Genomic DNA, 230,686 nt, shown 5'->3' with positions numbered 1-230,686 from the left:
GAGTCGCCCCAGCCGCCTCAGTCGCCCCAGCCGTCTCAGCCGCCTCAGTCGTCGGAGGAGAGTCCCACGACACCCGCCGCCTTCTCCCTCGCGCCGCTCGCCATGGCCGTCGTCGACCGGGACGGGCTGGTCGTCACCGCCAACGGGGCGATGGAGACCCTGCTCGGGACGGCCTCCGAACCACTCGTCGGGCGGGTCGCCGCCGACCTGGTGGACCTGACCTCGGACACCCGCACCTGGCACGCGTACCGCGAGGTGCTGCGCGGACGCCAGGCCAGGCTGCGCTGTACCCGACGGCTGAAACAGCCGGACGGGACCTGGTTGTGGGTGCAGGTCTCGGTGGCGCCGCTGCCCGAGGAGGAGCGGGCGGTCCTGCTCTCGGTCGCCGACATCAGCGCGAACCGTCAGCTTCAGGCCAGGCTCCGCCACTTGCAGATGCACGACCCGGTGACCCGCCTTCCCAACCGCACCCTGTTCTTCGAACAGCTCTCCGCCGCCCTCGAACGGGAGGCGTACGACGAGGCCGGCACCGGCCGTATCGGCCTGGTCTACCTGGACCTGGACGGGTTCAAGGCGGTCAACGACACCCTCGGCCACCGCGCCGGCGACCGGCTCCTCACGGCCGTCGCCGAGCGGCTCACCCGCTGCGCCGACGAGGCCGCGCTCCTGCGCACGGCCGGAACGGCGGCCGGGGCACCGCTGGTGGCCCGGCTCGGCGGTGACGAGTTCGCGCTGCTCGTGGAGGACTCCACCGGCACCGAGCAACTCGCCGATCTGGCCGACTCGGTCCTCAAGGCGCTGCAGGCGCCCTTCGACCTGGCCGGTCAACGGCTGTCGGTCTCCGCCTCGATCGGAGTCGTCGAACGGCAGTCGGCGAGCACCACGGCGACGGGGCTGATGCAGGCCGCCGACACCACGCTGTACTGGGCGAAGGCCGACGGCAAGGCCCGCTGGACGCTGTTCGACCCGGAACGCAACGCCCACCGGATGACCCGTCAGGCCCTGTCGTCCACGCTGCGGGCGGCCGTCGGGCGGGGCGAGTTCGTCCTGGAGTACCAGCCGTTGGTGGGCATGGCGCAGGGCGAGGTGCGCGGGGTCGAGGCGCTGGTGCGCTGGCATCACCCGCAGTTCGGCCTGTTGACGCCGAATCGGTTCATCTCACTGGCCGAGGAGGACGGTTCGATCGTCCAGCTCGGACGGTGGATTCTGGCCACCGCCTGTCGGCAGGCGCGCCGCTGGCAGACGGACCATCCCGACCGGGCCCCGATCTTCGTCAGTGTGAACGTGGCCGTCCGCCAGGTCTGGGACTCCGATCTGGTCGCCGACGTCGCCGAGATCCTCGCGGAGACCGGCCTCGCCCCGCACCTGCTCCAGCTGGAGCTCACCGAGTCCGCGCTCATGGGCTCGGCCGGACGCCCCCTCCAGGCGCTCAAGGCCCTCAGCGACATGGGCGTCCGCATCGCCATCGACGACTTCGGCACCGGGTACTCCAACCTCGCCTACCTCAGCCGCCTGCCCGTGTCGGTGCTGAAGCTGGACGGCGCGTTCGTCCGGGGGTTCCAGTACGAGGACGGCGAGGAGGGCGGGGCTCCCGGCGGGGCCGGGGCTCCCGCCACCGCCGGTGACGTCGGGGACGCCGGACAGCCCAACCCCGCCGACGAGATCATCGTCGAGGCACTGGTCCAACTCGCCCACCGGCTCGGGCTGTCCGTCACGGCGGAGGGCGTGGAGACCGACGCGCAGGCCTCACGGCTGCGCCGGCTCGGCTGCGACACCGGGCAGGGGTGGTTGTACTCCCGCGCGGTGCCGCCGGAGCGGATCGCGGAACTGCTGGGGGCGGCGGCCTGCCCTCAGGCCTGACCCCCGGTGCGCGGCAGGTCGTAGGCGTCCGCGATCAGGTCGTACGAGCGCAGGCGGATGTCGGCGCTGTGGGCGTGGGTGGTGAGCATCAGCTCGTCGGCGCCGGTGCGCTTGTGGAGGTCGTCGAGGCGGGTGCGGACCTCGTCGACGGTGCCGTGCACGACGTCCGCGTTCCAGGAGTCGATGAAGTCCTGTTCGACCACGCTGAACTCGTACGCCTCCGCCTCCTCCGGCGTCGGGACGAGACCGGGGCGGCCGGTGCGCAGCCGGACCATGTTGAGCGCAGCGGCCCTGACCTGGCGGCGGGCCTCCCTCTCCTCGTCCGCGGCGAGGGCGGAGACACCGATCAGCGCGTACGGGGCGTCCAGGACCGGTGAGGGGCGGAACGACTCGCGGTACAGGTCGAGCGCCGGGATCGTGTTGCGTGCGGAGAAGTGGTGCGCGAAGGCGAAGGGGAGGCCGAGGGAACCGGCGAGACGGGCACTGAAGCCGGAGGAGCCCAGCAGCCAGACCGGGGGCCGGTGCGGGGACTGGACTCCGCCCGGTGAGGTGCTCTGGATCGGGCCCGGGACCGCGTGGATACGGCGGTAGGGGTGGCCGTCGGGGAAATCGTCGTCCAGGAAGCGGGTGAGCTCCGCGAGCTGCTCGGGGAAGTCGTCGGCACCCTCGCTGAGGCGGGCCGAGCGGCGCAGGGCGGCGGCGGTGGCGCCGTCCGTGCCGGGGGCGCGGCCGAGGCCGAGGTCGATACGGCCGGGGGCCATGGCTTCCAGCGTGCCGAACTGCTCCGCGATCACCAGGGGGGCGTGGTTGGGGAGCATCACGCCGCCCGAGCCAAGGCGGATGCGGGTGGTGTGGGCAGCGAGGTGGGCGAGGATCACGGCCGGGGAGGAGGATGCGACGCCCGGCATGGAGTGGTGTTCGGCGACCCAGTAGCGGTGGAAGCCTCTCCGCTCCGCTTGGTGGGCGAGGGTGACACTGGTACGGAGGGCGTCCGTGGCGGTGCGGCCTGCGCCGACGGTGACCAGGTCGAGGACGGAGAGGGGGAACTGGGCCGTGCCCTTGGTTTCGCCTCGTATCTCGTCTGTGGTCACGGTGGGGCCTCCTGGGGGCGTGCGGGGTCGCGGGGTGCGCGGGCGCGTACAGGGTGGGTAACAGGAGGGTGGCTCCGGTTATTCCTCGCCCCCGCCGCCCCTACCCGTCCCGCCCTCACGGGGCTGCGCCCCTTCGGCCCGCCGGGTCGATGCCTGTCCGCGGCCCGGTGGGGCTTCTCGCGCAGTTCCCCGCACCCCTGAGGAACCGGCCTTGCGGGCCTCTTCCTCAGGGGCGCTCGCCCGGTGCTATGCCTGCACGATCGGTTCGCGGGTGAACAAGGTGCCCAGTTCGGGGGCGTTGACCCTTCTGTCGGCCAGCCTCAGGGCCTCCCAGAGGGTGACCTGGTTGGCGGTGAGGACCGGTTTGCCGAGTTCCTTCTCCAAGGTGGGGATGTGGGAGGCGGTGTGCAGGGCCGTGTCCGGCAGGAGCAGGGCGTCCGCGTCGGGGTGGTCGGCCGCGCGGGCGAGGGTGAGGACGTCGTCCAGGGTCCACGTCCCCACCTCCGCCGCCGTGACGATGCCGGCGCCCCGGACGGAGAGGACCTCGATGCCGGCCGCCGCGAGGAAGTCGACGAAGAGACGGGCCACGTCGTCGGGGTAGGTCGCCGCGACCGCGACCCTGGTGGCGCCCACCTCCCGGGCCGCGTGGGCGAAGGCGAAGGACGTGGAGGAGGCGGGGAGGCCGGCCGTGCGGGCGAGGGAGCGGATCTGCTCGTGCGCGCCCTCGTAGCCGTGGACGAAGCTGCCGCTGGTGCAGGCCCAGACGACGGCCTCCGCGCCGGACAGGCGGAGGGCCTCGCAGCCGGCGGCGAGGCGTTCGGGGGCACCCATCTCCCGCAGGGCGTCGACGCGGTGGGCGTCCTCGCCGATGTCGGTGTGCACCACGTCCACCCGGATGTCGCTGCCGAGCAGTTGCTCCATGCGCGGATAGTCGTCCTCGGCGGAGTGGCCCGGATAGAGGAAACCGAGTGCGGTCATGCCCAACCTTCCTGTTCTTCCGGCAGTACCGGCGGTGGCGGAACAGGTCCCGCACCGAACGTCTGCCTGGCCGACTCGTCGAGCAGAGCCTGGTACGGACCCACCGCCCGAGTACCCAGCTGACGCAGTGCCGCCCATATCGTCACCTGGTTGGCCGAGATCACCGGCATCCGCAGTTCCGCTTCCAGCTGGGGGATGACGTCGTAGGTGGGGAGGTTGGTACAGGAGATGAAGAGGGCGTCCGGTGCGGTCGCCCGTACCGCGCGGTGGGCCATGGCCACCACGTCGCGGTACGGGACCTTCCAGATGTGCCGGACCAGGCCGAGCGAGGCGCGGCCGGTGACCAGGATGCCCGCCTCGGCGAGGTACTCCTCCAGGGACTGGGTGACGGAGACGGTGTACGGGGTGACCAGGGCGATGCGGTGCGCGTTCAGCTCGGCCAGGGCGGCGAGCATCGCGCCGGAGGTGGTGACGGCGTGCGCGGCGCCCGCGCGGATCATCGCCTCGCCCATCGCGCGCTCCCCCGCGACCCCGCCGACGAAGCTGCCGCTGGTGCAGGCATAGGCCACCACCTCGGGCGCGACCTCGTTCAGGGCCCGCACCGCCTCGTGCAGCGTCTCGTGCTCGGAGACCAGCCGGGCCAGGTCGAGGCTCACCTCGACGGGGACGTACGGAGTGCGGGTGAGGTGCAGGGAGACGTCGTCCGGCACCCAGCGCCAGAGCTCGCGGTCGAGGGCGAAGTCGAACGGGGCGATGACACCGACGCCGCGCTGCGGACGGGGTCCACCGAGGAAGGAGACGTTCATGACAGCCACCGGCCTCACGGAGAGAGATGTGCGGACGACAGAACGTGCGCAAGTCCGTGTTGACGAAGGTAGGTTCGGGTGCGAGCGTGGTCAATCAGTGCATGTCACACGCATCTCCAACGGCCACGTCTCGCCCCGGGGGCCTCGCCCATGACCTCGTCCCAGCGTCCGCGTCTCCTCGTCCTCGACGCCGAACCGCGTCCCCGGCTCGGGCGGCTCACCGGGCAGGCGACGGTCGAGTACGCCGACGCCTCGACGCTGGCCGAGCGGCTGCCGTACGCCGATGTGCTGCTGGTGTGGGACTTCACCTCCCGCGCGGTGCGCGCCGCCTGGCCGGGGGGCGGGCCCCGGCCGCGCTGGGTGCACACCGCCAGCGCGGGCGTCGACCATCTGCTCTGCCCCGAACTGGTTGCCGCCGAGGACACGGTGGTCACCAACGCGCGCGGCGTGTTCGAGGCGCCGATCGCCGAGTACGTGGCCGCGCTCGTTCTCGCCATGGCCAAGGATCTGCCGCGCAGCTGGGAGTTGCAGGGGCGGCGGGAGTGGCGGCACCGGGAGGCGCTGCGGGTGGCGGGCGGCCGGGCGTGTGTGGTGGGGTCCGGGCCGATCGGGCGGGCGATCGAGCGTCACCTGGGGCTCCTCGGTCTGCACACGGCCCTGGTCGGGCGGGTCGCGCGGCCCGGTGTCCACGGTCCGGAGGAGCTGAACCGGTTGCTGGCCCGCGCCGACTGGGTGATCGCGGCCGCGCCACTGACGGAGGCGACGTACGGCATGTTCGACGCCCGGCGGTTCGGGGTCATGCAGCCGTCCGCGCGGTTCGTCAACGTGGGGCGCGGGCAGCTCGTGGTGGAGGACGCGCTCGTGGAGGCGCTGCGCAAGCGGTGGATCGCGGGGGCGGCGCTGGATGTCTTCGAGCGCGAGCCGCTGGGCCCGGACGACCCGCTGTGGGACGTCCCCGGGCTGATCGTCTCGCCCCACATGAGCGGGGACACGGTGGGGTGGCGGGACGAACTCGGCGCCCAGTTCGTGGAGTTGTTCGAACTGTGGGAGGCGGGAAAGCCGCTGCCCAACGTGGTCGACAAGCAGCGCGGGTACGTGCCCGGGCATTGAACTCCCCTGGGAGGGGCCGGATGTCGGAGCTCACGGAACTGTCCGCCGTACGACTGGTCGAGGGGTACCGCAAGGGCGAGTTCAGTCCCGTGGAGGTGACCCGGGCGGTGCTGGAACGGGCCGAGCGGGTGCAGCCGGACGTGAACGCGTTCGTCCGGATCGACACCGGGTCGGCGCTCGCGCAGGCGCGGGAGTCGGAGGGGCGTTGGCGGCGCGGGGAGCCGGCCGGGGCGGTGGACGGGGTGCCGGTCACGGTGAAGGACATCCTGCTGATGCGGGGCGGGCCGACCCTGAAGGGCTCCAGGACCATCGCGGAGAAGGGGAGTTGGGACGAGGACGCGCCCTCCGTGGCCCGGCTGCGGGAGCAGGGGGCCGTCTTCCTGGGGAAGACCACGACGCCCGAGTTCGGCTGGAAGGGCGTCACGGACTCGCCGCTCAGCGGGGTGACCAGGAACCCGTACGACCTCTCGCGTACGGCCGGGGGTTCGAGCGGGGGCGCGGCGGCGGCCGTCGCGCTCGGGGCGGGGCCGCTGGCGCTGGGCACGGACGGGGGTGGCAGCGTGCGGATTCCGGCCGCCTTCTGCGGGGTGTTCGGGCTGAAGCCGACGTACGGGCGGGTGCCTCTGTATCCGGCGAGCGCGTTCGGCACGCTGTCGCACGTGGGGCCGTTGACCCGGGACGCGGCCGACGCGGCGCTGATGCTCGACGTGATCTCCGGACCTGACGCGCGGGACTGGTCGGGGCTGGGGCCGGTCCCCGGATCGTTCGTGGACGCGCTCGCGGGTGGGGTGCGGGGGCTGCGGGTCGCGTACTCGGCGACGCTGGGCGGGCAGGTCGCCGTGCGGCCGGAGGTCGCTCGCGTGGTGCGGCGGGCGGTGGAGGGGCTCGCCGGGCTCGGGGCGTACGTGAGTGAGGCCGACCCCGACTTCTGTGATCCGGTGGAGGCGTTCCACACGCTGTGGTTCAGCGGGGCGGCGCGGGTGACGCAGCGGATGGGGGCGGGGCAGCGGGCGCTGCTGGATCCCGGGTTGCGGGAGATCCGGGACGCCGGGGCGCGGCTGTCGGCGCTGGAGTATCTGGCCGCGGTGGATGTGCGGATGGATCTGGGGCGGCGGATGGGGGCGTTCCATGAGCGGTACGACGTGCTGGTGACGCCCACGTTGCCGGTGACGGCGTTCGAGGCGGGGGTGGAGGTGCCGGGGGGTTCGGGGCATCGGCGGTGGACGGGGTGGACGCCGTTCACGTATCCCTTCAACCTGACGCAGCAGCCGGCGGCGAGTGTGCCGGTGGGGGTGGACGGGGGTGGGTTGCCGGTGGGGCTTCAGGTGGTGGCGGCCCGGCATCGGGATGATCTGGTGCTGCGGGTGGGGCATGCGTTGTACGCGGCGGGGGTGGCGGGGGTGCCTGCGCCTGCCGTCGGTGGCTCCCGCGTTTGATTCGCCCCCGCCGCCCCTACCCGTCCCTCCCCCACCCAGGGGCGCTGCCCCTTCGACCCCGAGGGGGTGGGTGGGTGGGTTGTCGGAGGGGGTGGGGGGGCTGGGGTGGTTGGGGCGTGTGCGGGTGGGTGGGGGTTGCTCGCGCAGTTCCCCGCGCCCCTGAAAAGCAGGGGCTGCCCCCCGTGCTTTTCATCCCGCGGCCCCACCGGACCGACAGCCGCCCACGCACACGGACCCCCGAACCATGAGGCGCCCCCTACGCCCTGCTGAACCGGAGTGTCTCCCCCGCCGCCCCTGTTCTCCACAGGTCGTTGCACGCGGCCGCCATCTCCTCCAGGCCCTCGACCACCTGGCCCCAGACGATTCCCGGTACCCAGCCGACGTCGCCGTTGAGGAGCAGGTTGTTGCGTTCGTAGAAGAGGGCCAGGTCCACCAGGGTGGTGTCGGGGCGGACCTGCGCGTCGTAGCCGTACGCCTGCGTGGCGAGTTCCGTGCCGGCGAAGGAGAAATAGCAGAGGTCGCCGGGGATGGGGGTGACGGTGGGGTTTTCCAGGGGTGGCTCCTGGGGGGCGAAGGGCGGGAAGAGGGCGTAGATCTCGTTGCGGGCGTACTTGGCGTGGTAGACGTCCCCGGACAGCGGCAGGGCGTCCCAGACGGCGGCGCACGTGCGCGGCGCGCGGTCGTCGAGGAGTTTCGCCCGGCACACGACCTGACGCTTGAGCAGGGAGATCTCCAGATAGCGGTCGGTGGTGTCCGTCATGTCTTCCATATGTCTTCCATGGTGCCGTCGGGGTCAAGGGTGCCTCCGAGGGGCGGCAGGGCCCGGCCCGGGTGTGTGCGGGGGTCGTGAAGGGCTCCGCGGTGACGTGAATACATCGCATCGGGTCGGGTAGCCGCGCGCCCATGGCTCCAGCAACGAAGACCTCCGGGAGAACCGGGAAGACACGCGACCCCAGCCGCCGGTCCCTGCTCGTCGGCGCCTCCGCGCTCGCCACGGCGGGCGCGCTGGGCGCCGCCGGGTGCAGCAGGGTGGCCACGGCCTCCGGCACGGAGGGGGGTGAGCTGCTGGACCGGCTGCGGGCGCAGGGCGTCGTCAGGCTCGGTATCGCGGGCGAGATCCCGTTCGGCTACATCGACACCGACGGAGAGCTGACCGGCGAGGGGCCGGAAGTGGCCAGGGTCATCTTCAAGCGGCTCGGCGTGGAGCGGGTCCAGCCCGTGCCCACCGAGTTCGGGTCACTCATACCCGGGCTGAACTCCCAGCAGTTCGATGTCGTGTCGGCCGGGATGTACATCAACCCCGAGCGCTGCGCGGAGGTCATCTTCTCCGAGCCCGACCACCAGATGCTGGACGCGTTCGTCGTACGGAAGGGCAATCCGAAGGGGCTCAACGACTACGCGGACGTGATCCGGGCCAAGGCGAAGTTCGCCACGGGGTCGGGGTACGCGCAGATCACGCACGCCGTCGAGGCCGGGTACTCCGAGAGCGACATCGTCATCGTGCCCGACCAGGTGGCCGGGCTGAACGCCGTGGAGGCGGGCCGGGTCGACGTGTTCGCGGGGACCTCGCTGACCACCCGCGAGGTGGTCAAGAAGTCCCGCACGACGGAGGCCACGAAGCCCTTCGCCGCGCTCGTCGACGGCAAGCCGCGGGTGGACGGCGCGGGCTTCGCGTTCCGGCCGACCGAGACCCGGCTGCGGGACGCCTTCAACGTCGAGCTGCGGAAGATGAAGGAGAGCGGCGAACTGCTGCGGGTGCTGCGGCCCTTCGGGTTCACCAAGGCCGAGATGACCGACCTGACCACGAAGGAGCTCTGTCGCGCATGACACCGGGACTCTGGGAACTGGTACTGCGCGGTGTCTGGGTCACCCTCCAGCTGCTGGTGTTCGGCGCGCTGCTGGCCACGGCCGTCTCCTTCGTGGTCGGGGTCGCCCGCACCCACCGGCGCTGGATCGTCCGCTTCGTCGCGGGCCTCTACACCGAGGTGTTCCGCGGTACCTCCGCGCTGATCATGATCTTCTGGGTGTACTTCGTGCTGCCGCTTGCCTTCGGCTGGCAGCTCGTCCCGATGTGGGCGGGCGTCCTCGCCCTCGGACTGACGTACGGGGCGTACGGCGCCGAGATCGTGCGCGGCGCCCTGACCGCGGTGGATCCGGCGCAGCGCGAGGGCGGTATCGCGCTGAGCTTCACCCCGTGGCAGCGGATGCGGCTGATCCTGCTGCCGCAGGCGGTCCCCGAGATGATCCCGCCCTTCGCCAACCTGGTGGTCGAACTCCTCAAGGGCACGGCGCTGGTGTCGGTCATGGGCATGGGCGACCTGGCGTTCAGCGGCAGCCTGGTGCGGCTGGCGCTCCAGGAGAGCGTGGAGATCTACGCGTATCTGCTGCTCATCTACTTCGTGATCGCCTTCCTGCTGACCCGGGCCATGCGGGCGCTGGAGCGGCGGTTGAAGGCCGGGGTGGGCAAGGCCCCGGTGAGGAAGGCGGCTGTGCCGTCGGCGCGTGTCCCCGAGGGCGCGGGCGCGGGAGGTGGTGCCTGATGAACTGGGACTGGAACGCTGTCACCGACTTCCTGCCGCACTTCCGGGACGGACTGCTGGTCACGCTGCAGGCGCTGGCCCTGGGTTCGGTCGTCTCCTTCCTGCTCGGCCTGGTGTGGGCGCTGCTGGTGCGGACGCCGACCCGCTGGGTGAGCTGGCCGGTGGGCGTGGTCACGGAGTTCATCCGGAACACTCCCCTGCTGGTCCAGCTGTTCTTCCTCTTCTACGTACTGCCGGAGTGGGGTCTGACCTTCTCGGCGCTGACCACGGGCGTCTTCGCGATCGGCCTGCACTACTCGACGTACACGATGCAGGTCTACCGGGCCGGTATCGAGGCGGTGCCGACGGGCCAGTGGGAGGCGGCCACGGCGTTGAACCTGCCGCTGCGACGCACCTGGACGGTGGTGATCCTGCCGCAGGCGGTCCGCCGGGTGGTGCCCGCGCTGGGCAACTACGTGATCTCGATGCTCAAGGACACTCCGATCCTGATGGTGATCACGGTCCCGGAGATGCTGAGCGAGGCACGGCTCTACGCCCAGGAGACCTTCCGCTTCACCGAGCCCCTGACCGTCATCGGGGTGGCCTTCATCCTCATCTCCTATTCGGCCTCCCTGATTCTGCGAACCCTGGAGCGACGCCTTGTCCGCTGACACCCCGCTGATGAAAGAACCCGAGTCGCCCGGCGAGCGCGTGGCGGACACGAGCGAGCTGATCCGCTTCGAGAACGTGACCAAACGATTCGGCAGCAACACCGTCCTCGACCGGCTGGACTTCTCCGTCGACGCGGGCAAGCACGTCACGCTGATCGGCCCGTCCGGCTCCGGCAAGACGACGATCCTGCGCCTGCTGATGACCCTGACCAAGCCCGACGAGGGCACGATCACCGTCGGCGGGCAGCGGCTGTTCCCGGCGAGCGAGAAGCAGTGCCGTGAGGTCCGCAAGAACATCGGGATGGTGTTCCAGCAGTTCAACCTCTTCCCCAACATGAAGGTGCTGCGGAACATCACCGAGGCGCCCGTCACCGTCCTCGGGCTCTCCAAGGACGAGGCCGAGGCGCGGGCCCGGGAACTGCTCGACATGGTCGGGCTCGCCGACAAGTGCGACGCGTACCCGACCCAGCTCTCCGGCGGGCAGCAGCAGCGGGTGGCCATCGCACGGGCCCTGGCTATGCGCCCGCAGGTGCTGCTCCTCGACGAGGTGACGTCCGCGCTCGATCCCGAGCTGGTCGCGGGCGTGCTCGACCTGCTCAGGGACATCGCCCGCACCACCGACATCACGATGCTCTGCGTGACCCACGAGATGAACTTCGCCCGGGACATCTCGGATCAAGTTCTGATGTTCGATTCTGGCCAGGTGATCGAGTCGGGCAGCCCCGAGAAGATCTTCGGCGATCCGTCGCACGAACGTACGCGGGAATTCCTCGGCGCCGTCCTCTGACTACGGCACGTGAACGACTGATCACGCGGGAACACCCGAGGTCCATCTGCCGGGCCATGCCTCTGGCATGTGCCAGAGTGCTGGTCCGGCTGTTGGGAGGCCCGGTGATACCGGCATTTTCTCGCGAACAACCCCTCCACGTACGCTTCTTGGCCCGTATCGTGGGACACGGCAAGCTGTCCGAAAAACGGCCCGAGAAGCGCAGGGGGAAACCGTGGCGCTCAAGCACGAGCCGACCGCGCCGTACCACTCGGCCCAGGACGCGCTGCGCGTCCTGGAGACGGTGGCGCGGCACGCAGGTGGCGTCGCCGACGCCGAGATCGCCCGTCGCACCGGCGTCGACAGTGAGCGGTTGACCGCGCTCCTGCGAATGCTGCGTCGCGAGGGGTACGTGGAACAGACCACCGACGGCGCCTATGTCACCGGTGCCGCACTCGCCCGGCTGGGCTCCACGCAGGGTCATGACCAGGCTCTGCGCGAGCAGCTCCAGCACACCCTCGACCGGCTGCGCGACTCCGTGGGCGCGGCCGTCTACGTCACCCGCTATCTGGACGGGGAGATCCAGGTCACCGGCTGGGCCGACAGCCCGGCCATGCCCGCCGTCCACGAGTGGGTCGACTTCCGTTCCTCCGCCCATGCCACCGCGTTCGGCAAGGGCCTGCTGGGCCAGCTCGACCTCAACGGCCGCCGCGACCACCTCTCGCGGCACCGCCCGGCCCGGCTCACCGCCCGTACGATCACCAACGAGAAGGTGCTGCTGAGCAAACTCGACGCCCAGACCCCCACGGTCCCGGTCCTCGACCTCCAGGAGTACGCGCCGGGCACGGTCTGCGCGGCCGTCCCCCTCACCGCGGGCTCCGCCGTCGGCTGCCTCGCCCTGTCCCTGCCGCTGCGGCAGGCGCACCGGCTGCGGGCGGCGGCGAACTCGCTGAACCGGGGAGCGGCGCCGGTGCTGCTGTCGTTGGCGATCTAGACACGCAGGAGACTCCCGACTCCCGACACCCGACATCCCGCAGAGATCCAGCTCACGTTTAAGTGGTCGAGGGCACCCCTGCGGACCAGGTAGTATTTTCTCTGTCGCCAGCCGCGAAAGCGGAAGAGCGACGGAGTCTGCGCCGCTAGCTCAGTTGGTTAGAGCAGCTGACTCTTAATCAGCGGGTCCGGGGTTCGAGTCCCTGGCGGCGCACAGAAGGAAGGCCCCTCGCTTCGGCGAGGGGCCTTCCGCGTTACGCGCGCAGGTAGGCGAGGACGGCCAGCACCCGCCGATGCGTGTCCTCCGCCGGCGGCAGGTCCAGCTTGCCCAGGATGTTGCCGATGTGCTTGCCGACGGCCGCCTCGGTGACGACCAGGTCGCGGGCGATCGCCCCGTTCGACTTCCCCTCGGCGACCAGCTCCAGCACCTCCCGCTCGCGCGGGGTGAGCGCCGCCAGCGGATCACGCCGGCGCCGCAGCAGCTGCCGTACGACCTCGGGGTCGACGACCGTGCCGCCGGCCGCGACCCGCCCCACCGCCTCCGCGAACTGTTCGACCTGGCCGATGCGGTCCTTGAGCAGATAGCCGACGCCGGTGCCGTCCCCGGTGTCCAACAGGTCGGCGGCATAGGCCCGTTGGACGTACTGGCTGAGGACGAGGACCGGCAGGGCGGGGTTCGCCGCGCGGAGTGCGAGCGCGGCGCGCAGGCCCTCGTCGGTGAGGCCGGGCGGCATGCGTACGTCGGTGACGACCAGGTCGGGGGCGTACGACCGCACGGCCGCGACCAGCGACTCCGCATCCCCGACCGCCGCGACGACCTCGTGGCCGAAGCGGGTCAGGACGCCGACCAGCCCTTCCCGCAGCAGCACGCTGTCCTCGGCGAGCACGATCTTCAGCGCTGCGGGCACGGGATCTCCAGGGACAGGGCGGTCGGGCCGCCGGCGGGGCTGTGGACGGTCAGTGTCCCATCGAGCACGGCGAGCCGGTCGGCGAGCCCGGTGAGCCCCGTGCCCCGTGCGGGGTCGGCGCCTCCCGTGCCGTCGTCGCGCACCTCCACCCGCAGCCGTCCGTCGGTGTACCGCCCGGTGATCCACGCGCGCTCCGCCCCGCTGTGGCGACCGATGTTGGCGAGCGCCTCACGGACGGCGAAGTAGGCGGCCGATTCCACGGACTCGGCGAAGCGGGGCAGGTCCACGTCCAGTTCCACGGGGACGGCGGACCGGTCGGCCGCGTCGGCGAGGGCGTCCGGGAGGCCGTAGTCGGCCAGCACCTGGGGATGGATGCCGTGGATCAACTCCCGTAGTTCGCCGAGGACCCGGTCGGCCTCCCGGTGGGCGGCGGCGAGCCGGTCGGCCAGTTCCGGTGGGGCGTCGAGCCGGGCCAGGCCCAGGGTCATGCTCAGGGACACCAGGCGCTGCTGGGCCCCGTCGTGCAGATCGCGCTCGATGCGGCGCCGCTCGGCCTCGAAGGCCGCCACCAGGCGGGCGCGCGACCGGGTCACCTCGCCCAGGCGCCGTTCCGCCTCCGCCTCGCTCGGCGCGAGCAGCAGTCGGGCGAGCGCGGCGCGCAGTCGGGCGTACCGGACCAGGGGCCACAGCAGCGCGAGGAGGAGGACGACTCCGGCGGCCGTGCACAGCAGGGCCTGGCCGTAGGAGTCGATCAGCCAGAGCTTGGCGATGCGCGCGTCACCGCTCGTGCTGCTGGTCGTCGCCAGTTGCACGGGCGCCGCGACCATCGCCGCGGGCACGACCAGCGCGACGAACAGCACGACCACGTCCAACGGCCACAGCACGAACGCGAACAGGGCGGTGTACGCCAGCTCACGCCAGGTCGACCGCTCGGTCAGCCGCAGCCGGGCCCAGGCGGCGAGACCGGGTTCGGCCGGGGTGGCGTGCGGGTCGGGCGGCGGCGGGGTGCGGGTGAGGGCGAGCCGTCGTCGTTCGAGGGCGCCGACGGGGATGCCCGACAGGACGGCCACGGCGAGCAGCGGCAGGCCCACGAGGACGGGGGCCAGGGCGAGGCCGAGGGCGCCCAGGACCAGGAGCACCACCAGCAGCGTGGCGCCGAGAAGGACACCGCTCAGCAGGTAGGCCACCGCGCGCGGCACATCCCGTACGACCGTTCGGATCATGGGGTCACGGTAGGCGGGGGTTGCCGGCGGCGGCCATACGCCCAGGTGGTGTTCGGGAGGTAGGGCCGGCCCTACCTCGTCAGCAGGTCCTCCCGTCCGCGCGCCCGGTACTCCGTCACCAGTCGCGCGAGGTCCACCGCCGAGAACTTGCGGTACGCCCACTTCCCGGGCGGGCGCCACCAGACCGGGTCGGGGCAGCGGAAGCCCTCGCGGCGGAGGGTGGCGCGCTGGATCTTGTTGGTGGCGGTGACCGGCATGGACCGGACGACCCGGACGAAGCGCGGGGTCATCTTCGTGCCCAGGTCGGGCTGGGACAGCAGGAACTCGGCGAAGCGGCAGGGGTCGAAGGTGCCGGCGACGGTGGCCATGACCTGGTCCCCGGCGACCGGGTCGGGGACCGCGTACACGGCAACGGCCTCGGCGCCCTCGTAGCGGGCGAGGATGTTCTCGATGACGGCGGCGGCGAGGTTCTCGCTGTCGACGCGGAGACGGTCGTCGGTGCGGCCTGCGAAGTAGAGGAAGCCGTCGGTGTCGCGGTAGAAGAGGTCGCCGGTCCAGTACCAGCCGTCGCGGCGGCGGGCGGCGTCCGCCTCCGGGTTGCGCCAGTAGCCCTCGAAAGGGTTGGGGCCCCGGTTGACCAACTCCCCTATCGCGTCGGTGCCGTTGAGCAGTCGGCCGTCGTCGCCGAAGAGGGCCGGCGGGCACTCCTTCCGGGTCTCGGGGTCCACCACCGCGAGGTCGTCGCCGGGTGCCGCCCGTCCGATCGCGCCCGGCGGCGCCCCGGGCGTGCGCTGGATCGCCGCCCCGCCCTCGGACGACCCGTACCCCTCCACCAGCCGCACCCCGAACCGTTCCTCGAACGCCGCCGCGTCCACCGCGCCAGCCTCCGTGCCGAAGCCCATGCGCAGCGGTGTGTCCCGGTCGTCGGGGCGGGGCTCGGTGGCGAGGAGGTACTGCACGGCCCGGCCGACGTAGGTGAAGTATGTGGCCCGGTAGGCCCGTACGTCGTCCAGGAAGCCGGAGGCGGAGAACCGGCGGCGCAGGGCGACGCCGGCCCCGGCGACCAGGGCGGGGGCCCAGTCGGCGATGACCGCGTTGCCGTGGAACATCGGCATGCAGACGTAGTGCACGTCGTCCCGCCGCACCCCGAAGCGGTCCACCAGTGCCCGTCCGGCCGCCGCGAGCCGCCCCTGGGAGCAGATCGCGGCCTTGGGCGCGCCGGTGGAACCGGAGGTGAAGTAGAGGAGGAGACGGTCGGCGGGGGTGGCCCGGGTGGGGTCGGGCTCGGCGCCCGCGTACGGGGCGAGGAGGTCGGTGTAGGGCTCGGTGTCCGTCACCAGGACGCGTACGCCGGGGAGTTCGAGGCCGTCGAGGAGCGGGAGGTGGGCCCGTTCGGTGATCAGCAGGCGGCACTCGGTGTGCAGGATGTCGCGGGCCAGTTCGGGGCCCCGTCGGGTGGGGTTGACACCGGCGACTGCGGCGCCCGCCAGGGCCGCCGCGCTCAACCAGAGCGCGAACTCAGGGGTGTTGTCGAGGAGGACGCCGATGTGCGGATGGGCGTCCGGTGGCAGGAGGTCGGCGAGCAGGGCCGCGCGGGCGGCGGCCGCGGCGGCGACCTCGTGGTGGGTCAGGACCTGTTCCTCGAACCACAGCCCGGGCCGGTGGTCGCCCCACCGGTCGGCGACGAGCTGTGCGACCGTGCGCCTCGTGGACTCCATGTCGGCGCACGGTAGTTGACATGCCGTCAGTTGAGGAGGGTCACGGCGTCGGGAACGACGGGTCCGTCGAGAACTGGTGGTAGGTGACCATGAAGAAGACACAGAACGCGAAGGCCACCCCGAGGAAGGCGAGGAGGCCGACACCGGCCGCCGCCTGCTTGACCCGCTCGCCGGGGGCGTGGGCGGTGGCCACCACGTTCGGGCCGTCGGTGTAGTGGACGCTGACGAAGTCGCCCTCGACCGTCGTCAGGGGCCCACCCTCCTCCTCGAACCGGATCCGGCGGCCGTCATGGGTGCTGAACTCGTACACGTGGTGGATCGTGGTGTGCACCGAGCTGTGATCCCCCGCGCCCTTGCTGACCGTCGTGAACGCCTTCAGACAGCGTGCCTCGGCCGTCAGTCCGCTGTTCCAGGCACGGCGGATCCGCAGCCAGCGGCTCAGCACGCGGTAGGCCATGAACCCGATGAAGGTCATCATGACCGTGGGAATGAGGTAGAAGAAGACGTCCATGATGTTCCCCCGAAGTCCGGCCGCCACCCTGGTCGGTGGCGTGAGGGGAACGTACCCGGGTGGGGGCCCCGCGCAGCTCAAGGGATCCTCAGAACTGGCGGGGCCGGAGGGGAAGCCGCTCAGAAGGTGACGTCCGAGCAGGCGTAGAACGCGTTGGTGGTGTCGGCGATCGTCCAGACGGCGACGATCACATGGCGGCCGCTCAGCCCGGACGGCAGGCGTCCCGTGTGGGAGAGCGTGGACGGGGGGCGCTGACCGTTGTAGGGGACGGTGAAGAACGGGGTCAGGTTGAGGTCGGAGCGGGCCAGGGCGTGGTTCTGGTTCCAGCCCGCCTTGGTGACGTAGTACTTGAAGTCGGTGGTGGCGTGCATGGCCGTGAACTGCCAGCGGAACGTGTAGTTCTGACCTCCCGTCACCCTGGTGGTGGGCCAGGCGCCGCCGCCCGGCTTCGTGGACGCGTTGAGCTGGTTGAACCTGCTGTTGCCGCCGGAGCAGATCTGGCCGTCAGCCGGCCCTGAGCCCGGGAAGCCCTTCGGCCCCTCGACGCTCTGCGGTTCCCACTGGATGTCGCCGCAGTTGGTCACGGTGCCGTTCTGACAGAGCTTCTGCCGGCTGACGGGAAGGTCGGTGTAGCCGTGGCCGGTGGCGCCACCACTGGAGAGGACGAGCGCTCCGGTGGTGGCGAGGCCGACCCCGACGGCGTACCACTTGGTCCTGCTGTGCGTGCGTGTGCGCATGCTGCCGCTCCCTGGAGTACGTGGGGGTGTTTCCAGGTCTAGACCAAGTCCCAGATTATGCGTGCGGATTGAACATGTCCATACCAATTCCCGGGCTCACGGGGACACTTCGCGGCGCCCTGTATAGAACGCCACCGTCAGGTCCTTCACCAGCGCCTTGCGCTCGTAGTCGTCGAGTTCGACCAGACCGCGTACGGTCAGCCGGGTCACCGTGTCCTCGACGGAGTCGACGACCGAGGTGAGAACGGTGTCCCGGTGCTGGGCGTCGAGCGCGGCGATCCGGCGGCGCTGCATCACGGCAGCCACCTCGGGCGCGTACTCGATCCGGACCGGCTGGACCGAGAACACCTCCATCCCGACCGGCGCCGTGTCCGCCGCCACCAGCCGGGTCAGCGCCTCCCCCACCGCCTCCGTGTTGCGCAGCGTCGAGTCCCGCACCAGCGCGCCCGGCGCCACGTCCGCCGGCAACTGCGACAGCACCCGGGAGACCGCCGCCTCCACGCACTCGCGCAGATACCGCTCGTGGTCCTCGATCCCGAGCAGGGCCCGCGCGGTGTCCCTGACCCGCCACGCCACGAGAACGACGACCCACAGCGCCACCCCGTTCGCGTCGACGGCCGCCATCGGCTCGCTCCGCCAGTGCCGCAGCCGTACGTCGACGCGACGGCGCAGCACGAGCGGGTTCACCCAGAGCAGTCCGGTGCGGCGGACCGTCCCCCGGTACCGGCCGAACAGCCCCAGCACCCAGGCCCGTCCGGTCCGTCCCCGGGCCAGCCCGCCGAAGCCGAACATCGTCAGCGCCCCGGCCCCCGCGTACGCGGCCCACTGCGCCGGCCCGAGCCCGGCGCCCGCGTACGCGGCCGGCAGCCCGAGCGCCCGTACCGCGAGGCCCGGCAGCACCCCGGCCCACCAGGAGGTGAGCACGCACCCGGCCATCCCGCACGCCCCGCCCAGCACTCCGACCGTCCCGGGCACCACCCGCGCCGGGCGCTCGGCCAGTTCGGGGTCGACCTCGACGGTGGGACGCGGCTTCATGGACGCGGGCCCCTGCCGCGCCCTCGGCTGCTCACCGGTGCCGCGCCGACGGCCCACGACGGCGGGGGTGACCGGTACGGAGACCGGGGCGGGGTCGTCGCGGAACAGCAGGTGGACGGGGATCTCGGTGGTCGTCTCGTTCTGGATGAGCCGGGCGGGCCGCGCGGCCCCCTCGGGCTCCGGGGTGTGTGAGGTGGTCGTACTCATACGTGCCTCCATGCCTCCGCGCAGGAAGAACCGTGGTGAGAGTCGGTGAGGGGGAAAGGGCGAGGGGTGAGAGGCGAGGGGTGAGGGGGCTGGAACGAGGGTCAGGAGAACAGGCGGCGCCAGGTCTCCGGACCCGGGTAGCCGTCCGCCGCGCCGCCCCGCCACCCCTGGGCGCGCTGGAACGCCTCCACGTTCCGCCGGTCCGACTCGCCCCAACGCGGCCCCGGACCCGAGGTGTAGTACTTGCCGAACCCCTTCTCGACCAGCCGCTTCCCCAGCCGCGTGACGAACGCGTTGTCCGCGCCCGGCCGGAACATGCCGCGCCCCGGATAGCCGCGGACACCGTGCGAGGCGGGTGTCAGGGGGGTGCCCACGGTGTCCGGGGCACCGGACTCGACGGGCACCCCGGACGAGCCGGGCATGGTGGACGAGCCGGGCCCGAGGCTCGACCCGGGCCTCACGGACGACCCGGGCTTGAGAGGTGAGCCGGGTCGGAGGGGTGAGCCGGGATCGTGGAGGGAGCCGGGCTTGTGGGGTGAGCCGGGCCTGGCGGACGGGCCCGGCCTGTCCGGTGCTCCCGGACTCCCCGTCGGGCGGTGCACCACGGGGGGCCTGGGCCGGCCGGCCGGTGCGCCCTGGGGGCCGGGGCTTCCGGCCGGCGCCGGCGGGATGTCCCTGCCCCTCCCGGTGACCAGGTACGACCAGGTCAGCGGCCCCGGAATCCCGTCGGCGTGCCGGCCGGACCAGCCCTGCGCCCGCTGGAACGCCCGGGTGGCCCTGCGGTCGCTGTCCGACCAGATCGGTCCCGGGCCACCGGTGTAGAAACGGGCCCCGCCGCGTGCCACCAGCATCTGCCCCAGCCGGGCGACGTGCTTGTTCCGCGCGCCGGGCCCGAAGGCGGCGGCGCCGGGGAAGCGATCCCCGGCGGACGGCCCGGCGGCCCCCTTCGCGCCGGGCTCGCCCCCCGGGGCGGCGGGTGCGCCGGCGCCCACGCCCTCGATGCCGCCAGAGCCGCTGGCGGAACCGCCGCCGGTGGAGCCGCCGGAGCCGCCGGAGCCGTTCGTGCCGTCCGTCTCGTCGTCCGGAGAACCCGCGCCGTCGGGGACCAACCCCTTGTAGCGGTACGGCACATAGCGGGTCGCGTTGTTCCAGTACCCGTACGGCGTGGCCTGCCTGCGGGCGTACGGGCGGGCCGACTCGTAGGCGATGTATTGGGTCCGCGCACGGTCCGTCCAGCCGCCGAAGATCACGACGTGCGAGCCCTGCTGCGGGTCCTTCGGATTGTGGAAGAGCAGAATGTCGCCGGGTTCCAGCCGGTCCTTGGAAATCCGCTGCGCGAACTTGTCGAGGCTGCCCGTCCATTCGTTTCCGGGGAGGTTCCAGGCCATGGAAACGAACCCCGAGCAGTCCTGGCGATATCCGTCGGACCAGTACTCGCGCATGCTGTACGGCACCTCGTCCGCGATCCACTTCTTGGCCCGCTCGATGATCTCGGCGCGTGTGGTGGGCGGTGTCCTCACCCCCTTCAGCGGCTTGCCCCCGCCCGTCGGACGCCCGCCGGGGCCGTGCAGCGGCGCCTTCTTCCCCTGCGGGGTCTTCGGGTCCTCACCTTCGGGAACGGCAGCGGGGACGGTCGGGCCGTGGACCGCCGCGACCGCCGGCACAGCATGCCCCGCGCCGAGTGCGGCACCGGCGGCGGTGGCCACGACGAGGGCGCTCCGGGCGGTCCTGGCCGCCGGATGACTGAGATGGGCGTACCGGGTCGAGTACGGCATGACCCGCCGCCAGTGGACACAGCCGGGGCATTCGCAATCGGCTCCCGGATCGACCTCCTCGAATACCGGAGTCCCCATACGATTCCCCTCGCGAACCGACCGAAGAATTCCACGCTTCTGCACGCCCGTCAGTTTCGCAACTGTCCTCCCGTGTCGCATGTTGACGGTCCAAATGATGTACCCGGCCGCCGCGGACGACGCCCCCGGCCGTTCAGCCGGAGCGCGCGTGGTCGGGAGCACCCCCGCCCCTCCGGTAAAGTTCTTCTCGCGCGCCGCTAGCTCAGTTGGTTAGAGCAGCTGACTCTTAATCAGCGGGTCCGGGGTTCGAGTCCCTGGCGGCGCACAGACCGGAGAGGCCCCTCGCGAGTGAATCGCGAGGGGCCTCTCCGCATGTGCGCATCACCCCGGGCGCTCCCCTCGCCCCCCTCGCACTCCCCTCCCACTCCCTACAGATTCTCCATCAATGCACCCATGTCCGCGTATGACCGGTAAACGCCGTGTTTCGCACCTTGCGATCAAGATGAACACCATAGAACCCTGGGCCGTAAGAGACTGCGGATACATGGCGGTTGGGGAGCCTTGGGCGCTTTGCGCCCTGGGATGGGGATCTGGGGCCCTCGACGAGGTGCGCACCGTACGCGCTCAGGCACAAAAGATGCCGAGGGGGCATCAATGCAACCGGATGGTCTTCGTCCCGTGTCTCCATGGTGTAGATCACATGGTGACGATAACCCACTGATGCGTCCGTAACGGTCGAGGGGGACCGATTCGGACGAAAGACCGACGAACACACACTCGACGTGTGTGCGGGGGGGATGACTCATGACGTCGACGCCGACGGGCGCCCGGCACAACCACGACCCATCCGATACGACCCGGCTCAAGGTGCCGTCACACCGCACCGGAGCCCTGCGCAAGCTCAGGAAGGCACTTCCGAGATACGACTACGAGCACTACAGCCGCCTCGCCGGCCCGCTCACCCAACCCGACCCGACCAAGCCCTACAAGGTGCAGTACCGGTCGCTGATCTCCCAGGAGCCGCACCGCCTCAGGGTCGCCCTGATGCTGGCCGCCGCGCCGCTGCTCTCCCTGGTCCTGCTGGCCTGGCTGCTGCAGCAGGAGCACTGGACCAAGCGCGACTACGTCGAGTACGAGTTCCTGCCCGCCCTCGACCTGGTCATGCTGATCTCGATCGGCCTGATCGAGTTCTTCCGCTGCATGAACGTGCTGTCGAACGCGCACGCCACCCTGGTCGCCCGCGACCCGATCCCGGTGGTGCCCGAGACCGGCACCCGAGTCGCCTTCCTCACCTCCTTCGTGCCCGGCAAGGAGCCGCTGGAGATGGTGACGAAGACCCTGGAGGCCGCGGTGCGGCTGCGCCACCGCGGACTGCTGCACGTGTGGCTGCTCGACGAGGGCGACGACCCGGATGTGAAGGCGGTCTGCGCACGCCTGGGCGTGCACCACTTCTCCCGCAAGGGCATCGCGAAGTGGAACCAGCCCAAGGGACCGCACCGCGCCAAGACCAAGCACGGCAACTACAACGCCTGGCTCGACGCGCACGGCGACGACTACGACTTCTTCGCCTCGGTCGACACCGACCACATCCCGCTGCCCAACTACCTGGAGCGGATGCTCGGTTTCTTCAGGGACCCGGACATCGGCTTCGTCATCGGCCCGCAGGTGTACGGCAACTACGACAACTTCGTCACCAAGGCCGCCGAGTCCCAGCAGTTCCTGTTCCACGCGCTGATCCAGCGCGCCGGCAACAAGTACGGGGCCCCCATGTTCGTCGGCACCTCCAACGCCGTACGGATCAAGGCCCTCAAGCAGATCGGCGGGCTGTACGACTCGATCACCGAGGACATGGCCACCGGTTTCGAGATCCACCGGCACAAGAACCCGGCGACGGGCCGCAAGTGGCGTTCGGTGTACACCCCGGACGTCCTCGCGGTCGGTGAGGGGCCCAGCGCCTGGACGGACTTCTTCACCCAGCAGATGCGCTGGTCGCGCGGGACGTACGAGACGATCCTCAAGCAGTACTGGAAGGGCTGGTACTCACTGCCGCCGACCAAGCTCTTCAACTACACGATGATGATCATCTTCTACCCGATGTCGGCGCTCAACTGGATCCTGGCGGCGCTGAGTTGTGCCCTGTTCCTGGGCCTCGGCGCCTCGGGCGTGAACATCGACCCGGTGGTGTGGCTGATGCTCTACGGCAACGCCTCCGCGCTCCAGATAGGCCTGTACGTCTGGAACCGCCGGCACAACGTCTCCCCGCACGAGCCGGAGGGCTCCGGCGGTGTGGCGGGCATGGTGATGTCCGCGCTGTCCGCGCCGCTCTACGCGAAGGCGCTGATCGACTCGGCGCTGCGGCGCAAGAGCAAGTTCGTGGTCACGCCCAAGGGGGACTCGGCGAGCCCGGACCGGTGGTTCGGCACCTTCCGGTACCACTGGTACTTCATCGTCATCTTCGGTGCCTCGATCGCCGCCGGGTTCGTCTTCGGCAACGCGCACCCAGCGATGATCATCTGGGCCACCTTCGCCATGATGATCACCGCCCTCCCCATCTTCGCCTGGCGCTACATGCTGCGCCAGGACCGGAAGAAGGCCGCCGCCGCGGCCGAACTGCAGGGGTCCATGGTGGCGCCGCCCGAGGCGGCTCCCGCACCGTTCGCGCCACCCCGCGCACCGCACGCCCCACACGCGCCGCACGCTCCCCAGCACAAGCCGAGCTGGGCGGCGTCCGGGTCGGGCGGCGGGAGTAGCGACCAGACCATGCAGATCGCCCTGGGCGGACTTGGGGGACGTAAGGAATGAAGGACCGTGCAGGCCGCCGCCGTGCCCGTCGCCTCGCGATCGGCGCGGCGGTGGTCCTCGCGCTCGCCGGGATGAACGGGCCGTGGGTGTACCGCTTCAGTACCGAGAAGTACCACGAGTACAAGATCAACAGACCCGAGTACAAGGCCGACAACGGGCACTGGCAGATCGTGGAGTTCCCGGAGAAGTACCGTCAGAACACCATCCACGCCGCCCTGTTGCACACCGGCAAGATCCTGCTGATCGCCGGCTCGGGCAACGACGCCGAGAACTTCGACAAGAAGAAGTTCGACACCCGTGTCTGGGACCCGGTCAAGCAGACGATCAAGCGGGTGCCGACCCCGGCCGACCTGTTCTGCACGGGTCACACCCAGCTGTCCAACGGCAATCTGCTGATCGCGGGCGGCACCAAGCGCTACGAGAAGCTGAAGGGCGATGTCACCAAGGCCGGCGGCCTGATGATCATCCACAACGAGAATCCCGACAAGGGGATGAGGCTGAAGGCGGGGACCCGGTTCGTCGGCAAGGCGAACGGCAAGACCTTCGTCCTCAAGGACACCGTCGAGCTGAAGAAGGCCGTCAAGACCTTCGATCCGGACACGGGCAAGTTCACCGGCAACGAACCGGGGATCGCCCGCGCCTACGTCGAGGCCGAGCGCAGCGGCAAGCGGTACGAGACGGGGACGGAGGACAACTACAAGGTCGTCGGACTGACGGGCGAGGACGCGCGGAACACGTACGGCATCGCGCAGAAACTCGCCCTCGACAAGAAGGACTTCCAGGGGATCAAGGACGCCTACGAGTTCGATCCGGTCGCCGAGAAGTACATCAAGGTCGACCCGATGAACGAGGCACGCTGGTACCCCACGCTGACGACCCTGTCGGACGGCACCGTGCTGTCGCTGTCCGGCCTCGACGAGATCGGACAGCTGGTCCCGGGCAAGAACGAGATCTACGACCCCGGAACGAAGAAGTGGACCTACACGAAGGAGGAACAACAGTTCCCGACCTACCCGGCGATCTCCCTGATGCAGAACGGCAAGCTGTTCTACTCGGGCGCCAACGCGGGGTACGGGCCGGACGACATCGGGCGCGACCCCGGGATCTGGGACCTGAAGACCAACAAGTTCACCAAGGTCCCCGGGATGAGCGACAGCAAGCTGCTGGAGACCGCCGGGACCGTGCTGCTGCCCCCGGCGCAGGACGAGAGGTACATGGTCATCGGCGGGGGCGGGGTCGGTGAGTCGGAGCGGTCCAGCAAGCGGACCCGGGTGATCGATCTGCTGGACGACCGGCCGCGGTTCGTGGACGGGCCGCGGCTGGCGAAGGGCACGCGGTACCCGCAGGCCTCGATCCTGCCCGACGACACCGTCCTCATCTCCGGCGGCTCGGAGGACTACCGGGGGCGCGGCGACTCCAACATCCTCGAAGCGCGGCTGTACGACGCGCGGACGGGCCAGATGCGACGGGTCGCCGACCCGCTGGTGGGCCGGAACTACCACTCCGGGTCGATCCTGCTGCCGGACGGACGTGTCGTCTTCTTCGGATCCGACTCCCTGTACGCCGACAAGGCCAACACCAAGCCGGGAGAGTTCGAACAGCGGATCGAGATCTACACGCCGCCGTACCTCTTCCAGGACGCCCGGCCGACATTGACGGGTGGACCGAAGACGGCGGCGCGCGGCGGGAAGGCGACATTCGGGACGCGGCACGGGTCGTCGATCGAGTCGGCGCGGTTGATCCGGCCCAGCGCGTCGACGCATGTGACCGATGTGGACCAGAAGTCGATCGAGGTGGACTTCGAGGTGACCGGGGACGAGATCACGGTGACCGTGCCGAAGAACCGGAATCTGGTGCAGTCGGGCTGGTACATGCTGTTCGTCACGGATGACGCGGGGGTGCCGAGCAAGGCTCGGTGGGTGAAGGTGCCGTAGCGCTCCGCTGGGTTTCGCCGTTTTCGGGTGCGGGTGCGTGGGGGCTGGTCGCGCAGTTCCCCGCGCCCCTGAAAAGCACGGGCTGCGGCCCGTGCTTTTCGCTTTCAGGGGCGGGGGGAGCTGCGCGAGCAACCACACCCCGCCCGGAGTCGCCCGAACAACCGCAGCCCACCCCGTGGGGCGTGCCGACCGTCAGTCGGACGCCTTCGCCAGATCCAGCGCGTACTCCGGCCACCACTCGCCCGCCTTGGGCCCGCCCTTGCACTCCCCGTCCGACTCCCCCGGGCGCTTGACCCAGAGGTACGCGTCCACGAGAGGGTCCGCGGTCTTCGTCGTCGGGGTCTCCCCGAGGGCCCGCCCCGGCGGATTGCACCAGCGCTCGTCCTCGTCGCCCTCGTTCCAGGGGCCGTTGCCGTTGCGGCTGGTGTCGATGACGAAGGGCTTGTCCCCGATCTTCGCGGAGAGTTGCCTGCCGTACTCGATGGAGTCCTCGGTGGTGTAGAAGTTCGAGACGTTGACGGCGAAGCCGTCGGCCTGTTCGACACCGGCCCACTTGAGGGGGTCGTAGATCTGCTCGGGGTCGCCCCAGCCCGCGTTGCCCGCGTCCAGGTACACCTTCGTGTTCTTCAGTCCGCCCAGCGTCTCGATCGCGCCCTTCAGCAGGTCGTACCGCTCCTCGTGGAACTCCTCCGGCGTACAGCCGTCGACCACGTGCAGCACCGCGTCCGGCTCCAGCACGATCGTGGCCGGGCGGTCCCCGATGCCCCGGGCCACGCCGTCGATCCACGCCCGGTAGGCGTCGCCGTCGGCGGCGCCCCCGCCGGAGTACTGGCCGCAGTCGCGGTGCGGGATGTTGTAGAGGACGAGCACGGCGTCCCGGTCGGCCTCCTCCGCGGCGACGGTGAAGCCCTTGGCCTCCCGCTCCGGGTTCTCCGGGCCGATCCACTCGCCGGTCGGCTGCTCGGCGATCCTGCGGATCAGCTTGGCGTCCTTGTCCTTGCCGGCCTTCTCGTAGGCGGCGACCTGCGCCGCCGCGTTCCCCTCCGGGTTGACCCAGAACGGGTCCGTGCCGTTGGGCTGTTGGGTGATGCCGGAACCGGAGGCCCGGTCCTTCCCGCCGTCGCCGTCGTCCCCGTCCTCTCCCCCGGAACAGCCGGCGAGCAGTAACGCCACCCCCATCACCGCCCCGCATGCCCGAACCCCGGCCCCCCTACCGCCGTACATCCAACTCCCCCTTGGGTGCACCGTGTCGTAAGCCCCAATCCTGACATAAGTCCCGCCTCGCCCACGAGGTCATCACCATCCGCCCGGCGGCACCGCCGGGAGCACACGCACCGGAACGCGCCCGCACGGCCGCCACCTGCCTCCATCTGCCTCCATGTCAGAGAGCCACGATCCGTCGACTTGGCGCCAAACAACCGCTGGCGGGTGCCGCCCCCACGCCCTGAAGTCGCAGTCGAACGGCCCCCGGTCGGCGGCCCCAGGGGGAGCGGGTCGCCGACCGGGCCGGGAGCACGGTGTCTTCGCAGGTGCCGGGGTTCCGTACCACCGGGGGCTGCGCGTGGATCGCTTTCCGGTCAAAGTCCCGCCCGTCACAGCGTCGTGCGGGACCAAGCGCTGTGGCGGTCAGGGCCTCGTTCCGCTCAGGTACGCGTTGACGACGACGTTCGCCGTGTAGGTGCGGCTCGCCTTGTCGAACGTGCCGCCGCAGGTGACGAGTCGGAGTTCAGCGCGCCCGGACTGCCGTACGCCGTAGGCCTGTCGGGCGTCGAACTCGTCCCGCCCGATGACCCGCACGTCGTCCACGGTGAACTCGGCCATCCGCCCGTCGCTGCGGGCCACCCGGATCTTCTCGCCGACGCGCAGCGCGCTCAGCTTGTAGAAGACGGCCGGTCGGGTCTCGGTGTCGACGTGCCCGACGAACAGCGCGGCCCCCGCCGCGCCGGGCCGCGCGCCGCCCGCGTACCAGCCGACGACGCCCGGCTGACCGTACGACGGCGGCTCGACCGCCCCGTCCCGGTCGAGGCCGCGCGCCACGACCGGCGCCTGCACCCCCATCGAGGGGATGTCCAGCCGCTGCGGCCGCGCGCCTTTCAACGGCTCTGCGGCGGGCGGCAGTTCGGCCTGGGCGGGCCGTCCCACGGCGGCCACGTCCCCGGTGGTCGGCGCGGAGCCGCCCTGCCGCACGTCGGTGACCTCGCGGCCCCACAGCCACAGCCCGAGCAGCAGTACGGCCCACGCGACACCGGTGACGACCCGGCCGGTCCCTCCGCCGGACCCTCCGCCGAGACCGCGTTCGCCGACGCCGCCGTAGTCGTAGCCGTTGTCGGAATAGTCCCGTCCGGACACGACGGCCCCCTATTCCGTACGGCGGTCGCGGCCCCGGCGCGCACCACGCGCCACGACCGCCACCGCCGCGACGCCGGCGAGGACCAGGCCGACCACCGCGTGGCGGGCGCCGGGGCCGGTGTGCCGGGCGTCGTCCATGGAGTTGGCCGGGTCGGCCGAGCCGCGCGCGCCCACCGGGTCGGCAGCCGCGAGGTGGGCGGCCGCTCCGCCACCGCCCGCACGGACGGGGGCGATCGGGGAGGAGGGCGCCGAGGGCTGCCGGCCGGCGGGGCGCTCGCCGGCGGGCCGCTCGGCCACCGGTGAAGCTTCGGTCGCGGTCGGCCCGGTCACGGGCGGCCTGATCCCGGACGGCTTGGCCGTCGGGAGCGTGATGCCGGTCGGTGGTCTGAGATCTGTCGGTGGTCCGAGATCCGTCGGGAATCTGAGATCCGTCGGTGGTGCGAGGCCCGGCGGGGGTCTGAGGCCGGTCGTGGGCTTTCCTTCGCCGCCGACCTTGATCGTCCCCGTGACCTTGTCCTCCCTGCCGTCGCACGTGATCCGTACCACGTAGGTGCCGGGGTCGAGCGAGGAGCGGACGCGGGTCTCCCCGGCGAGCGTGCCGGGGCTCCTGCCGGTGAGCTGGGTGAGCCGCGCGTCCGCGACGAACGCGGCCGAGACGGCCGTTCCCGTCTTCCCGCCGCAGCCCCCGGCCCGCACCTGGATGTCGGTGCCCGGGACCGGCGAGGCCGGCACCACCGAGACGTTCTCCGAGACATTTCCCGAGGTGTTTCCCGGGTCGGTCGCGTGGGCCGGGGGTGCCGACGCGGCTAGCGCCGCCGCGGCCACCACCCCGGCACAGAGAGTGACTCGCACTGAGCCCATGGTGAACCTCCAGACACCCCAGAGACTCTCCCGCCGGGCGCCGGGACGCATCCGGGGAGGCGCCCCGACTGCTCCGTACGGGTGTCAGGGGGTTTATCCGGGGCCGGGCACCCGGCGGCCTCGCCGGGATGGTCGGCCGACCATCCCGACCGGCCGGGCCGACCATCCGAACGGCCGAACGACCGACCGGCCAACCGGCCAACCGGGCTCAGAGACGGTCCACGAGGTCCGCGATCGAGTTCACGACCTTCGAGGGGCGGTAGGGGAACTTCTCGATCTGCTCAGGGGTGGTCAGACCGGTGAGGACGAGGAAGGTCTCCATCCCGGCCTCGATGCCCGCGAGGACGTCGGTGTCCATACGGTCGCCGATCATCGCGCTGGTCTCGGAGTGCGCGCCGATCGCGTTGAGCCCGGTGCGCATCATCAGCGGGTTCGGCTTGCCGGCGAAGTACGGCTTCTGCCCGGTCGCCTGGGTGATCAGCGCGGCCACGGCCCCCGTCGCGGGCAGCGGGCCCTCGGTGGAGGGCCCGGTCTCGTCCGGGTTGGTGGCGATGAACCGGGCGCCGCCGTTGATCAGCCGGACCGCCTTCGTCATGGCCTCGAAGGAGTACGTGCGGGTCTCGCCCAGGACGACGTAGTCGGGCTCGTGGTCGGTGAGGACGTACCCGATGTCGTGCAGCGCGGTCGTCAGCCCCGCCTCGCCGATGACGTACGCGGTGCCGCCGGGCCGCTGGTCGTCCAGGAACTGGGCGGTCGCCAGGGCGGAGGTCCAGATGTTCTCCACGGGCACGTCCAGGCCCATGCGGGAGAGGCGGGCGTGCAGGTCGCGTGGGGTGTAGATCGAGTTGTTGGTGAGCACCAGGAAGGGGCGGCCGGAGTCGCGGAGCTTCTTTATGAAGGCGTCGGCGCCGGGGATCGGCACGCCCTCATGGATGAGCACCCCGTCCATGTCGGTGAGCCACGACTCGATGGGCTTGCGCTCTGCCATGTGCGATCTCCTGCCGGCGTCTGTCGATACCTGCCGTACGTCCGTACCTCCGTACGTCCGTACTTCCGTCGCCCGTACGTCCGGGTCGTCCCAACCCTAGTGAGCCCTGGCCGAAAAGAGGAGGCCGATCTTGGCCGCTGAGACCGGGGTCGCTTCAGGTCAGCGGGGGCGTGGGGGGCGTGGCCGCCATGCACGGGTGGACGTCGGGGGCGGGTGTCGGTCTCGTGTCGTCAGCGGGCCCGTCTGCGGACCGTGGCCGTCAGTAGGCCGCCGGCGACCAGGAGCAGGAGGCCGGTGACGTACGGGAGGGCCTCGCGCATGCCCGAGGCGGCCAGTTCGTCGGGGTACGGCCGCCGCTCGTCCGGTACGGCCGTCGTGCCGCCCCTCTCCTTCGCCGCCCCACCGCCGTCCTGGCCGGCCTCCGTCCCGTCCTCGTCCTCCGCCCCGCCGCTGTCCTGGCCGGCCTCCGTCCCGTCCTCGTCCTCCGCCCCGCCGCTGTCCTGGCCGGCCTCCGTCCCGTCCTCGTCCTCCTCCTCGTCGGTGATCCGGAAGCGGTAGTCGTTCGACTCCCCCACCCACGTGCCGTCGTCGCCACGCCGCTCGACGACGGCCGCGTTCGCCACGACCTCGTTCGGCGCGGTCGCGTCGGAGGTGAGGGAGAGGCGGACCTTGACGGCGAGGGTGCGGCCGGGCAGCACGGTGAAGCCGGTTCCGCCGCCGTGACCATCCCCGCCGAGAACGCCGACGAGTTCGTCCGCGTCGGTCCGTTCGAAGGTCACCGGCCGGGGGGTGGTGTCGTCGGCGTCGTCGTAGAACTCCAGCTGCAGCTGGCTCCGCTTCAGTGTGCGCGCGCTGTCGGCCAGCACGACGACCGGGTGGATGTTGCCGCAGGTCCGGGAGGTGGTGTTGGTGAGCTCCACGGCCCAGGTGTGGAAGCCGCCGCCGGCGACGTAGGTGGTGGGGCCGCCGCGGATACGGGTCCGGATGGGGAAGGCGCCGCTGTCGTCACCGACGCAGCCGGTCCGCAGGGCGTCCGACGCGGGCGCGGGCACGGTGGCCGCCGCCGCGGGACCACTGACGATCGCGGCTGCGGCGGCGAGGGCAAGGGTCAGGCACGTACACAGTCGCATGAACACATGACCATGCCACCCACCCGCCCCGACAAGCCCCGCCACGCCCCGAGGCCCCGGGATCAGACCCGAATATCCGCTCGATCAGCGGAGCCCCCGGCTCGCTTCGAGAACCGGGGGCACGAGAAACCGCGGGCCATCGGGCGGGCACGAGAAGCCGCCGGCCACTTTCAAACGCCGGCTGCGCACACCCCCGGTCGATTTTCAGGGGCGCGGGGAACTGCGCGAGCAACCCCACACAACCCGCAGCCGCCCGCCAACCGCCCCCCACGGCACCCCGGCGCATCCCCGTCACTCCCTCACCGGCGCCCCCTCACCGGCGCCCCCGTCACCCATCCTCCCGTCCGAACAACGGCGCGAGCAGCAGCTGAGCCGCCCCCTCCGCAACCGCCGACACCCCACCCCCGGCAACCCGCACCGGCACAGCCGGATCCTCCCCCTGCAACCGAGCCCACTCGTCGAGCACGAACCCGACCCCCCGCACGAACTCCTCCGGCCGGGCCTCGACCGTACGCCCGCCCAACAGCACGACCTCGATGTCGAGGAGCCCCACGAGGTTGGCGGCTCCCGTCCCGAGCACCCGCGCCGCCGCCTCCACGTCCCCCCGCGCCATCGCCGCGAGGCACAGCGCCTCGATGCACCCCCGGTTCCCGCACTCGCACCTCGGCCCGTCCAGCTGAACGACCTGGTGCCCGAACTCCCCGGCACGGGTCCGGGCCCCCCGGTGGACGGACCCGTTGATCACGAGTCCGGCACCCAGCCCCGTACCGAGGTGGAGGTAGGCGAAGGACCCGTGCGCCCCTGCGGCCGCCGCGAGCCTCAGGGCCGCCGCGTTGGTGTCCTTGTCCACGACCACCGGCATCCCCAGCCGCCGCGCCAGCGCCGCCCGCAACGGAAACCCGTCCCACTCCGGAAACCCGGTGACCCGGTGCAAGACACCGTGCAGATGATCGAGAGGCCCGGGCAGAGCGACTCCGACACCGAGCACGGGGAGGAGAGGGGGACCGTGAGGATCGGAGCCGGAAGCCACGGCGGCCACAGACGCGGCACCGGTGTCGGTGTCGGTGTCGGTGTCGACGCCGCCATCGGAACCGAAACCGAAACCGGAACCGGCGTCGGCATCGCCGCCGTAGTCACCGCCCCGATAGCCCCCAGCCCCCACCCCCCGCCCCTCACTCGCCTCCGCCAGCAACGCCTCCACCTCACGCGCCGCGCCCTCGACCACGTTGTCCGCCCCGGCGCCCAGATCCAGCGGCGCCTGTCGCAGCGCGACCACCGCCCCGGTCAGATCGCAGAGCACGGCCGTCAGCTCGTCGCGGTCGAGGTGGAGGCCGATCGCGTGCCCGGCGTCGGGCACGAGCCGCAGTACGGTGCGCGGCTTGCCACCGGTGGACGCCCGGTACCCCGCCTCCGTCGCCAACCCGTCCGCCCGCAACCGTGCGGTGATCTTGCTGACGGCCTGCGGAGTGAGCCCGGTCCGCTCCGCCAGCTCCAGCCGGCTTATCCCGGCCGCCCCCGCCCTGCGCAACAGATCCAGCACCAGCGCCCCGTTGTGACTACGCAACGCGAGCAGGTTCACTCCCGCGACACCACCGGTCCGCCCGAGACCGCCCCCGTTGCCGCCGCCGTTACCGCCGCCATTGCCGTTCTGGTGCCCTTGACCGATCCCGTCGCCCGCACCGCCCCGGTCGTCCCTGTCGCCGCCACCGCCGGCGCCGCCGTCGTCGATCCCCTCGCCGAACCTGTCGCCGAACCCGTCACCGATCCCGTTGCCGTCCACACCCCCATTGTCCCTCGTGCTTGCACTTTGGCAACAGCGTTGCTTAAGTGGGTGGTATGACAGGTACCAGCACCGACAGGCCCCGGCGCGTCGCCCTCGTCGGCTACGGCCTCGCCGGCTCCGTCTTCCACGCCCCGCTGATCGCCGCGACGGAGGGTCTGACCCTCGACACGGTCGTCACGTCGAACGCGGAGCGCCAGGCGCAGGCCCGCGCCGAGTTCCCGGACGTACGGTTCGCGGCCACGGCGGACGAGCTCTGGTCCCGGGCGGACGAGCTGGACCTGGTCGTCGTGGCCTCCCCCAACAAGACGCACGTCCCGATCGCCACCGCCGCCCTGGAGGCGGGCCTCGCGGTCGTCGTCGACAAGCCGGTGGCCGGTACGGCGGCCGAGGCGCGCGAGCTGGCCGCCCTCGCGGACGCGCGCGGTCTGTTGCTCTCCGTCTTCCAGAACCGCCGCTGGGACAACGACTTCCTGACCCTCCGCCGCCTCCTCGCCGACGGCGAACTGGGCGAGATCCGCCGCTTCGAGTCCCGCTTCGAGCGCTGGCGCCCCCAACTGAAGGGCGGCTGGCGCGAGTCCGGCGACCCCACGGAGATCGGAGGTCTCCTCTACGACCTGGGCAGCCATGTCGTGGACCAGGCCCTCACCCTCTTCGGCCCCGCCACCCTGGTGTACGCGGAGTCCGACCTGCGCCGCCCCGGCGCCGAGACGGACGACGACACGTTCATCGCCGTGACGCACGCGAACGGCGTCCGCTCCCACTTCCACGCCTCCGCCGTCACCCCCCAACTCGGCCCGCGCTTCCGCGTGCTGGGCTCCGAGGCGGGTTACGTCAAGTACGGCCTCGACCCCCAGGAGGCGGCCCTCCGCGAGGGCGAGCGCCCCACCCCCGACGCCGCCTGGGGCCAGGAGCCCGAGGAGTTCTGGGGCCGCGTCGGCGCCGGCGACTCCCCGCTGACCGACGGCGGCCGCCCCGTCCCGACCCTCCCCGGCGACTACCCCGCGTACTACGCGGCCGTGGCCGCCGCACTGCAGGGCACCGGCGAGAACCCGGTCACGGCGTACGAGGCCGCCGCCGCGCTCGACGTACTGGAGGCGGCCCGCAAGTCCGCGAGCGAGGGCGCGGCGGTGAGGCTGTGACGACCCACGACACCCCGACCATCGAGGAACTGGAAGCACAGGAGCGCCAGTTGGTGCTCCCCCGCTTCACCCACGAGGACGCCTGGACCCTGGGCTCCCTGCTGGTGGAGCTGGCCCGCGAGCGGAACGCCCCCGTGGCCATCGACATCCGCCGCGGCCCCCAGCAGCTCTTCCACGCCGCCCTGCCCGGTTCGGCCGCGGACAACGACGCCTGGATCGACCGCAAACGCCGGGTCGTGGAGCGCTACGCGAGCTCCTCCTACCTCGTCGGCGCCCGCTTCCGCGCCAAGGGCACGACCTTCGAGGAGTCCTCCCGCCTGGACCCGGACCAGTACGCCGCACACGGCGGCTCCTTCCCCCTGACGGTGGAGGGAACAGGCGTGATCGGCACGGTAACGGTCTCGGGCCTCCCCCAACTGGAGGACCACGCCATGGTGGTGGAGGCCCTGCAACGCTTCAAGAGCACCTGACAACCGCCGGGTCCACCCGCGCCCTCAGGGGCGCGGGGAACTGCGCGACAAGCCCCCACGCACCCGCAGCCGCCAACAAACAGCAGCCCCCCACCCCTTAGGCACTCGCCCCCAAGCGGAGCGCCTACGCGTTGCCGAACTCCTGCCGCTGCCGCCCCAGCCCGTCGATCTCCAGCTCCACGACATCCCCGGCCCGCAGGAACGGCTTCGGCTCGGGCTCCCCCAGAGCCACCCCCGCCGGCGTCCCCGTATTGATGACGTCCCCGGGATACAGCGTCATGAACTGACTGACGTACCTGACGACTTCACTCACCGCGAAGATCTGCTCCCCGGTCGTGCCGTCCTGCTTCAGCTCCCCGTTGACCCACAGCCGGAGTCCCAGCTTCTGCGGGTCCGGCACCTCGTCGGCGGTGACCAGCCACGGGCCCAGCGGGTTGAACGTCTCGCAGTTCTTGCCCTTGTCCCACGTCCCGCCGCGCTCCAGCTGGAACTCCCGCTCGGACACGTCGTGCGAGACGGCGTACCCGGCGACATGCTCCAGCGCGGCCTCGCGCGACTCGACGTACCGGGCGGTCCGCCCGATGACGACGGCGAGCTCGACCTCCCAGTCGGTCTTCGTCGACCCGCGCGGCACGAGCACCGTGTCGTGCGGCCCGACGACCGTGTCCGCCGCCTTGAAGAAGATCACCGGCTCGGCGGGCGGCTCGGCCCCCGTCTCGCGCGCGTGGTCGTGGTAGTTCAGCCCGATGCAGACGATCTTGCCGATCCGGGCGACCGGCGGTCCGATGCGCAGCCCCGCCGCGTCCAGCACGGGCAGCGCCCCGCTCTCGGCCGCCTCGCGGACCCGCCCGAGCGCCGCCTCGTCCGCGAGCAGCGCGCCGTCGATGTCCGGCACGACCTCCGAGAGGTCCCGCAGGACCCCCTCGGCGTCGAGCAGCGCGGGCCGCTCCGCACCCGCCGTACCGACTCTCAGCAGCTTCATGGTCGCCAACTCCCTCGATCGTCCGCAGCCCGACCGATGGGTGCGGCCATCGGAGGACTGGTCGATCGTCCAAGGTCATGGTCCACTCCGCAAGACCCGGTTCACGGACTGGACCGCCCGCCCCGCGCCTCGGATCACTACCGCTTGGTAGCAGCCGCCGACCTACCCGGCCTCCCAGATGTCTTGGCAGCCCCAACCTTGGTGGTCTTTGCGGCCCCGTCGGTCTTGGCGGTCTTGGCAGTCTTTGCGGCCCTGCCGGTCTTGGCGGCCGCCACCTCGGCCCCGGCCCCGGCGGCCCCGTCGGTCTCGGCCTCCGGCAACGGATACAGCACCGCCCGCTCCACCGCCGTCCACGTCGTGCTGGTCACCACGTACAACGCGGCCGCCAGCGGCACCACCGCCACGGTGACCAGCGTGAAGAAGGACAGGAACGGCATGAACTTGCTGACGGCCCCCATGCTCGCCGCCATCCCGGGCAGCTGCTCGTCCGACACGGCCGGCACCCCGGCCGTACCGGCGGCCATCATCCGCTTCGTACGCCGGAAGTTGAAGGCCGCGACCCCCGTGACGATCACGAACAGCCCGACGTAGACGAGCCCCTGCGCCCCGAGAACGCCGCCGTGGGCGAGCGCGTCGGCCCAGCGGTCGCCGAGCGGGGCGGCGAAGAGCCGGTGGGTGAGGAGGGCGTTGGCCTCGCCGCCGATCGTGGTGTTGGAGAACAGGTGGTAGAGGAGGAAGAAGGCCGGCAGCTGGCAGAGGCTAGGCAGGCAGCCGGACAGCGGCGACACCTTCTCCTTCGTGTGCAGCTCCAGCAGTGCCTTCTGCAGCCTCTCGGGGTTCTTCGCGTGCTTCTTCCGCAGCTCCGCGATCTGCGGCTGCAACGCGATGCGCGCCCGCTGTCCCCGCGCCGCCGCCCGCGACAGGGGGTGCACGAGCAGTCGTACGAGCGCCGTGAACAGGACGATCGCGACGGCGGTCGCAGAGGCGTGGAACAGCGGCTGGAGCAGATCGGCGAGGTGCGCGACAAGGTCGGCGAATACGGACATGGGTGTGAGCCCTCCAGGGGTCTCGTCGGGCCGGTGAGAAGTGGTCGGACGACCGGAAAAGTGGTCGGACGACCGGACTCGGCGCGACGGCCCACGTGCGGAGCACGGACCTCAGCCAAAGAGAGAAGAGAATCGGGGTGCGGGTGTGCCCTACGCGGTGGCCGTCAGGAGGGCATGTCCGGGCGCGCGAGGGCGCGTACGCCCGCGTGCGTCGGGATCGCGTTGGGGCAGGAACGCCGTACGGCGTTCACGGTCCCGGATGGCCGTACGGACGCGCGTACGGGGGACGACGGGCGCGCAGCGCGCGGTGATCAGCGCGCAGGCGGCGAACGCGGAGCCGGCCGCGGCGGTCGCGGCGAAGGCGACGGCGGCGGAGAGCGTGCCGGTGTCGAGGACGGCGACCTCGAAGAGGAGCAGCAGCAACATCGCGGCGGGGCGAAGACTGGCCCAGCTACGGATCACGGCTCCCCCTCTCCAACAGCTCTCGCAACTCTCGGGACTCCCGAACGACTCTCGCACACATGCTCTCATCTGAGGCGCACAGAGCGCAGCTTCCCCCAGACAACGAGCCGGTACGTGGAGGTGTACGCGGGCGTGCAGGTGGTGAGCGTGAGGTAGTGCCCGGGCTCGCGATACCCGTACGACGGCCGCACGTCGCTGCGCGGGACGGGCCGCAGGACCCCGCCGTCGCCGGGCGCGGTCTGCGGGAGCGTGCTGTCGACGACGTACGTGTGGACGGCGTCCCGCGTCTCGACGCGCACCTCGTCACCGGTGTCGAGCCGGTCGAGGTGGCGGAAGGGCTCGCCGTGGGTGGTGCGGTGCCCGGCGAGGGCGAGGTTCCCGGGCCGACCCGGCAGCGCGGTCCCCGGGTAGTGCCCGACGAACCCCTTGTCGAGGACCTCCGCCCTCCCGACCCCTTCGACGACGGGTGCCCGCAGACGGAGCCGGGGGATGACGAGCACGGCGTAGGCCCGAACGACCCCTGACCCCACGCTCCCCGCACCGCCCTTGCCGCCCCCATCGCCCCCGTCGCTCCCCTCGGCCCGTACCGCCCACGCCCTCTCCGGTCGTGCCTCCTCCGCCCAGGCGCGCTCCAGCGCGGCCACCTCCCGGGCCGCCCCTTCCTGGGCCTGCCGATTGGTCCACCACAGCTGATGGGCGACGAAGAGAAGGAGAACAAGCCCGAGGGTGACGGCGCCCTCCGCGGCCACCCAGAGCGGGCGGGCCCGGCCCGACAGCGTCGCCTCACGCACTTTCATCTCCCCTTCTCACAACCCTTGGAAGAAAACGGAGAAAGCGCTGTCAGACCTCTCGACAACCTCACCACTCACCCCTGACTCTTCCGATGTCCCCACTCAGCAGTCCGGAAGGCGACGGATGCCCGTCCGTTCTCCCTTCCCTCTCCTCGGCACCCGCACCCCCCGGAGCTGACATGACCGCATCCCCCGACCCCACGAACGACCGCCAGAGACCGGCGGAGTCCCCGACCCCCGACAGGACCGCGGGGCACTCGCCCGCCTTCGGCCGCAGAGCGCTCCTGGCGGCGGCCGGCGGCGCGGTCGTCGGCACCGCATTCGGCACGGGCACGGCGAGCGCGGACGCGACGATCGCCGTCAACCCGGCCACGAAGTACGGCACTTGGGAGGGCTGGGGCACCTCCCTCGCCTGGTGGGCCAATGTGTTCGGCGCCCGGGACGACTTCGCCGACCTGTGGTTCACCACGAAGACGACGACGTACAACGGCACGGCGCTGCCCGGCCTGGGCATGAACATCGCCCGCTACAACCTCGGCGCGTGCAGCTGGAACACGGTGGAGGGCTCGGCCATGGTCAAGTCCCCGAACATCCCCGCCTTCAAGCAGATCGAGGGCTTCTGGCAGAACTGGACCAACGAGGACCCGGCGTCCTCGGCCTGGAACTGGAACGCGGACGGCAACCAGCGCGCGGCCCTGACGAAGGCGGTGGCGCGCGGTGCGACCACCGAACTCTTCGCGAACTCCCCGATGTGGTGGATGTGCCTGAACCACAACCCCTCGGGCGCCTCCGGCGGCGGCAACAACCTCCAGTCCTGGAACTACCGCCAGCACGCCTCCCACCTGGCGGCGACGGCCCTGCGCGCCAAGAACAACTGGGGCGTGAACTTCGCGACGGTCGACCCCTTCAACGAGCCGGCGTCGTCGTGGTGGACGGCGACCGGCACCCAGGAGGGCTGCCACATGGACCCGGCGGTCCAGGCCGCCGTACTCCCCCACATGCGCAGCGAGCTGGACAAGCGGGGCCTGACGAACATCCGTATCACCGCCTCCGACGAGACGAACTACGACACGGCCCGCTCGACGTGGAACTCCTTCAACGCGTCCACGAAGTCCCTGGTCAGCCAGGTCAACGTGCATGGCTACCAGGGCGCGGGCGGCCGCCGGGACCTCCTCTACACGGACGTGGTGACGACGTCCGGCAAGAAGCTGTGGAACTCGGAGACGGGCGACAGCGACGGCTCGGGCTGGACCCTCGCCCGCAACCTCTGTTACGACTTCCGCTGGCTGCACCCCACGGCCTGGGTCTACTGGCAGGTGATGGACCCGACGGCGGGCTGGGGCATGATCAAGTACGACGCGAACACGCTCCAGCCGGGCGCGATCGAGACGAAGTACTACGTGATGGCGCAGTTCAGCCGCCACATCCGCCCGGGGATGACGATCCTGGACGCGGGCTCCAGCTTCACGGCGGCGGCGTACGACGCGGCGGCGCGGCGCCTCGTGATCGTGGCGATCAACACCGCGACCACGGCCCAGACCTTCACTTTCAACCTCTCGAACTTCACGACGGTGACCGGCGGCACGAACGGCCTGGTCCCCCGCTGGAACACCCACACCTCGGGCGGCTCCGACCGCTACCGCGCGTACTCGGACACGTTCCTGAACGGCAAGTCGGTGGCGGTCCCGTTCGCGGCGGGCGCGGTGCAGACACTGCAGATCGACGGGGTGACGATCTAGCGGGGTGGAGGTGGGAGCGTGCGCGCCCCGGCGGTGGCGCCCTCCCACCTCCCCGCCTCCACCCGCACCTCGCCTCCGCCCCCTTTCCGTCGCCCATCGGCAGTACGGTGTCGTCCATGCGCCCCGACACGCCTGCCGAGAACGTCGACCACACCGCCGAAGCGGCACGCCTGGAGCGGACCGCCGACCTCTACCCGGAGGACACCGAGCACCTGCTCCTGCAGGCCGCGGCCCACCGGGAACTGGCCGGCGACCGCCCCACCGCGACAGCCCTCTACGACCGCCTGCTGTCGTCGTCCGCCCCTCTCGACAACCCCCACCTGGTACGCGCCCTCAAGGCCTCCAACCTCTGGGAGTACGGCCACGAGGCCGAGGCCCGCGCGATCATCGACGGAGTCCGCGCGGCCGCCCCGCGCGACCCGGCCCCGTGGGTGATCGTCGCCGAGGCCCTGGAGGCCCACGACGAGCTGGAGGCGGCCCAGGACACCTTCACCGCAGCCGTGACCCTCCTCCTGACGGACGTGGCGGAGCCCCCGTACTCCACCCGCCCCCTCCTCTTCGGCCGCCACCGGGTCCGCCGCATGCTGGGCGCGACGCACGACAACTGGGACGCCGTGGCGGACACCCTCCACTCGTCCTCGATCTCCCTGGACGAACTCCACGACCCGAAACGCGTCTGGTCCCTGGGCTCGGACAACCCGGCGGAACTCCAGGCCGAGATCTCCCGCCTACGAGCAGAACTGGGCGCCTACCGCGAAGCCCTGTCCCGCCCCTTCCCGGTGGCGGTCCTGCACTGGCCGGCCCCGGAACTGGCGGAACTGGTGGGCGCGTACCCGGGCCTGACCGCGGAGTACCCCTCGCACGAGGAGCACCTGGCGACGATAGAGGCCTCGCTGCGGGAGCTGGCGACCTCCGGCACGCCGAACCTGGGCATCGTGACGGGCACGGTCCCGTCGTACGAGGCGTTCGCGGCGTCGGAGAGCGCATCCCCGGACGACGTGACCCTGCTGCCGCAGTACGCCACGACGCTGGCGGCGCGGGGGTTGGCAGTCTCGTGGCCCCCACAGAGGGGAAGCGCGTGCTGGTGCGGTTCGGGGCGGGCGTATGAGGGGTGTCACGGGGCATAGCCGCGAACCACGCACGGGCGCGACCGAACCACCCGCTACTCACGGCAAGCCGCTGAGCCGACCCGCCCTGCATGCGAGACGAGCACGCGCCCACAACCCGGCCGACCTCCACCTGAACTCGGCCGGGCCACCCACCCTCCCGGGCCGCTCGCTCGTTTCTCTCCCAGTGATTCCGCGGCCCGGGTCAAGGGTGGCCCGCAGGGCCATCGCCGAAGGCGACGCGCAGCGCCCTTGAGGCGGGCCGCGGAATCACGACACTGCCAAAGAAGCGAGTGGCCCTACGGCCACTGCGGAGCAGGCAGCAAGAGAAGGCACGGGCAAGCCCAGCAGCACCGCCGCCTGCCCACCAGGGTCTGCTCGCTTGGAGGGGCACCTCGGTGTCCTACCTTTGCAGTACGGTCAGACTGATCGTCTGAGTCTGAGAGGCTCGCCTCTCATCAACAAGCCAGAGCGGCTTGCCCAACAGCGCCGCGATTCAGCTCAGTTCACCCAGGGGGATTGCTTGCTGCCATTCGACGATATCCATGCTGCACAGAACCTCGTCGTAACCGAGGAGCTGAAGCGTGACACTGAGCTCCTCGCGGTGCATGCGGAGTTGCTGGATATGGATCCCTTTGGCGAACGATTTGCCAGCGTGCTCCGGGACACCATTGATCAGTTGCTGAACGGCGAGATCACAGGTCGCTACGATTGGGCAAATCTGAACAAGACCGAGAGAACCCATGCCGGCACCTTGGTCGAGATCAACCTGCAACGCGAGTTCAGGTTCGCCGATGGCCAGGCCATGGATTACAGAATCAGCGGCATCGAAGTGGACTGCAAGTATTCTCAAAAGTTCAGCGGCTGGATGATCCCACCGGAGGCGATAGGACACCTTTGCCTCCTTGTCTGGGCTGACGACTACCAGAGCAGATGGAGCGCTGGCCTGTTCCGGGTAAGAGAAGAATGGCTAAACCTGGGCAGAAATCGCGATGCAAAGCTCACCGTGAAAGCCGAACACCGCAACAAGATTCTCTGGCTATGGCGAGACTTCGACCTCCCGGAAAACGTTCTTCTCCATATGCACCCAGCTGACCGTGCTGCCGTCTTTGCACAGAAGTCCGGGCAGCAACGACTCAACGAGTTGTTCCGACGGGTGCAGGGAAGGGGAATAGGCCGCAACGTCGTGCGCACAGTCGCACAACAAAAAGACTACATGAAGCGCGTTCGCGGTAACGGAGGTTCTCGCTCAGCACTCAGACCTGAAGGCATAATCATTATGGGCGACTACGACAGCCACCGAGCTGTGGCAGAGCAACTTGGACTCACCCCTCCCCGCGAGGGCGAGTTCGTGAGTGTACGCGTGGCCTCGGTGCAAGCAGGTCAGAATGTGAAGCCCTACGTGTACCTGGATGGCCGACACTGGGCAGTCGCCAATGATTACGACCCTGCCGAAATGGCCCCAAACCTACCGGCAACCACAGCTCGTCCTTAGCAAGCCAACGCCAAGGCGATTTGATAGTCACCTGCCCGGAAAGCATTCCATGCCTCTCGAACCCACTCACAAAGCCCTGATTGAAAGTTATCTAGAGGACCCGGAAGCAATTAGTGCGATTTTTCTCGGACTATGCTGGAATGAATCCATTCTCGCCAGCGAAGCACGACTGGATCTACATCCAAATGAATCGCTATCAGATGCCAGCCTGCGTCACAAACTGGGCTGGAATCCAGCTTGGCTAACAGAAGCCGGGTTTACTGCCTATGACTCGGCAGGGACCGCACTTGAGGAAGAAAGTCACACTCAAGGACAGATGCATTGGGATCCCCCCGTGCGAACTCATCGGCTAGATGACAAGGTAAAAGACACAGCTACCGGCCACAGTAAGCGGCGGCGAATCGGCGGAGAAATCGCAGTTCTTTCACTATGGACGCATGTCGTGACCAGCCGGAATGTAAGCATCGAGAGACCATGCAAGCTGGACAGGAACCTGCGCGGGGCTCGCTTCCGGGACCTGTTGATTCACTTTCTTAGCAAAAGCCTGCCGACCGGTTGGCAGGTGCGGCATGAGGTTCCTCTCACCCATATCCGAGGGCTTCATATGCGTCGTGATGTAGGCGACCGCAAAAGCGACATCCTGATCATCGACGAAGGTGGCCGCCTAGTCGCTGCCCTGTCGTCCAAGTGGACGTGGCGCTCCGACCGCGGTACTGAGGCCGCTCAGATGGTGCCGCTCACCCGCTACAGACCTGACGTGCCTTATGCGATGGCAACAGCCGAGTTCCCCCGGGCAGCAGGCGTTGCGCGCGAGAGCATTGAAGATCGCACCTATCACATCTGCCCTGGTTGGGTTGGATCGTGGATGGCAGTGAACGAGCTTGCCGCCGACGCTTCGGCACTGGCACGCTGGCCGGACTTGGCTGCCCTGAAGCAAGAAGGCATCAACCGGGCTCAAACGCTCGCACTCAACGGACTAGATGTCCTGGTCAAAGATCTCAGGAACAGCGGCGACATCCTGTAGCCGAGACGGGAGAACTTCAGATGTCCGAAGACCCGTGGGAGCCACCCAGCGGCTCCTGGGCATCGTCCGCTGCTCGCCGCCGCAATATGCAGGCCATCCGCAGCCGGGATACCACGCCTGAACGACTGATCCGGCAGCTTATCCACGCGCAAGGCCTCCGCTACCGGGTAGCGGCCCGACCGCTACCCAAGCTTCGTCGGACGGCAGACATGGTCTTCCGTCCGACGAAGGTTGCCGTGTTCATTGACGGTTGCTACTGGCATGGCTGTCCAGAACACTACGTCCCGCCGAAAACCAACCAGGGCTACTGGTCAGACAAGGTTGCCCGGAACATGGCCAGAGACCGGGACACCGACCAGCGGCTAATGGAGGCCGGCTGGACGGTGCTCCGGTTCTGGGAGCACGAATCGTCTTCAGAGTGTGCGGCGCAGATCGCGGCAGAAGTAGCAATGCGTCGCGCTGAAGCACGCCGGGGCAAGAAGAGCGGGTAGTAGATCAGCCCTTCTTGCTGTCCCGCTCACGCGCTGCCCTCAAGACATCTGCAATCGATTGACCTACCACCTTGGCGACCGGGGGCGGGAAAGCGTTGCCCACCTGCCGGTACTGTGCAGTCTTGCCGCCCGCGAACTGCCACTCTGGCGGGAAGCCTTGGATGATTGCAGCCTGCTGCACAGTGAGCATTGGCCCGTCCGGACCGAAAAGGTCCCGATCCTCACTTTTCTTTTTCTTGCACGTCTCCGGATCGTTAGCAACGCCCAGGCCACTGACGCCGAGTTGCTTCCACGCTGCCTTCGCACGGCTTGGGCCAAGATCGGCTCCTCCGTGCTTCTTCGAGCCACCGACCAACGTGGGCGCGATACCGCCACCCTTTTCGCGAAGCGCTTCGTGACGCAGCCGAGCTGTATCAAGCCAGCGCTCGTACGCCTTGCGGGCTCGGTCGGCATCCGCACCCTTGAAGTACGGCTGATACCGGGCTTTCATGGATTCTTCAAGTGCCTTGGCAACGCTGACGTGTTCGTCGTGAGTGGCGGCGGGCCACTCATACTTAACGTCTTTCAGGACGTCGCTGCGGAATGCAACGAGGATGGCACGAGGGCGAAGCTGCGGAACTCCGAAGTCGCTGGCCTCCAAGACGTCCCACTCACACACCTTGTAGCCAAGACCCTCTTCCCAGACCATCTGACCGTCGTCGCCCCGGTACCATCCGCCCTGGAGCTTCGCTTCGATCCAGCCACGGTAGTCTTCGAACTTTGGGTCCTTGATCCCGCGCACATTCTCGATCATCACAGCCCGTGGATTGAGCTTCTCGACGAGGTCCAACATCTTCGGGAACAAGTCGCGCTCGTCATCCTTGCCAAGCTGCTTACCAGCATGCGAGAAGGGCGGGCAAGGGACGCCGCCGGCCAAGAGATCGAGCCCTCGGCGCTGGAACAGTTCCTTGCTCTTCTTGAGATGCTTGTCCCGCTCGAAGTCATTGACGTCCGTCGGCGGCAGAACGTCACAGTTCTCTCTCTCCCAAACCCACCCAGGATGAGACTCAACGTTCGCCTTCAGCGTCGCAGCCGCGTACGCGTCGATCTCTACCAAGGCTAGGTGGCCAAACCCGGCCTGGTGCAGCCCGATAGCCTGCCCCCCTGCTCCTGCACAGATCTCGATCGAGGTGAACTCGGGCTCCTCGATCTCCTCCGCAGAGCGCTCGGGTCCATTCACGTGGGTCATGCCCCCTCCTTGCAGCCGTACAGCGGCAGACACATCTTGCAATCCACCATCACTGAGGGTGACAGACCCCACTGACAACGCGACCTGCCCCAGTGTGCAGCACGGCCGACTGATCGCTTAACGCACCCTCCGCCGCAGCGAACACTCATACGATATTCTTCATGCGAAGCCCTGCGTGGACTGAGGATGAACTTGTACTGGCCGGCGCGCTCGTCGTGAAGAACGGCTGGCGTGAGCTGCGGACTGGCGACCAGAAGGTGCATGAGCTGTCCGAGCTGCTCCGCTCGCTGCCGCTGCACAGTCCAGAAGCACGCGCGCTGCCCGAATTCCGGTCGCCGGACAGCGTCAGCCGCAAGACCAGCGACTTCGCCACGAACTACCAGTCTTATTCCGGCAAGGGCACCAAGGGCGGCGAGGGTACCCTTCGGATGATCAAGGCGTTCACTGAGCGTGAAGCTGAGATGCTCCAGGCGGCCGAGGCCATCGTGGAAAGCATGGGCTCGGGCGAACTTCAGCTTCTCCCACAGCAGCCCGATGAGGTTGACGACGACGGGTTGACCGCCATCGAGGGACGGCTGTTGGTCCGCCGGGCACTCGTCCGCGAACGGGATCGGAAGCTGCGCAAACTGAAGATCCAGCAGGTCCTCAACAGCGGCGAGCCGTTGCGGTGCGAGGTCTGCCTCTTCGACTTCGCCCGTATCTACGGCAGTATTGGCGAGGGCTTCATCGAAGTGCATCACGTCACCCCCCTCTACATTTCGGGCACCCGGAAAACAAGACTCGACGACCTTGCTTGCCTGTGCGCCAACTGCCACCGCATGTGCCACACGAGCCGACCAGGAGAATCCTGGCGCACTCCCGACGACCTCCGGGACGAGATACGGAAGGCCGCACAGCTCGGGACCCACTAGGCAGCGTCCGCTTCGGCTTCGTAGCACGTCTGAGCGAGATCAAGGACGTCGTCCGGATCACAGCCTAGGGACGTGGTCCAGTGGAGGAGGTCTGCGATCAGCTCGACGGCTGACTCCTCAAGTCCGGCCGACTTCCGGCCACCCGGCGTGATCGCTCGCCCGCGTACTCGCCGATAGCCCGACAACGCGGCGACGGCTCGCGCGATACGGCGACAGTAATGAGCGGGGTCAAGAAGAACCTCGCACCATACTGCCTTGCCCCCGGCCGTGTGTTCCGTACCCCAGTCCAGAGCAAGGGCCGCCAACAGGTGAAGGCCACGACCACACTCCGCTGCGCAGTCCAAGCCTCTGGGGGACGGGACCACACGGCTCTTGTCGTGAACCTCTAGGCGGAGCCGCTCACTCCTCGTCTCAAGGATCAAGGTCGCCGACGCACCGTCCCCGACGTGTTTGAGAACATTCGTCGCCAACTCCGTGACCAACAGCGCCACTTCCTCGACATTTCCTTCCATACCCCACCGCTTGAGCTGCGCGGTAGCTGCCTTACGGAGCAGAGATACCTCCGTCGGCGCCGCCTCAAAGGGCAGCACGCATCGAAGCTGAGGTTCGGTGACTTCGTAGCCGGGCACGGCCACTCCTCCCTCTCAGGCCACACAGGCGCTGCACCAGCCGTACTCAGACGGCTGCACTGCGTAGCGGTCTGCGAGAAGCATGGCACAGAGAAATCTCTCTATGTAACTTCTCACGCGTATCTATCGAGTGAACCGGCTGGTACTTCAAGCCCGGCGCTGCCTAGCCTGCTTGCGTTCCCGGACAGCCGTCCGAACTGACGCAGAGGAGCACGATGTCCGTCCGGACCACGACCCGCCGCCGCCAACTGGGCGCGATGTTGAGGAAGTTGCGAGCCAGGAAGGGGCTAACCCTTGAGGAGGCAGGGCGACTGGTGGGTGTGTCCAAAGCCACGGTCAGCCGGTACGAGACTCAAGCAGGTCCGGTCCGGTGGATCGTGGTTGAGGCGTTGTGCCGCGAGTACGAGGCCGCAGAGGACGAGCGAAAGGCCGTCGTGAATCTCGCCAAGGACGCCAAGCAGCAGGGCTGGTGGAGCTCCTTCGCTGACTCCATCCCGGAGAGCATGAACCTTCTCCTCACCCTTGAGGACGAGGCAGTTCATGAGAATCACTTCTCCTGCGTGTACGTCCCCGGTCTCTTGCAAACGCGTGCCTACAACACAGCACTTCAGAAGGCTAACGAAGTGCCTCTGGAGCCGGAGGAGATCGAGCGGCTCGTCGACATCCGCATGAAGCGGCAGGAGATCCTCAGACGCCCGAAGCCGCCTCGCCTCTGGGCCATCCTCGACGAGTCAGTGATCCGCCGGGTCGTTGGCTCACCGGAAACGATGAAACAGCAGCTCAGTCGGCTGCTTGAAGCGAACGAGTCTCCTCACATCACCCTCCAGGTGCTGCCATTCTCCAAGGGAGCACATGCGGCCGCTCTCGGAAGCTTCGTAACTTTCGGAGGCAGGGAGCCGGCCCTCGACGTCGTGTACGTGGACTTCCACACCGGGTCCCTCTTCCTGGAGAAGGAGGAGGAACTGGAGCGTTACCGACTTGCGTTCGAGTACCTCCGGGCACAAGCGTTGGACATGGAGGCTTCCTCCTCCCTGATCCATCGGATCCGTAAGGAGCTTTGAATGCCAGTCCCCCCGGCCGATCCGGAACGTGCATGGTTCAAGTCGTCCTATAGCGGAGCAAACACAACTGAGTGCCTAGAGGCTGCTTTCGTCCCGGCTGGCGTACTGATACGGGACTCCAAACGGCCAGACTTCGCTCACCTCACGGTGTCGACGAAGGCTTGGGGCAGGTTCGTGGCTGCCGCACTGAAGTGAACCCGTTGCGGCAGCCAGCTGTTCGCTCGCGCCGGTGCTGTGCACCCTCGAACCCGACCTAGCAGGTGTGGCTCGCACACCCGACAGACCCTCGCCTCAGCCCCAGTCCCCCGACGCGCAAACTAGCTAGTGACACTAACGGGAGACGCTCCGCGTCCCCATGCGCCGCCCCGCTGGAGGTCGGCACCCTCCCGGGGGGCATGCCGTTCACTCCACCGCGGCCTGTCGGGCTGAGGCACTTGTGGCGGGAGATGGGCGCCGGTAGCCATGCGCGATGCCGTGCGCAATGAGCAGTTGTTTCAGGGCTACCGCAGCTCAGGATGACGCAATTAGGCCATAATTCCTCGACTCGCCCTGAGCTCTTGACGTTCGTAGCCTTCTTCGAAAACGTCTCACGCAAGAATGCGCAACCTACTTGATCCGGGAGGGCACCATGGACCTACAGTTCATCGGGATCGACCCGAACACGGGGGGCGAGGGGTCGCCGACGGTGTGGGTGGAGGATGAGACGGCTGACCTGGTGCTCCAGGGTGTCAGGGCCGACGAAGTGCTGGAGGCGCTGGTCAGCGGTACGGAGTGGGTCGTCGGTCACGCGGTGGGGATTCCTGCTCATGAGACGGTGATCCGAATCCCCGCCCGCATGGTGCCGATTCTGAGGGAGGCGTGCGATGTCGCAGAGCGGCGTGCCGAGCTTCGCTGAGCTGCTGGCGGGTGCGCGTTGCAGCGCGGTGCATCTGGAGATGCGCGACGCGTACGGAGTCGGTGACGAGGCCGCGGAGTTCGAGGAGTTCAAGCGCACCGGGCAGGTCCACCTCGACCCGACGGCGCGCTGGTGGCCCAGTTGGCTGGGCCTCGTACGGGAGGCCGTGGGTCGTGGCGTGGTGATGCGCCGGGCCAGAATCGTTTCCGAGCCCGTGACGGACTACATCCGCTGGGAGCACGCCGCCACTGCTCTGAATGTCGAGGCAGGCGAACGGGTGCGCTGGCTGCCCCGTCGGCAGGCTGTGGACCTCGCCCTGCCGGGGGCCGACTTCTGGCTGATCGATGACCGTCTGGTGCAGTTCAACATCTTTACCGGAGACGGCGACTGGGCAGATCCGCCCAAGGAGTTCAGCGAGGACCCCGCAGTGGTCAAGCTGTGCTCCAACGCGTTCGAGGCCGTATGGGAGCGGGCCGTCGACCACGCGAAGTACACCGTCTGAGCCCCTGCCGCCCCATGCCCGCCTCCCCTTCGTCCAGCGCTCAAGCGGCCCGCGAGGCGCTCGCCGTGCGCCTGACGCACCTGCGCAAAGACGCCGGCCTCACCGGGAAGGAGCTGTCGGCCCGGTGCGGCTGGCACCCAGCGAAGACCACGCGCATCCAGAAGGCCGAGGTGCAGCCCACCGACGCGGACATCCGCGCTTGGTGCGCCGCTTGTGACGCCGCCGGCCAGGCCGACGATCTGATCGCCACGGCCCGTGCCGTCGACTCGATGTACGTGGAGTGGCGGAGGCGCCACCAGACCGGTATGCGCAAGACCCAAGAGGGCTTCTTCGACCTCTACGCGCAGACGGCCGTCACTCGCGCCTACGTCTCCAACGTGGTACCTGGCTTCTTCCAGACACCTGCTTACGCCACAGCCCTGATGGAGGCCATCACCGACTTTCAGGGCACCCCCAACGACGTCTCCGAGGCGGTCGCCGCCCGCGTCGCCCGAAGCCGGTTTCTCTACGAGGGCGGACACCGGTTCGTCGTACTCATGGAGGAAAGCGTGCTGCGCTATCGCGTCGGAGACGCCGAGACGATGACCGGCCAGCTGAGGCATCTGTTGACTGTGATGCCGCTCCCCTCGGTCTCCCTGGGCGTCATCCCCTTCACAGTTCAAAGGACCATGTGGCCTCTGGAAGCGTTCTACCTCCACGACGGCACACGCAGCGTCGTGGAAACTCTCACAGCCGAGATCAACGTGGTCCAGCCGCGCGAACTCACCGACTACCGCACGGCATTCGGGGAGCTGATGAAGATGGCGGTCCACGGCAACGCGGCACGGTCCCTGATCAACACCGCGATCGACTCCCTCGGATGACGCTTCGCAACTTCCCGCAATCTCATTGAGGCCATACTCCGGCCTTCCTTAGGGTCGTTGGCGTCACAAGGCCGCCCTCGGGCCCGGGATGGCACGCCCCAACCCCCGTCACGCCACGACAGGCGAATGTGCCGGCCGCCTCTGCCGTACTGCCCAAACCAGGCAGGCACGGACGCTCCAACCGCCACGTCTCCGACGAAGGAGTTGCACGTCGTGTTCGAGCATCGCGCCCTGACCGGCATCAGAGACCACGTCCCCGTCAGGGTCACCATGGACCGCACTCTGCGGGTGAAGGTCATCGACGCCTGCGGGATGACCTGTACGTTCTGCCACAACGAGGGCACGCCGGTGGCCGCCGACAACCATGCTCAGGTCGCCGGCGAGTTCGGTGCCGTCGGCCGTTCCGAACGTGTCTCCATCTACCTCGCGACCAATGGAGCACGCTTCACGGCAGCGCCCGTCTTCCCTGACGAGACGTTCCGCACTGCGTTGCGGGAGCTCCGTGACGCCTTGGGGTTCGAGGAGGTTCATCTGACAGGGGGCGAACCGACGCTGCATCCCAAGCTCCCCGCGATCGTGGCCCTGGCCAGGGAGGAGGGGTACAGCGTGGGGGTCACCTCCAACGGCGAGAACGGCGCCAGGATTCTTCCTGGCTGCGCGCAGGCCGGGTTGGACCGGATCAACTTCTCGGTCTTCGGCACCACACCGGAGGAACTGGCGCAGGTGCAGAACGTGCGGTACAAGTCGGCCTCCCTGGCGAGACGCAAGATCGAAGCCCTGGAGCAGTCGATCAAGGTGGCGGCTGACGAAGGAATCGATGTGCGTGCCAATGTGGTGGTGCCCGACCACAGTCACGTCGAGCGCGTACACCGTCTTCTCGATCGATACACCCCACATGTCTCGTTACGGGTCCTGTCCTCGCTTGCGGACGGCGTCGTGTCCTTGGACGCCATCAACCAGCTACTCGTCGACCTCCGAGCCGTGCCGCAGGAAATCCATCTCATCGCCGGAGCATCAGGGTTCCGCGTCTCGTACCGGCTGCCCGACGGGAGGTTGATCAAGGCCAAGCACATTCGTCAGGTACGTCTGCCGGAGACGTGCGCGAGTTGTCGCTTCAACAACCCGACCGACTGCCAGGAGGGCTACTACGGGGTCCGCCTCTACCGAGACGCCAAAGGGACCTTCCACGTAGGAGTCTGCATTCAGCGCATGGACCTGTGTCTGCCCTTGGACCAGTTCCTGGACAGTGCCGTCTGCAGCGAGATCACCAAGATGCGCGAGCAGGAGTTCCACGACCTGACGCGTAGAAGCTGTCATGTGTGAAGGAGAACCGTGCCGCAACACGAGTACGAGGCGAAGTTCCTGAAGATCGACGTGCAGGCCACTGTCGGCGCGTTGCGTGCCGCCGGGGCCGAACAGGTCTTCCCCAGGACCATGTTCACCCGCCTGATCTTCGAGAATGACGCTGTGCAGGGGGAACAGTGGCTGCGGCTGCGGGACGAGGGCGGCAGGACCACACTCACCCTGAAGCAGGTCACCGACGCCACGCACATCAACGGAACCACCGAGATCGAGATCGAGGTCGACGACCTGGCCAAGACCGCGGAGCTGCTCGCGGCGCTCGGTCTGCGGCAGGTCCGCTATCAGCAGAACTACCGCGAGGAATGGCAGCTGGACGGCGTCACCTACGACTTCGACACCTGGCCGGAGCTGGATACCTTCCTGGAGATCGAGGGTTCTTCCGAGGCGGCGGTGCGGGGCGCCGTAGCGGCTCTGGGCCTGGACTACGCCCACGCCCGCTTCGGCAGCATCGATCTGATCTACAAGAGCGAACTGGGGCGGGACATTCTCGCCGAGCCGAACCTCCTCTTCAGGTGATGTCCAGTCCGGCGTCCTGAGTAGTGAGCGGACGCCATCGCCGAGGCTCGGGTGTCAGTGGTGTGCCTCATGCTCCAGCGCATGGATGAGAACACCTTCTGGCAGTTCATCGACGAGCGCCGGCCCGAGGGGCCCGACCCCGATGCCGAGGTCCTTGCGGACGCGTTGGTGGGGCGGCTTGTGGGTGAGCCTGTTTCGGTCGTGGTGGGGTTCGCGGAGCAGTTGGCGTGGGCTCTCTATCGGCTGGATCGGAAGGAGTTCGGGGACGATCTCTCCGGTGACGGCTTTCTCTACACGCGCGCGGCTGTCGTGGCCGAGGGGCGTGACGTCTACGAGGCTGTGCTGCGGGATCCGGCACGCTTCGTCCCGTACGCCACGGAACTCGTCTGGGCGGAGCCGCTGCTCTACGTGCCGGATCTGGCGTACGAGTGGATCACCGGCCGGGAGTGGGACCGGGGGACCCGGTACTCCTACGAGACCGGGTCGAACGCGGAGGGGTGGGGCCGGGAGGGGTGAGGGTAGTCGGGCCGGCTGGGCCCGTCGGGGTCAGCGTCGGTCCGTGGCTCTCGGGTGCCCGGTGTCGGCGAAGGTGATCCAGCACGTGTCGTTCGCTGTGTCCAGGAGGTACCAGACGCGGCCTCCGCCGGTCACCTCGATCTGCCACTGCTCGCAGGTCTGCCCTCGATGGGTGCCGTGTGCCAAGGCGCCCTTGAGTCGATGGTGCCGGGGTGTCTCGATGGTCGGCCTCGGGGTGGTGCGCATGGTGATCCGGGCGCGGTAGGTGTTCTCGCGGGCCTGTTGCGCGAGGCTCTCCCAGCCCTTGGCCGACGCCGCGTCCGCGAAGCGGACTTCCCAGTGCCCGTGGGGCGTCGGTGGGGCGGCGCGGTCTCCGCGGCCCCCGGTCATGCGATGTTCCTGGGGTCGGGTACCGGGCCGTAGTCCTCGGAGTGGTGCCGGGTCAGCGCGGCCAGGAGTTCCGCGTCGGAGTAGACCTCCGCGGTGTGCTGCCAGGCGATGAGCAGCTGGGCGACGGAGGCGCTGTTGCCCACCGAGTCGGCGGCCCGCATGGTGTCGACCAGTTCGACGGCGAAGGCGTGGAGATCGGGCTCGGACAGGAAACGGACCCAGGGGAACGCCTCCGGCAGTATGTCGAGGAGCAGTTCCATGCTGCCGGGCTCCCGGCGAGCCATCGCGGCCAGCATCCGAGTCGCCGCGGACACCACCGTCTGGTCCTGCTCCGCCCGCGCCGCGGTGGTGAGGACCAGATCTTCCCCGTCCCGGCGGTGCAGGAGCAGTCTCGGCGATTCCTGGAGCCGAGCGAGTGTCTGCTTGTTCTTGTTCACCAGCTCGGAGAAGTTCACGGCGGCGCTCTCGGTACCCATGACTTTGAAAGTACTTCGAAATTCGTACGCCCGCCATCACTCGGAGGAGTGGAAGAAGTGGTGGGCGAGGTGCGGCAAGGAGCGGGGCCCCGTCAATCGGCGGGGAGTACGCGTGTCTCCGCCGTGGCCGGGAGCGGCTTGGTCCACCAGTGGTCGTGGCGGCGGTACGGGGTGGGGTCCGAGCGGGCGGTGAGGAAGGCGTGCAGGGCGGTGGCCTCCTCCGTGAGGGCGTCCCAGGCAGCGGTGGGGAGGGGGTGGAAGGCCGTGGCCTCGATGGAGTCGGGCAGGGGGCGCCAGATGCCGGCCACCTTGCCGTCCACCAGGAGGGTCGGGAGTACGTCGCCGTTCACGCGGGTCACGTACGGGCGGTACTCGGTCGGGAGGAGGCGGCCCCGGTCCGCGTAGGCCAGGAGCGTGCTGTCCCACATGGGCAGCAGGCGGGGTGGGGCGGGGGTGTCCTCCGAGGGGCGTGGGGCGCCCGGGATGTCGTACAGGGTTTGGCCGGTGTCCGTGGCGTGCAGGGTTTCGAGTTCCTCCGGCATGGCGGACAGGGCCGTTTTGATGCGGCGCTGTGGGATCAGTGCGAACTGGGCCATGTCCGCGACCGTCGCCGGGCCGAAGCCCTGGAGGTAGCGGCGGATGAGGGTGCGGAGGCCTTCGGCGGCCGCTTCCGGGTCCGTGAGGGACGGTCGTGGGGAGGCCGCCACGTAGGACTGGCGGGCGTCGAAGGACCAGGGGCCGCCGGTCGGGGCGTGCCACAGGGGCGCGTAGTGACGGAGCATGCGGTGGGCGGCGGTGTCCGCCGGGGTGGCGGTAGTGCCCAGGTGGTCTTCCAGCCAGGTTCTGAGTTCGGCTGCTGTGCGCGGGCGCGCTTCGGCGTACGTCAGGAGGTGTGGGAGGAAGGCGTCGGTGTCGGCGGCTGTCAGGCCGGAGGCGCGGTAGCGGGGGTCGCCCAGGCGGGAGCCTCGGAGGGTCGGTTCCATCGCCTCGCGGAACGGGGTGTAGTCCTCCGCGTGGACCGTGTGGACGGTGACGCGCATCAAGGTCGCCCGGACGAGGCGCTGGTCGGCGAGCGCCGCGTCCAGGGTGGTGGGGTCGAAGGGGGACAGGCGGTTCCACATAGCGATGTACGGGGAGGCCGGGTGCTGGGCCTGGAGGGCCACGATGCGTCCCATCGCCGTCGGCACGTCCAACTTGACGCGGCTGAGGAGGAGTTGGCGGGCGAGTGTCGCTCGGTTGAGGGCGCGGGCGGTGAGTTTCGTGGTCCCCATGAGGGGATTCTCTCCCGTCGCCCGCCGCGCCCTCCGCGGTTCCTGCGCCCTCTTCGGTCTGAGCCGTAGGCCCTGCCCTTTCCGTCGGGAGGAGGGCAGGGCCTACGGGTCACAGGGAGGCGGGCGCGCCCTATGGCGTCTTCGCCTCGCCCTTCGTCAGGAGCCACTCCTCGTGCAGGGCGCCCAGGGGGATCTTCGTCTGGAAGATCGGTGTGCCGAAGATGGAGAGCTGGAGGTTCAGGGTTCCGGTGAGGTCGATGCCGCCGTACAGGGCCCAGGAGCCCTTCGCCGAACCCGTGCCGTCCGCCGAGCCCTCGGCGGTCGCGTCGGCCTCGGCTCGGAGGTACGGGGCGATGTCGGCGGTGACGCCGACCGTGCCGTAGAGGCCGACCGTCGCCTCCGCGCCCATCGCGGCCTTGACGTCGCCGACGGCCGTGACCGTCGTCTTCAGGGGCTCTCCGGTCATGTTCGACTCGCTCACGCCCTGCCAGCCCTTGGCCCAGGTGAAGTTGCCGCCGACGCGGAAGTCGCCCTTGAGGTCCTGCTCGACGTCGACCGTGACGCGGCCGTCTGCGTCGACCTGGAAGTAGCAGACGAGGTCCAGGTTGACGACGATCGGGACGGGGCCGACCTGGATGACGGGATCGGCATGCAGTTCGGCGAAGGGGATACGGATCGGCTTGCCGTCGGTCGAGCCGGCCGCGCGGCCCTTCAGCGACCACTGCGAGGCCCAGTCGCCGGTCAGGCCCAGGAACGCGCCGCCCGGCGACGAACCCGTGCCGGCGCCGGAGCCGTCGTACGAGAAGGCGACCTCGGGGGCGAGTTGGACGAAGCCCTCGACCGACGCGGCGGCCGAGGCGGGGGCGCCCGGCGCGGTCTCCACCGCCGCACCCACGTCGATACGCAGGCTGCCGAGCGGGAGCTTCGCGCCCTCGGGGCCGAAGGTGAGGTCGCCGGTCTTGGCCCAGGAGACCTTCACGCCCTGGACGAGCGGGTCGACGTCCAGGGTGGAGGGGTCGACAGGGACCGTGCCGTCCGCCTTGCCCTCACCCAGCACGGAGTTGAGCTTGGCCGGCTCCGTCTCGACGGTCGTGCCGCCGTCCGCCGCCGTGCCGACGATCTCCGTCACCTCGGCCAGCACGCCGTCCGGGGCGCCGGGGGCGGGTGCGCTGGCTATGACGTCGCCGACGGCCACGGCGGGCTTCGGCTTCGGCTTCGCACCTGTTCCGGTACCGGGGTCGGTGCCGGGATCGGTTCCGGGGTCGGTTCCGGTATCGGCCTCGTCGGAGTCCTGGGAGGCGGAGGGGGTCCTCGACGGAGTCGCGGACGGTTCGGCGTCCGACCCGGACGATGGTGCCGTGATCACCGCCCGGCCGCTCTTGCTGTCGTACGACGCGACCTTGAGCGCGGACCTCTTGGCCTTGCCCTGGTCGGCCGCGTTCGCGTCGGCCACGGCGGTGGGGGTGGCCTCACCGGTGGGGGCGGACACGACGGCGAGTTGTTCCTCGGCCCCGCCGGACGCGGGAGACTCGACCGTCGTGGCGGCCGCCTTGTCGGCGGTGGAGGGGGAGTCGGTGGAGCAGCCGGTGATCAGCAGGGTCGCGACGGTGATCGCCGACAGTGCCGACAGCTGGGTGTGTCTTCTGAGCTTGTGCACGCGTGAGTCCTCGGGAGCGGTGACAGGGGGGTGCGCTTCAGGAGGGGGAGAGAGAACGAGGCGGCGGAGGGCGGGCCATGGCGGCACACATGCCCTCACGGCAGCACGCACGCGGCGGTTACCCCCCAGTAGCCACGCATGAGCATGCCAGGCCCAGGGGATGCCGTGGACCACTTCCCCCACAGCCGGCCTGTGACCTGGCTCACGCTACTTGCTCTTGTTGCACGTCCCAACTTCCTTTTCCAGGAGGAGAGTTGAGGAATCGGGGCGCATCGCCGCGTGCAGGCTGCACGGCTGGTCCAGACGCACGTCGTGGCCCGCGTCCTCGACGACGGTGAGGTCGTGCGGGTGCCCGGGGAACGACCGCTCGGCATCCTCGCGGCTCGGGGGCCTCGGGGCGCCCGGCGGGTGGCGGCGCAGTAGCCTCGGGCGCGACGGACCTGGCGTAGGACGCGGGAGGCAGTGATGGCGAGGGTTCCGACGGCGGCGGTGGCCGCGAGCGGACTCATCGGCGGGTACGGGGTGGCTCGCTGGACGAAGAAGCGGCCCCTGGGCGGGGCGGTGCTCGCGGTGGCGGGCGCCGCGGCGGCCCAGCAGTGGCAGAAGGCGGCGGGCGGCAGGGCCGCGGGGGCGCTGACCGCCGGGTACGTGGCCGCGTTCGCCGGGTCGCATCCGCTGGCGAAGAAGATGGGGGCCTGGCCGGCGGTGTTCGGGGTCGCCGGGGTGGTGGCGCTGGCGTCCTGGGTGGTGGCCGACCGGAAGGGGTAGCCGTGCCCGGAAGAGGTAGCCGCCGCCGGAAGGGTAGTCGTCCCCGGAAGGGGTAGGGGGTCCGGCCGGTCGGGGGCCGCGGGTCGTCCGTGGTTGCTCGCGCAGTTCCCCGCGCCCCTGACGGGGCACGGCCCCTAACACGGCACAGCTGGGGAGGGGCACGGCCCCGAGTGCCGCGGCCTTGGAGGGCTGCGCCCCCTTTAGCTCCCCCGCGGCCCACTCCCCTCCCCCCGGAACGCCCTCCGGTACGCGTACGGGCTCGTTCCCACCACCCTTGGGCATCGCGGTGCCCGTGCTCGGGTTCGCCACGGCGCTGAGCATGGGGGTGCTGAAGGACGCCTGGCTGATCGTGTCGATGCTGCTGACCGCCCTCGCGGCGATGGTTCTGCTGGCGCTGGTGCTGCCCCGGCAGGAGGAGATCCTGGAGGGACTCGGCGGCACCGCCGTCGGCACCGGCACCGGTGCCGGTGCCGGTGCCGGTGCCGGTGCCGGGGCCGGTGCCGGTGCCGGGGCCACCGTCCGACTCGCCATGTTCACCGGCGTGTTCGACCTGCTGTGGGCCACGGTCACGATCCTGATGATCGTGCGGCCCGGTTCGACCACGGGCGCCTGACTTCCCAGCACGGCTCTGGCGGGTGCATGATCCCGCCATGCATCCTCAGCAGACGCCCTCCCAGACCTACCTCGCCTCCGTGGCCGCCCGTCTCGCCGCCGACGAGTGCCGTACCTGGTGGGAGGAGTGGGCCGGGGTGCCCGTGCTCGTCGGGCGCCGGGCCGACTTCCGGTGGAGGTGGATGGGGACGAAGCTGCACCTGTTCACGGTCGCGGCGGCCGTCCAGGAGATAACCATCCCGACCATCGAGACCTTCACCGACCAGGTGCTGACGTACGCGAAGAAGACCAAGGGCGGTCTGCCGGCCGGGATCCAGAACGGCATCGGCGCGTTCCCGGTGCTGGTCAGCGACCGGGTGGACCCGGCGGCCGTCCGCTGGGCGGAGGCCCAGCAGCGCAACAAGTGGGCGTGCATGGCCCGCCCCGTGGTTGTCGACAGCACCCAGCAGTACGTGGGCTCGTACCGCGGCACCCCGGCCATCGGCCTCGCCTACTCGTCGTTCTTCGAGCAGAAGGCCCGGCAGTACTTCTACGGCTGACGGGCGCCCGCACGGCGGCCCGGCGGCGGCTGCTCGGCGAACCGGGCGGTGACCGAACCGTCCTGGGACCGGCTACCGCCCTGGGACCGGCTGTGGATCAGCCACCGCTCGTCCACCGGATCCGTCCGGAACCGGCGTGCCACCGAGGACGCGACCAGCACCCACGCGCCGAGCACCAGCGTGAAGAAGGCCCAGGACAGCGGCCATACGTCCGCGTCCGGAGGCTCGGGGGGCGCGTGGAAGGACACGTACATCAGGGCGGACGGCGGGACGGCGACCAGGAGCAGGGGCCAGGCCAGGGCGTCCCGGTGGCCGAAGTAGGCCGCGAGGAGCAGCAGGACGAGGGCGAGGACGACGACGCCCGTGACGGTCACGGGCGTCGTCTCCGTGAGGGAGCCCTCCAGCTCGGGGCGGTCGCGAAGATCCCAGGGCAGGCACAGGCGGTACGCGGCCGCGGCGAGCGCGGCGCCGAGCAGGCGGGTCAGCCAGCGTTCCGGCCAGGGGCGCGTGCGCAGGGGGCGGAGCAGCTTCTCGGTCATGCGTACGAGGTTTCCGGCCCGGGAGCCGACCCGACAGAGTACGGATACTCAGACCGCCCTACTCCCCCATACCCAGAAGACGCCGACCGGAGCCGCGCCCAAAGGGGCGCGGGGAACTGCGCGACCGAACAGCGGTTACGCCCCCAGCGCCCGCGACACCGTGTAGATCAGCAGCCCGGCCAGCGAACCCACCACCGTGCCGTTGATCCGGATGAACTGCAGGTCACGGCCGATGTTGGCCTCGATCTTCTTCGTGGTGTGCTCGGCGTCCCAGCTCGCGACGGTCTCGGTGATGAGGGAGGTGATCTCGGCGCGATAGGTGGTGACGACGTGCACGGCCGCGCCCTCGACCCACTTGTCCACCTTGGCCTGCGCGCTCGGCTCGGTGGCCATCCGCGTCCCCAGCGACAGCAGGGACGCGCGCACCCGCAGCCGCAACTCGCTGCGCTCGTCCTCGGCGGCGGACACGATCATCGCCCGTACGGCCGTCCACGCGGAGGCGATCAGGTCCTGGACCTCGCTCCGGCCCAGCACCTCGCCCTTCAGCCGCTCCACCCGCGCCCGGGTCTCCGTGTCGGACTGCAGGTCGGTGGCGAAGTCGGTGAGGAAGCGGTCCAGGGCGCCGCGCGCCGGGTGGGTGGGCGAGTCGCGCATCTCGGTGGCGAAGCGGAGCAGTTCCTTGTAGACGCGCTCGCCGACCTTGCGGTCCACGAACCGGGGGGTCCAGCCCGGGGCGCCGCCCTCGACGGCGTTCATGACCTGCGTGTCGTGCAGGACCAGCCAGTCGTGGGCGCGGGTGCAGATCAGGTCGACGACCCGCCGGTGGCCGCCGTCGGTGACGACCTTCTCCAGCATCTTGCCGATACCGGGCGCGATCTCCTGCGCGTTCGCCCGCCGGGTGATCGCCTCCCCCACCACGGCCTGCACGTCCGAGTCGCGCAGCACGGTCAGCGCGCCCCGCAGCGCGGTCGCCAGTTCGGCCGTCACCCGGTCGGCGTTCTGCGGCTCGGCGAGCCACGCACCGAGCCGGCTGCCGATGCCGACGGCCCGCAGCCGCTGTCGTACGACGTCCTGGGAGAGAAAGTTCTCGCCGACGAACTCACCCAGCGAGACGCCCAGTTGGTCCTTCTTGGTGGGGATGATCGCGGTGTGCGGGATGGGCAGCCCGAGTGGATGCCGGAACAGCGCGGTCACGGCGAACCAGTCGGCCAGCGCGCCCACCATGCCCGCCTCGGCCGCCGCCGCGACATAGCCGGCCCAGGCGCCCGCGCCCTCGTGCGCGGCCCACTTGGCCAGCACGTAGACCAGCGCCACGAAGAGCAGCAGTCCGGCCGCGATGAGCTTCATCTGCCGGACGCCGCGCTGCTTCTCCTCGTCGGCGGCGCTGAAGGTGGTCATGGTGCGGTGCGAGGCGCGCGGCCCGGCGCCCGCCGCCGCCCCGGGCTGCGCTTCTTCCGCTTTCGTACGGTCCATTCACTCCACCCGTTCCCTGTCCCCCGTACACATTGTCCCGTTTCCCGTCTCTTCACCGCTCGGTGACGTGATGTGGACTACTCCATGACCGACTCCCGGAACGGAACAGGAGTTCCCCGCGTCTGTCCGGGCGGGGGAACCGATGGGGGTTCTCGCAAGCAACCCCCATCCCATGACGCATCATGGGGTGATCACATCGGAGCCTCGGGGCTCCACAGCCCGAGGAGTCACACACCGCATGACCAAGCAGCACGGTTATGCACTTCTGGCGGCCATGGCCGCCCTGATCGTGGCCGTCTCGGCCGCGATATACGTCGGCGTCGGCATCGACGACGGCACCCCGCGGCAGGAGACCTTCGCCCGCACGCCCCGCAACAGCGCCGCCCCCGCCTCCACCGGCGTCTGGGTCGGCGCCTGGGCCGCGTCGCCGAGCGGGTCCGAGCCGGGCACCGAGCGGGACGGACTCGCCGGCCGCTCGGTGCGCAACGTGGTGCACACGACCGCCGCCGGTACGAGTGCCCGCGTCACCCTGTCCAATCTCTACGGCCAGCAGCCGTTGACCATCACTCACGCCTCGCTCGCCGTCGCCGCTTCGAGCGACACCCCGGCCGCGGCGGCCGAGACCATGCGCCGCCTCACCTTCGCCGGCAACCCGACGGTCGTCATCGCGGCCGGCCGGCAAGTGGTGAGCGACGCCGTACGGGTGCCGATCCCGCACGACAGCGACGTACTGATCACCACCTACTCCCCGACCCCCTCCGGCCCGGCGACCTACCACGCGCACGCGCGGCAGATCTCCTACACCGCCGAGGGCGACCAGGTCGCGGACGCCACCGGTGAGCCGTACACCACACAGACACTGCACTGGCGGTACGTCACCGCCCTGGACGTGCTGAGCAACGAGTCCGAGGGCACGGTCGTGGTCCTCGGCGACTCGCTCACCGACGGGGTCAGCTCCACCGTCAACGAGAACCGACGCTGGACGGACGTCCTCTCCGGACGGATCCGGGAGGCCGCCGGCTCCTCCGACGCGCCCCGCTACAGCGTCGTCAACGAGGGCATCAGCGGCAACCGCGTCCTGACCGACGGCAACGGACGGCCCGCCGAGAACCCCAGCGGCCTCTCCCGCTTCCAGCGCGACGTGCTCGGCCGTACGGGTGTCAAGGCCGTCGTCATCGACCTCGGTGTCAACGACATCCTGAAGAACCCCGGCCGGGCCGACCCCGTGGCCATCACCGACGGCCTCCGCCGACTCGTCGAGCAGGCGCACGCGCGGGGCCTGCGCGTCGTCGGCGCCACCCTCATGCCCTTCCACGGCCACCGCGGCTACTCCGACCAGCGCGAGTCCGTCCGCCAGGCCGTCAACGCCATCATCCGCTCCGGCGACGTGTACGACGCCTACGTGGACTTCGACAAGGCCCTGCGCGACCCGTACGACCCCCGCAGCCTGCGCCCCGACTACGACTCGGGCGACCACCTGCACCCCAGCGACAAGGGCTACGAGCGCATGGCGGAGGTCTTCGACCTGGAGCAACTGAAGGGATCGGCACCGGCGAAGCTGTGACGGTCACTGCGACACGGGGGGGCGCGGCCCGTCAGGGGCGCGGCCCGTCAGGGGCGCGGGGAACTGCGCGAGCAACCACGACGCGGCCGCACCCGGCAGACGGCTCAGTCCCCTCTCCCCCGCCGCCGCCGCTCCCGCTCCGCGTCCCGACGGTCCCGCAGGGCGTCCCGCACCTGCTCCATCGCCTCGCGATGCGCGTCACGCATCTCATGCGCGTGATCGCGATGCGACACGTGCAACTCGCGCCGCGCTGCACGGCGTTCCAACCGCTCCTGCCGGCGCGCCTCCTTCAACCGCTGGCGCTCGGCCTTCGGCACCTTGCGTTCCACCCCGACCCCGCCCCAGAACGCGAACCCGGTGAGAACGACCCGCGGAGCGCCCGGCTCCCCGGGCACCCCCTCCTCACTGTGGTCGAACCCGCCCATGATGCCGATGCCCCGGACCACGACCTCGACGCCGGGCGGCACGATCACATTGATCCCGCCCATGATCGCCACGCAGTTGATGACGACCTCACGCTCCGCGAAGTACGCGTCCCGCAGGTCCAGTTCCCCGCCGCCCCAGAACGCGAAGCAGTCGAACCGCGCGGGCACGGTCCACCGCCCCTTGCGCTCGAACCCGGACATGATCGCCACACCCCAGGTGGACGACCCGTCGCCCCCGACGATCCGCTCCGGCCAACTCGCTTCCGCCGCGGACCCCTTGACCAGGGACACGGGCGGCTGCGGCACGGCGGCCGGCGGGGCCACCGCCCCCGCGCCGGGCAGATCCCGGGTGATCGGCGCCAACTCGCCGTAGGTCCGCGCCTTGTACGTCGCGTCCAGCCGCTCCTCGAACTCCTCCATGTCGAGCCGCCCCTCCGCGAGGGCGTCCCGCAGCTGCTCGGAGACTCGTTCACGATCGGCGTCGGAGGCGCGAAGGTCCGCGGCGGCCGGAAGATCCGGCAGGTCGTCCGTCATACGAATCAGCCTACGAGGAACCCCGTACGGGGGCTACGACACAGCCGCCCCGGGCTCCCCCACCCCTCCCTCCGTCCCCTTCCCCACCCGCTCCGCCTGCTGCGCGTACATCTGGGCGATCACGGCCTCGATGTCAGGCTCCCGCACGGAGAGGTCCACCAGCGGATACGCGGACGCGATCCGGGCCACCAGCGGGGCCGCCGACTCCGACGCGGGGAACGCCAGCCACTGCCGGGGCCCCTCCACCCGGACGACCCGGGCGGGCGCGGCCTCGATCGGCGGCAGCTCCCGCTCCAGGTCCACGACGAGCGTCCGCTCGCTCTCGCCCACCTCGTGCAGCCCGGTCAGCGGGCCGTCGTACATCAGACGCCCATGGTCGATGACCATCACCCGGCGGCACAGCTGCTCGATGTCCTGGAGGTCGTGCGTGGTGAGCAGCACGGTCGTGCCCCGCTCGGTGTTGAGGTCCTTGAGGAACTCGCGGACCTTGGCCTTGCTGATGACGTCGAGCCCGATCGTCGGCTCGTCCAGGTACAGCACCTCCGGGTCGTGCAGCAGGGCCGCCGCGATGTCCCCGCGCATCCGCTGCCCGAGCGAGAGCTGCCGTACGGGCACGTCCAGCAGCTCGCCCAGTTCGAGAAGTTCGACGCACCGGTCGAGGTTCTCGCGGTAACGGGCGTCCGGGATGCGGTACATGCGGTGCATCAGCGCGTACGAGTCGATGAGGGGGAGGTCCCACCACAGGGTCGTCCGCTGGCCGAACACCACCCCGATCCGCCGGGCCAGCCGCGTCCGTTCCCGGGACGGGTCGATCCCGGCGACCCGCAGCCGCCCCCCGCTCGGCGTCAGGATCCCCGTCAGCATCTTGATGGTGGTGGACTTCCCGGCACCGTTCGGCCCGATGTAGCCGACCATCTCGCCGCGCGCCACCCTGAACGAGATCGAGTCGACCGCCCGCACCTCACGCCGCTCCCGGCGCAGGAACCCGGTCTTCCTGCGGACGTCGAAGACCTTCTCGACACGGTCGAGTTCGATGAACGCGCCGTCGGCCACGAACGCGCCGTCTGTCGCAAACGCGCTGTCTGTCACGCTCAGCTCCCTGTACTTCGATACGAACGCAGCCCCGCCCGCCAGGCGACCCCCGCCAGGGCGCAGCAGGCCACCCCGACCAGCGGGGGCGCGAAGGCCAGCCAGGCCGGCAGGTCGAGGGGGTAGGGGCGGCCCAGGACGTACAGTCCGGGCACCCAGTTGACGAAGGCGAGCGGCAGGACGAAGGTCACCCCGCGCACCAGATCCTTGGCGAAGAGCGCCGGCGGGTACTGAAGGAGGGTCACGCCGCCGTACGTGAAGGCGTTCTGCACCTCGGAGGCGTCCTGCGCGACGAACTGGAAGGCCGCACCCGCGACGAACACCGCGCCGAAGATCAGCCCGCCGCTGCCCACCATCAGCGGGATCATCAGCACCTTGGCCGGGGTCCACGCGATGTCGAGGGTGACGAGGGCGTAGCCGAGGACGAACAGCCCCTGGGTGATCCGGCCGAGGCGGCGCAGCGCGAACTTGTCGGCGGCGACCTGGGCGAGCACCGGCACGGGGCGTACGAGGAGGGTGTCCAGCGTGCCGTCGCGGACCCGGCGCCCGAGCCGGTCCATCGAGCCGATCATCAGATCCGCGAGGCCGAAGGCGACGGCGGAGGTGCCGTAGAGCAGGGCGATCTCGGGCAGGGTGAATCCGCCCAACTCGTCGACCTGCGAGAACATCAGCAGGATCGCGACGAAGTCGAAGGAGGTCGCCGCGAAGTTCCCGAACGTCGTCATCGCGAAGGACGCGCGGTAGGCCATCGTGGAGCGGATCCACATGGCGGCGATCATGCGGTAGGCGCGCAGCCCGTCGCGGACACGGCTGTACGTGCCGTACTCGGCGAACGGGTCCTCCCGCTCGGCGCCCGTGACGGGGCGCTCGTCCACGTCAGCCACCCTGGACCACCACCTTCCGGGTCGCCGCCGACTGGATCAGCCGTCCGACCGCGAGCAGGGCCGCCGCCCAGGCGAGCTGGAAGGCGTACGTCCCCAGCGGGTCGGCCTCGCCGAGCAGGACGTCCGCCGGGGCCTGGAGCAGCGCGGACCAGGGCAGGACGCGGGCGAGGTCGCCGAGCGCGCCGGGGAAGACGTTCAGCGGGAGGAGCATCCCGGAGAAGAAGACTCCGGTGAGCCAGGTGATCTGCATCGCTCCGGCGCCGTCGAGGAGCCAGAAGGCCCACAGCGCGACGATGTAACGGATCGCGAAGCTGACGAGAGCGCCGAGGGCGACCGCGACGAGACAGGCCAGCCACGGCAGCGGGCCGGAGGGCAGGGCCAGGTCGAAGAAGAGCGCGCCGCACAGCATGGGCACGAGACCGCGTCCCAGCAGCTGGAACAGGGCGCGGCCCATGTCGGCGGCGAGCCACCACAGCTGGAGGTCGACGGGCCGGTACAGGTCGACCGCGATGTCACCCGTCCGGATCCGCTCGATCAACTCCTCCTCGAAGCCGACGCTTCCCAGCACCATGACCGCGAACATCGCCTGGCCGACCCATACATAGGTGAGGGCCTGTGCTTGGTCGTAGCCGCCGAGGTCGGGCTTCTCCTGCCAGAGGGCCAGGTAGGTGTATGCGAGGATGAAGCCGAAGACGGTGTTGGTGAACACCCCCGCGGCGGTGGCCACCCGATATGTCGCGTACCGCCTGAAACCACCGGCGGCGACGGCGGCGTACAACCGCCCTGTGCCCACGAGGAAACCCCCATCCGCTGCGAAGAGTTAGGCGAAAGGCCGAGGCCTGGACCGATTCGGGCCGAAGCGAAGAAGCCTAGTCCGCGGCCGGAGGGGCCTGCCACGCGTTTCCGGGGCGGACAGCGGGGCGGACGGTGGCGCTCATGAGGCGTGCGGGGCACGTGCCGGGATCCGGGAACGGATCGCACGGTACGAGAGTCTTCACTCAGGGGCGCAGAACCGGCCCGGAGTGGGCGCAAAGCGTACGAGTCCGTACGGAAATGAACGTACGACGCGGAAACAGGAGCACGGCAGCACGATGAGCGACGAGCCGCAGCCGAAGCGGACCGGCCCGGGCTGGGCACCGAGAGACCCGGAGCCACGCACTCCGGGCACACCTCAGGGACCCGGTGCCGACGCCGACGCCGCCAGGAAGACGCCCACCGGCGACGCCGGCCCGGCCTCCGGCAAGGGAGCCGCGTCCGACGGACAGCCGAACGGCCGACCTCCGGCGACCTCCGGCGCCCGCCCCGGAGCCCCCTCCGAGGGCAACCCCACCCCGCCTTCAGGCCCACGCTCCGGCACGGCTTCGGGCGCGTCCGGCGGCCCTGGCACTTCCGGCACTTCCGGCGGCGGGAGGCCCGGCGCGGCACCCGGCGGACAGCCCGACCCGACTTCCGGTTCCGGCGCACGCTCAGGCAAAGCAGCCGGTGCTTCCGGTGCCTCTTCCGGTGCCTCCGGTGCCGGCGGGAGGCCCGGCGGCAAGCCCGGCTCCGCCCCTCCCGCCTCGGCATCCGGCGGGCAGACCGGTGCAGCGGCCGGGCAGGCGCCGCAGACCGAGTCGGCGTCACCCTCCGACGGCGGGTCCACCGGCGCGCGCGACGGCCGGCAGACCGGCGGTCGCGGCGGCCGGCCCGCAGGCGCTCGGGACGGTCAGTCCGCCGGAACCCGGGACGGTCAGCCCACCGGTGCCCGCGACGGCCAGACCGGTGGCGTGCGCGGTGGCGACTCCGCAGGCGGCCGTGACGCCGGGCGCGACGGCAAGGCGGCCGGGGTGCCGGACGCCCGGGCCGCGAGGGCCGCCCGCGCGGCCCGCGCCGCCAAGGCCGCCGGGCTCGCCGAGTCCGCAGGGTCCGCAGGCGTGGCCGACGGCGGCACACCGGCCGGCCCTCGCGACGGCGACACCACCGCGACCTCCGCCACCAAGTCCACCGGCGCCCAGACCCCTCGTACCCCCGGTGCGGCGCCGGGCGGGCACGCTGACGACACCCCCACCACCACCCTGGGGATCACCCCGGCCGCCCGGAAGTCGACCCCCGCCTCCGCCCGGCCCGGCGCCGACACGCCCACGCAGGCGCTCGGCGTCGTCTCCGCCGAGAAGGCGGCCCCCGGGACCGGCCCCACGGTCGCCACCGCTGCCGCCACCGCGACCGCCGCCGCACCCGCCGCCGTGCCCGACATCACCCCGGCCCCCGCGGGCGGCGGCAAGGGCAAGAAGCCCAAGCGACCCAAGCGCACCGGCTTCAGGCGCCTGATCCCCACCTGGCGCATGGTGCTCGGCGCCTTCGTGGTCGGCATCATGCTGATCGTCGGCGCCTTCGTGCTGGGCTACAACATGGTCCACATCCCCAAGCCACAGGACGCCGCGACCAAGCAGAGCAACGTCTACCTCTACGCGGACGGCACCCAGATCGCCCGCGACGGCGAGGTCAACCGCGAGAACGTCCCGCTGTCGAAGGTCTCCAAGGCCGCCCAGCACGCCGTACTGGCCGCCGAGGACCGCGACTTCTACTCCGAGCCGGCCATCGACCTCAAGGCGATGGTCCGCGCCGGCTGGAACACCGCGACCGGCAAGGGCAAGCAGTCCGGCTCCACCATCACCCAGCAGTACGTGAAGAACTACTACCTGGCCCAGGACCAGACCGTCACCCGCAAGGTGAAGGAGTTCTTCATCGCGATCAAGCTGGACCGCGAGGTCACCAAGGACGAGATCCTGGAGGGCTACCTCAACACCAGTTTCTTCGGCCGCAACGCCTACGGCATCCAGGCCGCCGCCCAGGCCTACTACGGCGTCGACGCCGACGAGCTCACCGCCGAGCAGGGCGCGTACCTCGCCGCGCTCGTCAACGCGCCGAGCATGTACGACGTCGTCGCCCACCCGGAGAACAAGGGTGCGGCGGTCGCCCGCTGGAACTACGTCCTCGACGGCATGGTGAAGGAGGGCTGGCTCAAGCAGTCCGAGCGGACCGGCGCCAAGTTCCCGATGCCGAAGCAGGCCATCACGCCCAGCGCCTTCTCCGGCCAGCGCGGCTACCTCGTCGAGGCCATCAAGTCGTACCTCTACGACCACAAGATCATCGACGAGGAGGCGCTGGAGAACGGCGGTGGCTACCGCATCACCACCACCATCCAGCCCAAGATGCAGAACGCCTTCATCAAGGCCGTCGACGACCAGCTGATGGACAAGCTCGACAAGAAGAACCGCAAGGTCGACAACTACGTACGCGCCGGCGGGGTCTCCATCGACCCGAAGACCGGCAAGGTCATCGCGATGTACGGCGGCATCGACTACACCAAGCAGTACGTCAACAACGCGACCCGCCGCGACTTCCAGGTCGGCTCCACCTTCAAGCCGTTCGTGTTCACCGCCGCCGTGGAGAACGCCTCCAACACCCAGAGCGGCCAGGCGATCACCCCGAACACCGTCTACGACGGCACCAACAAGCGCCCCGTGACGGGCTGGCCCGGCCCGGCGTACGCCCCCGAGAACGAGGACTACGTCAACTACGGCAACATCTCCGTCCGCCAGGCCACCGAGAGTTCCGTGAACTCGGTGTACGCGCAGATGGCCGTGGACGTCGGCCCCGAGAAGATCGAGAAGACCGCGATCGACCTCGGGCTGCCCAAGAACACGCCGGACATGAACCCGTACCCGTCCATCGCCCTGGGCACCGCCACCGCGAGCGTCCTCGACATGACGCAGGCGTACGCCACGCTCGCCAACCACGGCAAGCACGGCACGTACACGATGATCGAGAAGATCAGCAAGGACGGCGAGGTGATCAAGCTCCCGAGCACGGAGTCCACCCAGGCCGTCAGCCGCAAGGCCGCCGACACCACCACCTCCGTCCTGCGGAGCGTCGTCCAGAACGGCACCGCCACCGCCGCGCAGGCCTCCGGTCACCCGGTCGCCGGCAAGACGGGCACCGCCGAGGAGGACAAGGCGGCCTGGTTCGCGGGCTACACCCCCGACCTCGCCACCGTCGTCTCCGTGATGGGCCAGGACCCCAAGACGGGCATCCACAAGCCGCTCTACGGCGCGATGGGCCTGCCCCGCATCAACGGCGGTGGGGCGCCCACCCAGATCTGGGCGCAGTTCACCAAGGCCGCCCTGAAGGGCAAGAAGGTCAAGGAGTTCGACCTCGACCTCCAGGTCGGCGCGGACGTCGTGATCACCCCGCCCAGCACCCCGGCCGAGGAGCCCAGCGCCACCGGGGACGAGGAGACCGGCGGCCCCACGGGCGACGACGAGACCGGCGGCCCGACGGACGACAGCACCGACAACGGCACCACCACCGGCGGCGGCACACCCACGACCGACGGCGGCACGAGTTCCACGGGCGGGGCGACGACGGACGGCGGAACGGCCTCCACCGGCGGCACCTCGACCGACGGCGGAGCGACCTCCGCCGGCGGAGGGACAGCCGACGGAGGAGCCTCCTCCACCGGCGGAGCCACAGCCGACGGAGGAACGGGAGACGGCGGAGCGAACTCGGGAGGCGACACCTCCGTAGGACCGTTCGGGTAGCCCAAGCAGAAGGCGGTGGGGGCTGGTGACCATGCTCACCAGCCCCCACCGCCTGTCACAGCCTGCGAATCAGAGACGCATCGCAGAGATACATCTCGGAGTCATGGATACATCTCAGAGACGCATCTCAGAGATACAGGCCCGTGGAGTCCTCCGACCCCTCGAACCGGTCCGCGGCCACGGCGTGCAGATCGCGCTCCCGCATCAGGACGTACGCCACGCCCCGCACCTCCACCTCGGCACGGTCCTCGGGGTCGTAGAGCACCCGGTCGCCGGGCTCGACGGTCCGGACGTTCTGGCCTACCGCGACGACCTCGGCCCAGGCGAGACGCCGGCCGACGGCCGCCGTCGCGGGGATCAGGATGCCGCCGCCGGAACGCCGCTCGCCCTCGGCGGTGTCCTGCCGCACGAGCACACGGTCGTGCAGCATCCGAATGGGCAACTTGTCGTCGTGCTGGGTCTTCTCGCTCACACCCCGAACCTACCTGTCCCCGTCAGACCCGACGACGCCGAGTGCCGAGGGCGAGGAGCCCCACCACCGCGACGACCACGAGGGCGACGGGCACGATGCGCTCGACCCGGGGCGCGCCGTCCTCGTCGACGAACTGGCCCCTGACGTCACTGACCACACGGTTGACCGAGACGTACGCCGCGCCGAGGGTGTGGTCGATGTTGGAGGCGACCTTGGCCTTGGCGTCGCCCACGATGGTCCTGGGATGTACCCGGACGCCGATCTCGTCGAGCGTCTCGGCGAGGTTCTCACGGCGGCGCTTGATGTCCGCCTCGATCTCGGCCGGGGTCCTGATGTCCGAGCTCTCCGCCACCGCGCGGCCTCCCGTAGTCGGTTGTCCCTGAAATCCCTTGGTTCCGCACAGTCTGTCAGCTCCACCCGGCACGGGACCGCCAGGGCCCGCCATTACGCTGGACCGATGAGCGAGCGACTCCAGCCCGGGGACGTGGCCCCCGCCTTCACCCTCCCGGACGCCGACGGCAACGAGGTGTCCCTGTCCGACCACAAGGGCCGCAAGGTCATCGTCTACTTCTACCCGGCCGCCCTGACCCCGGGCTGCACCAAGCAGGCCTGTGACTTCACCGACAACCTGGAGCTCCTCGCGGACGCCGGGTACGACGTGATCGGCATCTCCCCCGACAAGCCCGAGAAACTCGCCAAGTTCCGCGAGAAGGAGTCCCTGAAGGTCACCCTTCTCGGCGACCCGGACAAGACGGTGCTGGACGCGTACGCGGCCTTCGGCGAGAAGAAGAACTACGGCAAGACGTACCTGGGCGTCATCCGCTCCACGATCATCGTCGACGAGGAGGGCAAGGTGGCCCACGCCCTCTACAACGTCCGCGCGACGGGCCACGTGGCCAAACTCATCAAGGACCTGGGCATCTGACCCCGCCCCCCTCTCCACCCGAGAACGGCCCGTACCGCTTCCCCGGTACGGGCCGTTCCGCATTCCGGGCGTGACTGTCCGATTTACGGCTCGTTACTCCGTACGAGCCACGAACGGGCGGCCGGAACGGAGGGGTGCAGGGAAGTGCCGAGCACATCGAAACGATCGGATGCATACAGCAGGGAACGGCTCGCGCCGGAGGTTGCCACGGCCCGTAACTGGGCTGATCTGCTGCGGCGGCTCGGCCTCAAGCCGAGTGGCGGCCAACGGCGGGTGCTGCAGGAGCACGTAACGCGCCACGGACTTGGCACGGGCCATTTCGCGAAGCGCAGCCCATGGCGCAAGTACCCCGACGCGGTCATCGCGGAAGCAGCCGCCTCATCGTCCTCGCTGCGGGAAGTGGCCCTGAAGCTGGGTGCCGCTCCGGCCACAGGGACTCTCTCCCACATCCGGCGCCGCATTCACGCGGCTGGCATCGACATCGGTCATTTCCCCGGCATCGATCGCCCCGAATCGGACCTGCCCTTCACCTCGGAGGAGCTCAGGGCGGCCGCAGTCGCAGCCACGAGCGTTCGGGGCGTGGCACGGACCCTGGGCGTTCCCGATGACAGCCGCTCCCGGGCGACGCTGAGTCGCATGCTGGCGGCCCAAGACATCGACATCAGCCACTTCTCTCACCGGCGGACGGCGATTCCCGAGGACGAGTTGACGATCCTGGTACGGACCGCCACCAGTTACGCCGACGTCATGCGCGGTCTTGGCATGGAGATCAACGACACCAACCACCGACGCGTACGACGCGCCGCCTCCCGCCTGAATCTCAACACCAGCCACTCCAAGCGCCGGTCCTGGGGGCGGCCCGAGCGCCCGGCGCCTGCACCCAGCGGGCATCGAGTGCTGGTGGTCCTGCCGGAGCAAGCCGGACGGAAAACAGGAGCCGCCTCCACCAGGCCCTGACTGAGATCGGGGTGCCCTACGCATGTGTGGAGTGCGGCAACACCGGGGAGTGGCGGGGGCGCTCCATCACCTTGCAGATCGACCACGTCAACGGGAACTGGCGGGACAATCGCCGGGAGAACCTGCGATACCTGTGTCCCAACTGCCATGCCGTGACAGAAACGTGGTGCCGTCAGAAAGGCCGAGTCCCCCTCGCCGGGTAGCCGACAGCCCCGTACACTGAGTGCCGCCGGTCGAGCCTGATGACCGTTTTTGAGCGGCCGTGATGGAATTTGGCAGTCATGCTGGGTTTAGGTCCCAGTGGGTTCACACCCGTGTGGGTTCGAGTCCCACCGGCCGCACGCACGCAGAAGAGGGACCGCACAATCTGGCGGTCCCTCTCTTGCGGCTCAGCCCAGCAGCTCCCGCAGCACCGGCACCAACCCCCGGAACGCCTGCCCCCGGTGGCTGATCGCGTTCTTCTCCTCCGCCGTCAGCTGGGCGCAGCTCCTTGTGTCGGCCTCCGGCCGGAGGATCGGGTCGTAGCCGAAGCCGTTCGTGCCGATCGGGGAGTGCAGCAGGACGCCCCTGAGCCGGCCCTCGACCACTCGCTCCGTGCCGTCCGGCAGGGCCAGGGCCGCCGCGCAGGTGAAGTGGGCGCCGCGGTGTTCGTCGGCGATGTCGCCGAGCTGGGCGAGGAGCAGTTCCAGGTTGGCCTTGTCGTCGCCGTGGCGGCCGGCCCAGCGGGCGGAGAAGATGCCGGGGGCGCCGCCGAGGACGTCGACGCAGAGGCCGGAGTCGTCGGCGATGGCGGGGAGGCCGGTGGCCTGTGCGAGGGCGTGGGCCTTCAGCAGGGCGTTCTCGGCGAAGGTGACGCCGGTCTCCTTGACGTCGGGGACGTCCGGGTAGGCGTCGGCGCCGACGAGGTCGTGGGTCAGACCGGCGTCGGCGAGGATGGCCTTGAGTTCGGTGAGCTTGCCGGCGTTGCGGGTGGCGAGGATCAGGCGGGTCATGCCCACCAGTATCGCGATCCCCGCCGCCCGGCTCCGCCGAGTTTCACCGGGTCCAGCCGAGTTCCGCCTCCGCCGAGTCCGGCTCCGCCGGGTTCCGCGGGGTTACGACGTGCAGACCTTCGTCAGTTCGCCCGCCGCGTCGGTGATGCCGCTGATGTCGGGGGTGGTGTCCCCGTTCTCCACGGCGGTCTGGGTGTCGGTGACGGCCTTCTGCAGGGAGTCGACGGCCTTGTTGACGTCGGCGTTGTCGGTCTTGTCGCCGATCTCGTCGAGGTTCTTGTCGATGGAGGCGAGGGACTCCTCCAGCTGCGTGGGGTCGTCCGCCGCGTTCTGGACGGCCTGCTGGAGGTCGTTCACGCTCTGGGCGATGGCGTCGGCGGTCTGGACGCAGTCCAGGGCCTTGTTCACGGCGTCGCAGCCGGTGGTGAGCCCGACCGTCAGGGCGACGGCGGCTACGGCTCCGGCGATGGTGGTCGTACGACGTCGGCGACTCGCGGCCATGGAACGGTCCTCCTGGAACTGGGTGCAGGCCTGACGGCCCCCTGTGTGGTGCATGAACGGCTACTGCGGTGTGGCCGGGTGCACGGTGGTGTGCCGTGCACCCGTATGTGCAGGGACGCGGGCGGGGCCGCGGTGGTTGCCACCGGCGGCCGTCACCCTTGGGGCGCCCTTTACCCTTCTTTACCTTTCGAGGACCGTATCAAGCGCCTTGCGCTGGAGGGCAGCCAGTTCGTCACAGCCGGAAACGGCAAGATCCAGCAGGGAGTTGAGCTCCTCACGGGCGAACGGCTCGGCCTCGGCGGTCCCCTGGACCTCGACGAAGCGGCCGTCGCCGGTGCAGACGACGTTCATGTCCGTGTCGGCCTTCACGTCCTCCTCGTAGCGGAGGTCGAGGAGGGGGACGCCGCCGACGATACCGACGGAGACGGCCGAGACGGTGCCGGTGAGGGGCTGGCGGTTGGCCTTGATCAGTTTCTTGCCCTGGGCCCAGGACACGGCGTCGGCCAGCGCGACGTACGCGCCGGTGATGGCCGCCGTGCGGGTGCCGCCGTCGGCCTGGAGGACGTCGCAGTCGAGGACGATGGTGTTCTCGCCGAGCGCCTTGTAGTCGATGACGGCGCGCAGGGAGCGTCCGATGAGGCGGGAGATCTCGTGGGTGCGGCCGCCGATCCTGCCGCGTACGGACTCCCGGTCGCCGCGGGTGTTGGTGGCGCGGGGGAGCATGGAGTACTCGGCGGTCACCCAGCCCTCGCCGCTGCCCTTGCGCCAGCGGGGGACGCCTTCGGTGACAGAGGCAGTGCAGAAGACCTTCGTGTCGCCGAAGGAGATGAGGACGGAGCCCTCGGCGTGCTTGCTCCACCCGCGTTCGATGGTGACCGGGCGGAGCTGTTCGGGCGTGCGGCCGTCGATTCGAGACATGCCGCTGAGCTTAGGGGGTGTCGTGCGACACCCCCTCATCGCGTTCGGGGCCTACATCATGTCCTCGATCTCCGCGGCGATGGGGTCGGCGTCGGTACCGATGACGACCTGGATGGCGGTGCCCATCTTGACGACGCCGTGCGCGCCGGCGGCCTTGAGGGCGGCCTCGTCGACGAGGGAGGCGTCATGGACCTCGGTGCGCAGGCGGGTGATGCAGCCCTCGACCTCGTCGATGTTGTCGAGGCCGCCGAGCCCGGCGACGATCTTCTCAGCCTTGGTGGCCATGGCGTCTCTCCCTGATGACCGTTGCGAATCGTTCGCGACTGGTCTACACCACGCGGGGCATGCCCGCCAAGCGGGCCCGGAAACAAGGGGCGAAGTCCCGGCGACATCACGAAGGCATAAAGCGGGAATCGCGGGTTCCTTGGCCACCCCCCACCGTGCTACAACAGGTCTACACCACTGAATGGTGTAGACCTCTCCGTGCTGCCCCTCCCCCACTCTCCCGTCCCCGGGCGGCGCCCTGCTCTCATGGAGGAAGTTGTGACCACGGCCAGCGCCGCTCCCGCGGCCGCAGACAACAAGGGCCCCAGCTGGGGCTCCCGCACGATGGCTGTCATGCAGCGTATCGGCCGCAGCCTGATGCTGCCGGTCGCCGTCCTGCCGGCCGCAGCCCTGCTCGTCCGGCTCGGTACCACGGACATGCTGGGCAGTGACTCGTTCCCCGGGTTCATCACCAAGTTCGCGAGCTTCATGGCGGCCGGCGGCGGTGCCATCCTCGACAACATGCCGCTGCTGTTCGCGGTCGGCATCGCGATCGGCTTCGCGAAGAAGTCGGACGGCTCGACCGCCCTCGCCGCGGTCGTCGGTTACCTCGTCTTCCAGAAGGTGCTGGGCACCTTCACCGACTCCAACCTCCCCCAGAAGGCCACGGTCGTCGACGGCAAGGTCGTGATGGTGGACGCGTCGGTCAACGCCGGTGTCCTCGGCGGTGTCGTGATGGGCCTGGTCGTCGCCCTGCTCTACCAGCGCTTCTACCGCACCAAGCTGCCCGACTGGGCCGGCTTCTTCGGCGGCCGCCGCCTGGTGCCGATCCTGGCCGCCCTGGCGGGCCTGCTCATCGGCATCGTCTTCGGTTACATCTGGCCGGTCCTCGGCGCGGGTCTGCACCACTTCGGCGAGTGGCTGGTCGGCTCCGGCGCGGTCGGCGCGGGCGTCTTCGGTGTGGCCAACCGTGCGCTGATCCCGGTCGGCATGCACCACCTGCTGAACTCGTTCCCGTGGTTCCAGGCCGGTTCGTACGAGGGCAAGAGCGGTGACATCGCGCGCTTCCTGGCCGGTGACCCGACCGCCGGACAGTTCATGACCGGCTTCTTCCCGATCATGATGTTCGGCCTGCCGGCCGTCTGTCTCGCGATCTACCACGCCGCCCGCCCGGAGCGCCGTGCGGTGGTCGGCGGCATGATGTTCTCCATGGCGCTGACCTCGTTCGTCACCGGTGTCACCGAGCCGATCGAGTTCACGTTCATGTTCATCGCCCCGGTCCTGTACGCCATCCACGCCGTGCTCACCGGTGTCTCCATGGCCCTGACCTGGGCGCTCGGCATGAAGGACGGCTTCGGCTTCTCGGCCGGCGTGATCGACTTCGGCCTCAACCTGGGCATCGCCACCAAGCCCTGGGCCCTGCTCCTGGTGGGCCTGTGCTTCGGCGCCCTGTACTACGTGATCTTCCGGCTCGCGATCGTCCGCTTCAACCTGCCGACCCCCGGCCGGGAGACGGACGAGGAGCTCGCCGAGCTCCAGAAGGCGGAGGCGAAGTAGCCGCCACGGCTCCCCCGAGCACGAGGAAGGCCCCCGGAGTCCGCTCCGGGGGCCTTTCGCGTACGTCGTGCTCGGCTCCTCGCGTACGTCGTGCTCGGATACCGCGTATCGCCTGCGGCGTCCTCAGATCTCGTACGACACCCTGGGCACCGCCAGCTCCACCGGGCCGTCGTACACCGCGCGGGCATCGACGAGGTTGACCTGGGGGTCCGTCCACGGCGGGACGTGGGTGAGGACGAGACGGCGGGCGCCCGCCCGGGCGGCCGTCTCACCGGCCTCGCGGCCGTTGAGATGGAGGTCCGGGATGTTCTCCTTGCCGTGCGTGAAGGCGGCCTCGCACAGGAACAGGTCTGCGTCGCGCGCCAGTTCGTCCAGGGTGTCGGTGACGCCGGTGTCCCCGGAGTACGTCAGGACCCGGCCGCCGTGTTCGATGCGGATGCCGTACGCCTCGACGGGGTGGGCGACCCGTTCCGTGTGGACGGTGAACGGGCCGACCTCGAACGTGCTCGGCTTGACCGTGTGGAAGTCGAAGACCTCGCTCATGGAGGAGGCGGACGGGGTGTCTGCGTAGGCCGTGGTCAGGCGCTGCTCGGTGCCTTCGGGTCCGTAGACCGGGATGGGGTCGCAGCGGCCGCCGTCGTGGCGGTAGTACCGTGCGACGAAATACGCGCACATGTCGATGCAGTGGTCGGCGTGCAGATGGCTGAGGAAGATCGCGTCGAGGTCGTAGAGACCGCAGTGGCGCTGCAGCTCGCCCAGGGCACCGTTGCCCATGTCGAGGAGCAGCCGGAAGCCGTCGGCCTCTACGAGGTAGCTCGAACAGGCCGATTCCGCGGAAGGGAACGACCCCGAGCAGCCGACGACGGTGAGCTTCATGAGAGCTGGAACCTCCGCGCTGGCGTGAAGTCGTGACAGTCGTGTCAGTCGTGACGTGCAGACGGGTTGCGTATTGCGGGTGGCGGGGTTGCGAAGGACGGACATGGGTGCAACACGAGTGGTGCGGTCCGTTGAGCGTAAGGCGCAAAAGGGTGGGTCGCTCCTCCGCCAGGGGCCGTTGTGGGCGAACTCACCTGTGCTGTCACCGGTTCGGCTGGTGGTGGGGCCGTTCCGGGGGGCGGAAGGGGGCGCGTTGTCGGGTGCGGGTGCGTGGGGGTTGCTCGCGCAGTTCCCCGCGCCCCTAAAAGATCAGGCCCTGCGGGCCTGAGAAGCCAGGGGCGCAGCCCCGGCTTTTCAGGGGCGCGGGGAACTGCGCGAGAAGCCCCACCCGACGCACCCCAGGCCCCGCCCCGGAACGCGCCCTCACGCCCAGAGCTGGCCCTGCAGTGTCTCGATGGCCTCTTCCGTCGTCGCGGCGGTGTAGACGCCCGTCGACAGGTACTTCCAGCCGCCGTCGGCGACCACGAAGACGATGTCGGCCGGCTCGCCGGACTTGACCGCCTTGTTGCCGACTCCGATCGCGGCGTGCAGCGCGGCCCCCGTGGAGACGCCCGCGAAGATGCCCTCCTGCTGCAGCAGCTCCCGTGTGCGGGTCACCGCGTCGGCGGAGCCGACGGAGAAGCGGGTGGTGAGGACCGACGCGTCGTAGAGCTCCGGCACGAACCCCTCGTCGAGGTTGCGCAGCCCGTAGACGAGGTCGTCGTAGCGCGGCTCGGCAGCGACGATCCGCACATCCGGCTTGTGCTCGCGCAGGAAACGGCCCACGCCCATGAGCGTCCCCGTCGTACCGAGACCGGCGACGAAATGGGTGATGGAGGGGAGGTCCGCCAGGATCTCCGGGCCCGTCGTCGCGTAGTGGGCGCCCGCGTTGTCGGGGTTGCCGTACTGGTAGAGCATCACCCAGTCGGGGTGCTCGGCGGAGAGCTCCTTGGCGACGCGTACGGCCGTGTTGGAGCCGCCGGCGGCCGGGGACGGGATGATCTCGGCGCCCCACATGGCGAGCAGCTCACGCCGCTCCTGCGAGGTGTTCTCGGGCATGACGCAGACCATGCGGTAGCCCTTGAGCTTGGCCGCCATGGCGAGGGAGATGCCCGTGTTGCCCGAGGTGGGCTCCAGGATCGTGCAGCCGGGGGTCAGCCGCCCGTCCTTCTCCGCCTGCTCGATCATGTACAGGGCGGGCCGGTCCTTGACCGAACCCGTCGGGTTGCGGTCCTCCAGCTTCGCCCAGATCCGGACGTCGGCGGACGGCGACAGCCGCGGCAGGCACACCAGAGGGGTGTTGCCCACCGCGGCCAGCGGGGAGTCGTAGCGCATGGGTGATCAGGCCATACCGCCGGCCACGGCCGGCAGGATCGTCACGTTGTCGCCGTCGGACAGCTTGGTGTTGATGCCCTCCAGGAAGCGGACGTCCTCGTCGTTGAGGTAGACGTTGACGAAGCGGCGCAGTTCACCGCCGTCCACGATGCGCGCCTGGATGCCCGTGTGACGGCTCTCGAGGTCGGTGAACAGGTCGGCGAGGGTGTCACCGGCTCCCTCCACCGCCTTCTGACCGTCGGTGTACTGGCGGAGGATGGTGGGGATGCGGACCTCGATGGCCATGGTGTGCGGCTCCTGTCGGGAGTGGTGGGTCGGTGGCGCGCGGCAGCGCGGAGTGCGTGGTCACACAGGTGTCGGCGCCGCGGCTCACGGCCGTACGGCGGCAGGGGTCGGCGTCAACAGATGGCGCTGGCAAGCCTGCACAGGTCGACGTGCAGCCGCGCCACGAGCAGTGCGCCCGGCGTCTTCTCGCTCACGTCGTCAAAAACCATGCGCTCATCGTATCGATTCCCGGTCCGGGTCCCGGAATGTGATCCCACATGCCGGACGGTTTCGGGCCGGGGAGTGAGACCACGCACCTCAGTGGCTGTTCAGTCACACGTCAGGCGGACTGCCGTACGACGAGTCGCGTCGGGGTGACCACCGACGACCGGGGGCCGGGCGCCGTCGCCCCGCCGTCCGTCGGGCCGTCGTCGCCGTGGCTGAACAGCAGCCGGGCCATCAGCCGGCCCATGCCCTCGATGTCCTGGTGGACGGTGGTCAGCGGCGGATCGGTGTGCGCGATGGGCGCGAGGTCGTCGAAGCCGACCACGGCCACGCCGTCCGGCACCCGGCGGCCCCGCTCGCGCAGCACCTGGAGCGCGATGTCATGGCGTCGGCCCCGCCCTGCCGGGTGTGGTCGGAGTGTTCGATCAGGAGGGGCGAGGCGTCCGGCAGGACGTCCCGGTAGCCGTCCAGGCGGTCGAGCGCCGAGGCCTCCCGGACGACGGGGCCGGTGATCGTGTGATCGTGGCGACGCGTTCCCGGCCTGGGCGACCAGGTGGCGGACGGCCTCGCGGGACCCGCCCCGGTTGCCGGCGTCGACGTACACGCGGTCGTGCGCGGGCTCGCCGTCGCGGACCAGCGGCCGGCCGCCGAAGACGGCGGGCAGCCCGAGCCGGTCGATCATGCCGGGCAGCGAGTCGTCGGCGCGCAGGGAGAACAGCAGGGCGCCGTCGACGTGGCCGCCGCCGAGGAAGTCACCGACCCGGGGGTACTCCTCGGGCTCCTCCAGGAAGAGCAGGACGGGCTGGGCGCCGTGGGCCACCAGTTCCTTGCGGATGCCCCGGAGGTGGAGGTCGAAGAAGGGGTCGATGAAGAGCCGGTTCTGCGGCTGGCCGGCGACGACGGCGATGGCGTTGTTGCGGCGGGTGACCAGCTGACGGGCGGCGGAGTTCGGGACGTAGCCGAGTTCGGCGATGACCTCCCGGACCCGTTCGACGACCTCCGCGCGCACCTTGTCCTCGCCGTTGATCACCCGTGACACGGTGGACTTCGAGACACCCGAGCCGCGTGCCACGTCGTCCAGGGTGGGGCGCCGGCCGGGCAGTCGTCGCGTCTGTTGTGTCAACACCGTGTCCGTCACGGGCAGTTGGTGCGTGCGCGCGCGTACGCCTGGGCAGGACCACCGTAGCCGCGAACGTGGTCCGTCGACGGTCCGGTACGCGTCGACGGTTCAGTACGCCTCGACGATCCGCACGTCCTCCTCGGTGACCTCGCCCTCGACGATGCGGTACGAGCGGAACTGGAAGTCGCCGAGGCCGTCGGTGTCGGCGGTGGAGACGAGGACGTAGTGGGCGCCGGGCTCGTTCGCGTAGGAGATGTCGGTGCGCGAGGGGTACGCCTCGGTGGCGGTGTGGGAGTGGTAGATGACCACGGGCTCCTCGTCGCGGTCGTCCATCTCGCGGTAGAGCTTGAGCAGGTCGCCGGAGTCGAACTCGTAGAACGTGGGCGACATGGCCGCGTTCAGCATCGGGATGAAGCGCTCCGGGCGGTCCGAGCCCGCCGGTCCGGCGACGACGCCGCACGCCTCGTCGGGGTGGTCCTTGCGCGCGTGGGCGACGATCTGGTCGACGAGGGCCTGGGTGATGGTCAGCATGTTCGTCAGGATAAGCAGAGGGCCGTCCCGTACCGAAGAGTGGTACGGGACGGCCCACATGCTGGGCGGGGAGGCTCAGTCGAGCGCCTTGACGGCTGCCTGGGTCTCGTCGGCTTCCGGCAGGCCGGCCTTGCGGCGCTTGACGAACTCCAGGAAGGAGTTCAGCTCGCGCTTGACGACCGGGGCCAGCAGGTAGAGGCCGATGATGTTGAAGACCGAGAGCAGGAACAGGGCCGAGTCGGCGAGGCTGATCAGTGAGCCGAGGGACATCAGGGCGCCGAGGACGACGAACGCGCTCCACAGGGCCTTGAAGGTGACCTCGCTGGCCTTGCTGCGGCCGAAGAGGTACGACCAGGCCTTGAGGCCGTAGTAGCCCCAGGTCAGGATCGTGGAGAAGGCGAACAGCAGCACCGCGACGGTCAGCAGGTGCGGGAACCAGGGCAGCGCGGTCGCGAAGGCGTCGGAGGTGATGGTGACACCGCCGATTTCCCCGTTGCCCGCGGCGCGCTCGGCCCAGCTGTCCGGCTTGGCGATGATGATGGTCAGCGCGGTCATGGTGCAGATGACGACGGTGTCGATGAACGGCTCCAGCAGAGCGACCAGGCCCTCGCTCGCGGGGTGCTTGGTCTTGACCGCGGAGTGGGCGATCGGGGCGGAGCCGAGGCCCGCCTCGTTGGAGAAGGCGGCTCGCGTGAAGCCGACGATCAGGGCGCCGATCACACCACCGATGACGCCCTGGGGTTCGAACGCGCGCTGGATGATCTCTTGGAAGGCGCCCGGCACCGCGGTGACGTTGCCGATGATGACGACCAGGCAGGCCACGATGTACATGCCGGCCATCGCCGGGACCAGCTTGCTGGTGACCGAGGCGATGGAGCGGATGCCGCCGAGCAGCACCAGGCCGACCAGCGCCGCGACGACCAGACCGAAGAGGACGGCACCGGCGGACGAGGCCAGGAATCCGTCCTCGCCGCCGAAGGTCGAGGCGACCTGGGCGTAGCTCTGGTTGGTCTGGAAGAGGTTGCCGCCGAAGAGGCCGAAGAAGAGGATCATGACGGCGGCGGGGACGGCGAGCACCTTGCCGAACTTCGCGCCACGGCTGCCGAAGCGCTCGGCGAGGCCCTTGGGCAGGTAGTGCATGGGACCGCCGGAGACGGTGCCGTCCGCGTGCTGCTCACGGTACTTCACACCGAGGGTGACCTCGACGAACTTGGTCGCCATGCCGAGCAGACCGCACAGGATCATCCAGAAGGTGGCGCCGGCCCCACCGATGGAGACGGCGATGGCGACACCGGCGATGTTGCCGAGGCCGACGGTGCCGGAGACCGCGGCGGTCAGGGCCTGGAAGTGGTTGACCTCACCGGGCGAGTCGTCCTCGTCGTACTTGCCGCGTACGACTTCCAGGGCGAGCTTGAACTTGCGTACCTGGATGAGCCCGAACCAGCTGGTGAAGACCAGGCCGGCGATGACGAGCCAGGCGACGATGAGCGGGAGCTCGGTGTCGCCGACACCTACGGTGTAGAAGACGACCTCACCAACGCTTTCGGCCACGGGTTCGAAGAACCCGCTGACGGCGTCGTCGATGGAGTTGGTGATGGATTCGAGTGACATCGAGTTACCTCGGTGGCGCGGGGACGTTGCTGGCGGGGTGCAGCAGCGGTGCGGGCTGTGATCGTGGCGCGAACGCCGTTGTCCGGTCGGCGACCGGGCGGTGGCGGCCTGCGGCCCCGCCCGGTTCACTTTCGGTCTTGCACGCCGACGATTGCCGGCCTTCTTTCTCACGGCGAGGGGAGGCGCCGCAAATGGATTTGGGAAGTCCTACCACACGCTTTACTGCCGCTTGAGTGACCTGCCTCACACAGATCCGGTCCTGGGCACAGAAGCCCAGGACCGGTGACGGGATCGTTATCCGGATTTGAGTGTTCTCTGAGCGAACGAGCAACGAATCCGGAGAGACAGAAAGATGAAAAGGCCACGTCGAAACGCTTCACCACCACCTCGGCGACGAAGGGTCCCGGTCGCGTTCCCGGGTCTCAGGGCATCAACGTCTCGACGAGCGAGTCCTGGAGGCCGCCCAGCCACAGGTACGCCATCACCATCGGCTTGCGCGGGTCCTCGTCCGGCAGGTGGTAGAGGAGGTCGGTGTCCTCCTCGTCGACGACGTCGAGGCGGGAGCCGATGGCCAGCCGCAGGTCGTTGAGGCAGCCGAGCCACTGCCTGGACTCCTGGGTCGACAGCTTGAGCACGGCCCCGCCCTCACCGGTCGCGGCCAGCGCGTCCAGGGAGTGGATCACCGCGAGGGCGTTGTCGCGCTTGCCGGCCCGCAGGTCGTTCTCGGTGAAGCGGCGGAACTCCGAGGAGTACGCCCGCTGCTCCTCGGCCTCCCGGGCGGTCGGGGTGCCCTCGGGGTCGCTGTAGGCGTCCGGGAACAGCCGGAGCAGGACGGGGTCCTTGGGCGGTTCGCTCGGGCCGTCGGCGAAGAGTTCGGCGAGCGGGTCGTCGGGGGCGTCCTCGGCGGGCCCCGGCCCGATCAGCTCCAGGAGCTGCACCGCCAGCGAGCGGATGATGGAGATCTCGACCTCGTCGAGCGCGACGGCCGCGCCGCCGCCGGGGAGCGATTCGAATTGTCCTGGCATCAGGTGCGTCGCTACTTCCGGTCCTGCTGGAGGGTGGCCCACAGACCGTAGCCGTGCATGGCCTGCACGTCGCGTTCCATCTCCTCGCGTGTTCCGCTGGAGACGACCGCGCGGCCCTTGTGGTGGACGTCGAGCATGAGCTTGGTGGCCTTGTCCTTCGGGTACCCGAAGTACGTCTGGAAGACATACGTCACGTAGCTCATGAGGTTCACCGGGTCGTTGTGGACGATCGTCACCCACGGCACGTCGGGTTCGGGTACGGCGAAGACCTCCTCCGCCGACTCGGTCTTCTCGATCTCCATGGGTACGGCTGCCGTCACACCGCCCATGCTGCCACCACAGGGGGGTGCCCGCACAAATGCGGGCCTCCGACCTGGGGCTACGAGAAACGGTCCGGCGCGGATCGGCCAGCGATCGACCGGAGGCCGACCGGAGACCGACCTGAAATCGTCAGACTGACGAAATGGGAGTACGATCCCTTGCCATGAACACAGCGGACCTTGGTTTGCCGGTCGACGTTCCCTCGACCGCGCTCTTCACGGACCACTACGAACTCACGATGCTGCAGGCCGCCTTGAAGGCGGGCACGGCCGAGCGGCGATCGGTGTTCGAGGTCTTCACCAGGCGGCTTCCGGAGGGACGCCGGTACGGCGTGGTCGCCGGCACCGGACGGGTGCTGGACGCCGTGGAGAACTTCCGTTTCGACCCGGGCGTCCTAGGCTTCCTGCGCGAGCGTTCCATCGTCAACGCCGAGACCCTCGACTGGCTCGCCGGCTACCGCTTCGGCGGGGACGTGTGGGGCTACCAGGAGGGCGAGGTGTACTTCCCGGGCTCGCCGATCATGCGGGTCGAGGGCACCTTCGCGGAGTGCGTGCTCCTGGAGACCGTGATCCTGTCGATCCTCAACCACGACTCGGCGATCGCGGCCGCCGCCTCCCGGATGTCCAGCGCCGCCGGGGGGCGCCCGCTGATCGAGATGGGCGCCCGGCGCACGCACGAGCTGGCCGCCGTGGCCGCCTCGCGCGCCGCGTACGTCGGCGGCTTCACCTCCACCTCGGACCTGGCCGCCGGCTTCCGCTACGGCATCCCGACGGTGGGCACCAGCGCCCACGCCTTCACCCTGCTGCACGACCGCGAGCGGGACGCCTTCCAGGCCCAGGTGGACTCGCTGGGCCGCGACACCACGCTGCTCGTCGACACCTACGACGTCACCGAGGCCGTACGGACCGCCGTGGAGATCGCCGGGCCCGAGCTCGGCGCCGTGCGCATCGACTCCGGCGACCTGCTCCTCGTCGCCCACCGGGTGCGGCAGCAGCTGGACGAGCTGGGCGCGACGGACACCCGGATCATCGTGACCTCGGACCTCGACGAGTACGCCATCGCCTCGCTGGCGGCGGCGCCCGTGGACGCGTACGGCGTCGGGACGCAGTTGGTGACCGGGTCGGGGCACCCCACCTGTTCGATGGTCTACAAGCTCGTCGCCCGGGCGGAGTCGGCGGACCCCACGGACCCGCTGGTGCCGGTGGCGAAGAAGTCCAGCGGCGGGAAGACGTCCGCCGGGGGCCGCAAGTGGGCGGCCCGGCGGCTGGACGAGCACGGGGTGGCGGAGGCCGAGGTGATCGGCACCGGGCCGGTGCCGGACGACCTCCGGGACCGTCAGCTGCTGGTCCCGCTGGTCAAGGACGGGCGGGTGCTCTCCCGGGAGCCCCTGGACGTCGTCCGCGAACGGCACACGACCGCGCGGGCCGGTCTGCCGCTGTCGGCGACGCAGCTGTCGCGCGGCGAGGCGGTCATTCCGACGGAGTACGTCTGAGCCGCTCGGGTACGTGAGGGGCGGCGGGCGGCGGGCGGGCGCACGCTGGGGGTGGGCCGGAGTGAATGTGTCCGGTGCGCTCTCTTTGCGAGCCCCCTGGCGCCCGCGTGGTGGGCCCGTGCTCCGGCCCGCGCATCGGGCGAGCGCCGGATGCCCCCTCCCGAACAGCTCTCGAAGTCTCTAGGCTCGGAAGTTCGCAGTTTCCCATCGCACCCGTGACCCGCACTCACCCCACACCCGAGAACCGAAGAGTCGTAAGGACACCGACACCATGCGCCGCGCCTTGATCGTCGTCGACGTGCAGAACGACTTCTGCGAGGGGGGCAGCCTCGCCGTGGCCGGCGGTGCCGATGTGGCCGCCGCCATCACCGAGCTGATCGGCCAGGCGGCCGGCCCCGGCTACCAGCATGTGGTGGCCACCCGTGACCACCACATCGCCCCCGGTGGCCACTTCTCCGACAACCCCGACTACGCGCACTCCTGGCCGGCGCACTGTGTCGCCGGTACGGAGGGGGTGGGCTTCCACCCGAACTTCGCCCCGGCGGTCGCCTCCGGCGCGGTGGACGCCGTGTTCGACAAGGGGGCGTACGCGGCGGCGTACAGCGGTTTCGAGGGCGCCGACGAGAACGGCGCGTCCCTCGCCGACTGGCTCCGGGCCCGTGACATCACCGAGGTCGACGTCGTCGGCATCGCCACGGACCACTGCGTGCGCGCCACCGCCCTGGACGCCGCCCGCGAGGGCTTCCGCACCCAGGTCCTCCTGGACCTGACGGCCGGAGTGGCCGAGGAGACGACCGAGCGCGCCCTGGAGGAACTCCGCGAGGCGGGCGTGGAACTGTCGGGCAAGCCGGTGGTGTAGCGGTCGGTGGTGTAGCGGCCGGTTCGCGCCCCTGCCCCGGCAAGCGCCGGTGAGCGAGCCACCGGCCGAGCCGCGCCCCGGCCGCCGGTGACTCCGCGGCCACCGGCCGGCCCGGCACCGCCGAGATCCACCGTCATGGCTGATCGCCGCTGCGGCGGACAGGAGTGGCCGAGGAACCCCACGGGACGACCGTGGCCGCGGTGCCCCGTCGGCGGAGCGTGGCCGTGAGATGCCGCCGGCCGCGCTGCGGTCGGCGGCGGCGGCGGCGGTCACACCCGTACCGTCGGCCTCCTCAGAAGCGCTCTGATCGGGTGCCACAGCTCCGGGGTCGTGGAGGCCGGGCACACCGGGGACGTGCGCCATATGAGGCCGTCCGGGTGGTGCAGGACGGCCGTGATCTCGTCCGGGGTCGGAGGCGCCGCGTTGCCGCGGAGGTAGACCGCTCGCATGCCCAGATTGCGGAGCCGGGTCAGGGCCCGGGCCCGGTTCGCGGCGAGGACCAGGACCCGTACGGAGCCGTCGTCCACCGGGGCCCAGCTGGTGCCCGGCGTGCCCGGCGCCTGCGCCCCCGGCAGGTTCAGGGCGACGACGACATTGCCGTCCGGCAGTTTGCAGAAACCTCCTGCGGCCATGCAGGTCACACCCCCGTGAGCGTCAGAGTCGATGTCGGTGTCAATAAGAAGACCACACCCCGCACCTAAACACGTCCGGCCGCGACCCGCCAAGAGGGTCACGGCCGAACATGCTCTGACCTGCGAAAATGCTGTTTACTTCACCGCGGGGCCCACCTGGACCGAGATCGTGGAGCCGTCCTTGGCCTCCTTGACGATCTTGATCTTGGTGTTGGTGTCAGTGATCTTGACGCCGGCGAGCGGGGTCGCCTCGTCGTAGTAGGTGTTGGTCCGGTCGTTGAACGTGGACACACCCTTCGACGACGGGATCTTCGTCAGCACGTCCGCCTTGTGCAGCTTCAGACCGTCCGTGCGGTAGAGGCTGAAGGGCGAGTCGTAGGACTGGATCCGGCTGCGCATCACCGTGCCGTCGGCCCACTTCAGCGCCGCCGGGTGCGAGTCGACCGGCAGGAGCAGACCCGTACCGGGGTGCACGCTGGTGTTGTTGTCCGCCTGCGAGGTGTCCCACTTCCAGATCAACAGACCGTTCTGGTACGGGAAGTGCTCCACCCAGGACGGACGCGTGGTCGAGAAGCCGAAGTTGTACGGGCCGACCTTCAGCGTCTTGTCGTACGACACGTACTGACGGTTCTCGGCGATGTAGTACTGCGCGTAGTCGTCCGTGATCGACGCGCCGATGCGGGAGAAGCCCTTGGCGGTCCAGCCGGCGTCCGCGCTCTCCGCGTCGTCCGAGAAGACGGCGGAACCGTCGGCGGTCACCGTGATCGAGTCGGCCGCGAAGCCCTTCGGCGCCACACCGCCGTCGGTCTGGTAGCGGAAGCGGAGGTCGAACTTCTGGCCCGCGTAGGCGTCCAGGGAGTACGACAGCTTCTTGTACGCGGCGGAGGAGCCGGTCAGCGCGGGCTTGCCGCTGGCGTCGCGCGGGATCGCCGTGCCGTCCACCGTGCCGTCGACGGCGGTCCAGTTGGCGCCGCCGTCGGTCGACACCTCGGTGTAGAGGTAGTCGTACTCGGCCTCGATGTCGTACCAGCCGTCCAGGGTCAGCGCGGCCGAGGACTTGCCCGTGAGGTCCACGGAACGGGTGAGCGTGTTGGCGAGGTTGTCACCGCTGCCGCTCCACCACTGGGCCGACCCCTGCGCGGGCTCGACGATCTCGGTGGTGACCTTCTTCTTCGGCAGCTCGACCACGAGGGCCTGCTTGTCCTTGGTGTTGTACTCCGCCACACCCAGCTTGTGCTTCGACTTCGTCGCGGCCTTGGCCGTGTCGTAGTTGAGCCAGCCGAGCTGGAGCTTGTCCCAGGCGGTCATGTCGCCGGGGAGGTCGCCGATGGCCTCCTTGCCGGTGCCGAGCCAGGAACCGGAGGACATCAGGGTCCAGAAGCCGGTGGAGTTGTCGCCGCCCTGGGTGTCGTAGTGGTCCGGCAGACCGAGGTCGTGGCCGTACTCGTGGGCGAAGACACCGAGTCCGCCGTTCTCCGGCTGGATGGTGTAGTCGCCGACCCAGATGCCGGTGTCACCGATCTTGGCGCCGCCGAGCTTGTTGCCCTCGGGGCCCGTCGCGCCGGCGTCCGAGCCGAACGCGTACCAGCGGTGCGCCCAGATGGCGTCCTCGCCCTGCACGCCGCCGCCCGCGGACTCGTCCTCACCGGCGTGCACGATCTGGAAGTGGTCGATGTAGCCGTCGGACTCGTTGAAGTCGCCGTCGCCGTCGAAGTCGTAACGGTCCCACTGGTCGAACTCGGCGACGTCCGCCTTGATCTCCGCGTCGGTGCGCCCCGCTGCCTTCTGCTGGGCGACCCAGGAGGTGAGACCGTCGCTGACCACGTTCCACACGCTGGAGCAGGTGCTCTGGCCGCAGGCGTTGTTGCCGTAGCGGGCCTCGTTGTAGGGGACCTTGACCCAGTCCGAGACCTCGCCCTCGATCGAGTAGCGGCCCGAGGACTGCTTCTCGTAGTACTTCTTCATCGACTCGGTCTTCTTGCCGGTGCCGAAGTACAGGTCCTGGAAGTGCTTCTGGTCGTAGTCCGCCTGCCAGGCCGTGGAGTTGTCCTGGGTGCGGTCCGGCTCGGCTATCTGGTTGTGCAGCGGGCCGGGGGTGCCTCCGTAGCGGCTGTCGATCTCGTCGCCGAACTCGACCAGGATCGTGAAGATCTTGTCGGTCTTCTCGCGGCCGAGCTCGACGTACTTGCTCTTGCCCTTCTTGCTCTTCAGCTGCACGACCTGCGAGCCGTCGCGGTCCTTGACCGTGGCGTCGCCGGATATGACCTGCTGCAGGGCCTCCTCGCGCTGGGCCTCCTGAGTTTTGCTCAGGGGCCCTTCGAGGTCGTGGTCGTCGGCGTGCTCGCGGTCCGCCGGGTCGTGCCGGTCGGCGGACGCCGCCGGAGCGGTGTCCGAGGCCTGCGCCACGGTGAACGCGGACATGGTCGCCGCCGCGGTGGCGACCGCGACACCGATCGCCGCCGCTCTGTACGTCCAGGGTCTACTGGTCACTTGAGTTCCTCCCCCGCGTACCGTTCGCGCGGAAGGGGGATGGCCCCGATCGTGGAGGAGTCCGCGCGCGGTATACGCGTGTAGTCAAGTGGCGCCATTCGACCGGAGTTTCGACTGAAAAAACAGATCTTGACTTGGTCAGGTCAAGTGGATTATCGGCGTCCAGGGGAAGCGCTTGTTCGTTATCCGGTCGTTACGCGTGCGGCCGTCCACCGCTCGCCCGCCCTCTCGTCCGCCGCTCGAACCGGCGCGCATATGCGTCCACTTGCCGGACCCCATGAATCCGTGCGCCCCCTGTGCACCCGGCACCGTGTGTCAGGTCACGCTTACCCGTCGTTCCACTCGGGCACCCTGGCGAATAGAGTCGATTGGCGGAACGCCGGAGGTCGGCAGAAGCCAAGCCGACTGCACTGCTTCACCTTTGATTCCCACCCGAGGACACGATTGCCATGCCTCGTCCGACGACCGCACAGCTCGCCTACGGCTCCTGCACCGTGATCTTGTCCACCCTCGCCATGCTGCTGCTGTCACAGACGAGTTCCGGCGCGGGCATCGCGGTGATCGCCCTGTCCGCCCTGGCCCTGGGCCTGCTCGTCGCGCTGACGGTGCCGCTGCCCAAGTCCGCGCCAGGCGCCTCCGCCCGGCCCGCGGCACGCTCCAGGGCCTCCGCCGCCGCCCCGGCCCGAAGCCGGGTGACCGCGCGGTCCGAGGCCGTACGGGAGCCCGTGCACGAGCGAATGGGTTCCTGAACCGGCACTCGGTGACAAGCTTGATGAAACGCTTCGGCGGGCCCGTGGTCCACGGACCCGCCGTCGTCGTGCGCCCCCGTGCCCGCTCGCGCCGCTCAACCGGTGCTGACCACCACCGTCTTGGCCGCCTTGTCGTGCAGGCCCTGCTTGTAGGGCTTGTCGAAGAAGCTCCAGCCGCCCGCGATCGCCGTCCAGATGCAGGCGCAGCAGAAGGCGAAGGGGATCCACAGCACGGCCGCGCGCAACAGCGCGGTCTGCACGGAGGGCGTGGAGCCGTCGTTGAGGTTCGCCACCCGCAGGCGCAGCAGCTTCTTGCCGAGCGTCTGGCCGTTCCGGACGGTGAAGTACGTGTCGTAGGCGATGTAGAGGACCGCCGCCAGCGCCTCCTGGACCAGGGACTTGCCGAACTCGAAGTCGTCCGAGTCCACGGTGTACTGGCTGATCCGGAACGCCCAGGCGAGCAGCCCCACCACGATCCCCACCAGGATCATGTCGAGGATCCGCGCGAGCACCCGCTTCCCGCTGTCGGCGAGCGGCGGCATGCCGGAGAGCGGGTCGTTGGAGTACGGCCCGCCGCCGTAGGGGTCACCGCCGTAGGGACCGCCGCCATAGGGACCGCCGCCGGGGGGAGGCGGCTGACTGCCGTAGGGCGGTTGCCCGGCGCCTCCCCCGGACGGCGGCTGCTGGGGCGGCGGGTCGTACGGGGAGCCGCCGCCCTGCCGCGGCGGGGGCTGCTGCTTCCTGAACGGGTCGTCGTCCGGGGACTGACCGGAGCCGAAGGGCGGCGGTTCGGTACTCATGGCCCGAGTCGACCGCGAACCCCCCGGCTCCGCATCCGGCACGGGGCCGTCCGGAGTACGGTTCCGGCGGGGAGGCCGGAGCTGGGGTGGCCCCCCGCTAGGGTCTGTCGTTTGGATCACGGCGGCTTCGGGCGACGGCGCCTGACGGCTGCCGGTGAGCGGGGCTTGGTGCGTGCAGCTGCAAGGCGGAGGAAGGCGTCAACGCGGAGCGTTGGCAACTGACGACAACGCGGCAGATGTGCTTACCAAGCCCCGCGGCCCAGGCGTGATCCAAACGACAGGCCCTAGAAGCGTCCTGAAGATCTTGAAAATGCGCCCGGCTTGCCCTACTTGATGGCGATTGACATTTACCGGCAATCCAGGGTGAGTCGGGCGGCCAGAGCAAGATCTTCAGCGGTCTCCTAGTCGCCCGCCACGAACGTGTGGGCCGCCTTGTCGTGCCAGCACTGGCGCCACGGCTTGTCCCACACGCACCACAGCACGCCGATCACACCGATGCCCAGCAGCCCGGAGACGGTGTGGACGAGCCAGCGCCGCAGTGAGCCCATGAAGGACGGTGGCTCGTGGCCCTCGATGTCCCTGACCTCGATGCCGAACACCCTCTTGCCGAGGGTGCGGCCCCACTTGGCGGTGGGCAGCACCTCGTAGAGGGCGCTGACGAGGAACAGGACGCCCAGGATGATGCCCAGGTGGACGGAGGTCGTGCCGTCGACCAGCCAGACGGTGACCCGCTCGCCGGAGAGCCTGGCCGCGTCGATCTTCTCTTCGATGTGGTCGACCGCCTTGGTGCCGAACGGCACGGCGGCCACGGCCGTGACGCCGCCGACGACCAGGCTGTCCACCAGCCGGGCCGCCAGCCGTCTGCCGAGCCCCGCCGGTCTGGCCTCGGCCTGCCGCCGCGCGGCCGCCTGGAAGGGGTCCTCGACGACCGGCTTCCACGGCGCGACCGGCTGCTCCCCGTCGCCCCCGGCCAGCTGGTGCACCTGCTGGGCCCAGGAGGGCTGCCCGCCGCCGAGGCCCACGGCCATCGGGGTGTCGGCGGACTGCGGGGCGGTGGACTGCGGGGGCACACCCGGCGCGAGGTTCGAGGCCGGGGCCGCCTGCGGAGACTGCGGGGCCGGCGGGAATGCGCCGCCGAACGGGGGCTGCTGCGGGCCCGGGACGGCAGGGGCGGCCGGGGCCGCCGGAGCGGTGGCCGAGGGAGCCGGGGGCGGGGCGGAGGCCGCTGCCGCCGGGACCGCTGGGCCAGAGCGCGGACCCTGCGGCGGCACCGACGGGTCCTGCGCGGCGGGCGGCGTCTGCGGGCCCTGCCGAGGACCGGACGGCGCCGATGTGGGCGACGAGGACTGCGGGGCGAGCCCCAGGGCCTGCTGGGCGGCGACCTGGGCCGGGGTCAGGGGCGCGCCGAAGGCGGCGGGGGCCGCGGCGGCGGCCCCGTCCTGCTGCCCCGCGGGCGAGGACGGACGGAACGTCATGGTGCCGTCCGACGGCGCGGGTTCCGCGCTCTCGGCCGCCTCCGGGCGCCCGGAGGCGGCCGGGCGCCGGAAGACCACCGTGCCGGGTGTGGCCCCGTCCTCGTCCTCGGCATCCGCCGGCGGGATGGTCGCCGTGCCGTCCGTGCTCGCCGTCCGCCCGGGGTCGCCGAAGCCCGGGGAGCCGACGGGCGCGGCCGGGACGGCGGAGCCGTCGGCGGCGCCGCCCGTGTCCCCCGGGCCGGCCGTGAGGGAGAGGCGGGGATCGGCGCCGCGGGCGGACCCCCAGGACACCCGGCGGTCGTTGTCGCCGCCGAAGCCGGTCTGCCGGGAGCGGTCGGCGCCCCATGCGGAGGCGGGCTCGGGGCGGGAGCCGTGCAGGGCGCTGTCGGCGGCCGGCCGCCCCGCGTCGCCCGCGGGGTCCTCGTCGAAGAAGTGCGGGCCCGTCTCCTCCACGGCGCCGGACGAGCCGGAGCCGGGCGGCGGGGCGAGCGGCTCACCGTCCGAGGGCGCCGGACGGCTCGTACCCGGCACCCAGGCCGCGCCGTTCCAGTACCGGACATATCCAGGAATGGACGGGTCCGGGTAATACCCTTCGCGGGGCCTGTCGTCGCCGGGGGCCGGGGTTGGGGCGCTCATGTCCGTCGTCCCGTATCTGCTCGTGGGTCGGGTGGAGGCATCCAGATCTACCAGACGTCGGCCCGGTCCATGACCGCTGCCTCCGGACCCGCCCCATTCGCCCACGGATCTGCTACGGCGGAGCGGGCGGCATGGGCGCCCGCGGGCGGTCGGTGGACTCGTCCGGAAAAGAGTTTCGCGAACCCGCGTAATGCTTCGGGGTCCACGCCCCTCTCACTCGTACGGGCCCGAACACGGAGCCCTCTACGAGAGAGGAACGATCACCATGCGGCACACCGTCGTGGAGCGCGAACTGGAGCTCAGACTCGTCCTGTCGCCCGAGCGCAGCGTCCCCGTGCCGGCCAAGCTGGTCTACCGCGGCGACGACCCGTACGCCGTCCACATCACCTTCCACGTCAACTCCGACCGGCCGGTGCACTGGACGTTCGCGCGGGAGCTGCTGGTCGAGGGGGTGTTCCGGCCGTGCGGGCACGGGGACGTGCGGGTGTGGCCGACGAAGGTGTCGGGCCGCGGCGTCGTCCTGATGGCGCTCAGCTCGCCGGACGGGGACGCCCTGCTCGAAGCGCCGGCGGCCGCGGTGTCGGCCTGGCTGGAGCGGACCCTGCGGATGGTCCCGCCGGGCGCGGAGTTCGACATGCTGGGCATCGACGACGGCCTGGCCGAACTCCTCGCCCAGTGAGGCGCGTGCCTCGGGAACACGGACGTCAGAACAGCTTGCCCGGGTTGAGGATGTTCAGCGGGTCGAAGACGGACTTCACCGCCCGCTGCATCTCCATGCCCACCGGGCCGATCTCCCGGGCCAGCCATTCCTTCTTGAGGATGCCCACTCCGTGCTCGCCGGTGATCGTGCCGCCGAGTTCCAGACCGAGGGCCATGATCTCGTCGAAGGACTCGCGGGCGCGCCGGGACTCGTCGGGGTCTGCCGCATCGAAGCAGACGGTGGGGTGCGTGTTGCCGTCGCCGGCGTGTGCGCAGACCCCGATGGTCAGGTCGTACTTCTCGGCGATGCGGTCGACGCCGTCGAGCAGCTCGCCGAGCCTGGAGCGCGGCACGCACACGTCGTCGATCATCGTCGTGCCCTTCACCGCCTCCAGCGCGGTGAGCGACAACCGCCGTGCCTGGAGCAGCAGTTCGGATTCCGCCGCGTCGTCCGCCGGGACGACCTGGGTGGCGCCCGCGGCCTCGCACAGCGCGCCGACGGCGGCGAGGTCGGCGGCCGGGTCCGGGGTGTCGAAGGCTGCGAGCAGCAGCGCCTCGGTGGTCTCCGGCAGTCCCATGTGCGCCAGGTCGTTGACGGCCTTCACCGTCGTACGGTCCATGAGTTCGAGCAGTGAGGGGACGTGCCCGCCGGCCATGATCCGGCACACCGCGTCGCAGGCGGCGGCCGCCGACGCGAACTCCGCCGCCAGTACCAGCTGCTGGGGCGGCCGCGGCTTGAGGGCGAGGGTCGCGCGGACGACGATGCCGAGCGAGCCCTCGGAGCCGACGAAGAGCCGCGTGAGGTCGTAACCGGCGACGCCCTTCGCGGTGCGCCTGCCGGTGGACATCAGTCGGCCGTCGGCGAGCACGACGTCCAGGCCGAGGACGTACTCGGCGGTCACCCCGTACTTCACACAGCACAGGCCGCCGGAGGCCGTGCCGATGTTGCCGCCGATGGTGCACATCTCCCAGCTGGAGGGGTCCGGCGGGTAGGAGAGGCCGTGCTCGTCGACCGCGCGGGAGAGGGCGGCGTTGACGACACCGGGTTCGACGACGGCGATGCGGTCGACCGGGTTGATCTCCAGGATGCGGTCCATCTTCGTCAGGGACAGCACGATGCAGCCCTCGGAGGCGTTGGCGCCGCCGGACAGGCCGGTGCGGGCGCCCTGCGGGACCACCGGGACGCGCAGTTCGGTGGCGGTGCGCATGACGTGCTGCACCTGTTCGACGGTCCGGGGCAGGACGACGACCGCCGGGACACCGGCCGCGCAGAAGCTCGCCATGTCGTTCGCGTAGGAGGTGGTGACGTCCGGGTCGACGAGAACCGCCTCCGGCGGCAGGCCGCTGAGCAGTCGGTCGACGAGGTTGCCGGTCGTCTCGTCGGGCGGGGCTTGGATACGGCTCATGATCACAGGTTCGCACTCGCGGCCATCGGTGTGAACCCGTCGGCGCGAGCGTTCGGGTGCCGGATATGGTCGTCGTATTGACGCACAGTGACGGCATGTCTGAGGAGAACGAGGAGCGGGCGGGTCGGGCTGCTGGTGCGGGGCGGGCGGTGCGTTCGGTGCCGTGGCCGGGGTGGGTGGCCGACCGGGGGCAGGCGTGGGGACGGGTCCGGCGGCGCGGTGGAGGCGTGGTGGCAGCCGTCGTCGGGTGTTTCGTGCTCGGGGGTGTGCTGATGGTGGTGCCGCCGGACGGGGGTGACGCGGGTGACGGGGTCGGCGGTCGGGAGGCGCGGGTCGTGGGGGCGGCCGGGGCCGAGGGCCGGCGGGCCGGGGCCGTCGCGGCTGCCGGGGCGCCCGCCCGCTTGTCCGCCGGGGTACCCGCCGCGCTGCCCGACGTGGTGGCGACCGTGCGGGAGCGGGAGGCCCGGGTGCGGGCCCGTCCGGGGGACCACGTCTCCTGGGCGGTGCTCGGCGTGGCGTACGTCGAGCGGGCCCGCCGGACCGGTGGCGTCACCGACTACCCCCGGGCCGAACGCGCCCTGCGCACCTCGCTGCGGCTCCGGCCGGGCGGCAACGCGGACGCCCTCGAGGGCCTCACCGCCCTCGCGGTGGCCCGCCGTGACTTCCGGGCGGCGGAGCGGTGGGGCGAGGAGGCCGTAGGGGTGGCGCCCGGGCGCTGGACCTCGTACGCCCTGCTCATCGACGCGTACGACGGGCTCGGCCGGTACAAGGCCGCCCGCGCGACCCGGGACAGGATGCTCGCCGTCGACTCCGGGCCGGCGGCCAGGGCGCGGGCCGCGCGGGTCTCCTGGGACCAGGGGGCGCGTGAGGACGCGGCGGCGGCGCTCTCGGACGCGGCGGCAGCCGAGACCTCGGCGGCGGGCCCGTCGGCCGCGGGGGCGGCGTGGTGGGTACGGGCCGGGGAACTGGCCTGGGAGCGGGGGGACGCGGAGCAGTCGCTGCGGTACTGCGAGGCCGGTGGGGCCGCCTCCGCCGGGGGTGAGCCGGAGGCCGGGGCGTGCCGGGCGCGGGCGCTGGTCGCGCTGGGGCGTACGGCGGAGGGGGTACGGGCGTACCGGGCGGCACTGGCGCGGCGGCCGTCCGCCGAAGTCGCGCTGCGGCTGGGGGAGTTGTACGAGTCGCTGGGGCGGCCGAGGGAGGCGCGGAAGCAGTGGGGCGTGGTGCGGGCGCTGGTGGCGCGGTCCGCCGCGTCCGGGGTGAACGAGTCGCTCGTCCTCGGGGCGCTGGAGGCGGACCACGGGGATCCGGCGGAGGCGGTGCGGGTGCTGCGGACGGAGTGGGAGCGGCAACCGGGGCTGCGGGTGGCCGACGCGCTGGGGTGGGCATTGCACCGGGCCGGGCGGGACGGGGAGGCGCTGCGGTTCGCGCGGCGGGCGACGGATCGGGCGCGGGGTGGGGAGGTGCGGAGTGCGGCCTACGCGTATCACCGCGGGGTGATCGAGCGGGCGGTGGGGTTGGAGGCGGCGGGGCGGCGGCATCTGGAGGAGGCGCGGCGGTTGAATCCGTATGTCGGGGAGGGTGGGCGGTTCGCGTAACGGGGCGGGGGTTCGGGTGCGTGGGCGGGTGCGGCTCCGGTGGGCTTCTCGCGCAGTTCCCGCGCCCCTGAAAAGGAGGGGCTGCGCCCCGTGCTTTTCATCCCGCGGCTCCGCCGCGTTTCAGGCCCGCGGCCCCGCCGCCTTCCGGCCCGCAGGGCCGTGGTCTTCAGGCCCGCAGGGGCCTGGTCTCTTAGGGGCGCGGGGAACTGCGCGAGAAGCCCCACCGGAGCCGCACCCGCCCACGCACCGCACCCCCGAGCCATCAAGCGCCCGACCTACAAGTTGCCCCTCTTCTCCTGCTCCCTCTCGATCGCCTCGAACAGCGCCTTGAAGTTGCCCTTGCCGAACCCCGTCGACCCATGCCGCTCGATGATCTCGAAGAAGACCGTCGGCCGGTCCTGGACCGGCTGGGTGAAGATCTGCAGCAGGTACCCGTCCTCGTCCCGGTCTGCCAGGATCCTGAGTTCACGCAGGGTGTCGACGGGCACCCTGGTCTCCCCGACCCACTCCCCCAGCGTGTCGTAGTACGAGTCGGGCGTGGCGAGGAACTCGACCCCCGCCGCCCGCATCGTCCGTACCGTCCGCACGATGTCGTCCGTGTCGAGCGCGATGTGCTGGACCCCCGCGCCGCCGTAGAACTCCAGGTACTCGTCGATCTGGGACTTCTTCTTGGCGATGGCGGGCTCGTTGATGGGGAACTTGACCTTGAGCGTGCCGTCCGCCACGACCTTCGACATCAGCGCGCTGTACTCGGTGGCGATGTCGTCCCCGACGAACTCCTTCATGTTGGTGAAGCCCATGACCCGGTTGTAGAACTCCACCCACTCGTCCATGCGCCCGAGCTCGACGTTGCCCACGCAGTGGTCGATGGCGTGGAACGTGCTCTGGGCGGGCGGCTCGACGAGGGGCTCGGAGGCGACGTACCCGGGGAGGTACGGCCCGTCGTAGCCGGTGCGCTCGACGAGGGTGTGCCGGGTCGTGCCGTACGTGGCGATCGCGGCCAGCACGACCGTGCCGTGCTCGTCCTTCACCTCGTACGGCTCGGCTACGGAACGGGCGCCGTGTTCGACGGCGTAGGCGTACGCGCGGCGGGCGTCCGGGACCTCGATGGCGAGGTCGACCACGCCGTCGCCGTGCTCGGCGACGTGCTCGGCGAGGAAGTGGCCCCAGGTGGTGGCGGGTTTGACGACCGAGGTGAGGACGAACCGGGCCGAGCCGTTCTCCAGGACGTAGCTCGCCGTCTCGCGACTGCCGGTCTCCGGGCCGGCGTAGGCGACGAGGCGCATGCCGAAGGCCGTGGAGTAGTAGTGGGCGGCCTGCTTGGCGTTGCCCACCGCGAAGACGACCGCGTCCATTCCCTTGACCGGGAAGGGATCAGCCTGCCGTGCGGTGCGCGGGACGTCGTGGGTGCCGTGGGTGTGCGCGGAGGTGGCTGCCATGACCGCAGCGTCCTCCGCGCCCACAAGGTGTGCAACAGTTGGCGGATCCGTTGGACAATCTGTTCAGCGGCAGGCGCGTCGGGCGGCGCGTTCCGCACAGCATGCCCACCCCGGGAGGTCTGGTGGCGATCGATCATCTGGACGGGCGGTTGATCGTCCTGCTCGCGCGCGAGCCCCGGATCGGGGTGCTGGAGATGTCGCGGCGGCTGGGGGTCGCGCGGGGCACGGTGCAGGCCCGGCTCGACCGGCTCCAGTCGAACGGCGTCATCCGCGGCTTCGGCCCCGAGGTGGACCCGGCGGCGCTCGGCTACCCGGTCACGGCGTTCGCGACCCTGCAGATCCGACAGGGGCAGGGCGCGGACGTACGGGCGCACCTGGCGACCGTGCCGGAGGTGCTGGAACTGCACACGACGACGGGCAGCGGGGACATGCTGTGCCGGCTGGTGGCCCGTTCGAACGCCGATCTCCAGCGGGTGATCGACCGGGTCGTCGGTATCGACGGCATCGTCCGGGCCGCCACGGCGATCGTGATGGAGAACCCCGTTCCGCTGCGGATCATCCCGTTGGTGGAGCAGGAGGCGCTCCGCGAACGCACCGACGGACGGACCTCGGGGGACGACGACCTGAGGGCCTGACCAGCCTGACCGGCCTCACTGGCATGACCGGCATGACTGGCCTGAAGGCTTGAAGGGCCGCCGTCAGCAGCTGGGTACGGACCCCTTGCCCGTCTCCAGCGCGACGAGGGAGCCCACCGCGCCCTTCAGGGTCGTCACCGGGATGAGCCGCAGCCCCTTGGGCAGTTCGGCTTTCGCGTCGGCGCACTCGGCCTTGGGGACCAGGAACACGGTGGCGCCGTCACGCCGGGCGGCCTGGGTCTTGAGGGCGACCCCGCCGACCGCGCCCACCTTGCCGGCGGTGTCGATGGTCCCCGTACCGGCGATGACCCGGCCGCCCGTGAGGTCGCCGCCGCTGCCGTCGCCGTCGAGCTTGTCGATGATGCCGAGGGAGAAGAGCAGGCCCGCGCTGGGGCCGCCGACATCGGCGAGCCGCAGGGTGACCTCGATGTCACCGGAGTCCTCGCCGAGGTAGGCGAGCGCGGCCTCGGTGGCGGTGTCCTGGGACTCCTTCATCTCGGCCGCGTTGTGCTCCTGGATCTCCTCGGTGGTGTCACCACTGGGGTAGACCGCTTCGCGGGGCATGACGGCCTGGTCGCTGCGGAACCAGCCGTCGAGCACGTCGCCGAGGCCGACCCGGGCGTCCGGTCCCGTCGCCTCGATCGTCGTCATCCGCAGCTGGCCGCTGGTCTTCCGGGCCTGGGCGCCGCTGATCGTGATCACCGGCTCACCCTTGTTCTCACCGAGCACGTTCGCCGTCATCCCCGGCTGCGCCACGGAGAACGGCAACGGCGCGACCGCCACCGTGACGAGCAGCCCCACCACCGGCAGGGAGCTCACGGCTACGGCGACAGGACGCGAAAGACTGGAGAGACGAGAGAGCACGGAGTCAATCTAACGCGAGGGGTACTTCCGGCCAGGGGGCGGTGGTCCCCCTCGGGCCCGCGACGGGCGGCCAACGTGGTTCCGGGCGAGTGGCCGAGCCCAGCCATCAGTTGACGTCCACGTCCTCGAAGAGTTCGAGGAGCTGCGTCAGCACCCGTACGCAGGAGTCGACGTCGGCCGCCGTCAGATCGCCTCCGGCCTGTTTCAGCAGCACGCTCTCCCGGGCGACCAGCGCGTCGATGGCCGTACGGCCGGTGTCGGTCAGCCGGATCAGCGAGGAGCGCTGGTGGGCGGGGTTGGGGATGGCCTCGACGAGGTCCCGCCCGGCCGCCTCGTTGACCATTCGCTGCACGAACTGCCTGCTCAGCGCCAGTGTGCGCCCCATCTGCGGCACGGTCATCGGCCGCTCGGCCATGCGCAACAGCTCCAGGACCGCGCGTACGCCGACAGGGAACCCCTCCTTCCGTTCCTTCAGCTCCAGCGCGCGGGTCGTCCTCCGGTAGAGGGGCCCCAGGACGGCGAACACCTCGGACAGCCGCCCGGCGAGCGCGTCGGGCGGCAGCGGCTCATTGGTCTCTGTCACGGGCTCATTGTCTTCCACGCCCCCACCGCTCCCCAGAATGACAACTGAGTTGTCATCTTCTCGCCAACATGACACCTTGGTTGTCATGACTGATGCCTCGCAGGCCCGCCCGCACACGTTCCCCTCCGACGACGGCCCCCTCGCCTACCTGGACACCGGCTCCGGCACCCCGCTCGTACTGCTGCACGGCGGCTTCACGGACCACACCATGTGGCGGGACCTGGTACCCGTGCTGACGGCGGCCGGTCACCGGGTCATCGCCCCGGACGCGCGAGGGCACGGCGCCTCCGCCAACGCGAGCAAGCCGTTCCGCTTCGCCGACGACCTCGCCGCGCTGCTGCGCCACCTGGACACGGGCCCGGCGATCCTGGTCGGCATGTCGATGGGCGGCGGCACGGCGGTCGACACGGCACTGGAACATCCCGACCTGGTACGCGCCCTCGTCGTCAGCGGCGTCGGCACCAGCGAGCCCGAGTACACCGATCCCTGGACCAAGGACAGCGTCGCCCGGTACTACGGCACGCTGATGTCAGGCGACCTGGAGGGCTGGCTCGAAGTGGTCGCCGAGGCGGTCGCCGGTCCGCACCGCGAGGTCGACGACGTGGACCCCGGCATCGTCCGGCGAGTACGGGAGATGAGCCGCGCCACCGCCCTCAAGCACACCGTCGGCGAGCGGGACTGGCACGTGCCGGTCACGGACACCTGGGCCCGCGCCGCCACGATCACGGTCCCCACCCTCGCGGTCAACGGCGCCCTGGACGCCCCCGACCTCATCGCCATGGCCGAACGCCTGGTCACCACGGTCGCCGCGAAGGGCCACACCGTCGCCGTCGAGGGCGCCGGACACTACGTGAACATGGAACAGCCGGACACCTTCACCGCACACGTGCTGGACTGGCTGAACCGACTGCCCTAGGGACTGCCGGAGGGCGTGCACGTCACCGAAAGGGCGTCACGTCACCGGAAAGGCGTCACGTCACCGAAGCGCGTCGGCCACTTCCCTGGCCGCGTCCATCACCCGCGGGCCGACCCGCTCCGGCACCGCGTCGGCCAGCATCACCACGCCCACGCTGCCCTCGACACCCGTCACCCCGAGCAGCGGGGCGGCGGCCCCGCTCGCCCCGGCCTCCAGCTCGCCGTGCGTGAGCGCGTACCCCGGCCAGTCCCCCGGCTGCTGCCGCCCCGACAGGATGGCCCGCCCCGCGGCCCCCCGGTCCAGCGAGTGCCGGAAGCCGGCCCGGTACGCCACGTGGTAGTCCGTCCACGTCGGCTCGACGACGGCGACGGCCAGTGCCTCGGTGCCGTCGACGAGCGTGAGGTGGGCGGTCGCCCCTATGTCCTCGGCCAGCGACCGCAGCGCGGGCAGCGCGGCCTCCCGCACCAACGGGTGCACCTGCCGCCCGAGCCTCAGCACCCCCAGCCCCACCCGGGCACGTCCGCCCAGGTCGCGGCGGACGAGGGAGTGCTGCTCCAGGGTGGCGAGCAGGCGGTAGACGACGGTCCGGTTGACCCCGAGCTTGTTGGACAGTTCGGTGACGGTCAGCCCGTGGTCGGTGTCGGCGAGCAGCTTGAGGACGCGCAGTCCCCGATCAAGCGTCTGAGAGGTCTCCGCGGTCACGACGCCCACTCCTTCTTGGGTGAGGGCGGCGACCCCTGTCACGGCTGATGCGTCACCGGTCCCGTTCGGCGACGCGCTACAGAGGCCGCCGATCGGCTGAACCCGGATGATCCGGGCGGAGTCGCTTCACGGCTGCGCTCCGCGGCGGCGCTGCCACGGGGCGTGTGCGTAGCGGGACAGTAGACGAGCCGGTTCGCTGAGCGGAAGACTCCGTCCAGAATCCGGTCAGTGACCGGTACGGACTACTTCGCTTTGTCGCGAAATGTACGGGCGCACGACGTACGCCTCACACCCCACAAGACAGGCGCACGCCACCCTGGAGCGCCCGTTGAGCACGCAAGCCGGGGCGCCCACTCGGCACGCGCCCCGGTACGCACCCCTCACTTCATCCGGGTCGCCCACTCCTGCACCTTGGCGATCCGCTGGCGCAGCTGCCCCGCCGTGGCCTCGGCGCTCGGCGGTCCGCCGCACACCCGCCGTACCTCGGTGTGGATGACCCCGTGCGGCTTGCCGCTCTGGTGGGAGTACGCGCCGACCATGCCGTTGAGCTGTTTCCGCAGCTCGAGGAGTTCCTTGTGGGTGACCACGGGCCGCCGGTCGGCCGGCAGCTCCACCAGGTCGGCCTCGGCGTCCGGCTTCTTGCGGCTGTGCGCGATCTGCCGCGCCTGCCGCTTCTGGAGCAGCAGCTGCACCTGGTCGGGTTCGAGGAGCCCCGGGATCCCGAGGTAGTCCTGCTCCTCCTCGCTCCCCGGGTGGGCCTGCATACCGAACTCGGCCCCGTTGTACATGACCCGATCGAACACGGCGTCGGATTCCAGCGCCTCGAAGGGCAGCATGTCCTGCTCGCCGGTGTCCTCGTCCTGCTGCTTCTCCGCCTCCGCGAGGAGCTTGTCCTCCTCGGCGTACGGGTCCTCCTCGCCCGCCTTCTTCGGCTTGTCGAGGGCGTGGTCCCGCTCGACCTCCATCTCGTTGGCGAAGGTGAGCAGGTCGGGCACGGTCGGCAGGAACACGGACGCGGTCTCGCCGCGCCGCCGGGACCGTACGAACCGGCCCACGGCCTGGGCGAAGAACAGCGGGGTGGAGATGGTGGTGGCGTAGACCCCGACGGCCAGCCGGGGCACGTCGACGCCCTCGGACACCATGCGCACGGCGACCATCCACCGGTCGGTGCTGTGGCTGAACTCGTCGATACGGTCCGAGGCACCGGAATCGTCGGACAGGACGACCGTCGCGCTCGTCCCCGTGATCTCCCGGATCAGCTTCGCGTAGGCGCGGGCGGAGTCCTGGTCGGTGGCGATGACGAGGGCGCCGGCGTCCGGGATGGCCTTCCTGACCTCGGTGAGCCGCTGGTCGGCGGCGCGCAGCACGCTCGGCATCCACTCGCCGCGGGGATCGAGCGCCGTACGCCAGGCCTGGCTGACCGCGTCCTTGGTCATGGGTTCGCCGAGGCGCGCGGCGATCTCGTCGCCCGCCTTGGTGCGCCAGCGCATGTTGCCGCTGTAGGAGAGGAAGATGACGGGCCGCACGACGTTGTCGGCGAGGGCGTTGCCGTAGCCGTAGGTGTAGTCGGCGGAGGAGCGCCGGATGCCGTCCGCCCCCTCCTCGTACGTGACGAAGGGGATGGGGTTGGTGTCGGACCGGAAGGGCGTACCGGTGAGCGCGAGCCGGCGGGTGGCCGGCTCGAACGCCTCCAGGCAGGCCTCGCCCCAGGACTTGCTGTCACCGGCGTGGTGGATCTCGTCGAGGATCACCAGGGTCTTGCGCTGCTCGCTGCGGTTGCGGTGCAGCATGGGCCGTACGCCCACACCCGCGTAGGTGACCGCGACCCCGTCGTACTCCTTGCTGAGCGGCCCCGCGCTGTACTCGGGGTCGAGCTTGATCCCTATCCGCGCCGCTGCCTCGGCCCACTGCTTCTTCAGGTGCTCGGTGGGGGCCACGACCGTCACCTGCTGGACGACGTGGTGGTGCAGCAGCCAGGACGCGAGCGTCAGCGCGAAGGTCGTCTTACCGGCGCCCGGGGTCGCGACCGCGAGGAAGTCCCGCGGCTGCTCCTGGATGTACTTCTCCATCGCCCCCTGCTGCCAGGCACGCAGCTTGCTGGCGGTACCCCAGGGGGCACGGCCGGGGAAGGCGGGCGAGAGGTGGTGGTTCGAGGAGGAGGTGGCGGTGGTAGTCACGGTCTCCGGTGGGGGTCGAGCGGCTCGGCGGGCAGCCCGGGTGGCTCGCGCAGCGACGCGGACACCTCGGCTACGTATGACAACCGGGCCACCCTACCGGCGGGGCGGGCGCGCCAACGCGCTCATTCCGCCGGGCCGCCCAAGGATGGGACCGAGGTCACATCGCTACTCGGCCAGGTCTCGCAGCGCCTCGGAAATGACCTTGACCTCGTCGAGAGCGCCGGTCGAAACGGCGATGACCAGGCGCTCCGCCGCGTCGATGTCCGGCCGCAACTGCACCTCGTTCATCGCGAGGAACACGACGCAGGACACCCAGGCCGTGCGCTTGTTCCCGTCGAGGAAGGGGTGGTTGATCGCCAGCGACTGCAACAGCGCGGCCGCCTTGTCGAACACGTCGCTGTAGGCCTCCTGTCCGAACATCGCAGCCGATGGGCGGTGCACGGCGGACTCCAGCAGGCCGGCGTCGCGTACGACGACGGTCTGGTCGTCCACCGCGTGTTCGGCGATGGCCAGGACGTCCTCCGCCGAGAGGTAGACACAGCTCACTTCAGCCGCTCCAGCAGCTCGGCCCACTTGACGGTCTGCTCCTTGGCGGCCTTGCGGACCAGTGCCTCGTGAGCCGTCCTGGCCAGGTAGTCGTCCACGGCCCGCAGCAGTATGGCGTGCATGCTCGTGCCCTCCTCCTCGGCGCGCAGCTTCAGAGCTTCCGTCTGGTCGTCGCGGAGACGCAGGTTCATAGCCATACCAAAACGGTACCACCGGGTGGGGTCACATCGGTACCAGATTCAGCTAGCGCGCCCGCAACCGCGTCGTCACCCAAGCCCCCAGCAGCGCCACCCCCGCCATCGGCAGGAACACCACGACGAAGGCGGCCGGGTGGGACGCGGCGGCGGTCGTGGAGGCCCCGTGCCCGACCGCGCCACCGCCCAGCGCGGCGAACGCGGCGCCGCCCGCCGCGAGGAGGAGCGCGTTGGACAGACCGTCGGAGATCTGGAGGGACGCGGAGTTGGTGCCGGCCTCCTCCGGGGCGGAGAGCTGGAGCAACAGCACGCTGGTCGAGGCGATCACGAGCCCCATCCCGAAGCACCCGAACGCCCAGGCGACGGCCACGGTCCACACCGGGACGGAGTCGACCAGCACACCCGGCAGCGTGGTGATCGCCGCCGCCACCAGCACCATCCCCACCGTCATCAGCCGCTCCCGGTACGGCTCCACCCTCGCCCGCGCCTGCACCCACGACCCCAGCGCCCAGGTCGCCCCGCCGGCCGCCAGCGAGAATCCGGCGAGCGTCGGCGACAGCCCCCGCTGGGTCACCAGCATCAACGGCACGAACGACTCGGCCGCCACGAACGAGCCCGCCGCCACCCCGCGCAGCAGCACCACCGCCGGCAGCCCCCGCACCGCCCGGTACGTCCCCCTCGGCAGCAGCCCCGACACGGCCGGCACGAGGAGCGCGACCCCCACGACCGCCGGCACCAGCGACCACCACCGCAGATCCTGAGCCGCGTACTGCAACAGCCCGGCCCCGAGCGAGATCCCGAAGGCGAGCCGGATACGACGGCGGTCGAAGGAGGGGGCGGAGGCGGAAGCGGAAGCCGACGCAGAAGCCGGGGCGGAAGGAAGAGCGACCGGCCCGGAAGCCGAAGCATCCGGCCCGGAAGCCGAAGCGACCGGCCCGGCAGCGCGCCGTCGTATCTGCGGCAGTGCGAGCCCCAGCGGCAGGACCACCAGCGCGGGGATCCCCAGGAACACCCACCGCCAGCCCAGTTGTTCCGTCACCGCGCCAGACGCGAGGGGGCCGACCACGGAGGGGATGACCCAACTGGCCGCGAACGCCGCCATGATCGAGGGCCGGAGCCGCTCCGGGTACGCGCGCCCGACCACGACGTACAGCGCGACGATCACCAGCCCGCCGCCGAGGCCCTGCACGGCCCGTCCGAGGATGAAGAGCCACATCGCGCCGGCCGTCCCCGACAGTACGAGCCCGGCCGCGAAGGCACCGATCCCCGTCGTCAGCGCTCCCAACGGCCCCCGCCGGTCGGCCCACTGACCCGCCAGCACCATCCCGAACAGGCTGGTCGTGAAGTACGCCGAGAACGCGAAGCCGTACACCGGGATCCCGTCCAGCTCACGCGCCGCGACCGGCATCGCCGTACCGACCGCCATGGCCTCGAACGCGATCAGCAGCACGACCGAGACGATCCCGATACTGAGCCCCCGATAGGAGCGGCTCAGCACGCTCTCCCCACCGTCGGCGACAGGCGTCGGGGCAGGGCTCTGCGCGACACCAGCGCCACGCGGTTCGGAAGCGGCCATGCGAGCCAGCGTAAGGGGCACAGCGGACTTTCGCCCCTGTCCGAAGTCCCTCACCCCCAGGACTTTGGTCGTACGTCCACCACGCCCAGCCCGAAGACCCCCGCCGGGAGACCCCACCCGACGACCCACCCGTGCGCCCGCCCCGGACCCTTCATGAACGGCGTATGGCAGTCCCGTTGCAGCACCCCCACCACCCTTGAGCCCCCGCCCACCCCCCGCCTACGGTCGACACATCGAGTTCGGAGCGACAGGGCCCCACCGGCCCCGCCCCCAACCCGGCCGTGTGCCCGAGTGGCTTAGGGACTCGCCTGCAAAGCGAGTTACGCGGGTTCGATTCCCGCCACGGCCTCCCTACGGCGACGGGCCGACCGCTTCTCCAGCGGTCGGCCCGTCGCCATGTGGCACGGCGGCCTCGCGGCCCGGCCCGGCAGGGTCAGAACTCCGCGCACGCCTCGTTGCGCAGCCGGTCCACCCAGCACCCCGTTGCCGATTTCTCGTGCTTCTCGCGATGGAGGAGCCAGAGGGTGAAGGCGAGGGTGGAGAGGTCGGCGTCGAGGGGGCAGAGGGTCGACTCGGGTTCGCTCCAGTTGAGGACCGCGCCGGTGGTGCCGTCCACCACGACGCTGTTGCCCTCGACGAAGTGACCGAGGCGGATCAAGTGGGCCGCTCTGGAAGGGAGTCGGCCGGGGGTGAGGGCGTCGGCGCGCTCATGCGCGTAGTACTCGGCGAGGGTCGGCAGCGGGATGTCCGTGTCGAGGTGGAAGAAGCCGTGGTCCTCGGGCAGACCCATGTCCCGCAGGAAGCGGCGGGTCGGCTCGTGGGTGAGCGTGGCCGGGAAGTCGAAGTCCTCGAAGCGCCACACCCTGCTCTGGCCGAACTCCTCGTCCAGCAGCCGGGCCGGCAGGTCCAGCGCCAGTCCGGAGCGGGTGACCGGGCCTCCGGTCAGCACCGCCAGGTCGTTCGAAAGGGTCGGATCGCGCAGGTCGTTCAGGTCCGTCAGGCCCATTGTCCCCATCGTCATTGTGCTCATGGCTCCCCCCGGCACGTGCTTCTCGGCGTGCGTCCCCCAGCGGCGGGGACCACGGCACCGCCGAACAGTCGCCGAGCGGTCGTCGTCCCCACTTCCAAGAACCTTACGCCGCCCCACTGACAACACCTGCCGTACGCGCGAACACGCACCTCAAGGGCGGTGCCGGAGGCGGCTCGCGGCCGCCTCCCCCGGCCCTACGCCCCCGTCACCACCGCCGCCTGCGGGCGGATCGGCAGCCGGTTCACGGGGCGTCCCGTGGCCGCCCGTACCGCCGCCGCGATGGCCGCCGGCGAGGTCACCACCGGCACCGCGCTGGCCGCCTTCGCGCCGAAGGGGGCGACGACGTCGCGTTCCTCCACCAGCTTGACGAGCTGGATGTCGGGGACGTCGAGGGCGGTGGGCAGGGCGTAGCCGGTCAGGTCGGGGTGGCGGACCAGGCCCCGGGGGGTGCGCAGGTTCTCGGTCAGCGCGATGCCCACGCCCTGGGTGACGCCCGCCTCGATGCGCGCGGCGAGCTGGTCCGGGTTGAGGATGCGGCCGACGTCCTGGGCGACGGCCAGCTCCACGACCCGTACGGAACCGAGTTCGATGTCGACGTCGACGACCGCGCGGATCGCGCAGAACGCGAGGCCCACGAACGCGTCGCCCTGTCCGGCCTCGTCCAGCGGTTCGGTGGGGTGTGGGCGGCACTGGGCGGTGGCCCAGAGCTCCTTGCCGTCCATCGCCTCCGCGACCGTGGTGGACAACACACCGTCGTACGACGTGATCTTGCCGTCGGTGATCTGCAGCAGCTCCGTGGACATGCCGAATTTGTGGGCGAGCGGTTGCAGCAGTTGCGTGCGGACCATCTTCGCCGCCCGCTCCACCGCGCCGCCCGAGACCCAGGTGTGGCGGCCCCGGCAGCTCGGGCCGGCCGGCGGCTGGTCGGTGTCGACCTGAGCGATGTGCACCTCGTCGATGCCGAGGGTCTCCTGGACGATCTGCCGGGCGAGGGTGGAGAAGCCCTGGCCGGTGTCGACGGCCGCGCACAGCACGGTCGCGATGCCGTCGTGGACCTTCACGGTGGCCGTGGACACCTCGTCCGCACCCTCGGCGCCGAGCATGTGGACCATGCCGAGGCCGTACCCGACGCCGCGCCGGACGGCTCCCGGCTCGCCCGCGCCCTCCGGGCCTCCCGGGAGCAACCACTCCTCCTCGGGGGTGTCCTTGGGCAGGGCCGGCAGCGGGAACTCCTGGACGGCCTGGAGGAGTTCGGCGACCGGCGCCGGGCAGGTCACCGACTGGCCCGTCGGCAGCATGTCGCCCGTGGACATCACGTTGCGCATGCGCAGGTCCGCCGGGTCGATGCCCAGCTTCTTCGCCAGCTTGTCCATCTGCGCCTCGTACGCGGCGCAGACCTGCATCGCGCCCTCGCCGCGCACATGGCCGGAGGGCGGGTTGTTGGTGCGGACCGCCCAGCCCTCGATGAAGGCGTTGGGGACGACGTACGGGCCGCAGGCGAAGGAGACGGCGGCGGCCAGCGCCTCCGAGGAGGTGTCCGCGTACGCGCCGGCGTCGAGCAGGATCTGTGCCTCGACCTTGACGAGCTTGCCCTCGGCGTCCGCGTGGTGGCGGTAACGCAGCAGGGTGGGGTGGCGGTGCGCGTGGCCGAGGAAGGACTCCTCGCGGGTGGCCGTCAGCTTGACCGGGCAGCCGGTCTTCAGGGCGAGCAGTCCGAGCGGCAGCTGGAAGCCCTGGTCCTCACGGTCGGCGGTGGCGCCGGGGACCCCGGTGACGACGATCTTGACGCGGTCGGGCGGCAGGCCGTAGCAGGCGGCGGCCGCGTCGCGGTCGGTGTGCGGATCGGTGGAGGCCACGTACAGCTCGACGCCGCCGTCGGGGCGGGGCACGGCGAGGCCGGCCTCGGCACCGATGGGGGCCGGGTCCGCGCGGCCGATGCGGTACTGCCCCTCGACGACGATCTCGCCGGCCGCGTTCGGGTCGCCGTGGCGCAGCGGGATGTGGCGGATGAGGTTGCCGTCGGGGTGCAGGGGCTCGGCCTCGAAGGCCTGCTCCGGGTCGATCACCGGGTCGAGGACCTCGTACTCGACGATGACGGCGGCGGCGGCCATCCGTGCGGTGTCGGGGTGGTCGGCGGCGACGGCCGCGATGGGCTCGCCGTGGTGGCGTACGACCTCGGAGGCGAACAGGGGCCGGTCGGCCTTGCCGCGGCCGTGCAGGGCGACGCCCGGCACGTCCTCGTGGGTGACGACGGCCCGTACGCCGGGCATCTCGCGGGCGTGGGTCGTGTCGATGGACACGATGCGCGCGTGCGGGTGCGGCGAGCGGAGCACGGCGGCCCACAGCAGGCCCTCGGCCCACAGGTCGGCCGCGTACGGGAAGGTGCCCTCCGACTTGGCCCGGGAGTCGGCGGACGGCAGGGACGCGCCCAGGCCGTGCGGCAACTGCTCGGGTGCGGGCGCGGTCTCGCCGGGGCCCGCGGGCGTCGCGATGACGGTTTCGTTGCTCACGCCTGGCCTCCGTCCTGGCCGAACGACCGGCCCTGACCGCCGTACGAGTCGTCCTGACCGCCGAAGGACTGCCCTTGGCCGCCATAGGTGTCGCCCTGCCCGGCGAAGGACTGACCCTGACCGCCGTAGGTGTCGCCGGGACCGCCGAACGACTGGTCCTGGCCGAAGGACTGGTCCTGACCGCCGAACGACTGGCCCTGACCGCCGTAGGTGTCACCGCTGCCGCCGAACGACTGGCCCTGACCGCCGTACGAGTCGTCCGGGCCGGTGAACGACAGCCCCTGGCCGCCGTAGGACCGGTCGGCGTCGTGCGGGGCCGACGGGGGTGTCCGCTGGGCGTCGTACGCCGCCGGGTTGACGCCGCCCGCGCCGGGGCCGGCCTGGTGCGGGATGCGGGCCTCGTCGGTGTCGGCGGCGGCCTCGTTCTCGGCGGCCGTGTGCGCCTCGCGCTCGGCGACGACGTCACGGACGGCCGCGAGGACGCCCCGGTAGCCGGAGCAGCGGCAGAGGTTGCCGCAGAGGGCCTGGCGGGTCTCCAGGTCGGTGGGGGCGGGGTTGCCCTCCAGGAGGTCGTGCACGGTCATCGCCATGCCGGGCACGCAGAAACCGCACTGCACGGCACCGCACTTGGCGAGGGCCCGCTGCACGTCCGAGGGCCGGCCGTCGGCGGCGAGGCCCTCGACGGTGCGCACCTCGCTGCCGGCGGAGGTGACCGCGGGCACCAGGCAGGAGGCCACGAGACGGCCGTCGACCTGCACGTTGCAGGCGCCGCACTCGCCCTGCGAGCAGCCGTCCTTGGCGCCGGCCAGGCCGAGCCGCTCGCGCAGCACGTAGAGCAGCGACTCGCCGATCCAGGCGTCGCTGACGGGCCGCTCGGTGCCGTTGACGCGCAGGACGTAGGAGGCGAGGGGGTGGTCGTCGTGCGGGGGCGGGGTCGGGGCGGATTCCTCGGCCCCGGAAGGCTCGACGGACTGGACGGAGTCGGCGGGCCCGGTGGCCCCCGGCGCGTCGGCGCCCGTCTCCGGCTTCTCGGTCCGCTCGGGGCCCGAGGTCTCCGCGTCGTCGGCCCCGCCGGTCGGCCCAGCGGGCTCCTGGGCGCCTTTCGGGGCCTCCTCGGCGCTCTCCGGCCCCTGACCGGCGTACGCGGCCCCAGAGCCCTCGGAGCTCCCGGCAGCCGCGGAGGGCTCACCGGACGCGTCCGGCGCCGCACCCGGCGCGCTCCCGTCCGCCGCCGGACCCTCGGCCGGACGTTCCCCGCCAGGGTGCTCATCGGCCGGGGGCTCCTCGGTCCGTGCGGGGGGCGGCGGCGCGGTCCACGCCGTGCCGATCTCCTCCGTCGCCCAGGGCGCGGCGGCTCCGCCGGGGAGCGTGGCGGGCGGGGTGCCGCCCCACTGCTCGACCAGGGCCGAGGTGCTGAACTCACCGGATTCGTCCGGAAGATCACCACCGGCGACCGGAATCGACCACTCACCGGTCACATCGTGACCGGGAGCGGCGCCTTCCGGGGCGGCCGGCTCATCGAACGTCCACTGCCCGGTCGAGCCGGGGTCGTACGTGAACCCGTGCTGTGTCGGCGGCGAGGGCCGCCCGGCGTTCGGGTCGTGCCACTCGGCGCCCCCGGCCGGCATCGTCCAGGTGCCTGGGACGGACGGGTCGGTACCGGCGGTGTGGGCCGTGTCACCGACCTGCCCCGGGTGCACCGGGACCGGGTTGGCCGCGTGGATGGAGTTCGTCGCTATCTGCGGCGGCACGTAGCCGTGGCCTGGCGCGGCCAGCGGGCTGTCGGCGGCGAGCAGCGCGTCGATGCCCCCCTCGGGGAGCTGGACGAAGGTGGTGGCGCCGTCGTCGTAGTCGCCCTGCGGCAGCCGCTCCCAGCCGCCCTGGCCCCCCTGCTGCGGGGTGCCCTCCCCGTGCTGGTCGTCGGTCACGACAGCGCCCTCCCCAGTGCTCGTCGGGCCAGCGCGGCGACGGTGCGCCGCAGGTGCAGTACGGCGGGCGGAAGCGGTGCCACGGAGCCGTCCACCTCGGGGGCCGGGTCCGGGATGCAGGCGGCGGCCACGTACTCGCCGAAGGCCTGGAGCGCCTCGGGCACCAGGGCGCGCTCGCCGTCCCAGTCGATCAGTTGGCCGACCCACGCCTCGGCGTCCAGCGGGCGCAGCGGCATCGGCGCTATGGCTCCGACGGCGCACCGCACCCCGCGCCGGGCGGGGTCGAGGACGAGGGCGACGGAGGCGACCGCGCGGCCGGGGCCGGTGCGCCCCGTGGCCTTCAGGAAGACCTGGGGGGCGTGCAGCAGCGGCACGCGCACGAAGCCGATGAGTTCACCGGGTCGCAACATTTCCATGCCTGCCAGCAGGTGCGAAACGGGCATCTCGCGGCGGGCCCCGCCCGGGCCCGCGATGATCAGCGTGGCCTCCAGGGCGGCGAGCACGGGCAGCGCGTCCCCGGTGGGGGCGGCCGTCGCGATGTTGCCGCCGAGGGTCCCGGCGTTGCGGATCTGCGGTGGTCCGGCGGCGCGCGCGGCGGCGGCGAGCGCCGGAATGAGCGCCGCGAAGTCCGGGCGCCCCATCCGGGCGTGCGTCAGTCCCGCCCCCAGGAGGGCATGCCCGTCCTGGTACTGCCAGCCGCGGATCTCGCTGATCCGGCCGAGGCCGACCAGTGCCGCAGGCCTGAGCTGCCCGGAGTTGACCGCGGCCATGAGGTCTGTGCCGCCCGCCACCGGAACCGCCCAGGGCATGGCGGCGAGGGCCGCCACGGCCTCGTCCAGCGAGCCGGGCAGGGTCACGGCCTGCGCCGCCTGCGGTGCGTGCGTGGTCAAACCGGCTACCCCTTCCCACTGCCCCACCTGGTCCGCCTGTGTTGCCGTACGGTACGTGCTGACAGGGTGGACGTGGCAACTCTGGCACATTCTCGCGAGGCCCGAACGCGGGGGTCCGCTAGGAGGCATTCGCCCGCCTCACTCGAGAGATGGTCCGATTTGATACGGCATCGCCCATAGGCGCACATCGGTACCTTCCGTTGACTCAAGCACCTCTTGTCCCACTCGTTCCCCGAGCGGCCACCGTCGCAGGGCACGCGCTTTCGGTCCTACGTCTTCGCACCCGCCTCACACGTTCGGGGGCGCCCCCTCGATCGGACGTCCGAGCACCCCGGGTCGCCGCTGCCACGGGCGCGGGCCCGAAGGCGGCCGATAACCGACCCCCAGGGCGTCAAGTCGCGCGTAGTGGGCCGTCATCCGCCGCTCGAAGTCGCCGAAGTCACGCTCGGCGGGGGCCGGCAGCCGGCTCCAGACCACCTCGGCGAAGGCCGCCAGGCGCGGGAACGTCTGGTAGTCCACGCGGGCGCGGTCCTCCATCACCTCGGTCCACACGTTGGCCTGGGCGCCCAGCACGTGCCGGGCCTCGTCGGCCGTCAACTCCGGTGGTACCGGCTCGAACCGGAAGACGTCCTCCAGAGTGCGGACCCAGCCGATGGGCACCGGCTCGTCGGGGCCGCCGTCCTGACGGTGGTCCAGATACACCTGCTGCTCGGGGCACATGACCACGTCGTGGCCCATGCGGGCCGCCGTGACCCCGCCCGCGTACCCCCGCCAGGACGACACGGCAGCCCCCTGCGCAAGGCTGAATCTTGTCGCCTCACCTCCGGGCGCACTGATCCCCTGTCGACTCCCCCAGCCTCCGGCCGGGGGCGCCCCCACCTCGTCGAGCGGTCGCTCCGCTCCCTCCTCCTCGTCGCTTTCGACAGGGGCGCGCCCTTCGGCTCGGCTCCCGCCCTCCAGGATCTCGTCCCATCCGATCAGGCGACGCCCACGCGCGGTCAACCAGTTGTCGAAGTGCCGGACGAACCAGGACTGCAGCGCGTCCTCGTCCGCGAGCCCCAGCTCCCGCATCCGGGCCCGCGCGGCGGCGGATTCCCGCCACTGGTCCTTGGGGCACTCGTCGCCGCCGATGTGCACGAACGCCGAAAACCCCGAGGACACGACGGCGTCGGCCGGAAACAACTCCAGGAGTTCCTCGAACACCCCCTCGTAGAAGCGCAGGGTGTGATCGGTGGGGGCGAGGACGTTCTTGTTGACGCCCCAGGTGTCCCACACGCCTAGGGAGGCCGTGTCGACGACATCGGTGTTGCCGAGTTCCGGGTACGCGGCGATGGCGGCCTGGCTGTGCCCCGGGACGTCGATCTCGGGGACCACGGTGATGTGCCGCTCCGCCGCGTACGCGACGATCTCCCGGAGGTCGTCCTGGGTGTAGTAGCCCCCGTGCGGTTTCTCCTCCCACAGCGGTGACGCCCGGTGGCCGAATTTCGTACGCGCCCGCCAGGCGCCGACCTCGGTCAGCCGGGGGTACCTCTTGATCTCCACCCGCCAGCCCTGGTCGTCCGTCAGGTGCAGATGGAGGACGTTGAGTTTGTGCGCGGCCATCAGGTCCAGGTAGCGCAGGACCCCGTCCTTGGGCAGAAAGTGCCGGGCCACGTCGAGCATGAGGCCGCGCCAGCGAAAGCGGGGGGCGTCCTCGACGGTGACGTACGGCACGGTCCAGACGCGGTCGCGGTCGACCGGCGCCCTGCGGTACGCCTCGGGGCCGAGGAGCTGACGCAGCGTCTGGACACCCCAGAAGACACCGGCCGCGCCACCGCCCTCGACGAGGACCCCGGAGGCGTCGCTGACGAGGCGGTACTCCTCGGGGCCGAGTCGGGGGTCGAGCCGGAGCCCGATGCCGTCCCCGTCCGTGTCGTCGAGGTCCCGCGCCTCACGCAGCGGCAGGCCGGTGGCTTCCCGCAGGGCGGTGCGCAGCCAGTGGCCGACACCTTCGGTCCCCTCGTCGGCGTAGAGGCGGGAGCGCGCCGTCAGCCGTACGCCGCCGGAAGCGGCGTCGACGGCGCGGGGCGCCGGAATCAGGTCCGCGTGCATCGCGTCAGTCCTTCACCGCGCCGCCCAGTCCGGAGACCAGGCGCCGCTGTACGAGTACGAAGAAGATCAGCACCGGCACGGTCATCACCGTGGAGACGGCCATCACACCGCCCCAGTCCGGCTCCTCCGGCTTGTAGAAGACCAGCAGCGCCATCGGCAGGGTCGACTGGGAGGTGTCGCTGATGATGAACGACTTGGCGAACAGGAAGTCGTTCCAGGTCGAGATGAAGGAGAAGACGCTGGTGGCGACCAGGCCCGGGAAGACGAGCGGGAAAAGGATCTGCCAGAGGAACCGGGAACGGCTCGCCCCGTCGAGATAGGCGGCCTCCTCCAGGGCCTCCGGTACGGCCTTCACGAAACCCCTCAGCATCCAGATCGCGAACGGCAGCGAGAAGGCGATGTGCGGCAGGATCAGCGCGCCCAGGGTGTTGAGTTGACCGAAGTCCCGCATCTGGAAGAAGAGGGGAATGGTCAGCGCCTCCACCGGAACCATCTGGGCCACCAGGAACATGATCAGCAACGTGGTCCGGAATCGGAAGCGGAATCGGGTGACCGCCGTCGCGGCGAGAAACGCGATGAGCGCGGAGGCGACGACCACCGCGCAGGCGACGATCAGGCTGTTGGCGAAGTACCGGCCGAATTCCTGCTGCCCGAAGACACGCCGGAAGGAATCCAGGGTCGGCGCGAGGGTCCACGGCCGGGGCTCGGACGACTCGATCTCACCCGCCGGCTTGAAGGCGCTCAACACCATCCAGTACAGCGGGAACGCCACCACGACCGCGATGACCAGGGCGGACGCCTCCGCGGCGAGCCGCCAGGGCCGCCGCACGAAACCCGGTGAATTCACAGCTCCTCCCCTTGCCTGCGCAGCAGTCGCAAATACACCAGGGTGATCGCCAGCAGAATCACCAGCATCACCACGCCGATCGCCGAACCGAGGCTGTACCGGGAGGACGCGAAGGCCTTCTGGTAGGCGTACACGTTCAGCACGAGGTTCTGGCCCGCGATTCCGCCGCCGCCCGTCATCACATAGATCTGGGTGAAGACCTTGAAGTCCCAGATGATCGACTGAATGGTGACGACGACCAGGATCGGGCGGAGCATCGGCGCGAGGACCGACCGCCAGATCCGCCACTGCGAGGCGCCGTCCAGGGCCGCGGCCTCCAGCACTTCCGACGGTACGGAGCGGATGCCCGCGTAGACGGTCACCATCACGAACGGGAAGGAGCACCAGACCACTTCGAGCAGGACGAGGAGGAAGGCGCTGTACCGCCCGTACGTCCAGGAGTGGTCGCCGAGGCCCAGGACGCGGTTGACCGGCCCGAAGTCCGGGTCGAACAGCAGCAGCCACACCGTGGACCCCGTGATGGCCGGGGTCGCCCACGCACCGAGCGCCGCCAGCATCAGCGCGAGCCGCGGCACGGCCCGTACTCGTGTCAGCAGCACGGCGAGCGCGCACCCGACGGCGAGCGTGGACACCACGCACGCCGCCGCGAACACGACGGTGGCCAGCAGCACCTGCCAGAACTGCCCGTCCCCGAACAACTCGGCGTAGTTCCCGAGCCCTCGGAAGGACGTCGGCTCACCACCACTGACCTGCGCCTGCGTGTACTCGAAGAACGAGATCAGCCCGAGCTGGTAAACGGGATAAACAAGCAGCCCACCGAGAACGACAAGCGCCGGGCCGAGATAGAGCCAGGGGGTGACTGCGGCGCCCCCACAGGGGCGCGAGGCGGTGACATGTGCGGCTCCGCCGCGTAGGCGCGACAAGCCACGACGAACCCGAGGCCCCCCACGCACAGCACCCCCCACCCCCTCAGGCGCCCCCCGCTCAACCGGCGGAGCCGAACGCATCGTTCATCTGCTTCGCCGCGTCCTCCGACGCCTCCGCCACGTCCTTCTTGCCGCTGACGACCTCCTGGAACATCGTCGGCAGCACCAGCGACGCGTCGATCTGCGCCCAAGCCGGGGAGGCGGGCACGAACTTCGTGCCGGAGGCCAGCGTCTTCACGAACGGCTCGATGAAGGGCTCCTCCTTCGCCGCCTCCGCCCGCACGTCCGTGTAGGTGGGCAGGAAGCCCATCGCGTCGAAGAGTTCGCCCTGGGTCTCCTTGGACGCCAGTCGCTTCATCAGGTCGACGGCGAGCGTGCGGTGCGTGGTGCTCTTCAGGACGCCGACGTTGTTGCCGCCCGCGAACGCCGGGGCCACCGAGCCGGACTTCACCCCCGGCAGCGGTACGACCGCGTACTTGCCCTTGACCTTGCCGGCCTCCACGGCCGCGTGGCTGAAGTCACCGGCGATCGCCATGCCCGCCTTGCCGGCGGCGAACGCGGTGACCGTGTCGTTGCCGCCCATGCTCGCGCACTTGGCGGCGGGGCAGTTGTCGTCACCGAAGAGCGAGGTGTACGCCTCGATGCCCTTCCGGGCGGCCACGCTGTCGATGGTCGAGGCGTACGAGCCGCCCTTGCCCTCGGCTATCTCCCCGCCGTTGGCCCAGACGAAGGGCATGGCCCCGTAGGTGTAGGCGCCGCCGACGACGAGGCCGTACAGGTCCGGCTTGGCGGCGCGGATCTGCTTGGCGGTGGTGGCCAGCTCGTCCAGGGTCTTCGGGGGTTCGAGGCCGAGCTCGTCGAAGACGTCGGTGCGGTAGTAGAGGGCGCGCACGCCCACGAAGAAGGGCGCCCCGTAGACCTTCCCTTCGACCGTCACGGAGGTCTTGGCGGTCGGATCGGAGTCCTTGGCCTCGGACCAGCCGTTGAACTCCGTGGTGACGTCGGCGAGTCCGCCGTCCTTCACATAGCCGGCGGTGTCCGTGTTGCCGTACTCGATGACGTCGGGGGCGCTCTTGGGGTCGTTGAAGGCGGCCTTGATGCGCTGGGCGCGGGTCTCGACGGGGATGTACTCGACCTTGACCTTCGCGCCGTCGTGCGCCTTCTCGAAGGCGGCGACGACCTTGTCGACGACCTTCTGCTTCGGCTCGTTGCTCACCTCCTGGAAGAGCCACACCCGCAGGGTGCCGGTCTTCTCGTCCTCCCCGGTGGAGGAGTTGTCGGAGGTCTGGGGGGCACAGGCGGTCAGCCCGGCGAGGGCCAGTGCCGCTACGGGCGCGGCGAGTCGGGCGGCGAGCTTCATCGAGCGAATCCTCCGGAGGGGGAGCGGAGCGTTGCATTCTCTGCAACGGGCGTTCTGCTCTACACAACACACCGGAGGCTATGGAGTACATGAACATGACCACAAGAGGTCTCAACCACCTTGTGATCCAGAAAAGCGCGCCACAAAGCTCGGGAGCACGGATTCGTCGGCGGGTGCGGGTGAGTGGGAACTGCGCGAGCAACCACACACCACCCGCACCCGCCGAGGAACCGATGACCCCCGAGCAGATCGCGCCCGGCTACTTCTTGCCGTCGCCCTGGTCGTCGCCGCCCGCGCCGAGGGACTCGAAGATCTCCTTGCACATGGGGCACACGGGGTACTTCTTCGGGTCGCGGCCCGGGACCCACACCTTGCCGCACAACGCCACGACGGGCGTGCCGTCGAGGGCGCTCGCCATGATCTTGTCCTTCTGGACATAGTGGGCGAAGCGCTCGTGGTCACCATCGCCGTGCGACGTCTGCGGCGTCGGCTCGACGAGGGTCCCCGTACCAGTACCGCGCTCGGGCTCAAGAGTGCTCATGAGCTCCAGGGTACTGAAGCGCACGCGCGTCAGTTGAGCGAAGGGTCGTCCGGATACGTGGCCACCATCGCGAGCTCGTTGCGCTGGCGGCGCAGGACCTCGCGCCAGAGCCGTTCCGGGCAGGGCGAGGAGACGTCGCCGGGTTCCGACTCGACGACGTACCAGGCGCCCTCCGCCAGTTCGTCCTCCAACTGGCCGGGACCCCAGCCCGCGTACCCGGCGAAGATGCGCAGCGAGCCGAGCGCGGAGGCCAGCAGCTCCGGCGGGGCCTCCAGATCGACCAGGCCGATCGCCCCGTGCACGCGCCGCCAGCCGAGTGGCGCCCGGTCCACGGAGCCCCCGCCGGGGATCACCGCGACCCCCAGCGCCGAGTCCAGCTGCACCGGGCCGCCCTGGAAGACCACCCCGGGTTCGCCGGCGAGGTCCGCCCAGCCCTCCAGGATGTCGCCGACGTCCACCGGGGTGGGCCGGTTGAGGACCACGCCGAGCGAGCCCTTCTCGTCGTGGTCGAGGAGCAGCACGACAGCGCGGTCGAAGTTCGGGTCCGCCAGGGCGGGCGTGGCCACGAGCAGCCGCCCTGTGAGCGAGGACACCTCGGTCATGCCAGACATGATCCCGCATCCTGCCCGGGTACGGGGAGCCAATCCCGCCAGCGGTGTGCGCGCAGCTCAGGGCGCACCGGCGCGCACCCCGCGCACGGGCGTCACGGTGACCCCCCGTGGCCGGTGGTGAACGGTTCGTGTTGTGGCCAATCCATGACGTGGTTGAGAGGCACTTGGGCTTACGGAAGGGGGGTGGGCGGCGATTACGCTAGCTCTCCGGCTCGCGCCGCGCCGGCCCCCGTACAACGGGTCCGTCGGCCGTCCGCACACGCCGCACACACCTCTGCCCAACTCCACGGAACGCGAGATCCATGACCGTCAACGGCTCTGACGACGTACTGCTTGTACACGGCGGCACCCCGCTCAGTGGCGAGATCCGTGTCCGCGGTGCGAAGAACCTCGTACCCAAGGCCATGGTCGCCGCGCTGCTCGGCAGCGGTCCGAGCCGGCTGCGCAACGTGCCCGACATCCGCGACGTACGGGTCGTGCGCGGGCTGCTGCAGCTGCATGGCGTAACGGTCCGCCCGGGCGACGAGCCGGGCGAGCTGGTGATGGACCCGACGAACGTGGAGAGCGCGAACGTCGCCGACATCGACGCCCACGCGGGCTCGTCCCGCATCCCGATCCTCTTCTGCGGCCCCCTGCTGCACCGCCTCGGCCACGCCTTCATCCCCGGTCTCGGCGGCTGCGACATCGGCGGCCGGCCGATCGACTTCCACTTCGAGGTGCTGCGGCAGTTCGGCGCGAAGATCGAGAAGCGGGAGGACGGCCAGTACCTGGAGGCGCCGCGACGGCTGCGCGGTACGAAGATCCAGCTGCCGTACCCGTCGGTGGGCGCGACCGAGCAGGTGCTGCTCACGGCCGTCCTCGCGGAGGGCGTGACGGAACTCGCGAACGCGGCCATCGAGCCGGAGATCGAGGACCTCATCTGCGTCCTGCAGAAGATGGGCGCCATCATCGCGATGGACACCGACCGCACGATCCGCATCACCGGTGTGGACTCGCTCGGCGGCTACAACCACAAGGCGCTCCCGGACCGCCTGGAGGCCGCCTCCTGGGCGTCCGCCGCGCTGGCGACCGAGGGCGACATCTACGTCCGGGGCGCCCAGCAGCGCTCGATGATGACGTTCCTGAACACCTACCGGAAGGTGGGCGGTGCCTTCGAGATCGACGACGAGGGCATCCGCTTCTGGCACCCGGGCGGCCAGCTGAAGTCGATCGCGCTGGAGACGGACGTCCACCCGGGCTTCCAGACCGACTGGCAGCAGCCGCTGGTGGTTGCCCTGACGCAGGCCACGGGTCTGTCGATCATCCACGAGACGGTCTACGAGTCCCGCCTCGGCTTCACCTCCGCGCTGAACCAGATGGGCGCGCACATCCAGCTCTACCGCGAGTGCCTCGGCGGCTCCGACTGCCGCTTCGGCCAGCGCAACTTCCTGCACTCGGCGGTCGTCTCCGGCCCCACCCGGCTGCAGGGTGCCGACCTGGTCATCCCCGACCTGCGCGGCGGCTTCTCGTACCTCATCGCCGCCCTCGCGGCCCAGGGCACCTCCCGGGTCCACGGCATCGAGCTGATCAACCGCGGCTACGAGAACTTCATGGAGAAGCTCATGGAGCTCGGCGCGAAGGTGGAACTGCCGGGCAAGGCGCTGGGCTAGAACCGCGCCCCTGGAGATATCCCTACGACGATGGGGGCGGCACCCGGAAGACCAGGTGCCGCCCCCATCAGGCGTCCTACGTGCGCCCCATCGTCCCGTGAGAGACAGATGGCAAGGTTACTTGCCCTTGGCCGCTTCCTTGAGCTTGCTGCCCGCGGAGACCTTCACGCTGTAGCCGGCGGGGATCTGGATCGGGTCGCCGGTCTGCGGGTTGCGAGCGGTGCGAGCGGCACGGTGGGTGCGCTCGAAGGTCAGGAAGCCGGGGATGGTGACCTTCTCGTCGCCCTTGGAGACGATGTCGCCGACAGTCTCAGCGAACGCGGCCAGCACGGCGTCGGCGTCCTTGCGGGTCACCTCGGCGCGGTCGGCCAGCGCGGCCACCAGCTCACTGCGGTTCATGTTGTTACTCCCGTGTTCTTCTTGCCGTTGAGGCGGACCCGGGTCCGTCGTCAGACCCTCGCGCCCAGAAACGCATCCTGCACTCACCTGCGGCGGGAAAGCCAATCCAGCACCCCTGGGAGTCACACGAACACCCCTGGGAGTCATATGAACACCCTTGGGAGTCGTGGCAGGCCTGAGCTTGGCCGCCACACTAAAGGGCGGCGCAAGCCCTCCGGCCCCGCGACGCGCCGATGGGGCGGGCCGTGGCCACCGTCACAGCGGGCCTCAGGCCGACGCCGCCGCCTTCGCGGCCTCGCGTACCGCCCCGGCGACCGCGCCCGCGACCTTGTCGTTGAAGACGCTCGGGATGATGTAGTTCGGGTTCAGCTCGTCCTCGGTGACGACGTTCGCGAGCGCGGTGGCCGCGGCGAGCATCATCTCCGTGTTGACGGTCCGGGACTGGGCGTCGAGGAGACCGCGGAAGACACCCGGGAAGACCAGCACGTTGTTGATCTGGTTCGGGAAGTCGGAGCGGCCGGTGGCCACGACGGCCGCCGTCTGCCGGGCGACCGCGGGGTCGACCTCGGGGTCGGGGTTCGCGAGCGCGAACACAATGGCGTCGTCGGCCATGGCGGCCACGTCGTCGCCGTCGAGGACGTTCGGGGCCGAGACGCCGATGAACACGTCGGCGCCGCGCACGGCCTCCTTGAGGGTGCCCGTGAGGCCCTCGGGGTTGGTGTTGTCGGCGATCCAGCGCAGCGGCGAGTCGGTGGCGGCGTCGACCAGGTCGGCGCGGTCGCAGTGCACGACACCGTGGATGTCGGCCACGACGGCGTTCTTCACACCGGCGGCGATCAGCAGCTTGAGGATGGCCGTACCGGCCGCACCGGCGCCCGACATGACCACGCGGATGTCCCCGATCGCCTTGCCCGCCACGCGAAGCGCGTTGGTGAGGGCGGCGAGGACGACGATCGCGGTGCCGTGCTGGTCGTCGTGGAAGACGGGGATGTCGAGGGCCTCGCGCAGGCGGGCCTCGATCTCGAAGCAGCGGGGCGCGGAGATGTCCTCCAGGTTGATGCCCGCGAAGCCGGGGGCGATCGCCTTGACGATCTCGACGATCGCGTCGGTGTCCTGGGTGTCCAGGCACAGCGGCCAGGCGTCGATGCCGGCGAACCGCTTGAAGAGGGCCGCCTTGCCCTCCATGACGGGCAGCGCGGCCTTGGGGCCGATGTTGCCGAGGCCCAGCACGGCGGAGCCGTCCGTCACGACCGCAACGGAGTTGCGCTTGATGGTGAGGCGGCGGGCGTCCTCGGGGTTCTCGGCGATCGCCATGCAGACGCGGGCCACGCCCGGGGTGTAGATCATCGAGAGGTCGTCACGGTTGCGGATGGGGTGCTTGGACGCCATCTCGATCTTGCCGCCGAGGTGCATCAGGAACGTACGGTCGGAGACCTTGCCGAGCGTCACGCCCTCGATGTGGCGCAGCTGCTCGACGATCTCGTCGGCGTGCGCCGTGGAGGTGGCGGCGATGGTGACGTCGATGCGGAGCTTCTCATGGCCGGACGCGGTCACGTCGAGGCCGGTCACCGAGCCTCCGTGGGACTCGACGGCTCCGGTGAGCTGGGAGACCGCGGTTCCGCTCGCGGGCACCTCCAGCCGGACCGTCATCGAGTAGGAGACGCTGGGCGCCGTTGCCATGGCCGACTTCCTCTGCTTTCGCGTACTTCTGCTACTGCGTTTGCTGCGTTTTGCCGTCCGATCGTCGCACCTACCGTCGAGTAGGCGTTAGCCGTCCGGGGTTGAGAACGTTTTGTTCTCAACGAGAAGAGGTCCACGTCACATTCGACGTGGACCTCTTCGTACGGTCAGTGGCACCGACCCGCCATGCTCGCCTCGCGGCAAGTGGTCGCTCGTAGCGACGAAGGTTGGGCCCGGGGGCTTGGATCGAGCCGGTGCCGTCGTCAAGGCTAACAGGCGCCTCGGAGTTCGGGGAGTTGATGGTGCGTCGGCGGGTGCGGGTGGTGTGTGGCTGCCCGCGGACGACCGACTACCCACTCAGTCGCGCAACAGGTCCGGGACCCCCATCGCGTCCGGGTCGTCCCGTTCCGCCGAGACGACCGTCAGCTGCTGTGTCGCCCGGGTGAGTGCGACGTACAACACACGCAGCCCCGCAGGGGACTCGTCCGCGATCTCCGCCGGAGAGACGACCACCGTGGCGTCGTACTCCAGGCCCTTCGCCTCCAGGCTGCCGAGGGCCACCACCCGGTCGCCGAGGCCGGCCAGCCAGCGGGCGGCCTCGTCCCTGCGGTTCATGGCGACCACGACGCCCACCGTGCCGTCCACGAGGTCCAGCAGGCGGGCGGCCTCCGCGCGGACCGCGCGGGCCAGGGTGTCGCGGGCGGCCGTGACGAAGCGGGGCCGCACTCCGGTGGAGCGGACCGCCGACGGGGACTCGGACCCCGGCATGGCCAGGGCCAGCACCTTCGCCGCCAGCTCGGCGATCTCGGCCGGGTTGCGGTAGTTGACGGTGAGGGTGAAGCGGCGGCGCGGGCGGGTGCCCAGGGCCTCGTCGCGGGCCTCGGCCGCCTCGTCCGGGTCGGACCAGGACGACTGGGCGGGGTCGCCCACGACCGTCCAGGTGGCGTGGCGGCCGCGGCGGCCCACCATCCGCCACTGCATCGGCGTCAGGTCCTGCGCCTCGTCGACGATGACGTGCGCGTACTCGGTCCGCTCCTGCGCCAGCCGCTCGGCCCGCTCCCGCTGTGTCTCCTCGCGTACGGGCATCAGCTCCTCCAGGCCCGTGAGCTGGTCCAGCGGGTCGAGGTCGCGCCTCTTCCTGGGGCGGGCGGGGAGGCCGAGGATCGCCTGGAGTTCGTCGAGCACGGCGACGTCGTGGACGGACAGCCCGTCCCGTTTCAGGGAGCGGGCGACGCGGCGGACCTCACCCGGGTTGAGGATGCGGCGCGCCCAGCGGCCGAGGCGGCGCTCGTCGGCCATGGCGGTGAGCACCCCACGCGGGGTCAGCTCGGGCCACCAGGCGTCGAGGAAGGCGATGAACTCGTCCTCGGTCGTGATGTCCTCGTCGAAGGAGGAGCGCAGTTCGGCGGCCAGCTCGGGGTCGCTGTGGCGGCCCGCCGCGCCCGAGCGGTCCCACAGGGCGTCCAGCAGCAGCTTGCGCGCGCGGGGGCGCAGCAGGTTGACCGGGGCCGTGCCGCTGAGCGCGGTGCGGCGGACGCGGTCCAGGTCGGGGGCCTCCAGCTCCAGGCGGCGGCCGAAGGCGACGACCCGGAGGCGGGTGGGCGCGTCGCTCGACTCCAGGGCGCCCCGGGCGGCCTTCCGCAGCACCTTGAGCATGCGGTACGAGCCCTTGGCGCGGGCCACGGACGGGGAGTCGTACAGCGTGGCCTCGGCGCCGTCGACGAGTGAGCCGATGGCGCGGATGGCGACCTGGCCCTCCTCGCCGAGGGAGGGCAGGACACCCTCGGTGTAGGCGACGAGCAGCGGGGTCGGGGAGACGATCAGAATGCCGCCCGCGTAACGGCGCCGGTCCTGGTAGAGGAGGTAGGCGGCGCGGTGCAGGGCGACGGCCGTCTTGCCGGTGCCGGGGCCGCCCTCGACGTAGGTCACGGAGGCGGCGGGGGCGCGGATCACCAGGTCCTGTTCGGCCTGGATGGAGGCGACGATGTCACGCATGGTGTGGCTGCGGGCCTGGCCGAGGGCGGCCATGAGGGCTCCGTCGCCGATGACGGGCAGTTCGCCGCCGTCGAGGTGGGCCGTCAGCTCGGGGCGCATCAGGTCGTCCTCGACGCCGAGCACCTTGCGGCCCTTGGAGCGGATGACCCGGCGGCGGACGACGCGGCCGGGGTCGACCGGCGTCGAACGGTAGAAGGGGGCGGCCGCCGGGGCCCGCCAGTCGATGACCAGCGGGGCGTACTCCGAGTCCAGGACGCCGATCCGGCCGATGTGCAGGGTCTCGGCGATGTCTGCGGTGTTGTCGGGGCGCACCGCGCCCTCGGCGGGTTCGACGGCGGTGTACGCGCCGTCCGGGCCCTTCTTGCCGTCCTTGCCCTGCAGCAGGTCGATCCGGCCGAAGAGGAAGTCCTCGAACTCGTTGTTCAGACGGTTCAGGTGGACGCCCGCCCGGAAGACCTGGGCGTCCCGCTCGGCGAGCGCGCCGGGGGTGCCGACCTGACCGCGCTTGGCCGCGTCGTTCATCAGGAACTCGGCCTCGTGGATCTTCTCCTCAAGGCGCCGGTAGACCCGGTCCAGATGTTCCTGTTCGACGCCGATCTCCTTCTCACGCACCGAGTCGTGAGCGGAGTCGAGCGTTTCCTGCTGAACCTGAGCGGCCACCCGGGCCCCCTTCTGACGTGCTGGGCAGCCGTCCACCGTACGCGAAAAGGACCCCGACAGGCTATGTGCCCGACCGAGGTCCGTCCGCTGTTCGCCGCGAGCGTGTCCGTTTCGCCTGGACGCGTTACGCCTTGACCGAGACGAGCTTCTTGCCGCTGAAGGTCAGGATCTCGAAATGGTCGATCTCGTCGGGGGTGAAGGCCGCGCCGCCGTGGACGTAGAGCGGGTTCTTGGCCTGCTCGGTCGTGGCGTTCTTGATGCCGTAGCCCCACTTCGGGACGGACCAGGAGGTGACCGTCTCACGCTCGCCGTTCTTGCCGACGGCGATGAGCGAGCACTTCTCCGGACCCTTGACGTTCTTCAGCTCCAGCACCGCGTGCGTGCCCCAGGCCTTGGTCTCCATGCCGACCGTGGCGGTGACCTGGGTGGAGGCGTCGGTGGACGAGACCTTCTCGTTCGCCCCCATGTGTGTGAAGGACTGCTGCGCCGTACTGAGCGTTTCGGCGTCCTTCGCCCCGTCGTCCCCGCCGCCCGTCGTCGCGAACACCGCCGTCGGGCCGCCGACGATCAGGGCCACGCCGGCCGCCAGCATGAAGAAGTTCCGTCGGCTCTTCTTCGCCCGGTGCTGGACCACCTCGCCGACGAGCCGGTCCGCGAGACCGGTGGTCGGTTTCACGGACAGGGACTCGCCGATCGCGGGCGTTCCCTGGGCCGCGGGCAGGTCCGCGAGCGCGGCCAGCATCGGCTCCATGCCGGCCAGCTCGTCGAGCTGTTGTCCGCACCACTCGCACGTGGCGAGGTGCATCTCGAACTGTGTGGCCTCGGCGTCGTCCAGTATCCCGAGGGCGTACGCGCCGACGGTCTCGTGGATGTTGTCGCCGGAACCTTGGGCTCCTTGCACAGATCCGGGCATTCCCGGTCCATACCCCCCGTAGATGTTGCTCATGCCGTCACCCCGCGCTCCTCTAGAGCCAGCTTCATCGACCGCAGGGCGTAGAACACCCGGGAGCGGACGGTGCCACTGGGGATGCCAAGCGTCTCGGCCGCCTCATTGACCGTACGCCCTTTGAAATAGGTCTCGACCAGGACCTCCCTGTGGGCAGGGGTCAGGTCGTCCAGCGCGTCCGACAGTGTCATCAGCCACAACGCCTTGTCGATCTCGTCCTCCGCGGGGATGACCTCCAGCGGCGACGGGTCGACCTCTTGCGGCCGGGCCTGCCGGCTGCGGTGGCCGTCGATGACGATGCGGCGTGCGACCGTCACCAGCCAGGGGCGTACCGATCCGGTCGCTCGATTGAGCTGACCGGCGTTCTTCCAGGCCCTGATGAGAGTTTCCTGCACAACGTCCTCGGCACGCTGGCGGTCGCCCGCGACCAGACGCAGCACGTACGCGAGCAAGGGTCCAGCGTGCTCGCGGTACAGCGCGCGCATCAGCTCCTCGTCTGGCTCTGAGGGCTGTGATGCGCGATGTCGTGCCCTGTGCGGGCGTTCATCGGCCACAGCGGAATCCTTGCGCACGGCTACCTCCGGTGTCCGGGGGTTCCCCCAGTCGGTCGCTCACATCGGGATACGTAGGTAACCAGTTGTGTGTTCAGAGTTGAGCCACAACTTTCTCGATTAAACGTGGGAAGGATGAGGCAGGCGGGGGACAAGTATTGCCATATCCGTGCTTAAACCGGCACGCAGGGGCGGGAATTGTGAAGACACCCGCATGGCGATGTGAAAAACAGCACTGCTGCTTCTTTACGGCTACCCGGGGTATGCCCAACCATCGGGCGGGGTAAGGCGGATGGGCATTTTGGTCCCAACTACGCGCGGGCGCGGGCCAGATCGGCTCGGCGGCGGTGCCGGGCCACGCGTTCGCGGTTGCCGCAGATCTCGCTGGAGCACCAGCGGCGGCGCCGGCCGCGGGAGGTGTCGACGTACACCACGGGGCAGTTGTCGCCGGCGCACTGGCGCAGGCTCGCGCAGGCGACCGGGTCCGTGAGCAGCTCCACGGTGTCGCGGGCCAGCACGGCGAGCAGGGCGGCGCACTCGGGGACGCGGTCCAGCGCGCGGGTGAGGGTGCCGTCGGGGGCGCGGACGGCACGGAGGGCCGGAGTCGCCGCGCGGGCCAGGTCGTTGACCCTGGCCAGGGAGATGTCGACGGCGCGGGGGTCCAAGGCGCGGTCGGGGGTGGGGCGCACCAACTGGTCGATGTGGCCGCGGAGTTCTCTGAAGCCGACCAGCCAGTGGGGGGTGATGTGGTCGAGGGGGGTGGCCTCGGGGACCAGGTGGGCGGCGGTGGCCCAGGTGCGCAGGCCGGTGAGGGTGTCGAGTTGTTCCTCGGGGTGGGTGGTGGTGAGGAAGTCCAGGCAGAGGTGGCCGCAGTCGAAGCGAGGTGGTTGGGGGTGTGCCATGTGCCTGTCACCGCCCTGGGGTTGTCGGCCGGCAGGGGTGCGTTTGAGGGGTACGTACCCCTTACAGTGCCTGGGCTCACGTGGCGGGGGAAGCCTCCGGTTCTTGGCCGGTTCCTCCGCCCCCGCCGCCCCTACCCGTCCCATCCCAGGGGCTGCGACCCTTCGCCCCCCAGACGTCCGCCCGGTGGGGGCTGGTCGCGCAGTTCCCCGCACCCCTGAAAAGCAGGGGTGCGGGGAACTGCGCGAGAACCCCCACGTACCCGCAGTCGAAGTCCCTGCCGCGCCGTTCCCGCCTACGCGTCGTACTTCGCGTCCGCCGCCGGGTCCAGAGCCAGGCGGTAGCCGCGTTTGACCACCGTCTGGATCAGTTTGGGCGTGCCGAGGGCCGTGCGGAGGCGGGCCATCGCCGTCTCCACTGCGTGTTCGTCGCGGCCGGCGCCGGGCAGGGCGCGCAGGAGGTCGGAGCGGGGGACGACCCAGCCCGGCCTGCGGCAGAGCGCGCGGAGCAGGGACATGCCGGCCGGGGGGACGGGGCGCAGAGCGCCGTCGACGAGGACCGCGTGGCCGCGGATCTCCACCCGGTGGCCGGCGATGGGCAGCGTACGGGCGCGGCCGGGGAGTTCCTGGCAGAGGAGTTGGACGAGGGGCCCGAGGCGGAAGCGTTCGGGCTGGACCGTGTCCACACCGTGGGCCTGGAGGGGGAGCGCCGTCACCGGGCCCACGCAGGCGGGCACGACGTCGTGGTTCAGCGCGTTGAGCAACTCCGGGAGCATGCCCCGGTCCTCGGCTCGGGAGAGCAGGGAGGCCGCCGCGGGGGCGCTGGTGAAGGTGAGGGCGTCGAGGCCACGGGCGATCGTGGAGTCGAGGAGGCGGTCGACCGGGGTGATGTCCTCGGGGGGCATCCAGCGGTAGACGGGGACGCCGACCACTTCCGCTCCCCCGGCGCGCAGGGACTCCACGAAACCGGGGAGCGGTTCGCCGTGCAGCTGGACGGCGACCCGACGGCCCTCGACGCCGTGCTCCAGCAGTCGGTCGAGCACCTCGGCCATGGATTCGGAGGAGGGGGACCACTCCTCTGTGAGCCCGGCGGCGCGGATCGCGCCCTTCACCTTCGGTCCGCGGGCCAGGACCTCGACACCGCGCAGCCGGTCGAGCAGGGCTTCGCCCAGGCCCCAGCCGTCCGCCGCCTCGATCCAGCCGCGGAAGCCGATGGCCGTCGTCGCCACCACGATGTCGGGGGCCTGGTCGAGCAGGTCCTTCGTCGCGGCGAGCAGTTCGCTGTCGTCCGCGAGCGGCACGATGCGCAGGGCGGGGGCGTGCAGGACCGCGGCTCCGCGGCGCTGGAGCAGTGCCCCGAGTTCGTCGGCCCTGCGGGCAGCGGTGACGCCCACGGTGAACCCCGCGAGCGGCCCGTGTTCGGTCCGCGCCTCCCGGTCCGTCCGGTCCATCCGATCCATCAGAACCGTCCTGTCTGGTCGATCGGCTCGATCTGATCGCTCGGGTCGCTGCTGTTCGTCGTACATGGCTCTCGTCCCGCAGTCGAGTCGTTGCACTCAGTCGAAGCTCTGTGCGTGCGGGTGCACCGATTGGCGGACCCACATGCCGAACGAGCCTGTCAACGGCGCGTGACAGGCTCGGTTCGGCTTGATGTCGCTGGTGTTACGTCGCCCGTGTCACGGCATGGGCGATGTCACACCTCGGCGTAGCTGAGCTGCGGCTTCGATTCCGTCGTGGCGGTGGTCGCAGCCGTGTTCGAGACCGTACGGCGAAGGTATACGGCCCAAGTCACCGCGAAGCAGAGCCCGTAGAAGGCGAGGAAGGCGACGAAGGCGCCGGTGCCGGAGCCCACGGAGAGGAAGGACTGCCGGAAGGCCAGGTTGATGCCGAGGCCGCCGAGGGCGCCCACCGCGCCGATGAGCCCCATGGATGCACCGGACAGGCGTCGACCGTACGCGGCGGCGGCCTCGCCCGTCAGACCCATGGCGACGGCCTTGGTCTGGAAGATGCCCGGGATCATCTTGTATGTCGAGCCGTTGCCGAGCCCGGTGAGCACGAACAGCGCGATGAACGCCACGCTGAACAGCGGCAGCGACTCCCGCATGGAAGCCACGACGATCACACCGGTGGCCGCCATCATGGCGGCGAAGTTCCAGAGGGTGATCTTCGCGCCGCCGAAGCGGTCGGCGAGCCAGCCGCCCACGGGACGGATCAGCGAGCCCAGCAGCGGGCCGATGAAGGTGATCGAGGCCGCCTGCAGAGGTGTACGACCGAACTGCGTCTGCAGCACGAGGCCGAAGGCGAAGCTGTAGCCGATGAAGGATCCGAAGGTGCCGATGTAGAGGAAGGACATGATCCAGGTGTGCCCGTCCTTCACCGCCTCCAGGGCAGCTCCGGTGTCGTTCTTCACCGACGAGATGTTGTCCATGAAGAGGGCGGCGAAGAGGGCGGAGATGAGGATGAGCGGGATGTAGATGCCCAGCAGCAGCCGCGGGCCGCCGCTCGCCCCGATGACCGCGAGCCCGATCAGCTGCACCACCGGCACGCCGATGTTGCCGCCACCCGCGTTGAGACCGAGCGCCCAGCCCTTCTTCCGCAGCGGGAAGAAGCTGTTGATGTTGGTCATGGAGGAGGCGAAGTTACCGCCACCGATGCCCGCCAGCACCGCACAGAGCATGAACGTGGAGTACGAGGTGCCCGGCTCCATCACGATGTACGCGGCGATGGTCGGGATGAGCAGCCCACTCGCCGTGATGATCGTCCAGTTGCGGCCGCCGAAGCGGGCGACGGCGAAGGTGTACGGCACGCGCACGAGCGCGCCGACCAGGGTGCCCATGGCCACGAGGAAGAACTTGTCGGCGGGGGTGAGCCCGTACTCGGGACCCATGAAGAGGACCATCACCGACCAGAGGGTCCAGATGGAGAACCCGATGTGCTCGGAGAGCACAGAGAACCAGAGGTTCCGCCGGGCGATCTTCGCGCCTGTCTCGTTCCAGAAGGCCTCGTTCTCCGGATCCCAGTGTTCGATCCAGCGGCCTCCCCTGCTTGCGGCGGGGGCAGTGCTCGGGGCTGTCATGACGCCTCCACGTTCTCCGGGCTCCGGTGTCGCGATGCGGTGATGAGGGGTGATGAGTCCCGAAGGTAGGGAGAGCGCGTTTCCTGGCTGTGGCACCGGGTGACCGGAAAGGAACTTTGCTCTCACGAGCGGGGGGACCGGCCGGTGAGGAATCGGTGAGCGGGGCGTCATACCGGGTCGTCACCTGGCGGATACCCGGTGGTCACGCCACCTTCGGCGCGGCCCTCATGCCAATGTAGGCGCACCGCGTGCCGTCGCTCAGCGTGGCGAAGACCACAGGCATCCAGTCCTCCGCGAACGAGGCACCGCCGCCGGCACCGGCGAACACCGTCTCCGACAGGGGCACGAGGTCCATCTCCAGGTCCGGCGAGTAACCGACCATGCCGTCCACGAAGGCGTACGTGAGGTGCGGTGTGCCGTTCCTCTCGCCGATCGTGATGACGACTCCCTCCCTCTTGTACGTACCGGTCCAGGGCGTGATGTCGACGGTGAGCGGCTCGGCGGGCGGGGCGAACGGGGCGGGCAGGGTGATTCCGGCCAGCTCCGCCAGCAGCTCGCGCAGCAGGTCGGCGTAGAGGAGGCGGGAGGAACCGCCGTTGGTGAGCAGCGCGACGGCGACGCCCCGGGTGGGCACCACGCGCAGGAAGGCGTACTGGCCGGTCGCGGCACCGTCGTGGCCGTAGCCCGGGACGCCGTCCCAGTCGTAGAGCGTCCAGCCGAGGCCCCAGCCGTCGGCGCTGACCGTCCACTTGTCGGGGACGTCGGTCTCGCGGGTCTGCATGGCCGTCACCGTCTCGGGGCTGAGGACGCCGGCGCCGCCGTCGAGGTGGGCCTTGGCGTACCGGACGACGTCTCCGGCGGTGGCGAGCACCCGGGCACCCGGGCCGGCCGCGCGCGGCATCAGGTCCCAGACCGGGGCCGGGGTCTGCGTCCCGTCCTCCCCCGCGAGGTGACCCATCGCCGCACGGAACGGCAGCGCCTCCTCCGGCAGCGTCATGGAGTGCGTCAGACCGAGCGGCGCGAAGACGCGCTCCTTGAGGGCCTGGTCCCAGGTCAGCCCGGTCAGGACCTCGACGATCCGCCCGAGGACGACGTACCCGATACCGCTGTACGACACCGCCGTGGCCGGCGGGCAGTCCATCGCCACACCCTTCGCGGCCTCGACGTACTTGGCGATCGCGTCGTCGCCGCGCCCTGTGTCGATGTGGAAGTCGCAGGTCAGGCCACTGGTGTGGGAGAGCAGCATGCGGGGCGTGATGACCTCGGTGGCGGCCGGGTCGACGGTCGCGAACTCCGGCAGCACCTTCACCACCGGGACGTCCAGGTCGAGTTCGCCGGACTCCACCAGCTGCATGACCAGGGCGGCGGTGTAGACCTTCGCGATCGAGCCGAGCTGGAAGACGGAGTCGGTGGTGGCCTCCACGCCGGTCGCGCGGCTCAGCACCCCGCTCGCGAGTTCGTGGACCTCACCGTCCACGACGAACGCGAGGCTCGCGCCGGGCACGTCGTGGGTGGCGCGGAGGGTGTCGAGGCGGCGCTGCCAGTGGGCGAGGTCGAGGGCGGGGGCGGCGGGCTGGGACATGGCGGAACCTCCGGGAAGCGTGGGTGCGAGGCCGCCGCCGCGTCCTGCGCGGCGACCCAGAACACTGTACGCACTGCGAACAGTGTGCGCAAGAGAGAACGGCGTACCCAGGTGGGCGAGCAAAAGGCCGCGCCCGGCAGTCGCCGTGCGCGGCCTCGGGGGTGGGGGGAGCCAACGGCTCCGGCCTGGCGGGCGGTCAGTCCCCCGCCCGGCCGTTCACGTCCGGCTCCGTGCCGTGTCTGAGTCGCTCGGTGATCCGGACGAACGCCGCCCGGCGGTGTTCCGGGATGCCCAGCGCGGTCGCCGCCTGCTCGGCGGAGAGGGCGTTGCCGCCGGGGGCCGTGCCGGGCCCGGGCGGGGCCGGGGGCTGGGGCAGGTCCTGTTCGGTCAACTTGCCCGAGCGGATCAGGACGTCGCGCACCGGGACACCGAGCGCCCGGGACAGCCCACGCATCGTCTCCAGATCGGGCATGCTCCGCCGCTGCAGCAGCCGGGTGATGGCCGCCCGGTGCACCCCCGCGTCCTCGGCCAGCCTGGTCTTCCCACCGCCCCGCGGACTGTCGATGTCGTACCCGCGCGCCCGCATCACGCCCTCCATCCAGGCCGCGAACGCGTCGATGTGTCCGGCATCGCTCTTCATGACCGACGCTCCTCCTCCGACCGGAACCGGCCCCGAGCCGGCCCTCCGGTCGATGTAGTCGTCACCGCTCCGCCGCTTGGTTGCCCCGGGACACAGCGGTGGGGGTGGGTCCCCGACCGCGGCCCACCCCCACCGAGGTAACCCGGGCGCGTCAGCTCGACGACTCGCCCACGTAGCCGAGTCTGTCCGTGCCGCCCTTCTCCCAGGTGATGATCACGTCGTCGCCGGAGCGGCGGACCGTGGCGAAGGTGACGTCCTCGTCGCTGACGTCCTTGGAGGCCATGGGGGTCAGCGCCATACGGAAGTTGTTGTCGTCGCGGTAGGCGCCGACGCCGGTCAGGATGCCCTTGCCGCCGACCATGTCTATGTAGGAGAGCGGGTGCTGGCCCTTGCCGTCGCCGCTGGTCTGCTCGGCGCCGATGGTCAGGGTCCGGGCGTCGTCGTCCTGCCACTGGCCCTCGACGCCCTTGGCGGGCGCGGTGGTCGAACCGCCGTCGTCCAAACCGCCGTCGGGCGTTCCGAGACCCTCGTCGGTGGCGTCGTCCGTAGCCTCCTCCGTCGGGGTCGCCGCGTCGGTCTCCGAGGCCGAGACGCTCTGCCGGGGCTTGGCCGTGGTGTCGTCGTCCCCGTCGCCGGTGAGGAGGAAGATGCCCCCGCCGATCACCGCGAGCGCCGCCACGGCGGCCACGACGATCATCGCGACTTTGCCACCGCTACCGCCGGAGGGCGGAGGCGGAGGCGGGTAACCCCCGTACTGCGGGCCGTAGTTCGGCGCCCCCGGTGCCCCGTACAGCGGCTGCCCGCCGACCCCGTACGGCTGCTGCGGAGCCGTCGCGTACGGGTTCGGCGGCTGGCCGGGCACCTGGCCCGGGGGCGGCTACGCCCCCGGGTACGGCTGCTGCGGCGGCTGGGCTCCGTAACCGTCGTACGGCGGCTGGCCGGGAGGCTGGGTCATCGGCGGGCGTCACTCCTTGAGTCGCTTCGGCGAGGCGAGCAGTGCGCGGAACACCTGCCTCAAGCGAGCCCAACATCCAACACCCGGTCAGTCGTACGCAAGTGCGTATCCCGGTTGGTTACCGGGTCAGTACACGGCGGCTCGGCCACCATCGGGGTCTGCGCCGGGCCGCCAGGTCCTCCGCCCAGCCGAAGGCGACGACGCAGACGGCGATCAGCAGCCAGGTCACGACCAGCACGGGCCAGACGCTCTCCAGCAGCCAGGGCACGTGTCGTTCGAGGAACACCACGCTCCACAGCCGGTCCCACTGGGTCGCGGCGATCAGGATGCAGGTGTTGTGCCAGAGATAGATCGTCACCGCACGGGCGTTGAGCAGGGTGATCAGTCCGTCCCAGCGGCGCAGCCGGTCCGGCCACTCCTGCCACGACGGGCTGATGTGCAGCAGCAGCGCCACCGTGCCGACGGAATAGAGCGCCTGGGCGAACGGCATGCTGTCCAGGTCGTTGCCGGTGCCGAAGTCGTGGTTCAGGGCGTACCAGAGGCCGGCCAGGGCCACCGCCGGGGCCACGGAGGGGACGAGGTAGCGCGGCAGGCGCGCGAGGATGCCCTCCTGGTGGGCCATGCCGAGGATCCAGCAGGCGCCGAAGGTGCTGAAGTCCGTCAACCCCGACGCGAACCGCTCGCCCGGCAGTGGGAGCAGGCCCAGTTCGAAGACCCCTGCCAGCGCGATCGGCGCGAGGACCGTCACTGCCGGCACCGCCCGCAGCGCGCGGAGCAGCAGCGGGGAGAGGACGACGTACCAGACGTAGGCGCGGACGTACCAGAGCGGTCCGGCGAGTTCCGCGGCCCAGTCGGCGCCGATGAGGCCGTGCACTGCGGGCAGGCCCTCGGCGTACGGCGGGTCGCTGATCGGGAGGATCCAGAACGTGAGGTGGAACCACCACCAGGCGGGGTGCCCGTCCGCGTCCGGCCCCCATCCCTGGACCACCATCGCCGTCACGCCGACGACGCCGAGCAGCCACACGGGCGGCAGCAGTCGGCGCAGGCGGCCGCGGACGACGCCCAGGGCCGGGCGCTTCAGCGAGCGCGCCATGAGGTTGCCGGCGAGGGCGAACATCACGCCCATGGAGGGGAAGAGGAGCGGCAGCCAGGCCCAGCCGGTGAGGTGGTAGAGCACCACCCGGAAGAGAGCGAGGGCCCTGAGGAGGTCGAAGTACCGGTCCCGGCCGGGGGCGCGGGCGGGCGGGTCCTGCGATCCGGCGGCCTGCGGGGGCACGCCCGGCGCGGTGGAACCGGACTGCGCAGGGTCGGACTGCGTGGCGTCCGGTGGTGTGGAGTCCGGTGGTGTGGAGCCGTGTGCGAGGGTGCTCATCCGACGGGCCTCCGCTCGCCCGACTGCTGCTGCGGCACGGCCGCCCCGTCCGCAGGCGCGCCGGGCAGCCCCACGGCCCCCGTCCGCCGCAGCTTCTGCCAGCGCAGCCGGCCGCCGGTCAGCGCCGTGATCCATGACTGGAGCAGGACGACGTACATCAGCTGGCGGTAGAGGAGTTGCTGCAGCGGGAGGGAGATCAGATGGGTCATGCGCTCCTTGTCGAGGTGGAACGCGAGGGCCGCGCAGACCACCTGGACGGCCAGGACGCCCAGCCAGGCGCCGATGGTCTTCTCCGTGGGCCCGAAGATCAGCCCGTAGAGCAGGAAGACGTCGATGAGCGGGGCCAGCAGGGGCGCCACGACCATGAAGAGGGACACCAGCGGCAGGCCCACACGCCCGAAGCGGCCGGAGGGGCCCCGGTCGAAGAGCGAGCCCCGGTGCTTCCAGATCGCCTGCATGGTGCCGTACGACCAGCGGTAGCGCTGGGACCACAGCTGCTGGACGGATTCCGGTGCCTCGGTCCAGGCGCGCGCGTTCTCGGCGTAGACGACGTGCCAGCCGTCGCGGTGCATGGCCATGGTGATGTCGGTGTCCTCGGCGAGGGTGTCCTCGCTCATCCCGCCGACGCGTTCGAGGGCCGTGCGGCGGAACGCCCCGACCGCGCCGGGGATGGTCGGCATGCAGCGCAGGATGTCGTACATCCGGCGGTCGAGGTTGAAGCCCATCACGTACTCGATGTGCTGCCAGGCCCCGATGAGGGTGTCCCGGTTGCCGACCTTGGCGTTGCCCGCGACCGCGCCGACGCGCGGGTCGGCGAAGGGCTGGACCAGTTCGCGGACGGTGGACGGTTCGAAGACCGTGTCGCCGTCCATCATGACGATGATCTCGTGCCGGGCGTTGGCGATGCCCCGGTTGAGGGCGGCGGGCTTGCCCGCGTTGAGCTGCCGTACGACGCGGACGCCCGGCAGGTCCTTGCCCAGTTCCTCGACGATGCCGGCCGTGCCGTCGCTGGAGCCGTCGTCGATGACCAGCACCTCGATGGGGTGGTCGCTCGCCACCAGGGAACGGACCGTCTTCTCGATGCACTTGGCCTCGTTGTACGCGGGGACGAGCACCGAGACGGGTTCCGTGACCGGCCCGTCCGGACCCCAGCGGAAGTTCCGGCGGCGGACCCGGCGGGCGTGTACGAGGGACAGGACCAGCATCAGGCCGAAACGGGCGAGGACGAGGACACCGACGACCGCGAGGGCGACGACGAGGACGCTCGTCGTCTTCTCCGAGACCTGCACCAGGGTGACCCAGACCTTGCCCTTCACCAGGCCGAGGCCGGTGACCGGGGTGTGCGCGCTGGGGGCCTTCAGGGCGCCGGTCAGGGTGTCGAACTTGTAGCCCTTGACCTGGAGTTGCGGGATGTAGCGGTCCAGCGCGACGACGGTCTGCGAGCGGTCGCCGCCGGAGTCGTGCATCAGCACGACCGCGCCCTCGCCGCGCTCGGGCGTGGACCGGCGGATGATCTCGGCGACGCCCGGCCGCTTCCAGTCCTGGCTGTCGGTGTCGCTGACGACGGTGATGTAACCGCGGCTGCCGATGTACCGCGTCACCGGCCAGGTCCGGTTGTCCATGCGCTCCGAGAACGACGAGTACGGCGGCCGGAACAGCGAGGTACGGATGCCGGCGGCGCCCGCGAGCGCCAGCTGGTTCTGGGAGAGCTCCCAGTCGATGCGGTCCTTGGTCTGGAGCGAGAGGTCCGGGTGGTTGAAGGTGTGCAGACCGATCTCGTGGCCCTCGTCGACCATCCGCTGGACCAGGTCCGGGTAGCGGGAGGCCATGGTGCCGGTGATGAAGAAGACGGCCTTGGCGTCGTGCTTCCTCAGCGTGTCGAGGACCTTGGGGGTCCACTTGGGGTCGGGCCCGTCGTCGAAGGTCAGCACCAGCTCGTAATCGGGGACGTCGAGGGCGAGCTGCCGTCCGGAGCGGGTGTCGATCACGGGCCCGCCGTTCACTATCTTCTTCGGCACCCGGTCGTTCGAGATGGGCGGCCCGACCCGGTGGTCCGCGAGGATCTCGCTGTGCACGTATCCGCGCAGCATGAGCATGGCCATCAGGGCGAGGAGCAGCACACAGGGCAGCAGGTAGCGCAGCGGCAGGCGCCGCCCGGAGCGCTTCTTCGGGCTCTTGCGCGACCGCTTGGCCTTCGCGGAGCCGTTCCCCGGGCTGTCGGCGGTGCCGCCCGTACCTGTGTTCGAGGATTGCGGTGGACGGGAGGGGCGCTTGGCGGCACTCGAAGGCGTACCGCCGCGCTGGGAGCGGGTCATCAGGCGGGGGTCTCCGGGTTCTGCGGGTCCTCCTGCGGGCCCGCCGGCTCCTGCGGGCTCGGAGAGCTGTCCGAGGTCGCCGGGGCCGGCTCGACGGGTGCCGGGGAGGCCGGACCGCCGGCGACGGTGTCCGTGCCGCCGCCGTCCGGAGCGGGACCGGGGTCGGTGGTGTCCGAGGGCGCTGGCGAGGGCGAGTCCGAGGGGCTGGGGTCGACCTTCGGCGGCTCGGACTCGGAGGCGGACGGCTCGGGGTCCTTGGCGCTGGTGCTCGGCTTCGGCTGCGGGACCACTCCGGCGCTGGGCGCGGCCGAGGGTTGGGCACCGGCGGACTTCTCCGGTTGCCCGGCCCGGCCCGACGCGCCGGTGGGCGACTTGCCACCGGGCGAGACCGTGGCGCCCGCGCGGCCGCCGCCCTGACCGGCGTCCGGGACGAAACCGTCCGCCGTGTCGGACCGGTCGTCCGACTCGGCCGGCTCCGGAGGCGTGTCCACCTTGCCCGCCGGCTTGTCTCCCTTCTGCATCGGCACCGGCAGCCAGGGCGCGTCGGAGTTGCCCGACACCAGAGTGCCGACGATGACCACGGCGTACGCCGCGCAGGCGGTGCCGACGGCGATGCCGAGCCGCCGGTAGAGGTTGCGGCGCCGTCCCGACTCGTCGACGAAGACCGGCCCGTCGGAGTCCTGACCGGCGCCCGCCGCGTCCCCGTTCCGGCCGGCGTGCCTTCCGGTCCCTTCCTCCACCTCACGCCCGACGCCGTCGAGCTGCACGGTCACCTCGTGCGGATCGTGGTTGCGCCCGGGCTGGTCGGGCTGCTCCCAGGGCCTCGCCTCCACCTGGGAGACGGTTCCCGTTCTGCCGGCGGCGTCGGGCCAGACCACCTCGTCCGACGAACCGCTGCCACTGCCACTGCCACTACGGCCCGGACCCGGGCCCTCGCCCTCGGTCCGCTTCGGCTGAATGCCCTTGGGCCAGTTGTCGACGTGCACGCACTTCCCCCCACGGGATCGTTCCGAGCGCGTGGTCGATGCCGGACTGTCGCACTTTTCTGTACCGGACCGGGCCCCCACCCGATCCGGGGCGCCCCACCCATCACACGCACCCGGGCCAACGAATGTATGGGCGGAAAAGATGTGTATGTGTATGACGTCAGGTGAAGGTCATCATGATGAGTGCATCTGTGGGCGGAATCCACCCGTCCTCCGGATGTGCCAGCCATACTTCCGCCCGCGCCAGCTCGGCGGCGGCCCGCCGCAACGCGTCGAGCCCCGGATGACGGAACCCCTTGCGCCACACCAGCGAGACCGGGGACAGCGGCACGGGGTCGACGAGCGGCCGCGTCACCGTGCCCGGCATGGGCGGGAAGTCCACCACCGCCAGCACCGGCGCCCTCATCTTGGCCATGATCCGCTGGAACTCCTCCTCCCCCACGGCCAACGGGGCGGGCGCCGCGACCTCGATGCCCCGTCCCTCGAAGAGCCGCGCCGCCAGATCCGTCCACTCCGGCGTACGGGAGTTCCCTGCGCCCGCGTACACCCGCTCGCCCGCGAGTTCCGCCAGCGGTACGGCGTCCAGCGCGGCCAGCCGATGGTCGGCGGGCAGGATCACCGTCATCGGCGCGTACCGCACCGGCTGCTGCGCGAGTCGTGCCCGCACCCCCGGTTCGAGCCCGGCGAACCTCCCGAACGACACGTCCAGCCGCCCGGCGAGGATCTCGGCGGCCGCGTAGGTCAAGCCGCTCTCGTAGCGGGCCATCAACTCCAGCTCCGGCGCGAGCTCCCGGGCCCGCCGCAGCACGCGTGCCCCGGTTTCCAGTCCCGGCGAGTTCAGGTCCACCAGCAGGGGCCGCACCTGCCGGAACGCGGCCATCAGCTCCTCGTGTGCGGCCAGCACCCGCCGCGCGTGGGGCACCAGCCGCTCCCCGTCCCCCGTCAACACCACCTGCCGGGTGCTCCGCACGAACAGCTCCACCCCCAACTCCCGCTCCAGCCGCCGCACATCCCGGCTGAGCGCCTGCTGGGCGACGTAGAGCCGGGCGGCGGCCCGGGTGAAGTGCAGCTCTTCGGCGACGGCGAGAAACCCCCGCAACAACCGGGGCTCGACAGCACGGGGCAGGGAGGACATCCGCCGAATTTACAACCAGGCCGCGTGAATCACCACGGACCAGGTGTTGGACGGTGGATCATGACCGGAGCGAGGGTTGCGCCATGCCGCACCACGAACCCGCCGAGCAGCACAGCCCGCTGCTGACCGTCACAGCCGACACACTCGTGGCAGCCGACTTCCGCCCCCGCCGACCAAAGGGGCGCGGGGAACTGCGCGAAAACCCCCACCGGCCCCGCACCCGCCGACGCACAACCACCCCCACCCCATCAGGCGTCACCACCCCCTACCGCGCCCTCTTCCAAATCCCCGGCACCCTCCGCTTCACCGCCGGAGGCATCCTCGCCCGCCTCCCCATGGGCATGTTCGGCATCAGCGCGATCCTCATGATCGCCGGCACCCGCGGCTCCTACGCCCTCGCCGGCGCCGTCGTCGCCACCGGCCTCACCGCCACCGCCCTGGTCGCCCCCTGGACCGCCCGGCTGGTCGACCGCCACGGCCAGGCCAGGATCGCCGTCCCCGCCACCGCCGTCGCCCTCCTCGGCGGCCTCGGCCTGATCGCCTGTGTCCACTGGAACGCCCCCGACTGGACCCTGTTCGCCTCCTACGCGGCCACCGCCACGGCCCCCAACACCGGCGGCATGGCCCGCGCCCGCTGGGCCCACCTGCTGAAGGACGACCCGGCCGCCCTGCACACCGCCAACTCCTTCGAACAGGCGGCGGACGAGCTCTGCTTCATGCTCGGCCCGGTCGTGGCCGCCTTCCTCTGCACCACCCTGTTCCCCGAGGCCGGCACCCTGATCGGCGGCATGCTCTGCATGACCGGCGTCCTGCTCTTCGCCGCCCAGCGCGCCACGGAACCACCGCCCACGGGCCGTACGACCGCGAAGTCCCCCCTCAGGACCCCCGGGATCCCCCCGCTGCTCGCCGTCTTCCTCGCCACCGGCGCGGTCTTCGGCTCCCTGGAGGTCGTCACCATCGCCTACGCGGACGCCCGGGGCCACGCCTCCTCGGCGGGGGTGATCCTCGGCCTCCAGGCGGCCGGCTCCTGCGCGGCTGGCCTGGCGTACGGCACGCTGCGGGTGACGGGCCCGGCGGAACACCGCTTCCGCAGGTGCCTGGCCGCGATGACCGCCCTGATGGCGCTGCCCTGGCTCACCGCCGCCACCACCGGCTCCCTGCTGTTCCTCGCCCCGGCCCTCCTCCTCGCCGGCATGGCCACCGCCCCCACGATGGTCACCGCCATGGCGCTGGTCCAGCACCGCACCCCGCAGGGCCAGTTGAACGAGGGCATGACCCTCGCCGTCACCGGTCTGCTCGGCGGGATAGCGGGCGGCTCGGCCCTCGGCGGCTGGGTCGCGGAACACGACCCGGCGGCGGGCACCGGCCTCGCCCCCGGCGTCACCGGCTTCGCGGTACCGGTGGCAGCGGCGGCCCTTGCCCTGCTGATCGCCGCGATCCGGACGAATTCCCGCCCGCCCATTGACGCGCTCTGAGCCCACCCTTACCTTCCGTCGAAGCGCTTCGACTTCATTCATCGAAGCGATTCGACCACACCGTTCGACGATCGGGGCCCCGAAGGGGCTTCGCTTCCTCCCTCGGCTTGCGGCGGGGGCATCCACAGAGGAGGGCCCCATGAAGTTCACCGACGGCTACTGGCTGCTGCGCGAGGGTGTCACCGCCGCGTACCCGGTCGAGGTGCTCGACGTCACCGCGACGGACGGCGGCGCCCTGGAGGTGCATGCCCCGACCCAGCCCGTCCGCCACCGCGGCGACCTGTTGAAGGGACCGGTCGTGACGATCAGCGCCCACGCACCGATGCCCGACGTCATCGGTGTCACGTTCACCCACTTCGAGGGCGAACGGCCCCGCGGCCCACGCTTCGAGCTGTCGAGCGAGGAGTTCACCCCGCACACCTCCTACGACGACGAGCACGCCACGCTCACCGCCGGAGAGCTGTCGGTCCGGGTCTCCCGCACCGGCCCCTGGCACGTCGACTTCCTCGCCCACGGCCGCACGCTCACCTCCAGCGGCCCCAAGTCGATGGGCATCATGCGCGAGGCGTCCGGCGCCCACTACCTGCGCGAACAGCTCAACCTGGGCGTCGGCACCTCCGTCTACGGCCTCGGCGAACGCTTCGGCCCGTTGGTCAAGAACGGCCAGGTGGTGGACATCTGGAACGCCGACGGCGGCACGGCCACCGAACAGGCCTACAAGAACGTGCCGTTCTATCTCACCGACGCGGGCTACGGCGTCTTCGTCGACCATCCCGGCAAGGTGTCCTTCGAGGTCGCCTCGGAGGTCGTGTCCAGGGTCCAGTTCAGCGCGGAGACCCAGCAGCTCACGTACTACGTCATCTACGGTCCCACCCCGAAGGACATCCTCCGCAAGTACACGGCCCTCACCGGCCGCCCGGCCCTCCCGCCCGCCTGGTCGTTCGGCCTGTGGCTGTCGACGTCGTTCACCACCTCCTACGACGAGGAGACGGTGACCTCCTTCATCGAGGGCATGCGGGAACGCCGGCTGCCCCTGTCCGTCTTCCACTTCGACTGCTTCTGGATGCGCGAGTTCCAGTGGTGCGACTTCGAGTGGGATCCCCGGGTCTTCCCCGACCCGGAGGGCATGCTGGCCCGCCTGAAGCGCCGGGGCCTGAGGATCAGCGTCTGGATCAACCCGTACGTCGCCCAGCGCTCCCCGCTCTTCGCGGAGGGCAAGGCCCTCGGCCATCTCCTGCGCCGACCGGACGGCAGTGTCTGGCAGTGGGATCTGTGGCAGCCCGGCATGGCACTGGTCGACTTCACCAGCGCGGCGGCGCGCGAGTGGTACGCGTCGAAGCTGGAAAGGCTGCTCGCCCAGGGCGTCGACTGCTTCAAGACCGACTTCGGCGAGCGGGTGCCCCTGGAGGTGACCTGGTCCGACGGCACGGACCCGGAGCGGATGCACAACTACTACACCTACCTGTACAACCGCACCGTCTTCGACGTCCTGCGCAAACACCGGGGCGAGGGCGATGCGGTCCTCTTCGCCCGCTCGGCGACGGTCGGCGGCCAGCGCTTCCCCGTCCACTGGGGCGGCGACTGCGAGTCCACGTACGAGTCGATGGCCGAGTCCCTGCGGGGCGGCCTGTCGCTGGGCCTGTCGGGCTTCGGCTACTGGAGCCACGACATCGGCGGCTTCGAGGGCACCCCCTCGCCCGCCCTCTTCAAACGCTGGATCGCCTTCGGCCTGCTCTCCTCCCACAGCAGGCTGCACGGCTCGTCGTCATACCGGGTCCCCTGGCTCTTCGACGACGAATCGGTCGACGTGCTGCGGAAGTTCACCCACCTCAAGCTCAGCCTCATGCCCTACCTCTACGAGGCCGCGCGCACCGCCCACACCGAGGGGGTGCCGATGATGCGGGCGATGGTGCTGGAGTTCCCGGACGACCCGGGCTGCGCGCACCTCGAACGCCAGTACATGCTGGGCCCCGACCTCCTCGTGGCGCCCGTCTTCGACGACGAGGGGGACGTCACGTACTACGTCCCGGAGGGCACCTGGACCCGCTTCCCGGACGGCGGGACGGTCACCGGCCCCCGCTGGGTCCGCGAACGGCACGACTTCCTGAGCGTGCCGCTTTTGGTCCGGCCAGGGGCGGTCGTCCCGGTCGGCGCGAGGGTCGACCGCCCGGACCACGACCACGCCGACGGGGTCACCCTGCACGCGTACGGCCTCACACACGGCGCCCAGGTGACGGTCCCGGTGGGCGCGGTGACGTTCACCGTCGTACGGGAGGGGAACGTGCTGCGGGCCTCCTGCGGCGACCCGGCGGCGCCCTGGGGACTGGCGGCGGACGGGCGTGAGGTCCGGGCGGAGGCGGGCACGGGATTCCTGACGCTGGACCTGGACGGGGAGTCCGCTCCCGCGGAAACGAGGTCGAAGTGACAGTGAAGATCACGGACGTGGCCCGGCACGCGGGCGTCTCCCCGAGCACCGTCTCGTACGTGCTGAGCGGCAAGCGCCCGATCTCGGCGGAGACGCGGGCGCGGGTCGAGGCGTCCATCCGCGAGCTGGGGTACCGCCCGCACGCGGGTGCCCGCGCCCTGGCCGGCCGCAAGTCGAACGTGCTGGCGATGGTGGTGCCGTTACGGGCCGGGATCCATGTGCCGGTGGTCATGCGGTTCGCGGTCTCGGCGGTCACGACGGCCCGCGCGCACGACCACGACGTCCTGCTGCTGACGCAGGAGGAGGGCGACGAGGGCCTGCGGCGGGTGGCGGACTCGGCCCTGGTGGACGCGTTGATCGTGATGGACGTCCAACTCCACGACCCGAGGCTGCCGTTGCTGCGCACGCTGGAGCGCCCCTCGGTCCTGATCGGCTTTCCCGCCGACCCCTCCGGCCTGACCTGCATCGACCTGGACTTCAGGACGGCGGGCGAGCTGTGTGTGGAGCATCTGGCCGGCCTGGGCCACCGGGTGGTGGGGCTGATCGGCTCGCCGCCCGAGGTCTACGTCCGCCAGACGTCGTTCGCCCAGCGTGTCGTCCAGGGCTTCACCTCCGCCGCCACCCGCAACGGCATGGCCTCCACCGTCCACCCCTGCGAGGCCACCCCGGCGGCGGCCCGCGCGGTCGCGGAACGGCTCCTGCGCGAACAACCGGCCCTCACGGGTGTGGTGATCCACAACGAGGCCGTCCTGGAGCCTCTCGTCGACGCCTTCGAGCACCTGGGCCTGCGCGTCCCCGCCGACCTCTCGATCACGGCCCTGTGCCCGGACGACCTCGCCACCGCCCTCCCCGTCCCCGTCACCTCGATCGGGATCCCGGCGGCGGAGGTGGGCGAACAGGCGGTGACCCTCCTGATGAAGAAGCTCTCCGGCACGCCCGTCCCGGAGGCCACCCTGCTCGCGCCCCGGCTGACCGTGCGCGCGAGCACGGCCCGCCGGGTGACGGGATGACCGGGTGTCGGTGCCCGCTGAGAAATGACGAGAGCCCCGCTGCCGTCATGGCAGCGGGGCTCTCGCCCACATGGGAATTGTGGAGATGGCGGGAATCGAACCCGCGTCCAACGGTGTAGAACCAGGGCTTCTCCGTGTGCAGTTCGCTGTGATTTTCTCGGCCCCGGCGATCACGCGAACAAGTCGCCGACGGGCCCAGTCACTGTTTGTTTTCCCATTGAACCCCGTGACCGGGCTCAATGGTTTAGTTCCCTAGATTATGCCAGGATCCGGGCCGGGAACGCTCCCGGGCTGACACCCATTAGGGCCTTCGATCACTGCTTATCAGGCAGCGAGAGCGAAGGTCTGGGAATCGCGCTTGGTGTTGGCGATTATTTGGTGCGACATATGGTTAACGAGATCATTGCCGCTTCCTCGACACGCTTCCCCTGCCTCAACATCCGCTGTCGAAACCGATCATCCCCATGTTGTTTTTTCAACGCCCCCCGAAGGGGGCCGGCGCACCCGCTGTGAGGTGCAGAGCCATCGTACGTGACCAACGCGAGCGCGTGCCACCGTATTCCCGGCGGCCTCGCCCTACTGGCCCCGCTGCCTCCGCTTGGCCGCCGCGATCGCCCGGTCCGACTCCCGCCGGTCCTGCTTCTCCCGCAGCGTCTGCCGCTTGTCGTACTCCTTCTTGCCTCGCGCGAGCGCGATCTCGGCCTTGGCCCGGCCGTCCTTGAAGTACAGGGCGAGGGGCACGATCGTGTGACCCGTCTCCTGCGCCTTGGACTCCAGCTTGTCGATCTCCTCGCGGTGCAGCAGCAGCTTCCGCTTGCGGCGCGCGGAGTGGTTGGTCCAGCTGCCCTGGTGATACTCGGGGATGTGGGCGTTGTGCAGCCACGCCTCACCCCGGTCGATCTGGACGAAGCCGTCGGTCAGCGAGGTCCGTCCCTCGCGCAGCGACTTGACCTCGGTCCCCATGAGGACGAGCCCGGCCTCGTAGGTGTCGATGATCGCGTAGTCGTGCCGGGCCTTCTTGTTCTGGGCGACGATCTTCTTCTTGCCGCCCTTCTCGCCGTCCCTGGCCTTGGCGGCCGCCCCGCCCTGCTTGGGCTGGGACTCCTTCGGTACGTACATTCCCTTGCTCATAGTGCCGTCCATTTTCGCACCACGGAGGGGGTGCGGGGGAAGCCGATTAACGGGCGTGATCAGCGTGCACGGTCAACGAGCACGATCAACGGGCGTCGCTCACTGCCCGAGGCCGCTCAGCACCGTCTCGGCCCGCCGCAGGGCGTCCTCGTCCGCTTCGAGGTCGGGGGTGATGCCCCGGCCGTCGACGCCCCGGCCGGAGGGGGTGCGGTAGTGGCCGACGGTCAGCTCGGCGACGGAGCCGTCGGGGAGGCGGCTCGGCATCTGCACCGAGCCCTTGCCGAAGGTCCGGGAGCCCACGACCACCGCGCGGCCCCGGTCCTGGAGGGCTCCGGTGAGCAGCTCGGCCGCGCTCATCGTGCCGCCGTCGACCAGGGTGACCAGGGGTCTGGTGGTGTCGCCGCCGGGTTCGGCGTGCAGGGCCCGCTGCCTGCCCTTGACGTCGTACGTGGCGACGAGGCCCCCGTCGAGGAAGGCGGAGGCGGCGGTGACGGCCTCGGAGACCAGACCGCCGGCGTTGCCACGGAGGTCGAGGACGAAGCCGGCGGCGTCGGCGGACTGCTCGACGGCGGCACGTACGAGATCGCCGGAGCCCTTGGTGAACGCGTCGACCGTGATGACGCTGACCCCGCCCGCGGTACGGCTCACGGTCACGTCCTCGGTGGAGAGGCGGGCCCGGCGCAGGGTCGCGGACCAGGTCCGGCCGTCGCGCTCCAGCTCCAGCCGCACCTTCGTACCGGCGGCCGCGCTCTTCGGGGTCCCGGTGCTCCCGGTGCCCTCGTCGATCGCGTCGCCGCGGAGTAAGGAGACGACCTCGGTGACCGGGCGGCCGTCGACCTTCTCGCCGTCGACGCGGACGAGGCGGTCGCCGGCGCGGATCCCGGCGCGGGCGGCGGGCGAGCCGTCCTGCACCCGGGTCACCTCGATCCGGCCGTCGCGCTCCAGCCGGGTCCAGAGGCCGACGCCGGTGTACTCGCCGTCGAGGGCCTCCTCGAACTGCTCGTACTCGCCCTCGGAGTAGACCGCGCCCCACCGGTCGCCGCTGCGGCTTACGGCCCGCTCGGCGGCCTCCACGGGGGACTTGCCCTCGGCCATGGCCTCGGCCGCGGCGTCGGCGACGTCCTGCTCCCTGTCGGCCGGGGTGGAGGCCGGATTGGAGCGGGAGGGGTTCGCGACGGCCGTGGTCTCCCGGCGCGGATCGTCGAAGGAGCCGGTCGCGGCGCCGGTGGCGAGCACGCTCGCGAAGACCAATGTCAGAGCGGCCCCGCGGCTGATGCGGCGGGGCTGGGAGAACAGGTCGCGGCCTGACATGTCGGCGAGTCTAGGACAACGCGAAGGGCCGTACCGGCCCTTGCCCGGTACGGCCCCAGGGGCATGCGTCACACCTTCAGGTACTTGCGCAGCGCGACGAACGCGGCCAGCGCCGGCATCAGGAAGCTCACCGTGAGGATGAGCGGCAGCTTGATGAGGACCGCGTCCCAGCCGACGAAATTGATCAACGGCAGGTTCTGGGACAGTGACACACCGTTGTCGATCACGAAGTACTGGCCGAGCGCGAGGAAGGCGCAGGCGATCACACCGCCGATCACGCCGGCGACCGCCGCCTCCATGATGAACGGCGCCTGGATGTAGAAGCCCGAGGCGCCCACCAGCCGCATGATCCCGATCTCACGACGACGGCTGAACGCCGAGACCCGCACCGTGTTGACGATCAGCAGCAGCGCCACGATCAGCATGACCGCCATCACACCGCGCGCCGCCCAGCTCAGATAGCCGAGGAGCCGGAAGAGGTTGTCCAGGATGCCCTTCTGGTCCTGCACCGACTGCACACCGTCACGGCCGTTGAAGGCGCTCGCGATGACCTGGTACTTCTCCGGGTCCTTGAGCTTGATGCGGTACGACTCCTGCATCTGGTCCGGGGTGAGGCTGCTGGCCAGCGGGGAGTCGCCGAACTGCTCCTTGTAGTGCTTGTAGGCCTCGTCCTGGGACTCGTGGGCGACGTTCTCGACGACCGCCATCTTGCCCAGGTCGGACTTGATCTGGTTCTTCTGCTCGGTCGTGACGGCGCCCTTGGCGCAGTTGGGGTCGGACTCCGCGTCGCTCCTGTTGCAGAGGAAGATCGACACGTTGACCTTGTCGTACCAGTAGCCCTTCATCTGGCTGACCTGGTCGCTCATCAGCAGCGAGCCGCCGAACAGGGCGAGGGAGAGGGCGACGGAGACGATGACCGCGAAGGTCATCGTGAGGTTGCGGCGGAGACCGACACCGATCTCCGACAGGACGAACTGGGCCTGCATGGCGTCTCGATGAGCCTTTCGTGGACGGGGGCGGTCAGTGCTGGTAGCCGTAGACGCCGCGTGCCTGGTCGCGGACGAGGCGGCCCTTCTCCAGCTCGATGACGCGCTTGCGCATCTGGTCCACGATGTTCTGGTCGTGGGTCGCCATCACCACGGTGGTGCCCGTCCGGTTGATCCGGTCGAGCAGCTTCATGATGCCGACGGAGGTCTGCGGGTCGAGGTTGCCGGTGGGCTCGTCCGCGATGAGGAGCTTGGGCCGGTTCACGAAGGCCCGCGCGATGGCCACCCGCTGCTGCTCACCACCCGACAGCTCGCCCGGCATCCGCTCCTCCTTGCCGCCGAGGCCGACCAGTTCCAGCACCTGCGGCACGGACTTGCGGATCTCGCCGCGCGACTTGCCGATGACCTCCTGCGCGAAGGCGACGTTCTCGCCGACCGTCTTGTTGGGCAGCAGCCGGAAGTCCTGGAAGACCGTCCCCAACTGGCGCCGCATCTGCGGCACCTTCCAGTTGGACAGCCGCGCGAGATCCTTGCCCAGGACGTGCACCTGTCCCTGGCTGCACCGCTCCTCCCGGAGGATCAGCCGCAGGAACGTGGACTTTCCGGAGCCGGAGGAGCCGACCAGGAAGACGAACTCGCCCTTCTCCACCTCCAGGGAGACATCCCTGAGTGCGGGGCGGGTCTGCTTGGGGTAGACCTTGGACACGTTGTCGAATCGGATCACGGATGCACCACAAGCCGTCGGGGATGGATGGACGAGACTGTACCGCGCCATGTTCCTGGAGAGGGCGCAGCCCGGTGCGGGGAACTGCGCGACCAGCCCCCACCGACCCGCAGCCCTCCGACAACCGCACCCACCCCTTTCCGAGGCCCCCGCGCAACCTCCGGCGGAACCTGGCACAGTGGTGTAGAGGAACGGTCCGGCTGCGCGAAGCGTTGAGGTATGTGTGAGGCCATTGCAAGGAGGGCGAGGCGCATGACGTACGACCGGTTGGTGTGCGCGAACTGCGCGTCCCCCGTCGCCGAGGGCCGCTGCCATGTGTGCCGGGCCAGCCGCGAGCGACTCCAGCAGGAGAACCCCTTCGCGAGCCTGAGCCCCATGACACTGATCGCCCTGCTGGCGATCCTCATAGCGGCTGTGGCCCTGCTGGCGCACCAGACGGCATAGGGGCGCCTCGCCGACACGCGGCGTACGCGGGACGGACGGGACGGACGACGAGAACGACGAGGGCCCGGGGCTGGCTGCCCCGGGCCCTCGTCGTACGTGTGCGGTGCTGTGCCCGATCCTCTGGGATCAGGCGGCCGCGCCGCGGCCGGCCATCAGGCGCGGCAGCAGACGGAAGCCGATACCGCCGACGATCATCGTGGCGGCGCCGACCAGCAGGAACGTGGTCTCGGCGGCACCCGTCTCGGCCAGCTCGCCGGTGCCGACGCCCTGGGCCTCGGCCTCCGAGCCGGTGTCGGTGAGGGCCGAGGAGCCCTCCTGCTGCACGGACTCGTCGTTGCCGCCGTCGGTGTCGGGCCCACCGGAGATGGAGCCGCCGTCGGAGGAACCGCCGGAGGTGGAGGAACCGCCGTCGGACGAACCGCCGGAGGTGGAGCCACCGTCGGAGGAACCGCCGGAGGTCCCGTTGGAGGTGGAACCGCCCGAGGTGCCGTTGGACGTGCCGTTGGAGGTGGAACCGCCGGAGGTGCCGTTGGAGGTTCCGTTCGAGGTGGAACCGCCCGAGGTGCCGTTGGAGGTTCCGTTCGAGGTCGCGCCACCGTCGGTCGTCGCACCGCCGTCGGTCGTCGCGCCACCGTCAGTGGTGGCACCACCGTCGGTCGTCGCGCCACCGTCGGTCGTGGCACCACCGTCGGTCGTCGCGCCACCGTCAGTGGTGGCACCACCGTCGGTCGTCGCGCCACCGTCAGTGGTGGCACCACCGTCGGACGTGGCACCACCGTCAGTGGTGGCACCACCGTCGGACGTCGCGCCACCGTCGGACGCGCCAATGCTGGTGTTGCCGGTGTCGTTGCCGGTCTGGACCGAGACATCGGCCTCGATGGAACCACCGTCGTCGGTGCTGACACCGACGCCGACTCCGAGGTCCAGCGCGGAAGCGGCGCCCGCGGCGGTCAGCGACGCACCGGCGGCGATCACGGCACCCGCGGCTATGCGCGCCACGCGGATCCGCGTCTTCTTCGTCATATGGCTGCTACCCCCAGTAGCTATCAGTAAATGGAGCAGCGCCCGGGGCCGCGATCAACGGGAGCAGTCGGTTGGGTCGAAGTCCCCCGGTTCACATGCGCCCCAGTAATGCGCATGCCATACGCCAACCTTCCCAGTTTTCCCAGTAACGTCAAGGTCGTTGCGTACGCGATGTCCCGTTCACCGCTTTTGACCTCGTCACGAACATGTGAGTGTGACGTAAGACCCAGACATCCCCCCACAGACAAGGCAACTGCCCTCCAGTGGAGGGCAGTTGCCTTGTCGACAAAGCGCTGAATTCCGGGGCCTTACTTCTCCTGCTGCTTGCGCCAGCGAATTCCGGCCTCCAGGAACCCCTCGATCTCGCCGTTGAACACGGCCTCGGGGATACCGACTTCGTACTCGGTGCGGAGGTCCTTGACCATCTGGTACGGGTGCAGGACGTACGAACGCATCTGGTTGCCCCAGGAACTGCCGCCGTCCTTGAGGGCGTCCATCTTGGCCCGCTCCTCCTGACGCTGCCGCTCCAGCAGCTTCGCCTGGAGCACGTTCATGGCGGTGGCCTTGTTCTGGATCTGCGACCGCTCGTTCTGGCAGGAGACGACGATGCCGGTGGGGAGGTGGGTCAACCGCACCGCCGAGTCGGTGGTGTTGACGCCCTGGCCGCCGGGGCCGGAGGAGCGGTAGACGTCGACGCGCAGCTCGGACTCGTCGATCTCGATGTGGTCGGTCTGCTCGACCACGGGCAGCACCTCGACACCGGCGAAGGAGGTCTGGCGCCGGCCCTGGTTGTCGAAGGGCGAGATGCGGACGAGCCGGTGGGTGCCCTGCTCGACGGAGAGCGTGCCGTAGGCGTACGGCACCTGCACGGCGAAGGTGGTGGACTTGATGCCCGCCTCCTCCGCGTACGAGGTCTCGTACACCTCGGTCTTGTAGCCCTTCTGCTCCGCCCAGCGCAGGTACATCCGCTGCAGCTTCTCGGCGAAGTCGGCGGCGTCGACGCCACCGGCCTCGGCGCGGATGTTGACGAGGGCCTCACGGGAGTCGTACTCGCCGGACAGGAGGGTACGGACCTCCATCTCGTCCAGCGCCTTGCGGACGAGGACCAGCTCCGACTCGGCCTCGGCGCGGGTGTCCGGGTCGTCCTCCTCCTCGGCCATCTCGAAGAGGACGGCGAGGTCGTCGATGCGACCGCGCAGCGTCTCAGCCTTCCTGACCTCGGCCTGGAGGTGGGAGAGCTTGCTGGTGATCTTCTGCGCCTCGTCCGGGTTGTCCCACAGGGACGGCGCGGCCGCCTGCTCCTCGAGCACGGCGATGTCTGCCCTCAGCTTGTCGAGGTCCAAAACGGCCTCGATCGACTCCATGGTCGAGGAGAGGGACTTCAGCTCTTCGGATACATCGACGACTGCCACGCCCCCAGCCTAACGGCTCCGCCGGGTGACCATGGTGGGGCGCCCTCGGCCCGGGGCGGCAGCCGGCGGTGACCTCGTCCCTCACCCTCCGACCACGGCCCCCTCGTCCTCGGTTCCGGTCGGGTTGACGGCGTCGAAGAGGATCTTGTTGGAAGCGCGGTCGAACCAGAACGTCGCTGTGTACAGGCCGGCTGTGATCTCCTCGTTCACCTCGGGGCTGGTCAGCCACTCGGCTTTCTCGGACGTCGAAGCGCCGAGGGCATCAGGGATGTCCTCGGGCTCGGCCTTCTCGAACGTCCTGTCAGGGGCGTCCAGGACGGCCTTCATGTCCTCGGCCGTGGTCTCGAAGTAGCCGACCATTCTGATGTCGCTCGGGCCGGGGACGCGGGACGAGCCGCCCGCGAGGTCCATCGCGCACCACTCCGTGGTGACGACCTCGCCCAGCGCGGAGAAGCGGTCGGCGACCTGCTGGGTGGCGTCACGGACCTCGCAGCCCGCCGAGGCACTGTCCGTCCCGGGGGTGGGCTCCTGCGGTTCCACGGAACCGCAGGAGCCCACCGAGACGATCGCGGCGAGGACCAGTACGCCCTTGAGCGCGGCCCCGGCTCGTGCGCCTCGGGCGATGAGGGGATCGGCCCGGCCGAGGGTATGGAATCTGCCGCCGACCTCGTCGGGGGTTTCGCTCGCGATGTCGTTCATTTCCTTGCTGCGAGTCGCAGGGCGCCGGTGTTCCTGTCACGCGGAGGATGCGCGATGTGCACGTCACATCACGGCGATGTCGGCGTGGAGTTGTTGGTGTCCTTGGACCCGCCGTCCGAGTCGCCTCCGGATGTCGCCGCCCAGGTGCCCACACCCGCTGCGACCACCAGCGCGACCGCCGCGGCCCCGAGCGTGATCCGTCGGCGTCGGGCCATCGCCCGACGGCGGGCCGAGCCCGGCCGGGGCGCCCCCGAGGCCCTGGGCACCCGTGCCGTCCCCCGGGCCCCGCCCGCCAGCTCCTCCGGCCCGGGCACCCTCATCGACGTGTGCGTGTCCCGATTGGAGTCCGGCTTCGCCCCGGGCACCAGCGGTACGGCCCCTCGCCGCGCCCGCTCCCCGGGCACCACCGCCACGATCTGCTCCTCGGCCGCCTCCTCCGTCTCCGCCCCGGGCTCGTCGACGTCCAGGGGCGGCATCCCGGCCAGCAGCGGCAGCTGCTCGCGCAGTCGCGTCGCCAGTTCCGAGGCGCGCAGGCGGGAGGCCGGGGCCTTCGCCAGGCACTGGACGAGGAGCTGCCACAGTTCCTCGGGGATGCCGGGGAGGGGGACCACGGTCTCGGTGACATGGCGGCGCAGGACGGCGCCGGGGTGGCCGCCGCCGAACGGGGTGAAACCGGCCAGCAGCTCGTACAGCACGGTCGCCAGGGCGTAGATGTCCACGGCCGCGCGGGGCGGCAGGCCCTCGACGATCTCGGGGGCGAGATAGTCCGGTGTTCCGATGATCTTCGTGGCGCGGGTGCGCCGGGGGGAATCGATCAGCTTGGCGACGCCGAAGTCGGTGAGGAGGGCCGGGTGCGCGCCTCCGGGGCCCAGCGGGCCCTGCATGTCCAGCAGCACGTTCTCCGGTTTCACGTCCCGGTGGACGACCCCGGCCGCGTGCGCCGCCGCCAGGCCGTCGGCGATGTCGGCCACTATCGCGACCGCCGCCTCGGGGGCCATGCGGCGCTCCCGGTCGAGGCGGGTGCGCAGGTCCGTGCCCCGGACGAGGTCCATGACGAGGGCGAGGTCGTTGCCGTCGACGACGAGATCGCGTACGGAGACCACATTCGGGTGGTCGAGGCCCAGCAGGGCGGTGCGCTCCTGGACGAAGCGTCCGACCAGTTCCTCGTCGGACGAGAGGTCCTCGCGCAGCAGCTTGATGGCGACAGGGCCCTCCGGGCCCTCACCCAGCCACACCGTGCCGGCGCTGCCCCGCCCCAGAATCTGGTTCGCGGTGTACCGGCTTCCGATCTTCCGTCCCAAGACTGCTCCTACAGGCCGCGTGTTGGCGACAAAGCTACGCGCCCGGGGACCCAAGGTTCACCGCCGAGGCGGAAATCACCCCTCGGATGTCGACAAGTCCCCAACGTGGGACTCCGTCTTGGGGCGGGGTGCGCGGAGGGGGTGGGGTGGATCGGTGCGTCGGCGGGTGCGGGTGGGTGGGGCTTCTCGCGCAGTTCCCCGCGCCCCTGAAAAGCAGGGGCTGCGCCCCGTGCTTTTCATCCGCCGCGCCCCCGTCGCCTTTCAGGCCCGCAGGGCCTGGTCTTTCTCTTTCAGGGGCGCGGGGAACTGCGCGAGACGTCCCACCGGAGCCGCACTCGCCAACCGGACCCGAACGCCCGAGCCATCAGGCGCTCTACTGCCCCGAGCCCCCCGAACCGGACCCGTTGCCCAGTTCGCCGATCCACTTGCCCACTTCGCCGACCCAGTCGGACAGCTGTCCCCACCAGCTCTTCCCCGTGCCGACCCACTCCTGCAGCGGCGTGAACTCCCAGATCAGCCAGCCGCCGACGACGAGCAGGACGATCATGAACAGGCACCCCTTGAGGCACCCGAGCCCAGGGATCCGCATCGGATTGGCGCTGCGCTGACGCGGCGGCCGGGGCTCCCGCTGCGGCCGCGGCGCCGGCTGCTGCGGCTGCGGCGCGGGCGCGTACCGCTCCGGCTGCCGCCGCTCCGGCTGCCGCCGCTCCGGCTGCCGCCGCTGCGGCTGCGGCTGCGGCTGCGGCTGCCGCGCGGGCGCCGGGGCGTACGGCTGTTGCTGCTGCGGGTGGCCGTACCCGGGGCCGGGCCCGCCCTGCGGCGGCCGCTGCTGCCGACGCGGCGGCTGCTGGGGCTGCTGGGGCTGCTGGGGCTGCTGCCCACGGCCCGCCTGCCGCTGGGGCCGGCGCCGCAGCGGGTCCTCGCTGGGGTCGAGGTACTGGACCTGGGTCTGTTCGTTGCGGTCGCGGGCCGCGCGGAGCTGGTTCTGCCAGGGGTGCGGCTGCTCGGGCGGCTGCCCGCCGGGGTCGTGCGACGGCACCGGCGGCATGACGGACGTCGGGTCGGCGCCGGAGGTGTGCGGGAGCACGGTCGTGGGGTCGCCCGAGCCCGCCGGCCCGGAAGTGTGCGGGAGGACGCTCGTCGCGGCGTTCGGGTCGTACGCGCCCGCGCCGTGCGGCAGCACCTGCGTCGGGTCGGCCGAGCCGAACGGCTCCGGGGAGCCCGGCACCTGCGCGGGCGCCGGGTCGGGGGCGAGGATGTGGCCCACCCCCTCGGCGGCGGCGATCTGCATGGAGTTCGCGTGCACGCCGACGCCCTCGGCGACGATGCGCAGCGCCCGGGCGAGATTGACGGCGCTGGGCCGCTCGCGCGGGTTCTTGCGCAGACAACGCTCGATGACCGTCCACAGCGGGTCGGGGACGGTGGAGGGGCGGCGCGGTTCGGCGCTGAGGTGCTGGTGCAGGACTTCGAGCGCGGACTGGCCGTTGAACGGCGGGCGGCCGGTGACCAGTTCGTACATCAGGATGCCGGCGCCGTAGATGTCGACGGCGGAGGTCTGCGGCTGGCCCTCGGCGGACTCGGGGGCGACGTACGCGGGCGTGCCGACGAACTCGCTGGTGCGGGTCAGGCCCGGGGAGTCGGCGAGGCGGGCGATGCCGAAGTCCGTCAGCATCGGGTGCATCTCGCCGCCGCCCTGCTTGAGCAGGACGTTCGCGGGCTTCAGGTCGCGGTGGACGACGCCGTCGGCGTGGCTGGCGGCGAGCGCGTCGGCGATCTGGGCGGTCATCAGGGCCGCGCCGACCGGCGAGAGCGGGCCGCTCTCCCGGAGGTAGCGATGCAGGTCGGGGCCCTCGACCAGGTCCATGACCAGGGCGAGCAGATCGCCCTCGACGACGAGGTCCCGGACGCGCACGATGTTCGGGTGGGTGAGCCGGAGCAGGACGGAGCGCTCCCGCAGGAACCGCATCACGATGTCCGCGTCGCTCGCGAGCTCCTCCTTCAGGACCTTGATCGCGACGGTCTCGCCGGGGTGGCCCGGCACGGCCGCCTCGGCGCCGGCGGTCTCCCGCTGGCGGGCGCGCCAGACAGTGCCTGTGGCGCCGCGTCCAATCGGCTCCTCAAGGAGGTACTTACTGCCTACCGGCCGCACGTCATGCGCTCCCTGTTGCTTGCTTGCCTGGTCACGCCCTGGACTCACGCGGACGTTCCGACCACTGTAGTGCGGCCGTCCCCGGGACCGGGCTGTTCACTTCCCGACTCTTCCTGCCCACTCTGTCCGTTCACTGTGGGTCGAGTACGTACGGGTACCCGTGTGCGTTCGGTGGAAAGACGCTCCCTCGTGGGCCTTGGTTGCCGTGCGGGGGTATGTCGGGTTCCGGATGCGGACGTGACCGATCCCGAATGCGGCCGCGCTGCGGACGTGACCGATCTCAAGTGATCAACTGGCGAGCACTGGTCAGGCATTTTTGTGGGCAGAGCCGACCAATCAAGATCACTTGATGCCGGGCGGCGGGCGAGTTGTCAGTGGCAGGTGCGAGGATGCCTCCAGTACTGGCCGACGTGCCCGTGAAGCGGTGGGGGAAGTCTGCGGTGGGGACCGCGCAGTCTCGTCCTCGTCGTCGCGGGTGCCCGCGCGGAAGGGACCGCTGACGGCGATGCAGATCCGGCTGACCGTCGTAGACCCGCTGGGACCGCCCTCCGAGCCGCGAGGACGTGCCACGGCCTGCGACGTGCTGGTCACGGCGCCCGCCGGGACGGCTCTCGCCGCCGTGGCCTCGGGCCTCGCCTCCGCCGTCGGGGAGGGCGGTGCGGAGCGTCTGGAGCGCAGCCGGGAGGTCGGCGGCGGACAGGTCGTGCTGTACGCCGGTGCCGAGCGCCTCGACGTCCAGCGGTGCACCCTCGGCGAGCCGCCTCTCATAGACGGCGCCGTGCTCTGCCTGGGCGCCCCCTCCGAGCCGGGCCCCGAGGTCGACGAGGCCGCCGCGCAGCTGCACGTGGTGGCAGGCCCTGACGCGGGCGGCGTCCATCTGCTGCACGGCGGCAAGATCCACATCGGCCGCTCCGCCGACGCCGACGTCCCGCTCGACGACCCGGACGTCTCCCGCCTGCACTGCGCGGTCACCCTCTCCGCCGACGGCCGTGTCTCCGTCGTCGACCTCGGCTCCACCAACGGCACCACCCTCGACGGCACCCGCGTCGGCGACCGCCCGGTCCGCCTGGCCCCGGGCGCGTTGCTGCGCATCGGCGAGTCCGCGCTCCGGCTGGCCTCGTCGTCGGGAGCGCGTGGGGTCGGCACGACACCCGACGGCGAGGGACATGTCCGGGTCGCGGCGGGGGCCGGGGCGGCGGCAGGTGACAGCGGCTCCGGCGGCGGCTCCGGGTCCGGCGGCGTGGCACGTGGGAGTACGGGAGCGGCGGGGGCCGGGAGTTCCGGGCAGGGGCGTGCCGAGCGGCGGACGGTGCCGGGGCAGGGCGGGGTGCCCGGCATCGAGCGGACGACGGGGAGCACGGGGCCCGGCACGACCAGGGGCACCGGCCGGGAGGCCGCGCCGAGCGCCGGCCAAGGGCCGGTGCCGCCGGTGCGCGAGGGTGCCGGTGCGGGCGGCGGGAGCGGGGTCGGGGCGGAGAGCCACGGCCGTCCCCGCGACGGCCACGAGCCCCTCGGCGGTGCCGCGGGCTCCCGCGCCGCCGACGCCCCGCACGGCTTCGACGACCCACGCGCCGGTGAGGCCCGGGGCCACGGCACCTCCCGCCGGTCCCACGACTCCCGCGCCACCGGTGAGCCCGGCGGGCCGGGTACCGGTGCCGGCGGACCCGGGGCCGACGGACCCGGTGAGGGCGGTCTCGGGCACGGCGGTGAGACCCCCGGGGGCGGTACCCGCAAAGGCACGCCCCTTCGGGGCACGGACGTGCCGCGTGGGGTGCGCAAACGGGGTGGGCTCGGCGCCTGGGCCCGGCGGCTGACCGGCGGGCGGGCACAGTCGGGGGCCGTGCACGACCCGTACGAGTACGACGCGGAGTACGACGAGGACGAGCGCGGGGCGCTGGCCTCGGTGCTCCCGGCGGCCGGGGAGCGGCTGCCGGAGACCTGGCCGGACCTCGCCGCGCTGCTGCTCACCGCGCTCGGGCCCGGCGCCCGGCTGTGGGAGCGCGGGCCGGGGCATCCAGAGGCGCTGGCGGTGCGGCTGGGCACGACGGACCGGCCCGCGCCGGACGGATCGGGTCTGCTGCCTGCCGTGCCGGTGACCACCGGGCTGCGGGAGGTCGGCGCGCTGGGGCTCGCCGGACCGCGCCCCCGGCTGATGGGGCTGACCCGCGCGGTCGTGGCTCAGCTCGCCGCGCTGCACTCCCCCGACACCCTGGAACTGGTGCTGATCAGCGCGGACCGCGCCCGGCCCGCCGAGGAGCGCACCACCGACTGGTCCTGGCTCGGCTGGCTCCCCCATCTGCGCCCCGCGCACGGCCAGGACTGCCGTCTTCTCCTGGCCTACGACCGTGAGCAGACGACGGCCCGGCTGGACGAACTGCTGCGGCGCGTGGAGGACCACGCGGCGGACACGGCGGGCCACGCGCCCGGGAGCACGCCGGGCGCCGACGGCGGACGTACGACGACGGGCTGGGCCACGGTCTCGGCCGACCCGGCCGATGGGGGTACCGGGGCGGCCGACAGCGGCTCGGCCCGGCGGAGCGCGCGGCGGCCGTCGTGGGCCCGGGAGGACGAACCGGCGGGCGGCGGCTTCGCGGGGCCGTACACGGTGGTGATCGTCGACGGGGACCCCGGGGGCGCGGATGTGCGTGAGGCCGTGGTGCGGCTGGCGCAGGAGGGGCCCGTCGCCGGGATCCATGTCGTCTGCCTCGCCGAGACGGAGTCCGCGTCGCCCGCCTCACCGGTGACCGAGACGTACACGGCGGCCTGCGAGGTCTCCCCCGCGTTCCGCGCGTGCGGGGCCGTCGCCCTGCTCAGCGGTGACGTCGCCACGGCCCTGCGGCTGCTGCGTGTCACCTCCGCCGGGTACGCCGGGGGGAAGGGTTCCGGGACGACGAACGCGATGAACGCGATGAACGTGACAGGCACGACGAATACGGCTGGTACGGCGTCCACGGCGGGTGAGGCCGGGCGGGCGGGGTCGGGCGGTCTCCCGTCGCGCGAGGCCGCGGACCACGCGCGCGGTACGGCCTCCCACGCCTCACCGGGCCGCCCCCGCCCCGACCACACGGAGCCCATACGGCCCGGCCGGGCCCGTGGCTCCGCACAGGCGGACCCCGCCGTGGTGAGCCGCACGCACACCGCCCTCGACCTCTCGGAGAGCGCGCTCACGGGTGCCGACGAGCGGACGCGCCCCGGCACCCGGGACATCCCCTCGCTCGACGCGCAGGAAGCGCCCGGCCTGCTGAACCACGGCACGGTGGCCACGCTCGACGCGGTCTCGGCGGCGTGGGCGGAGCGGTTCGCGCGGGCGCTGGCGCCGTTGCGGACGGACGGGGCGGTCGGCGACCGGCAGGCTCGGGTGTCGGCGCCGTTGCCGCAGTCGGCGCGGCTGCTGGACGAGTTGGGGCTCGCGCGGGCCACACCGGCGTCGCTGATGGCGCGCTGGGCGGACGCGGGCGACGACACGACGGCGCTCGGGGGGCGCGCCTGGGCCGTGCTCGGCGCCGGGCCGCGTGGGCCCGTCTCCGTGGACCTCGTCGCCGAGGGTCCGCACCTGTTCATCGAGGGGCCGGTCGGCAGCGGCCGTACGGAGCTGTTGCGGGCCGTCGCCGCGTCGCTGGCCGCCGCCGAGCGGCCCGACCGGCTGGGCATCGTCCTCGTCGACGGGCGGGACGGCGGCGCGGGTGGCGCCACCGGTGGCGGCGCGGGCCGCGTCGGGGAAGGGCTCGGCGTCTGTACCGACCTGCCCCATGTGGGGACCCATCTGACCGCCAACGACCCCGTCCGTATGCGGGAGTTCGCCCAGTCACTGATCGCCGAGCTGAAGCGTCGGTACGAACTGCTCGACGGGCTCGGGTTCGTGGAGTGGCACACGCGGCGCGAGGTGTCGGGCCGTATCGTCCCGCAGCGCTCCGCGACCTCGACGACCTCGGCGACGTCGGGGTCCGGGGCGGCGAAGTCGGCCGCTCCGGGGTCGGGTTCCTCCGGGCCGGGCGGTTCGGGGGCCGGGGCCGGGGCCGGGCAGGCCGCGGCGGCGGTCGGGGCCGCCGATCTCGACTCGTCGTCCAGCTCCACGCTGCGGCTGCGGCCGAGTCGGCGGAACACCGAGCAGGACGGCAGGGGTGGGGCCGGTAAGGGCCTCGCCTCGGAGCTGCCCAGGCTCGTCGTGATCGTCGACGACCTCGACGCGCTGCTGTCACCGCCCCTGGGTTCCACGGGGCGGCCGGCGGCGGGGTCGGTCGTCCGGGCCCTGGAGGCGGTGGCCCGGGAGGGCGAGCGGCTCGGGGTGCATCTCGTGGCCACGACGGGCGGGGGCGGACGGAAGAGCGAGAGCGAGCTGGGGCGGGCGGCCGGCGGGCGGGTCGTCCTGAGCGCGCCGGTGCCGGGTCCCGACGAACCGGCAACGGGGCGCGGCGAGTTGCTGGGTGAGGGAGGTCGTGCGACCGCGTTCCAGGCGGGACGGGTGACGGGCCGCATTCCGCGCACGGCCACCCTCAGGCCGACGGTCGTTCCGCTCGACTGGACGCGGATGGGCGACCCGCCCGCGCGGCGCCCCGTACGGGAGTTGGGCAACGGCCCCACGGACCTGGCCCTCCTGGCCAGCGCCCTGGACCGAGCGGCCCGCGAGGTCTCGGCACCGGCCGCCCCGTCCTTGCTCTGACGGCGCCCCCCCAACGGCACGACTGCCCGCAGGGGGAGGGAGTCGGGCGATGGGGCCGCAGGCCCCTCCAGGGGCGCGGGGAACTGCGCGAGCAACCACGACGAACCGGCCACCCGCCAACGACGAACTCCCCCACGGCCCATAGGCACCCGGCACCCCGCACCCGACAGCTCCCCCCTCGCCAAGCCATCGCTCTGAAGGATGGGGCCGCAGGCCCCTCCAGGGCCCCGGGGAACTGCGCGAGCAACCACGACGAGCCAGCCACCCGCCAACGGCGAAGTCACCCACGGCGCATAGGCACCCGGCAGCGGCAGCGCCCCGTCGCCGAGTCATGGTCACGACGCGGTCACGATCAAGACGTTGACACCGCAGGCGCTCTTGCCGCTCCCGAGCACCCGGCGTAGACCAGAGCCCACGGGACAGCGCTCTACGTTCGACGACGCACGGAGAACGGGGTCAGAGATGCGCAACATCCACCGCATGGGTCGCATGCTTCGCACACGCAAGCCCACTTCCCTTGACAAGCCCACCCATCCCCCCACGTCCAGGGCCACCACGCACAACGCTCCCGCCGCCAGGGCCGTCGCGGCTCTCGCCGCCGGCGTCCTCGCCCTCTCCCTCACCGCGTGCGGCGGTGACGACGACAAGGGCGACGGCGCCGACAACGGCAACGACGGCGGTAACAAGGCCACCGTCCAACTCCCCAAGCTGGACGGCCAGAAGCTGGAGGTCGCGGCCGTCTTCACCGGCCCGGAGCTGGACAACTTCCAGAAAGTGCTGGACGAGTTCGAGAAACGCACCGGCGCCTCGGTGACGTTCGTGCCGACCGGCAACAACACGTCCACGTTCCTCGGTACGAAGATCGAGGGCGGCAAACCGCCGGACGTGGCGTTCCTGCCGCAGGTCGGCGTGTTGCACCAGTTCGCCGAGAAGGGCTGGGTGAAACCGCTCGGCAGCGAGGCCCTGGCCCAGCTGGACAAGAACTTCTCGGACGGCTGGAAGGACCTCGGCGCGTACGAGGGCAAGCAGTACGGCGTCTACGCGAAGGCCGCCAGCAAGTCCCTGGTCTGGTACAACACCGCCGCCTTCGAGGCGGCCGGGATCACCGAGGAGCCGGGTACCTGGGACGAGTTCCTGCAGACCGCGCAGACGCTCTCCGACGCCGGCTCACCCGCCGTCTCCATCGGCGGCGCCGACGGCTGGACGCTCACCGACTGGTTCGAGAACGTCTACCTCTCGCAGGCGGGCCCGGAGAAGTACGACCAGCTCGCCAAGCACGAGATCAAGTGGACCGATCCGTCCGTGAAGGACGCCCTCACGACGCTCGGCGAACTGTGGGGCAAGGACGAGCTGATCGCGGGCGGGGCGTCCGGCGCGCTGCAGACCGAGTACCCGAAGTCGATCACGCAGACCTTCACCGGGGACGCTCCGGCCGGCATGGTCTTCGAGGGCGACTTCGTGGCCGTCACCATCAACGGGGACACGGATGCCAAGATCGGCGCGGACGCCAAGGTCTTCCCGTTCCCGGCGGTCGGCGACGACTCCCCCGTGGTCACCGGCGGCGACGCGGCCGTGGCGCTGAAGGACAGCAAGGGCGCGCAGGCGCTGCTCACTTTCCTCGCCTCGACCGACGCTGCGGAGATCTGGGCGGCCCAGGGCGGCTTCCTTTCCCCCAACAAGGAGATGGACCAGGGCAGTTACAAGGACGATGTGACCCGGGAGATCGCCAAGGCGCTGCTCGCGGCGGGTGACGACTTCCGCTTCGACATGTCCGACCAGGCCCCGGCGGCGTTCGGCGGCACCCAGGGCGTCGGTGAGTGGAAGGACCTCCAGGACTTCCTGAAGAACCCCGACGACGTGGCCGGCGCCCAGAAGCAGCTGGAGACCGACGCGGCCAAGGCCTACGGGAACGGCTGACGGCGACTCATGTCGTCCGCCGTGACGAAGACGGCGGGGGGCGCCGGCGCGCTGCCGACGCCCCCCGCCGCACCGCGCAAGAGCGTGACGGGCACCCGGCTGTGGGTGGCGGTGCTGTTCCTGCTGCCCGCGCTGGTGCTGCTTGGCGCGCTCGTGGTCTACCCCATCGGGTACTCGGTCTGGCGGAGCCTGTTCGACGCGGACGGCTCGGGCTTCGTCGGCCTCGACAACTACGCGGAGATCTTCACCGACGACGCGACCCTCGTCGCCGTACGCAACACCGCGATCTGGGTCGCGGTGGCCCCGGCGGTCGTCACCGCGCTCGGGCTGATCTTCGCGGTGCTGACCGAACGGGTGCGCTGGGGAACGGCGTTCAAGCTGATCGTCTTCATGCCGATGGCGATCTCGATGCTGGCCGCGGGCATCATCTTCCGGCTGGTGTACGAACAGGATCCGGACCAGGGGGTGGCGAACGCGGTCGTGACGTCCGTGCACGACATCTTCGTGGACGAGTCCGTGTATCCGAAGGCCCGGCCCAACGCGCAGGTGAGCGATCTGAAGGCGTCCGGCGGCGGGTCGTTCACCACGGAGGGGACGGTCCGGGCGGGCACCCCGGCGCTCCTCCCGCTCGTCGGGATCGCGCCCAACAGCCTGCCCGGTGACGCGCGGGACGCGAAGGCCCCCGGCGCCGATACCGGGGACGGTGTCACCGGCACCGTCTGGCTGGACTTCCGGCTCGGTGGCGGCGGTGAGAAGGGCGTCGTCGACCCGGGTGAGAAGGCGCTGGAGGGCGTCGAGGTCGAGGCGGTGAAGGACGGCGCGGTCGTCGCCACCGCGACCAGCGGCTCCGACGGCACCTTCAGCCTGCCGGAGTCCGCCGACGGGTCCCGGCTCCGGCTGCCCGGCTCGAACTTCGCCTCGCCCTACAACGGCATCGACTGGCTCGGCCCGACCCTGGTCACCCCGGCCGTCATCGGCTCGTACGTCTGGATGTGGGCCGGCTTCGCGATGGTGCTGATCGCGGCCGGGCTGGCCGGGGTGGACCGCAATCTGCTCGAAGCGGCCCGGGTCGACGGCGCGAACGAGTGGCAGGTGTTCCGGAAGGTCACCGTGCCGCTGCTGGCGCCGGTCCTGGTCGTCGTCCTCGTCACGCTGATGATCAATGTGATGAAGGTGTTCGACCTCGTCTACATCATCGCGCCCCAGCCCACCCAGGACGAGGCCAACGTCCTCGCCCTGCAGCTCTATCTGGTGTCGTACGGCGGCGGGGGCGACTTCGGTCTCGGCAGTGCGATCGGTGTGGTTCTGCTGCTGCTCGTGCTGCCGGTGATGTGGGTCAACATCCGTCGCCTCAGGAAGGAGCGCCAGCGGTGACGACTGTCGAGGAACGCTCCACACCTGTCGAGAAGCGCTCCGTCGCCGCCCGGCTCGCGAGCGGCGCGGCAGGGGGCGCGTTGCGTGTGTTCCTGCTGCTGGTGGCGCTGTTCTGGCTGGTGCCGACCTTCGGGCTGCTGGTCTCGTCGTTCCGCGACCCGACCGACATCTCCGCCTCCGGGTGGTGGAAGGTGTTCTCGGCTCCGGCCCAACTCACCACGCGGAGCTACGAGTCGCTGCTGGAGAACGACGGCATCACGGACGCCCTCTTCAACACGATCTGGATCACGGTGCCGGCGACGCTGCTGGTCGTCCTGATCGGCGCGATGGCCGGATACGCCTTCGCCTGGCTGGACTTCAAGGGCCGTGACTGGTGGTTCATGGGCGTGGTGGGGCTGCTGGTGGTGCCGGTGCAGGTGGCACTGATCCCGCTGTCCGGGCTCTTCCGGGACCTCGGGATCTTCGGGGACATCATCGGCGTGGTGCTCTTCCACGTCGGCTTCGGACTGCCGTTCGCGATCTTCCTGTTGCGGAATTTCTTCGCCGAGATCCCTAGGGAGTTGCTGGAGGCGGCGCGGCTGGACGGGGCGGGTGAGGTACGGCTGTTCGCGACGGTCGTCCTGCCGCTGGCCGCACCGGCGCTCGCGTCCCTCGGGATCTTCCAGTTCCTGTGGGTGTGGAACGACATGCTGGTCGCGCTGGTCTTCTCCAGCTCCGACTCCCAGCCGCTGACGGTGGCACTCCAGCAGCAGGTACGGCAGTTCGGCAGCAACATCGAGGTCCTGGCGCCGGGCGCGTTCATCTCGATGGTGATCCCGCTGGCCGTGTTCTTCGCGTTCCAACGGCAGTTCGTGTCGGGGGTGATGGCCGGGGCGGTGAAGTAGCGGCCATCCAAGTGGGGGCGTGCGCACCGCGGAACACACCCGTGCGCCCCCAACTCCCGTGAGAATCCCCCGTATGGAACACGCAACGTAACCAAATCATCCCATCGGCCGTTTCCGGGCAGTATGCCCGCGCCGACCCATGGATGTCCTCCTTGCCCAGGTTCAGTGTCATCGTTCCCGCGTACAAGGTTCAGGCGTACCTGCACGAATGCCTGGATTCTGTGCTGTCCCAGTCCTTCACCGACCTCGAACTGATCGTCGTCGACGACGCCTCGCCCGACAACTGCAGTGCGATCGCCGACGAGTTCGCCGCCCGCGACCCCCGGGTGCGCCGCACCGTGCGCCTGCGGGAGAACGCGGGGCCCGGTGCCGCCCGCAACACGGGGATGGAGCACGCCAGGGGCGACTACCTCCTCTTCCTCGACGGCGACGACACGTTCACGCCGGGCGCGCTCCAGGCGATCGCCGACCGTGTCAAGGAGACCGGCGAACCGGACGTCCTCGTCCATGACTTCGCGCGTGTCGCGTGGACGGGCGAGCCGGTCCACGACGCGCGTGACCGCCGACTCACCGAGCAAGGCCCGGCCCCGTTCCGGCTCGACGACCGCCCCGGCCTGCTCACCGTCCGCCCGGCGGTGTGGAACAAGGCCTGCAAACGGGAGTTCGTCGAGGACCACAGCTTCCGGTTCCCGTCCGGCGTCTACGAGGACACGGCCTGGACGTACCCCGTCCTGATGACGGCCGAGTCCGTCGCCACCCTCGACCGGGTCTGCGTCCACCACCGCCTGCGCCGCCACGGCAGCCTCCTCGGGGCGACTACGTACGGTCACTTCGACGTGTTCGGGCAGTACGACCGGGTGTTCGCGTACGTCGACGAGCGGCCGGAGCTCGCGCAGTGGCGACCGGTGCTGTTCCGGCGCATGCTCGACCACCTCACCTCCGTGTTCTCCCGGCGCCACCGGCTGCCGCGCGAGGCGCGCGCCGAGTTCCTGCGGGCGGTCCGCGCGCACCGCGCCCGCTACCGCACACCCGGCGTGCCCCTCCGCGCCCGCGCCCGGCTCCGGCACGCGCTCCTGCGGCTGGGCAGCCCGCGCCTCTACCGCGCCCTGTGGGCCGGAGCGCGGCTGGGCCGGGCGGCCGGGCGCCTGGTGCGGGGCGTGGTCGGTCTGTTCCGCTCCGCCGGTCTGCGCCTCCACTACCGCGTCCAGCGGCTGCTCCCGCTGCGTGCGGACCGGGCGGTGTTCGCCGCGTACGGGGGCCGGGGCTACGAGTGCAGCCCGGCCGCGCTGGAGAACGCGTTCCGGACGTACGTCCCCACGATGCGCACCTCCTGGGTCGCGCGCCCGGAGCACCACCACACGCTGCCGGTGGCGACCCGGCGCGTGCTGCCCGGCTCGATGGCGTACTGGACGGCGCTCGCCCGCTCCAAGTACCTGGTGAACAACGTCGACTTCGACAGGCGACTGGTCAAACGGCGCGGTCAGGTGCTGCTGCAGACCCAGCACGGCACCCCGCTCAAGCACATGGGGCTCGACCTGCGGGACCGGCCGGCGGCGGCGCGCGGCACGGACTTCGAGGACGTCCTGCGCGGCAGCGACCAGTGGGACTACGTCCTGTCCGGCAACCGCCACTCCACGCTCGTCTGGGAGCGGGTCTACCCCTCCCCGTTCACCACCCTCGAATACGGCTCGCCGCGCAACGACGTGTTGCTGAGGGCGAACTCGACGGACGTGGCCCGGGTGCGCGAGCACCTCGGGGTGCCCGAGGGCGCGGTCGCCGTCCTGTACGCCCCGACGCACCGCGACTACCGGCACTCGCAGCGCGCCCATCTGGATCTGGAGCGGGTGCTGCGCAAACTCGGGCCGCGCTTCGTCGTCCTGGCCCGGGCGCACCACGCGTACGACTCCCCGCTGACCGACCTGGCGCACGGCCGGCTGCTGGACGTCACCGGGTATCCGAGCGTGGAGAACCTCTGCCTGGCCTCGAACGCCCTGATCACGGACTACTCGTCCCTGATGTTCGACTACGCCAACCTCGACCGGCCCATCGTGATCCACGCGGAGGACTGGGAGGCGTACGAGGCGGCGCGCGGCACGTACTTCGATCTGCGGGCGTGTGCGCCGGGCGCGGTCGCGCGCAGCGAGGACGAGCTGATCGACATCTTCGCGACCGGGCACTGGCGGGGGTCGCGGTCGGCGCAGTTGCGGGCGGCGTTCCGGGAGCGGTTCTGTCCGTACGACGACGGGCGGGCGGCGGAGCGGGTGGTGCGGCGGGTGGTGCTGGGTGAGTGTGTGCCGCCGGGGGATGTGGTGCCGTTGGGGGAGCGGCGGCCGGTTCCGTCGGCGTCGGGCATCCGCCCGGGTGCGGATGACTTGCTGGGCACGTAGCCGGATTCCTCGCCCCAGGGGCTGCGCCCCTTCGACCCCCAGACGTCCGCCCGGTGGGGGCTGGTCGCGCAGTTCCCCGCGTCCCTGAACAGCGGGGGCTGCGCCCCACGCTTTTCAGGCCCGCAGGGCCGAATCCTTCAGGGGCGCGGGGAACTGCGCGAGAAGCCCCCACTGGCCCGCACCCGACCACGCACCCCCGACAACGCACCCCCCGAAAGGAAAGAATGCCCCGCTTCAGCATCATCGTCCCCACCTACGGCGTGGAAGGGCGGCTGCCACTCGCTCTGGAGTCGGTGCTCGGTCAGCCGTTCGGTGATTTCGAGCTGATTCCGGTGCACGAGACGGCGGCGGACTCACCGGCCGGGGCGATCAGTGCCGCGTACGCCGTCAGGGACACCCGCGTCGCTCCGGTCGAGTCGCCGCCGGCGGGCGGCCTGAGCGCCGCCCGCAACGCGGGACTGGCCGCGGCGCACGGGACGTACGTCCTCTTCCTCGACGGGGACGACACGCTCGCGCCCGGCGCGCTGCGGGCGATCGCGGACCGGCTGGACGAGACCGACGACCCGGACGTCCTGCGCTTCACGCACGAGCGGGCGCACTGGTGGGAGGGCGGCACGACGATCGTGCGCCCGGTCGGCCCGGACGCCCCGGCGTGGAGCGCGACCTACCTCCGGGACTTCCTCACCACGCGCCAACTCACCTTCCCCATCGGCCACTTCACCGACGTCGGCTGGAACGGCCTGGTCGCCCTCGCCGCCGACCGCACGGCCGAACTGCCGGGCACGGTCTGCGTGCGCCATCTGCTGCGCCGGCAGGGCAGTCGGCTGTACGCGCCCGGCGCCCACCACCTCGAACTCCTCGACCAGGTGGAGCTGGTGCTCGCCCGGGCAGCGGCCGGGCAGGCGCTGACGGAGGCGTTGTTCGGGCGGCTCTTCTCGATCGTGCTGAGGAGTCTCGCGCACCCGGAGCGGCTGCCCGCCCACCACCGTCGGGACTTCTTCCGCCGCGCGATGCACCTCTACGGCCTCCACCGCCCGACCGGCTTCCAGGTGCCCGCCGGCCACCTCGGACTCCAGCACCGGCTGCTCGCGAGCGGCTCGTACGGAGGATTCCGGGTCCTGCACGCCGCCCGTCGCGTCACCGTCGGCGCCCTGGCGGCGCTCCCCCGCCCCCGCACGCCCCTGGCCCGCGCCGTCTGCGCCGTGCGGCGCCGTCTGCCGCTGGACCCGAACCTCGCCGTGTACCGCACGCACCGGGTGCGCGGTGTCGGCGGCGACCTCGCCGCGCTCCACGCGAAGGCCCGTGAACTCGCCCCCCGGGTCCGTTCGGTGTTCCTCGTCGCGGCGGACGCGGTGGACCGGGTCCCGCACGGCGCGGAGCACGCCGTGCTCGGCAGTCCGCGCGCGGGGCGGCTGCTGGCCCGCGCCAAGTACGTCGTCGACGACGCCGATCTCGACGACCTCACCGATCTCGGCGGTATCGGCGGTATCAGCGGTCTCGGCGACACCGTCGTCGAGCGTCCCGGGAGCGTCCACGTCCGGATCTCGCCCGGCACCCCGCTGAAGGCGACGGGCCTGGACCGGTCCGCGTATCCGGCGGTGGCCGCCGCGTCCGGTGGGCCCGGCGGGCCCGCCGCTTCGGCCGCCGCTCTCCTCGGGCGCGTGGACCGCTGGGACTTCGGCCTCTCCGCCAACCGGCACTCCACCGAGACCTGGGAGCGGGCCTTCCCCGGGAGGTACGAACAGCTGGAGTACGGCTGCCCGCGCAACGACGTCCTCTACACGGCGACGGCCGAGGACGTGGCGCGCGCCCGGCGCGCGCTGGGCGTGCCCGAGGGCAGGAAGGCCCTCCTCTACGCCCCGACCCACCGCGACCACTCCCCCGGCCACGAGCCCCGGTTCGACCTGGAGGCGTTCTGCGAGGCGGTGGGCGAGCAGTTCGTGGTGCTGCTGCGGACACACCACCGCTCGGCCGCCGGTACCCCGCGCGCGAGCGGCGGACGGATCACCGACGTCACCGCGCACCCCCGCGTCGAGGAGGTGTGTCTCGCCGCCGACGCGCTGATCACCGACTACTCGTCGCTGATGTTCGACTACGCCCACCTCGACCGGCCCGTCGTGATCCTCGCGGAGGACTGGGAGGTGTTCCGGGAGACCCGGGGTGTCTGCCTCGATCTTCCGGCCACGCAGCCCGGTCATGTGGCGCGCACCGGGCGGGAGTTGGCGGAGCTGTTCCGGGACGGCTCGTACGCGGACGTGGCGGCCGACGCGCTGCGGGCCGTCTTCCGCGAGCGGTTCTGCCAGTTCGACGACGGTCGGGCGGCGGAACGGGTCGTACGGCGGGTGTTCCTCGGCGAGCGGCCGGAGGCGCTGCCGCCGGTCCTGCCGCTCGCCGAGCGCACCCCCGCCCCGCCGTTCGCCGTTCCGGCGCCCACGGCCCCGACTCCCGCGGCCCCGGCACCCGCCGTCCCGACACCCGCCGCCGCGACCCTCGTGAGGAGCTGAGGACATGCCTCGTTTCAGTGTCGTCGTGCCCGTCTTCGAGGTCCGGGCGTATGTGCGCGAGTGTCTGGACTCGGTCCTGGAGCAGTCGTACGGGGACGTCGAGGTGATCGCCGTCGACGACTGCTCGCCGGACGGAAGCGGCGAGGTGCTCGACGCGTACGCCGCCCGCGAGCCGCGGGTGCGGGTGCTGCACCTGCCCGCGAACGTGGGCCCGGGCCGGGCCCGCAACGCCGGACTGCCGTACGCCACCGGCGACTTCGTCCTCTTCCTCGACGGCGACGACACGCTGGTCCCGGGTGCCCTGCGCGCGCTGGCGGACCGACTGGAGGAGGCCGGGGACCCCGATGTGCTGGTCTTCGACCACGCCCGGACGTACTGGTGGGGCGAGACGCGGCGCGACGCCCACGCGCACCTCCTGGGCGCGGCGGGCGAGGGCGCGTTCACGGTGGCCGAGCGGCCGGAGTTCCTCGGTCTGCCGAGGGTCGTGTGGAACAAGGCGTACCGGCGGGAGTTCCTGGAGGCGCACGGCTTCCGGTTCCCGCCGGGGCACTACGAGGACACGCCGTGGACGTTGCCGGTGCTGCTCGGCGCCGGGCGGATCGCCACGCTGGACCGGATCTGTGTGTCCTGCCGGCAGCGGCCGCGAGGCACCCTGCTGTCCACCACCGGCCGGGGGCACTTCGATGTGCACGACCAGTACGAGCGGGTCTTCGCCCATCTGAACTCCCGTCCGGAGCTGACGGGTTGGCGTGGTCGGGTGCGGGAGGCGATGGCGGACCACTGTCTGGAGATCCTCGCCGCACCGGACCGGGTGCCGTCCGGGGACCGGGCCGAGTTCTTCCGGCGGACGGCGGAGCTGTACCGCAGGCACCGGTCGGGCGACGACTCCCCGGCCCCCGCCCGCCAGGTGCTGGAGGGCGGCTGGGCCGCCTACCGGGCCCGGCTGTGCGCGGCCCGCGCCCGTAGCGCGCTCGGCGTACGCGGGGAGCGCCTGCGAGCCGTCGGCGCCGAGTGGATCGGGCGGGGCTGGTCGCTGGCCCACGAGCGGCTGCCGCTGGACCCTCATCTGGCCCTGTACTCGGCGTTCTCCCATCGCGGGGTGCTGGGGGACCCGGCGGCCGTGTACCAGGCCGCCCGTGAGTTCGCGCCGCACGTCCGGGGAGTGTGGGTGGTGCGCCCGGAGCGGGTGCCGGCGCTGCCGCCGGGCGTGGAGTACGTGACGCCGGGCTCGGCCGAGTACCGTCGACTGGCCGCGCGGGCGACGTACTTCGTCGGCAACGCCGACTGGCCAGGCGCCCTCACCAAGCGGCCGGGCAGCGTGCACGTGCACACCCACCAGGGGACGCCGCTGAAGTTCATGGGCGCCGACCTGCTGCACAAGCCGGGTGCCCGGCTCGGCGTGGACGTGCCGGGCGTGCTGCGGGGGGCCGACCGCTGGGACCACAGCCTCGTCGCCAACCGCCACTCCGAGCTGGTGTGGAGCAGGGCGTACCCGTGCGGTTTCACCTCGCTGCGGACCGGCAGCCCGCGCAACGACGTCCTGGTGAACGCCGGGCCGGAAAGCGGCGCGGCGGTCCGTGAGCAGCTGGGCGTCCCGGCCGGGCACACGGTCGTGCTGTACGCGCCCACGCCCCGCGACCACCGGCGCGGCGGCCACGCCGAGCGCATCGACCTCGCCCGGTTCACCGCCGGCCTGCGGCGCAGCCTGGGCGAGGCGCTCACCCTCGTCGTACGGCTGCACCCGGCGCTCGCGGACGGGCCCGCGCGCCGGTTCGGGCTCGCCGAGCTGCACCGGCGGGGTGTCGTGGTGGACGCGACCGACGAACCACATGTGGAGGAGCTGATGCTCGCCTCCGACGTCCTGGTCACGGACTACTCGGCCCTGATGGTCGACTACGCCAACCTGGACCGGCCGATCGTCGTCCACGCCGACGACCTCGACGCCTTCACCGCGAGCCGGGGCATGTACCTCGACATCACCGCCGACCCGCCCGGCCATGTCTCCCGGTCCTACCGGGAGCTGGCCTGGCTGTTCGACTCCGGGCAGTGGCGGGACAGGGAGTCGGCGCGGCTGCGGGCGGGGTTCCGGGAGCGGTACTGCGAGTTCGACGACGGGCGGGCGTCGGAGCGGGTCGTCCGGACGCTGATGCTGGGGGAGGCGGCGGGGGCGGTGCCCGCGCCCCGGCCGGCCCCGTCCCCGGCGGCCGCCGCCGCTTTCCCGTCGTCGTCATGAGGGCGCCCACGGCCGGCGGGCGGGCGCACATCCTCGCGACGCGCGCGCGGGCGTGGGTGCTGCTGTCCGCCGCTGTTCTCGCGCTGCTCCAGCTGGCGAGCGTCACCGGTCGCGCACACCCCCGACACCAAGAACTACGTCTCGTACGCCCTCACGCTGGGCGGTGCGAGCGTGCGGGAGTCGGCGGCCGGCACCATCGACCACTACTGCGGGAGCCGGGCGGCGACGGCCGAGCGGAAGCGGAGCGTGGACGTGGTGCGGTTCCGGGCGCCGTCCCCGTCCGCGCCGGTGGCCGAGGAGTGCCGGCGGGAGCTGTGGCGGAAGGTGGACCGGCGGCTGGCGGCCGGGCAGTCCGGCGTCCCTGTCGCGCCGTTCGCCTCGGAGCGGTTCCTGCGGATCTTCGAGGTACGGCCCGGCTACCCGGTGCTGCTGGCCCCGTTCGTCGCGGTGTTCGGGGTCCTGTGGGGGGTGTGGCTGGCGAGCGTGCTGATCGCGGCGGCGGGGGGCGTCCTGGCCTTCCTCGTCCTGCGGACCGTCCACGCCCCGGTCCCCGTCGCCCTCACCGGCCAGGCCCTCTACTACGTGCTGCCGTGCGGCGCGACTGCCATGCGGCCCATGACCGAGGGGGTGCTGCTGGCCCTGACGCTGACGGCGCTCTGGGGGTGCGCCCTGGCGCGAGAGGGCCGCGTGCGGGCGGGGGCGCTGCTGGTCGGCGGTTCCCCGGCGGCGCTCTTCACGGTGAAGCACTCGCAGGCGCTGTTCCTGGGGGTGTGTCTGGTGGGGGCGTGCGCGGTGGTCGCCGCACGGCGCGCACGCGGTGGTGAACGAACGGGGCGCGGGCTCGGGCCGGTCGTGGCCTGGGTGCGGGCGGTCGAGCCGGGGGTCCTGGCGGTCGGAGCCGTGTCCGCGGGCGCGGCGGTGTGCACGCCGGCGCTCGCCTCGCTCCTGCACTACCCGGCGGCCTCGGAGAGCCTCCAGGATCTGCTGACCGATCACTTCACGCGCCCCGACCGGGCCCGGCCCTGGGCGGAGTTCCTGAGTCTGGAGGCGAACTTCTGGGCGGAGTGGGGGCGTCGGCAGCCGACCGAGCCGCTGTTCCTCGCCGCGCTGGCGGCGGGCGCGTGGGGCGCGCTGCGGCAGCGGCCGGTGTTCGGCTGGTTCGTGCTGGCCGCCGCGTGCACGGGGATCCTGAACCAGGCCGGGCATCCGGACATCACCATCTGGGGTGACCGGCTGATCGTGGTGGCGTGGCTGCTGCCCGTGCTGGGGCTACCGCTGCTGCTGGAGCGGATCACCACCACCCGCGACTCACTCGATGTGGTGACCGCGAGCTGAGCCGTTGACCGGTCCCGCCATACCGGGAATACACGGCAAATGCCCCGTACAGCCCAGAATTTTCCCGGTTCCGGCCCGGATCCGCGCGTTCGACCCCACGCCGGTCCCGATCCGCGCGCCCGGCGCCGTCGGCGTGGCGCGCTCGGGGTCACCGCGCTGCGCGGCGGCCGCACCCGGCTGTCCCGGCGGCCGACGCCGTACCTCGTCATGGGCGCGCTGTTCTGGCTGGTCATCACGTTGGCGTACTGGCGGGTGCCGCTGTGCTGCGACGCCGGTCAGCACGCGGCGGTCGTCGAACGGCTGCGCTGGGACCTGCTGCACCCGGCCCACCCGACCGCCGCCCTACCGGGCGCGGGCAGCCCGTACTACTCCCCCTACGCCGTCGCGCAAGGCGTGCTCGCACGGCTGACCGGGCTGAGCGGCTGGTCCCTGGTGAAGCTGGCCGGACCGGTGAACCTGCTGCTGCTGCTCACCGGGATCGGCCGCTTCGTACGCGTACTGACGCCCCGGCCGTGGGCGCCGGTCCTCGCGGTGCTGTTCATGACGGTGCTGTGGGGCACCGAGCGGATCCTGTGGAGCGGCTTCCTCGGGCTGATGTCGCTGACCCTGAACCTCGGCTATCCGTCGGCGTTCGCCACCGGGCTGACGTTCTGGGCCTGGGCGTGGACGGGGGCCCGCGCGCGCGGCGGCGGTCCTGCCGGGCGGGTGCGGTACGTCGGACCGAGCGGCCTCGGCACCGTCTGGGCGTACGCCGGACTCGGGGCGCTGTACGGGTTGATCACGCTGGTGCACCCGATCACGGCGGTGGCCTCGCTGGCCGGGGCCGTGGCGATCGTGACCGCCTGGCAGCGGGGTTGGTCGCGCCCGGTGGTGGCCCGGTGGGCGGCGGCGGGCGGGACCGCCCTCGCGGTGGCGGTGTCCTGGCCGTACTACGCCGTCCTGGCACTGGCGGGGCACACGGGCGTGGACGGGATGCACCGTCTGCTGTACGAGAGCGCGACGGGGAACCTCTGGCTGGCGCTGCTCGGGCTGCCGGCGCTGTGGGCGCGGGGTCGCCGGTCGCGCAGGGACCCGCTGGTGCTGATGTGCGCGGCGGAGTGCCTGGTGGTGGCGTACGGCTGGGCCAGCGGGCACTACACGTACGGGCGGGTGCTGGCGCTCGCGGCGGTGCCGGCGCAGTTCGCGCTGGCGGTGGAGCTGGCGGCGCCCCGGCCGTGGGGGTGGGCCCGGCGGGTGCTGGGCGGGGCCGCCACAGCCGGGGTCTGCGTGGGTTTCCTGACCGCCCAGGCGGGGGCTGTCGTGCCCCGGGCGCTGGACCCCGTCGGCTTCGAACAGCCGCCGCGCTGGCCTTCGTACGACTGGGCCGCACGGCATGTGCGGGCGGGCGAGGTGCTGATCAGCGACGGGTACTTCGCGATGCGCGCGCTCGCCGGGTACGGGGTGAACATGGCGGCGCCGCCCTGGCCCGATCCCGCGCTGGAGGAGGGAGAGCGGGTCGAGCGGCACACCGAGGTGCGGGCGTACCTGGATCCGGCGTCGACGCGGGACCGGCGTGCGGCCGTCGCGCGGCGCTACCGGGTGCGCTGGCTGCTGCTGACGCGGCGGCAGAAGGTGCCGGAGGAGGCGGTGGTCGTGGACTGGAGTCCGCGGACCGGGGAGGTGCTGGCGCGGATCGCTCCGTAGGGGGAAGGCGCGGAGCGATCCGCGGGACGGCCAGGGGCCTGTCACGTCCCAGGCGACGGGGACGCGCGGAGGTGTTACTCGACGACCAGCTCGACCGGCATGTTGCCGCGGGTGGCGTTGGAGTAGGGGCAGACCTGGTGGGCCTGCTCGACGAGCTTGCGGCCGGTGGCCTCGTCGACGGTGTCGGGGAGTTCGACGCGGAGGGTGGCCTTCAGCGCGAAGCCCTCGCCCTCCTTGCCTATGCCGACCTCGGCGGTCACGGCGGCGTCGCTGACGTCGACCTTGGCGGCGCGGCCGACCAGGCCGAGCGCGCTGGCGAAACAGGCGGCGTAGCCGGCGGCGAAGAGCTGCTCCGGGTTGGTGCCCTGGCCGTTGCCGCCGAGCTCCACCGGGAGGGCCAGGTCGAGGTCGAGCTTTCCGTCGTTGCTGACGGCGCGACCGTCGCGGCCGTGGGTGGCGGTGGCGACAGCGGTGTAGAGCGCGTCCATGGAAGAACCATCCCTTTCACAGGTCAAGTCAGGTCGAGTCGAGTCGGTTCGAGCCGTGTCCGGCGGTCCGGTCCGGCCGCCGTTCACGGGCTCCAGTAGAGCACACAATTCAATTGCCAACAACTAAATGGTGGACAGGGGTTACCCTGGAGGCATGAGCACGAGTGCCACCCCTACGCCCGAGGGGATCTCCCAGGAGATCTCCGGGCAGGTCGCCGGACAGGTCTCGGAGGAGGACTTCCTCCGTCTCGACCGGCAGATCTGCTTCTCCCTGCACGCCGCCTCGCGCGCCTTCAACGGTGTCTACCGCGTGGTCCTCAAGGACCTCGGCATCACCTATCCGCAGTACCTGGTGATGCTGGTTCTCTGGGAGCACGGCGAACTGCCCGTGAAGAAGCTGGGCGAGCACCTCCGGCTCGACTCCGGGACCCTCTCGCCACTGCTCAAGCGCCTGGAGACGGCCGGCCTCGTCCGGCGCGAGCGCAGCGCGCGCGACGAGCGCTCGGTGGTGGTGCGACCGACCGAGGAGGGCGCGGCCCTGCGGGAACGCGCGCTGGCGGTGCCGCGCCGGATCGTCTCCGCGACCACCTTCGACCTCGACGAGATCCGCGATCTGCGCGACCGCCTGGACCGTCTGACGGCCGCGCTGGACGAGGCGGCGCTCACGGAACCGGCCGGGTAGCCGCCGGCACCCGCACAGAATTCAACAACTCCATACGGAACCCGGGCCTCCCACCCGCCATCTTCCCCACGGGGCCGCGAAGCCGCCCGTAAGGGAAGATTTGCACATATACCTCTCACAGGTGCGGGGCAACCATGGCTCTTCAGCAGGCGCAGGTCTCCGTCGTCGTCATCGGGTACGACGACGCGGCCCATGTGACGGACGCCGTGCGCTCGGCGCTCGCGCAGGGGCCGGCCGTCCGTGAGGTGATCGCCGTCGACGACTGCTCGACCGACGGCAGCGCGGACGTGCTGGAGCGCCTCGCCGGGGACGAACCCCGGCTGCGGGTGGTCCGGCGCCCGGTCAACAGCGGCGGCTGCGGCACCCCGCGCAACACCGGGCTGGACGTCGTGACCTCGCCGTACGTCATGTTCCTGGACAGCGACGACGTGCTGCCGCCCGGCGCCGTGGACGCGCTGCTGGGGGCGGCTCTGGAGCACGACGCGCCGGTCGCGTCCGGGTTGTGCGTGCGCAGGGAGCTGCCGTCCGGCCGCGAGACCCCCTGGCAGCCCGAGCTGTACGCCCGGCGCACGCTGCTGGAGCACTCCTCCCAGCGCGCACACCTGGTGCACGACACCCTCTGCGTCAACAAGCTGTACCGGACCTCCTTCCTGCGCGAGCGCGCCATCCGTTTCCCCGAGGGCCGCTTCCCGTACGAGGACTTCGTCTTCGGCGCGCGCGTCCTGGCCGCCGCACCGCGCGTCGCGCTCGTCCCCGACCCGGTGTACGTCTGGCACGTGCGCCGATCGGCGGCCCGGCTGTCCATCTCCCTGGACCGCTCCGACATCACCAACTGGCGGGCCCGCCTGGACGCCGACCGACTGTCGTACGACATCCTGCTGGGCGCCGGTGAGAAGGGCCCGGCACGGGCCGCACGGACGCGCTTCCTCGACCACTCGCTGCGGATGTACGCCCGCGAGCTGGGCCTGCGCGGCACCGAGTACCAGCGCGAGTGGTGGACGCTGACACGCGCCTACCTGGCCACCTTCGACGAGGGCGACTTCGCGCCGGCGCCCGCGCCCGGCCGGGTCGTCGCCCGGGTGATCCTCGCCGCCGACGAGCCGCGCGACCTGCCCCGCCTCAGGGAGATGGCGGCCCGCCCGGCCCGGCTGACCCCGCCGTACGCCCGCGGGGCCGACGGCTCGCCCGTCTGGTCGGCCGATCTGCCGCAGGTGGAGCTGGACCATCTCCTCGTCCGCCCCGTGGAGCTGCTGCCCGCCGCCGTCGACGCGGAACTGCGGCCCCGCGCGCGGGGGACGGTGCTCCGACTGCGGCTCCACGAGCTGTACGGGCGGATGGCGGAGGCGGGGCCGGTGACCGTGCAGGCGGAGTTCACAGAACGGAACGACGGGCGGGTGGGCTTCGCCGGCACGGCGCCCCTCCTGGCCGAGGCGGAGGGCGACAGCGGCGCGGAGGAGCCGGACGTCGACAGCTGGACGGCGGACGTACCGCTGGACCTGGCCGCGTTGGGCAGCGGCACGTGGGACCTCCGGCTACGGCTGCGGTTCGCGGACGGCAGCCGTCGGGAGACCACCGCACACGCCGTCGCGGGCGCCGGGCTCCTCCGCCGGAGCGCACTGTTCAGCGCGCGCCATGGAGTGCTCCTGGTGCAGCCGTACGCGACCCACGCGGGGGCGCTCGCGGTGCGACTCGCGCCCGGTTGGCGAGGATTGACCGAGGTCGTCCGCCGACGCCTCAAACGCCTGCTTCACTGAGACCCGACGCGGGCACGGCCCCGCGCCTACGCGACTACGACTACGACGGGACGGTCGTCCATGACCTGGCTGATCACCGGTGGCGCGGGATACATCGGGGCGCATGTGGTGCGCGCGATGCTCGACGCGGGCGAGGAGGCCGTCGTCTACGACGACCTGTCCACCGGCGTCGCCGAACGGGTGCCCGACGGCGTCCCGTTGGAGGTCGGCTCCATCCTCGACGGGGAGCGGCTGGCCCGGGTGATCCGGGACCGGCACGTCACCGGCGTCGTGCACCTCGCGGCGAAGAAGCAGGTCGGCGAGTCCGTCGAACTGCCGCTGCACTACTACCGGGAGAACGTCGAGGGCCTGCGCACCCTGCTGTCCGCCGTCACGGACGCCGGGGTCGCGTCCTTCGTCCTCTCGTCCTCCGCCGCCGTGTACGGCATGCCCGACGTGGACCTCGTCACCGAGGAGACGCCGTGCCTGCCGATGAGCCCGTACGGCGAGACCAAGCTGGTCGGCGAGTGGCTGGTCCGGGCCACGGGCCGGGTCACCGGGCTGTCGACGGCGTCCCTGCGCTACTTCAACGTGGCCGGCGCGGCGACCCCCGAACTGGCCGACACCGGCGTCTTCAACCTCATCCCCATGGTCTTCGAGAAGCTCTCCGAGGGAGCCCCGCCACACATCTTCGGCGCCGACTACCCGACCCCCGACGGCACCTGCGTCCGGGACTACATCCATGTCGTCGACCTCGCGGAGGCCCACTTGGCGACCGCGCGGCTGCTGCGCGAGGCGCCGGGCACGGACCTCACCCTCAACATCGGGCGCGGGGAGGGCGTGTCGGTGCGCGAGATGGTCGACCGGATCACCGCGCTCACCGGTCACGACCTGCCGCCCGTGGTCGTCGACCGGCGGCCCGGGGACCCCGCGCGCGTGGTCGCCTCGGCGGACCGGATCGCCGCCGAACTGGGCTGGAAGGCGCGGTACGGCGTCGAGGACATGATCGCGTCGGCATGGGCGGGGTGGACGGAGCGGCCGCAGCACCTGTGACGGAATCGACGAGCAGTGGGAACTGTTCGGTGCCGTTTGCTCGTGTGTACTAGGGGAGGCGAAGGACGAGCAGACCACGCGTACGGGTACGGGTACGGGTACGACAGGGCGTTACGGGGGTAGCGACGATGCCGGCTTGGGACATCGATCCGATCAACGTGCAGACCACGCTGAAGTCGACCGGTGAGGCGGCCGGCGGCCTGGAGAAGGCCGCCAACTCACTGGTGTCGAACATGGCGAGCGCGGCCGAGTCGGCCGGTACGGCCGTGCCGGGCGGGCAGTTCAACGGACCGATGATCGGGCCGGTGGTCGCGGGCACGCCACGGGTGCCGGTCGGACCGGTCGCGGCGGCGCTGAGCACGTACCTCCAGGAGCGGCAGCAGAAGCTGGCGTACATGGCGCAGCGGACCATCGACTCCGTGCAGGGCGCGGCCGATGCCACCAACGCCTACGTCACCGGCGACCTGGACATGGCCGCCACGCACCAGGCCAACGCGCTCAAGGCGACGGTCGTACCGCCACCGCCGGGTGTCGACGGGAACGGCGGGCAGGGGCCGAAGTGAGCGACGACATCCCCGTCATCCCGGAGGAGGTCCCTGAGTTCACCGGCAACCTGGAGCTGCTCGACCAGCACATCGCGGGCGTCCGTTCGGCCGGTACCTCCCTGAAGGACTCGGGCTCGGCGATCCACACCCGCTTCGGCGGCCTCTCCGCGTACTACAAGGCGCCCGAGGCGGAGGCGCTGTTCGCGACGACCGCTCCGGTGGCGGCCAAGGGCGGTGAGTTCGCGACCGAGTTGGAGACCGTGGCCTCGGCGCTGGACACGTACGCCGCCGCCGTCGGCCCGCTCAAGCAGAAGTTCGACCAGCTCCGCCGGGACGCGATCGCCTTCCGCGCGAAGATCGAGGGCGACGACGAGTGGCGCGCCGACGGCGACCTCGTCGAGGAGAACAACAACCGCCGCTCCGACATCAACGCCGCGTACGCCGCGTTCCAGGCCGCCGAACGCGACTGCTACAACAAGATCGTCGGGCTGGTCGGCGGCGAGGCTCTCGTCGTCAACGACGGCTCGAACAAAGAGAACATGTACGGCTACCGGGGCGAGGACCTCGACAACGCCGGTGGTCTGCCCTGGGGCGACCCGGTGGAGGAGTCCAACCCCTGGTACTACATCCACGAGCACGCCTGGGACTTCGCGGTCGGCTTCGTCGTGGACGGCGTGTGGGGCACGATCAAGGGCCTGGGCACGCTGGTCGGCTTCAACGGCTGGGACGCGGCGGGCCAGGCGTGGGTCGGCCTCGGCAAGCTCGCCACCGGCATCGTCATCACGGCCGTACCGGTGGTGGGCGCCGCGTACTGGCTGGCGCCCGACGACAAGCTGCCCTCCTGGCTGCGCGACTCCCGCACCGCCGTCGTGGAGACCGGCAAGGCGCTGATCGCGTACGACGAGTGGGGCAAGAACCCCTCCCGGGCGGCCGGGGCGGTCACCTTCAACGTCCTGACCACGATCTTCACGGGCGGCGCGGGCGGAGCGGTCTCCGGCGCGGGCAAGGCGGGTGCCATCGCCAAGGCGATCTCCTTCGCGGGCAAGGCCGGCAAGATCGTCGACCCGATGACATACCTCACCAAGGGCGTCGGCGCGACGGCGGTGAAGATCAGCGACGTCATGGCGAGCCTGCGCGGCATCACCGACGGCACACACATCCGGCTCGGCGAGGGCACGTACCAGATCGCCGACCCGCCGAACGTCGCCGACGAGCTGCCGGCCGGCCTCACCCCCGAGAACAGCGTCCGGATGGAGACGCCGCAGGGCGAGGTCGTCTACCTCGACACCCAGACACTCGTCGTCCACAACGCGGACGGCACGGTACGGGAGTCCCTGGACGCCATCCGGCACGAGGGCACGGCGGCCGAGCGGGGCGTCGACGCCACGCGACCCGAGACCGAGCTGGTGGGTGCGGGGGCGAAGGTGGGCGACGGCGGCACGGCTGTGGGGCGCGTCGGCGACGACCGCCTGCCGTCCGCGAACCATGAGACGCCGGGTGGCAACGGAGGGCCCGGCGGTGACGGCCGGACCGGTGGTACCGGAGGCGGCCGTACGGAGACCCCGACCGGCGGCCACACCGAGACCTCGGGCGGCGGCCACACCGGGGCTCCCTCCGGCGGTGGTCACGGCGGGACACCGGGCGGCGGCCACACCGAACCCCCCGTCGGCGGGCACGGCGGCACCCCGGGCGACGAAGGCACGGGGGCCCCGCACGAGCCCTCGGAGGGAACGACGGCCCCCGAGCGCGGCAACGAGCCGCCGCCGGAACTCACCCCGCAGCAGAAGGCGGACCACTGGGACCACCTCGACGAGGTCGAGTCCCGTAGTCCCGATGAGTTCGACCAGCTCCAGCGCGACCCCGACAAGAACGGCGGTATCTCCGAGCCCTCCAAGGACGAGGCAAGGGTCGGCCTGGACCTCGCCGAGCAGGGGCGTCTCCCGGACGACATCCAACGCCCCACGGAGGCGGACCGCGGGGAGTTCTACTCACCGAGCACCGGACGCTACTACGACATCAAGGGCGTCCATTCCGACTGGCCCCCCTTCAACAATGTCCGGGACAAGTCCCTGCCGTTCAAGGGAGCTTATGACCCCGCCAAGAACGAACGCTGGGTCAAGAAGCTGGCGGAACAGATCGTCGAGAAGCAGCGTGTCGTTATCCTGGACATGCGCAATGCGAATCAGGCGGCGATCGACGACATCAAGTCCATCGTCGAGAAGAATGGCTGGGAAGACGATGTCATCTGGTACCCGTAGGAATTGGGCACCCCGCGTGTTCCCGACGGATCCGCAGGCGAAAGCCCGTCTGGAGGAGTGGCTGAGCGCGGGGGGCGAGGGCGCCCTCGATGTCATCGGGCTCGATCTGCGTGACGCGGACCTCTCCGAGGCGAACCTCCAGGAGTCCTGGCTCACCGACGCGAAACTGGCCGGGGTCAAGCTGGTGGGGGCGGACCTCTACCGTTCAGACGCCGAAGGGGCCGATCTCACGGGAGCCGATCTGACGCGGGCCTCGCTGGTCCGTGTCAACCTCGACGACGCCGTGCTCCGGGGCGCGATCCTGGATGGCGCGGATCTGGTCAAGGCCTCGCTCTACGACGTCGACGCGACGAATGCCTCCTTGCGTGGCACACGCGTCCTGGGCGCTTCCCTCCTCCATGTGGATTTCCGCGGTGCGGACCTCTCCCATGCCGTTCTGCGGGAGAATTCCTTCAAGGTGACCGTCGATCACCGCACCAAGGTCGAGGGCCTTTCGGGAACCGTCTTCGGCCCTGTCCGGGTGATCGACGATCAGGGCGTGGAGCACGAAATCGCGGGAGCGGCACTGGAACGTTGGGTGAGCGAGCGAGGCGGATCCGTCGAGGTGCTTCCCGTCTCTGACGCAAAGCGCGGCCTGTGACCGGGATTCACCGGCGGCCCCAGGTGCTCCCGGACGCAGTCGACCCGCGGCGCGCCCTCGGGGCGGTGCTCGGCTCCGCCGTCGGGGACGCGCTCGGCGCGCCCTTCGAGTTCGGTCCTGAAGGCGCCTTCTCCGCGCGCTTTCCGAAGGCCGGGCACGGCGGAGAGATGTGCGGGGGTGGCGGATGGGACCCCGGTGAGGCGACCGACGACACCCAGATGGCCGTCCTCGTCGGGGAGTCCCTCGTCGAGCACGGTGGGCTCGAACTGCCCGACGTCTTCCGCAGGTTCCAGCGCTGGGCGGCCTCCGGCCCCAAGGACATCGGCATCCAGACCGAGGACGTCCTCACCGGCAGCGACCCCTGGGACCTCGCCGCCGCGCTCCACTTCCAGGTGAACCTACGGGCCGCGGGCAACGGCGCGTTGATGCGGGCCGCCACCTCGGCCGTGTTCTTCGCGCCGTACGGGCGCGGCCCCAGTATGGACGCGGCCCGGCGCCTGTCCGCCCTCACGCACGGCGACCCGGCCGCCTGGGAAGGCACCGCCGTCCTCCACGAACTGGTCCGGATCGCGCTGGCCGGCGGCGACCCGCTCACCGCGCTCCCCGACACCCTGGCCGCGCTCCACCCCGACCACCGCCCCCGGTACGAGGTCGTCCTCGCCCCCGACTGGCACCCCGACCGCGCCACGGAGTTCAACGGCGCCGTCTGGCCCTGCCTGGGCTCCGCCGTCTGGGCCGTACGGACGACCGACTCCTACGAGGACGCCGTACGCGCGGCGGTGGACCTCGGCGGCGACACCGACACGGTCGCGGCGGTGACCGGCGCGCTCGCGGGCGCGGTGCACGGGGTCGAGGCCATCCCGGAGCGCTGGCTGGAGCCGCTGCACGTGCCCCTGCCGGGGTTCGGGGAGCGCGTCCTGCGCACCCCGGAACTCATCTACCTGGCAACGGAGTTGGCGACTCGGCACGACGCCCGCTGACCCTCGTTCTCAGCCCGCACCCGGCTTGTAGCCACTGATGACGTACTCCGCCTCGTCGTCGATGGCGTTCTCGTCCACGTCCAGGGTGATCCGTGCGGGATGCCCACCGGGGGCGTACTGGATCTCCGCCGTGTCCGCCTGCTCCTGCCAGGCCTTCTCCAGCATGTCCAACAGGTCGCCGATCTTCGGTATGCGGTCGGGCCCCTGCTCCACCACCGACCGGCTGCCCTCGTCGAGGCCGACCGCCTCGGTCACCTTGCCGTCCCGGACCGTCACCCGGAACGTCCCCGCCAGGACCATCGAGGTCGACGTGAGGGTGTAGACGTACGAGGAGGGCTCCTCCCAGGTGATGGGGGTCCCCGCGGTGGTGCTGCTCTGCTTCGGCGAGGCTCGCCCCTTCGGTTCCGAGGACGTCCCGCCGTCGCACGCGACGGTCGTCCCCGCCGTCCCCGCGATCAGCGTGGCGGCGAGGAGCACGGAACGAACACGGGAGCATAAGAGAGTCACGGCGACCCCCATTCCTGAGCGGCTGTGACTAAGACGCGATCCGCCGCTGGAACGTTCGGTCCGCGGCGCGCTCGATCTCCGGCGCTTCCGGTCCCCGGCGCGGCCTGGCTTCGGCACGACCGGCCCCCGGCGCATTCGGACTTCGGCACGACCGGCCCCCGGCGCATTCGGACTTCGGCGCGTTCGAGTCGTGTCGCCTCGCTCCGGCGCCCCCGGGCCTCCGCCCCTACAGCGCCCGCAACGCCCCCGCCGTGGCCCGCGTCAGGCTCTCCAGATAGCCCTTCGGCAGCTTCGGCGCGCGGACGACCACCGAGCGCCAGTACAGCGGGCCCGAGATCACGTCCAGGGCCAGGTCCTCGTCCACGCCCGCGCGGACCTCGCCCCGGGCGACCGCCGCCGCGACGATCCCCGTGGCCACACTCTGCTGCCCCTCCCTCAGCGCCTTCTGCATCGCCTCGGCGATCTCCGGATTGCGGGCGGCCTCGGCCTGGAGGTCGGGGATGATCTGGCCGGCCACCGGGTGCCGCAGCGCGCGGGACGTGACCTCGTAGAGCAGCCGGAGATCGCCCTCCAGCGAGCCCGTGTCCGGCATGGGCAGGCCCTGGACCGCCACTGCCGAGACCAGGTCCAGCACCAGGTGCAGCTTGGAACGCCAGCGGCGGTACACCGCCGTCTTGCCGACGCCCGCGCGGCGCGCGATGCCCTCGATGGACATCCGGGCGTAGCCGACGGCCGCCAGTTCCTCGAAGACCGCCGCCCGGATCGCCTCCGTCACGTCCTCACGGAGCACGGCCGCCCCGGCGGGGGCCCGGCGGCGCGGCCGTGGCGGCGGCTGCCCCTCGGAGGGGTCGGCGTTCGTCGTCATGGTGCACAGCATAGGCCGCGACGACGAAACGGTTGCGTTCCGACGTCGAATCGACTTAGGCTCACGTTGCGACGATACGGTCCCGTCCCGACGTAAGAGCAGGGCAAGGGCGCCGTAAGAGCCCGACCAGCGCGGCCGAGCACGCGGGACGCCCCCCACCAGCGACCTCACTAGCGAAAGCAGCGGATGTGAGCCAGGTCCTCCACGCACCGCCCCCGACCAGGGCGGACACCCCCCGAAGCGCCCCCGCCGCCGAGACCCCGGCCCAGCTCGCCGAGCGGTACGGCCTCAGCGTCAGCGGGGCCCGCCCCTCGCTCGGCGCGTACGTACGGCAGCTGTGGGCGCGGCGGCACTTCATCACCGCGTTCGCCACGGCGAAGCTGACCGCGCAGTACAGCCAGGCGAAGCTCGGCCAGGTCTGGCAGATCGCGAACCCCCTGCTGAACGCGGCGGTCTACTACCTGATCTTCGGCCTGCTCATGGGCACCAAGAAGGGCGTGCCGGACTACGTCCCGTTCCTCGTGACCGGCGTGTTCGTGTGGACCTTCACCCAGAGCTCGATCATGGCGGGCACCCGCGCCATATCCGGCAGCCTCGGCCTGGTCCGGGCCCTGCACTTCCCCCGGGCCTCGCTCCCCCTGTCGTACTGCCTCCAGCAACTCCAGCAACTGCTGTTCTCCATGGCCGCGCTGGTCGTGATCCTGCTGGCCTTCGGGGTACCGGTCGCCGCGTCCTGGCTGCTGATCGTCCCCGCGCTGGCGCTGCAGTTCGTGTTCAACGCCGGCGTGGCGATGGTGTTGGCGCGGATCGGCGCCAAGACGCCCGACATCTCGCAGCTGATGCCGTTCGTGCTGCGTACCTGGATGTACACCTCGGGCGTGATGTTCAGCATCGACCACATGCTCGCCAAGAGGGACATCCCGGCGTTCGTGCATCTGCTGCTGGAGTGCAACCCGGCGGCCGTCTACATCGACCTCATGCGGTTCGCGCTGATCGACAGCTTCCACGGGGGCCAGCTGCCGCCGCACGTCTGGGCGATCGCGGCGGGCTGGGCGCTCCTCGCGGGCGTCGGCGGGTTCATCTACTTCTGGAAGGCTGAGGAGACGTACGGCCGTGGCTGACACCATCATCAACCCCACCGTTTCCGGCACCCGGCGGACGGCCGACCAGGCCACCGACACCGGCACGGGCACCGGCACCGCCGCCCCCGAGCCCGTCCCGACCGTCGTCGTCGACGGTGTGGACATCGTCTACCGCGTCAACGGCACGGGGGCCGGTCGTGGCACCGCCACCGCCGCGCTCAACCGCATCCTGCGGCGCAAGAAGGCGGAGAAGGCGGCCGGCGTCCGCAAGGTGCACGCCGTGCGGAACGTGTCGTTCACCGCGTACCGGGGCGAGGCCATCGGGCTGATCGGGACGAACGGCTCCGGGAAGTCGACCCTCCTCAAAGCCGTCGCCGGGCTCCTCCCCGTGGAGAACGGGCGTATCTACACCGACGGCCAGCCGTCCCTGCTCGGTGTCAACGCGGCCCTGATGAACGACCTCACGGGTGAACGGAACGTCCACCTCGGCGGGCTCGCCATGGGCATGTCCCGGGAGCAGGTCAGGGAGCGGTACCAGGAGATCGTCGACTTCTCGGGCATCAACGAGAAGGGGGACTTCATCACGCTCCCCATGCGGACGTACTCCTCCGGGATGGCGGCCCGGCTGCGGTTCTCCATCGCCGCCGCCAAGGACCACGACGTGCTGCTGATCGACGAAGCGCTGGCGACCGGGGACCGCTCGTTCCAGAAGCGCTCCGAGGCGCGGATCCGTGAGCTGCGGAAGCACGCGGGGACGGTGTTCCTCGTCAGCCACAACAACAAGTCGATCCGGGACACGTGCGATCGGGTGCTGTGGCTGGAGCGGGGGGAGCTCCGCTTGGACGGGCCCACGGACGAGGTGTTGAAGGAGTACGAGAAGTTCACCGGCGGGAAGAAGTAGGTCGCCTGAGAACTCGGGGGGAGCTGTGGTTCGGCGGGTGCGGGTTCGTCGTGGTTGTTCGCGCAGTTCCCCGCGCTCCTTCGATGCTCACCTCTCCAGAAAAGTGAACAGGGCCTCCCACCTGTCCACGATCTCCTCCGTGCCGTAGCGGCGGATGTTCTGTCTCGCCTTGTCGCCCATGCGGTCGCGCAGGGTCTTGTCGGTCATCAACCGGTCCAGTTTGCGGGCCAGTTCACCCGTGTTGCCGGGGCGGACGAGAAGGCCGTCCTCGCCGTCGCGCACGATCTCGTGGACGCCGGGCGCGCAGTCGAAGGCGACACAGGGGACGCCCATGGCCATGGCTTCCATCAGGGCGAGGGGGAAGCCCTCGCCCCGGGAGGACAGCGCGAAGACCGAGCCGCCGCGTAGCACGCCCGGCACGTCGTGCGTGCGGCCCATCCAGGACACCGAGCCATCGAGACCGAGGGCCGTGCACTGCTTCCTGAGGAGTTCCTCGTCCTCGCCGGAGCCGTAGACGAGCAGCGTCCAGTCCGGGTGCCGGGGCGCCACCTCGGCCCAGGTGTCGAGGAGCATGTCGACACCCTTCTCGTCGCTGAGCCGACCGATGCTGACGACGGCCTTCGCGGTGCGCGGCGAGGGCTCCTCCGGAATCCAGGGCACGGCGTTGGGCAGGTACGAGGCGTTGTTGAGGCCCGCCCCGATCCACAGGTCGGCGTCCTCGCGGGTGAGGACGAGCATGCGGTCGACGTCCCGGTAGTACGTGAGCACCCGCCGGAAGCGGGAGGAGCGGCGGGAGGTCTCGAAGGACTCGTGGCTCATCCCGATGACGGTCAGACCGCCGGTGTCGGCGAGCCGCACCCACTCCATCGCCCACACCTGGGTCACGATCACGACCCCGCCGGGGCGCGCGGCCCGGAACAGGCCGGTCAGCACGGTCGCCCGGTCCCGCATGCTCGCGTCCCGCGCCCGGCCGGGGGGCGGCGGCTGGCCGTCGTACAACCGGGTGGTGGGGTAAGGGAGTTCACCGAGGGGGTGCGGGTCCTCGGGGGTGGTGATCCCGATGACGTGGACGCGGTGGCCGCGTTCGGTGAGGAGCCGGGCCAGATGATGGGACCAGCTGGTCACACCGCCCGTCTCGTCCACGCTGTTGGACACCAGGAAGACGTCCCGCGCCCCGGACACCCGTGCGCCGTCCCGCCCGGCATCCCTGGCCTCGTCCCGCACGACAGCCCTGTCCCGGCCGATCACTTGCGCCTCCACTCGGAGAAGAACTGGTCGACGACGCTCCGGGCCGCCGTCCCCTTGTCGTACTCGCCGAAGGCGGCCGTGAACCGCTCCCGCGCGGCGGCGTACTTGAGCGTCTGCTCGTCCAGCGAGGAGTCGCGCAGGACGGCGTGCAGCTCGTCCTCCGTGCGCACGATCGGTCCCGGCGCGCGTTCGAGGAGGTCGAAGTAGGTGCCGCGGCCCTCGTGGACGTACTCCTCGTAGTCGTAGGTGAACAAGAACATCGGGCGGTCGAGCAGCGCGTAGTCGAACATCACCGACGAGTAGTCCGTGATCAGCGCGTCCGCGAGGGCGAGGACGGGCGTCACGTCGTGGTGGTCGGACACGTCGACGACGCGGCCCCGCACCGACGGCGGGAGCACGACGTGGTTGAGGTAGTGGGCACGGACGAGCAGTACGTACTCGTCGCCGAAGGTCTCCGCGAAGCGCTCCACGTCGAAGGGGAGGGTGAAGCGGCGCTGCCCCTGGTGGCGGAAGGTGGGGGCGTAGAGCAGGATTTTCTTGTCCGCCGGGATCGCGGAGATCTCCGGGATGCCCAACTCGGCGGCGAGCCGCGCGCGCTGGTCCGCCCGGTCCGTCTCCCGGGCCCGGACGAGCTCGTCGTTGCGCGGATAGCCCACCCGCAGCAGCACCTTCTCCCGCAGCCGGAAGGCCTTCGCCAGGGTGCGCACGTCGTGCTCCGAGCGGATCAGGAAGTGGTCGAAGCGGTCGAGGGTGCGCTGCTGCTCGGCCTGCTCGGCGCGGGACTTGAGCTTCCAGCCGGGCTCGTCGAAGCCCATGCGCTTGAGCGCGGAGCCGTGCCAGGTCTGGAGGTAGGTCGTGCCGGGACGCTTGGTCAGCTTGAGCGGGAAGCTCTGGTTGTCGATCCAGAACTCGGCGCGGGCCAGCGCCCGCAGATACGGCAGCGACCAGCGCCGGACGAGGGTGGCGTCGGCCGGGAACCCCTCGGGGCGGCCCGTGTACGACCACACCGCCTCGAAGTCGAGACCCTGGCGGCGCATCTCCTCGTAGATCGCCCGGGGGCTGTCGCTGTACTGCCGTCCGAGGTGGCTCTCGAACACCACCAGCCGCCGCTGCTTCGGCATGCGCTGGAAAACCTCGCGGTAGAGGCGGATTTTGGCGTCTCCGGAGGTGGCCTGCTTGCGCAGCGCCTTCGCCTTGCGGTAGCCGGACTTGGCGAGCCTGCCGGGCGCCCCCTGGAGGCCGCGGGTGACGAGGACGGTGGCCTTCTTGTCGGGGACCAGCCGGAACGCGAGGTGACCGCGGGCGGAGATCTGCGGCTCGACCCGGTCGGCGACCAGCCGCGTGAGCCGCGGCCGGACCGGCAGTTCGCCGCCCGCCAGCCCCGGTTCGGCGGCCGTCAGCCGGCTCGTGGTGCGCTCGCCGTCGACGTCGAGGTGGAGGCGCACGTCCCATACGGCGTCCACGATGCCCAGCGGTCGGAGCGTCCGGGAGATGTCGGCGTCGGCCCGCCACGTGATGTACGGACCGTCGTGCCGGACGGTGGCCACCGGCACCCGGAAGGTCTGGAACCGCACGCCGGGGCGGCGGGCGTAGAACTCCAGCGAGGCGGAGAGCCGGGCGTCGGCCGGAATGACCCCGAGCGGGTTGGTGACCCGCCCGGCGAGACGCACACAACCGCCCCGACCGGCGCCGACGCCGGTGCCTCGTCCCCGGCCCGCCTCCGCCGCGTCTGGCGCGTGCCCCTCGTACTCCTCGTACTCCTCGTACTCCGTCAGCTCGTTGCGCAGGAACAGCTTCCGGACCGGTCGGGCGTGGTAGCCGAGTTCGGTGACGTCCAGGATCCGGCGCGCGAACTCCCCTTCCTCCCCGGGGGCGTGCAGGTGCTCGGCGCACCAGTAGATCCGCCCGTCGCGCTCGACCAGGGGCGCGGAGACCTTGTCGCGGTTGGTCAGCGTGTCCACGGCCGGCAGCAGGTTGTCCCAGTCGCCCATCCGCAGCAGATAGGCGCAGACGGCGTGGATGGGTTCGACCTCGTCGTACGCGGCCGGGTCGATCGACGCCAGATAGGCGCGGGCCAGTCCGGCGAACTCCTGACGGTAGGCCGCGTCCCGGAACGGCAGGTCACGCAGATGCAGCACCAGGTCGTGCTTGAGGAACTTGACGTCCTTGTGGAACTTCAGCTCCGCCATGCCCTGGGCGGCGAGGAGCCGGTCCACCCGGCGGTGGATCTCCATCCGGTGCGCGAAGTTGGCGATCTCGGCCCGCCGGTTGCTGATCGACTTGGCCCGCGCCTTCTCGGCCACGTTCCAGTCGTAGACCCGGTTGGGGATCAGGGTGATGCGGCGGGCGGCCGCGTACGCCTGGGCGGAGAAGAAGAGGTCCTCGTAGTGGATGCCGACGGGGAACAGCAGCCCGCCCTCGACCAGAAAGTCCCGGCGGTAGCACTTGTTGGTGGACAGGGTGTCGTAGACCAGCAGGTCGGGCAGCTCGGAGACGGAGTCGAGGGTACGGGTGCGGGTGTACAGCCACGGGTACCACGGGACCTCCTTCCGGTTGCGGGTGTCCACGTGGACGCGGACGCAGAGACCGGAGACGAGATCGGCCCCGGTGCTCTCGGCGGCCTCCAGCAGGTTGCGGCAGGCGTTGCGCTCCAGGACGTCGTCGCTGTCGAGGAAGACGACGTACTCGCCCCGGGTCTCCCGGATGCCCGCGTTGCGGGGCGCACCGCAACCGCCGCTGTTCTCGGGCAGCCGGTACGCGCGCACGCGGTCCGGGTGCTCGGCGGCGAGGCGGGCGGCCACCTCGTAGGAGCCGTCCGTGCTGTGGTCGTCGACGATCACGACCTCGACGCTCCGCAGCGTCTGCTCCAGCACCGAGCGGACGGCCGTGGGCAGCCTGGCCTCGTCGTTGTAGACGATCACGACGACGGATACGGCGGGTCGCTGGTCCACGTCCGTGTTCACCCCATCAATCCCGTTCGTTCCGTACATCCCTGACATCCCCGCTTCTACCCTCTATAGACCGTGGTGCGGTTGAGGGCCACTCGGGTAGATGTCCTCGGCGGTACGCGGGTTGCCTCGCCGGCCTCTGACGGCTCCCTGCCGCGATACCCTCCGAGGACGTGCTGAGCGGAGGGGGCGGTCGATGCGTGGGGTGGTACCTGAGCCGCTGCGGACAGAGGATCCGCGGGAGATCGCCGGGTATCCCCTGTACGCCCGGATCGGTGAGGGCGGCATGGGCACCGTCTATCTCTCCCGCAGCCGGGGCGGCCAGCCGGTCGCGCTGAAGCTGGTCCGCCCGGAGTACGCGGACAGCCCCGCCTTCCGTGAACGGTTCGCCCGCGAGGTGGCCGCCGGGCGCCGCGTGTCCGGCTACCACCTGGTGCCGATCGTCGACCACGACGCCGGTGCCGAGCGGCCCTGGCTGGCCACGCACTACGTCCCGGGTGTCCCCCTCGACCAGGCACTGGAGACCCACGGCCCGCTCCCGGTCGCCACGGTCCTGCAACTGCTGGCGTGCGCCGCGTACGCCCTGGACGCCGTGCACACCGCCGGGGTGATCCACCGTGACGTCAAGCCCGCCAACCTGCTGCTGGCCGCGGACGGGCCCTGGCTGCTCGACTTCGGCATCGCCCGGGCGGCGGGCGCGGCGACCCTCACCACCGCCGGACGCCTCATCGGCACCCCGCGCTACATGTCCCCCGAACACGCGCTCGGCCGCCGGGTCACCTCCGCGTCCGACGTGTTCGCGCTGGGCCTGATCGCCGCGGTCGCGGCGACCGGCAGTCACCCGTACGGGCGCGGCAACCCGCTGGCCATCGCCACGCGCATCGCCGCCACGGACGTTTCCCCACCCGTGCTGGACGGCATCGGGCGCCCCCTGGTGGACGTCATCCGCCGCTGTCTCACCGCCGACCCGGTGTCCCGGCCCTCCGCGGCCGCCGTCGCCGAGCACTGCGCGGGGGCGGCGCGGCGGGACGTCCGGGACTTCGCGGGCTGGCTGCCGGGGCCGGTGGCCACGTCGGTGGCCCTCATCGAGACGGCCTTCCGCACGCTGTCCCTGACGGAGGCGCCGACGGCTCCGACGCCGCACATCTCGGAGGCGCCGACGGCACGGCGCCTCCCGCCGACGGCGCCGATCACTGTGCGGGACGAGGAGTGGCGGCGCCGGGTCCGCCGGGATCCGTGACTTCGGGTGCGCTGTCAGGTGCGGGTGGTTCGTGGTTGCTCGCGCAGTTCCCCGCGCCCCCTGAAAGACCAGGCCCTGCGGGCCTGAAAAGCAGGGGGCGCAGCCCCGGCTTTTCAGGGGCGCGGGGAACTGCGTGAGAAGCCCCACCGGACCCGCACCCGCCGACGAAACAGGCGCCCCCGAGTTATGAGGCGCCCCCGCCCCCCGGGAACCGCAACACCCACCCCAAGTGTCATAAGTGCCGTATAAGCTTCGGACCGCTCCAAGTGCCCACACCGGCACCAGAGTTCGGCACCGCACCGGGGGAGGCTCCCATCAGCACCAGCACCAGCGACATCCTGAGCCCTCTGGGACCGCAGGACCCACGAGAGACGGCCGGCTACCACCTGCAGGCCCGCATCGGCGAGGGCGGCATGGGCACGGTCTACCTGTCGCACACCCGCGGCGGCCAGCCCGTCGCCCTGAAGGTCATCCGCCGCGAGTACGGCCAGGACGCCGACTTCCGCCGCCGTTTCGAGCAGGAGGTCCAGGCCGCCCGCCGCGTGCAGGGTTACCACATCGTCCCGGTCGTCGACCACGACACCACCGGCGAACTCCCCTGGCTGGCCTCGGCGTTCATCGCCGGCATCCCCCTGCACGACGCCCTGGTCGCCTTCGGCCCGCTCCCCCTGCCCGCCGTCTTCCAGCTCGTCGGCTGCGCGGCCCGCGCCCTCACCTCGATCCACGCGGCCGGAGTCATCCACCGCGACCTCAAACCCAGCAACATCCTGCTGGGCTCCCAGGGCCCGTACGTCATCGACTTCGGCATCGCCCGAGCCGCCGACGCCACCCATCTCACCCAGTCCGGCGGCCTGATCGGCACGCCGCAGTACATGTCGCCGGAACACGCCCTCGGCGAGCAGGTCACCCCGGCCACCGACGTCTTCTCGCTCGGCCTGATCGCGGCGGTCGCCGCCACCGGACGCCACCCGTACGGCGACGGCGGCGCCATCACCATCGCCGCGCAGATCGCCAACACCTCCCAGCGCCCGCCGAAGCTCGACGGCTACGACCAGCGGCTGCGCCCCCTGCTGGAGCGCTGTCTCACCGCCGACCCGGCCGAGCGCATCGGCACCGAGGAACTGGCCGCGCTCTGCCAGGAGTCGGCGGGCCGTGGCATCGGCGACTTCACCGGCTGGCTCCCGGAGCCGCTCACCGCCGAGATCGCCCGCCGCGAGCAGTCCGCCCAGGCCCCGCCCCAGCCGACGGCACCCCAGATGCCGGCCGCGCCCCCGGCGGCGCCCCCGACCACCGCCCCGTCGGCTCCCGCGCCCCCGCCCCACGACCCGACGCCCCAGGGCCACGCGTACACCCAGGGCGTACCCCAGGCCGCCCCGACACCGCCGCCGACCGGCTTCGGCCCGCCGGCCCAGGGCCAGGCCCCGACCCCCGGCTACGGCTACCCGCCCCCGGCCACCGACACCTACAACCTCAGCCCGCAGGCCCCCAGCCCGGCCCCTCCCAAGAAGAGCCGCCGCGGCCTGAAGGCGGCCCTGGTCGCCCTCGCCCTGGTCCTCGTGGCCGGCTCCGGCGCGGCCGCCGCCGTGTACGTGATGGGCAAGGACGACGACGGCAAGAGCTCGGCGAGCAACGGCACCAAGGACAGCGGCAAGAAGGACGGTGCCGACGGCGACAAGGGCGCCTCCACACCGAGCCCGTCCCCGACGAAGGCCGACACCGGCTCCGGCGACCAGGGCGGCGAAGGGGACGGAACAGACCCGAGCACCTCCCCTTCCATCCCCGCGAACGCCCAGTACTCGGCGATCTTCGAGGGCAAGTCCTTCACGCTCCGCACACCCGCGGGCTCGGCCTACGTCAACGTCGACTTCGACAAGCCGGAGGTCGACACCGAGGACGAGATGGTCGACACCCTGAAGGACATGTACCTCGACAGCAGTTACTGGTACTTCGACACGACGATGGGCAAGAGCGCGGGCACCACACCGCAGGAGTGCGCCGAGGGCACGGGGACCGATGTGCTGCCCTCCAGCCTGGACTCCGGCGCCTTCGGCGAGGAAGCCGAGATCGACAAGGGCGTCAGGCTCTGCACGATCACCAAGCAGGGCAACCTCGCCATGTACGAGATCACCGGGCTGACCCCGGGCGAGTACAGCTGGGAAGTCCCCACGGTGCAGGGCAAGCTGACCCTCTGGGAGATCACCGAGTAACCCGGCGCGACCCGCACGCGGAAGGGGGCGCACCACAGCCGTGGAGCGCCCCCTTCGCCATGCTCGGCGTACGCGTACCTCTACGAGTGCGAGCGCAGCAGTGTCCGCATGGTCCGCATCGCCACCGACAGGTTGGCGAGGTCGAACGCGTCGGAGCCCTGGATCTCCTCCAGGGTCGTCCGCGCCCGGCCCAGCAGCGCCGCGTTCTTCTGCTCCCACACCTTGAAGCGCTGCTCCGGCGTGGAGGAGCCGTTGCCCGCCGAGAGGACCTCGGCGGTGAGGGAGGCGTGGGCCGCGTACAGGTCCTCGCGGATCGCCGCGCGGGCCATGGACTGCCAGCGGTCCGCCCGCGGCAGTTCGATGATGCGGTCCATGAGCTGGGTGATGCGCAGCCGGTCGGCGAGGTCGTAGTACACCTCGGCGACCTCCATCGGCGTCCGCCCGACCCGGTCGGCGACCGCGACGATGTCGAGCGTCGGGAAGGCGGAGGAGAAGCCCGCGACGCGCGTGGCCAGCTCCTCCGGGACTCCGGCACCCGTCAGCTCGTCGTAGATCTTCTGGTACCACTCCAGGTCGGCGCCGCGCAGCAGCTTGGGCAGCTCGCCCCAGACCAGGTGCACGCCCTCGGAGAAGAACGCGATGGTCTCGCTGAGCTGCAGCGGCTGCGGCCGGTTGTTGAGCAGCCAGCGCGTGCCGCGCTCGACCAGGCGACGGGAGTGCAGCCGGATCCGGGTCTGCACGGCCGCGTCGACCTTGTTGTCCAGGCCCTCGACCGCGTCCCACACGGCACCCGATCCGAAGATCGCGCGGGACGCGGTCTGCGCCCTGACGATCTCCTCCAGCGAGGCCCCGGTCTCCTCGCGCAGCCGGTGCAGGAAGCTCGTACCGCCCGTGTTGACCGTGTCGTTGACCAGCAGGGTCGTGACGATCTCACGGCTCAGCGGGTGGCTGTCCACATGCTCGGGGAACCGTTCGTGCAGCGCGGCCGGGAAGTACGCGTGCAGCAGCTTGCGCAGGTAGGGGTCGTCCGGCAGCGAGGTGTGCAGCAGTTCCTCGGCGACCGTGATCTTCGTGTACGCCAGCAGGACGGCCGTCTCGGGGCCGGTGAGGCCGTGCCCGGTGTTGAGGCGCTCACGGACCTGCCGGTCAGTGGGCAGAAATTCCAGCGCCCGGTCGAGGTGGCCCTCCCTGACCAGGTGGCGCATGAAGCGCTGCTGGGCGTGGAGCATGTCCGGGGACTGGGCGAGGGCGTTGGCGATCGCGGTGTTCTGCGCGTAGTTGCTGCGCAGGACGAGTCGGCCGACCTCGTCGGTCATCTCGGCGAGCAGCTTGTTGCGCTGCTTGACGGTCATGTCGCCGTCGGTGACCAGGCCGTTGAGCAGGATCTTGATGTTCACCTCGTGGTCGGAGGTGTCCACGCCCGCGCTGTTGTCGATGGCGTCGGTGTTGACCCGTCCGCCGTTCTGCGCGAACTCGATCCGGCCCAGCTGGGTGAGGCCCAGGTTGCCGCCCTCGCCGACGACCTGGACGCGCAGGTCGGCGCCGTCGACCCGGATGGCGTCGTTGGCCTTGTCGCCGACGTCGGCGTGCGACTCGGACGCGGCCTTCACGTACGTACCGATGCCGCCGTTCCACAGCAGGTCGACCGGGGCCTTGAGGATGGCCTTCATCAGGTCGGCCGGGGTCATCTTGGCGACCTTGTCCTCGATGCCGAGGGCGTCGCGGATGTGGGCGTTGATCGGGATCGCCTTGGCGGTGCGCGGGAAGACGCCGCCGCCGGTGGAGATCAGATCGGTGTCGTAGTCGGCCCAGCTGGAGCGGGGCAGCTCGAAGACGCGGCGGCGCTCGGCGTAGGAGGTGGCCGCGTCGGGGCTGGGGTCGATGAAGATGTGCCGGTGGTCGAAGGCGGCGACCAGCCGGATGTGCTCGCTGAGCAGCATGCCGTTGCCGAACACGTCACCGGACATGTCACCGATGCCGACGACCGTGAAGTCCTCGGACTGGGTGTCGACGCCCACCTCCCGGAAGTGCCGCTTGACCGACTCCCAGGCACCGCGGGCGGTGATGCCCATGCCCTTGTGGTCGTACCCGGCGCTGCCGCCGGAGGCGAAGGCGTCCCCGAGCCAGAAGTTGTAGCTCTCGGCGACCTCGTTGGCGATGTCGGAGAAGGTCGCGGTGCCCTTGTCGGCGGCGACGACGAGATACGTGTCGTCCTCGTCGTGCCGTACGACGTCGGCCGGCGGTACGACCTCGCCCGCGACCATGTTGTCGGTGATGTCGAGCAGGGCGGAGATGAAGGTCTTGTAGCTGCGGATGCCCTCGGCGAGCCAGGCATCCCGGTCCACGGAGGGGTCGGGCAGCTGCTTGGCGACGAAGCCGCCCTTGGCGCCGACGGGCACGATGACGGTGTTCTTCACCATCTGCGCCTTGACCAGGCCGAGGATCTCGGTCCGGAAGTCCTCGCGCCGGTCCGACCAGCGCAGCCCGCCCCGGGCGACCTTCCCGAACCGCAGGTGCACGCCCTCGACGCGCGGCGAGTACACCCAGATCTCGAACGCCGGCCGCGGCGCCGGGAGATCCGGGATCGCCTGCGGGTCGAACTTCATGGAGACGTAGTCGTGCGGCTTGCCGCCGGCCGCCTCCTGGAAGAAGTTCGTGCGCAGCGTCGCCTTGATGACGGTGAGGAAGGACCGCAGGATCCGGTCCTCGTCCAGGCTCGCCACCTGGTCGAGCGCGGCGTCGACCTCTTCGAGGAGCGCGTCGACGATCTCCCGGCCCGCCCGCTGCCGGTCCGGCGACATCCGCGCCTCGAACAGCGACACGAGCAACCGGGTGGTGTGGACGTTGTTGCGGAGGGTGTCCTCCATGTAGTCCTGGCTGAAGGTGGAACCGGCCTGCCGCAGGTACTTGGCGTACGCGCGCAGCACCATGGCCTGCCGCCAGGTGAGGCCGGCGCTCAGCACCAGTGCGTTGAACCCGTCGTTCTCGGCCTGCCCGGTCCAGGTGGCGGCGAAGGCCTCCTGCACCCGCTCCCGGGCATCGTCCCCGGCGTAGTCCACGCTCCCGGCCTGGGCCCTGGGCATGCGCAGCCCGAAGTCGTAGATCCACGCGGTCGTCCGGTCCGAGCAGCGCAGCTCGTACGGCCGTTCGTCGATGACCTCGACACCGATGCGGTTGAGGACGGGCAGCACCGCGGAGAGCGAGACGGAGCCGCCCTTGCGGTAGATCTTGAAGCGGCGCTCGTCGGGCGCGGCGCCCACCGGCTCGTACAGGCTGAGCTCGAAGTCCTCGTCCTGGTCGAGGGCTTCGAGGCGGCAGAGGTCCGCGACGGCGGAGCGGGGGTTGTGGTCGGCCTTGTACCCCTCGGGGATGGCGCCCGCGTACTTGCGCAGCATCTCGGCCGCGCGCTCCTCGCCGACCTCGGCGTTCAGCGCCTCGGCGAAGCCGTCGGACCAGGACCGGGCGGCCTCGACGAGCTTGGCCTCCAGCCGGTCCTTGTCGGCGTCGCTGAGGTGCGGCAGTTCGGTGCCCGGCTGGACGCGGACCACGAAGTGCAGCCGGGAGAGGATCGATTCGGTGTTCCAGGCGGTGAAGTCGACGCTGATGCCGCCGAGTTCCTCCTTCAGGATGTCGATGATCCTGAGGCGTACGCCGGTGGTGTAGCGGTCGCGCGGGAGGTAGACGAGGGCGGAGTAGTAGCGCCCGTACTCGTCCTGGCGCAGGTAGAGCCGCAGCCGTCGGCGCTCCTGGAGGTAGAGCACGGAGGTGACGATGGACCGCAGTTCGTCGGCCGATGTCTGGAACAGCTCGTCGCGCGGGTAGGTCTCCAGGATCTGGAGCAGGTCGCGTCCGTCGTGGCTGTTGGGCGAGAACCCGGCGCCGACGAGGACCTCGTCGACCTTGCGGCGGATGACGGGCACCCGGCGCACGGACTCGGTGTAGGCGGCGGAGGAGAACAGTCCGAGGAAGCGCCGCTCGCCGATCACGTTGCCCTTGGCGTCGAACTTCTTCACGCCCACGTAGTCGAGGTAGGACGGCCGGTGGACGGTGGCCCGGCTGTTGGCCTTCGTCAGGACGAGGAGCTTGTGCTCGCGGGCCTTGGCGCGGGCGTCGGCGGGCAGCCGCTCGAAGGAGGAGCTGACGGGGTGGTGGTCGTGCCCGGCGTGGTGCGGGTCGGCGCGCAGGATGCCGAGCCCGGTACCGGGGACGGCGGCGAGCGAGTCGTCCTCGCGCAGCTCGTACTCCCGGTAGCCGAGGAAGGTGAAGTGGTCGTCGGCGAGCCAGCGCAGCAGCTCGCGAGCCTCCTCCACCTCCTGTTCGCGCAGGTCGTCGGCGGTGTGCTCGGCGGGCAGGCCGTCGGCGATCCGGACGGCCGCGTCCCGCATCTTCTCCCAGTCCTCGACGGCCTCGCGGACGTCGGACAGGACGCGCAGCAGATCGTTGTTGATCTGCTTGAGGTCGGCGCGGTCGGTCTCGCGGTCGATCTCGACGTGGATCCAGGACTCGATGTGCGCGTCGTGCGGCAGCGTCTCCCCGGCGGCCACGGCGGCGGACGCCGCGGCGACGGCGGCGGGGTCGACGATCAGCTCGACGAGCTTGCCGGTGACGTCCCGCCGGACCACGACCTGGGGGTGGATGACGACGTGGATCCCGCGTCCCTGCCGTGACAACTCGTTGGTCACGGAGTCGACGAGGAAGGGCATGTCGTCGGTGACGACCTCGACGACGGAGTGGCTGCACGTCCAGCCGTTCTCCTCGACGGTCGGGGTGTGCACCCGCACGTTGGCCGTGCCCTGGGGGCGGTTCTCGGCCAGCCGGTAGTGGGAGTGGGCGGCTCCGAAGACGTCGACCGGGTCGCGGCCGCTGAGGTCCTCCGGGGCGGTGTGCAGGTAGTAGCGCTGGAGGAACGCGAGCACGGTCTCCCGGTCCGGGATGTCGGACGTACTCTCGCTCGTCGTCCCAGTCGGTAGATACCCCCCGACCGGGCTGTTCTCAGCTACCCGGGCGGCCCGTTCGAGCAGCTCGGCCTTGGCTTCGTCCAGCTTGGTCTGCATTGTCCTCTGGCTCCTGTCGCGCGCCGTTGCGTGACGTAGAAGGAAGTACGAACTCGCCCCCTCCGAAGCGCCACCACGACACGGGGTGTCCGGTCTGTCTCGACGCTATGCCGCAGGGGGAGATGAGCGGGGGGTAATCAGCCATTCTCGGCGCCCGGCAGGGGTGTGACGCTGCTCTCGGCACCGTCCGTCCCGTGGGTGCGCCCGGCCTCCCGGGAGCCTCGGTGGCCCCCTCCCGCCCGCGAGGACCAGCGACCGCCGCCCGGACACGGATGTCGTCCGTGCTCACCGGGCGCAGGGCAGGGACGACGATGTCCCCGCGAGCTATCGCGCTGATCACGCCACAAGGCTATCCCTCCGGACGGGGGGCACGTCATGAGCCGTATGTGTACAAATCCGAGGGTCGAACTTTGACGTTCTGCACAGTACCCACCGCGCACTTTTGAGCTTACCTCCGCGCAGGCGAGCCTATACGCGCCGCTGGAGAAGCCATAGCCTGACGAGGAGAACCCTGCTGCAGCGAGGGGAGCCCACCATGACGGCCAAGATCCTGATCGTGACCGGCGACGCGGCGGAGTCGCTGGAGGTCCTCTACCCCTACCAACGCCTCCGCGAGGAGGGGTACGAGGTCGACATCGCAGCCCCCAGCCGCAAGACGCTCCGCTTCGTGGTCCACGACTTCGAACCGGGCTACGACACCTACACCGAGAAACCCGGCTACACCTGGCCCGCCGACCTGGCCTTCTCCGAGGTCGACCCCGGTCAGTACGTCGCCGTGGTCGTCCCCGGCGGCCGGGCCCCGGAGTACCTGCGCAACGACCCCGAGCTGCGCAAGATCCTCAAGTCGTTCTTCGACACCGACAAGCCGGTCGCCCAGATCTGCCACGGCCCGCTGCTCACGGCCGCCGTGGACGCACTGTCGGGACGCCGCGTCACCGCGTACCCCGCCCTCGAACTCGACATGCAGACCGCCGGCGCCACCTTCCAGGACGCCGAGACCGTCGTCGACGGCACCCTCGTCTCCGCCCGCGCCTGGCCGGACCACTCCGCCTGGATGCGGGAGTTCCTCACGGTGCTGCGGGCGAAGGCGCCGGTGACGTGAAGGGCGGGGGGCGAGGTTGGGCCGGGGGTCAAGCGGCGAGCCGCTCGGCCTCCTCGACGGCCTCCTCCAGGGTGTCCACGACGGGCACGCCGACCCCCTCCAGGCTGGCGCGGCTGTGGGAGCCGCCGGTGTAGAGCACGGCCTGTGCGCCCACGTGCCGGGCGGCGACCGCGTCGTCGGCGGCGTCCCCGATCACCACGGTCCGTCTCGGCTCGACCCCCACGAGCCGACGCAGATGCCGCACCATGTGCTCGGTCTTGCTGCCGCCGGAGGGCCCGGTGCGCCCGTCGACCCGTACGAAGTGGGGCTCGATCCCGAAACCCCGCACCAGCGGAACCAGCTCCTCGTGCACATACATGCTGAGGATCGACTGGCTGCGCCCGCCGGAAACCCACTCGGTGAGCAGCCCCGGCACCCCCTCGGTCAGCCCGCAGGCGACACGATGCTCGGCGTAGTACCGATGAAAGACCACATCCATGGCCTCCCACTCCTCGTCCGTGGGCAGCCGCCCGATCAGCCGCTCGTAGAACCTCGGCACCGGCACGCAGTACAGCTCCCGGTACCGCTCCAGCGTGATCGGCTCGATTCCCAGCTCCGCGAACGCCGCGTTCGTCGCCCCGATGATCGCCTCGTTGTCATGGAACAGCGTCCCGTTCCAGTCCCAGACGATATGAGCCCCGACTCCGTTCATCCCCATACCCGAAACGTACCCCGCCCCACCGACAGGCCAGTCCTGCCCCCTGACCCGCTACAGCCAGCCGCCACAGCCAAGGGCAGCCCTGCCCGGACAGCGACGCGCCGCCCTGCCCGCTTCTCGCTGCGGGCAATCGTGCCGCTGGGGCGATGGGGGCACCTCCCGCTCGAGCGAAGTCGAGAGTGGGGGAGGGTGGGCGCAGGCGGCACCCCGCAAGCGCCGGTGAGCGAAACCCACCCCCGCTCAGCCCCAGCAGAGGGCACCGCACACCCAACCCGCCCGAACGCTCACCCCACCCGGACCCGCTCAGCCCCCCAACCCCACCAGGTTCGGAATCTCCTGCGTCGCGTACCAGAGCAACTCATGATCATCAGCCCCGTCCACGATGAACTGCGCATCATCGTCCCCCTGATCCGCCGCCCCCAACGCATCCGCGGCCTCGCCGACCTCCCCCTCGGCCTCCTCCGAGTCGACATGCACGGCCGCGGCCTTGCTCAGCGGCACCGGCCCAGCCACTCGCACCTCCCCGAGCGCCACCGGATCGAGCCCCCGATCGGGATCGGCCACCGCATCCCGGTCGGCCACATCCACGGCCACCACGACCCGCCGCCGAGCCGCCCCCGGATCCACGGCCACCAGCCGCAACGACGCGAGCGCCGCCCGGTTCAGCGCCGCGTACTCCAACTCCTCGATGTCGTCGGACAGATACCACTCCCGCAGAGCGGGGGTGACGGCGTACGCGACGAACGCCCCCTCCCCCAGCTCACCCGTCTTGTACGCCTCGGCGAGCCCGGGAAGGGTCAGGGGGACGTAGACGCGCATGGCAGTCCGCTTTCGTAGTCGTTGTTCTCGGGTCACGCTTCTCGGATCACGTCGGAGGACGTCGGAGAGGACGTCGGAGCACTCTCCGCGCGACGCACAGCATGTCGACGGTCCTAGCGAAGCCTCCTCCAAAGGACCCTCAGGATACGTGCGGGCGTCCCCTTTCGAGCCCCCGCCCAGCCCTCCGGAGGCGTCCACCCCACGCCCTCCGAGTCACCCGGTACACCCCCGCCCCGCCGGACCCGCTCCCCTTCACGGTCACTCTGATAGGTGAACATTTCGCGGCCCCCACCGCCCCGTCGCGCTCTCTTGCGAGCGCCCCCTCCACCCTCGTAACAAGATCCCCAACGCCAAGTTACCGACTGGTACCCGGCGGCCTCACCGACGAACGGGGATCCCCGATGAACAAGGTCATGACCAGGACCAAGCGCCACCCCGGCACCCGCCCGCCCGTCCGCCACGACCCCCGCCGCCCCGGCCGCACCCCGGCCCGCACAAAGCCGGCAGGCGGCCGCCTCGCAACGCCCCAGCACCCGGCACCCCCTGCACCCACCGCACCCACCGCACCCACGACACCCCTGCCCCCACCCCTCACCGGCCCCGTCCCCCAGCCCCGCCCCACCGACCGCTTCGCCGACCTCCTCCTCGCCGTACTCAGCGGCCGCCGCCCCGTCCACAGCATGCTGCGCCACACCGCGGGCAGGGCCTACGACGAACTGGCCTGGCTCGCCGAACGCGGCCCCCTGCGCAGCCCCCACGGCACCCACCCCGTCGTCCGGGACATCGGCTACTACGTGGCGGCCCCGGGCGCCCTGGAGGTCTTCGCCCGTATCGGCGCGGGCGACCGCGTCCGCGCCATGGCCTTCCGCCTGGAACACGGCCCCGACCACCGCTGGCGCTGCACAGCGCTGGAACTCGACGGCCCGAGGCTCCCCCTCCCGCACGACGACTGAACCGCGCGACGACTGAGCCGAACGACGACTGAGACGCGCGATACCCCGGGCCGAGACAGCAAAAGGGCCGGGCACCCGAAGATGCCCGGCCCTTCACAGCCTCACGACCTGCCGCTCACCGCGCGCCCCGCACGAAACGTTCACGCACGAAACGTCCCGCCCGGAGCGTCCAGCGCGGCGCGCGTTCGCCCCTCCCGGAGCGAACCCTCACTTCTTGCGGCGGCGGCTCGCCTTGCCCTGCTGCTTGCGGCGCTCCGCGCGGGTGAGACCGTCGGCCTCGGAGCGGATCGGCTCGTCCTCGGGCAGGTCGCCCTCGACGATGCCGCCCTCGCCGTCGACCGTGGGAGCGGAGAAGTGCAGACGGTCACGCCGCTGCGGCGCCTCCAGACCCTTCGCCCGGATCTCCGGCCGCGAAGCACCCGCCTGCGCCGGCACCGCGTCGCTCTTGTCCAGGGACGGCTTCGCGTCCTCGACCGGCACCTCCTCGACCTGCTGCTCGACCTGGACCTCCAGGTTGAACAGATAGCCGACGGACTCCTCCTTGATGCCCTCCATCATGGCGGTGAACATGTCGAAGCCCTCACGCTGGTACTCGACCAGCGGGTCCTTCTGGGCCATCGCGCGCAGGCCGATGCCCTCCTGGAGGTAGTCCATCTCGTAGAGGTGCTCACGCCACTTGCGGTCCAGCACCGACAGCACCACACGGCGCTCCAGCTCACGCATGATCTCGGAGCCGAGCTGCGCCTCACGCGCCTGGTACTGCTCGGTGATGTCGTCCTTGATGGACTCGGCGATGAACTCGGCGGTCAGCCCGGCCCGGTCCCCGGCGGCCTCCTCCAGCTCCTCGACGGTGACCTTCACCGGGTAGAGCTGCTTGAAGGCGCCCCACAGCCGGTCGAGGTCCCACTCCTCGGCGAAGCCCTCGGCGGTCTCGGCCTGGATGTAGGCGTCGATGGTGTCGTCCATGAAGTGCTGGATCTGCTCCTGCAGGTCCTCGCCCTCCAGGACGCGGCGACGCTCGCCGTAGATGACCTCGCGCTGCCGGTTGAGGACCTCGTCGTACTTGAGGACGTTCTTCCGGGTCTCGAAGTTCTGCTGCTCGACCTGCGACTGGGCGGAGGCGATCGCGCGCGTGACCATCTTGTTCTCGATCGGCACGTCGTCCGGCACGTTCGCCATGGACATCACGCGCTCGACCATCTGGGCCTTGAACAGACGCATCAGGTCGTCGCCGAGCGACAGGTAGAAGCGGGACTCGCCCGGGTCGCCCTGACGGCCGGAACGACCGCGCAGCTGGTTGTCGATCCGGCGGGACTCGTGCCGCTCGGTGCCCAGGACGTACAGACCGCCGAGGGACTCGACCTCGTCCTTCTCGGCCTTCACCGCCGCCTCGGCCTTGGTGAGCGCCTCGGGCAGGGCGTGCGCCCACTCCTCGATGTGCTCCTCGGGGTCGAGTCCGCGCTGGCGCAGCTCCGCCTCCGCGAGGTCCTCGGGGTTGCCGCCGAGCTTGATGTCCGTACCACGGCCGGCCATGTTCGTCGCGACGGTGACAGCGCCCTTGCGGCCGGCCTGGGCGACGATCGTCGCCTCCCGGTCGTGCTGCTTGGCGTTGAGCACCTCGTGCTGCACGCCGCGCTTGCTGAGCTGCTGCGACAGGTACTCGGACTTCTCGACCGACGTCGTACCGACGAGGATCGGCTGGCCCTTCTCGTGCTTCTCGACGATGTCGTCGACGACCGCCTCGAACTTCGCGACCTCGGTGCGGTAGATCAGGTCGGACTGGTCCTTGCGGACCATCGGCCGGTTGGTCGGGATCGGCACCACGCCGAGCTTGTAGATCTGGTGGAACTCGGCGGCCTCGGTCATCGCCGTACCGGTCATGCCGCACAGACCGGGCTGTTCCTTGCCGTTGTGGTCGTGGCGCTTGTAGAGGCGGAAGAAGTTCTGCAGGGTGATCGTGGCGAGCGTCTGGTTCTCGTCCTTGATGTCCACCCCTTCCTTCGCCTCGATCGCCTGGTGCATGCCCTCGTTGTAGCGACGGCCGGCGAGGATACGGCCGGTGTGCTCGTCGACGATCATGACTTCGCCGTCCATGACGACGTAGTCCTTGTCCTTCTTGAAGAGCTCCTTGGCCTTGATGGCGTTGTTCAGGTAGCCCACCAGCGGGGTGTTCACCGACTCGTAGAGGTTGTCGATGCCCAGCCAGTCCTCGACCTTGGAGACACCGGCCTCGTGGATGGCGACGGTGCGCTTCTTCTCGTCGACCTCGTAGTCGCCGGTCTCCTCGATGCCCTTGAGCTGGTTGCCGGGCTCGCCCTTCTTCAGGCGCGTGACCAGCTTGGCGAAGTCGCCGTACCACTTGGTCGCCTGGTCGGCCGGGCCGGAGATGATCAGCGGCGTACGGGCCTCGTCGACGAGGATGGAGTCGACCTCGTCGACGATCGCGAAGTTGTGGCCGCGCTGGACGAGCTCGTCCTTGGACCACGCCATGTTGTCGCGGAGGTAGTCGAAGCCGAACTCGTTGTTCGTGCCGTAGGTGATGTCGCAGTTGTACTGCTCGCGGCGCTGGGCCGGCGTCATGTTGGCGAGGATGCAGCCGACGCTCAGACCCAGGAACTTGTGGACGCGGCCCATCATCTCGGAGTCGCGCTCGGCCAGGTAGTCGTTGACCGTGATCAGGTGCACGCCCTTGCCCGCCAGCGCGTTCAGGTACGCGGGCAGCGTGCCGACGAGAGTCTTGCCCTCACCGGTCTTCATCTCGGCGACGTAGCCGAGGTGGAGGGCGGCGCCGCCCATGATCTGCACGTCGTAGTGGCGCTGGCCGAGAGCGCGCTTGGCGCCCTCGCGGACGGTGGCGAACGCCTCGGGGAGCAGGTCGTCGAGGGTCTCACCGTCGGCGTACCGCTGCTTGTACTCCTCGGTGAGGGCTCGCAGCTCGGCGTCGGAGAGGTCGACGAAGTCCTCTTCGATGGAGTTGACCTGGTCCGCGATGCGGTGCAGCTTGCGCAGGATTTTGCCTTCGCCTGCACGCATGATCTTCGAGAGGACGGACACGGGGGTTTGTCTCCTTGCCGGTCGGGCCTGGGACGGTCGGTTTCAATGACAGTTGGCAGTTTTCAATCACAGCTTGAGCAACGGCCATCGTAAGCGAGGACCCCGCCGTGCCGGGAGGTCTGGCAGTGACAGCTACCAGGACAACGGGTGGGCTTCGTGGATGGTGCCGCGTTCCACTCACGAAATGCGCGAATTGTGACCGCCCCTTCACGGCACGTGCCGCCGCGCCCGCCCTCCACAACGTCATGGCGCCCTTCCGCTCCGGCGAGCAGAATCGCCCGATGGACCCCGTCACCCTGACCACCGCGCGCCTGCTGCTGCGCACCGTGGACCGGCGCGACACCGACACGGTGTACGCCGCCGCGCAGGACCCGGACATCCAGCGCTGGACCACGATCCCCTCCCCCTACCGGCGGGAGCACGCGGTGGGTTTCGTGGAGCAGGCCGTTCCCGAGGGCTGGGCCACCGACTCGATGTTCACCTTCGGCCTCTTCCCGGCCCCGGGCGAACTGGCGGGCATGCTCGGCATCACCATGCGCTCCCCCGGCACCGGCGAGATCGGCTTCTGGGCCACCAGGGAGCACCGTCGCCGCGGCTACATCGCGGAGGCCACCCGCGCCGCCGCCCACTGGTCCTTCACGGCCCTCGCCCTGGACCGCCTCGAATGGCGCGCCGAGGTGGGCAACACCGCCTCCCGCGCGGTCGCCGAACACACCGGCTTCACCCTCGAAGGCACCCTCCGCTCCGCCCTCGACAACAACGGAGTCCGCCGCGACTGCTGGATAGCCTCCCTACTCCCCTCAGACCTGGGCCTCCCTTCGCCGACGCCCTACCTACCGGCCCGCCCCTGAGGAGCGGCCGCAAATGACCGTCCCGTCCCACCTGCGGGCAATCGTGCCGCTGGGGCGTGGGGGCACCTCCCGCTCGAGCGAAGCCGAGAGTGGGGGAGGGTGGGCGCAGGTGGCACCTCGTAACCGCCGAGCAGCGGGACCCCACCCCGCTCAACCCCACTCCCGGGCGCCGCGTCCCAAGGCCCCGCCTCCCCGGTCCCAAGCCCCCAGCCACCCGCCCCCACCCATTTCCCCAGCTCAACCCCGCCTGTCAGTCCCCTCCCCTACCCTGCGGAGCATGACCTCCCTCCCGTGCCCCACCACAGAACTCACCGCAGACGAGGCCCGCCGCATAGCCCTCCGGGCACAGGGCTTCCTCGGCGCCCCGGACCGCAGATCCGGCGTCCGCGGCGTCCTGCGACACCTGGGCGCGGTCCAACTCGACACCATCTCGGTCCTCGCCCGCTCCCACGAACTCATCCCGTACGCCCGCCTCGGCGCGGTGGGCCGCGCCACGGTCGACAAGGCCTACTGGTCGACGGCCGCGACCAACACCTCGCCGGCCCGCCCGCACGCCTTCGAGTACTGGTCCCACGCCGCCTGCATCCTCCCCATCGAGGAATGGCCCCACTTCGCCTTCCGCCGCCGCGCCTACCGGGCGCGCCCCCAGTGGGGCCACCAACTCCCGGACGGCGCCTACGACCGCGTCATCAAACAGCTCCGCGCGGAGGGCCCCCTGACCGCCACGGAACTGGGCGGAGCAAAACGCACCAGCGAGTGGTGGGACTGGTCGGGCGAGAAGGTCGCCGTCGAACGCGCCCTGATGTACGGCGAGGTGGTCTGCGTGGAGCGCCGCGGCTGGAAGCGGGTGTACGACCTCGCCGAGCGGGCGATCCCGGCGGACCTCCTCCACGACGAGCTGGACGACACCGAGTGCGTACGCCGTCTGGTCCGCCTGGCCGGCGAGGCCCTGGGCGTCGGCACCCGCGCGGACATCGCCGACTACCACCGGCTCAAGGGCGAGCAGTTCGACGCGGTGGTCGCCGACTCGGGTCTGGTCCCGGTGACGGTGGAGGGCTGGGCCAAGCCCGCCTGGGCCGACCCCGCGGCCCTGGCCGCACCCCCGCGCGGCCGCCACCGCACCACGCTCCTGTCCCCGTTCGACTCCCTCATCTGGGAACGGGCCCGCACGGAACGCATCTTCGGCTTCACCCACCGCCTAGAGGCCTACGTCCCCAAACAGAAGCGGATCCACGGCTACTTCGCGATGCCGGTCCTGTCCGGCGGCCGTCTGGTGGGCCGCGTCGACCCCGCCCGCGACGGTCGCACCCTGGTCGCCAAGCAGGTCACCCTCGACGGCCCCAAGGCGATCCCGGCGGTCGCCCAAGCCCTACTGGAGGCCGCAGCCTGGGTCGACTGCACCGACGTACGCGTGGAACGCGTGGACGCCCCGGAACTGCGCGAGCCCCTGCAGCGAGCACTCGCCTAGGGTCTAGCGGATCTCCAGGATCTTCTCCCGCATCGCGTACACCACGGCCTCCATCCTGGAGTGCAGCTGCAGCTTCTCCAGGATGTTGCGCACATGGTTCTTCACGGTGTTCTCGGAGATGAACAACTCCTTGGCGATGTCCCGGTTGTTCATCCCGGTCGCCACGAGCTTGAGCACTTCCAGTTCCCGGTCGGTCAGCCGCGGCGCCGGCACCAGACGCCGCTCGTCCGTCCGCTGGATCATGGACTTGAACTCGGTGAGCAGCTTCGACGCCATCGAGGGGCTGATCTGCGACTGCCCGTCGGCCACCGCGCGAATGGCGGTGGCCACCTCGTCCGTGGAGATCTCCTTGAGGAGATAACCGGTCGCCCCCGCCTTGATCGCGTCGTAGAGGTCGGCCTCCTCGTCGCTGATCGTCAGCATGATGATCTTCGCGCTGGGGGCCACCTCCTTGATGGAGGTGCACGCCTCGATACCGCCGCGCTTGGGCATCCGTACGTCCATCAGCACGATGTCGGGCAGCAGATCCGCGGCCTTGTCGACCGCCTCCGCCCCGTCACCGGCCTCGCCGACGACCTGGATGTCCTCCTCGGCCGCGAGCACGATCTCCAGACCGCGGCGGAAAAGCGCGTGATCGTCCACCACGAGAACGCGGATCGGTTCCTTGCGCGGGGAGCCCGCGGCGGATCCCATGCCGACGGAGCCTTCGTCGGCATCCTGGTCACGCATCGGTCCGAAACTGCTGTCCGCCATCGTTCCTCCCCCTGAAGGCCGTGGCCTGTCTTTCTGTGCCATCGCCAACCCAAGGCAACGGCCCGCCGGTTGGGGCCGGTTCGGCCATGATTTCATGCCCCGCCGACACCGCGGTGACAGAGCGGGCCACAAGGGGTCGCACACCGGTGCCCCTGGGGGCGCACAAGCGCTCCAGGGGCACCAGCACAGCTGTTACCCGGCGCGGTCAGCCGCCGAGCACGCCGCCCGCGGCGTCCGAGTGCGCCTGGGCGACCATCGGGTCCGTGCTGAGGTGGATGACGCCGTAGTCGTAGGCGTGCCGCCGGTAGACGACACTCGGTTCCTTGGTCTCGGAGTCGACAAAGAGGTAGAAGTCGTGTCCGACCAGCTCCATCTCGTAGAGAGCCTGGTCGAGGGTCATCGGGGAAGCGACGTGGGTCTTCTCGCGGACGATGAGGGGGCCTTCGCCCTTCACCTCGAGCGAGCCGATCTTCTTGGTGGGTACGCCGTCCGGCTGCTCCTCGTCGGCGACGTATCCGTTGCCGTTGAGGGTGGCCACGCCGGGGACGTGGTCGGCGACCTCCGCGGCCGTGAGCCTGCGCGCGCCTCGGCGCGTGTAACGCTTGTCGTGCTGCTTGCGCAGCCGGGCTTCGAGCTTGTCCGCCGCCAGGTCGAGCGCCGCATACGGATCGCTGGCCGCTGCCTCCGCCCGGATCACCGGTCCGCGTGAGTGGAGCGTGATCTCCACCCGGTCACTGCGGTCGGCCTGTCGGGGGTTGGGCTCCTTGGACACCTCGACGTCGAGGCTGATCACCTTGCCGTCGAGCTTCTGGATCTTCTCCAGCTTCAGCTTCTCGGCCACGTGCTTGCGGAACCGCTCGGGCACCTCGGTCTTGCGGCCCTTGACGACGATGTCCACGCAGAACTCCGTTCCCGGATCGCTCCGCTCCACTGGCGGAGCATCTCCCTTGTGCACCAGGTTCCGGCGACTCCCGGAACCGCGGACTCGGTGACTTCCACCTCCTCCTCCCCCGTGGGCAAGATCTCCACCCCACCGGCGCGGGGTGATTCAGAAAACCCGCAGCACAGCATTCGGATATGTGGTGAACGGCCGGGGCCATTCCCTCACAACCGAACATATCTCGCTCGGACGGATGTCGTCACCCTCTACCGAGACGTACCTCCGTTCAGGTGAATTGACCCTCTCATTACCTGCAACGATGCAAGTCAGCGGTCAGTTCCGGTTCATTTGGAAAGAGTCGGGAGGCGCGGCGACCACCGCCGCCCGGAGCCCGTCCTCGGCGTCTTCCGGCCGGGCCCTTCCCGTCACCCCTCGTGTTCGCGCCGTCTCCTTTCTCTTCGCTCCCGCTCCGCACACTCCCGACACCGACACCGACACCCGCGGGTCCCTCGCCGCCCGCACCGCCCGGGCCGCCTCCGCGAGCGAGGCACCGGTCGTCATCAGGTCGTCCACGAGCACGACCGCGCCACCGTCCAGCAACCGGGCACCCCCGGCGGCCACCTCCAGGGCGCCCGCGAGGTTGTCCAGCCGCTGCCGGGAGTCCAGCCCCGACTGGTCGGCCACGGCCCGCCGCTGCCGCAGCACGCCTGCCACCCGGGCCGGTGTCCCGGTGCGCCGCAGCACCCCGGCCGCCGCGAGCGCGATCCGCCGCGCCGGGTCGTGCCCTCGCGCCCGCACCGCCCGTCGCGCGGACGGCACCGGAACCAGCAGCACCGGCCCCTCACCGCCGCCCGCCTGCACGGCCCCCGCCAAGGCCGTGCCGAGTGGTCCGGCGAGCGCCAGCGCACCTCGTTCCTTGTGCGCGATCAGCGCGGCTCGCACCGCGTCCTCGTACGGCGCCACGCCGTGCACCACCGGCAGCCCGGACGGCTCCGGCTCCGGTCGCACCCGACACGGCACGGCCCCGGTCAGAGCCGCGCGGCACTCCGGGCAGAGCACCGCGCGAGGCCTCCCGCAGCCTCCGCACTCGGCCGGCAGCACCAGATCCGTGAGGTCCTGCCACCACCCCCGCATGCCCACCACTGTGCCAACGCGTGCGGCCCCCTGCCACCCCTGTGGACAACCACCTGTGGACAACTCACCGCAACGACAGAGGGGTTGTCACCCACACGAACGACGGGTGCCCGAAGAAGACCGAACGCCACCCCAAAATGACCAACCGCCCAAAAAACGGCCACAGCCGAACCCACCACCGGAGACCGGGAGACCGGCAGGAACCGACCCAGCCAAGCCCTCCGGTCGCCCCATCGGCCGACAGTCACCGCCCTGGCCGACCCGGCCGACACCGCGCCTTCACCACCGCAGTCCCGAAGGCCACGTGGCGAGCCCACGAACCGGCGCCGACTCCGACGAGACGAGGCACGGTCACCCGGCCCTCACCCCGGATAGACCGGCGCCGACCCTTCCTTGACCACCGTCTGCCACTGCTGTCCCGGCGACAGCCGCACGATGCCGTCGGCCGAGTGCACGACCAGCGGCTGGCTCTCGTCCTCGGACGCGGCGATCTCCTCCACGCCGGTGAGCGCGGAGGGCCCGGAACCCGGTATCGGGGAGCCGTCGACCCGGACGTACCGCATCTGCTGCACCCCACCGGGTTCGCGCCCCACGACCACGAGCTGGCTGTCGCCGGCCCACGACATGGCGGTGACGTCCTCCAGGTCCGGCGTCACGGACCGCAGTTCGACGATCGAGACGGTGGTGCTCTCCGCGTCGGCGTCCCGCTCGATGCGCCCGATGTAGAGCGCCCGCTTGCCCTTGCTCTCCAGGATCAGCGCGATGCGCACCCCGTCGGCGGCCACCCGCACCGCCTCGATGCGCCCGTCGAGGTTGGGCGTCCGGACCTCCAGCGGCTCACCCATACCGTCCGCCAGGACCAGCAGCCGCGGCTTCTCGGGATCGCGGTCGGCCACCCACAGGTCGCCCCGCCCGTCCCAACTGGGCCTCGTCAGCCGGTCCTTCGCGGTGGCACCACCGCTGCGCAGCACGGGATCGCCGAGCGTGCCCCCGGCCGTCAGCGGTGTCACATACAGCTCGATGCCGTCGGCCGACACCCCCGCCGCCCGGTCCTCGCCACGCGACACGGCCGCGGACCTCAGCTGCTTCTCGCCTTCACCGAGCGCCCCGGGAACGGGCGACGGCGTCGTCACCGGATCCCGATCGGACAGCCGCACGAGCTTGTGGTCACCGTCGATGAGGTACTCGTACCCCGCGCCCCCGTCGACGCCGTGCGAGGCGACCGTACGGGCGTCGTTCTCTCCGAGCGCACACAACAGGGCGCCGTTCGACCGCTGCAGCTCCACCTCGTCCACACCCGTGGGCATGTAGTCCTGGAGCGTGAACAGGAGTTGGGCCGCCATCTCCCGGCACCTGCTGTCCGAGACTCGGTCGGCCTTCTTGTTCAGCGGCACGACCAGCCTGTTCTGGTCGTCCGGCGTCAGAGCCTTCGTGCCCTTCAGCAGGGCCGTACCGGACGGGAAACTCGTCCTCGCGACCGGGTTGAGCCAGCTGGTGGGGCCCTTCAGCAGATCCCGGACCACCTGGGTCACCGGGTCGACCTGGCTGCGCACGTAGACGGGGTCGGCGACCGTCCCCGGCTCACCGGACTGCGCGGCGGAGGTGAAGTAGTACTTGTTGATGGACTCGTAGTTGCGCTCGAAGTCCGAGCGGCCGAGCACCACACCCTGCGGCAGCTCGTCGATGCGCCACTGCCCGGTCTCCTTCACGCGTGTGAGGTGCACGGGCTTGCGGTACTGACCGCCGGTGGGCGTGTACGCGTGCTGCCCGTCGACCCGGGCGACGTTCTTCCCGGACAGCTCGAACCCGTACTCGTCGGCCTCCGGCCGCTCCCCCGTGACCCGGGTGAAAGCGGTGGGTGCCTCGTCGAGGACGGTGGTCGACCCCTCCGGGTCCCAGGTCTTCAGCGCGTCACCCGTGAGGTACTTGCGGGCCGTCTCGTAGTTCACATCGTCGCTGGTCAGGGCCTCCAGGAAACCCCGCACGATCTCCTGCGGCTCGGCATCCGGTGCGGGCGGCAGCGCGAAGACCCGCACCTTGGCGTCCTGCCTTGGCGTGGACTCGACATCGCCCATGTTCCCGCTGTCCGGCATCGAGGCGCACCCCGCCAGCAGTACGGCACCGATGCCGACGTACGCCGTCGCCCGCACCGGACGCCCGCGTTTCGCGCGGTCAGCGTCCACGGAATGCCTCCCCCTGATCGTGCTGCCGCTCCACGGCGCTCTCGGCCGGCTGCTCCTCGGCGCGGCCCTCGCGTCCTTCGCCGTCCCCGGTCCGCCGCGCGGGCACCGCCGGGGACGGGGCCGCGGACGGTGAGCCGGGCCGGGGCACCACACGCGCGCCGCTGCCCGGCAGTGCCGTCGGGTCCGCCGTAGGAGCCTGTCCGGCGCCCGGCCGGGGCCCTATGGCCGCCCGCGCGCCACCGTGCTCACCGGCCTGGACCGGCACCGTGGCGAGCTTGCCGCCACCGCCGAGCGGCAGACCGGCGTCGCTGAGTCCGCGGTTGCGCCGGGAGTCCTTCGGTTCCAGCGGTATCGGGGACCCGCGCAGCGGCTCGTCCGCCGTCCTCGGCAGCGTGAGCCGGAACTGGGAACCGCCGCCCGGCTCACCCCACGCCTGCAGCCAGCCCCCGTGCAGCCGGGCGTCCTCCAGGGCGATCGACAGCCCCAGACCCGTACCACCGGTGGTACGCGCGCGCGCCGGGTCCGCACGCCAGAAACGGCTGAACACCCGCGTCGCCTCGCCCGGCTTGAGGCCCACTCCGTAGTCCCGCACCGCGACCGCCACCGCGCCGCCGGCCGCCGCGAGCTTGACCACGACGTCCTTGCCCTCGCCGTGCTCCACGGCATTGACCACGAGGTTGCGCAGCACCCGCTCCACCCGTCGGGCGTCGGCCTCGGCCACGACGGGCTGCTGGTCCCCCAGCACCCGTATCCGGGTCCCCTTGCGCTCGGCGAGCGGCTCGGCCCCGCTGACGACCTTCCGCACGACCTCGCGCAGATCTATCGGCTCGGCCTCCAGGGCCGCCGCACCCGCGTCGAACCGGCTGATCTCCAGCAGGTCCGCCAGCAGTGACTCGAACCGGTCCAACTGATCGGCCAGCAGCTCGGCCGACCGGGCGGTCACGGGGTCGAAGTCCACGCGCGCGTCATGGATGACGTCCGCCGCCATCCGCACCGTCGTCAGCGGCGTCCGCAGCTCGTGCGACACGTCGGAGACGAACCGCCGCTGCATCCGCGACAGGTCCTCCAACTGCTGGATCTTCAGCTGGAGGTTCTGCGCCATCTTGTTGAAGGCCTCGCCGAGCCGCGCGATGTCGTCCTCGCCGCTGACCTTCATCCGCTCCTGAAGACGCCCGGCGGACAGCCGCTCGGCGATCCCCGCCGCCATCCGCACGGGCGTGACCACCTGCCGCACCACCAGCCAGGCGATCGCCCCGAGCAGCACGACCACGAACAGCCCGGCCGTCGCCAGCGTCCCCTTGACCAGACTCAGGGACTTCTCCTCCTGAGTGAGCGGGAAGAGGTAGTACAGCTCGTACTGGTTGCTCTTGTGGTCGCTGACCTGCTTGCCGATGATCAGCCCCGGCTGGGACTCCTGACCGTTGTCGTAGTGGATCCGCGTATAGCTCTGGACGGCACTGGTGCCGTCGTCGACCCGCTCACGCAGCTCCACTGGCACACTGAGGTCCCATTGCACACCCCCGGAGGCACGCGGTGCGAGCCCCCCGGTGTCGCCGTCGGCGGAGGCGGGGCTGAGCGTCACGACGTCGAACGCGCCCTGGCCACCACTGGAGAGCGAGTCCACCAGGGTGGTCATCCACTCGACGACGTTCTGCGACCGGTCGCCGCCCGGCTCCGTGCTGTCGTTCCCCGTCCCGTCCGCGTCGCTGACCGCCTTCTGCTCGGCGACGGTGAAACCACCGGTGGCCTGGCTCTGCGAGGCTTTGACCTTGGCGTCCAGCAGCCCGTTACGGACCTGCCCGATGACGACGAAGCCCAGCAGCAGCACGACGCTGAGCGACATCAGCAGGGTCGTCACCACGATCCTGAGCTGGATGTTGCGTCGCCACAGCCGCATCACGGGCAGCAGCGGTCGACGCACCCAGCGCATGAACAGCCTCAGGACCGGGCTGCCCTGGACCCCGCCCTGCAGCAACCCGCCGTCGAGGAGACGCCCCCAGCGGGAACCCGTCTTCCGGCCGACAGGCCGCTCCGCGCGGGTCCCCGGCTGGCCGGGCGCCGAAGCGGCACTGTCACCGGACATGTCAGCTGGGCCCTGCCTTGTATCCGACACCACGGACGGTCACCACGATCTCCGGCCGCTCCGGGTCCTTCTCGACCTTGGAACGCAGCCGCTGCACGTGAACATTCACCAGCCGGGTGTCCGCCGCGTGGCGGTACCCCCAGACCTGCTCCAGCAGGACCTCACGGGTGAACACCTGCCACGGCTTGCGCGCCAGCGCGACCAGCAGATCGAACTCCAGCGGCGTCAGCGCGATGGACTGCCCCTCGCGCTTCACGGAGTGCCCGGCCACATCGATGACCAGGTCACCGATGGCGAGCTGCTCCGGCGCCGGCTCCTCCGACCTCCGCAGCCGGGCCCGGATCCGGGCGACCAGCTCCTTCGGCTTGAAGGGCTTCACGATGTAGTCGTCCGCGCCCGACTCCAGGCCCACGACCACATCGACGGTGTCGCTCTTGGCCGTGAGCATCACGATCGGCACCCCGGACTCCGCCCTGATCAGACGGCACACCTCGATTCCGTCCCGGCCCGGCAGCATCAGATCCAGCAGCACCAGGTCCGGTTTCGCCTCACGGAACGCGGCCAGCGCCTTGTCGCCGTCGGCTACGAAAGACGGCTCAAAACCTTCACCACGCAACACAATGCCGAGCATCTCGGCCAGTGCGGTGTCGTCGTCGACGACAAGGACTCGTCCCTTCATGAATGCCATCATCCCATTAACTAAATCGTTACCTGGCGTGACCTGTCACACAGCCCTGCCAGCGCCTCACCGGTCACTGGCGAAACAACCCCCTCCTCGGTGACGATCGCCGTCACCAACTCGGGCGGCGTCACATCGAACGCCGGGTTGTACGCCTGGGTCCCCAGGGGTGCCACCGCGATCCCACCTCCCGCCTCCGCTCCCGCCACCGGCACCTGCGGTGCCGTGATCTCCGTCACCTCATGCCCCGCGCGCTGCTCCACCTCGATGGACGCCCCGTCCGGGGTGCCCGGATCCACCGTCGTCACCGGCGCCACCACGATGAACGGCACATGGTGGTACCGGGCGAGCACTGCGAGCGGATAGGTCCCGACCTTGTTCGCCACCGAACCGTCGGCGGCGATCCGGTCGGCACCCACCAGCACGGCGTCCACCTCACCCGCGGCGAACAAGGAGCCCGCGGCATTGTCCGTGAGCAAGGTGTACGCCATTCCGCTGCGCGCCGCCTCATAAGCGGTCAGCCGGGCGCCCTGCAGCAACGGCCGCGTCTCGTCCACCCACAGCCGCCGCAGCCGCCCCACCCGGTGCGCCGCGAGCGCCACCGCGAACGCCGTGCCCTCACCACCCGAGACCAGCGCCCCGGTGTTGCAGTGCGTGAGCACCCGGTGCCCACCGCCCGGCAGCAGCTCGTCGAGCAGCGCCAGCCCGTGCGCGGCCATACGGGTACTGGCCTCGGCGTCCTCCCGGTGCAGCGCCCGCGCCGCGGCGAGCGCCGCCTCCGCGGCCTGCTTCTGGTCCCCCGTGCGACCGAGCTCGGCCCGGTGCGCGGCCCGAGCCCGTCGCACCCCGACCGCGAGGTTCACCGCGGTGGGCCGGGCGCCCTCCAGCGCGTCGGCGGCGTCCTCCACGTCGAAGCCCCGCGCGGCGGCGAGCGCGACGCCGTATGCCCCGGCGATCCCCAGCAGCGGCGCCCCGCGCACGGCGAGCGAACGGATCGCCTCCACCAGCGCGGGCGCGTCCGTGCAGACCAGCTCGACCTCCTCGGCCGGCAGTCTCGTCTGGTCGAGAAGGACCAGGACGGGGCCTTCGGGTGGCTCGTCCCAACGGATCGCCGGTATCTCGGTCGGCCCGATGTCGTCGCCGGATCGCGCGTACTGATCAGCCATGCGGTCAGTCTGCCCCGTATCCGTCGGACAATTGAAGGTGCGCAGCGGATACGGCCCCCGGTCACTTCCCGGACACCGCGTGGCACGATGGGCGCCAACCTGCCGCCGCGACCGCGGACGAGCACCGTGAAGGAGCGACGATGAAGGACACTCCGGGCTGGGCCTCGCCCGGATCCGCCCCCTCGGGCGGCGAGCAGCCGGACCAGCAGGACGCCGCACAGCCGACGGACACGACCGGCACCGGCCAGGCACAGCCGGCGGACCGGCCCGGCACGGACCAGGCGCAGCCGCCGTCCAAGTGGTCCAAGGCCCAGCCGCCGCCCGCCCAGTGGTCCGCTCCGAACCCGCAGGCCCCCGGCCAGACCTCGCCACCACCCCCGCCCGTCCCGGGCTGGGGCGGCCACCCCGGCCCCCAGCATCCCGCTCCCGGCGGCTACGGCCCGCCCGGCGGCCCCGGAGCCCCCGGCGGCCACCCCGGATACGGCGCCCCCGGCCCCGGATACGGCGCTCCCGGCTGGGGCGGCGGCTGGGGAGGCCCGCCACCCGCCGCGAAGCCCGGTGTGATCCCGCTGCGCCCGCTCGGCATCGGCGAGATCCTCGACGGCGCCGTCTCCACCATGCGCACGCACTGGCGCACGGTCCTCGGCATCTCCCTGACCGTCGCGGTCGTCACCCAGATCGGGGTCATCCTGCTCCAGGGCCTCGTCCTCAACGACACCGCGAGCACGGACGCCCTCAACGACCCGACCGCCACCCCCGGCGAACTGGGCCGCGCCCTCGGCGACACCCTGCTGAGCACCTCCGTCGTCATGGTGATCTCCCTGCTGGGCACCATCATCGCGACGGCCCTGCTCACGACCGTGACCAGCCGCGCCGTCCTCGGCAAGTCGGTCACCACCGCCGAGGCCTGGCGGGACGCCCGCCCGCAGCTCCTGCGCCTGGGCGGCCTGACCGTCCTGCTCCTCGTGATCGCCGGCCTGATCATGACCGTGGGCATCACCCCCGGCGTCCTGGTCGCCGCGGGCGGCTCCACCGGAGCCGGTGTACTCCTCGCCCTCCTCGGCGGCCTCGGCGCCTTCGTCCTCACCGTGTGGCTGATGATCCGCTTCTCCCTCGCCTCTCCCGCCCTGATGCTGGAGAAGCAGGGAGTCCGCAAGTCGATGAGCCGCTCCGTCAAGCTCGTGCGCGGCTCGTGGTGGCGCGTCCTCGGCATCCAGCTGCTCGCCGCGATCATCGCCTACGTCGTCGCGTCGATCGTCGTGATCCCCTTCTCCCTCGCAGGCGCGGCCCTCGACGGCGACGGCATCTCCGGCCTCCTCTCCACCGGCGGAACCGCTCTGGGCTGGACCTACCTCGTCATCAGCGGCGTCGGCGCGGTGATCGGCTCCACGCTCACCTTCCCGATCAGCGCCGGTGTCACCGTGCTCCTCTACATCGACCAGCGCATCCGCCGCGAGGCCCTCGACCTCGAACTGGGCCGCGCCGCCGGCCTCCAGGGCTACGGCGACGCACCGGGCGCCACCCCGGGGAGCTGATGGGGTGACACGGTCGGGGGGAGCACTGACAGCCGTACCGATGTCGTGGCTCACGGCGGACGAGCCGCCCATCACCCTCCCGCGCGATCCCGCGCGGGAGGCGGCCCGACGCGAGCTGTCCAAGGGCATGTACCACCAGAACGACCCCAGCTGGTACGAGCGCGCCCTGGACGCCTTCTGGGACTGGCTCGACAAGGTGTTCGGCGCCGCCTCCACTGCCACACCCGGCGGCACACTCGGCCTCGTCGTCATCGTCCTGGCCGTCCTCGCCCTCCTCGGAGCACTGTGGTGGCGCCTCGGCACCCCGCGCCGCGCCCCCACCTCCTCCGCCGTGCTCTTCGACGACCGGCCCCGCAGCGCCACGGAACACCGCGCCGCCGCCGAGGCCCAGGCCGCCCAGGGCCACTGGAACCAAGCCGTCCAGGAACGCATGCGCGCCGTCGTCCGCTCGCTGGAGGAACGCGCCCTGCTCGACGTGCGCCCCGGCCGCACCGCCGACGAGGCGGCCTCCGAGGCGGGCTCGGTGCTCCCCGCCCACACGGACCGACTGCGCACCGCCGCCCGGGACTTCGACGACGTCACGTACGGCGGCCGCTCCGCCACCGAAGGAACGTACCGCCGCCTCGCCGACCTCGACACCGACCTGGAGCGCACCAAGCCCGACCCGGCGCGCAGCACCTCCAGCACCGCGAGCACGGCCCGGAACACCCACCCGGGAGCCGCCGAATGACCACCGGGACCACGCCCCCCTCCACCTCGGTCTCGCCCACGGCCCGTCAGGTGTGGACCCGCGCGCGCGGTGTCGTCCTCGCGGCGGTCGTCCTCCTGGCGGCCGCAGCCGTGATCGCCGTGATCCGCTCCGGCGCCGAACACGGCCGCCTGGACCCCCGCTCCGCCGACACCGACGGCAGCCGCGCCGTCGCCGAACTCCTCGACGACCGGGGCGTGTCCACCCGACTGGTCACCACCCTCGACGAGGCACGCGCCGCCGCCGGCCCCGACACCACCCTCCTGGTCGCAGTCCCCGACCTGCTCACCGACTCGCAGCAGCGCAGCCTTCGCGAGGCGACCGAGGCCTCCGGCGGCCGCACGGTCCTCGTCGCCCCCGGCCCGCCGTCCGTGCACACCCTCGCCCCCGGAGTCACCGCCGACGCGGCCCTCAGCCTCGACTCCACCCTCAGGCCCCGCTGCGAACTGCCCGCCGCCCGCCGAGCGGGCAGCGCCGACACCGGCGGGCTCCGCTACCACGTCACCGCTCGCGCGGCCGACGCCTGCTACCCCGAGGACGGCCTGCCCACCCTGGTGCGCGTCCCGGCGGCCGAGGGAGACGGCGACACCGTCGTCCTCGGCGCCCCCGACATCCTCCTCAACAGCAGCCTCGACGAGCAGGGCAACGCCTCCCTCGCCCTCCAACTCCTCGGCTCGCGCCCCCATGTGGTCTGGTACCTCCCCTCGCTCTCCGACGACTCGGCCGCCGACGCGGGCAACCGCAGCTTCTTCGACCTGCTCCCCTCGGGCTGGTTCTGGGGCACCCTGCAACTCTTCGTCGCCGGAGCCCTCGCCGCCCTCTGGCGGGCACGCCGACTGGGCCCCCTGGTGCCCGAGAGACTCCCCGTCGCGATCCGCGCCTCCGAGACCGTCGAAGGCCGCGCCCGCCTCTACCGCAAGGCCAACGCCCGTGACCGCGCGGCCGCCGCTCTTCGCTCCACCACCCGCACGCGCCTCGCCCCCCTCGTAGGTGTCCCCGTCTCCCGAGCTCACACGCCCGAGGCCCTGCTCCCCGCCCTGTCCACGCACCTCCACGGCGACGGACAGCCCCTGCACACCCTCCTCTTCGGCCCGCCGCCCGGCGACGACAAGGCCCTCATCGCCCTGACCGACCAACTCGACGCCCTCGAAAGAGAGGTACGCCGTTCATGATGGACCCGACCACTGACAACGCCGGGACCACCGGGGACCCGGGCACCGCCCGTGCCGCCCTGGAGGCCCTGCGCGCCGAGATCGCCAAAGCCGTGGTCGGCCAGGACCCCGCCGTGACCGGTCTCGTCGTCGCCCTCCTCTGCCGCGGACACGTCCTGCTGGAAGGAGTCCCCGGGGTGGCCAAGACGTTGCTCGTGCGGGCTCTCGCATCCGCGCTCGATCTCGACACCAAGCGCGTCCAGTTCACCCCGGACCTGATGCCGAGCGACGTCACCGGCTCCCTCGTCTACGACACCCGCACCGCCGAGTTCTCCTTCCAGCCCGGCCCGGTCTTCACCAACCTCCTCCTCGCGGACGAGATCAACCGCACCCCGCCGAAGACCCAGTCCTCCCTGTTGGAGGCCATGGAGGAACGCCAGGTCACGGTCGACGGCACCCCCCGCCCGCTCCCGGACCCGTTCCTGGTCGCCGCGACCCAGAACCCCATCGAGTACGAGGGCACCTATCCCCTCCCCGAAGCCCAACTGGACCGTTTCCTCCTCAAACTGACGGTCCCCCTCCCGTCCCGGCAGGACGAGATCGACGTCCTCACCCGGCACGCCGAGGGCTTCAACCCCCGCGACCTGCGCGCCGCCGGCGTACGCCCCGTCGCGAACGCCGCCGACCTCGAAGCCGCCCGCACCGCCGTGGCCAAGACGACGATCTCCCCCGAGATCACCGCCTACGTCGTGGACATCTGCCGCGCCACCCGCGAATCCCCGTCCTTCACCCTCGGCGTCTCCCCCCGAGGCGCCACGGCTCTCCTCGCGGCATCCCGCGCCTGGGCCTGGCTGACGGGCCGCGACTACGTCATCCCCGACGACGTGAAGGCACTCGCACTTCCGACCCTGCGCCACCGCGTCCAACTCCGCCCCGAGGCCGAGATGGAGGGCGTGACGGCCGACTCGGTCATCAACGCGATCCTTACCCACGTCCCCGTGCCCCGCTGATGGCCCCCACCGGACGCGCCGCACTCCTCGCGGCTCTCGGCACCCTTCCCGTAGGCATCTGGGAACCCAGCTGGACGGGCATCCTGGCCGTGAACGCCCCGCTGGCCCTGGCCTGCGCCTGCGACTACGCCCTCGCCGCACCCGTGCGCCGCCTGGGTCTCCTGCGCTCCGGCGACACCTCCGCACGCCTGGGCGAGAGCGCGGACGTCACCCTCACGGTCACCAACCCCTCCGGCCGCCCCCTGCGCGCCCACCTCCGCGACGCCTGGCCCCCCAGCAGCTGGCTCCCCGGCACCGAAGTGACTGCGTCCCGCCACCGGCTCACGATCCCCCCGGGCGAGCGCCGTCGCATCACCACCCGCCTGCGCCCCACCCGCCGGGGCGACCGCCAGGCGGACAGGGTCACGATCCGCTCGTACGGCCCTCTCGGCCTCTTCGCCCGCCAGGGCAGCCACCGAGCGCCCTGGACCGTACGGGTGCTCCCCCCGTTCACCAGCCGCAAGCACCTGCCGTCCAAACTGGCCCGCCTGCGTGAACTGGACGGCCGCACCAGCGTCCTGACCCGGGGCGAGGGCACGGAGTTCGACAGCCTCCGCGAGTACATCCCCGGCGACGACACCCGCTCCATCGACTGGCGCGCCACAGCCCGACAGTCCTCGGTGGCCGTACGCACCTGGCGTCCCGAACGCGACCGCCACATCCTCCTCGTCCTGGACACCGGCCGAACCTCGGCGGCCCGTGTGGGCGACGCCCCCCGCCTCGACGCCTCCCTGGACGCGGCCCTGCTCCTGGCCGCCCTGGCCTCCCGCGCCGGCGACCGCGTGGACCTGCTGGCCTACGACCGTCGCGTACGCGCCCTGGTCCAGGGCCGCACAGCGGGAGACGTCCTCCCGTCCCTGGTCAACGCCATGGCTCTGCTGGAACCCGAGCTCGTCGAAACGGACGCCCGGGGCCTCACCGCCACCGCGCTCCGTACGGCGCCTCGCCGAGCCTTGATCGTCCTCCTCACCACCCTCGACGCGGCCCCCGTCGAACAGGGCCTCCTCCCCGTCCTGTCCCGCCTCACCCAACGCCATACGGTCGTGGTGGCCTCCGTGGCAGATCCGCACATCGCCCGCATGGCGAACTCCCGAGGCACCACGGATGCGGTCTACGAGGCCGCCGCGGCCGCCCAGGCCCAAGCGGACCGCCACCGCACTGCCGATCAACTGCGTCGCCACGGCGTCACGGTCGTCGACGCGACACCCGACAACCTGCCGCCGGCTCTGGCAGACGCCTACCTGTCACTGAAGGCTGCCGGGCGCCTCTAATTCCCATTTCATTTCATTCCCCGTGGAGGGGGACGCCCGGCAAAAACCAGCCGTAAATGCAGAAAGCCCCTGCCGGTAACCCGGCAGGGGCTTTCTCAAAAATTGTTCGGCGGCGTCCTACTCTCCCACAGGGTCCCCCCTGCAGTACCATCGGCGCTGTAAGGCTTAGCTTCCGGGTTCGGAATGTAACCGGGCGTTTCCCTCACGCTATGACCACCGAAACACTATGAAACTATGAATACCGCACCTTCCCTCATGACACATGAGAAATGGGGTTGTTCGTGGTTTCAGAACCAACACAGTGGACGCGAGCAACTGAGGACAAGCCCTCGGCCTATTAGTACCAGTCAACTCCACCCGTTACCAGGCTTCCATATCTGGCCTATCAACCCAGTCGTCTACTGGGAGCCTTAACCCCTCAAAGGGGGTGGGAGTCCTCATCTCGAAGCAGGCTTCCCGCTTAGATGCTTTCAGCGGTTATCCCTCCCGAACGTAGCCAACCAGCCATGCCCTTGGCAGAACAACTGGCACACCAGAGGTTCGTCCGTCCCGGTCCTCTCGTACTAGGGACAGCCCTTCTCAAGACTCCTACGCGCACAGCGGATAGGGACCGAACTGTCTCACGACGTTCTAAACCCAGCTCGCGTACCGCTTTAATGGGCGAACAGCCCAACCCTTGGGACCGACTCCAGCCCCAGGATGCGACGAGCCGACATCGAGGTGCCAAACCATCCCGTCGATATGGACTCTTGGGGAAGATCAGCCTGTTATCCCCGGGGTACCTTTTATCCGTTGAGCGACGGCGCTTCCACAAGCCACCGCCGGATCACTAGTCCCGACTTTCGTCCCTGCTCGACCCGTCGGTCTCACAGTCAAGCTCCCTTGTGCACTTACACTCACCACCTGATTGCCAACCAGGCTGAGGGAACCTTTGGGCGCCTCCGTTACCCTTTGGGAGGCAACCGCCCCAGTTAAACTACCCATCAGACACTGTCCCCGATCCGGATCACGGACCCGGGTTAGACATCCAGCACGACCAGACTGGTATTTCAACGACGACTCCACCCGAACTGGCGTCCGAGCTTCACAGTCTCCCAGCTATCCTACACAAGCCGAACCGAACACCAATATCAAACTGTAGTAAAGGTCCCGGGGTCTTTCCGTCCTGCTGCGCGAAACGAGCATCTTTACTCGTAGTGCAATTTCACCGGGCCTATGGTTGAGACAGTCGAGAAGTCGTTACGCCATTCGTGCAGGTCGGAACTTACCCGACAAGGAATTTCGCTACCTTAGGATGGTTATAGTTACCACCGCCGTTTACTGGCGCTTAAGTTCTCAGCTTCGCCACCCCGAAGAGTGACTAACCGGTCCCCTTAACGTTCCAGCACCGGGCAGGCGTCAGTCCGTATACATCGCCTTACGGCTTCGCACGGACCTGTGTTTTTAGTAAACAGTCGCTTCTCGCTGGTCTCTGCGGCCACCCCCAGCTCACCGAGTAAATCGGATCACCAGGTGTGGCCCCCCTTCTCCCGAAGTTACGGGGGCATTTTGCCGAGTTCCTTAACCATAGTTCACCCGAACGCCTCGGTATTCTCTACCAGACCACCTGAGTCGGTTTAGGGTACGGGCCGCCATGAAACTCGCTAGAGGCTTTTCTCGACAGCATAGGATCATCCACTTCACCACAATCGGCTCGGCATCAGGTCTCAGACTATGTGCCAGGCGGATTTACCTACCCGACGTCCTACACCCTTACCCCGGGACAACCACCGCCCGGGATGGACTACCTTCCTGCGTCACCCCATCACTCACCTACTGCAAGTCTGGTTCGTCGGCTCCACCACTCCCCTTCACCCGAAGGATCCGGGACGGCTTCACGGACTTAGCATCGCCTGGTTCAATGTTTGACGCTTCACAGCGGGTACCGGAATATCAACCGGTTATCCATCGACTACGCCTGTCGGCCTCGCCTTAGGTCCCGACTTACCCTGGGCAGATCAGCTTGACCCAGGAACCCTTGGTCAATCGGCGCAAACGTTTCTCACGTTTGTATCGCTACTCATGCCTGCATTCTCACTCGTGAACCGTCCACAACTCGCTTCCGCGGCTGCTTCACCCGGCACACGACGCTCCCCTACCCATCCCAGCGGGCGTTGGCCCTCATGCTGGAATGACACGACTTCGGCGGTACGCTTGAGCCCCGCTACATTGTCGGCGCGGAATCACTAGACCAGTGAGCTATTACGCACTCTTTCAAGGGTGGCTGCTTCTAAGCCAACCTCCTGGTTGTCTCTGCGACTCCACATCCTTTCCCACTTAGCGTACGCTTAGGGGCCTTAGTCGATGCTCTGGGCTGTTTCCCTCTCGACCATGGAGCTTATCCCCCACAGTCTCACTGCCGCGCTCTCACTTACCGGCATTCGGAGTTTGGCTAAGGTCAGTAACCCGGTAGGGCCCATCGCCTATCCAGTGCTCTACCTCCGGCAAGAAACACACGACGCTGCACCTAAATGCATTTCGGGGAGAACCAGCTATCACGGAGTTTGATTGGCCTTTCACCCCTAACCACAGGTCATCCCCCAGGTTTTCAACCCTGGTGGGTTCGGTCCTCCACGAAGTCTTACCTCCGCTTCAACCTGCCCATGGCTAGATCACTCCGCTTCGGGTCTTGAGCGTGCTACTGAGTCGCCCTGTTCGGACTCGCTTTCGCTACGGCTACCCCACCCGGGTTAACCTCGCAACACACCGCAAACTCGCAGGCTCATTCTTCAAAAGGCACGCAGTCACGACGCACTGAGTAAACTCAATGCGCGACGCTCCCACGGCTTGTAGGCACACGGTTTCAGGTACTATTTCACTCCGCTCCCGCGGTACTTTTCACCATTCCCTCACGGTACTATCCGCTATCGGTCACCAGGGAATATTTAGGCTTAGCGGGTGGTCCCGCCAGATTCACACGGGATTTCTCGGGCCCCGTGCTACTTGGGTGTCTCTCAAACGAGCCGCTGATGTTTCAGCTACGGGGGTCTTACCCTCTACGCCGGACCTTTCGCATGTCCTTCGCCTACATCAACGGTTTCTGACTCGTCCTGTTGCCGGCAGACAACAGAAGAGAGATCCCACAACCCCGTATACGCAACCCCTGCCGGGTCTCACACGCATACGGTTTGGCCTCATCCAGTTTCGCTCGCCACTACTCCCGGAATCACGGTTGTTTTCTCTTCCTGCGGGTACTGAGATGTTTCACTTCCCCGCGTTCCCTCCACACTGCCTATGTGTTCAGCAGCGGGTGACAGCCCATGACGACTGCCGGGTTTCCCCATTCGGAAACCCCCGGATCAAAGCCTGGTTGACGACTCCCCGGGGACTATCGTGGCCTCCCACGTCCTTCATCGGTTCCTGGTGCCAAGGCATCCACCGTGCGCCCTTAAAAACTTGGCCACAGATGCTCGCGTCCACTGTGCAGTTCTCAAACAACGACCAACCACCCATCACCCCGAACCAGTAGATTCGAGTGCACCGGGGCCGGCACTGAAGGCAGCCACACGGCCGTGCCCTCAGACACCCAACAGCGTGCCCGACCGGATTCCGTCCGGAGATCATGTTTTCCACGCTCTTGCGAGCAGTACTAACAGCCTCCGGCCCGTGAAACCGGCCGAATAATCAACGTTCCACCCATGAGCAACCACCGTCGGACGTTCGCCGACGTTGTGGCCCTGGATCTCTTGCGAGATCTAGATGCTCCTTAGAAAGGAGGTGATCCAGCCGCACCTTCCGGTACGGCTACCTTGTTACGACTTCGTCCCAATCGCCAGTCCCACCTTCGACAGCTCCCTCCCTTACGGGTTGGGCCACCGGCTTCGGGTGTTACCGACTTTCGTGACGTGACGGGCGGTGTGTACAAGGCCCGGGAACGTATTCACCGCAGCACTGCTGATCTGCGATTACTAGCAACTCCGACTTCATGGGGTCGAGTTGCAGACCCCAATCCGAACTGAGACAGGCTTTTTGAGATTCGCTCCGCCTCACGGCTTCGCAGCTCATTGTACCTGCCATTGTAGCACGTGTGCAGCCCAAGACATAAGGGGCATGATGACTTGACGTCGTCCCCACCTTCCTCCGAGTTGACCCCGGCAGTCTCCTGTGAGTCCCCATCACCCCGAAGGGCATGCTGGCAACACAGAACAAGGGTTGCGCTCGTTGCGGGACTTAACCCAACATCTCACGACACGAGCTGACGACAGCCATGCACCACCTGTACACCGACCACAAGGGGGCGACCATCTCTGGCCGTTTCCGGTGTATGTCAAGCCTTGGTAAGGTTCTTCGCGTTGCGTCGAATTAAGCCACATGCTCCGCTGCTTGTGCGGGCCCCCGTCAATTCCTTTGAGTTTTAGCCTTGCGGCCGTACTCCCCAGGCGGGGAACTTAATGCGTTAGCTGCGGCACCGACGACGTGGAATGTCGCCAACACCTAGTTCCCACCGTTTACGGCGTGGACTACCAGGGTATCTAATCCTGTTCGCTCCCCACGCTTTCGCTCCTCAGCGTCAGTAATGGCCCAGAGATCCGCCTTCGCCACCGGTGTTCCTCCTGATATCTGCGCATTTCACCGCTACACCAGGAATTCCGATCTCCCCTACCACACTCTAGTCTGCCCGTATCGAATGCAGACCCGGGGTTAAGCCCCGGGCTTTCACATCCGACGCGACAGACCGCCTACGAGCTCTTTACGCCCAATAATTCCGGACAACGCTCGCGCCCTACGTATTACCGCGGCTGCTGGCACGTAGTTAGCCGGCGCTTCTTCTGCAGGTACCGTCACTTTCGCTTCTTCCCTGCTGAAAGAGGTTTACAACCCGAAGGCCGTCATCCCTCACGCGGCGTCGCTGCATCAGGCTTTCGCCCATTGTGCAATATTCCCCACTGCTGCCTCCCGTAGGAGTCTGGGCCGTGTCTCAGTCCCAGTGTGGCCGGTCGCCCTCTCAGGCCGGCTACCCGTCGTCGCCTTGGTGAGCCGTTACCTCACCAACAAGCTGATAGGCCGCGGGCTCATCCTTCACCGCCGGAGCTTTCCACACTCATCGGATGCCCGAGAGTGTCGTATCCGGTATTAGACCCCGTTTCCAGGGCTTGTCCCAGAGTGAAGGGCAGATTGCCCACGTGTTACTCACCCGTTCGCCACTAATCCCCACCGAAGTGGTTCATCGTTCGACTTGCATGTGTTAAGCACGCCGCCAGCGTTCGTCCTGAGCCAGGATCAAACTCTCCGTGAATGTTTACCGGTAATCCGGTGCACACACACGAGAGCGGAACCACCGGAGGAATAGTCCGATGGTTCACAGCATCCTCGCTGTGTTTGTTTCAAAGGAACCTCGCCCCAGCCGAGATCGGCCAGGAACGGGGTATCAACATATCTGGCGTTGATTTTTGGCACGCTGTTGAGTTCTCAAGGAACGGACGCTTCCTTTGTACTCACCCGAGCTGTTCTCAGGCTTTCCTCCGGGCAGTTTCCCTTCGGTCTTGCGTTTCCAACCCTACCAGATCCGTTTTCCGTTCCGTTTCCGGTCGGAATTCTTTTCCGGCGGCCGCTGGAGGGCCTTACCTAATTGATTGCCTTGCGGCTTTCTTTCGGCGAGTCCGACTTTATCAGAAGTTTTTGACCGGACTGACCGGACGTTCATTCCTGATTCATCGGGTGGACTCGCTCGGCAATGTTGCATTCACGAGGAGTCGGTAGATTTTTACCGCCGCCCTGGGGTATGGCCACCTCTGGGCAACTGTTCTAATCTACCTCCCCACATCGGCCGTGTCAACGGCTCCTGCGGGAACGAAGAGGAGACTAACAGCCCGACGGGGGTGGACGCACATCAGGCGGCGGTGGGGACCGCGGCGCTGCGTTCGTGCTCCTCGACATCGCCCGTGTCACCGGCACGGACGGCGCGTCCGCCCAGGATGTAGACGTACCCGAGGAAGGCGAGTTCGGCGAGGACTCCGATGGTTATGCGGGCCCAGGTGGGGAGGCCGGACGGGGTGACGAAGCCTTCGATGGCGCCGGACACGAAGAGGACCAGCGCCAGGCCTATCGCCATCCCGAGGGCGGCTCGCCCCTCCTCGGCCAGGGCGGACCGGCGGGTGCGGGGCCCTGGGTCGATGACGGTCCAGCCGAGCCGCAGCCCGGTGCCGGCGGCCACGAAGACGGCGGTCAGTTCCAGCAGGCCGTGCGGGAGGATCAGGCCGAGGAAGACGTCGAGGCGGCCGGCCGAGGTCATCAGGCCGATGCCGACGCCCAGGTTGAGCATGTTCAGGAGCAGGATCCAGAGGACCGGTAGGCCGAGGAAGATCCCCAGGACCAGGCACATCGCGGCGGCCTGGGCGTTGTTCGTCCACACCTGGGCCGCGAAGGACGCAGCGGGATGGCTGGAGTAGTACGTCTCGTACTGACCACCGGGTCGGGTCATCTCGCGGAGGGCGTCCGGGGCGGCGATGCCGGCCTGGACTTCCGGGTGGGTACCGATCCACCACCCCAGGAGCACGGCGACGAGGGTGGAGAGCAGGGCTGTGGGGACCCACCAGTGACGGGAGCGGTAGACCGCTGCGGGGAAGCCCTGGGTCAGGAAGCGGGTGACGTCGCGCCAGGAAGCGCGCCGGTTTCCCGTGACGGCGCTGCGCGCGCGTGCCACCAGTTGGCTGAGGCGCCCGGTGAGCTGCGGGTCCGGAGCGCTCGACTGGATCAATGAGAGGTGGGTGGCGGTGCGCTGGTAGAGGGTGACGAGTTCGTCGACCTCGGCTCCGTCGAGACGGCGCTGGCGGCGGAGCAGGGCGTCGAGGCGGTCCCACTCGGCACGATGGGCGGACACGAAGACATCGAGGTCCATCGGGTGTGCTGCTCCTTGTCCGTCTCGCACTGCGTGCCGGCTTGTCGCGCTGGTCCTACTGATCGCAATGGTCGTACTGGTCGTACTGGGGCGCGATATGACCTCAGCTTGGCAGACTGGCCACTCTCGGGGCAGGTCAGGGGATGAATCCGGAAGGGACTACGGGTGTGAGTGAGCTAGTGACGGGCGAGGCGGTGGCGCTGGAACTGCGTCCCGCGAAGCTGCCGAGCCGAGCGCTGGCCGTGCTGCTCGACCTGGTCGTGGCCGTGGTCGTCTACCTCGCGGTGGTCCTGATCCTGGTGCTGTCGACGGCCGGTCTGGACGAGGCGGCGCAGACGGCGATATCCATCGCGAGCTTCCTGCTCGTCCTGGTGGGCGGGCCGATCGCGGTGGAGACGCTGAGCCATGGGCGTTCGCTGGGGAAGCTCGTCTGCGGGCTGCGGGTGGTGCGGGACGACGGGGGTCCGATCCGGTTCCGGCACGCGCTGGTACGCGGGGCGGTCGGGGTGGTCGAGATCCTGATGACGTTCGGGGTCGTCGCCTGCATCGCCTCACTCGTGTCGGCGCGAGGGCGTCGGCTGGGTGACGTGTTCGCGGGGACCTTGGTCGTGCGGGAGCGGGTTCCGGCCGGACGGGCGGCATTCGTGCCTCCGCCCCCGCCGTGGCTCGCGGGACAGTTCTCCGCGCTCGACCTCTCCGCCGTGCCGGACGGGCTGTGGCTGGCCATCCGCCAGTACCTGACGCGGATGCGGCAGCTGGACCCGCACGTCGGTGCGGCCATGGCGGAACGTCTCGCCTCGGACCTCGCGGCCCGTACCGGGGCTCCGGCGCCCTACGGGGTGCCGCCGGGCGCGTATCTGGCGGCAGTGGTGCACGAGCGGCAGGCCCGGGAGGCTCGCCAGGCCTTCCAGGGCAAGGCCGGGGTGGGTTCGGGTGCTGGTGTGGGTGCGGTTGCGGGTGGCCCGGCCCCCGCTGCCGGCGGCTTCGGGTACGCGCCGCCCGCCGGAGCCGCAGGCCCCGCACCCGTGCCCCCATCCGCTCCCGCACCCGGGCCCTCCGGCGTTCCCGGTCCGGCCGCTCCCGGCATCCCGCCCGCCCCCGAGCCGCCGCACACGCCGTCTCCCGAGCGGCCACCGAGCACCGGGTTCGCCCCGCCCGCCTGAGTCCCGGGTCCGCCCGGGGGCGCTGCCGCACAGCGCCGGGTCGGTCCGTCGGTCGTTCACCGGCCGGCCACGCGGGGCGGACCGTGCCTCAGTCGAACGAGGACGGCGGTGTCTCCAGGTGCTCCAGCTCGATTCCGGGTGCTGCCAGGACGACGTCGCCCGCGATGTGAACGGTGTGCCGCTCGCCCGTGTCCAGGGCTGTGACCTGGTATTCGTCCACCACCAGGGGGCCGTTGTCAGTGGCGTGTGCTTCTCTTTCGATCAAGGCCCAGGACTGGTCGAGGGTGCGCGGGGCCAGGACCGGGTCGGTGAAGGCGACGAGGCGTACGCGAGTGGCCGGGGCGGAGGGGGTGAGGCGCAGCAGGCGGGCGGTGGCGATCAGGAACGCCGGGGAGGTGCCGGTGAAGGCGTGGGCGCGGACATTGCCTTCGGTGGCCTCCGTGCCGGTGGGGTCGGTGCGGACCCAGGTGACGCCGTCGAGGGCGGCGCCGCGGACCTGCCAGCTGGCGGCGTGGAGTTCGAGGCGGATGGGGCGGCCGAGTTCATCGATGGCCAGGTCGACGGAGCCGGCATGGTCGCCGGAGGGGGCGGTCAGTTGGGAGACGTAGCGCCAGCCGGACGGGCCGGGCGCGCAGTGGAAGTGTTCCTCGGCGAGGAGGGTGTGGTCGTGCGGGTCTTGGAGCGAATACCGGCCGCGGGGCATGGGGGTCCTGGGTCTTGACGGGCGGGTCCGGCCGACGGGACTGAGGCGCCGAACGGGCAGGCCCCCGGCACGGGGGTGCGGGGGGCCTGCCTGGGTGCTTCTGCCTGGGTGGGTGCGTCGAGGTGCGACGCACCCACCGCCGGGCGGATCAGTAGCGGTAGTGGTCCGGCTTGTACGGGCCCTCGACCTCGACGCCGATGTACGAGGCCTGCTCCGGACGGAGGGTCGTGAGCTTCACGCCGAGCGAGTCGAGGTGGAGGCGGGCGACCTTCTCGTCGAGGTGCTTGGGCAGCGTGTACACGCCGATCGGGTACTCGGACTGCTTGGTGAACAGCTCGATCTGGGCCAGGGTCTGGTCCGCGAACGAGTTGGACATCACGAACGACGGGTGACCGGTGGCGTTGCCCAGGTTCAGCAGACGGCCCTCGGACAGCACGATGAGCACCTTGCCGTCGGGGAACGTCCAGGTGTGGACCTGCGGCTTGACCTCGTCCTTGACGATGCCGGGAATCTTCGCGAGGCCGGCCATGTCGATCTCGTTGTCGAAGTGGCCGATGTTGCCGACGATGGCCTGGTGCTTCATCTTGGCCATGTCCGAGGCCATGATGATGTCCTTGTTGCCGGTCGTGGTGATGAAGATGTCGGCCTTGTCGACGACC

At 70.6% G+C, this 230,686-nt stretch carries 189 protein-coding genes, 4 tRNA genes, 3 rRNA genes, 1 other RNA gene and 2 pseudogenes (1 of these 199 only partly in view); 81 read left to right on the top strand and 118 right to left on the bottom strand.

The features are described 5' to 3' along the window. The first annotated feature begins 102 nt into the window (after positions 1–102). On the top strand, positions 103–1,860 hold the full coding sequence (locus tag P8T65_RS29240; RefSeq protein ID WP_399100651.1) for a putative bifunctional diguanylate cyclase/phosphodiesterase: 1,758 nt from the start codon (positions 103–105) through the stop codon (positions 1,858–1,860). On the opposite strand, the gene P8T65_RS29235 is transcribed toward P8T65_RS29240, so the two are convergent. From P8T65_RS29235 to P8T65_RS29225, 3 genes are all read right to left on the bottom strand, one after another. Beyond that, positions 1,851–2,951 carry an LLM class flavin-dependent oxidoreductase gene (locus tag P8T65_RS29235; RefSeq protein WP_316728167.1) on the bottom strand — a complete coding sequence of 367 codons (1,101 nt, stop codon included), beginning with the start codon at positions 2,949–2,951 and terminating at the stop codon, positions 1,851–1,853. The two genes, P8T65_RS29240 and P8T65_RS29235, sit on opposite strands and share 10 nt — an antisense overlap. A 246-nt stretch (positions 2,952–3,197) precedes the next feature. Beyond that, positions 3,198–3,929, bottom strand: coding sequence for a decarboxylase (locus P8T65_RS29230; RefSeq protein ID WP_316728166.1), 732 nt, complete (start codon positions 3,927–3,929; stop codon positions 3,198–3,200). Then, a complete protein-coding gene (locus P8T65_RS29225; protein ID WP_316728165.1) occupies positions 3,926–4,735 on the bottom strand; it encodes a decarboxylase in 810 nt (269 codons plus the stop codon). The genes P8T65_RS29230 and P8T65_RS29225 overlap by 4 nt, the downstream gene beginning before the upstream one ends. Before the next feature lie 150 nt (positions 4,736–4,885). On the opposite strand from P8T65_RS29225, the gene P8T65_RS29220 reads away from it, so the two are divergent. Both P8T65_RS29220 and P8T65_RS29215 read left to right on the top strand, forming a co-directional pair. Then, positions 4,886–5,845: a D-2-hydroxyacid dehydrogenase gene (locus tag P8T65_RS29220; protein WP_316728163.1), complete on the top strand. Its 960-nt coding sequence runs from the start codon at positions 4,886–4,888 to the stop codon at positions 5,843–5,845. Between the two features lie 20 nt (positions 5,846–5,865). Beyond that, on the top strand, positions 5,866–7,281 hold the full coding sequence (locus P8T65_RS29215) for an amidase (protein ID WP_316728162.1): 1,416 nt from the start codon (positions 5,866–5,868) through the stop codon (positions 7,279–7,281). Between the two features lie 256 nt (positions 7,282–7,537). Here the strand turns inward: P8T65_RS29215 and P8T65_RS29210 are convergent, their stop codons facing one another. Beyond that, entirely contained in the window at positions 7,538–8,041 is a 504-nt protein-coding gene (locus P8T65_RS29210) for a DUF3830 family protein (protein WP_316731775.1), read from the bottom strand. A gap of 143 nt (positions 8,042–8,184) precedes the next feature. On the opposite strand from P8T65_RS29210, the gene ehuB reads away from it, so the two are divergent. The 6 genes from ehuB to P8T65_RS29180 all read left to right on the top strand — a co-directional run bounded on the left by ehuB (position 8,185) and on the right by P8T65_RS29180 (position 12,444). Then, the gene (gene ehuB / locus P8T65_RS29205) at positions 8,185–9,108 is read left to right on the top strand and encodes an ectoine/hydroxyectoine ABC transporter substrate-binding protein EhuB (protein ID WP_316728161.1); all 924 of its coding nucleotides are present in this window, start codon (positions 8,185–8,187) and stop codon (positions 9,106–9,108) included. Next, on the top strand, positions 9,105–9,821 hold the full coding sequence (gene ehuC / locus P8T65_RS29200; protein ID WP_316728160.1) for an ectoine/hydroxyectoine ABC transporter permease subunit EhuC: 717 nt from the start codon (positions 9,105–9,107) through the stop codon (positions 9,819–9,821). The genes ehuB and ehuC overlap by 4 nt, the downstream gene beginning before the upstream one ends. Beyond that, complete coding sequence (ehuD, locus tag P8T65_RS29195; RefSeq protein ID WP_316728159.1) at positions 9,821–10,471, top strand: ectoine/hydroxyectoine ABC transporter permease subunit EhuD; 651 nt, start codon at positions 9,821–9,823, stop codon at positions 10,469–10,471. Before ehuC ends, ehuD begins: the two co-directional genes overlap by 1 nt. A 10-nt stretch (positions 10,472–10,481) precedes the next feature. Beyond that, positions 10,482–11,258 (top strand): ectoine/hydroxyectoine ABC transporter ATP-binding protein EhuA, encoded by a 777-nt coding sequence (gene ehuA, locus P8T65_RS29190; protein WP_184893637.1) that lies wholly within the window; start codon positions 10,482–10,484, stop codon positions 11,256–11,258. Positions 11,259–11,472: 214 nt separating this feature from the next. After that, a complete protein-coding gene (locus P8T65_RS29185) occupies positions 11,473–12,231 on the top strand; it encodes an IclR family transcriptional regulator C-terminal domain-containing protein (protein ID WP_316728158.1) in 759 nt (252 codons plus the stop codon). Positions 12,232–12,370: 139 nt separating this feature from the next. Continuing rightward, a tRNA-Lys gene (locus P8T65_RS29180) sits at positions 12,371–12,444 on the top strand. A 40-nt stretch (positions 12,445–12,484) separates the two neighbouring features. Here the strand turns inward: P8T65_RS29180 and P8T65_RS29175 are convergent. The 7 genes from P8T65_RS29175 to P8T65_RS29145 form a co-directional block, all read right to left on the bottom strand. Next, a complete protein-coding gene (locus P8T65_RS29175) occupies positions 12,485–13,138 on the bottom strand; it encodes a response regulator transcription factor (protein ID WP_316728157.1) in 654 nt (217 codons plus the stop codon). After that, positions 13,123–14,361, bottom strand: coding sequence for a sensor domain-containing protein (locus tag P8T65_RS29170; RefSeq protein WP_316728156.1), 1,239 nt, complete (start codon positions 14,359–14,361; stop codon positions 13,123–13,125). Before P8T65_RS29170 ends, P8T65_RS29175 begins: the two co-directional genes overlap by 16 nt. Positions 14,362–14,432: 71 nt before the next feature. Then, on the bottom strand, positions 14,433–16,079 hold the full coding sequence (locus P8T65_RS29165; protein ID WP_316728155.1) for a long-chain-fatty-acid--CoA ligase: 1,647 nt from the start codon (positions 16,077–16,079) through the stop codon (positions 14,433–14,435). Positions 16,080–16,119: 40 nt separating this feature from the next. Beyond that, positions 16,120–16,590: a DUF3592 domain-containing protein gene (locus P8T65_RS29160; protein ID WP_316728154.1), complete on the bottom strand. Its 471-nt coding sequence runs from the start codon at positions 16,588–16,590 to the stop codon at positions 16,120–16,122. A 119-nt stretch (positions 16,591–16,709) separates the two neighbouring features. Beyond that, on the bottom strand, positions 16,710–17,327 hold the full coding sequence (locus P8T65_RS29155) for a lytic polysaccharide monooxygenase (protein WP_230211507.1): 618 nt from the start codon (positions 17,325–17,327) through the stop codon (positions 16,710–16,712). 96 nt (positions 17,328–17,423) lie between these two features. After that, a complete protein-coding gene (locus P8T65_RS29150) occupies positions 17,424–18,569 on the bottom strand; it encodes an SPFH domain-containing protein (RefSeq protein ID WP_316728153.1) in 1,146 nt (381 codons plus the stop codon). 101 nt (positions 18,570–18,670) lie between these two features. Beyond that, positions 18,671–20,422, bottom strand: a complete 1,752-nt coding sequence (locus P8T65_RS29145; RefSeq protein WP_316728152.1) for a peptidoglycan-binding protein — start codon at positions 20,420–20,422, stop codon at positions 18,671–18,673. Positions 20,423–20,613: 191 nt separating this feature from the next. On the opposite strand from P8T65_RS29145, the gene P8T65_RS29140 reads away from it, so the two are divergent. From P8T65_RS29140 to P8T65_RS29130, 3 genes are all read left to right on the top strand, one after another. Continuing rightward, positions 20,614–20,687: transfer RNA gene (locus tag P8T65_RS29140), tRNA-Lys, on the top strand. A 479-nt stretch (positions 20,688–21,166) separates the two neighbouring features. Then, on the top strand, positions 21,167–23,164 hold the full coding sequence (locus tag P8T65_RS29135; RefSeq protein ID WP_316728151.1) for a cellulose synthase catalytic subunit: 1,998 nt from the start codon (positions 21,167–21,169) through the stop codon (positions 23,162–23,164). Then, the gene (locus tag P8T65_RS29130) at positions 23,161–25,098 is read left to right on the top strand and encodes a kelch motif-containing protein (RefSeq protein WP_316728150.1); all 1,938 of its coding nucleotides are present in this window, start codon (positions 23,161–23,163) and stop codon (positions 25,096–25,098) included. The genes P8T65_RS29135 and P8T65_RS29130 overlap by 4 nt, the downstream gene beginning before the upstream one ends. A gap of 192 nt (positions 25,099–25,290) precedes the next feature. Here P8T65_RS29130 and P8T65_RS29125 read toward each other — a convergent pair whose 3' ends face one another. The 6 genes from P8T65_RS29125 to P8T65_RS29100 all read right to left on the bottom strand — a co-directional run bounded on the left by P8T65_RS29125 (position 25,291) and on the right by P8T65_RS29100 (position 32,092). Next, a complete protein-coding gene (locus P8T65_RS29125) occupies positions 25,291–26,322 on the bottom strand; it encodes a glycoside hydrolase family 6 protein (RefSeq protein WP_316728149.1) in 1,032 nt (343 codons plus the stop codon). Between the two features lie 402 nt (positions 26,323–26,724). Continuing rightward, positions 26,725–27,447, bottom strand: a complete 723-nt coding sequence (locus P8T65_RS29120; RefSeq protein ID WP_316728148.1) for a class F sortase — start codon at positions 27,445–27,447, stop codon at positions 26,725–26,727. A gap of 9 nt (positions 27,448–27,456) precedes the next feature. After that, positions 27,457–28,308 carry a hypothetical protein gene (locus P8T65_RS29115; RefSeq protein ID WP_316728147.1) on the bottom strand — a complete coding sequence of 284 codons (852 nt, stop codon included), beginning with the start codon at positions 28,306–28,308 and terminating at the stop codon, positions 27,457–27,459. 208 nt (positions 28,309–28,516) lie between these two features. Beyond that, positions 28,517–29,296 carry an HAD-IIA family hydrolase gene (locus P8T65_RS29110; protein ID WP_316728146.1) on the bottom strand — a complete coding sequence of 260 codons (780 nt, stop codon included), beginning with the start codon at positions 29,294–29,296 and terminating at the stop codon, positions 28,517–28,519. A 230-nt stretch (positions 29,297–29,526) separates the two neighbouring features. Beyond that, positions 29,527–30,426: a cell wall protein gene (locus P8T65_RS29105; RefSeq protein ID WP_399100630.1), complete on the bottom strand. Its 900-nt coding sequence runs from the start codon at positions 30,424–30,426 to the stop codon at positions 29,527–29,529. 328 nt (positions 30,427–30,754) lie between these two features. Continuing rightward, positions 30,755–32,092 carry an ROK family protein gene (locus P8T65_RS29100; protein ID WP_399103248.1) on the bottom strand — a complete coding sequence of 446 codons (1,338 nt, stop codon included), beginning with the start codon at positions 32,090–32,092 and terminating at the stop codon, positions 30,755–30,757. Between the two features lie 170 nt (positions 32,093–32,262). Between P8T65_RS29100 and P8T65_RS29095 the strand changes: the two genes are divergently transcribed. After that, positions 32,263–33,348, top strand: a complete 1,086-nt coding sequence (locus P8T65_RS29095; protein WP_316728144.1) for a Gfo/Idh/MocA family oxidoreductase — start codon at positions 32,263–32,265, stop codon at positions 33,346–33,348. Continuing rightward, positions 33,345–33,818: a heme-degrading domain-containing protein gene (locus tag P8T65_RS29090; protein ID WP_316728143.1), complete on the top strand. Its 474-nt coding sequence runs from the start codon at positions 33,345–33,347 to the stop codon at positions 33,816–33,818. Before P8T65_RS29095 ends, P8T65_RS29090 begins: the two co-directional genes overlap by 4 nt. A gap of 124 nt (positions 33,819–33,942) precedes the next feature. Here the strand turns inward: P8T65_RS29090 and P8T65_RS29085 are convergent, their stop codons facing one another. The 4 genes from P8T65_RS29085 to P8T65_RS29070 form a co-directional block, all read right to left on the bottom strand. Next, positions 33,943–34,800: a fumarylacetoacetate hydrolase family protein gene (locus P8T65_RS29085; protein ID WP_316728142.1), complete on the bottom strand. Its 858-nt coding sequence runs from the start codon at positions 34,798–34,800 to the stop codon at positions 33,943–33,945. 137 nt (positions 34,801–34,937) lie between these two features. After that, a complete protein-coding gene (locus P8T65_RS29080) occupies positions 34,938–35,846 on the bottom strand; it encodes a YidC/Oxa1 family membrane protein insertase (RefSeq protein WP_316728141.1) in 909 nt (302 codons plus the stop codon). Between the two features lie 150 nt (positions 35,847–35,996). Then, positions 35,997–36,308: a DUF6412 domain-containing protein gene (locus tag P8T65_RS29075; RefSeq protein WP_316728140.1), complete on the bottom strand. Its 312-nt coding sequence runs from the start codon at positions 36,306–36,308 to the stop codon at positions 35,997–35,999. A 65-nt stretch (positions 36,309–36,373) separates the two neighbouring features. Continuing rightward, a complete protein-coding gene (locus P8T65_RS29070) occupies positions 36,374–37,105 on the bottom strand; it encodes a class E sortase (protein WP_316728139.1) in 732 nt (243 codons plus the stop codon). A 173-nt stretch (positions 37,106–37,278) separates the two neighbouring features. Here P8T65_RS29070 and P8T65_RS29065 point away from each other — a divergent pair, with 173 nt between their 5' ends. From P8T65_RS29065 to P8T65_RS29045, 5 genes are all read left to right on the top strand, one after another. Beyond that, positions 37,279–38,838, top strand: coding sequence for a beta-1,6-galactanase (locus P8T65_RS29065; protein ID WP_316728138.1), 1,560 nt, complete (start codon positions 37,279–37,281; stop codon positions 38,836–38,838). A 116-nt stretch (positions 38,839–38,954) separates the two neighbouring features. Beyond that, on the top strand, positions 38,955–39,965 hold the full coding sequence (locus tag P8T65_RS29060; protein WP_316728137.1) for an SEC-C domain-containing protein: 1,011 nt from the start codon (positions 38,955–38,957) through the stop codon (positions 39,963–39,965). Positions 39,966–40,467: 502 nt separating this feature from the next. Beyond that, entirely contained in the window at positions 40,468–41,439 is a 972-nt protein-coding gene (locus tag P8T65_RS29055; protein ID WP_316728136.1) for a NaeI family type II restriction endonuclease, read from the top strand. Between the two features lie 49 nt (positions 41,440–41,488). Beyond that, positions 41,489–42,463 carry a hypothetical protein gene (locus P8T65_RS29050; protein ID WP_316728135.1) on the top strand — a complete coding sequence of 325 codons (975 nt, stop codon included), beginning with the start codon at positions 41,489–41,491 and terminating at the stop codon, positions 42,461–42,463. Between the two features lie 20 nt (positions 42,464–42,483). Continuing rightward, positions 42,484–42,954, top strand: coding sequence for a very short patch repair endonuclease (locus P8T65_RS29045; protein ID WP_316728134.1), 471 nt, complete (start codon positions 42,484–42,486; stop codon positions 42,952–42,954). A 4-nt stretch (positions 42,955–42,958) separates the two neighbouring features. On the opposite strand, the gene P8T65_RS29040 is transcribed toward P8T65_RS29045, so the two are convergent. Further along, on the bottom strand, positions 42,959–44,182 hold the full coding sequence (locus P8T65_RS29040; RefSeq protein WP_316728133.1) for a DNA (cytosine-5-)-methyltransferase: 1,224 nt from the start codon (positions 44,180–44,182) through the stop codon (positions 42,959–42,961). Between the two features lie 161 nt (positions 44,183–44,343). Here P8T65_RS29040 and P8T65_RS29035 point away from each other — a divergent pair, with 161 nt between their 5' ends. Continuing rightward, positions 44,344–45,093, top strand: coding sequence for an HNH endonuclease (locus tag P8T65_RS29035; protein ID WP_316728132.1), 750 nt, complete (start codon positions 44,344–44,346; stop codon positions 45,091–45,093). On the opposite strand, the gene P8T65_RS29030 is transcribed toward P8T65_RS29035, so the two are convergent. Continuing rightward, positions 45,090–45,722, bottom strand: coding sequence for an ATP-binding protein (locus P8T65_RS29030; RefSeq protein ID WP_316728131.1), 633 nt, complete (start codon positions 45,720–45,722; stop codon positions 45,090–45,092). The genes P8T65_RS29035 and P8T65_RS29030 overlap by 4 nt on opposite strands. Before the next feature lie 215 nt (positions 45,723–45,937). On the opposite strand from P8T65_RS29030, the gene P8T65_RS29025 reads away from it, so the two are divergent. The 8 genes from P8T65_RS29025 to P8T65_RS28990 all read left to right on the top strand — a co-directional run bounded on the left by P8T65_RS29025 (position 45,938) and on the right by P8T65_RS28990 (position 51,437). Continuing rightward, positions 45,938–46,783: a helix-turn-helix transcriptional regulator gene (locus P8T65_RS29025; RefSeq protein ID WP_316728130.1), complete on the top strand. Its 846-nt coding sequence runs from the start codon at positions 45,938–45,940 to the stop codon at positions 46,781–46,783. Beyond that, the gene (locus P8T65_RS29020; protein ID WP_316728129.1) at positions 46,784–46,978 is read left to right on the top strand and encodes a DUF397 domain-containing protein; all 195 of its coding nucleotides are present in this window, start codon (positions 46,784–46,786) and stop codon (positions 46,976–46,978) included. It begins immediately after the preceding gene. A 433-nt stretch (positions 46,979–47,411) separates the two neighbouring features. Then, complete coding sequence (locus P8T65_RS29015; protein WP_316728128.1) at positions 47,412–47,678, top strand: hypothetical protein; 267 nt, start codon at positions 47,412–47,414, stop codon at positions 47,676–47,678. Next, positions 47,647–48,180, top strand: coding sequence for a DUF6879 family protein (locus tag P8T65_RS29010; protein WP_316728127.1), 534 nt, complete (start codon positions 47,647–47,649; stop codon positions 48,178–48,180). Before P8T65_RS29015 ends, P8T65_RS29010 begins: the two co-directional genes overlap by 32 nt. Before the next feature lie 14 nt (positions 48,181–48,194). Beyond that, a complete protein-coding gene (locus P8T65_RS29005; protein ID WP_316728126.1) occupies positions 48,195–49,043 on the top strand; it encodes a helix-turn-helix transcriptional regulator in 849 nt (282 codons plus the stop codon). Between the two features lie 270 nt (positions 49,044–49,313). Then, complete coding sequence (locus P8T65_RS29000) at positions 49,314–50,366, top strand: radical SAM protein (protein WP_399103244.1); 1,053 nt, start codon at positions 49,314–49,316, stop codon at positions 50,364–50,366. 9 nt (positions 50,367–50,375) lie between these two features. After that, positions 50,376–50,921 (top strand): CYTH domain-containing protein, encoded by a 546-nt coding sequence (locus tag P8T65_RS28995; RefSeq protein WP_316728124.1) that lies wholly within the window; start codon positions 50,376–50,378, stop codon positions 50,919–50,921. An 81-nt stretch (positions 50,922–51,002) separates the two neighbouring features. After that, complete coding sequence (locus tag P8T65_RS28990) at positions 51,003–51,437, top strand: DUF4240 domain-containing protein (RefSeq protein WP_316728123.1); 435 nt, start codon at positions 51,003–51,005, stop codon at positions 51,435–51,437. A gap of 30 nt (positions 51,438–51,467) precedes the next feature. Here the strand turns inward: P8T65_RS28990 and P8T65_RS28985 are convergent, their stop codons facing one another. The 4 genes from P8T65_RS28985 to P8T65_RS28970 form a co-directional block, all read right to left on the bottom strand. Further along, a complete protein-coding gene (locus tag P8T65_RS28985; protein ID WP_316728122.1) occupies positions 51,468–51,827 on the bottom strand; it encodes a hypothetical protein in 360 nt (119 codons plus the stop codon). Further along, the gene (locus P8T65_RS28980) at positions 51,824–52,303 is read right to left on the bottom strand and encodes a hypothetical protein (protein WP_316728121.1); all 480 of its coding nucleotides are present in this window, start codon (positions 52,301–52,303) and stop codon (positions 51,824–51,826) included. Before P8T65_RS28980 ends, P8T65_RS28985 begins: the two co-directional genes overlap by 4 nt. A 92-nt stretch (positions 52,304–52,395) precedes the next feature. Beyond that, positions 52,396–53,574: a winged helix DNA-binding domain-containing protein gene (locus P8T65_RS28975; RefSeq protein WP_316728120.1), complete on the bottom strand. Its 1,179-nt coding sequence runs from the start codon at positions 53,572–53,574 to the stop codon at positions 52,396–52,398. Between the two features lie 130 nt (positions 53,575–53,704). Then, entirely contained in the window at positions 53,705–55,231 is a 1,527-nt protein-coding gene (locus P8T65_RS28970) for a hypothetical protein (RefSeq protein ID WP_316728119.1), read from the bottom strand. Between the two features lie 279 nt (positions 55,232–55,510). On the opposite strand from P8T65_RS28970, the gene P8T65_RS28965 reads away from it, so the two are divergent. The 4 genes from P8T65_RS28965 to P8T65_RS28950 all read left to right on the top strand — a co-directional run bounded on the left by P8T65_RS28965 (position 55,511) and on the right by P8T65_RS28950 (position 57,150). Next, a complete protein-coding gene (locus P8T65_RS28965; protein WP_316728118.1) occupies positions 55,511–55,654 on the top strand; it encodes a hypothetical protein in 144 nt (47 codons plus the stop codon). A gap of 42 nt (positions 55,655–55,696) precedes the next feature. After that, on the top strand, positions 55,697–55,999 hold the full coding sequence (locus P8T65_RS28960; RefSeq protein WP_316728117.1) for a hypothetical protein: 303 nt from the start codon (positions 55,697–55,699) through the stop codon (positions 55,997–55,999). Positions 56,000–56,147: 148 nt separating this feature from the next. Beyond that, complete coding sequence (locus P8T65_RS28955; RefSeq protein ID WP_399103241.1) at positions 56,148–56,612, top strand: hypothetical protein; 465 nt, start codon at positions 56,148–56,150, stop codon at positions 56,610–56,612. Positions 56,613–56,649: 37 nt separating this feature from the next. Beyond that, the gene (locus tag P8T65_RS28950; protein WP_316728116.1) at positions 56,650–57,150 is read left to right on the top strand and encodes a levansucrase; all 501 of its coding nucleotides are present in this window, start codon (positions 56,650–56,652) and stop codon (positions 57,148–57,150) included. Here P8T65_RS28950 and P8T65_RS28945 read toward each other — a convergent pair. Together P8T65_RS28945 and P8T65_RS28940 are read right to left on the bottom strand one after the other, a co-directional pair. Beyond that, on the bottom strand, positions 57,141–57,689 hold the full coding sequence (locus P8T65_RS28945; protein ID WP_316728115.1) for a hypothetical protein: 549 nt from the start codon (positions 57,687–57,689) through the stop codon (positions 57,141–57,143). The two genes, P8T65_RS28950 and P8T65_RS28945, sit on opposite strands and share 10 nt — an antisense overlap. 135 nt (positions 57,690–57,824) lie before the next feature. Then, positions 57,825–59,162 (bottom strand): DUF445 domain-containing protein, encoded by a 1,338-nt coding sequence (locus P8T65_RS28940; protein WP_230211461.1) that lies wholly within the window; start codon positions 59,160–59,162, stop codon positions 57,825–57,827. Between the two features lie 238 nt (positions 59,163–59,400). Here P8T65_RS28940 and P8T65_RS28935 point away from each other — a divergent pair, with 238 nt between their 5' ends. Then, positions 59,401–60,726: an SGNH/GDSL hydrolase family protein gene (locus tag P8T65_RS28935; RefSeq protein ID WP_316728114.1), complete on the top strand. Its 1,326-nt coding sequence runs from the start codon at positions 59,401–59,403 to the stop codon at positions 60,724–60,726. A gap of 104 nt (positions 60,727–60,830) precedes the next feature. On the opposite strand, the gene P8T65_RS28930 is transcribed toward P8T65_RS28935, so the two are convergent. Genes P8T65_RS28930 through P8T65_RS28915 form a run of 4 tightly spaced genes read right to left on the bottom strand, consistent with a single transcriptional unit; the run spans position 60,831 to position 64,451 of the window. After that, the gene (locus P8T65_RS28930) at positions 60,831–61,685 is read right to left on the bottom strand and encodes a DUF1707 domain-containing protein (RefSeq protein WP_316728113.1); all 855 of its coding nucleotides are present in this window, start codon (positions 61,683–61,685) and stop codon (positions 60,831–60,833) included. 33 nt (positions 61,686–61,718) lie between these two features. Continuing rightward, on the bottom strand, positions 61,719–62,774 hold the full coding sequence (locus P8T65_RS28925) for an ATP-binding cassette domain-containing protein (RefSeq protein WP_399100606.1): 1,056 nt from the start codon (positions 62,772–62,774) through the stop codon (positions 61,719–61,721). Positions 62,775–62,776: 2 nt separating this feature from the next. Next, positions 62,777–63,658 carry an ABC transporter permease gene (locus tag P8T65_RS28920; RefSeq protein ID WP_316728112.1) on the bottom strand — a complete coding sequence of 294 codons (882 nt, stop codon included), beginning with the start codon at positions 63,656–63,658 and terminating at the stop codon, positions 62,777–62,779. Continuing rightward, complete coding sequence (locus P8T65_RS28915) at positions 63,651–64,451, bottom strand: ABC-2 family transporter protein (RefSeq protein WP_316728110.1); 801 nt, start codon at positions 64,449–64,451, stop codon at positions 63,651–63,653. The genes P8T65_RS28920 and P8T65_RS28915 overlap by 8 nt, the downstream gene beginning before the upstream one ends. A 1,429-nt stretch (positions 64,452–65,880) precedes the next feature. Between P8T65_RS28915 and P8T65_RS28910 the strand changes: the two genes are divergently transcribed. Continuing rightward, on the top strand, positions 65,881–68,238 hold the full coding sequence (locus tag P8T65_RS28910) for a transglycosylase domain-containing protein (protein WP_316731772.1): 2,358 nt from the start codon (positions 65,881–65,883) through the stop codon (positions 68,236–68,238). A 127-nt stretch (positions 68,239–68,365) separates the two neighbouring features. On the opposite strand, the gene P8T65_RS28905 is transcribed toward P8T65_RS28910, so the two are convergent. Both P8T65_RS28905 and P8T65_RS28900 read right to left on the bottom strand, forming a co-directional pair. Further along, on the bottom strand, positions 68,366–68,710 hold the full coding sequence (locus P8T65_RS28905; RefSeq protein ID WP_005486682.1) for a co-chaperone GroES: 345 nt from the start codon (positions 68,708–68,710) through the stop codon (positions 68,366–68,368). A gap of 22 nt (positions 68,711–68,732) precedes the next feature. After that, positions 68,733–69,062, bottom strand: coding sequence for a DUF3618 domain-containing protein (locus P8T65_RS28900; protein WP_230211457.1), 330 nt, complete (start codon positions 69,060–69,062; stop codon positions 68,733–68,735). A gap of 105 nt (positions 69,063–69,167) precedes the next feature. Here P8T65_RS28900 and bcp point away from each other — a divergent pair, with 105 nt between their 5' ends. The 3 genes from bcp to P8T65_RS28885 all read left to right on the top strand — a co-directional run bounded on the left by bcp (position 69,168) and on the right by P8T65_RS28885 (position 70,933). Continuing rightward, positions 69,168–69,635 carry a thioredoxin-dependent thiol peroxidase gene (bcp, locus tag P8T65_RS28895; protein ID WP_316728109.1) on the top strand — a complete coding sequence of 156 codons (468 nt, stop codon included), beginning with the start codon at positions 69,168–69,170 and terminating at the stop codon, positions 69,633–69,635. 144 nt (positions 69,636–69,779) lie between these two features. After that, a complete protein-coding gene (locus P8T65_RS28890; protein WP_316728108.1) occupies positions 69,780–70,592 on the top strand; it encodes an HNH endonuclease in 813 nt (270 codons plus the stop codon). A 256-nt stretch (positions 70,593–70,848) separates the two neighbouring features. After that, positions 70,849–70,933: transfer RNA gene (locus P8T65_RS28885), tRNA-Leu, on the top strand. A 48-nt stretch (positions 70,934–70,981) separates the two neighbouring features. On the opposite strand, the gene rdgB is transcribed toward P8T65_RS28885, so the two are convergent. From rdgB to P8T65_RS28865, 4 genes are all read right to left on the bottom strand, one after another. Then, complete coding sequence (gene rdgB / locus P8T65_RS28880; protein ID WP_316728107.1) at positions 70,982–71,584, bottom strand: RdgB/HAM1 family non-canonical purine NTP pyrophosphatase; 603 nt, start codon at positions 71,582–71,584, stop codon at positions 70,982–70,984. A gap of 102 nt (positions 71,585–71,686) precedes the next feature. Further along, the gene (locus P8T65_RS28875; RefSeq protein ID WP_316731771.1) at positions 71,687–72,085 is read right to left on the bottom strand and encodes a hypothetical protein; all 399 of its coding nucleotides are present in this window, start codon (positions 72,083–72,085) and stop codon (positions 71,687–71,689) included. Between the two features lie 180 nt (positions 72,086–72,265). Next, positions 72,266–73,003 (bottom strand): ribonuclease PH, encoded by a 738-nt coding sequence (rph, locus tag P8T65_RS28870; RefSeq protein ID WP_184893511.1) that lies wholly within the window; start codon positions 73,001–73,003, stop codon positions 72,266–72,268. Between the two features lie 51 nt (positions 73,004–73,054). Continuing rightward, positions 73,055–73,288 carry a glucose PTS transporter subunit EIIB gene (locus P8T65_RS28865; protein WP_045560653.1) on the bottom strand — a complete coding sequence of 78 codons (234 nt, stop codon included), beginning with the start codon at positions 73,286–73,288 and terminating at the stop codon, positions 73,055–73,057. A 258-nt stretch (positions 73,289–73,546) separates the two neighbouring features. Between P8T65_RS28865 and P8T65_RS28860 the strand changes: the two genes are divergently transcribed. Beyond that, the gene (locus P8T65_RS28860; RefSeq protein ID WP_316728106.1) at positions 73,547–74,824 is read left to right on the top strand and encodes a PTS transporter subunit EIIC; all 1,278 of its coding nucleotides are present in this window, start codon (positions 73,547–73,549) and stop codon (positions 74,822–74,824) included. A gap of 123 nt (positions 74,825–74,947) precedes the next feature. On the opposite strand, the gene P8T65_RS28855 is transcribed toward P8T65_RS28860, so the two are convergent. From P8T65_RS28855 to clpS, 9 genes and pseudogenes are all read right to left on the bottom strand, one after another. Continuing rightward, the gene (locus P8T65_RS28855; protein WP_316728105.1) at positions 74,948–75,700 is read right to left on the bottom strand and encodes an MBL fold metallo-hydrolase; all 753 of its coding nucleotides are present in this window, start codon (positions 75,698–75,700) and stop codon (positions 74,948–74,950) included. A 423-nt stretch (positions 75,701–76,123) separates the two neighbouring features. After that, complete coding sequence (locus P8T65_RS28850; protein WP_316728104.1) at positions 76,124–77,074, bottom strand: cysteine synthase; 951 nt, start codon at positions 77,072–77,074, stop codon at positions 76,124–76,126. 6 nt (positions 77,075–77,080) lie between these two features. Beyond that, positions 77,081–77,359, bottom strand: coding sequence for a MoaD/ThiS family protein (locus tag P8T65_RS28845; protein WP_184893503.1), 279 nt, complete (start codon positions 77,357–77,359; stop codon positions 77,081–77,083). Between the two features lie 113 nt (positions 77,360–77,472). Further along, complete coding sequence (locus tag P8T65_RS28840) at positions 77,473–77,568, bottom strand: putative leader peptide (protein WP_020115562.1); 96 nt, start codon at positions 77,566–77,568, stop codon at positions 77,473–77,475. Between the two features lie 110 nt (positions 77,569–77,678). Further along, positions 77,679–78,644, bottom strand: a pseudogene (locus P8T65_RS28835) (LacI family DNA-binding transcriptional regulator). A gap of 147 nt (positions 78,645–78,791) precedes the next feature. Beyond that, positions 78,792–79,214: a Mov34/MPN/PAD-1 family protein gene (locus P8T65_RS28830; protein ID WP_097264682.1), complete on the bottom strand. Its 423-nt coding sequence runs from the start codon at positions 79,212–79,214 to the stop codon at positions 78,792–78,794. Between the two features lie 75 nt (positions 79,215–79,289). Then, positions 79,290–80,825 (bottom strand): alanine/glycine:cation symporter family protein, encoded by a 1,536-nt coding sequence (locus P8T65_RS28825; protein ID WP_316728103.1) that lies wholly within the window; start codon positions 80,823–80,825, stop codon positions 79,290–79,292. A 422-nt stretch (positions 80,826–81,247) separates the two neighbouring features. Next, positions 81,248–81,850, bottom strand: a complete 603-nt coding sequence (locus P8T65_RS28820) for a DUF2017 domain-containing protein (RefSeq protein ID WP_316728102.1) — start codon at positions 81,848–81,850, stop codon at positions 81,248–81,250. A gap of 11 nt (positions 81,851–81,861) precedes the next feature. Continuing rightward, the gene (gene clpS / locus P8T65_RS28815; protein ID WP_184893495.1) at positions 81,862–82,179 is read right to left on the bottom strand and encodes an ATP-dependent Clp protease adapter ClpS; all 318 of its coding nucleotides are present in this window, start codon (positions 82,177–82,179) and stop codon (positions 81,862–81,864) included. Between the two features lie 155 nt (positions 82,180–82,334). Between clpS and P8T65_RS28810 the strand changes: the two genes are divergently transcribed. Continuing rightward, entirely contained in the window at positions 82,335–83,663 is a 1,329-nt protein-coding gene (locus tag P8T65_RS28810; RefSeq protein ID WP_316728101.1) for a nicotinate phosphoribosyltransferase, read from the top strand. Positions 83,664–83,934: 271 nt separating this feature from the next. Further along, entirely contained in the window at positions 83,935–84,522 is a 588-nt protein-coding gene (locus tag P8T65_RS28805; RefSeq protein ID WP_316728100.1) for an isochorismatase family protein, read from the top strand. A 269-nt stretch (positions 84,523–84,791) separates the two neighbouring features. On the opposite strand, the gene P8T65_RS28800 is transcribed toward P8T65_RS28805, so the two are convergent. Together P8T65_RS28800 and P8T65_RS28795 are read right to left on the bottom strand one after the other, a co-directional pair. Continuing rightward, entirely contained in the window at positions 84,792–85,154 is a 363-nt protein-coding gene (locus P8T65_RS28800) for a hypothetical protein (protein WP_316728099.1), read from the bottom strand. Between the two features lie 135 nt (positions 85,155–85,289). Beyond that, complete coding sequence (locus P8T65_RS28795) at positions 85,290–87,644, bottom strand: immune inhibitor A domain-containing protein (protein ID WP_316728098.1); 2,355 nt, start codon at positions 87,642–87,644, stop codon at positions 85,290–85,292. 449 nt (positions 87,645–88,093) lie between these two features. Between P8T65_RS28795 and P8T65_RS28790 the strand changes: the two genes are divergently transcribed. Further along, the gene (locus P8T65_RS28790; RefSeq protein ID WP_316728097.1) at positions 88,094–88,393 is read left to right on the top strand and encodes a hypothetical protein; all 300 of its coding nucleotides are present in this window, start codon (positions 88,094–88,096) and stop codon (positions 88,391–88,393) included. Positions 88,394–88,488: 95 nt separating this feature from the next. Here P8T65_RS28790 and P8T65_RS28785 read toward each other — a convergent pair whose 3' ends face one another. Then, on the bottom strand, positions 88,489–89,193 hold the full coding sequence (locus P8T65_RS28785; protein WP_316728096.1) for an RDD family protein: 705 nt from the start codon (positions 89,191–89,193) through the stop codon (positions 88,489–88,491). A gap of 401 nt (positions 89,194–89,594) precedes the next feature. After that, positions 89,595–91,304, bottom strand: a complete 1,710-nt coding sequence (locus tag P8T65_RS28780) for an RDD family protein (RefSeq protein ID WP_316728094.1) — start codon at positions 91,302–91,304, stop codon at positions 89,595–89,597. A 265-nt stretch (positions 91,305–91,569) separates the two neighbouring features. Between P8T65_RS28780 and P8T65_RS28775 the strand changes: the two genes are divergently transcribed. Beyond that, positions 91,570–91,983, top strand: coding sequence for an SsgA family sporulation/cell division regulator (locus P8T65_RS28775; RefSeq protein WP_316728093.1), 414 nt, complete (start codon positions 91,570–91,572; stop codon positions 91,981–91,983). Between the two features lie 25 nt (positions 91,984–92,008). Here the strand turns inward: P8T65_RS28775 and P8T65_RS28770 are convergent, their stop codons facing one another. Further along, on the bottom strand, positions 92,009–93,415 hold the full coding sequence (locus tag P8T65_RS28770; RefSeq protein WP_316728092.1) for an FAD-linked oxidase C-terminal domain-containing protein: 1,407 nt from the start codon (positions 93,413–93,415) through the stop codon (positions 92,009–92,011). Between the two features lie 89 nt (positions 93,416–93,504). Between P8T65_RS28770 and P8T65_RS28765 the strand changes: the two genes are divergently transcribed. Continuing rightward, a complete protein-coding gene (locus tag P8T65_RS28765) occupies positions 93,505–95,004 on the top strand; it encodes a hypothetical protein (RefSeq protein WP_316728091.1) in 1,500 nt (499 codons plus the stop codon). A gap of 275 nt (positions 95,005–95,279) precedes the next feature. On the opposite strand, the gene hppD is transcribed toward P8T65_RS28765, so the two are convergent. Continuing rightward, entirely contained in the window at positions 95,280–96,443 is a 1,164-nt protein-coding gene (gene hppD, locus P8T65_RS28760; RefSeq protein WP_316728090.1) for a 4-hydroxyphenylpyruvate dioxygenase, read from the bottom strand. A 122-nt stretch (positions 96,444–96,565) separates the two neighbouring features. On the opposite strand from hppD, the gene P8T65_RS28755 reads away from it, so the two are divergent. After that, positions 96,566–97,078: an Lrp/AsnC family transcriptional regulator gene (locus P8T65_RS28755; RefSeq protein WP_184898463.1), complete on the top strand. Its 513-nt coding sequence runs from the start codon at positions 96,566–96,568 to the stop codon at positions 97,076–97,078. A 63-nt stretch (positions 97,079–97,141) separates the two neighbouring features. Here P8T65_RS28755 and P8T65_RS28750 read toward each other — a convergent pair whose 3' ends face one another. Both P8T65_RS28750 and P8T65_RS28745 read right to left on the bottom strand, forming a co-directional pair. Further along, positions 97,142–97,942 carry a S16 family serine protease gene (locus tag P8T65_RS28750; protein WP_316728089.1) on the bottom strand — a complete coding sequence of 267 codons (801 nt, stop codon included), beginning with the start codon at positions 97,940–97,942 and terminating at the stop codon, positions 97,142–97,144. 106 nt (positions 97,943–98,048) lie between these two features. Then, positions 98,049–98,525 (bottom strand): MarR family transcriptional regulator, encoded by a 477-nt coding sequence (locus P8T65_RS28745; RefSeq protein WP_316728088.1) that lies wholly within the window; start codon positions 98,523–98,525, stop codon positions 98,049–98,051. Between the two features lie 85 nt (positions 98,526–98,610). On the opposite strand from P8T65_RS28745, the gene P8T65_RS28740 reads away from it, so the two are divergent. Further along, positions 98,611–99,441 (top strand): alpha/beta hydrolase, encoded by an 831-nt coding sequence (locus P8T65_RS28740; RefSeq protein WP_316728087.1) that lies wholly within the window; start codon positions 98,611–98,613, stop codon positions 99,439–99,441. A gap of 60 nt (positions 99,442–99,501) precedes the next feature. On the opposite strand, the gene P8T65_RS28735 is transcribed toward P8T65_RS28740, so the two are convergent. The 5 genes from P8T65_RS28735 to P8T65_RS28715 form a co-directional block, all read right to left on the bottom strand. Next, complete coding sequence (locus P8T65_RS28735; RefSeq protein ID WP_033525002.1) at positions 99,502–100,143, bottom strand: IclR family transcriptional regulator; 642 nt, start codon at positions 100,141–100,143, stop codon at positions 99,502–99,504. A 380-nt stretch (positions 100,144–100,523) separates the two neighbouring features. Continuing rightward, a complete protein-coding gene (locus P8T65_RS28730; RefSeq protein WP_316728086.1) occupies positions 100,524–102,320 on the bottom strand; it encodes a DEAD/DEAH box helicase in 1,797 nt (598 codons plus the stop codon). 165 nt (positions 102,321–102,485) lie between these two features. Further along, complete coding sequence (locus tag P8T65_RS28725) at positions 102,486–102,866, bottom strand: type II toxin-antitoxin system death-on-curing family toxin (protein ID WP_316728085.1); 381 nt, start codon at positions 102,864–102,866, stop codon at positions 102,486–102,488. Next, positions 102,863–103,063: a ribbon-helix-helix protein, CopG family gene (locus P8T65_RS28720; protein ID WP_037710693.1), complete on the bottom strand. Its 201-nt coding sequence runs from the start codon at positions 103,061–103,063 to the stop codon at positions 102,863–102,865. Before P8T65_RS28720 ends, P8T65_RS28725 begins: the two co-directional genes overlap by 4 nt. A 46-nt stretch (positions 103,064–103,109) precedes the next feature. After that, positions 103,110–104,636 carry an MFS transporter gene (locus P8T65_RS28715; RefSeq protein ID WP_316728083.1) on the bottom strand — a complete coding sequence of 509 codons (1,527 nt, stop codon included), beginning with the start codon at positions 104,634–104,636 and terminating at the stop codon, positions 103,110–103,112. A 277-nt stretch (positions 104,637–104,913) separates the two neighbouring features. Between P8T65_RS28715 and P8T65_RS28710 the strand changes: the two genes are divergently transcribed. Continuing rightward, positions 104,914–104,985 (top strand) — tRNA-Cys (locus P8T65_RS28710). Between the two features lie 84 nt (positions 104,986–105,069). Here P8T65_RS28710 and P8T65_RS28705 read toward each other — a convergent pair. The 10 genes from P8T65_RS28705 to P8T65_RS28660 all read right to left on the bottom strand — a co-directional run bounded on the left by P8T65_RS28705 (position 105,070) and on the right by P8T65_RS28660 (position 117,361). Next, positions 105,070–105,666: an SUKH-4 family immunity protein gene (locus P8T65_RS28705; protein WP_316728082.1), complete on the bottom strand. Its 597-nt coding sequence runs from the start codon at positions 105,664–105,666 to the stop codon at positions 105,070–105,072. Between the two features lie 194 nt (positions 105,667–105,860). Then, positions 105,861–108,176 carry a molybdopterin cofactor-binding domain-containing protein gene (locus P8T65_RS28700; RefSeq protein ID WP_316728081.1) on the bottom strand — a complete coding sequence of 772 codons (2,316 nt, stop codon included), beginning with the start codon at positions 108,174–108,176 and terminating at the stop codon, positions 105,861–105,863. Next, positions 108,173–110,104, bottom strand: a complete 1,932-nt coding sequence (locus P8T65_RS28695; RefSeq protein ID WP_316728080.1) for a 2Fe-2S iron-sulfur cluster-binding protein — start codon at positions 110,102–110,104, stop codon at positions 108,173–108,175. The genes P8T65_RS28700 and P8T65_RS28695 overlap by 4 nt, the downstream gene beginning before the upstream one ends. Next, on the bottom strand, positions 110,101–110,994 hold the full coding sequence (locus P8T65_RS28690) for an FAD binding domain-containing protein (RefSeq protein WP_316728079.1): 894 nt from the start codon (positions 110,992–110,994) through the stop codon (positions 110,101–110,103). The genes P8T65_RS28695 and P8T65_RS28690 overlap by 4 nt, the downstream gene beginning before the upstream one ends. A 288-nt stretch (positions 110,995–111,282) precedes the next feature. Beyond that, positions 111,283–113,085, bottom strand: a complete 1,803-nt coding sequence (locus P8T65_RS28685) for a beta-N-acetylhexosaminidase (protein ID WP_316728078.1) — start codon at positions 113,083–113,085, stop codon at positions 111,283–111,285. A 4-nt stretch (positions 113,086–113,089) separates the two neighbouring features. Continuing rightward, entirely contained in the window at positions 113,090–113,932 is an 843-nt protein-coding gene (locus P8T65_RS28680) for a carbohydrate ABC transporter permease (protein ID WP_316728077.1), read from the bottom strand. Beyond that, the gene (locus P8T65_RS28675) at positions 113,929–114,939 is read right to left on the bottom strand and encodes a sugar ABC transporter permease (RefSeq protein ID WP_316728076.1); all 1,011 of its coding nucleotides are present in this window, start codon (positions 114,937–114,939) and stop codon (positions 113,929–113,931) included. The genes P8T65_RS28680 and P8T65_RS28675 overlap by 4 nt, the downstream gene beginning before the upstream one ends. Continuing rightward, complete coding sequence (locus P8T65_RS28670; RefSeq protein ID WP_316728075.1) at positions 114,917–116,218, bottom strand: extracellular solute-binding protein; 1,302 nt, start codon at positions 116,216–116,218, stop codon at positions 114,917–114,919. Before P8T65_RS28670 ends, P8T65_RS28675 begins: the two co-directional genes overlap by 23 nt. Positions 116,219–116,477: 259 nt before the next feature. Beyond that, positions 116,478–116,759: a DUF3039 domain-containing protein gene (locus tag P8T65_RS28665; protein ID WP_005486786.1), complete on the bottom strand. Its 282-nt coding sequence runs from the start codon at positions 116,757–116,759 to the stop codon at positions 116,478–116,480. A 29-nt stretch (positions 116,760–116,788) separates the two neighbouring features. Next, positions 116,789–117,361, bottom strand: a complete 573-nt coding sequence (locus P8T65_RS28660) for a YqgE/AlgH family protein (RefSeq protein ID WP_184893447.1) — start codon at positions 117,359–117,361, stop codon at positions 116,789–116,791. 311 nt (positions 117,362–117,672) lie between these two features. On the opposite strand from P8T65_RS28660, the gene murA reads away from it, so the two are divergent. After that, positions 117,673–119,019, top strand: a complete 1,347-nt coding sequence (murA, locus tag P8T65_RS28655; protein ID WP_316728074.1) for a UDP-N-acetylglucosamine 1-carboxyvinyltransferase — start codon at positions 117,673–117,675, stop codon at positions 119,017–119,019. A 117-nt stretch (positions 119,020–119,136) separates the two neighbouring features. Here murA and P8T65_RS28650 read toward each other — a convergent pair whose 3' ends face one another. From P8T65_RS28650 to P8T65_RS28580, 15 genes are all read right to left on the bottom strand, one after another. Further along, positions 119,137–119,418 carry an HU family DNA-binding protein gene (locus P8T65_RS28650; protein ID WP_152169247.1) on the bottom strand — a complete coding sequence of 94 codons (282 nt, stop codon included), beginning with the start codon at positions 119,416–119,418 and terminating at the stop codon, positions 119,137–119,139. Positions 119,419–119,685: 267 nt separating this feature from the next. Further along, positions 119,686–121,098 carry an NAD-dependent malic enzyme gene (locus P8T65_RS28645; protein ID WP_316728073.1) on the bottom strand — a complete coding sequence of 471 codons (1,413 nt, stop codon included), beginning with the start codon at positions 121,096–121,098 and terminating at the stop codon, positions 119,686–119,688. 357 nt (positions 121,099–121,455) lie between these two features. Then, a complete protein-coding gene (locus tag P8T65_RS28640; RefSeq protein WP_316728072.1) occupies positions 121,456–123,753 on the bottom strand; it encodes a UvrD-helicase domain-containing protein in 2,298 nt (765 codons plus the stop codon). A 124-nt stretch (positions 123,754–123,877) separates the two neighbouring features. Next, entirely contained in the window at positions 123,878–124,666 is a 789-nt protein-coding gene (locus P8T65_RS28635) for a zf-HC2 domain-containing protein (protein WP_316728071.1), read from the bottom strand. Between the two features lie 29 nt (positions 124,667–124,695). After that, positions 124,696–125,271, bottom strand: a complete 576-nt coding sequence (locus P8T65_RS28630; RefSeq protein WP_013003188.1) for a sigma-70 family RNA polymerase sigma factor — start codon at positions 125,269–125,271, stop codon at positions 124,696–124,698. A 290-nt stretch (positions 125,272–125,561) separates the two neighbouring features. Then, a complete protein-coding gene (locus tag P8T65_RS28625) occupies positions 125,562–126,152 on the bottom strand; it encodes a CGNR zinc finger domain-containing protein (protein WP_316728070.1) in 591 nt (196 codons plus the stop codon). Positions 126,153–126,445: 293 nt separating this feature from the next. Next, complete coding sequence (locus P8T65_RS28620) at positions 126,446–127,600, bottom strand: uroporphyrinogen-III synthase (protein WP_316731770.1); 1,155 nt, start codon at positions 127,598–127,600, stop codon at positions 126,446–126,448. A 242-nt stretch (positions 127,601–127,842) separates the two neighbouring features. After that, positions 127,843–129,225 (bottom strand): nitrate/nitrite transporter, encoded by a 1,383-nt coding sequence (locus P8T65_RS28615; protein WP_316728069.1) that lies wholly within the window; start codon positions 129,223–129,225, stop codon positions 127,843–127,845. 202 nt (positions 129,226–129,427) lie between these two features. Next, positions 129,428–130,807 (bottom strand): serine hydrolase domain-containing protein, encoded by a 1,380-nt coding sequence (locus tag P8T65_RS28610; RefSeq protein WP_316728068.1) that lies wholly within the window; start codon positions 130,805–130,807, stop codon positions 129,428–129,430. A 196-nt stretch (positions 130,808–131,003) separates the two neighbouring features. Further along, the gene (locus P8T65_RS28605; protein ID WP_316728067.1) at positions 131,004–131,447 is read right to left on the bottom strand and encodes a helix-turn-helix transcriptional regulator; all 444 of its coding nucleotides are present in this window, start codon (positions 131,445–131,447) and stop codon (positions 131,004–131,006) included. A 151-nt stretch (positions 131,448–131,598) separates the two neighbouring features. Continuing rightward, entirely contained in the window at positions 131,599–132,309 is a 711-nt protein-coding gene (locus P8T65_RS28600) for a hypothetical protein (protein WP_316728066.1), read from the bottom strand. 211 nt (positions 132,310–132,520) lie between these two features. Then, positions 132,521–133,774 (bottom strand): acyltransferase, encoded by a 1,254-nt coding sequence (locus P8T65_RS28595; RefSeq protein ID WP_316728065.1) that lies wholly within the window; start codon positions 133,772–133,774, stop codon positions 132,521–132,523. After that, entirely contained in the window at positions 133,771–136,089 is a 2,319-nt protein-coding gene (locus P8T65_RS28590) for a glycosyltransferase (RefSeq protein WP_316728064.1), read from the bottom strand. The genes P8T65_RS28595 and P8T65_RS28590 overlap by 4 nt, the downstream gene beginning before the upstream one ends. Next, complete coding sequence (locus P8T65_RS28585; protein ID WP_316728063.1) at positions 136,089–137,075, bottom strand: hypothetical protein; 987 nt, start codon at positions 137,073–137,075, stop codon at positions 136,089–136,091. The genes P8T65_RS28590 and P8T65_RS28585 overlap by 1 nt, the downstream gene beginning before the upstream one ends. A gap of 160 nt (positions 137,076–137,235) precedes the next feature. Further along, on the bottom strand, positions 137,236–138,210 hold the full coding sequence (locus tag P8T65_RS28580; protein WP_316728062.1) for a LysR family transcriptional regulator: 975 nt from the start codon (positions 138,208–138,210) through the stop codon (positions 137,236–137,238). Positions 138,211–138,293: 83 nt separating this feature from the next. Between P8T65_RS28580 and P8T65_RS28575 the strand changes: the two genes are divergently transcribed. From P8T65_RS28575 to P8T65_RS28565, 3 genes are all read left to right on the top strand, one after another. Continuing rightward, entirely contained in the window at positions 138,294–139,685 is a 1,392-nt protein-coding gene (locus P8T65_RS28575) for an MFS transporter (protein ID WP_316728061.1), read from the top strand. 139 nt (positions 139,686–139,824) lie between these two features. Then, positions 139,825–142,110 (top strand): alpha-xylosidase, encoded by a 2,286-nt coding sequence (yicI, locus tag P8T65_RS28570; RefSeq protein WP_316728060.1) that lies wholly within the window; start codon positions 139,825–139,827, stop codon positions 142,108–142,110. Then, positions 142,107–143,120, top strand: a complete 1,014-nt coding sequence (locus P8T65_RS28565) for a LacI family DNA-binding transcriptional regulator (RefSeq protein WP_316728059.1) — start codon at positions 142,107–142,109, stop codon at positions 143,118–143,120. The genes yicI and P8T65_RS28565 overlap by 4 nt, the downstream gene beginning before the upstream one ends. A gap of 77 nt (positions 143,121–143,197) precedes the next feature. On the opposite strand, the gene ssrA is transcribed toward P8T65_RS28565, so the two are convergent. The 5 genes from ssrA to ftsE all read right to left on the bottom strand — a co-directional run bounded on the left by ssrA (position 143,198) and on the right by ftsE (position 147,272). After that, positions 143,198–143,584: a transfer-messenger RNA gene (ssrA, locus tag P8T65_RS28560) on the bottom strand. Positions 143,585–143,696: 112 nt separating this feature from the next. Next, a complete protein-coding gene (gene smpB / locus P8T65_RS28555) occupies positions 143,697–144,239 on the bottom strand; it encodes an SsrA-binding protein SmpB (protein WP_254408619.1) in 543 nt (180 codons plus the stop codon). Between the two features lie 111 nt (positions 144,240–144,350). After that, complete coding sequence (locus tag P8T65_RS28550) at positions 144,351–145,562, bottom strand: S41 family peptidase (protein WP_316728058.1); 1,212 nt, start codon at positions 145,560–145,562, stop codon at positions 144,351–144,353. 68 nt (positions 145,563–145,630) lie between these two features. Continuing rightward, positions 145,631–146,548, bottom strand: a complete 918-nt coding sequence (gene ftsX / locus P8T65_RS28545; RefSeq protein WP_316728057.1) for a permease-like cell division protein FtsX — start codon at positions 146,546–146,548, stop codon at positions 145,631–145,633. Positions 146,549–146,582: 34 nt separating this feature from the next. After that, the gene (gene ftsE / locus P8T65_RS28540) at positions 146,583–147,272 is read right to left on the bottom strand and encodes a cell division ATP-binding protein FtsE (RefSeq protein WP_009320785.1); all 690 of its coding nucleotides are present in this window, start codon (positions 147,270–147,272) and stop codon (positions 146,583–146,585) included. A 252-nt stretch (positions 147,273–147,524) separates the two neighbouring features. Between ftsE and P8T65_RS28535 the strand changes: the two genes are divergently transcribed. Then, complete coding sequence (locus P8T65_RS28535) at positions 147,525–147,716, top strand: hypothetical protein (RefSeq protein WP_005486830.1); 192 nt, start codon at positions 147,525–147,527, stop codon at positions 147,714–147,716. Positions 147,717–147,842: 126 nt separating this feature from the next. On the opposite strand, the gene P8T65_RS28530 is transcribed toward P8T65_RS28535, so the two are convergent. The 5 genes from P8T65_RS28530 to P8T65_RS28510 form a co-directional block, all read right to left on the bottom strand. Further along, on the bottom strand, positions 147,843–148,739 hold the full coding sequence (locus tag P8T65_RS28530) for a hypothetical protein (RefSeq protein WP_316728055.1): 897 nt from the start codon (positions 148,737–148,739) through the stop codon (positions 147,843–147,845). A gap of 308 nt (positions 148,740–149,047) precedes the next feature. Beyond that, positions 149,048–150,151, bottom strand: a complete 1,104-nt coding sequence (prfB, locus tag P8T65_RS28525) for a peptide chain release factor 2 (RefSeq protein ID WP_316728054.1) — start codon at positions 150,149–150,151, stop codon at positions 149,048–149,050. 81 nt (positions 150,152–150,232) lie between these two features. Beyond that, the gene (locus tag P8T65_RS28520; protein ID WP_316728053.1) at positions 150,233–150,850 is read right to left on the bottom strand and encodes a hypothetical protein; all 618 of its coding nucleotides are present in this window, start codon (positions 150,848–150,850) and stop codon (positions 150,233–150,235) included. 68 nt (positions 150,851–150,918) lie between these two features. After that, positions 150,919–152,151, bottom strand: a complete 1,233-nt coding sequence (locus tag P8T65_RS28515; protein WP_316728052.1) for a serine/threonine-protein kinase — start codon at positions 152,149–152,151, stop codon at positions 150,919–150,921. Between the two features lie 373 nt (positions 152,152–152,524). After that, positions 152,525–154,300 (bottom strand): protein kinase domain-containing protein, encoded by a 1,776-nt coding sequence (locus tag P8T65_RS28510; protein ID WP_316728051.1) that lies wholly within the window; start codon positions 154,298–154,300, stop codon positions 152,525–152,527. Positions 154,301–154,805: 505 nt separating this feature from the next. On the opposite strand from P8T65_RS28510, the gene P8T65_RS28505 reads away from it, so the two are divergent. From P8T65_RS28505 to P8T65_RS28465, 9 genes and pseudogenes are all read left to right on the top strand, one after another. Beyond that, entirely contained in the window at positions 154,806–158,960 is a 4,155-nt protein-coding gene (locus P8T65_RS28505; RefSeq protein ID WP_316728050.1) for an FHA domain-containing protein, read from the top strand. Between the two features lie 489 nt (positions 158,961–159,449). Next, entirely contained in the window at positions 159,450–160,877 is a 1,428-nt protein-coding gene (locus P8T65_RS28500) for an ABC transporter substrate-binding protein (protein ID WP_316731769.1), read from the top strand. 9 nt (positions 160,878–160,886) lie between these two features. Beyond that, positions 160,887–162,251, top strand: a complete 1,365-nt coding sequence (locus P8T65_RS28495; RefSeq protein WP_399100555.1) for a carbohydrate ABC transporter permease — start codon at positions 160,887–160,889, stop codon at positions 162,249–162,251. After that, complete coding sequence (locus P8T65_RS28490; protein ID WP_316728048.1) at positions 162,248–163,135, top strand: carbohydrate ABC transporter permease; 888 nt, start codon at positions 162,248–162,250, stop codon at positions 163,133–163,135. The genes P8T65_RS28495 and P8T65_RS28490 overlap by 4 nt, the downstream gene beginning before the upstream one ends. A 143-nt stretch (positions 163,136–163,278) precedes the next feature. After that, a complete protein-coding gene (locus tag P8T65_RS28485) occupies positions 163,279–165,522 on the top strand; it encodes a bifunctional glycosyltransferase family 2 protein/CDP-glycerol:glycerophosphate glycerophosphotransferase (protein WP_316728047.1) in 2,244 nt (747 codons plus the stop codon). Positions 165,523–165,746: 224 nt separating this feature from the next. Next, a complete protein-coding gene (locus P8T65_RS28480; RefSeq protein ID WP_316728046.1) occupies positions 165,747–168,026 on the top strand; it encodes a CDP-glycerol glycerophosphotransferase family protein in 2,280 nt (759 codons plus the stop codon). Positions 168,027–168,030: 4 nt separating this feature from the next. Further along, the gene (locus P8T65_RS28475; protein ID WP_316728045.1) at positions 168,031–170,259 is read left to right on the top strand and encodes a bifunctional glycosyltransferase family 2 protein/CDP-glycerol:glycerophosphate glycerophosphotransferase; all 2,229 of its coding nucleotides are present in this window, start codon (positions 168,031–168,033) and stop codon (positions 170,257–170,259) included. Next, positions 170,256–171,594, top strand: a pseudogene (locus P8T65_RS28470) (hypothetical protein). Before P8T65_RS28475 ends, P8T65_RS28470 begins: the two are co-directional and overlap by 4 nt. Positions 171,595–171,633: 39 nt before the next feature. Then, complete coding sequence (locus P8T65_RS28465; RefSeq protein WP_316728044.1) at positions 171,634–173,277, top strand: hypothetical protein; 1,644 nt, start codon at positions 171,634–171,636, stop codon at positions 173,275–173,277. A 74-nt stretch (positions 173,278–173,351) separates the two neighbouring features. Here the strand turns inward: P8T65_RS28465 and P8T65_RS28460 are convergent, their stop codons facing one another. Then, positions 173,352–173,765: an organic hydroperoxide resistance protein gene (locus P8T65_RS28460; RefSeq protein ID WP_184893393.1), complete on the bottom strand. Its 414-nt coding sequence runs from the start codon at positions 173,763–173,765 to the stop codon at positions 173,352–173,354. Positions 173,766–173,919: 154 nt separating this feature from the next. On the opposite strand from P8T65_RS28460, the gene P8T65_RS28455 reads away from it, so the two are divergent. From P8T65_RS28455 to P8T65_RS28425, 7 genes are all read left to right on the top strand, one after another. After that, positions 173,920–174,447, top strand: a complete 528-nt coding sequence (locus P8T65_RS28455) for a MarR family transcriptional regulator (RefSeq protein ID WP_316728043.1) — start codon at positions 173,920–173,922, stop codon at positions 174,445–174,447. A 134-nt stretch (positions 174,448–174,581) separates the two neighbouring features. After that, positions 174,582–176,201: a glycosyltransferase family 2 protein gene (locus P8T65_RS28450; protein WP_316728042.1), complete on the top strand. Its 1,620-nt coding sequence runs from the start codon at positions 174,582–174,584 to the stop codon at positions 176,199–176,201. Positions 176,202–176,261: 60 nt separating this feature from the next. Continuing rightward, positions 176,262–177,233: a UDP-glucose 4-epimerase GalE gene (galE, locus tag P8T65_RS28445; RefSeq protein ID WP_316728041.1), complete on the top strand. Its 972-nt coding sequence runs from the start codon at positions 176,262–176,264 to the stop codon at positions 177,231–177,233. A gap of 128 nt (positions 177,234–177,361) precedes the next feature. Then, positions 177,362–177,796: a DUF6507 family protein gene (locus P8T65_RS28440; protein WP_184893386.1), complete on the top strand. Its 435-nt coding sequence runs from the start codon at positions 177,362–177,364 to the stop codon at positions 177,794–177,796. Then, a complete protein-coding gene (locus tag P8T65_RS28435; protein ID WP_316728040.1) occupies positions 177,793–180,036 on the top strand; it encodes a hypothetical protein in 2,244 nt (747 codons plus the stop codon). The genes P8T65_RS28440 and P8T65_RS28435 overlap by 4 nt, the downstream gene beginning before the upstream one ends. A 16-nt stretch (positions 180,037–180,052) precedes the next feature. Further along, on the top strand, positions 180,053–180,676 hold the full coding sequence (locus P8T65_RS28430) for a pentapeptide repeat-containing protein (RefSeq protein ID WP_316728039.1): 624 nt from the start codon (positions 180,053–180,055) through the stop codon (positions 180,674–180,676). Further along, positions 180,673–181,656, top strand: coding sequence for an ADP-ribosylglycohydrolase family protein (locus tag P8T65_RS28425; protein WP_399100543.1), 984 nt, complete (start codon positions 180,673–180,675; stop codon positions 181,654–181,656). The genes P8T65_RS28430 and P8T65_RS28425 overlap by 4 nt, the downstream gene beginning before the upstream one ends. A gap of 9 nt (positions 181,657–181,665) precedes the next feature. Here P8T65_RS28425 and P8T65_RS28420 read toward each other — a convergent pair whose 3' ends face one another. Both P8T65_RS28420 and P8T65_RS28415 read right to left on the bottom strand, forming a co-directional pair. Then, positions 181,666–182,133 carry a DUF6174 domain-containing protein gene (locus P8T65_RS28420; protein ID WP_316728038.1) on the bottom strand — a complete coding sequence of 156 codons (468 nt, stop codon included), beginning with the start codon at positions 182,131–182,133 and terminating at the stop codon, positions 181,666–181,668. A gap of 256 nt (positions 182,134–182,389) precedes the next feature. After that, entirely contained in the window at positions 182,390–183,028 is a 639-nt protein-coding gene (locus tag P8T65_RS28415) for a TetR/AcrR family transcriptional regulator (protein ID WP_033524948.1), read from the bottom strand. A 188-nt stretch (positions 183,029–183,216) separates the two neighbouring features. Between P8T65_RS28415 and P8T65_RS28410 the strand changes: the two genes are divergently transcribed. Together P8T65_RS28410 and P8T65_RS28405 are read left to right on the top strand one after the other, a co-directional pair. Then, positions 183,217–184,149 carry an ABC transporter permease gene (locus P8T65_RS28410; protein ID WP_316728037.1) on the top strand — a complete coding sequence of 311 codons (933 nt, stop codon included), beginning with the start codon at positions 183,217–183,219 and terminating at the stop codon, positions 184,147–184,149. Continuing rightward, positions 184,142–185,011 carry an ABC transporter ATP-binding protein gene (locus tag P8T65_RS28405; RefSeq protein ID WP_399100538.1) on the top strand — a complete coding sequence of 290 codons (870 nt, stop codon included), beginning with the start codon at positions 184,142–184,144 and terminating at the stop codon, positions 185,009–185,011. Before P8T65_RS28410 ends, P8T65_RS28405 begins: the two co-directional genes overlap by 8 nt. Positions 185,012–185,098: 87 nt before the next feature. Here the strand turns inward: P8T65_RS28405 and P8T65_RS28400 are convergent, their stop codons facing one another. Both P8T65_RS28400 and P8T65_RS28395 read right to left on the bottom strand, forming a co-directional pair. Next, positions 185,099–186,193 (bottom strand): glycosyltransferase, encoded by a 1,095-nt coding sequence (locus P8T65_RS28400; protein WP_316731766.1) that lies wholly within the window; start codon positions 186,191–186,193, stop codon positions 185,099–185,101. 62 nt (positions 186,194–186,255) lie between these two features. After that, a complete protein-coding gene (locus P8T65_RS28395) occupies positions 186,256–189,249 on the bottom strand; it encodes a bifunctional glycosyltransferase family 2 protein/CDP-glycerol:glycerophosphate glycerophosphotransferase (RefSeq protein ID WP_316728036.1) in 2,994 nt (997 codons plus the stop codon). A 154-nt stretch (positions 189,250–189,403) separates the two neighbouring features. On the opposite strand from P8T65_RS28395, the gene P8T65_RS28390 reads away from it, so the two are divergent. Continuing rightward, entirely contained in the window at positions 189,404–190,447 is a 1,044-nt protein-coding gene (locus P8T65_RS28390; protein ID WP_316728035.1) for a serine/threonine-protein kinase, read from the top strand. A 266-nt stretch (positions 190,448–190,713) separates the two neighbouring features. After that, positions 190,714–192,654, top strand: coding sequence for a serine/threonine-protein kinase (locus P8T65_RS28385; RefSeq protein WP_316728034.1), 1,941 nt, complete (start codon positions 190,714–190,716; stop codon positions 192,652–192,654). Between the two features lie 80 nt (positions 192,655–192,734). Here the strand turns inward: P8T65_RS28385 and P8T65_RS28380 are convergent, their stop codons facing one another. Next, positions 192,735–197,708, bottom strand: a complete 4,974-nt coding sequence (locus P8T65_RS28380) for an NAD-glutamate dehydrogenase (RefSeq protein WP_316728033.1) — start codon at positions 197,706–197,708, stop codon at positions 192,735–192,737. 535 nt (positions 197,709–198,243) lie between these two features. Between P8T65_RS28380 and P8T65_RS28375 the strand changes: the two genes are divergently transcribed. Continuing rightward, the gene (locus P8T65_RS28375) at positions 198,244–198,810 is read left to right on the top strand and encodes a DJ-1/PfpI family protein (protein WP_184893366.1); all 567 of its coding nucleotides are present in this window, start codon (positions 198,244–198,246) and stop codon (positions 198,808–198,810) included. 28 nt (positions 198,811–198,838) lie between these two features. Here P8T65_RS28375 and P8T65_RS28370 read toward each other — a convergent pair whose 3' ends face one another. Both P8T65_RS28370 and P8T65_RS28365 read right to left on the bottom strand, forming a co-directional pair. Then, positions 198,839–199,507, bottom strand: a complete 669-nt coding sequence (locus tag P8T65_RS28370; protein ID WP_316728032.1) for an HAD family hydrolase — start codon at positions 199,505–199,507, stop codon at positions 198,839–198,841. Between the two features lie 303 nt (positions 199,508–199,810). Further along, positions 199,811–200,326 (bottom strand): DUF6912 family protein, encoded by a 516-nt coding sequence (locus P8T65_RS28365; protein ID WP_184893362.1) that lies wholly within the window; start codon positions 200,324–200,326, stop codon positions 199,811–199,813. A gap of 401 nt (positions 200,327–200,727) precedes the next feature. Between P8T65_RS28365 and P8T65_RS28360 the strand changes: the two genes are divergently transcribed. Beyond that, positions 200,728–201,279 carry an Rv3235 family protein gene (locus P8T65_RS28360; RefSeq protein ID WP_316728031.1) on the top strand — a complete coding sequence of 184 codons (552 nt, stop codon included), beginning with the start codon at positions 200,728–200,730 and terminating at the stop codon, positions 201,277–201,279. A gap of 207 nt (positions 201,280–201,486) precedes the next feature. On the opposite strand, the gene secA is transcribed toward P8T65_RS28360, so the two are convergent. After that, positions 201,487–204,333: a preprotein translocase subunit SecA gene (gene secA, locus P8T65_RS28355; protein WP_184893358.1), complete on the bottom strand. Its 2,847-nt coding sequence runs from the start codon at positions 204,331–204,333 to the stop codon at positions 201,487–201,489. A gap of 281 nt (positions 204,334–204,614) precedes the next feature. On the opposite strand from secA, the gene P8T65_RS28350 reads away from it, so the two are divergent. Continuing rightward, positions 204,615–205,184 (top strand): GNAT family N-acetyltransferase, encoded by a 570-nt coding sequence (locus P8T65_RS28350; RefSeq protein ID WP_316728030.1) that lies wholly within the window; start codon positions 204,615–204,617, stop codon positions 205,182–205,184. A gap of 277 nt (positions 205,185–205,461) precedes the next feature. Continuing rightward, on the top strand, positions 205,462–206,652 hold the full coding sequence (locus P8T65_RS28345) for a DNA glycosylase AlkZ-like family protein (RefSeq protein ID WP_316728029.1): 1,191 nt from the start codon (positions 205,462–205,464) through the stop codon (positions 206,650–206,652). 3 nt (positions 206,653–206,655) lie between these two features. On the opposite strand, the gene P8T65_RS28340 is transcribed toward P8T65_RS28345, so the two are convergent. From P8T65_RS28340 to mtnA, 7 genes are all read right to left on the bottom strand, one after another. After that, the gene (locus P8T65_RS28340; protein WP_184893352.1) at positions 206,656–207,405 is read right to left on the bottom strand and encodes a response regulator transcription factor; all 750 of its coding nucleotides are present in this window, start codon (positions 207,403–207,405) and stop codon (positions 206,656–206,658) included. A 205-nt stretch (positions 207,406–207,610) separates the two neighbouring features. Continuing rightward, positions 207,611–208,303 (bottom strand): ribosome hibernation-promoting factor, HPF/YfiA family, encoded by a 693-nt coding sequence (gene hpf, locus P8T65_RS28335; protein WP_399100527.1) that lies wholly within the window; start codon positions 208,301–208,303, stop codon positions 207,611–207,613. Positions 208,304–208,618: 315 nt separating this feature from the next. Further along, positions 208,619–209,419: a ComF family protein gene (locus P8T65_RS28330; protein WP_316728027.1), complete on the bottom strand. Its 801-nt coding sequence runs from the start codon at positions 209,417–209,419 to the stop codon at positions 208,619–208,621. 362 nt (positions 209,420–209,781) lie between these two features. Beyond that, on the bottom strand, positions 209,782–211,512 hold the full coding sequence (locus tag P8T65_RS28325) for an LpqB family beta-propeller domain-containing protein (protein WP_316731765.1): 1,731 nt from the start codon (positions 211,510–211,512) through the stop codon (positions 209,782–209,784). 79 nt (positions 211,513–211,591) lie between these two features. Beyond that, positions 211,592–213,685 carry an MtrAB system histidine kinase MtrB gene (gene mtrB / locus P8T65_RS28320; protein WP_316728026.1) on the bottom strand — a complete coding sequence of 698 codons (2,094 nt, stop codon included), beginning with the start codon at positions 213,683–213,685 and terminating at the stop codon, positions 211,592–211,594. Between the two features lies 1 nt (position 213,686). Beyond that, positions 213,687–214,376 carry a two-component system response regulator MtrA gene (gene mtrA / locus P8T65_RS28315; protein ID WP_189823911.1) on the bottom strand — a complete coding sequence of 230 codons (690 nt, stop codon included), beginning with the start codon at positions 214,374–214,376 and terminating at the stop codon, positions 213,687–213,689. Between the two features lie 8 nt (positions 214,377–214,384). Then, the gene (mtnA, locus tag P8T65_RS28310; RefSeq protein WP_316728025.1) at positions 214,385–215,530 is read right to left on the bottom strand and encodes an S-methyl-5-thioribose-1-phosphate isomerase; all 1,146 of its coding nucleotides are present in this window, start codon (positions 215,528–215,530) and stop codon (positions 214,385–214,387) included. A gap of 140 nt (positions 215,531–215,670) precedes the next feature. Here mtnA and P8T65_RS28305 point away from each other — a divergent pair, with 140 nt between their 5' ends. Genes P8T65_RS28305 through P8T65_RS28285 form a run of 5 tightly spaced genes read left to right on the top strand, consistent with a single transcriptional unit; the run spans position 215,671 to position 221,284 of the window. After that, positions 215,671–217,065: a glycerophosphoryl diester phosphodiesterase membrane domain-containing protein gene (locus P8T65_RS28305; RefSeq protein ID WP_316728024.1), complete on the top strand. Its 1,395-nt coding sequence runs from the start codon at positions 215,671–215,673 to the stop codon at positions 217,063–217,065. A 40-nt stretch (positions 217,066–217,105) separates the two neighbouring features. Next, positions 217,106–217,795 (top strand): DUF4129 domain-containing protein, encoded by a 690-nt coding sequence (locus tag P8T65_RS28300; RefSeq protein WP_316728023.1) that lies wholly within the window; start codon positions 217,106–217,108, stop codon positions 217,793–217,795. Beyond that, on the top strand, positions 217,792–218,985 hold the full coding sequence (locus tag P8T65_RS28295) for a DUF4350 domain-containing protein (RefSeq protein ID WP_316728022.1): 1,194 nt from the start codon (positions 217,792–217,794) through the stop codon (positions 218,983–218,985). Before P8T65_RS28300 ends, P8T65_RS28295 begins: the two co-directional genes overlap by 4 nt. Then, positions 218,985–219,974: a MoxR family ATPase gene (locus P8T65_RS28290; protein ID WP_316731764.1), complete on the top strand. Its 990-nt coding sequence runs from the start codon at positions 218,985–218,987 to the stop codon at positions 219,972–219,974. The genes P8T65_RS28295 and P8T65_RS28290 overlap by 1 nt, the downstream gene beginning before the upstream one ends. Beyond that, the gene (locus tag P8T65_RS28285; RefSeq protein ID WP_316728021.1) at positions 219,974–221,284 is read left to right on the top strand and encodes a DUF58 domain-containing protein; all 1,311 of its coding nucleotides are present in this window, start codon (positions 219,974–219,976) and stop codon (positions 221,282–221,284) included. The genes P8T65_RS28290 and P8T65_RS28285 overlap by 1 nt, the downstream gene beginning before the upstream one ends. Positions 221,285–221,388: 104 nt before the next feature. On the opposite strand, the gene rrf is transcribed toward P8T65_RS28285, so the two are convergent. The 4 genes from rrf to P8T65_RS28265 form a co-directional block, all read right to left on the bottom strand. Further along, a 5S ribosomal RNA gene (gene rrf, locus P8T65_RS28280) occupies positions 221,389–221,505 on the bottom strand. Positions 221,506–221,601: 96 nt separating this feature from the next. Beyond that, a 23S ribosomal RNA gene (locus P8T65_RS28275) occupies positions 221,602–224,725 on the bottom strand. Positions 224,726–225,033: 308 nt separating this feature from the next. Next, positions 225,034–226,559, bottom strand: a 16S ribosomal RNA gene (locus P8T65_RS28270). The 16S, 23S and 5S rRNA genes sit together here, the layout of an rRNA operon. Positions 226,560–227,153: 594 nt before the next feature. Continuing rightward, positions 227,154–228,161, bottom strand: coding sequence for a stage II sporulation protein M (locus P8T65_RS28265; RefSeq protein ID WP_316728020.1), 1,008 nt, complete (start codon positions 228,159–228,161; stop codon positions 227,154–227,156). Positions 228,162–228,328: 167 nt separating this feature from the next. On the opposite strand from P8T65_RS28265, the gene P8T65_RS28260 reads away from it, so the two are divergent. Continuing rightward, on the top strand, positions 228,329–229,324 hold the full coding sequence (locus tag P8T65_RS28260) for an RDD family protein (RefSeq protein ID WP_316728019.1): 996 nt from the start codon (positions 228,329–228,331) through the stop codon (positions 229,322–229,324). A gap of 88 nt (positions 229,325–229,412) precedes the next feature. Here P8T65_RS28260 and P8T65_RS28255 read toward each other — a convergent pair whose 3' ends face one another. Both P8T65_RS28255 and ahcY read right to left on the bottom strand, forming a co-directional pair. Further along, positions 229,413–230,027 carry a hypothetical protein gene (locus P8T65_RS28255; RefSeq protein WP_316728018.1) on the bottom strand — a complete coding sequence of 205 codons (615 nt, stop codon included), beginning with the start codon at positions 230,025–230,027 and terminating at the stop codon, positions 229,413–229,415. A 148-nt stretch (positions 230,028–230,175) separates the two neighbouring features. Beyond that, positions 230,176–230,686: the end of an adenosylhomocysteinase gene (gene ahcY / locus P8T65_RS28250; RefSeq protein ID WP_316728016.1), read on the bottom strand. It continues 947 nt past the right edge of the window; only the last 511 of its 1,458 coding nucleotides appear in the window; its start codon lies off the right edge, out of view — the gene reads right to left on this strand; the stop codon is at positions 230,176–230,178.

Source organism: Streptomyces sp. 11x1 (assembly GCF_032598905.1).
Taxonomy (GTDB): domain Bacteria; phylum Actinomycetota; class Actinomycetes; order Streptomycetales; family Streptomycetaceae; genus Streptomyces.
Note: the sequence above shows the minus strand (reverse complement) of the source record. Positions and strands in the feature narration are given on the sequence as shown.

What these genes read in the sequence shown, in the direction of transcription:
- P8T65_RS28450 (WP_316728042.1), top strand. Translation starts at nt 174,582, where the DNA reads ATGGCTCTTCAGCAGGCGCAGGTCTCCGTCGTCGTCATCGGGTACGAC.
- P8T65_RS28610 (WP_316728068.1), bottom strand. Translation starts at nt 130,807, where the DNA reads ATGTCCCAGCCCGCCGCCCCCGCCCTCGACCTCGCCCACTGGCAGCGC.
- P8T65_RS28300 (WP_316728023.1), top strand. Translation starts at nt 217,106, where the DNA reads ATGTCGTGGCTCACGGCGGACGAGCCGCCCATCACCCTCCCGCGCGAT.
- P8T65_RS28945 (WP_316728115.1), bottom strand. Translation starts at nt 57,689, where the DNA reads ATGACCGAGAAGCTGCTCCGCCCCCTGCGCACGCGCCCCTGGCCGGAA.
- P8T65_RS28805 (WP_316728100.1), top strand. Translation starts at nt 83,935, where the DNA reads ATGCGCCGCGCCTTGATCGTCGTCGACGTGCAGAACGACTTCTGCGAG.
- P8T65_RS29045 (WP_316728134.1), top strand. Translation starts at nt 42,484, where the DNA reads ATGTCCGAAGACCCGTGGGAGCCACCCAGCGGCTCCTGGGCATCGTCC.
- P8T65_RS28625 (WP_316728070.1), bottom strand. Translation starts at nt 126,152, where the DNA reads ATGGCACACCCCCAACCACCTCGCTTCGACTGCGGCCACCTCTGCCTG.
- P8T65_RS28720 (WP_037710693.1), bottom strand. Translation starts at nt 103,063, where the DNA reads ATGGCTATGAACCTGCGTCTCCGCGACGACCAGACGGAAGCTCTGAAG.
- P8T65_RS28930 (WP_316728113.1), bottom strand. Translation starts at nt 61,685, where the DNA reads ATGACGGACGACCTGCCGGATCTTCCGGCCGCCGCGGACCTTCGCGCC.
- P8T65_RS28715 (WP_316728083.1), bottom strand. Translation starts at nt 104,636, where the DNA reads ATGGCCGCTTCCGAACCGCGTGGCGCTGGTGTCGCGCAGAGCCCTGCC.
- P8T65_RS28985 (WP_316728122.1), bottom strand. Translation starts at nt 51,827, where the DNA reads ATGACCGGGGGCCGCGGAGACCGCGCCGCCCCACCGACGCCCCACGGG.
- smpB (WP_254408619.1), bottom strand. Translation starts at nt 144,239, where the DNA reads ATGTACGTACCGAAGGAGTCCCAGCCCAAGCAGGGCGGGGCGGCCGCC.
- rph (WP_184893511.1), bottom strand. Translation starts at nt 73,003, where the DNA reads ATGTCTCGAATCGACGGCCGCACGCCCGAACAGCTCCGCCCGGTCACC.
- P8T65_RS28460 (WP_184893393.1), bottom strand. Translation starts at nt 173,765, where the DNA reads ATGGACGCGCTCTACACCGCTGTCGCCACCGCCACCCACGGCCGCGAC.
- P8T65_RS28950 (WP_316728116.1), top strand. Translation starts at nt 56,650, where the DNA reads ATGCATCCTCAGCAGACGCCCTCCCAGACCTACCTCGCCTCCGTGGCC.
- mtnA (WP_316728025.1), bottom strand. Translation starts at nt 215,530, where the DNA reads ATGGCTGATCAGTACGCGCGATCCGGCGACGACATCGGGCCGACCGAG.
- mtrA (WP_189823911.1), bottom strand. Translation starts at nt 214,376, where the DNA reads ATGATGGCATTCATGAAGGGACGAGTCCTTGTCGTCGACGACGACACC.
- P8T65_RS28875 (WP_316731771.1), bottom strand. Translation starts at nt 72,085, where the DNA reads ATGGCCGCGAGTCGCCGACGTCGTACGACCACCATCGCCGGAGCCGTA.
- P8T65_RS28475 (WP_316728045.1), top strand. Translation starts at nt 168,031, where the DNA reads ATGCCTCGTTTCAGTGTCGTCGTGCCCGTCTTCGAGGTCCGGGCGTAT.
- ftsX (WP_316728057.1), bottom strand. Translation starts at nt 146,548, where the DNA reads ATGCAGGCCCAGTTCGTCCTGTCGGAGATCGGTGTCGGTCTCCGCCGC.
- P8T65_RS28440 (WP_184893386.1), top strand. Translation starts at nt 177,362, where the DNA reads ATGCCGGCTTGGGACATCGATCCGATCAACGTGCAGACCACGCTGAAG.
- P8T65_RS29015 (WP_316728128.1), top strand. Translation starts at nt 47,412, where the DNA reads ATGGACCTACAGTTCATCGGGATCGACCCGAACACGGGGGGCGAGGGG.
- P8T65_RS28395 (WP_316728036.1), bottom strand. Translation starts at nt 189,249, where the DNA reads ATGTACGGAACGAACGGGATTGATGGGGTGAACACGGACGTGGACCAG.
- P8T65_RS29115 (WP_316728147.1), bottom strand. Translation starts at nt 28,308, where the DNA reads ATGGGCTCAGTGCGAGTCACTCTCTGTGCCGGGGTGGTGGCCGCGGCG.
- ehuC (WP_316728160.1), top strand. Translation starts at nt 9,105, where the DNA reads ATGACACCGGGACTCTGGGAACTGGTACTGCGCGGTGTCTGGGTCACC.
- P8T65_RS28675 (WP_316728076.1), bottom strand. Translation starts at nt 114,939, where the DNA reads ATGCGTTCGGCTCCGCCGGTTGAGCGGGGGGCGCCTGAGGGGGTGGGG.
- P8T65_RS28455 (WP_316728043.1), top strand. Translation starts at nt 173,920, where the DNA reads ATGAGCACGAGTGCCACCCCTACGCCCGAGGGGATCTCCCAGGAGATC.
- P8T65_RS28295 (WP_316728022.1), top strand. Translation starts at nt 217,792, where the DNA reads ATGACCACCGGGACCACGCCCCCCTCCACCTCGGTCTCGCCCACGGCC.
- P8T65_RS29160 (WP_316728154.1), bottom strand. Translation starts at nt 16,590, where the DNA reads ATGGACGTCTTCTTCTACCTCATTCCCACGGTCATGATGACCTTCATC.
- P8T65_RS28740 (WP_316728087.1), top strand. Translation starts at nt 98,611, where the DNA reads ATGACTGATGCCTCGCAGGCCCGCCCGCACACGTTCCCCTCCGACGAC.
- ehuA (WP_184893637.1), top strand. Translation starts at nt 10,482, where the DNA reads ATGAAAGAACCCGAGTCGCCCGGCGAGCGCGTGGCGGACACGAGCGAG.
- P8T65_RS28605 (WP_316728067.1), bottom strand. Translation starts at nt 131,447, where the DNA reads ATGAAGAGCGATGCCGGACACATCGACGCGTTCGCGGCCTGGATGGAG.
- P8T65_RS29155 (WP_230211507.1), bottom strand. Translation starts at nt 17,327, where the DNA reads ATGCGCACACGCACGCACAGCAGGACCAAGTGGTACGCCGTCGGGGTC.
- P8T65_RS29040 (WP_316728133.1), bottom strand. Translation starts at nt 44,182, where the DNA reads ATGACCCACGTGAATGGACCCGAGCGCTCTGCGGAGGAGATCGAGGAG.
- P8T65_RS28800 (WP_316728099.1), bottom strand. Translation starts at nt 85,154, where the DNA reads ATGGCCGCAGGAGGTTTCTGCAAACTGCCGGACGGCAATGTCGTCGTC.
- P8T65_RS28705 (WP_316728082.1), bottom strand. Translation starts at nt 105,666, where the DNA reads ATGAGCACAATGACGATGGGGACAATGGGCCTGACGGACCTGAACGAC.
- P8T65_RS28580 (WP_316728062.1), bottom strand. Translation starts at nt 138,210, where the DNA reads ATGTCCTCCCTGCCCCGTGCTGTCGAGCCCCGGTTGTTGCGGGGGTTT.
- mtrB (WP_316728026.1), bottom strand. Translation starts at nt 213,685, where the DNA reads ATGTCCGGTGACAGTGCCGCTTCGGCGCCCGGCCAGCCGGGGACCCGC.
- P8T65_RS29150 (WP_316728153.1), bottom strand. Translation starts at nt 18,569, where the DNA reads ATGAGTACGACCACCTCACACACCCCGGAGCCCGAGGGGGCCGCGCGG.
- bcp (WP_316728109.1), top strand. Translation starts at nt 69,168, where the DNA reads ATGAGCGAGCGACTCCAGCCCGGGGACGTGGCCCCCGCCTTCACCCTC.
- P8T65_RS28520 (WP_316728053.1), bottom strand. Translation starts at nt 150,850, where the DNA reads ATGAACGACATCGCGAGCGAAACCCCCGACGAGGTCGGCGGCAGATTC.
- P8T65_RS29000 (WP_399103244.1), top strand. Translation starts at nt 49,314, where the DNA reads ATGGACCGCACTCTGCGGGTGAAGGTCATCGACGCCTGCGGGATGACC.
- P8T65_RS28535 (WP_005486830.1), top strand. Translation starts at nt 147,525, where the DNA reads ATGACGTACGACCGGTTGGTGTGCGCGAACTGCGCGTCCCCCGTCGCC.
- P8T65_RS28840 (WP_020115562.1), bottom strand. Translation starts at nt 77,568, where the DNA reads ATGGTTTTTGACGACGTGAGCGAGAAGACGCCGGGCGCACTGCTCGTG.
- P8T65_RS28330 (WP_316728027.1), bottom strand. Translation starts at nt 209,419, where the DNA reads ATGCGGGGGTGGTGGCAGGACCTCACGGATCTGGTGCTGCCGGCCGAG.
- P8T65_RS28810 (WP_316728101.1), top strand. Translation starts at nt 82,335, where the DNA reads ATGAACACAGCGGACCTTGGTTTGCCGGTCGACGTTCCCTCGACCGCG.
- P8T65_RS28825 (WP_316728103.1), bottom strand. Translation starts at nt 80,825, where the DNA reads ATGTCACTCGAATCCATCACCAACTCCATCGACGACGCCGTCAGCGGG.
- P8T65_RS28480 (WP_316728046.1), top strand. Translation starts at nt 165,747, where the DNA reads ATGCCCCGCTTCAGCATCATCGTCCCCACCTACGGCGTGGAAGGGCGG.
- P8T65_RS28670 (WP_316728075.1), bottom strand. Translation starts at nt 116,218, where the DNA reads ATGAAGCTCGCCGCCCGACTCGCCGCGCCCGTAGCGGCACTGGCCCTC.
- P8T65_RS29070 (WP_316728139.1), bottom strand. Translation starts at nt 37,105, where the DNA reads ATGAAAGTGCGTGAGGCGACGCTGTCGGGCCGGGCCCGCCCGCTCTGG.
- ehuB (WP_316728161.1), top strand. Translation starts at nt 8,185, where the DNA reads ATGGCTCCAGCAACGAAGACCTCCGGGAGAACCGGGAAGACACGCGAC.
- P8T65_RS28990 (WP_316728123.1), top strand. Translation starts at nt 51,003, where the DNA reads ATGGATGAGAACACCTTCTGGCAGTTCATCGACGAGCGCCGGCCCGAG.
- P8T65_RS29130 (WP_316728150.1), top strand. Translation starts at nt 23,161, where the DNA reads ATGAAGGACCGTGCAGGCCGCCGCCGTGCCCGTCGCCTCGCGATCGGC.
- P8T65_RS28960 (WP_316728117.1), top strand. Translation starts at nt 55,697, where the DNA reads ATGGCGAGGGTTCCGACGGCGGCGGTGGCCGCGAGCGGACTCATCGGC.
- P8T65_RS28855 (WP_316728105.1), bottom strand. Translation starts at nt 75,700, where the DNA reads ATGAAGCTCACCGTCGTCGGCTGCTCGGGGTCGTTCCCTTCCGCGGAA.
- P8T65_RS28935 (WP_316728114.1), top strand. Translation starts at nt 59,401, where the DNA reads ATGACCAAGCAGCACGGTTATGCACTTCTGGCGGCCATGGCCGCCCTG.
- P8T65_RS28380 (WP_316728033.1), bottom strand. Translation starts at nt 197,708, where the DNA reads ATGCAGACCAAGCTGGACGAAGCCAAGGCCGAGCTGCTCGAACGGGCC.
- P8T65_RS28845 (WP_184893503.1), bottom strand. Translation starts at nt 77,359, where the DNA reads ATGGCCATCGAGGTCCGCATCCCCACCATCCTCCGCCAGTACACCGAC.
- P8T65_RS28665 (WP_005486786.1), bottom strand. Translation starts at nt 116,759, where the DNA reads ATGAGCACTCTTGAGCCCGAGCGCGGTACTGGTACGGGGACCCTCGTC.
- P8T65_RS28685 (WP_316728078.1), bottom strand. Translation starts at nt 113,085, where the DNA reads ATGCACGCGGACCTGATTCCGGCGCCCCGCGCCGTCGACGCCGCTTCC.
- hppD (WP_316728090.1), bottom strand. Translation starts at nt 96,443, where the DNA reads ATGGCAGCCACCTCCGCGCACACCCACGGCACCCACGACGTCCCGCGC.
- galE (WP_316728041.1), top strand. Translation starts at nt 176,262, where the DNA reads ATGACCTGGCTGATCACCGGTGGCGCGGGATACATCGGGGCGCATGTG.
- P8T65_RS28865 (WP_045560653.1), bottom strand. Translation starts at nt 73,288, where the DNA reads ATGGCCACCAAGGCTGAGAAGATCGTCGCCGGGCTCGGCGGCCTCGAC.
- P8T65_RS28285 (WP_316728021.1), top strand. Translation starts at nt 219,974, where the DNA reads ATGGCCCCCACCGGACGCGCCGCACTCCTCGCGGCTCTCGGCACCCTT.
- P8T65_RS28645 (WP_316728073.1), bottom strand. Translation starts at nt 121,098, where the DNA reads ATGGCAACGGCGCCCAGCGTCTCCTACTCGATGACGGTCCGGCTGGAG.
- P8T65_RS28980 (WP_316728121.1), bottom strand. Translation starts at nt 52,303, where the DNA reads ATGGGTACCGAGAGCGCCGCCGTGAACTTCTCCGAGCTGGTGAACAAG.
- P8T65_RS29125 (WP_316728149.1), bottom strand. Translation starts at nt 26,322, where the DNA reads ATGTACGGCGGTAGGGGGGCCGGGGTTCGGGCATGCGGGGCGGTGATG.
- P8T65_RS28495 (WP_399100555.1), top strand. Translation starts at nt 160,887, where the DNA reads ATGTCGTCCGCCGTGACGAAGACGGCGGGGGGCGCCGGCGCGCTGCCG.
- P8T65_RS29165 (WP_316728155.1), bottom strand. Translation starts at nt 16,079, where the DNA reads ATGGAGTCCACGAGGCGCACGGTCGCACAGCTCGTCGCCGACCGGTGG.
- P8T65_RS28305 (WP_316728024.1), top strand. Translation starts at nt 215,671, where the DNA reads ATGAAGGACACTCCGGGCTGGGCCTCGCCCGGATCCGCCCCCTCGGGC.
- P8T65_RS28820 (WP_316728102.1), bottom strand. Translation starts at nt 81,850, where the DNA reads ATGCCAGGACAATTCGAATCGCTCCCCGGCGGCGGCGCGGCCGTCGCG.
- P8T65_RS28830 (WP_097264682.1), bottom strand. Translation starts at nt 79,214, where the DNA reads ATGCTGACCATCACCCAGGCCCTCGTCGACCAGATCGTCGCCCACGCG.
- P8T65_RS29050 (WP_316728135.1), top strand. Translation starts at nt 41,489, where the DNA reads ATGCCTCTCGAACCCACTCACAAAGCCCTGATTGAAAGTTATCTAGAG.
- P8T65_RS29010 (WP_316728127.1), top strand. Translation starts at nt 47,647, where the DNA reads ATGTCGCAGAGCGGCGTGCCGAGCTTCGCTGAGCTGCTGGCGGGTGCG.
- P8T65_RS28350 (WP_316728030.1), top strand. Translation starts at nt 204,615, where the DNA reads ATGGACCCCGTCACCCTGACCACCGCGCGCCTGCTGCTGCGCACCGTG.
- P8T65_RS29020 (WP_316728129.1), top strand. Translation starts at nt 46,784, where the DNA reads ATGCCAGTCCCCCCGGCCGATCCGGAACGTGCATGGTTCAAGTCGTCC.
- rdgB (WP_316728107.1), bottom strand. Translation starts at nt 71,584, where the DNA reads ATGACCCGCCTGATCCTCGCCACCCGCAACGCCGGCAAGCTCACCGAA.
- P8T65_RS28505 (WP_316728050.1), top strand. Translation starts at nt 154,806, where the DNA reads ATGCAGATCCGGCTGACCGTCGTAGACCCGCTGGGACCGCCCTCCGAG.
- P8T65_RS28595 (WP_316728065.1), bottom strand. Translation starts at nt 133,774, where the DNA reads ATGAGCACCCTCGCACACGGCTCCACACCACCGGACTCCACACCACCG.
- P8T65_RS28850 (WP_316728104.1), bottom strand. Translation starts at nt 77,074, where the DNA reads ATGCGCTACGACTCCCCGCTGGCCGCGGTGGGCAACACCCCTCTGGTG.
- P8T65_RS29135 (WP_316728151.1), top strand. Translation starts at nt 21,167, where the DNA reads ATGACGTCGACGCCGACGGGCGCCCGGCACAACCACGACCCATCCGAT.
- P8T65_RS28780 (WP_316728094.1), bottom strand. Translation starts at nt 91,304, where the DNA reads ATGAGCGCCCCAACCCCGGCCCCCGGCGACGACAGGCCCCGCGAAGGG.
- P8T65_RS28465 (WP_316728044.1), top strand. Translation starts at nt 171,634, where the DNA reads ATGCCCCGTACAGCCCAGAATTTTCCCGGTTCCGGCCCGGATCCGCGC.
- clpS (WP_184893495.1), bottom strand. Translation starts at nt 82,179, where the DNA reads ATGGGCGGTGTGACGGCAGCCGTACCCATGGAGATCGAGAAGACCGAG.
- P8T65_RS28635 (WP_316728071.1), bottom strand. Translation starts at nt 124,666, where the DNA reads ATGCCCGGATCTGTGCAAGGAGCCCAAGGTTCCGGCGACAACATCCAC.
- P8T65_RS28485 (WP_316728047.1), top strand. Translation starts at nt 163,279, where the DNA reads ATGTCCTCCTTGCCCAGGTTCAGTGTCATCGTTCCCGCGTACAAGGTT.
- P8T65_RS28500 (WP_316731769.1), top strand. Translation starts at nt 159,450, where the DNA reads ATGCTTCGCACACGCAAGCCCACTTCCCTTGACAAGCCCACCCATCCC.
- P8T65_RS28785 (WP_316728096.1), bottom strand. Translation starts at nt 89,193, where the DNA reads ATGAGTACCGAACCGCCGCCCTTCGGCTCCGGTCAGTCCCCGGACGAC.
- P8T65_RS28255 (WP_316728018.1), bottom strand. Translation starts at nt 230,027, where the DNA reads ATGCCCCGCGGCCGGTATTCGCTCCAAGACCCGCACGACCACACCCTC.
- P8T65_RS28290 (WP_316731764.1), top strand. Translation starts at nt 218,985, where the DNA reads ATGGACCCGACCACTGACAACGCCGGGACCACCGGGGACCCGGGCACC.
- P8T65_RS29005 (WP_316728126.1), top strand. Translation starts at nt 48,195, where the DNA reads ATGCCCGCCTCCCCTTCGTCCAGCGCTCAAGCGGCCCGCGAGGCGCTC.
- murA (WP_316728074.1), top strand. Translation starts at nt 117,673, where the DNA reads ATGACCGTCAACGGCTCTGACGACGTACTGCTTGTACACGGCGGCACC.
- P8T65_RS29025 (WP_316728130.1), top strand. Translation starts at nt 45,938, where the DNA reads ATGTCCGTCCGGACCACGACCCGCCGCCGCCAACTGGGCGCGATGTTG.
- P8T65_RS29225 (WP_316728165.1), bottom strand. Translation starts at nt 4,735, where the DNA reads ATGAACGTCTCCTTCCTCGGTGGACCCCGTCCGCAGCGCGGCGTCGGT.
- P8T65_RS29220 (WP_316728163.1), top strand. Translation starts at nt 4,886, where the DNA reads ATGACCTCGTCCCAGCGTCCGCGTCTCCTCGTCCTCGACGCCGAACCG.
- P8T65_RS29105 (WP_399100630.1), bottom strand. Translation starts at nt 30,426, where the DNA reads ATGCGACTGTGTACGTGCCTGACCCTTGCCCTCGCCGCCGCAGCCGCG.
- P8T65_RS28360 (WP_316728031.1), top strand. Translation starts at nt 200,728, where the DNA reads ATGAACAAGGTCATGACCAGGACCAAGCGCCACCCCGGCACCCGCCCG.
- P8T65_RS28530 (WP_316728055.1), bottom strand. Translation starts at nt 148,739, where the DNA reads ATGACGAAGAAGACGCGGATCCGCGTGGCGCGCATAGCCGCGGGTGCC.
- P8T65_RS29085 (WP_316728142.1), bottom strand. Translation starts at nt 34,800, where the DNA reads ATGAAGCTGCTGAGAGTCGGTACGGCGGGTGCGGAGCGGCCCGCGCTG.
- P8T65_RS29065 (WP_316728138.1), top strand. Translation starts at nt 37,279, where the DNA reads ATGACCGCATCCCCCGACCCCACGAACGACCGCCAGAGACCGGCGGAG.
- P8T65_RS29210 (WP_316731775.1), bottom strand. Translation starts at nt 8,041, where the DNA reads ATGACGGACACCACCGACCGCTATCTGGAGATCTCCCTGCTCAAGCGT.
- P8T65_RS28265 (WP_316728020.1), bottom strand. Translation starts at nt 228,161, where the DNA reads ATGGACCTCGATGTCTTCGTGTCCGCCCATCGTGCCGAGTGGGACCGC.
- P8T65_RS28975 (WP_316728120.1), bottom strand. Translation starts at nt 53,574, where the DNA reads ATGGGGACCACGAAACTCACCGCCCGCGCCCTCAACCGAGCGACACTC.
- P8T65_RS29080 (WP_316728141.1), bottom strand. Translation starts at nt 35,846, where the DNA reads ATGTCCGTATTCGCCGACCTTGTCGCGCACCTCGCCGATCTGCTCCAG.
- P8T65_RS29170 (WP_316728156.1), bottom strand. Translation starts at nt 14,361, where the DNA reads ATGATCCGAACGGTCGTACGGGATGTGCCGCGCGCGGTGGCCTACCTG.
- yicI (WP_316728060.1), top strand. Translation starts at nt 139,825, where the DNA reads ATGAAGTTCACCGACGGCTACTGGCTGCTGCGCGAGGGTGTCACCGCC.
- P8T65_RS28390 (WP_316728035.1), top strand. Translation starts at nt 189,404, where the DNA reads ATGCGTGGGGTGGTACCTGAGCCGCTGCGGACAGAGGATCCGCGGGAG.
- P8T65_RS28365 (WP_184893362.1), bottom strand. Translation starts at nt 200,326, where the DNA reads ATGCGCGTCTACGTCCCCCTGACCCTTCCCGGGCTCGCCGAGGCGTAC.
- P8T65_RS28325 (WP_316731765.1), bottom strand. Translation starts at nt 211,512, where the DNA reads ATGCCGGACAGCGGGAACATGGGCGATGTCGAGTCCACGCCAAGGCAG.
- P8T65_RS29060 (WP_316728137.1), top strand. Translation starts at nt 38,955, where the DNA reads ATGCGCCCCGACACGCCTGCCGAGAACGTCGACCACACCGCCGAAGCG.
- P8T65_RS29110 (WP_316728146.1), bottom strand. Translation starts at nt 29,296, where the DNA reads ATGGCAGAGCGCAAGCCCATCGAGTCGTGGCTCACCGACATGGACGGG.
- P8T65_RS28790 (WP_316728097.1), top strand. Translation starts at nt 88,094, where the DNA reads ATGCCTCGTCCGACGACCGCACAGCTCGCCTACGGCTCCTGCACCGTG.
- P8T65_RS28765 (WP_316728091.1), top strand. Translation starts at nt 93,505, where the DNA reads ATGTCTGAGGAGAACGAGGAGCGGGCGGGTCGGGCTGCTGGTGCGGGG.
- P8T65_RS28620 (WP_316731770.1), bottom strand. Translation starts at nt 127,600, where the DNA reads ATGGACCGGACGGACCGGGAGGCGCGGACCGAACACGGGCCGCTCGCG.
- P8T65_RS28775 (WP_316728093.1), top strand. Translation starts at nt 91,570, where the DNA reads ATGCGGCACACCGTCGTGGAGCGCGAACTGGAGCTCAGACTCGTCCTG.
- P8T65_RS28650 (WP_152169247.1), bottom strand. Translation starts at nt 119,418, where the DNA reads ATGAACCGCAGTGAGCTGGTGGCCGCGCTGGCCGACCGCGCCGAGGTG.
- P8T65_RS28340 (WP_184893352.1), bottom strand. Translation starts at nt 207,405, where the DNA reads ATGGCGGACAGCAGTTTCGGACCGATGCGTGACCAGGATGCCGACGAA.
- P8T65_RS29035 (WP_316728132.1), top strand. Translation starts at nt 44,344, where the DNA reads ATGCGAAGCCCTGCGTGGACTGAGGATGAACTTGTACTGGCCGGCGCG.
- P8T65_RS28415 (WP_033524948.1), bottom strand. Translation starts at nt 183,028, where the DNA reads ATGACGACGAACGCCGACCCCTCCGAGGGGCAGCCGCCGCCACGGCCG.
- P8T65_RS28615 (WP_316728069.1), bottom strand. Translation starts at nt 129,225, where the DNA reads ATGACAGCCCCGAGCACTGCCCCCGCCGCAAGCAGGGGAGGCCGCTGG.
- P8T65_RS29215 (WP_316728162.1), top strand. Translation starts at nt 5,866, where the DNA reads ATGTCGGAGCTCACGGAACTGTCCGCCGTACGACTGGTCGAGGGGTAC.
- P8T65_RS29095 (WP_316728144.1), top strand. Translation starts at nt 32,263, where the DNA reads ATGACAGGTACCAGCACCGACAGGCCCCGGCGCGTCGCCCTCGTCGGC.
- P8T65_RS29230 (WP_316728166.1), bottom strand. Translation starts at nt 3,929, where the DNA reads ATGACCGCACTCGGTTTCCTCTATCCGGGCCACTCCGCCGAGGACGAC.
- ehuD (WP_316728159.1), top strand. Translation starts at nt 9,821, where the DNA reads ATGAACTGGGACTGGAACGCTGTCACCGACTTCCTGCCGCACTTCCGG.
- P8T65_RS28550 (WP_316728058.1), bottom strand. Translation starts at nt 145,562, where the DNA reads ATGTCAGGCCGCGACCTGTTCTCCCAGCCCCGCCGCATCAGCCGCGGG.
- P8T65_RS28940 (WP_230211461.1), bottom strand. Translation starts at nt 59,162, where the DNA reads ATGGACCGTACGAAAGCGGAAGAAGCGCAGCCCGGGGCGGCGGCGGGC.
- P8T65_RS28660 (WP_184893447.1), bottom strand. Translation starts at nt 117,361, where the DNA reads ATGACCGAGGTGTCCTCGCTCACAGGGCGGCTGCTCGTGGCCACGCCC.
- P8T65_RS28375 (WP_184893366.1), top strand. Translation starts at nt 198,244, where the DNA reads ATGACGGCCAAGATCCTGATCGTGACCGGCGACGCGGCGGAGTCGCTG.
- P8T65_RS29240 (WP_399100651.1), top strand. Translation starts at nt 103, where the DNA reads ATGGCCGTCGTCGACCGGGACGGGCTGGTCGTCACCGCCAACGGGGCG.
- P8T65_RS28370 (WP_316728032.1), bottom strand. Translation starts at nt 199,507, where the DNA reads ATGGGGATGAACGGAGTCGGGGCTCATATCGTCTGGGACTGGAACGGG.
- P8T65_RS28345 (WP_316728029.1), top strand. Translation starts at nt 205,462, where the DNA reads ATGACCTCCCTCCCGTGCCCCACCACAGAACTCACCGCAGACGAGGCC.
- P8T65_RS28590 (WP_316728064.1), bottom strand. Translation starts at nt 136,089, where the DNA reads ATGACCCGCTCCCAGCGCGGCGGTACGCCTTCGAGTGCCGCCAAGCGC.
- P8T65_RS28575 (WP_316728061.1), top strand. Translation starts at nt 138,294, where the DNA reads ATGCCGCACCACGAACCCGCCGAGCAGCACAGCCCGCTGCTGACCGTC.
- P8T65_RS29145 (WP_316728152.1), bottom strand. Translation starts at nt 20,422, where the DNA reads ATGGGGACTCCGGTATTCGAGGAGGTCGATCCGGGAGCCGATTGCGAA.